Below are 230,686 nucleotides of genomic sequence, written 5' to 3' on the forward strand. Positions count from 1 at the left end.
CACCGCGACCAGGCCGAAGCGGATGTCCTCGCCGACGGCGGCGAAGTACCGCTGCGACTCGTTGACGTCGGGCGGGAGGACCGTGATGCCCAGCTTGCGGCAGTCGGCGAGGTAGATCGCGGCCTTGTCCTTGTCGTCGCCGACCGAGGTGAGCAGTCCCGCCATGAACTCGGCCGGGTAGTTGGCCTTGAGGTACGCCGTCCAGTACGACACCAAACCGTAGGCGGCCGCGTGGGACTTGTTGAACGCGTAGCCGGCGAACGGGAGAATGGTGTCCCAGAGCGCCTTGATGGCCGCCTTGGAGAAGCCGTTGGCGACCATGCCCGCCTCGAACCCCTCGAACTCCTGGGCCAGCACCGACGCCTTCTTCTTGCCCATCGCGCGACGCAGGATGTCGGCTCGACCCAGCGAGTACCCGGCCACCTTCTGAGCGATCTGCATGATCTGCTCCTGGTAGACGATGAGGCCGTAGGTGTCGCCGAGGATGTCCTTGAGGGGTTCGGCCAGCTCGGGGTGGATCGGCTTGACGTCCTGTCGACCGTTCTTGCGGTCGGCGTAGTCGTTGTGGGCGTTCATGCCCATGGGGCCGGGCCGGTAGAGGGCGCCGACGGCGACGATGTCCTCGAAGGTGGTGGGCTGCATGCGTTTGAGCAGTTCACGCATCGGCCCACCGTCGAGCTGGAACACGCCGAGGGTCTGCCCGCGCGCCATCAACTCGTAGGTCGTGGTGTCGTCGAGGGGCAGCGTGTCCATGTCGATCTCGATGCCGCGGTTGGTGGTGATGTTCTCGAGCGCGTCGTTGATGACCGTCAGGTTGCGCAGCCCGAGGAAGTCCATCTTGAGCAGCCCGATGGCCTCACACGACGGGTAGTCCCAGCCGGTGATGATGGCGCCGTCCTGGGCGCGTTTCCACACCGGGATCGCCTCGGTGAGCGGCTCCGAGGACATGATCACCGCGCAGGCGTGCACGCCGGCGTTGCGGATCAGTCCTTCGAGACCCAGTGCGGTGTCGTAGATCTTCTTGACGTCGGGGTCGGTCTCGATGAGCGCACGGACCTCCGAGGCCTCGCCGTAGCGATCGTGGTCGGGGTCGGTGATCCCGGCGACCGATATGTCCTTGGCCATGATGGGCGGCGGCAGCGCCTTGGTGATCCGGTCGGCGATGGCGTAGCCGGGCTGACCGAACTGCACCCGCGCCGAGTCCTTGATCGCGGCCTTGGTCTTGATGGTGCCGAAGGTGATGACCTGGGCGACCTTGTCGCTGCCCCAGCGTTCGGTGGCATAGCGGACCATGTCCCCGCGGCGACGGTCGTCGAAGTCGATGTCGATGTCGGGCATCGACACACGCTCGGGGTTGAGGAACCGCTCGAAGAGCAGACCGTGCGGGATGGGATCGATGTTGGTGATGCCCAGCGCCCACGCGACGAGCGATCCGGCGGCGCTGCCGCGGCCGGGGCCGACGCGGATCCCGACCTCGTGGGCGTGCCGGATGAGGTCGCCGACGACGAGGAAGTAGGCGGGAAAGCCCATCTGGATGATGACATCGAGTTCGTAGTTCGCGCGGTCGGTGTAGTCCTGCGGCACGGGTGCGTCGGGGAAACGCCGGGCCAACCCCGCGGTGACCTCCTTGCGCAGGAACGTCTCCTGGGTGTCGCCCTCGGGCACCGGGAAGATCGGCATCCGGTCGCGTGGGGTGAACACCTCGGCGTAGCTCTGGACCCGCTCACCGATCTCGACGGTGTTGTCGCAGGCGCCGGGCACCACGTCGTCCCACTGCTCGCGCATCTCCGCGGCCGACTTCAGGTAGTACCCGTCGCCGTCGAACTTGAAGCGCGTGGGATCCGACAGCGTCTTGCCGGTCTGGATGCACAGCAGCGCCTCGTGGGTCACCGCGTGACCCTTGGTGACGTAGTGGCAGTCGTTGGTGACGATCGGCTTGATGCCGAGCTGCCTGCCGATCTCGAGCAGACCGTCGCGGACGCGGCGCTCGATCTCGAGGCCGTGCTCCATCAACTCGAGGTAGAAGTTCTCCTTGCCGAAGATGTCCTGCCACTTCGCGGCGGCCTCGAGGGCCTCGCGCTGATGGCCGAGCCGCAGCCTGGTCTGGACCTCACCCGACGGGCAGCCGGTGGTGGCGATGATCCCCTCGGCGTGGGCGGCGATGAGTTCGGCGTCCATGCGGGCCCACTTGCCGAGCTGTCCCTCGATCGACGCCAGCGAGCTCAGGGTGAACAGGTTGCGCAGGCCGGTCGCGTTCTCGGCGACCATCGTCATGTGGGTGTAGGCGCCGCTACCGGAGACGTCGTCGCTCTTCTGGTCGCGATCGCCCCACAGGACGCGTTTGGTGTCGAAGCGCGAGGCGGGGGCGATGTAGGCCTCGATGCCGATGATCGGCGTGATGTCGTGATCCTTGGCGACGTTGTAGAACTCGCTGGCGCCGAACATGTTCCCGTGGTCGGTCATGCCGATGGCGGTCATCCCGAGACGCTTGGCCTCGGCGAACATCGGCGCCACCTTCGCGGCCCCGTCGAGCATGGAGTACTCGGTGTGGTTGTGCAGATGGACGAACGAATCCGACACGTGGAATACCTCTCGACGAACGCTGCGGGGTCCCCGCCGATGCACTGCCGCGCGCGGTCCGATGGCCGGCTGCGACGTGTCGTCCAGTTTAGGTGCGGGCACCCACAAGACCGGTGAGCCACACAGTGCGGGCGTCCGCCGATCGTGTGCACACCGCCGACACACCGCGACACGCCGAGCGGGCTGTGACGCGTGGGACTCGAGCCGTGGGTCAGCCTGCGGGCACCGGAGCGGTGTCGGAGAGCGGACCGACACGATCAGACTGTTCGGGGAGCAGCGCCCCGACGGTGAACCGCCCGCCCGCGTCGGCCGGGAGGACCTCGACCGCACGGACCCGCCGGTCGCCCGCGATCGCGCGCAACCGGTCGGCGTCACCGCGCACGACGAGGGCGACCACGCACGCGCATCCCGCGGTGAGCCGTGACCGCACGAGTGTGGCGATCTGTCGATCGCGCCCCACCGCGTCGGGACCGACCGTCCGCTCGACGTCGTCGACGGCGAGGTCGCGCGCGGTCTGCAGCGATCCCCGATCCCGGGTGAGGGGTTCGAACGTGGTCGGTGTGGCGACCGCGTCGACCGTGACGTGGAACGCGACCCGCGACGGTCCCGTACCGGCGATCAGCGACCACGCGGTGTCGTCGTCGAGGGGTGCTCGTGGCGACACCAGCGCCCACCGGGTGCCCGTGGCCCGTGCGGTCCCGGCCGAGGCGGCGGCGATGTACTCGTCGACCGACTGCCCGCCGGTGGGACCGAGTCGGTCGGTGGTGACCGCGGGACGTCGGGGCGGATGGGCCGCGCCCAGGGCGTACAGACCGCCGAGGACGACCAACACGACGACCGCGCCCACGGCGATCGACCCGAACGCGCGGCGCAGACCGTCAGGTCGCACGCAGGACGTCCAACGCACCCCGGAGATCGTCGGGGTAGGGGCTGGTGAACTCGACCAGCCGCCCGTCGGAGGGGTGGGCGAACGACAACGCGCGGGCGTGCAGCCATTGACGTTCGAGCCCGAGGCGGGCGGCCAACGCCGGATCGGCGCCGTAGGTGAGGTCTCCACAGCACGGGTGGTGCATCGCCGAGAAGTGCACACGGATCTGGTGGGTGCGACCGGTCTCGAGGTGGACGTCGAGGAGGCTGGCCGCGGCGAACATCTCGAGGGTGTCGTAGTGGGTGACGCTGGGCTTGCCGGCGGTCGTCACGGCGAACTTCCACTCGTTGCCCGGATGGCGGCCGATGGCGGCGTCGATGGTGCCGCTCGACGGGTCGAGGTGGCCCTGCACCAGGGCGTGATAGCGCTTGTCGACCGTGCGCTCCTTGAAGGCCCGCTTGAGCAGCGTGTAGGCGCGCTCCGACGTCGCGACCACCATCACCCCGGACGTGCCGACGTCGAGACGGTGCACGATGCCCTGTCGCTCGTGCGCGCCGGAGGTGGAGATGCGATACCCGGCGGCGGCCAGACCACCGATCACCGTCGGTCCGGTCCATCCGACCGAGGCGTGCGCGGCCACACCGACCGGCTTGTCGACCACCACGATGTCGTCGTCGGCGAACAGGATGTCCATGTTCTCGATCGGCTGCACCAGGTTCTCCACCGGGCGTGCCGGCTCGGGCAGCAGGACCTCGAGCCAGGCGCCCGCGGTGAGTCGATGGGACTTGCCGACGGCGGTGCCGTCGACCTGCACGTCGCCGTTGTCGGCGAGCGCGGCGACCGCGGTGCGCGAGAACCCCATCATCCGCGAGACACCGGCGTCGAGTCGCATGCCGTCGATGCCGTCGGGGACGGGCATCGACCGGCTCTCACGCATCAGGCGCCACCGGCGTGCGCGCGTCGTCGCGGGTGCGGGTCGACGCCCGCGTGCCGTCGAGTTCGACCCCGAACAGCGTCAGACCGACCAGCAGGACCGCGCCGCACACCACCGCCGAGTCGGCCACGTTGAACACCGGCCACCAGCCGATGGACACGAAGTCGACCACATGCCCGCGGAGCGGGCCGGGATCGCGGAACAGACGGTCGACCAGGTTGCCCAGCGCGCCGCCGAGGATCAGCCCGAGGCCCAGCGCCCACAGCGGAGACCGCAGACGGGAGCTGTATCGGATGATGCCGACGACGACCGCGAGCGCGACGATCGTCAGGATCCAGGTGTAACCGGTGGCCATGGAGAACGCGGCGCCGGAGTTGCGGACCAGGCGCAGCGTGACGGTGTCGCCGATGATCGAGATGGGACGCAGCGGATCGATGGTCGCGACGACCACGATCTTCGTCACCAGATCGGCCACCAGGACGAACAGCGCGACCGCGGGCAGCAACGCGATCATTCTCGTCGATCGCGGCGCCGGTCGGCTCGTGGCGGTGGCATCGGCGGACCCACCGACTCCGGCGGTGGTGTCGGGTCCGGCGGGTTCATCGGTCGGGTCGTTGCTCACGCCGACCATTGTCCCCTAAGCGGAGTCGATAACCTTCAATGCGTGCCCGACGCCCTCATCACCCGCCCCCTTCTCCGTCGAGCGCAGGCAGTGGGGGTGTGCGCGGTGATCACGGCGGTCGTGGCCGGGTGCGGTTCCGGTGATCCCGGCCCCGACGGCGCGAGCAGTTCCTCGGCGGCCGCGGGGTGCACGACCGAGTCGACCGTCGGCGCGTCCGGTGCGTCGCTGCTGCCGGTGCCGCCGGCGACGGTCGAGGTCCTCGACGCAGGCGCCGCGCCGCGTCTCGCACCGGTAGGCGCGCCGAGCACCGCCTCGGCCCAGCAGGTCCGGCTGGTCACGACGTCGTCGTCGACGAGCCTCTCGCAGGGACAGGCACCGAGCGACGACGCCCAGACCGTGGACCTGCCGATCACCGCGCAGGTGCTGTGCGGTGACCCGACCGACATCGAACTCACCCTCGGCGCCGCGTCGTCGCCGTCACCGGACCTGGCGAGGTCGCTCGACGCGGTCCGCGGCTCGCGGGCGGGTCTCGCGGTCGCGGCCGGGTCGGTGCCGATCGCCCTGCGCATCGTGCCCGCCGCCGCGGCCGACGACACTGCCCGCTCGGCGATCGAACAGACCCTGGTGCAGGCGTTACAGCGCTCGGTGACGCTGCCCCGCTACCCGATCGGTGTGGGCGCGCGGTGGCGGTCGGTACGCACGATCACCGGCGCGGCCACCGTGCGGCAGACCATCACCTCGACGCTGCGCGCACGCACCGGATCGACGCTGCAGATCGACGTGACCGTCGACGAGGAGCCGGTGAACGCGGTGTTCACCATCCCCGGATCCGATCAGACACTCACCATCGCCTCGTACACGATGACCGGGTCGGGGTCGATGACCCTCGACCTGACGCGCGGACTCCCGGTCAGCGGCGAGCTGACGGTCGACGGCGGCCGGTCACTGGTCGGGTCGGATCCCGCCCGGCCGCTCGTCCAGAAGACCGGCGTCGACATCCGCTGGGAGACGACCCGCTGACACACGACTACCCCCGAACCGTGGGGTTCGGGGGCAGTCGCTGCGAGCGGTGTTCGGGACGGAGCTCAGTTGGCCGCCGGGCACATGGCGCTCTGCACGTTGTTGGCGAGCAGCAGCGGGCACACCGTGGTCTTCGCGAGCTTCCACTTGCCGCTGTCGTAGACGATCGCGGCGTCGACGGTCTGCTCGGGCACGTTGGGCAGCTTGACCTTCACCTTGACCGTCGCCTGGCCGTTGCCGGTCGCGATGACCGGGGCTTGCAGCGAGTAGGTGATGTCGGGGTTGTCCTGACGGGCCTTCACGAGCTTGTCGAACAGCTGCGGGTCGGCGTCGGAGCCCTGGACGAGATCGGTCTTCTCGCTGGCCGGCACGCTCGGGTTGAGGGCCTTCTCCAGCAGTCCGTTGAGCGTGGAGGCACTCGGCGGCTTCGAGGGGTCGGTCACCGAGGTGCCGCCGGTGTCGCTCGATGCGGCCGACGAGCTCGTGGTCGACGTGGGCTGCGCGGTCGTCCCGTCGTCGGAGTTGTCGCTGCACGCACCGATCATGAACACGGCTGCGACGGCCAGGCCTGCGGTGGCGATCTTCTGGAGCTTCACGAAATGTCCTCTTCTCGTCTGTCGTCGTCAGGGCTGACGAACCCGGGGCCGGCGGCACGGGGCCACCGACATGCTGCGCCGATGTCGTCGAGCCCGGGGACTCATGTGTACCGATGGGGGCGGTCGCGGACGACCACGTTCCCCCCGGATCGGACACCACTATGCCAAACCGATGTGTGGGCGAACGACAATCGGGCGAACCGCACACGCCTCCTGGCCCGGATTTGACCACGACGACCGAGGTCAGCAAGCTTTCGTCCCATGTCGGTCACACCTGTCATCGCGGTACTCGGCACCGGCGGGACCATCGCGTCGCAGCACGGTGCGGGCGGTGTCGTGCCCGCGGTCGACGTCCACGATCTGGTGCGGGCCGATCTCGTCGGTTCCCCTGTCGCCGGCGTCGCGGTGCGTCCGCGGACGGTGCTCTCGCTCGACAGTTCGGCGATGACACCCGACGACCAGTGGACCCTTGTGCGGGCGATCTCCACCGAACTCGCCGACCCCGCGGTCGCCGGTGTCGTGGTGACCCATGGCACCGACACGCTCGAGGAATCGGCGATGCTCGCCGACCTGGTCATCGACGACCCCCGCCCCGTGGTGTTCACCGGCGCGCAACGGCCATCGGATGCCAAGGGCACCGACGGTCCTGCCAATCTCGCCGCGGCCGTCGCGTGCGCCGCCGACCCGGACTCCCGGTCGCGCGGTGTGTTGGTGGCGTTCGGCGGTCGCGTCCTGCCCGCGCGGGGGACGGTCAAGATCAGCGCATCCGACCTCCGCGCCTTCGACTGCGCCGCCCCCGGGCTCGCGCGTCCGCGGATCGATGTCGGCGCGCTCTCCCCCGTGAGTGCTCGGGTCGACATCGTCACCGTCCACCCGGGGTTCGCGCCCGACGTCATCGCGCACCTGGTCGCATCCGGGGCCCGCGGGCTCGTGGTCGCCGGCCTCGGATCGGGCAACGTCGGTCCCGGTGTGCGTGACGCGGTGGCCGACGCGATCAGCCGGGGCGTGGCGACGGTCATCTCGACCCGCGTGCCGTTCGGGGAGGTGGTCGCCACCTACGGCGGCGGCGGTGGCGCGGTCGATCTCGTGGCCGCAGGGGCGATCGTCTCACCGTGGTTGCGTCCGCCGCAGGCGCGGGTGGCGTTGGCGGCGCTACTGTCGGCCGGCGCCGATCACGACGGGATCGCGGCGTTCTTCGCGGCCGGACCGGTCGCGGCGGACGGCGCCTGACCGCTGAGTCATGTCCAGTCGAGGCTGGCGAGTGGATCGGCGGCCGTCAGCTCGGCGGTGTCGGAGGGGAACGTCGCGGTGCGGCCGGGCCCGGTCGCGCGGGTCTCGAACCGGACCGACACGACGCCGTGGCCACTGCCCTGCACCCACCCGTGGCCGAAGTCGGGATGCGTCACGTCGGTTCCGGTCGCCCACGTCACCGCACCGTCGGGACCCACGACACGACCCGACGCCTTCTGCACCCCCACCTCGGCGACAGGACCGCCCGGTAGCGGCTCGGCGGGGTCCACACCGTCGACGGCGGTGACGATGACCGGCTCCTCGGGGGCGTCGGCGACCGCGCGGTCGGAGGCGTCGCCGCCGAAGAGCAGAAACTGTTCGTCGGTGGTGAGGCCGGAGAACCCCACGCCGACAAGGCGAACGGGTCCGATGTCGACGGGGTCGAGGGCGAGGCGCTGGGCCGCCGCGGCCAGGGTCGCGAGGTCGGTGGTCGCCGGGGCGAAGGTGGTCGACCGGGTGAGCACCGACATGTCGGACTTCTTGAGTTTGAGGACGACCGTGCGCGCCCCGCGGCCGTCGTCGAGAAGGCGACGGTGCGCCGACGCGGCCGAGGTCGCGATGGCCTCCCGCAGTCGCGGCATCGTCACGACGTCGTCGGCGAAGGTCGATTCGGCGCTGATCTGTTTCGCCGAGGTCCGTTCGGCGACCTGTCGGTCGTCGAACCCCTGCGCCAGTCGGTGCAACGCCGGACCCACCGTCGAGCCGAGCACCGAGGCCACTTCCATCGGTGACAGGTCGGCGAGATCGCCGATGGTGTCGATGCCCAGGCGATGCAGCCGGTCGCCGGCCACCGGTCCGATCCCCCACAACTTCCGCACCGACAGCGGGCGGAGGAACTCCTGCTCGGATCCGGGTGAGATCACCGTCACGCCATCGGGTTTCGCCATCCCCGAGGCGATCTTGGCGATCTGCTTCCCACTGCCCGCCCCGATCGACGCGGCCAGGCCCAGTTCGTCGGCGATCCGCGACCGGATCTGCTCGGCGAACGTGATCACCTCGCTGCGTGCGGCGCCGACGAGAGCCTCGGGTTCGCCGAACGCCTCGTCGAAGGACAGCATCTCGATGACCGGTATCGCCTCGCGGATCATCGCGAACACCCGGGCGCTGACCACGCGGTAGACCGCGCCGCGGGGTGGCACGACCACCGCCGACGACCCGATCAGTCTGCGCGCCTGGTGCATCGGCATCGCCGAGTGTGCTCCGAAGCGCCGCGCCTCGTAACTCGCTCCGGCGACCACCCCTCGGCCACCGACCCCGCCGACGAGCACCGGACGGCCGCGCAGGGTGGGACGGGTCAGCTGCTCGACCGAGGCGAAGAAGGCATCCATGTCGATGTGCAGCACCCACCGCGCTCCACGTCGATCCTCGGTGCCCACCACCCGTCGAGCCTATCGAGTCCGACTTCGTCGCCGACTGTGCGGAAGCCACGCCCCGCCTTCGCGTTTCCACACGGTCTGTCACCCGCTCAGCGGGTGAGGGCTCCGGCACCGATCGCCACCAGGCCGCAGGCGGTGAACAGCGCGTACGGGATGAGGGACGAGCCGCTGTCACCGAGGTACAGCTGGCGCACCAGGACCGCGCCTGCGTCTGCGGTCAGCAGCACACCGCCGACGATGAACCAGGTCGGCCGCGCGAACCCGACCGCCAGCGAGACCGCGGCGACGCCGGCGACGATCCCGAGGCCGAGCCGCAGCGACGGCGACGGCTCGATGCGGGTCAACTCCGTGAAACGTTGACTCCACGAACTCATCCCCGCGAGCGCGGCGATCGACGACAACGCCATCTCGAGGAGTCCGATCGCGACGATCACCCCGACCCCGATCCGGACGGCGGGTGTCATCGCGCGCCGCCTCCGACGGACAGCAGTTCGAAGACGGGAACCGCGGGGGCGACGGCGGCGAGTTCGGCGTCGGTCGAGGTGTGCGAGACCTTCGCCGGCAGGTAGCTCGCGACCTCCCAGCCCCAGCGCTTGAGGTAGGGGCGCAGGAGAGCGATCTTCGCGTCGTCGGCGATCTCGGTGGCCCGGAACTCATCGGTGCGGCGACCGTGACCGATGGTGGCGACTCCCGCGACACGCAGGTTGCGCGACCACTGGGTGTTGCCACGCGGCGAGATCAGGTAGGTGCGCCCGTCGATGACGAGCGGGTTGACCGGCGTGGTCTGCGGGGTGCCCGACTTTCGTCCGACAACGGTCAGGGTGCGCGCACCGGCAAGGCCGATCCCCCGGGCCGACAACCAACGGACGAGATCGTTGAAACCGCGCTGCATGCGGCCGCTGGGCTCTGCGTAATGGGTGGTGGTCATGGCTACTCCTCGTCTGGATCGGAACGAGAGCACTGCTCTCGTTCCGCACCATGACACGGCATCGACCAGAATGCAAGAGCACTGCTCTCATTTCTGGCAGGATGGTGCCCATGCAGTCAGACGCACCGTCGACCCCCCGCGCTGCGGCACGGGCTCAGACCGAGCAGGACATCATCCGGGTGGGTCGGGAACACCTCGCCGCACACGGCGCCGCGTCGCTGTCGTTGCGTGCGGTCGCCCGCGACCTCGGCATGGTGTCCTCCGCGGTGTACCGCTACGTGCGCAACCGCGACGACCTGCTGACGTTGCTGGTCGTCGACGCCTACGACGAATCCGCCGACCGCGTCGAGGCCGCCCTCGCCGCGACATCCGCCGACGCCGGGACGCGGGAGCGCATCCGGGTGGCCGCGCATGCACTGCGGACATGGGCGGTCGCCGAACCGTCGCGGTACGCGCTCATCTACGGCAGCCCGGTCCCGGGCTACTCAGCCCCGGGCGAGCAGACCACGGGCCCGGGCACCCGCTTCGTCGCGTTGCTGCTACAGGAACTGCGCGACACCGTGGTCGACGCACCGTCACCGATCTCCGCGGGACTGGCCGCCGAATTCGACGCCATCAACATCGAATTCGGCCTCGAACTGGATCACACGACACTGGCCGTCGGCACCTGCCTGTGGTCGGTGGTTCTCGGCGCGATCAGCCTCGAGGTGTTCGGCCAGTACGGCGCCGACACCTTCGCGCGGCCGGAGGATCTCTTCGACCTCCAGCTCACCACCGTGGTGACCCGGCTACTGCCCTGACCGGCTGATCGACGCGACGACGCCGTCGCCCAACTCGACCGACGAGCCGCGCACCTCCTCGGGTGCGACGACCTCGAGAGCGGTGGCGAGCACCTCGCCCGCGATCAGGTCGCGGTGACGCTGCGCCCACGCACTGCGTTCGGCAGGCACCCCGAGTTCCACGCTGATGCGGTCGGACACGTCGAGCCCCATGGTCCGTCGCGCCTCCTGCAGTTCGCGCACACGGTCCTTCGCCCAGCCCTCGGCCTCGAGGTCCTCGGTCACCGCGGTGTCGAGCACCACCAGTCCCCCACCGGACGGCAGTTCGGCGGTCGAACTCGGCTCCACCGCGACGAGTTTGCGGGTGAACTCGCCACCGGTCAGCTCGATGCCGTCGGCGACGACCTTCTCCGACACGATCCCGTCGGCATCGCTGACGGTGGCCAGCGACCAGTTCCCCGACTTGATGGCCTTGATCGCCTTCTGGACGTCCTTGCCCAATCGCGGTCCGGCGACGCGCGCGTTGACGACCACCTCGACACGACCGTAGGCGTCGGCGTCGTCGGCGAGGTGCACGGCCTTGACGTTCATCTCGTCGGCGATCAGCGCGGTGTAGTCGGCCAGACGCGCCGCCGACGGCCCGGCAACGGTCAACGCGGGCAACGGGAGTCGGACCCGCAGGTTGTTCGCCTTGCGCAGACTCGACGCCGTCGAACACACAGCCTGCACCTCGTCCATGGCGGCGACGAGCTCGGCGTCGGCGGGGAGTTCGTCGGCGCGCGGCCAGTCCGCGAGGTGCACCGACCGCTCGCCGGTGAGCCCGCGCCACATGGCCTCGGTCATCAACGGCAGCAGCGGAGCGGCGAGTCGGCACGCCACCTCCAACACCGTGTAGAGCGTGTCGAAGGCGTCCGATTCGGTGTCCTGCCCGGCCCAGAACCGTTGGCGTGAACGCCGGACGTACCAGTTGGTCAGCGCCTCGCAGAGCTCGCGGAACGCGTCGCACGCACCGGACACGTCGTAGGTCTCCAACGCGGTCGTCATCGCATCCCGCGTCGCGGCCAGCTTCGCCAGGATGTAGCGGTCGAGCACGTGCGTCGAATCGGTCCGCCACGTCGCGGGTCGGTCGGCGTAGAGCGCGAGGAAGCTGTAGGCGTTCCACAGCGGCAGCATGGCCTGGCGGACACCCTCGCGGATGCCACGCTCGGTGACGATGAGGTTGCCGCCCCGCAGGATCGGCGACGCCATCAGGAACCACCGCATCGCGTCGGAGCCGTCGCGGTCGAACACCTCGTTGACGTCGGGGTAGTTGCGCTTCGACTTGCTCATCTTCTGGCCGTCGTCACCCAGCACGATGCCGTGGGCCGCCACGGTACGGAACGCCGGCCGGTCGAACAACGCGGTCGCGAGCACATGCAGGTTGTAGAACCACCCCTTGGTCTGGCCGTTGTACTCGACGATGAAGTCGCCCGGGTTGTGCGGCTCCAGACCTGACTCGGTGTTCCCGTCGAACCAGTCACGGTTCTCGAACGGATAGTGCACCTGGGCGTACGGCATCGAGCCCGACTCGAACCAGCAGTCGAGAACCTCGGGCACCCGACGCATGGTCGAGCGCCCGGTCGGGTCGTCCGGGTTCGGTCGGGTCAGCTCGTCGATGTACGGCCGGTGCAGGTTCGTCGGACGCACACCGAAGTCACGCTCGAGGTCGTCGAGCGACCCGTACACGTCGACACGCGGGTACGCCTCGTCGTCGGAGATCCACACTGGGATCGGCGCGCCCCAGTAGCGGTTTCGGCTGATGTTCCAGTCCTTGGCACCTTCGAGCCACTTGCCGAACTGGCCGTCGCGCAGGTGCGCAGGCGACCAGGTGATCTGCTGGTTCAGCTCGAGCATTCTCGGCTTGAACTCGTTGACCGCGACGAACCACGACGGGACGGCCATGTAGATCAACGGCTTTCCCGACCGCCACGAGTGGGGGTAGGAGTGCTCGATGGTCTCGTGGCGCAGGATCCGTCCGGTGCCCTTGAGGTCCTTGATGATGACCGGGTTGGCGTCGAAGACCATCAGGCCTTCGTACGGCGGCACGAGCGAGGTGAACTTGCCACCGGGATCGAGCGGCTGCACGACCTCGATGCCGTTCGCCGTCGCGAGCTCCATGTCCTCCTCACCGAACGCCGGTGCGAGATGGACGATCCCGGTGCCGCTGTCGGTGGTGACGTAGTCCCCGAGCAGCGTGCGGTGTGAGTTCGGGTGACCGGCGAAGAAGTCGAACGGCGGGGTGTAGGTGGCGTCGGCGAGGTCGCGACCGATGTAGGTGGCCAGCACCTCGGGTTCCTCACCCAGCTCCCGCGCGTACGTCGCGACACGGGCGGTCGCGAGGAGGTACTGCTCGCCGTCGGAGCCCCGCACGTGGGAGTACTCGACGTCCGGGTTGACGGCGATCGCCAGGTTGGACGGGAGCGTCCACGGCGTGGTGGTCCAGATGAGCGCGTTGACGCCGAGCAGGGCGTCGGGCACGCCGCCGATCAGCGGCATCGACACCGTCACCGCCGGGTCCTGGCGCATCTTGTAGGCGTCGTCGAGCTTGGACTCCTGGTTGCTCAGCGGGGTCTGCTCGTACCAGCTGTAGGGCAGCACCCGGTAGCCCTGGTAGACGAGACCCTTGTCGTGCAGGGTCTTGAACGCCCACATCACCGACTCCATGAAGTCGATGTCGAGGGTCTTGTAGTCGTTGTCGAAGTCGACCCAGCGGGCCTGCCGGGTCACGTAGTCGCGCCACTCACCGGTGTAGCGCAGCACCGACTCCCGGCAGTAGTCGTTGAATTTTTCGACACCCATGGTCTCGATCTCGGACTTGTCGGTGATGCCCAGCTGGCGTTCGGCCTCCAGTTCGGCGGGCAGGCCGTGGGTGTCCCAGCCGAACCGACGGTCGACCTTCTTGCCGCGCATGGTCTGGAAGCGCGGGATGAGGTCCTTGACGTATCCGGTGAGCAGGTGGCCGTAGTGCGGGAGCCCGTTGGCGAACGGCGGACCGTCGTAGAAGACGAACTCGTCGGCGTCGGATCGCTGCTGCACCGACGCGACGAAGGTGTCGTCGGCGGCCCAGTAGTCGAGAACGCGGGTCTCGAGGTCGGGGAAGGACGGCACGGCCGAACCGGTGCCCGCGACGTCGACGATCGGATAGACGCGACGCTGCTGGGGGGTCGATGCGGGGTCGGTGCTCACTGCTGTTCTCCTCGTGCCGGTGGGCGTCGCGCTGCGACGCTGGGCACGGGGACGACGAGTGTTCGCCGCGGTACCACCCCGCTTGCACCGGTGGATCTCCGGTGCCGCTCACCGACCTCATCGGTTCTGTCGATCCGATGGGTCTGCGGCTGTGTCGGGCCGCTCCCGTCCGGTTCTACTGCGACGCCGCCCGCTCGTGGTGGTGTCGGTTCTTCCGGATGCTCCCCGGTGATGGCCGGATCAATGCGGGTCCAGTGTAGACGGTGTCCGACGCCGGTCAGTCCGCCGCGTGGCGATGCCGGCGGGGTGCCGACTCCTCCGTGTCGGTGTCCGGCCCGACGACCGCCGCGGTCTCGGGATCGTCGCCGGAGTGTCGGGTGTGCCGTCGCGGTGCGGCGGGGGTGAGCCACGGCATCGTCGACGGCGGGTCGGTGTCGCGCCGGACATGCGCGTGGGTGTCGACGGGCTCGTCGTCGGGGCTCTCGTGCCGGCCGTGGTGGGCGGCCACATACGCGGCTGCCACCTGTGCGTCGGTGGCCGACGACGGGCGTTCGACCTCGGCCGGGGCCGAGGGCTCGGGGTGATCCGCGGCGAGGTCCGGCACCGGCTCGTCGACGACCCGGGGCATCTCGGTGGTGATCGTGGTGTCCGGGTCATCGTCGGTGAAAGCATCCGACCTGTCGTCGGTGCCGGCCACAGATGGACGACGGGAGGGCCTCCGGGGCCCCTTCAGCCGAGGACGCAGCCGGGCCAGGGACGGCCCGAGCCCGAGGATGTCGGCAAGGAGGAGCAGCGCCCCGAGGACACAGACGACGATGCAGGCGATCGCCAACCACAGGGTGCCGGTGACGAGTGCCACCACCAGGAGCCCGAAGCCCACCAGCGTGGCGACCAGCGCCGAGACGAGCACCGCGTTGACCTTTCCGCCGACTACCGGGGGCGAACCGACATCAGTCGATCCCGGCCCGCCACGGTTCTACCGACGGAGCCGTCAGTTGGAGGGCTTGGAGAATCCACCCGAGTTGGTGAACCCACCGTTGCCCGGGTCGGAGGAGAACGCGTCCCCGCCGGAGCGTGCGTTGTCGACCGGAGCCGCACTGCCTCGCTGCTGCAGTTCCTCGAGCTGCGACTCCAGGTAGGTCTTCAGACGGGTGCGGTACTCGCGCTCGAAGGTCTTGAGCTGCTCGATTCGACCCTCGAGGACCGAACGCTGCTGGTTGATGGTGCCCATGATCTCGGTGTGCTTGCGCTCGGCGTCGGCCTGCAGCGCGTCGGCCTTCTCCTGCGCCTGGCGCGTGGTGGTCTCGGCGCGGGTCTGCGAGTCGGCCAGGATGGCCTCCGAGCGCTGGCGCGCGTCGGTGAGCATCGCCTCCGACTTCGACCGGGCGTCGCCGATCATCGCGTCGGCGCGACCCCGCGCGTCGGCGAGCAACGACTCGGACTCGGTGGTCGCGTTCGCGGTGAGGCGATCGGCGGTGTCCTGGGCGAGGCTGAGCACCTTCGCCGCACGGACGTGGTGGTCCTCGCCGACCGGGGCGGCAGGTGCCGCAGGGGCTGCGGGCTCGGAGTACGCGGGGGCCTGGGCGGCACTGAACGCCTGCGTGGGCGCGGGCGCCTCCTCCTCACGCGGTGCCGAGGTGGCGTTCGAACGGGCCTGCGACAGATCGCCTTCGAGATCCTCGACGCGCTGCTTGAGTTCGGTGTTCTCCTCGAGCAGTCGAGCGAGCTCGGCCTCGACGAAGTCGAGGAACTGATCGACCTCGTCCTCGTTGTAGCCGCGCTTACCGATCGGCGGTTTGCTGAACGCGACGTTGTGCACATCAGCCGGTGTGAGCCGCATGTCGGTCCCCTTTAACAATGTTGTGGCGAGTGGTGGCCTGGTCTCGATGCGATCTCTCGCGGGACCTCGTTGACGATGCGTTGTGGAGGTCCACAGCTTCGTCAGTGTAACTGGCGTCCCATCCTGTCACATGAGAACCGTTCGTCGCACTTCGTCGAGCTTCTTCTCCGACAGGAGCGGATCATCTCCGCCGAGTACGTCGGATCGTCGCGCGAACTGGCTCTCGGTGTGCCCCTCCAGGATGACGGACTCCGGTCACAATATCCGGCGTCCGGCATTGTGCGATCACCCCGGTGGGGTTGATGAGCGATTCGGGGTCAGCCCGGTGCCACGAGGCTCATGCCGATCAGCACGACGATCATGGTGATCATCAGCGAGAGGTCGAGCCGAACCGGTCCCAACGGGATGGGCGGCAGGACGCGTCGCAACGCCTTGATCGGCGGGTCGGTGGTGGTGAACACGCCCTCGATGACGACGACGGACACACCCGTCGGGCGCCATTCACGCGCGAACGTCCGCACCAGCTCGATCACCAGGCGGCCCAGCAGCAGCAACCAGAAGATGAAGAGCAGGTAGTAGATGACCTCTCGGGCTATCGTCACGCGTCAACTCTGCCTGATTCGGTCACGGGATGCCGAAAAGCGCAGCTCGCAGGGGTGTCAGCTGTGATTGTAGAAACCGGTCTCGGCCAGCTTGCGACGATCCTCGGGCGAGACGTCGACGTCGGCGGGCGAGAGCAGGAACACCTTGGTGGCCACTTTGTCGAACGTGCCACGCAGGGCGAAGGCGAGCCCGGCGGCGAAGTCGACGAGGCGCTTGGCGTCGTCGTTGCTCATCTCGACCAGATCCATGATGACGGGGCTGCCGTCGCGGAAGCGCTCGCCGATCGTCCGGGCCTCGCTGTAGTCACGCGGGCGCAACGTGGTGATCTTCGCCAACGGGTTCCCCTCCTCGAAGACGCGATCCATCGTGTCGATGGCCAGTGCGCCACGGGTGGCCACCCGGCCGGCCGAGGCCCGCGAGACGCCGCCACGGGCACCCAGCGGCTCCAGGCGTCCCGATCGGCCGAGGCGCTCCATGGGCACGCCACGATCCCCTGCGAGTGAGGTGTGGGTCTGGGCCGCGCGAACCGGACCCGCGTAGGCGTAGTCGGGCACGTGGTCGTAGGTCTGATCGAACTGTGCGGCACCCTCGTACTGCGCCATCTCGTCCTCGTATTCGCGCATGCCGTGGTCGACACCGGCGAACCCGCGCTGCGGCGCGCGCCCGTAGTACTCGTCGCGGTACTCGCGCTCGTAGGGGTCGCGTCGGGTCGCGCCGGGCTCGTCGAGGTAGTCGTCCTCGTAGTCGCCGGGCGGGACCATGCCGAAGTACGCCTTGAACCGCTGCATCGTGGTCATGTTGCTGCCTTCCTCACCGTCGGCGCGCCGTACGAGAGCGATTGTGAAAAGTGGTGTCGCTGGTTCTCATGTGGCTCATGTGGTTTAGCTACGGGGAGCGTATCGGCCGCGCGCCCATGATCGCGGTACCGACACGCACGCAGGTGGAACCGTTGCGGACGGCCTCGTCGAGGTCACCGGACATCCCGGCCGAGAACTCGACGGCATCCGGACGGTGGTCGAGGAAACCCGCACGGATCGACGCGGCCCGCTCCATCCACACCTCGGGCGTCTCCGACTGCGGTGCGATCACCATCAGACCCCGGAGACGCAGATGGTCGCACCCGGCGACGTGATCGGCGAGCGCCTCGAGATCATCGACGACCACTCCGCCGCGGTCGGGATCGGAGTCGAGGTTGAGCTGCAACAACACCTCGAGAGGGGTGTGCCGGTCACCGTCGTCGAGTGCGGCGGCCACGGCGGTGTCGAGTGCGTCGGCGAGCCGTTCGGAGTCCAACGAATGGACCCGGTCGGCCCAGCGACCGACGGTCTTGGCCTTCTTACGCTGGATCTGCCCGATCATGTGGAACGCCAGGGACTCGGCGGTGTCGGTGCGCAGTTCCGCCGCCTTGCGGCCGGCCTCGGGTTCCCGCGATTCGCCGAAGGCACGCACACCGAGTCCGATCAGCGCGCGGACGTCTGCGGCGGGGAAGAACTTGGTGACGACGAGCAGGTCGACGTCGTCGACATCACGCCCGGCAGCCGTGCATGCCCGCGCCAGCCGTGCGCGTGCGGCGTCGAGGTTGTCGGAGAGCTCGGCGACCCGCTCTGGGGTCGCGATCTGCGGTGCAGCGGTGGTGTCGTCGTCCGCTAGGTGATCGTCGGCGGGGCTCACGGCGCGACGCCGGACGTGTCGTTCCAGATCACCGAGGCCAGGCGCCCGGTGGGGGCGCCGCGACGGTGACTGAACAGTGTGCGGTCGGAGATCGTGCACCGGGGATCGATCGCCACGCCGGAGACACCCGCCTCCAGCAGCTGCCGTCGGATCCCTGCACGGAGGTCGAGCCCCGGGGTGCCCTTCGTGGTGCGCGATGCACTGCCGGGCAGATGCTTCTCCACGTCGCGCTGCATGGCGGCCGGCACCTCGTACTGCTCACCGCTCGCCGCGGGACCCAGGAATGCCCCGATGCGGGAGAGCTCGGCACCCTGGTCGGTCATCGCCTCGAGAACTCGGCGGATGATCCCCACCCGTGCACCGACACGGCCGGCGTGCACGGCGGCGATCACGCCGGCGGCGTCGTCGCTCAACAACACCGGCACGCAGTCGGCCGTCACGACCACCAGCGCGAGGTCGATTGCGGTCGTGACCAACGCATCGGTCGCCGGGACCGGACCGTCGACGGGTCCGTCGACCACGGTCACGGTGGGACTGTGGATCTGCTCCATCCACACCATCCGCGCGGGCGCCACACCGATGCGCTCGGCCAGACGCAGACGGTTGGCGCGCACGGCGGCGGGATCGTCCCCGACATGATCGCCGAGGTTGAACTCGTCGTACGGCGCGAGTGACACACCACCTCGGCGGGTGGTGGTCACCCGACGGACCCGGCCGACCCGACCCGGGGCCGTCGTCACGTCAGCGCTTCATGAAGGGCGGGACGTCCACATCGTCGTCGTCGTCGAGGGTGACGGCGTTGCGGCGTGGGGCCGGTGCGTCGGCGAACGGGTCGCCCGCGGAGCGATCGGCGAAGGCCGACTCGGCGGCGGGTGCCGCCGTCGACGAGGAGACGTTGCCGGCGGTGGCCGAGCCGACGGCTCCCCGACCGGAAGCGGTGCGGATCCGCGACGGAGCACCGGCATCGAACCCGGCCGCGATCACCGTGACGCGGACCTCGTCGCCGAGGTTGTCGTCGATGACCGTGCCGAAGATGATGTTCGCGTCCTCGTGCGCGGCCTCCTGGACGAGGGTCGCGGCGTTGTGGATCTCGAACAGCCCGAGGTCACTGCCACCGGCGATCGACATCAGCACGCCGCGGGCGCCCTCCATGGACGCTTCGAGCAGTGGCGAGTTGATGGCGGCCTCGGCGGCCTTCTTCGCGCGGTCCTCGCCGCGGGACGACCCGATGCCCATCAGCGCGCTGCCCGCGTCCTTCATGACGCCCTTGACGTCGGCGAAGTCGACGTTGATCAGGCCGGGCGTGGTGATGAGGTCGGTGATGCCCTGCACACCGTTGAGGAGGACCTCGTCGGCGCTGCGGAACGCGTCCATGAGCGACACGGCGGCGTCGCCGAGCTGCAGCAGACGATCGTTGGGGATCACGATGAGGGTGTCGCAGGACTCACGCAGCGACGAGATGCCCTCGTCGGCCTGGCCGCCGCGGCGCTTGCCCTCGAACGAGAACGGGCGTGTCACGACGCCGACAGTCAGCGCCCCGAGCTTGCGGGCGATGCTCGCGACGACGGGGGCGCCACCGGTGCCGGTGCCACCGCCCTCGCCGGCGGTGACGAACACCATGTCGGCGCCCTTGAGCAGTTCCTCGATCTCGTCCTTGGCGTCCTCGGCGGCGCGACGACCCACCTCGGGGTCGGCGCCGGCACCGAGACCGCGGGTGGAGTCACGGCCGACGTCGAGTTTCACGTCGGCGTCGCTCATCAGCAACGCCTGCGCGTCGGTGTTGATCGCGATGAACTCGACACCCTTGAGGCCCTGCTCGATCATGCGATTGACGGCGTTCACGCCACCGCCGCCAATGCCGACGACCTTGATGACGGCCAGGTAGTTGTGCGGTGGCGTCATGTCACTCGCCTTCTGTGCGTGGATTGCTCCGCCCCGTGTGGGAACGGATGTCTGCCGCAGACCGCCACCGGCGACACCGGCGAACCGGATCGGAAAACCCTCAACCTCAACCACAGGCTTAGAGTTATGTCAAGTAGCGGACTGCTGGGACAAACGGTAGGCACCGAACCCAGCTCCGGCCAGCAAGCGCTCGGCGTGTCGCGGCCGCAATCCGGCCGCGGCGTCAGCGGAAGGTCGGGTACTCGGGTGACGAGACGTTGAACTGGGTGCCGTCGCGCGGCAACAGGTACATCAGGGTGCGCGCCTTGTCGGCGGTGCGATCGGCGTCGCCCCACACCACGGTCCGGCGGTCGCGCAGGGTCAGGCGTACGTCGGCGGCCGAGGACGCCCCGACCTCGATGACCTGACGGCGTAGGACGTCGGGCAGTTCCGACACCACCTTCAGGGCGGCGAGGGTGGCGCGGTCCGACGACGACGGGTTGCCGATCGTGATCCGCGGCACCGGCGGCAACTGCTTCTGCGAGGCGAAATCGACACCACCGACATCGAGCAGATGGGAGGCGCCGTCGCGGATGACGAACGCCACGGCGACGCGTTCGACGACGTCGATGTCGATACCCGACGGGTAGCTGCGGGTGACGCGGACGGACTTGATGCGCGGGATGGCGGCGACGCGCTCGGCGGCAGGACGCGTGTCGACCTGGAGCAGGGGCGTGCCGAGCGCGATCCGCGACGCGGCGACGATGCTCGCCGGGTCCACGGCCGATTCGCCGCTGACCGAGATCGACCGCACCGACATGAGCGGCGTCGCATAGGCGACCACGCCGGCGACGATCACGAGGACGATCGCGGCGATGGTCCCCAGGAGCTTGCGGGTGCCGCGCACAGGTCGCCGTCCACGGCGCGGGCGACGTCGTCGTTCGCGTTCGTCGGTGTCGTCGTCGAGGAGGTCGTCGGCGTACCCGTCGTCCAGGTCGGCGTCGTCCACATCGGCGTCGTCGACGTCGGGATCGTAGGTGCTGGTGGTGCGGCTCATGGTGTCTCTCCTCGCCTGCGCAGCGCTTCGACGATCTCGGGGCCCTGCATGGTGATGTCGCCGGCCCCCAGGGTCAACACCACGTCGCCCGGCGCCGCGAGGTCGGCCACCAGTTCGGCGACCTGCGAGAGATCGGGCGCGAAGACGACCGGGACGGTGACGAGATGGGCGATGGTCCGCCCGCTGATGCCGTCGAGCGGTTGTTCGCGCGCGCCGTAGACGTCGAGGACCACGACCTGGTCGGCGATGTCGAGCGCCTCGGCGAACTCCGCGGCGAACGTGGCTGTGCGCGAGTAGAGATGGGGCTGGAACACCGCGACGACGCGGCCGGTTCCGGCGGCGGCGACCAGCTCGCGGGCCGCGGTCAGCACCACCCGCACCTCGGTCGGGTGGTGGGCGTAGTCGTCGTACACCGCGACGTCACCCACACGACCGCGCAGCTGGAACCGTCGGTGGACCCCGGTGAAGCTCTCCACCCCGGCGATCACGCCGTCGGTCGGCGCGCCCGCCGACACAGCCGCCGCGATCGCGCCGAGGGCGTTGAGCGCCATGTGGACTCCCGGGACACCGAGGGTCACCAGGTGTTCGGAGTCCTCCCCCGGTCCCGCCGTGCCGGAGGCGCGCGACCCGCCCGTGCCGGAGGCGAGCATTCCTCGCAGGGTGATGGCGGCCTGTCCCCCGACGCCGTGGACGTTCCAGCTGCGCAGGACCGCCGCGTGGTCGACCTCCGGGACACGATCGGCGAAGGTGCCTGCGCCGTAACCGATCACCCGCACCCCACGATCGAGCAGGCGGTGCACACTGCGGGCGGCGAGGTCGACCGATCCCGGGTCGTCGAGGCAGACCACCACGACGCCACCGGGTTCGGTCCGTTCGAGGAACTCGTCGAACACCGCCACGTAGGCCTCGGTGGTCCCGAAGTGGTCGAGGTGGTCGGATTCGACGTTGGTGATGACGACCACGTCGGGTCGGTACTGCAGCAACGAGCCGTCGCTCTCGTCGGCCTCGGCCACGAAGACGGCGCCGGTGCCGTGGTGGGCGTTGGTCCCGGATTCGTTGAGCTCGCCGCCGACGGCGAACGACGGGTCGAGCCCGCAGTGCTGCAACGCCACGACCACCATCGACGTCGTGGAGGTCTTGCCGTGGGTGCCCGCGATCAGCGCGGTGCGGTAGCCCTCCATCAGGGTGGCGAGCACCGCGGGGCGCAGGGTCACGGGGATACCCCGCCGATGTGCCTCCACCAGTTCGGGATTCGTCTTCGGGATCGCCGCATGGGTGGTGACGACGACGGTGGGACCGCCGTCGAGCTGGTCGAGCGCCGAGGCGTCGTGGCCGATACGGACCACGGCCCCGCGGGTGCGCAGCGCCTTCACGCCACGGCCGTCCTTCGCGTCCGATCCCGACACCTGCGCGCCCCGGGCGAGGAGGATCCGCGCGAGTCCCGACATCCCGGCACCGCCGATACCCACCATGTGGACCCGGGCGAGTTCGGCGGGCAACGCGGGCACGGTCGGCGTCGGGGGCGTCACGACGACCCCCGCCGCGCCCGGGCGGCGTCGAGTCCTGCCTGTGCGACGGCGGCGGCCGCGTCGCGGTGCCCGACCTGACGGGCGCCCTGCGACATCACCGCAAGGCGGTCGGGGTCGCCGAGGAGACCGGGCACGGTGTCGGCGACCCACTGCGCGGTCAGGTCCGCGTCGTCGAGCAACACACCGCCACCGGCCTCGACGACGGGCAGCGCGTTGAGACGCTGCTCGCCGTTGCCGTGGGGCAACGGCACGTAGACGGCGGGCAGACCGGTGGCGGAGATCTCGGCGACGGTCATCGCGCCGGACCGGCAGATCACGAGATCGGCTGCGGCGTAGGCGAGATCCATGCGTTTGAGATAGCCGACCGAGACGTACGGGGGCGCCCCGGGCGGCGACGACGGTGCCACGGTGTTCTTCGGACCGTGCGCGTGCAGTACGCCGATCCCGGCTCGACCGAGTGCGTCGGCGGAGTCGGCGACCGCCTCGTTGATGGTGCGCGCGCCCTGCGATCCACCGAAGGCGAGCAGGGTCGGCGCATCGGGGTCGAGTCCGAAGTAGTGACGGGCCTGGGCGCGGGTGGCGGCACGGTCGAGGCTCGCCAGGGATCCACGCACGGGGATGCCGACCACCTCGGCGTCGAGGCCGGAGCCGTCGACGGCGGCGAGGACCCGGTCGGCGAAACGCGCACCGACCTTGTTGGCGATGCCTGCGCTGGCGTTCGCCTCGTGGATCACCACCGGGATCCGCGAGCGACGCAGGACGTGTCCCCGCGCGGCGAGGTACGCCGGCAGCGCCACGTACCCGCCGAAGCCGATGACCACGTCGGCGTCGACGGCGGCGAGGATGCGTCGGGTGGCGCGCACCGACGACCGCAGACGCAGCGGGACCGAGAACAGGTCGCGATTGACCTTCCGCGGCAGCGGGACCGGCGGGATCATCTCGAGGGTGTAGCCGCGGTCGGGCACGAGGGTGCGTTCCAGCCCACGCGGTGTCCCCAGGGCGGTGATGCGTGCGTCGGGCTCGATCGCCCGGATCGCGTCGGCCACGGCCAGGGCCGGCTCGATGTGGCCGGCGGTGCCACCCCCGGCCACCACGACCGAGATCGGCCCGTCGCGGTCGGTGCGGCTCACCGGCGGTACCTCGGGCTCACGGTGCCGTCGTGACGCGATGCGCGGGCCGTCGGCATCGCCTCCGGGTAGGTGCGGTAGCGCACGCGCGGGGCCGAACGGCCCTGTCCCCCGGTGTCGTATCGGCGTGGACGTAAGGCGTCGTGGGCGTCGGCCCCGTACCACTCGGGGGCGTATCGGGTGCTCGGGTGCTCCGCGCGTGCCGGGACGCTACGGCCCGACCGTGCGCCGCGGCGACCGGTGGGTTCGGGATGGGGTGCGGAGGCACCGAACCCGAAGTAGGCGGCCGGCCCGCGGCGGGCGGTGCGGCGGTCGGAGGTGCGGGGATCGGTCGCGGCGGTGCGGACTCGCGGGGGTGCGGTGCGCGACGGCAGACCCGACGGATCGGCCAGGCGGTCGCGGCGCGCGCGCCAGGCCTGGACGCGCGGGGGCGCGTACGACTCGGGTTGCGGCAGGCGCAGGAACCGGCCGATGCGTCCGTCACCTCCCGCGGCGAGCGCGGCGACGGCCTCGGGTTCGTGGCGCGCGGCGTTCGCGAGCAGGCCCAACATCACCAGGACGGTGAACGTCGACGTACCTCCGGCCGACAGCAGGGGCAGCTGGATACCGGTGACCGGGAGCAGGCCGATGACGTAGCCGATGTTGATCAGTGCCTGGGCGCTGATGAGCACGGTGATGGTCGCGGTCATCATCCGCAGGAAGGGGTCGACGGCCCGCAGCGCGATGCGCAGTCCGACGAAGGCCAGCAGGACGAACAGTCCGATGACCAGCAACCCGCCCAGCAGGCCCAGTTCCTCGCCGATGATCGCGAAGATGAAGTCGTTGTGGGCGTTGGGCAGATAGTTCCACTTCGCGCGGCTCTGACCGAGACCCTGACCGAACAGGCCGCCGTTGGCGAGCGCGTACCGGGCCTGACGCGCCTGGTATCCCGCACCCTGCGGGTCGTCGATGTTGCCCAGGAAGCTCTGCACGCGCTCGGAACGGTATCCCTCGACCATCGCGAGCACGATCGCCATGGCCGCGCCGGAGACCACGAAGATCGCGAAGACCTTGAGGTGTAGGCCGGCGAACCACAGCAGGGTGCCGACGATGATGGCGATGGTGATGGTCGTCGAGAGGTTGGGCTCGAGGATGATCAGCGTGCAGATGAGCATCGCGACCGGCACCAGCGGGACCAGCAACTCCTTGAGCGACGCGTGGTCACGCAACCGCGCGGAGAGCAGGTGGGCCCCCCACACGCAGAGGGCCAGCTTCACGAGTTCGGAGGGCTGGATCGAGAGGCCGCCGACCACGAACCAGCGCTGCGCGCCCTGGCTCTCGGTGCCGACGCCCGGGATGAGGACCAACGCGAGCAGCAGCGTGGTCACGAAGATCGACGGCACCGCGAGGCGACGCATGAACCGCACCGGGATGCGCAGTGCGACATAGAACAGCACCGTGCCGAGGATCGCGAACACCACCTGGGTGGTGAACAGGCCGTAGGCCGAGCCGCTCTTGGAGTAACCCTCCACCGACGACGCCGAGAGGACCATCACCAGGCCGAACACGGTGAGGATCACCGTGAGCGTCACGATCAGGTGGAACGACGCGAGCGGCCTGCGCAGGACGGCGTCGATGACGCCGCGCGGGCCGTCCCACCACGCTCCGGCGCGGCGTACGCCGTCGGACGCGGCGGTCACGGGCGTACCGACGAGTCGCTCGGGCCCGCCGGGGTGGCACCGATCGCGACGGCGGCCCGCGCGAAGGAGTCACCGCGCACCCCGTAGCCGGCGAACATGTCGAGGGAGGCCGCGGCCGGGGCGAGCAACACGGCATCGGGCCGGCCACCGGCGGCGCGGTCGGACTCGATCATCGACCAGGCCGCGACGAGAGCCGCACCCATCACGCGGTCGGCCGCGGGCGCCTCGTCGCTGCGTCGCGTGTCGGCCTCGTGGGCCGAGCGGGCGGCGGCACGGGCGGCCTCGACGCCGTCGGACGGGGCGGTCGCGAGGCCGTCGACGGCGGGTGGCGCGAGCGGCGTGGCTGTCACCCGGCCATCGTCCCCTGTGAACAGTGTGACTGTTGGGATTGCAGGGGCGTGTCGCGCAATCGCCGACGCCACCAGCTCGCGGTCGGTACCGATCGCCACCACACCGGCCAGTCGATCGGCCGTCGCGGCGAACAGATCGTCGACCGCGGCACCCTTCAGCAGTCCGCCGGCCACCAGGACCACACGCTCGTGCGCGTCGATCGACGCGTGCGCCGCGTGGGGGTTCGTCGCCTTCGAGTCGTCGACGAACGCCACCCCGTCGAGCGTGGCGACGGTCTCACCCCGGTGACGGCCCGGGACGAAACCGGCGAGCCCGACCGCGACGGCATCGATGTCGACGCCCACGGCCAGACACAGCGCTGCGGCCGCGGCGGCGTCGACGATCCCCGACGGACCGGCCGGGCGGATGTCGTCGATGGGCAGGATGGTGCGCGGCGACTCCCCCGGCGCGGTGAACGCGCGGTCGGTGAGGACACCGGCCTCGACACCGATGTCGTCGCCGATCGGAGCGCCGACGCGCACGCCGATCGTGCGGGCGCCCGGCGTCGTGGCCGACAGTGCGCCCGCGACGGGGTCGTCGGCGCCGACCACCGCGATCGGTCCGCGCAGGGCGCCGACCTTCGCCGTGACGTAGGCATCCATCGAGCCGTGCCAGTCGAGGTGGTCCTCGGCGATGTTGAGCACGACACCGGCGTCGGGGACCACCGACGGCGCCCAGTGCAACTGGAACGACGACATCTCGACGGCGAGGATCTCGACCCGCGGTGTGCGGGTGAGGGCGTCGAGCACCGGCAACCCGATGTTGCCGCAGGCGGCCACCGTGTGCGGCGACGCCTCGACGATGGCCTCGACCATCGAGGTGGTGGTGGTCTTGCCGTTGGTCCCGGTGATGACCACCCAGGTCCGTCGTGGGCCGAGGAGTCCGGATGCGTCCACGCGCCAGGCGAGTTCGACCTCACCCCAGATCGGGATCCGCACGGCGCGGGCGGCGAGCACCAGCGGTGAGTCGGGCCGGAACCCCGGCGACACGACCAGGAGGTCGGCCTGCAGGTCGGCGACCGCGGCGTCGACGCTCACCACCGCGACACCGGCGTCGGCGAGGGCCGCACCTGCCGCGGGTCGGCCGTCGGCGACGGTCACCACCGCGCCGTGTGCGGCGAGGAACCGGGCGGCCGACGCGCCCGCGGTCCCGGCTCCGGCGACGACGACCCGCAGACCGGGGAGATCGGGCAGCGTCGCGGGAGCAGCGGCGCCTCCTCGGCTCACCTCACCCACCGTTGGACGTCAGGAACTCGCTGTAGAAGAGCGACAGGCCCAGCGCGCACGCGATCGCGGTCAGCAGCCAGAACCGGATGATGACCGTGGTCTCCGCCCAGCCACCGAGCTCGAAGTGGTGGTGGAAGGGCGCCATGCGGAACACCCGTCGCCCGGTGGTGCGGAAGAACGCGATCTGCATGACCACCGAGACGATCTCGGCGACGAAGAGCGCGCCGACCACGACCATGAGCAGCTCGGTGCGGGTGGTGATCGACAGCCCCGCGAGCATGCCGCCCAGCGCCAGCGAGCCGGTGTCACCCATGAAGATCTTCGCCGGTGCGGCGTTCCACCACAGGAAGCCCAGGCACGCGCCACCACCGGCCACCGCGATCAGCGCGAGGTCGAGGGGGTCGCGCACGTTGTAACAGCCCGCGCTGACCTCTGTGCCCGCCTTCGGGCCACCCGAGCATGCGTTGCGGTACTGCCAGAAGGTGACGAGCACATAGGAGCCGAGGACCATCGCCATCGAACCGGCGGCCAGACCATCGAGACCGTCGGTGAAGTTGACCGCGTTCGACCACGCGGCGACGACGAGCCAGCAGAAGATGACGAAGGCGACCGAGCCGAGGGTGACCGCGTTGATGTCGCGGACGTACGACAGCTTCACGCTCGCCGGCGCGTCACCGTTGCCGTTGCGGAACTGCAGGGCCAGCACGCCGAACAGCAGTGCGGCGACGAGCTGCCCGACCGATTTGGCGGTCTTGTTGAGGCCGAGGTTGCGTTGCTTGCGGATCTTGATGAAGTCGTCGAGGAACCCGACGCCACCGAGGACGGTCGCGAGCGAGAGCACCAGGATCCCCGAGGCACTCGGACCCTGACCGCCGTTGATGAGACCGGTGAGGTGCGACGCCCAGTAGCCGGCCCAGAGGGCGGCGATGATGGCGACGCCACCCATCGACGGGGTGCCGCGCTTGGTCTGGTGGCTCTGGGGACCCTCGACGCGGATCTCCTGCCCGAAACCCTGGCGCGAGAACACCCGGATGAGCACCGGGGTCAGCAGGATCGACACCGCGAGCGCGACCGCGCCGGCTATCAGGATCTGCGTCACCTTCTCGTCTCCGTCCGGGGTCGTATCGAGGGCAGTGTCTCTGGCGGGTGGGTCAGCGTTCGGTCCCGTCCGGGGACTCCACGAGTGTGGCCACACACCGTTGGTCATCCAACAGGTTGCGCGTGACCGCCGACAAATCGGATCCGTCGCCCGCGACGAGCACCACGTCGCCGTCGCCGATCTCGGCCACCAGCATCTCCACCGCGGCGTCGGCGTCGGCGACCATCCGCGCCTCGTCGCCCCACGAACCCTCCATCACCGCTCCCTGATGCAACGCGCGGACGACACGGGTCTCGCCGACCGCGATCACGACGTCGACGGCGAGTCGCACGGCCAGCCGACCCACCCGATCGTGGGCGACGGCACGGTCGTTGTCGGGTTCGGGGCCGTTCCATTCCCCGAGCACGGCCCAGCTACGACCGCCGCCCGCGTCGCGGCCTCCCCCGCGGGCGGTCTGCACCAGCGTCCGCAGCGCGTCGCGCACGCGGTTCGTCGCCTCGTCGGTGCCCGACACCGCCGTCGTCGGGGCGCCGGCGAGGTCGATCACGCGGATGTGGGGGGTCATGTCGTCTCCTGACGGTCGGCGAGGGCCCGCCGCACCACGTCGCGGTCGTCGAAGGGGTGCTTCACGCCGGCGATCTCCTGCCCGCTCTCGTGGCCCTTGCCCGCGACGAGGACGGTGTCGCCGGCCCGCGCCCACGCGACCGCGTGGGCGATCGCGGCCGCTCGGTCACCGATCTCGACGATCGGCTCCGATCCGGTCGGTCGTTCGCCCCGCGCCACCTTCTCTGCGCCGGCTCGCACCTCGGCGCGGATGGCGGCGGGGTCCTCGTCGCGGGGGTTGTCGTCGGTCACGATCACCAGGTGGGCGCCCCGGGCGGCGGCCTCCCCCATCAGCGGACGTTTGCCTGTGTCGCGGTTGCCGCCGGCACCGACCACGACCGCGAGTCGACCGCTGGTCTGTCCCCGCAGGGTCGCGATGACCGCCTCGACGGCGGCGGGCTTGTGGGCGTAGTCGACGACGGCGAGGAAGTCCTGGCCCTCGTCGACCAGCTCGACACGACCCGGGACCGCGACCCCGGCGATGCCCGCGACGGCGTCGGTGATCGACACCCCGGCGGCGTCGGCGATGGCCAGCGCGATCAGGGCGTTGGCGACGTTGTACCGACCGGGAAGGGGCACCCGCAGGGTGTGTGGTGTGCCCTGGGGGTCGCGGACGGTGACGACCTGCGACCCGTCGTCGCGCAGCCGGGACGGTCCGGCGTACCAGTCGGCCGAGCTGTGGCGTGTCGACACGGTGACCACGCCGTGACCGACGATCTCCGACATCCTGGCGCCCCACTCGTCGTCGACGCAGACAACCGAGCGGTGGGCGTGCTCGGGCGAATCAGGCCGGAACAGACGAGCTTTCGCCTCGAAGTAGTCGACCATCGTGGGGTGGAAGTCGAGGTGGTCCTGCGAGAGATTCGTGAAACCGCCGATGGCGAAGGAACTCCCGCGGACCCGGCCGAGCTCGAGGGCGTGGCTCGACACCTCCATCACCACGGTGTCGACACCCTGTTCGCACATCGCGGCGAGCATCCCCTGCAGCGCGGGCGCCTCGGGGGTGGTGAGCGAACTGTCCTGGCGCACACCGGCGACGCGTGTCTCGACGGTGCCGATGAGTCCCACGGTCTGACCCGCGGCCATCAGGGCGGCCTCGGTGAGATAGCTCGAGGTGGTCTTGCCGGAGGTCCCGGTGATACCGATCAGACGCAGTCGCAGCGACGGGTTCCCGTACACGCGGGCGCTGAGGTCACCGAGGACGCTGCGCGGATCGGGATGGACGAGCAGTACGAACGACGGCGTCGGCGTGTCCGCGGCGGCCATCGCCTCGGTGACGAGCGCGGCACCGGCGGAGTCGGTGAGCACGGCCGCGGCGCCTGCGGAGATGGCCTGGGCGGCGAACTGCGCTCCGTGGGCGCGCGCGCCGGGCAGGGCCGCGAACAGATCTCCCGGGCGGGTGTCCTGTGCACGCAGGGTCACTCCGGTGACGCCGACGTCCGGTGACGCCGACCCGACGAGATCGATACGGGCGCCCGACGCGGCGGCCAGCGTGTCGACCCCGCAGGGTTCCACCCGGCCCGGTCGGGTCGGGTCGGCGGGCGCCGGGATCGGTTGCGGGTGTCGCGTCCCCGATTCGGTCATCGCGCACCCCTCTCGTTCGCCTCGTTCGCGGCGGGCGTCCCCGCACGAGTCCTGCTGTTCGGTCGAGCGACCGCCCGGCAGATCACCCTACGCGGCGTCGGTCCGGGTCCGGATCGTCGGCGACGGCGCGCCGGAGGTCAGACCGCCTGCAGGATCATCTTCGGTGTCGGGCTCGTCGAGAGCGGGACGCGGTCGCGCTGCAGCATCCACGCGGCGATGCTCTCGAACAGCGGTGCGGCCGACTGGCCACCCGATCCGTCGGTGCTCCGGGTCGGGCGGTCGAGCATGATGCCGACGACGAAGCGCGGGTTGTCGGCAGGCGTGATGCCCGCGAAAGTGATGTTGTAGTTCGAGTTGGAGTAACACCCGCAGTTGGGGTCCACCTGCTGTGCGGTACCCGTCTTCGCGCTGACCTGATATCCCGGTACCGCACCCTTCGATCCGGTGCCCTGCTGTTCACCGGTCGGATCCGACTGCACGATGGCACGGAACATGTTGCGCACGGTGGTCGCCGTCTGCGGGCTGACCACGCGTACACCCGCCGGCGGATCGGCGGCGTCGTCGCCGGTGGACTTGATGATCCGCGGGGCGACACGCAGCCCGTCGTTGGCGATCGTCTGGTACATGCTCGTCATCTGCAGCAGCGTCATCGAGAGGCCCTGTCCGATGGGGAGGTTGGCGAACGTACCCCCCGACCACTGGCTGCGGGCGGGAACGTCGCCCGCGCTCTCGCCGGGCAGGCCGACCTGCGTCCGCTGGCCGAGACCGAAGCGCTGCAACATGTTCGCGAACCGGTCCTGACCGACCTGCTTGGCCAGCATCAGCGTCCCGACGTTCGAGGACTTCCCGAAGATGCCGGTGGTGGTGTACGGCGCGACGCCGTGCACCCACGCGTCGCGCACGGTCACCCCGGCCAGATCGATGCTGCCCGGCACCTGGTGCACCTGCGTGGGATCGGTCAACCCGTATTCGATGGCCGCCGAAGCGGTCACGAGCTTGTTCACCGAACCCGGTTCGAACGGCGACGTCACCGGCAGGTCGCCCAACTGGGCGCTGCCCTGTTCGGCCAGCGGCTTCGCGGGGTTGAAGGTGTTGTCGTTGGCCATCGCGATCACCTCTCCGGTCTTGGCGTCGAGCACCACCGCCGAGGCGTTGCGGGCACCGGAGAGCTCCTTGGCCTTCTGCACCTGGTTCTGCACGAACCACTGCACGTCGGAGTCGATGGTCAGCTCGACGGTCTTGCCGTTCTCGGCCGGGTGCACGTTGCGGGTGCTGCCGGGGATCACCGCACCGTCGGAGCCGCGGTCGTAGGTCTGTGAACCGTCGGTGCCCGCGAGCGCCGAGTCCATCGACGACTCCAGGCCGATCAGCCCGTTGCCGTCGAAGTCGACGTCGCCCACGATGTTCGCGGCGAGCGGGCCCCCGGGGTAGAGACGGATGTCCTGCCGTTCGGCACCGACCTCCGGGAACTCGTCGGTGATCTTTCCCGCCACCTCGGGGCTGACCGACCGCGCGAGGTAGACGAAAGGCTCGGAGCTGGCCAACTGCTGCTGGAGCGACTCCTGCGACACCGCGCCGCCGAGGAGATCGTGGACCCCGGAGGCGATCTGGCGGATCCGGGTCGCCGAGTCCGGCACCGACGGATCCTTGGCGTGGGCGGCGTCGATCGCCGCGCGCTCACGCACCGGCTGGAACGTAAGGGCTCGCGCCTCGTCGGTGTAGGCGATCGGCTTGCCGTTGCGGTCGACGATGGCGCCCCGCTTGGCGGGCAACGTCTCGACCACGGCGCGCTGGTCGGCGGCCTGCGCCGACAGCGACGACGACTCGACCGTCTGCAACATCAACAGCTTTCCGGCGACCAACGCGACGGCGAGACCCATCACCAATGCACCGAGACGCGTTCGGGTGATGAACTGCCGCGCCCCGTCGCCGCGCGCGGTGACGCCGGCGTCGTCGCGGATACCCGCCGAGTACGCGCGGCGGGGCCGTGCCCGTGAGTCGGCACGGTTGGCCGCTCCGGACGCCGACTTGCGCGCGGCGGCCGGTGGTCGTCGTCGCTTGTCGGCGCTCATCGGCGACCGCGATCACTCGACGCGATCACACCGGGACATGGCGCGTCGTCGACGCACATGCGAGAAGCTGACATGACCCAATTCTCCACTGTGTGAACGATTTCGGCCCGCATCACCATCGGCGTGGCGCGGTCGCGATCAGCGCGGGGTCTGCGAATCGGCCGAACCGGGCGCGGTCTGCACGGACCCCGACGGGGTGGTACCCGTTCGCGGCGCGCCCGAATTCGTGGACGGTGCAGCCGATCCCGAGGGCGCCGGATCGGCGGTGGGGTTCGGGGCCGTGGTGTTCGGAGCCGTCGCGCTCCCGGAGGCGCCCGGCAACACGTTCGAGGCCATCGGTTCGTCGGCCGCAGCTCCCGGCACCCCTGCCGACGCAGGGAGCGACGCGGTGTTGCCGGCGGTGGACGAACCCGGTTGCGGGGTCACGGCGGTGGGCCGACCGGCGTTCATCGACGGTGCCGCGGTCCCGGTGGCAGGCGCGATCTCGCCCTCGACACGGGTGCGACCGTCGGGTGCGACGACGAGACGTGGCACGTTGCTCGCCGGGATCATCCCCAATGCGGTTGCCTTGTCGGACAGTTCGGGTGCCGAGTCACCGGACTCGAAGGACTTCTTCAGGGCGTCCCGGCGGTCGATCAGCGTCTGGTTCTCCTGGCGTTTCGCGGAGAGTTCGTAGGACGTCTGTGCGGCGGTCGTCGACAGCCACAACGTGAGACCGAGACCGACGGCGAGGATCGCGACGACCAGCACGGCGAACGGCATCCGCCGCAACAGATCTGCCGGCGATGCGACGATACGGGCGAGGACGCCACCGGTCGGTCGTTCGCGGCGGTCGACGAGAGTGGTCGTCGACCGCTGGGTCGCCCGACGACGGCGGCGATCGATGGCACGCTGCGCGGCCGGAGACCGGTTCTCCCGCGGCCGGTCGGCGACACCGGTGCGATCGCGACGACGCCGCGTCCCCGATGCCGATCCGCCCGCCTCGTCGAGATCGGGATCCCAGTCGGTGTCCGTCGCATCGGAGTTCGGCGAACCGCTGTGGGCCGCATCGGTGTCGGGCGCCCCGGCGACGAACGCGCCTCGGTCTGCCACGGTCATCGCCGTACCTCCATCGTCACGACATCCGTCGCCGTCTCGTTCATCTCGTGCGTCGTGCGTGCGTCCTCGGGCACCCGGGTCGCGCTCATCGGGGGGCCAGTCGTTCGATCGCGCGGAGTCGAACCGGAGCCGACCGCGGGTTCGACGCGATCTCGGTCTCGTCGGCACGCTCGGCCCCGCGGGTGACCAGCCGGTACTCGGGCGCGGTGCCGGGGAGGTCGAACGGCAGTCCGGGCGGCGTCGTCGAGGTCACCCGATGTGCGAACTCCCGCTTGACGATGCGGTCCTCGAGCGACTGGTAGCTCATCACCACCAGACGGCCACCCACGGCGAGGTGGTCGACGGCCGCGGGGATCGCCAGCTGCAGCGATTCCATCTCGCGGTTGACCTCGATGCGCAGCGCCTGGAAGGTGCGCTTGGCCGGGTGGCCACCGGTCCGACGGGTGGCCGCGGGGATCGCCCGATAGAGCAGCTCCACCAGTCGGGCGCTGGTGTCGAAGGGTTGGTGCTCCCGCTCACGGAGGACGGCCGAGGCGATCTTGCCCGCGAATCGTTCCTCGCCGTATTCCGACAGCACACGGGCGATCTCGCCGTGGGAGTAGGTGTTGAGGATGTCGGCGGCGGTCAGCGTGTCGTTGTCGTTCATCCGCATGTCGAGCGGGGCGTCGACGGAGTACGCGAATCCGCGATCGTGCTGGTCGAGCTGCATCGACGAGACGCCGAGGTCGAACAGGGCCGCGTCGTATCGGGTTCGACCGCTGTCGGTGAGGACATCGGCGATCTCGTCGTAACGTCGCCGGACGATGGTGACGCGATCGGCGAAGGGCGCCAACCGCTCCGACGCCGACGACACGGCGTTGCCGTCGCGATCGATGGCGATGATCGCGACGCCGGGGAACCGCTGCGCGACGAGTTCACTGTGGCCGCCGGCACCCAGTGTCGCATCGACGAACGTGGCGCCGGTGCCGTCGGGGGCGGTGTGCGTGAGGGCGGGAGCGATGAGGTCGATCATCCGGTCCGCCATCACCGGTATGTGACCGTGTTCGCCCGACTTGTGCTCCACCGGAGGCCTTTCGGAGTGGCTGCGCACTGCGGTGCGGGTCGATCGGACCGGTCGCCGGCAGCACGACATGACGTCGTGCTGTCGGCGCGGCCGGGAGGTCGCTGCGGTGAGTACGGGTCCCTGCCCGATGACGGACCTGGCGCTGGGGAAGTGCGCCAGGGACGTCTCGGGCAGAGGCCTGAACTCGCCGAGGCGAACCGGGCCGTGCGGTCCCGCCGAGGTCCTCCGGCGGCGGGACCCGGTGATCACAGGATGTTCTCCAGGGACGGGTTGTCGGCACGCGAGAAGCTCTCCTCGTGCTGGGACTCGTACTGCTCCCAGGCCTGGGCATCCCAGATCTCGACGTAGTCGTAGTTGCCGATCACCGCGCATTCCTTGGTGAGGCCTGCGTAGGTCCGGTGCTTGGACGACAGGGTGATCCGTCCCTGTGCGTCCGGCACCATCTCCTCGGTGCTGGAGTTGAGATGACGCTGATACATCCGCGCCTTCTCGTCCACCTTGGACGCCGCGGCGGCTCGTTTCGCCCGCTCCACGAAGTCCTCGGGCAGGTAGATCGCGAGGCTGTGGTCCTGACCGCGAGTGACCATCATCCCTCCTGCCAACTGCTCTCGAAACTTCGCGGGAAGCGTGAGCCGCCCTTTGTCGTCCAACTTGTGCAGGTGTGTGCCGAGGAACATGTTCTCCCCACACCTCCTGCCGGGCGGAGTCGCGAGTCCGGCACTCTTTCCTCCGTGCACCACAGTACCCCACTTCGCCCCACTTTCCACCCCCAGATGAGCAGTGAGTTCGGACCGGAGTACAAAACAGCACGTCAACGATAGGAAAAGTGGTGGGGCGACCGGACGCCCGTCGGTCGATGCCGATTCAGTCGACCTGGGCTTTCGTCATCAGAGAATGCCCACATCAGCCGCTGAGCGCCTGTGGGCGAGCGCGGTGGAGGAAAGTGGGGATCGGTGGATACGCGGGGGACGCGGTGCCGGACCGGCCGGCGATCACCCCGAGAACGACGAAACCGCGCACCGGGAATCGGTGCGCGGTCTCGTGTGTGAGGTCAGTGCGGGACTGTCGAGGCCCCGCAGAGGATCATTCCTGTTCGAACCGTCGGTTGAAGCGCTCTTCCATCCGCTCACTGAACGAGCGTGAGCCGTTGCCCCGCGGACGACGTCCCGTCGAGGACTCCGAGGTGGCTCCCGACGCCGGCGGCACGGACGAGCCGATGCCCCACAACGCGATGAGCCCGGCGGCGAACATGACGAGGAATCCGACGAGGCTGAGGATCGGGAACCCGCCGACCGTGACGTCGACGACCAGTCCGCCGATCAGCAACAGCAACCCCACGACGAACAGAACCGCGGCCTGCAGACGTTTACGCGTGGTCGACCCGCCGCGTACCCGCCGACGCCGGACATTCGACGCGAACTTGGGATCTTCGGCGTACAGCGCGTTCTCGATCTGTTCGAGCATTCGCTGCTCGTGCTCCGAGAGTGGCACCGCCCCTCCTTACAGCACTTCGGTCCGGTGACCGGACGGTGTCCAACGCATACCCGCGGCAGGTGTGTCGGGGTCGGTGGGCTCGTGTCGCGAGCCCTGGTGTCGATGATACGAGGTGATCGAGAAACCGACCACCATTACCCGGCTGAGAGTTCGGTCAGAGTCGCCGACCGGTGGCCTGCGGTCACCCGCGTCCCGTGCTCGAAGGCGACGACCTGCGCCCGCACGTCCTCCAGGAAGTCGGCGAGACGGGTCCGGGTGGCCTGCACACTCCGGGGATCGACATCGCGGACGACGCCCAGTTCGATGTCGGCTCGCAGACGCGAGAGCCCCGCGAAGTAGGTGGCCCAGGTGGTGAGCTCCGGCAGGGCCCGCGGCAGGCGCGCCCAGGCGCTGACCGGGCCCCGACGTGGGCGGGCGGTGGATTTCTCCCCGACCACCAGGGCGGCACCGGCCGCACGCAGGGCGGCGAGGTACAGCGCGCGGAGCTGCTCGGTCGGTTCGGGCGAGTCGTCCGCGTGCGCAGCCATGGCCTCGGCGCGACCGAGCAGTTCGCGGGCGCGCAGTGCGAGTCGTGGGTCGACCGTGGTGGTGCGCCGTGTCGTCGTACGTGTCCCGGTCATCGTCACACCCCTCTCGTGGTCTGTCTTCGTGTACCTGTGGAGGTTCAACCTCATCGGACGGATCAGTCATACCGCCGTCCACCGACAACGTGAGCAATGGAACAGCCGTTGCCCACCGGGACCCGGACGGACCGGACGACGATCGGACCGGCCCGGCCGCAGACGCTTCCCTCGTCCACCGCCGGACCGGCCGTCGGTCGTCGGGTCACGATGAGACTCGTCGCGGAGGTTGAGTACTCGAACACCCGTTCGACCTATTCAATATAGCTACCCCCCGACAAGGTCTCAAGAGGAGGCGCAGAACGGTGTCTGTTCGCCTGGTCGGCCTCGTCCCCGACGACGCCGGGGACTGGTTGAACCCCGCTCTCGACGTGTACGTCGAGGCCATGGGATACCCCCGGGGAACCCAGACACACCGCTCCCCGCTGTGGCGCGACCACATGCGACGACCCGGCTGGACCGCGGTCGGCGCCTACCGCTCCCCCGACGACGCGACGGGAGGGACGGCGGGCGGCGGGTCTCTGGTCGGCATCGCCTACGGCTACACCGGCGCGGGCGACCAGTGGTGGCACCAGCAACTCTGCGCGGGACTCCGACACGGCGGCTACACCCGCGAGCAGATCGACGAGATCACGCGCGACTACTTCGAACTGACCGAGCTCCACGTACATCCCCGCCTGCAGGGTCACCGCATCGGCGAGGCGCTGCTCGCGCGACTCCTCGAGGGACGGAGCGAGAGCAGCGTCCTGCTCTCCACACCGGAGGTGCCCGCCGACGACAACCGCGCTTGGCGCCTGTACCGACGGGTCGGTTTCGCCGATCTGCTCCGCCACTTCAGCTTCGCGGGCGATCCGCGACCCTTCGCCGTCCTCGGACGCCGACTACCGATGGGCCCCCATGACGACCAGCAGTGACGCCCGCATCCACGACGCGATCGTGGTGGGTGCCGGTCACAACGGACTCGTCGCGGCGACGTACCTCGCGCAGTCGGGCCTCGACGTGGCCGTCGTCGAACGCGACACCATCCCCGGTGGCGCCGTGTCCACGGTGGCCCGGTTCCCCGGCTACCGGGTCGATCGCGGATCCTCGGCCCACATCATGATCCGGCACACCTCGATCATCGACGACCTCTCGCTCGGGTCGCACGGCCTGCGCTACATCGACTGCGACCCATGGGCGTTCGCGCCGGCCGACGGCGACTCACCGGCGATCGTCTTCCGGACCGACCTCGACGCGACCTGCGTCTCGATCGAGGCCGCGTGCGGCGCACGCGAGGCCGACGCGTACCGACGGTTCGTCGCCGTATGGGGACCGCGGTCGGCGGCGGTCATGCGGATGTTCGCCCACCGCCCCACCGTCGGCGGGTTCGCGCGCTCGTTCTGGGGCATGCCCACCCGCGACGGGGTCACCGGCCGGGCCGCGGGGGCCAATCTCGCCCAGGAGTTCCTCCGCTCCGGAGATGCCCTGCTGGACAGCTGGTTCGACTCCGAGCGCCTCAAGGCCGCACTCGCGTGGTTCGGCGCGCAGTCGGGACCGCCGATGAGTGAGCCGGGTACCGCGCCGATGGTCGGCATCGCAGCGCTGATGCACACCCTGCCGCCCGGGCGCGCGGTCGGCGGCAGCGGCGCGCTCACCGAGGCGCTCGTCTCGGCCCTGGGGTCACACGGCGGCGAACTCGTGCTCGACGCCCCGGTCGAGTCGCTGGCGTGGACCGGCGACCACTGGCGGGTGACGTCGGCGGGCGGTGCGGTGCGCCGCGCGCGATCGGTCGTCGCGGCGTGCCACATCCTCACCACGCTCGACGCGCTCGCCGCCGGCGGTGTCGCCCCCGAGCAGGTGCGCCGGTGGCGGAGCCGGATCGAGGTCGGCCCGGGCATCGGCAGTGCCGTGCGGATCGGTGCCACGGCACTCCCCGACTACCCCGGACTGCCGTCGGACCTCCCCGCCCACGGCGTGCACTCCGGCCTCGGGCTGCTCGTCTCCGACCGGGCCCACCTGGCCGCGGCATACGGCGACGCCCGCGCGGGCCAACTCCCCCGCCGTCCGGCGTTGGTGGCCATGAGCTACTCCGCCATCGATCCGGGACTGGCACCACCGCAACGACACTCGCTCACCCTGTGGTCGCAGTGGCACCCACGTCACCTCGCCGAGAACCGTTCGTGGACCGACCTCGCACACCGGGCCGGTGACGACATCGTCGCCGAGATGGATCGACAGGCCCCCGGCTTCTCGTCCACCATCGAACACGTGCACGTACAGACCCCCGACCGCATCGAGGACGAGCTGGGTCTCGTCGGCGGCAACGTGATGCACGTCGAGATGTCGATGGACCAGATGTTCGCCTTCCGACCCCACCCCGACCTGGGCGGCCACCGGGTGCCCGGGGTACCGGGCCTCTACCTCGCCGGTGCCTCGACTCACCCCGGTGGAGGTGTCAGCGGCATCAGCGGCGCGCTCGCCGCCGACCTCGTGCTCTCCGATCGCGCCGGCCTCGCCGACACCGTGCGCGACGCTGTGGGTTCGGTGTGGACAGCGGTGCGCCGCAGGGCACCGGCGGTCGGCAGGCCGCGGACGTGACCGTCCCGACGGCCGCGCGCGACACCGCCGGGACCGCCCGCGCGGTGTCGCTGACCGCCGTCGCCGCATGGGTGCTCGCGCAGATCGTCTACTCACTCGTCGAGGGATCGGCGCGCGACACCGCGACCATGGTGGTGCTGTGCGCGGGGTCGATCGCGATGATCGTCGACGTCGTCGGACGCCGCGGCGTGGGTCGCGCCGTGGCGATCATCGCGCCGGTGTCGGCCATCGTGTTCGCCGCCGAGGTCGTCGGTACCCGGACCGGATTCCCCTTCGGCGCCTACGGATACGTCACCGACCGCATCGGGCCGGCGGTCGCCGATGTCCCGATCCTCATCACCGCCGCGTGGTTCATGGGCGCGTACGCGGTCTGGCGGGTGGCGGCCTTCGTGCTGCCGACCGCGCGGGCGGGCCGTATCGCGATCGGGGTCGTCGGTCTGGTCAGCTGGGATCTCTACCTCGATCCGCAGATGGTCGCGGCGGGTCTGTGGAGCTGGGACGCCAAGGACGCGGGACTGCCGGGGATGGAGGCCATCCCGCTCACCAACTTCGCCGGGTGGGCGGTGGTCGGACTCGTCGTCATGCTGGTGTTCGAACTGCTCGACCCTCCCGACGCCGCACGGGACGCGACACCGGTCGTCCCCCTGGTGTGGTTGTGGTGGACCTGGGCGGGATCGGCGTTCGCGCAGATCTTCCTCCTCGAGAACGGCGCGCTGCGTTCCGGTGTCGCCTACGGCATCGTCGGCATGGGCGTGCTGGCGGTGCCCGCGGTCGTCGCGGTCGCGGCCTCGCGCCACCGCCCCACCCCCGGCACCACGACACGCACCGACGCACCGCACGCGGCGGGTCGTCGTCGGTGACCCACTCGACCTGGCACGATGTCGTGGTGCCCGTCTCTCCGGTCCTCTCGCCCCACCGTCTCGCGCCGCGATCCCGCACCCGCCGACCCGCGGTGCGCATCGCGGCCGCGCTATTGCTGGTGATCATCGGTTCGTTGTCGTTGACGTCCTGCATGGAACGTTCGCCGTACGTCGGTGACCGTCTGTGGGGCGAACTCGTGATCGCCGCGAAGGCCTCCGGCGACAGCAAGGGACCCCAGATCGAGATCCCGCAGTCGATGGCGGGCAGCGTCGTCGCCGACGCCTATTCCGAGAACGGCATGGTGGGCACCCGCGTCACCTACAGCGCACTTCCGGTCGGACAGTTCAACGAACTGGGCGACCTCCTGCTCGAGGCATACCCGAACAGTCCGGTGAGCATGGACCTCAGCACCAAACGCAACGGCGACGTGGTGCGGTTCCGCGGCTCGACCGACCTCAGCAGCCTGACCGCCGGACAGGACCTGGTCTCGTTGACCGTGCAGTTCGCCGGGCCGATCAGCGCCACCAACGGCAAGCAGTCGTCCGACGACACGGCGACCTGGACACCGGATGCGGGCAAGGTGACCGATCTCAGCGCCGAGGCGAACTACGCCGATCCCGGCACCGCGGCGTTCGGCGACTGGACGTGGCTGCTGGCCGGCATCACGCTCGCGGTCGTGCTGATCGTCGGCGGCGTCGCCTACACCACGCGCGACGCCTCACCCCGCGCCGGCCGAACCTGACGGTGCGGCCGGGGACGGTGGTCGGGTGAGGAGGGTCCGACGGCACCGGCGACCGATGACCGCCACCGACATAGTCCCCCTCGCGCTCGCCGGTTCGGGCCTGGCGATGGCCGCGGTGAACGCCCGGCACGTCCACGCGCTGAGCGCACCGCGGTACCCGGTGGCCGCCCCCGTCGTGGTGCTCGTCCCCGCCCGGGACGAGGCCGATGTGATCGCCCGCGTGATCGCCGATCTGCGTGCCCAGCGCGGTGTGGACGACCTCCGGGTGCGGATCTACGACGACGAGTCGACCGACGGGACCGCCGAGGTCGCCCGACGTGCGATCGACGGCGACGATCGTGTCGTCGTGGTCGACGGGGCACGCACACCGAAGCCCGCGGGCTGGACCGGAAAGGCGTGGGGGCTGCACCGGTTGACCACCGACCTCGCCGACGACCCGCCGAACACGCGGCTGTGTCTCGTCGACGCGGATGTGCGCCTGGCTCCCGACGCCGTCGCCGCGGCGGTCGCGGTGTTCGACGCCCTCGCCGACGCGCCGGGGCCGCCGCCCGGATTGTTGTCGGTGTGGCCCGCCCAGATCGTCGGATCGGCGCTCGAACGACTCGTGCAGCCGCTGCTGTTCTGGTCGTGGTTCTCGATGCTGCCGCAGTCGGTCACCGAGCGGCAGTTGCGGACCTCGACGGCCGTCGCCAACGGGCAGTTCCTCACCACGACGCTCGGCGCCTACCGCGACGTCGGTGGGCACCGTTCGGTGGCCGCGGAGCCGGCCGACGACATCGCACTGGCACGGGTGTTCCGCCGCGCCGGGATGCGCACCGTCAATCGCAGTGGCGGGCACCTGGTGCGGTGTCGGATGTATCGCTCCGGCGATGACCTGTGGGCGGGGTACCGACGCTGGACCGCAACAGAATTCGGTGGCGCACGCGGATCGTGGGCGGTCGTGGCCGCACTGCTGCTGGGTCACGTGGCCCCGGCCGTGCGCGCCGCGATCGGCCCGCGACGCGCGCCTGCGGTGCTCGCGCTCGTGATGGGTGCGGCCGGACGGCTCGTCTCCCGCCGCGTGGAGACCGACGCCCTCACACCGTCGGATGTCCTCGATGCGACGGCACACCCGGTGTCGATGGCGGTCGCGGCCGCACTCATCGCCGATTCGGCCGTGCACACACGCACCGGCCGACTCGAGTGGAAGGGCCGGTCGATCAGCTGACCGGTACCTCGGCGGTCAGGGGACGAGGACGTTCATGCCGAGGCGGTCGAGCACCTCGGTGGTGGCGCGCGCGAAGTTCAGGCTGCAGAAGTGCAGGCACGGCGCACCCTCGGCGATGAGTCGCTCCGACATCTCCGTCGCGAGGTCGATGCCGACCGCGCGGATCGCCTCGCGGTTGGCCTCCTCGTCGTTCCCGGCTGCCGCGGTGAGGCGGGCGTCGACGTCGGCGGGCAGCTTCGACCCCGACAGTTCGAGCATGCGGCGCACCGACGCCAGCGACGTGATCGGCATGATGCCCGGGATGATGGGCTTGGCGCCCTGTTCGGGGTCGGCGGCGACCACCCGGTCACGGAGGCGGAAGTAGTCCTCGACGTCGAAGAACATCTGCGTGATCGAGTACTCCGCGCCGGCGCGCAGCTTGCCGAGCAGGAAGCGGGTGTCCTCGTCGAGCGTCGGCGAGCGGTGGTGCCCCTCGGGGAACGAGGCGACGCCGACCTGGAAGTCGCCGAGCTCGCCGACCAGTCGGACCAGTTCCTCGGCGTAGGCGACACCCTCGGGGTGTTTGACCCACTCGCCCATCGGGTTGCCCGGCGGGTCGCCGCGGAGCGCGAGGACGTTGGTGATGCCCTGATCGGCGTACGAGCCGACCATCGCCCGGAGCTCGTCGAGGCTGTGGTTGACCGCGGTGAGGTGGGCGACGGTCGTCAGGGTGGTCTCGCGGGCGAGCTCCCCGGCGATCCGCACGGTGCGGTCGCGGGTACCGCCGCCGGCGCCGTAGGTGAGCGACACGAACGCCGGGCGCAGACGCTCGAAGATGCGGACGGCGCGCCAGAGGCGTTCCTCGGCCGGCGCGTCCTTCGGCGGGAAGAACTCGACCGAGAACGGCACCGGGCCGCTGTGCGGCTCGGACAACCGCGAGACGACGGTGGGCGAGGCGATCGGTGAGGTCACGTACCGATCATACGGTGGGCGTCCCCGCCTGCGACGTGGCCGGATCGTCGGGTCGGTAATGTCGAGGTCATGGTGTGCACCGGTGAGACCCGCGGGGGAGATCGGTGACCGGTGCGCCGGGCGCCGAACTCGCCGTCACCCCGACCGACGGCGACCCGATGCCGGTGTCGCTGCGCGACGTACCGGCCGCGGCCGAGGCACGCCTCCGTCGGGTCTTCGCCGCCCGCCGCGAGCAGACCTCGGCCATCGCGCCCGAGGTCGCCGACCTGACCGACCTGATCACGACGTTCACCCTGAGCGGGGGCAAACGTGTGCGCCCGGTGTTCGCGTGGTCGGGATATCGATGTGCCGGAGGCGTTCTCGACACCTCCGACGCCGTCGCCGCGCTCGATCTGTGCGCGGCACTCGAACTGATCCAGGCGTGCGCACTGATCCACGACGACGTGATCGACCTGTCGGACACCCGGCGCGGCAACCCGACGGTGCACCGGTCGGTCACCGCGACCCACCGCCATCGGTCGTGGTCCGGCGACGCCGACCACTTCGGCATGTCGACGGCGATCCTGCTGGGAGACCTGGCCCTGAGCTGGGCCGACGACCTCATCATCGCGGCGGATCTCGGTCCCGGCATCCGCACGCGGATCGGTCCGGTGTGGTCGGCGATGCGCACCGAGGTCCTCGCCGGACAGATCCTCGACGTCGTCGGTGAGGCGGGTTACGACGAGTCGGTCGACGCCGCGTTCCGCGTGATGCGTTTCAAGACCGCCGGGTACACCGTGGCCCGACCGCTGCAGCTCGGTGCCGTCGCCGCCGACGCCCCCGACGACCTGGTCGTGACGCTCGGACAGGTGGGCGACGGCCTGGGTATCGCCTTCCAGCTCCGTGACGACCTGCTGGGTGTGTTCGGCGACCCCGAGCGGACGGGCAAGCCGTCCGGCGACGACCTCGTCGCGGGCAAGCGCACCGCGCTGCTCGCCCTGGCCCTGCAGAACGCGGACGCCGACGCCCCGCGCGTCGCGGCCGAGCTCCGGGGCCTCGTCGGGCGTCCGCTCGACGCCCGCGAACTCGATCGGGCGCGCGCCATCCTGCACGACGTCGGCGCTGTGCGCGCCGTCGAGGACCACATCACACGCCTCGTCGACGAATCGGTCGGCATCCTCACCTCGGCTCCTGTCGAGGCAACGGCGCGTGCGGAATTGGTGGCGTACGCCACCGCTATCGCCGGGAGGCGCATGTGACCGGAGACCGTAGGGTGACCGGGCCCGTCGAGCACGTCGTCGTGGTGGGAGCGGGCCTGTCCGGGCTGTCGGCTGCGCTGTACCTGCGCGGTCAGGGCGTCCGCGTCACCGTGGTGGAGGCACAACACACACCGGGCGGACGGGTGCGCACCGAGAAGCTCGGCGACTCGCTGTTCGACACCGGCGCATCGGTGTTGACGATGCCGTCGCTCATCGAGACCCCGATGGCCGCCGTCGGTATCTCGGCCGCGAGTGCGCGGGCCATGCTCGACCTGATCCCGCTCGACCCGAGCTATCACCTGCGCTACGCCGACGGCACCGACTTCGCCGTCCCGCGCGACACCGACGAGCTCGCCACCGCGATCGGCACGACGTTCGGTCCCGAGCAGGAGGCGGGATACCTGCGTCTGCGCAGCTGGCTCCAGCGGCTCTACGACGTCGAGTTCGACGACTTCATGGACCAGAACACCGACGGACTCCTCGACTACGTGACCACGCGCCGGATGCGCACCGGCGTCAAGGATCTCGTCACCATGGGCGCCGTGCGGCGACTCACCCCCGCGATCAACCGGTTCGTCACCGACACCCGACTGCAGCGCGCGTTCACCTTCCAGGCGCTCTACGCGGGCGTCCCACCGTCTCAGGCACCGGCCATCTACGCCGTCATCTCGCACATGGACATCGGCATGGGCGTCTCCTATCCGCGTGGCGGTATGGGACGTGTCGGCGCGGTGATGGCGCGTGCGCTCGCCGAGGCCGGGGGCACCATCGTGTACGACACCCCGGTGCAGTCGGTTCGCGTCGACCGCACCGCACCGGGCGGACCGCGCGCGGTGGCCGTCGTGACCGGTGACGGCGAGATCGGCTGCGACGCCGTGGTGATGACGACCGACACCCCCGTCACCGACCGACTGTTGGCCCACGCCGGGGCTCCGACACGACGACGTCGTGTCCGGCACTCCCCGAGCGCGGTGGTGGCGCACCTCCGGGTGCCCGCCGACCTCACCGCGGTCTGGCCCGGGGGTCACCACACCATCGACTTCGGCGACGCCTGGACCGCGACGTTCCGTGAACTCACCGCCCGCTCGGGACGACTGATGACCGATCCGTCGCTGCTGATGAACCGGCCCGCGATCAGCGATCCCGGCAACTTCGTCGTCGACGGGATGGAATCGGTCACCGTGTTGGCGCCGTGCCCGAACCTCGACAGCGCCGATCTGCCGTGGGACGCGTTGGCCGGACCCTATGTGGCCGAGACCCTCTCGGTTCTGGAGAGCCGCGGTTACCGTGGGATCGCCGAGCACGCCGAGATCATGCGCATCGACGATCCCGGGGTGTGGGCCCGGGCGGGGATGTCGGCGGGCACACCGTTCGCGGCGGCACACACCCTGTCGCAGACGGGGCCGCTGCGCACCCGCAACCTGTGGCCCGGTGCGGTCAACGTGGTGCTCGCGGGCAGCTCGACCGTCCCCGGCGTCGGCATCCCGCCGGTGCTGGTGTCGGGCCGGCTCGCCGCCGAGCGCATCACCGGGTGACCCCGGTGTCCGCCGACGCGGTGACCGTCGCGACGTCGCCCCCCGCCGGTCTGCGGCGACCGGTGGTCTCGTCGCTGCGACTCGGTCTCGTGGCGTCGATCCTCGTCACGCTGGGCAGCTACGGGGTCGGCGACATCCCCCGCGCGAACACGTGGCTGCAGGACGCGTCGATGGCGTGGGTCACCTACGGGCACGGGAAATCGGTTGCCGGCCTGCTGTTCTGGGCCGGTGTGGCGCTCATGGTGTGGGCCTGGGTGCGGTTGGGGCGGACATTCCTGGCGCACCGGTCCGACGCCGACGTGCCCGACGCCGACGGTTCCCCCACCGCCGAGACGGCGGTCGACGGCGAGGTGTCGGGCTTGCGCTGGTGGGCGGTGGCCTGGGCCCTGCCGTTGATGTTCGCGGTCCCGGTCTACAGCCGCGACGTCTACGCCTACCTGGCGCAGGCCGCGTTGCTGCGAGACGGGTTGAACCCCTACGCCGATGGACCGGCCACCTCCCCCGGTCCCCTGCTCGACTCGATGGCGCAGGTGTGGGCGACCACGACCGCGCCGTACGGGCCGTTCTTCGTCGAGATCGCCCGCGGGGTCACCGAGGTCACGGGCGACAACCCGGTCGCCGGGGTGTTCGCGATGCGTCTGGTGATGCTGCCCGGGTGGCTGCTCGCGATCTGGGCGGTACCCGCGCTCGCACGCCGACTCGGACGCGATCCGCGTATCGCACTGTGGCTCGCGGTGTTCAACCCCATGCTCGTCATCCATCTCGTCGGCGGTCCGCATGTCGAGATGCTGATGGCAGGGCTCCTGGTCGCCGGGGTGGCGCTGGTCGTCGCGCGACGACACGTCGTCGGGTTGCTCGTGGTGGCCGTCGCGGTGTCGATCAAGATCACCGCGGGCATCGCCGTCCCGTTCGTGCTCTGGATCTGGTTGGCGCACATCCGTTCGCAACGCGCTGTGCGCCCTCGCGACGTCGTCGCGATCGTGGGGGCGATCGTCGCGACCACCGGGGTGGTGTTCGGCGTCGCGACCCTCGTCGTCGGGCACGGTCTCGGGTGGTTGACGGGCCTGGGCTACGCCGACCGGATCGTCAACTGGCTCACCGTCCCCACCGCCGTCGCACACCTCGTGACGCTGGTGGCGGCACCGTTCACCGCGCTGCCCCTGCCCCCGGTGCTCTCCGTCGCACGAACCGTCGGAGCCGTCGCACTCGCGGTGATCCTCGTCGCGACCTGGTGGCGGTTCCGTCACGACGAGCGCACGGCGGTCGTGGGGGTCGCCGTCGCGATGGCCGCGGTGTTGGCGCTCGAACCGTCCACGCTGCCCTGGTATTACAGCTGGGCGCTGGTCTTCGCCGGCGCCGCTCTGCTCGGTCGGCGATCGCTCGCCGCGATCGTCGCGGCGTGCGCGTTCGGGCTGATCGTGTTCCAGCCCGACGACTCGATCCTGCTCTACGAGCCGGTCGACCTGCTCGTCGCGGCGGCGATCGCCGGATTCGCGGGCTGGTCGATGGTGCGGAAGGATTCACCGCGACCACGGAACCTCGTACGACCGCAGCGCCGTAGCGGGCAGAGGTCACCATCGACAGGAGCGTCATGACCGTCGCCGAACGCACCGAGCGTGGCTACCTCCGCGGGCTCGAGGCGACCGCGACGCACGGTCGGACCTACTACCTCGGCACGCGGTTGCTCCCGGCCGCCCGTCGCCGCGGGGTCTACGCGCTCTACGGCTTCGCCCGCATGGTCGACGACATCGTCGATGTGCCCGGCCATCCCGACCCGGTCGGCGGTGTGGACGCGATCGACGCGCAACTGTCCCGCGCACTGCGACCCGATCCGAGCGACGACCTCTCCGACGTCGACGAGGTGGTCCTGGCGCTGGCCGACACCATCGCCCGTTTCGACATCCCCGAGTCGTATTTCCGCGCGTTCCTGGCGTCGATGCGGATGGATCTCCCCCAGAGCGCACTGTTCCGGTCGCGCTACCGCACCTTCGCCGAGATCGGTGAGTACATGTGGGGATCGGCCGCGGTCATCGGTCTGCAGATGCTGCCCATCATCGGCACACTCGACCCAGACGCGGCGCGCGAACCCGCCATCGCGCTCGGCGAGGCGTTCCAGCTCACCAACTTCATCCGCGACATCGGCGAGGACCTCGACAGGGACCGGATCTACCTCCCCACCGACGAACTCGCGTCGTTCGGCGTCGACGAGACCATGCTGTTCGAGGCACGCAGGACCGGTGTCACACCACCGGAGGTGCGCCGCGCGTTGGCGCACTGCATCGCGGTGACGCGCGCCCGCTACCGCGACGCCGAACCGGGTATCGCATTGATCGATCCCCGCAGCCGACCGGGTATCCGCGCGGCGTTCGAGCTCTACCGGGACATCCTCGATCGCATCGAGGCCGTCGATCACCAGATCCTCGACCACCGTGTGGTGGTACCGAACCGTCGTCGGGCACGTCGCGCCCTGGGGGCGCTGCTCACACGCCGCTGACGTCGGTCAGCGGGTCGACGCGCTGCGCAGGTAACCGCGCAGTACGGCGACCGCCTCCTGCAGTTCGGTCCGTGGCGACGCGGGGCGTCCCGCCGCCGGCACGTACCGCAGTCCGTCGCGGAGGTAGTTCACGTGCTGTTGCCCCAGGAGATCGGCTCCGGGACCGAAGCCGCACACCGGATCACCGCCGTGACACAGCGACCATCGGGCGATGCCGGGCAACCGGTAGTAGGCGTCGGCGCCGATCGTGTCGACTCCGGAGATCGCGGCGGTGGCCTCGGTGCGCCAGATACCCGTGCCCGTCGAACCGGCGCCGTGGACACCGTCGGCCCCGGGGACCTGGAAGGGGTCGCCGAACAACATGACCGCACCGACCACGCCACGCGGCGCCAACCGGCGGGCGACCGTGCGCACCACCGCGGCGCCCTGGGAGTAGCCGAGCAGGACCGCCGTCGGACGGCAGCCGGGGCCGCCTGCCGCCGCCGCTCGGTCGTATCGGTCGACGAGGGCCGAGACCCCCGAGGCGATCGACATCCCGAAAGACCGGTTGCGCGTGCCGTTCTCGATCGACACCGCCTGGTAGCCGGGACCGGTGGTCACCACGGGCACCCCGGCGACGTCCGCGGGCGCCCCGGAGTAGGTTGCCGCCAGCAGGGTGTGGAACAGCGGACCCTCGTAGCCGTCGGAGACCACCCGTCCGTAGCGCTGCGGGGCGAGCACCGGGTCGCCACTGCCCCTCGCGGGCATCACCACCGCGGCCGGACACCGCGCGGCGCCCGGCGTCGACGACGGTGTCGCGCCGGCGACCCCGGCCGAGATCCCGGATGCGACGACGAGCGTCGAGCACAGCGCCACCACAGAACGCACGACACCACTTCCCATACGCCCGATCATGCCCGACACACCGGCCGTCCCGGGTGTGAAAAGACCTGCGCGGCCGGTTTGCCCACTTTCGGTGTCGTCGAGGTTACGGTCGGATCAGTTCCGATCAGAACAGTTCGTATAGCTAGTTACTCTTCCTCATCAGCTGATAACTTTCCCGTCATCGAGGAACACGCGGCAGGTCGCCGACCGGCGAACCCGCGCGTGCACAAGGGAAATGAGTCACATACATGGCATCGAGACGCCTGATCCCGGTCACCGCGGCAACGGTGGTCGCCGTCGCCCTCGGCTCGGGAGTCGCGTGGGCGGCACCCCCCGGCGACGCACCGGTGGCACCGGTCGACAACGGACGCGCCCAGGTCAGCCCCCGCGTGGCACGGTCGGCGAAGGTGGGTGGCGCCCCCACACAGGAGCGTCGCACGGTGACGGTGGCCCTCGCGTCGCGGGATCCTCAGGGGTTGGCCGACTTCGACACATCGGTGAGCGACCCCGCGTCGGCGCAGTTCCGGAAATTCCTGTCCCCCAGGGAGTTCGCCGACCGCTTCGGCCCCTCACCCACCCAGGTCTCGACGGTCTCGAACTACCTCACCTCGCACGGTCTCCAGGTCGGCAGCCTCACCCCGGGCACACAGACCATCACCGCGTCGGGAACGGTGGGCCAGCTCGGGGACACCTTCGGGACATCCCTCTCGCAGTACCGGGATCCGACGAACGGCGCGAAGTTCATCGGTGCCGACAGCAGCGCCAAGGCATCGCCCGCGGCGGCGTCGATCATCACCGACGTCTCCGGGCTCACCGACAACCCTCTACCCGTCACCCCGCCGCCGACGACACAGATCACCCAGACCCCCAAGGTGCTGCCGAACGCGGCAACGGACAAGGGCACCGGGCCCAAGGGCGGTTTCACGGCGAAAGAGCTGGCCTCCGCGTACGCGACATCGTCCATCGGAGGCAACGGCGGCGCCGGTCAGACCATCGCACTCGTCGAGTTCTCGGGGTACCACCCGGCGAACTACCAGGCCTACGACGCCCAGTACGGCATCACCGCTCCCGCGGTCCAGACAGTAAACGTCGACGGCGGACCCGCCGGCGATTTGTCCGGTCAGGGTGAGGTCGACCTCGACATCGAGGTGTTGCACGCCATCGCCCCGAAGGCGACGATCCTCGACTACCAGGCTCCCAACACCGACAGCGCCGACGTCGATCTCTACGGCAGGATCGTGTCCGACAACCGCGCGTCGATCGTCTCCATCAGCTGGGGCGCGTCCGAACAACGGGAAGGCGCATCGGGTATCCGCGCGCTGTCGAACATCATCGCCCAGGGTGTGGCGCAGGGACAGACGTTCGTCGACGCCGCGGGCGATCACGGCGCATCCGACCAGTGGGACCCGAGTTCGCGCGACACGACCATCACCGTCGACTACCCGGCATCCGACCCGAACGTGACGAGCGTCGGCGGCACCCGCCTCTACATCAACTCGACCACCGGGGCCTGGGCCAACGACAAGGTGTGGAACGACTACGCGACCGGCACCGACACGTCGTTCCGCGGCGCCGGCGGCGGTGGCGTGTCGACCTACTTCGCCCGACCGTCCTGGCAGACCGGCACCGGCGTCGACACCGGCGCCAAGCGGCAGGTGCCCGACATCTCGGCCGTCGCCGCCGAATACCAGTTCAGTGTCCGCACCGAACTGATCGACCAGAACGGCAACGACAACGGCGGCGGCTGGAGCGCGTCGGCGGGCACCAGTGGTGCGGCCCCGCTCAATGCGGGTCTGTTCGCGCTGGCCGCCGCCAAGGCGAGAGGTGTCCGCTTCGGCAACATCAACCCGACGCTCTACAAGGTCGCCACCGCCACCCCGACGGCGTTCCACGACATCACCACCGGGACGAACTCCATCACCGGGAACGCACAGGTCTATGCGACGACCGCGGGGTACGACAAGACGACGGGCCTGGGCACCCCGTCCAACCCGGCGTACGCGACGGCGATCATCTCGCCGTAGCGGGACGTCGTGTCAGAACCCGAGTGCCTGGGCCCGTCGGATCATCTCGCGGGCGGAATGTCCGTGCAGCGCGCGGGCGGGGTACTCGCCGAGGTCGTCATGGACGGTGAACAGCCACCGCATGACCCCGTCGCGGTCGAATCCACCGTCGTAGAGCACGGCGATCAGTCCGGTGAGGTGCTTCGCGATGCCGTCGTCGTCGAAGAAGACCTCGGGGATCATCGGCTGGCCCTCGACGTTGACCGCCAGCAACTCGTGCTCGGCGACCATCGTGCGGATCTTGCCCGCCGAGAGCCCGAGGCGCCGGGCCGCGCCGGTGATGTCGAGCAGCGGCTCGCCGTCGGGCAGGTCGACAACGGTCATCGGAAGGGAGGCCACGCGGGAAACCCTACCGAAACGTGACGTCGGCACGAACACGCCTGCACCGGAGAGACACCTGCGGCTCGCTAGGCTGATCGGATGGACATCGCAGAGCCGGACGCACGCGGATGAGTGCCGTACGCGACGTCCTGCTGGGCGCACGACTCGAACGCCGGTACCGGATCGACGCGCTCATCGCGCGCGGCGGTATGTCGAGCGTGTACCTCGGGATGGATCTGCGCCTCGACCGACCGGTCGCGGTGAAGGTGATGGACCCGCGGTACAGCGCTGACCCGCAGTTCCTGTCGCGGTTCGAGTTCGAGGCACGCTCGGTGGCCCGCCTCAAGGATCCCGGTCTGGTGCCGGTCTACGACCAGGGCGTCGACGGCGAATACGCCTTCCTCGTGATGGAACTCGTCGAGGGCGGGACGCTGCGCGAGCTGCTCACCGAGCGCGGACCGATGCCCCCGCATGCGGTCGCGGCCGTGGCGGTGCCGGTGCTCGGTGGTCTGGGCGCCGCGCACGCCCACGGTCTCGTCCACCGCGACGTCAAACCCGAGAACGTGTTGATCTCCGACAGCGGGGATGTGAAGGTCGTCGACTTCGGCCTGGTGCGCGCGATCGCCGCTGCGGGCATCACCTCCGACAGCGTCATCCTCGGCACCGCGGCCTACCTGTCGCCCGAACAGGTCGAGTCGGCCGATTCCGACGCCCGCAGCGACATCTACTCCATGGGTATCCTCGTCTACGAGATGCTGACCGGGACAACACCGTTCAACGGAGACACCTCGCTCGCGCTCGCGTACGCGCGACTGCACCGCGACGTCGGACCGCCGAGCCGGGTCATCGCCGGGGTGCCGCGGGAGTTCGACGATCTCGTCCTCACGGCGACCGCCCGCGACCCGCAGGCGCGTTTCGCCGACGGCGACGACATGCTCGACGCCCTCGAGTCGATCATCGACGACCTGCGCCTCCCGCCGTTCACCGTTCCCGCCCCGACACGATCGGCCGAGCGCGAGACGGTGGTCGCGTATCGCAACGGCCGCGCACCGGTGGCCCCGCCGACCCCGCGAGGACCCGTGCCGCGCACCGACACCCGGATGATGGACTCGGGCCCGGTCGGTCCGCCGCCGACCTCGCACACACGCATCGACGACCGGGACGATCCGCGCGACGACCCTCGGTTCGATCGTCCACGGTTCGACGACGAGCACCGTGCACGTCCCCGCCTGGCCGCGCACGCCGTGGAGTTCGCCGAGGCCCGGCTACGGGCGCGCCGACGGGCCCGGGTTCTCACCGTGATGATCGCGATCCTCGCGATCGCCCTGGCCGTCGGCGGCTGGTGGCTCGGGACGCAGTTCGCCTGAACGCGCCTCGCGTACACAGATCGCACCGCTGAGGCCCGGCGAGTGGATAGTCCACGCGCCGAACGTTATCGGTGTGAGTTGTGAACGCCCCGCCACGGACGGGCGATGATGAACCCGTCGTGTCCGCAGGCCTCACCTCTGGTGAGCAACCCACGATCGACGTCGGCGCGACGCGGAGGCGATCATTGCGGCCTACGCCGATCCGGCCATTCAGCGGTGGCACGGCCGGCGGATCGACGACCACGACGAGGCACAGGCAATCGTCGACCGCTGGCGATCGGCATGGACTCAGGGATCCGGCGCCCAGTGGGCATTGACGGACGTGTCGAGGCGGGTCGTTCTCGGCCGTGTGGCACTCAAGCGCCTCGATCTCCGCGATGGCAATGCCGAGGTCGCGTACTGGATGGTGCCCGTGGCGCGCGGCCGGGGCCTCTGCGCATCAGCCGTCGACGCCGTGTCGCGCTGGGCATTCGAAACCGCGAGCTTGCACCGGTTACAGCTCGAGCATTCGACTGCGAATACAGCGTCATGCCGAACCGCGGAGAGTGCCTGCTTCGCATCGGAAGGGACCCGAGGATCAGCGGTTCCCCACCTCGATGGCTGGCACGACATGCACTGCCACGGACGGGTCGCGTCAGCCGCGCAACATCTCCGCGACGAGGAACGCCAGCTCCAATGACTGCTGGGTGTTGAGGCGCGGGTCGCAGGCGGTCTCGTAACGGCCGGCCAGATCGAGGTCGGAGATGTCCTGTGCGCCACCGAGGCATTCGGTGACGTCCTCGCCGGTGAGCTCGATGTGCACGCCACCGGGGTGTGAGCCCAGGGCACGGTGGACCTCGAAGAACCCCTGCACCTCGTCGACGATGCGGTCGAAGTGCCGTGTCTTGAACCCGGTCGACGCCTCGTGGGTGTTGCCGTGCATCGGGTCGCACTGCCAGATCACCTTGTGGCCGGTGGCCTCGACGGCCGCGACGATCGGCGGCAGTACGTCGCGTACGTTGCCGTTGCCCATCCGCGCCACCAGTGTCAGACGCCCGTCGACACGATGCGGGTCGAGGCGCTCGACGTACTCGACGGCCTGCTCGGGCGTCGTCGTCGGGCCGATTTTCACACCGATCGGGTTGGCGATCAGCTCGGCCAGCGCGATGTGCGCGCCGTCGAGCTGGCGGGTCCGCTCGCCGATCCACAGGAAGTGGGCCGACAGGTCGAACAGCACCGGGTCGCCCTCGGGGTCGGCGGGGTTCTCGGCCAGACGCAGCAGTCCGCGCTCGTAGTCGAGCACCAGTGCCTCGTGGGAGGCGAAGATGTTGGCCGACTCCAGGTTCGAATCACGCACCTCGCACGCGTCCATGAACCGCAGCGCCCGGTCGATCTCGGAGGCCAGCGCCTCGTAGCGGGCCCCGGCGGGCGAGGTCCGCACGAACTCGCGGTTCCAGTCGTGGACGCGGTGCAGATCGGCGAGGCCCGCACCGGTCAGGGCGCGCACCAGGTTCATGGCGGCGCTCGCGTTGGCGTAGGCGCGCACCAGGCGTGACGGATCGTGTGCGCGCACCGCTTCGTCGGCGACGAAACCGTTGACCATGTCGCCGCGGTACGACGGCAGGCCGAGGGCGTCGGTGTTCGACGACCGGGGCTTCGCGTACTGCCCGGCTATGCGGGCGACCTTCACCACCGGCATGCTGGCGCCGTAGGTGAGCACCACGGCCATCTGCAACAGCGTGCGGATGTTGCCCTTGATGTGTGGTTCGGTGTTGTCGACGAAGGTCTCGGCGCAGTCGCCGCCCTGCAGGAGGAACGCCTCACCGCGTGCGACCTGGGCCAGCTGACCCGACAGGCGGTGCACCTCCTCGGGCATGCAGATCGGCGGCACGCTCTCCAGCACGGTGCGCATCGCGCGGGCCTTGTCCTCGGGCCAGCTCGGCTGCTGCAGCGCGGGCCGCCCGAGGGCCGCGGCGAAGCGATCGGCCAGAGCGCCGGGAAGCGGGGGCAGCTCGGGCAGTTCGTCGAGCGGTACGTCTACGGTCCAGTTCACCACCGGCCCAGCTTAGTGCCCGCGCGCCGCAGCCCCTCCCGCGGTCGTGCGCAGGTCAGGCGGTGAGCTCGGTCATGGCCTTCCATCGGGCCAGATTGTGTCGCGCGTCGACGAGGGCGTCGTGGGCGTCGGCGGGCGACGGCGGCAGCGGCGGCCGCCCCAGCGACTCCCAGTGCTGCCGGAGCTCGCGGGTGAACCGCGGGATCGGCCGTGGCAGCGCCGTCATCGATCCCCAGAGCTGGCACAACACCACGTGGTCGTAGGCGCCGATCCACGCCCACAACTCGATGTCGCCACCTGAGGCGGTCAAGAAGTTCAACAGATCGTCACGTATCTGTCGCCTGCTACGCCACACCTTCGACGACGGCGACGGCAAGTGTGGCAACACATGAGCCCTGACCCAGTCCCCGGCGCGCTCGGGATCGAACTCCGAGGAGACCGCGTAGAACTCCCGGCCGTCCTCGGCGACGACACCGATCGAGACGAGCTCGATGGTTCGTCCGTCTTCGATGAACTCGGAGTCGTAGAAGAAGCGCATTCGGAAAAGCCTAGGCGTATCGCGGCGCGGGCGGTGACCGCCGTGGTCGTGGCGATGTTCGTCGCCACCGCGCTGGTCCGGGTGGTCGGGATGCCGCTGACCCGTTCGTTCGGTGACTTCGCGCGCATCGACATCGACGTGTACCGGCTCGGGGCGCAGCTGTGGCGCAACGGCGGATCGTTGTACGCCGCGGGGTCGATGCCGTTCACCACCGACGGGATCTGGCTGCCGTTCACCTACCCCCCGTTCGCGGCTCTGTCGTTCCTGCCGTTCACCGTGGTGCCTCTGGTGGTCGCCGGCGCGGCGATCGCGCTGGCGACCGTCGCGGCGACGGTGGTCGTGTCACGCATCGTCGTCGCCCGGCTGGAGATCGGACCCGCCACCCGCCGCGGGACGACCGCCCTCGCGGTCGCGACCGCTGCGCTGTGGACCAACCCCTACTGGATGACACTCGGCTTCGGACAGGTCAACGTCGTGCTGATGGTGCTCGTCGCCGTCGATCTGTTGGTACTGCCGACCGGTTCCCGGTGGCGCGGCACGCTCATCGGGGTGGCGGCCGCGATCAAGCTGACCCCGCTCGCCTTCGTCCTGTTCCTGATCGTGCGACGCGAGTGGCGGGCGACGTCTCGCGCGATCGGGACGTTCGTCGGCCTGGCTCTGCTGGGACTGGTGTGGGCGCCGGTGGATTCGGTCCGCTACTGGGGCCACACCGTCTTCCACACCGATCGCATCGGCGACCTGTCCGGCGGTATCAACCAGAGTGTCAACGGGTTCTGGATCCGGGTGCTCGGCTGGTCCGGGCCGGCCGAGCAGGTGGTGTGGGCGGTGTCGGTGGTCGGCCTGACCGCGTTGGCCGTCATGGCGTTGCGTCGCTGCGACCGCCTCGGCGGCGACGTGCTCGCGGTGTCGGTGGTCGCGGTGTGGGCGGTGATGGTCTCACCGACGTCGTGGGCGCATCACTGGGTGTGGGCGGTCCCGGCGATCATCGCGCTGGCCGTGGTGGCGGCGCGTACCGACGATCGCCTGGTGCGTCGTTCCCACGCGGCGCTCGCCGGCGTCGGCACACTGGTGATGGTGGCCGGGCCGTTCCAGTTCCTGCCCGTCCACTCGTCGCGCTGGTCGGTGGTCGAGGCCGTCGCGGGAAACGCGTACTGCCTGTGGGGACTGGCGGTCCTGGTGACGATCGTCGTGGTCGGTCAGGCGGCGGGTTCCGAGCGCTCCCCCGGGATCGCCGGCGCGGCACCCTCGGGGGCGTTCTTCAGACTTGCGGCGTAGATGTCGACGTACTTCTGACCGCTCAGGCGCATCAGTTCGTACATGATCTCGTCGGTCACCGCACGCTCGATGAAGCGGTTGCCGTTCATGCCCTCGTAGCGCGAGAAGTCCAGTGGCTTACCGATCTTCACCGTGATCTGCGCCCGCCGGGGGATGGTGGTGCCGGGCGGGTTCAGCTTGTCGGTGTTGATCATCGCGACCGGGATCACGGGGACGCCGGTCTCCATGGCGATGCGAGCGAGGCCGGTCTTGCCCTTGAACAACCGTCCGTCGGGTGAGCGTGTGCCCTCGGGGTACATACCCATCAACTCACCGGACTCGAGTTTGCGGCGCGCGGAGATGAGCGCGTTCTCGGCGGCATCGGCGCCGCTGCGATCGATCGGGATCTGGCCGACCGCGGTGAAGAACCACCGCTGGAAGCCGCCCTTCAGTCCGGTGCCGGTGAAGTACTCGCTCTTGGCGAGGAAGTAGATACGACGCGGAACGGCCATCGGAAGGTAGAAGCTGTCGACGACGGCGAGGTGATTGCTGGCGAGGATCGCCGGGCCACGCGACGGGAGATTCTCGAGACCCTCGACACGGGGTCGACCGACCAGCTTGAGGACCGGCCCCAACAGGACGTACTTGAACAGCCAGTACCACATACCCCAGCAACTCCGATCGACCCGACGTGCCCCGAATCCGCAACCACTCGCAACTGCGGACGACTCTACTCACCCACGCAGTACGGGGACACCGTCGGCGAGATCGGATCTGGCGACCGCCGCGGCACCGATCATCCCGGCGGCCTCGCCGAGTTGGGTGCTGCGGATGCGGGCCAGCCGTCGGTGACCGCTACCGGTCACCATCGCGCCGTAGTGTTCGCGCGCCTCGTCGAGGAACAGGCCACCGGCGGCACCGACACCGCCGGCCAGCACGATGAGATCGGGGTCGAAGATGTCGGCGATCATCGCCATGCCCTGACCGAGCCATCGGGCGAAGTCGGCGAACGCCGCCACCGCCACCGGGTCGCCGTCGTGCGCCGCGGCGGCCACCCGCCGACCCGTGAGCGAACCGGGGTCCTCGGCGATCTCACGCGCGAGGGCACTCGTGGGCACCCTGCCGTCGGCGACGATCTCGACGACGTTGTCGACGAGAGCCGTTCCGCTGCAATATCTCTCCCAGCATCCGCGTTTGCCGCACGAGCAGGGACGGCCGTCGACGACCACCTGCAGGTGGCCGAGCTCGGGCGCCACGCCGTGACTCCCGCGGTAGATCTCCCCCTCGAGGAGGAACCCGACGCCGATGCCGGTACCGATGGCGAGCACGATGGTGTTGTGGCCACCGGCGGCGGCACCGAAACGGCGTTCGGCGATTGCGGCCGCATTCGCGTCGTGTTCGCACGACACGGGAAGCCCTGTGCGGCCCGACATCTCGGCCGCGACGGCGGTCTCACGCCAGGGCAGGTGCGGCGCGAAGCGGACCACCGAACGGTCCGGGGTGAGGAAGCCGGCGATCGCGAGGCCCACCGCCACCACCTCCGACCGCGACCGCAGCCGGTCGACCATGTGGTCGAGACACTTCTCCAGCGCCCACGCGGTGGCGGGTGTCTGGGCACGTGCGGTGTCGACGATCTGACCCCGTTCGTCGACCACGGCGGCACGGATGCTGGTGCCGCCGATGTCGATCCCGATGGTCAGATCGCCGGTCACAACTGCGGCTCCCCGGTCTCGACCTCGACGGTGATCGGCACGAACCCGGTCGAGTGCGCCGGTCGGGTCGAGGCGGTGCGTTGTGCCCGTTCGCCGACGGCTTCGGTGAGACCCGCCGAGATGGCCTCCAGCACGGCGATGGCCGCCACGATGAGGCGGTTCACGATGTCACCGATCTCGGCGATCATCTGGTCGACGGCCTGTCGGATGGCCGGACCGAGATCGGCCGACGAGCGGTCGCCGTTGGCGGGCGGTCCCCCGTCACGATCGCTGATGACGGTGGTCGCGAACTGTTCGATCCGATCGAGCATCGCGAGGACGAGTGCACGCATCGGATCCGCGTCGGGAGGTCTCTCCCCGCGGGCCGATTCGTCCATTCCTTCTCCCTGGCGTATTCGCCGACACATGTCGGCAGGACACGCGTCATCTCCTCGTCGTTGTTCTCGCCGGTCGCACTGCCCCGACGACGGCGGATGTCAGTCGACACCCTGCCCGGTCCGGGGCCACACCGCAGGATCGGGCCGGAACCGGATGTTCAGCATGCCATCCTCCCATCGGGCATCGGTCACCGTGCACCGACGCAGGACCGACGGCAGCGACACACGGTGGCGGACACCGCTCAGCGTGACCAGGAGGTCGTCGCCGCTGCGGCCGAGGGCGAGTGATCGTGGATCGGGCAGCGGTTGCCGCCACGAGAGACGGTAGGTCGCGGTCACCCCGGTGCCCGAGAGGTGCTCGACCTCGGCCGCCCGGCTGCCCACCGCGACACCCGGCCCATCGGAGACCGCGACACCCAGTTTGCGCAGAGCGGCGACGGTCCGTGGCGGGGTCGGGAGGGACGCGACGCCGACGACGCCCACGCCGTCGCGCGGCGGTGTGGTGTCGATGTCGGCCGCCGGTTCGGCGGAGGCGACACCGGGGTTGCGGAAGACCTCCGCGGTGACGATGCCCATGAGGTCGAGGACGGCGACGTGGCGTTGCGCCATCTCGGTGCCGTGGACACCGGTGGGGACGACCACGTGCGCGTGCACGCACGTCGGGTCGAGGAGGAGCTCGACGATGTCGAGGCAGTCGGCCACCAGTGCGTCCACGACGGCCGCGCCACCGGTGAGTCGGGGGTTCTCGGCCGCACCGGCCAGTCGTCGGTGTCGGGGCCAGAGTCGCTCCACGTAGCCGGCCACCATCGCCGGGACACCGAGGAAGCCCAGCGCGTCCATCTCCCCGGAGCAGTCGAGCACGATCCGCGACCAGCGGCCGGAGACGGCCTCGTCGCGGATGCGGCGCCAGGCGAGGAGTTCGGCGATGCCGGGTAGCCCCGTCAGCTCCTCGGGGTCGATGTCGCCGAGACCCTCGGTGACGGCGCCGCCGGCGAGGGAGACCGGGCTCCGCAGACCCGACCAGGCCTCACCCAACAGCGCGAGGGTGTCGATCTCGAGCAGTGCCGCACCCTGCGAGATCGGAACGGCAACGCCCGGAGTCGAGTACACGCCGAACACCCGCGACGCCTGCCGGAACCGGTCGAGGGTGATCAGGAGTGCGCGGCCGTCGGGGCCACCCCGCACCGGCCCGACTGCGGCCGCCGCGGCGATGGTCGACACACCCGCTCCCCCCGGTCCCAGCACGAGGTGGACCGGCGCCAGATCGATCAGCCCTCGACTCGCTTCTTGAGTTCCTTGAGGGCGACGTCGGTGATGGCCTTCTCCGCGCGCCGCTTGAGCGCTCCGATGATCGGGATCGCCAGGTCGACCATCAGTTCGTAGGTCACCTTCGTCGAGCCCGACGTCTGCTGGACGAGGGAGTACCGACCCTGCTGGGCGGTCTGCAGTTCGCTGCTGATCAGGTCCCACTCGACCGCGTCGCCGGTGGGCGCCCAGGTGTACGACAACTCGTAGGTGTCGCGTAGGACCCCGGCGTCGAGGCGGAAACGCACCTGCTTGGCACGCCTGCCGTCACCGGGATCGGTGACGGTGACCTCGTCGGCCGCCGACACCCATTCGGGGTAGCGCGCGAAATCGGCGATCACCGCCATGATCGCCTCGGCGTCGGCGTTGATGACTATCGATTGTTCGGTGCGGTCGGCCATCGACTCACCCTCTCCCCACGGCCGGTTCCCCGGCCGCTCGTCCGGCTTCGAGGCGGTCCTTCACCTCGGTGGACATCGCGCGTCCGGCGACGCGTCGACGGTGGTTGGCCGACGCCAGCCATGCGGCGCGGCGGCGCGCGGAACCCTCGGCGACACCGTCGTCGGTCTCGGCGGGTTCGGCGTGCATGAAGTAGTGCAGGACGAAACCGTCGAGCACCTCCTCGAGCCAGACCTCCATGGTGCCGTTCGCACCGCCGGAGATCGACCACCGCATCCCCTGTTCGACGCGGTCCTCGACGACGGTGAGGTGCAGGTCGGGCCACCAACGCCGCCACCGCGACCGATCGGCGAGGACCCGAGGAGCGTCGTGTGCCGACGCGGCGACGAACGTCTCGTCGGCCACCTGGATGCTGCTCACCGCACTAGCTTCACACATCGACCCCGGCACACACACCGCAGCGTGCCGCATCCGCGCGGCCGTCCGCGACGGGTCTGTGTGGCGGTGGACATCGGTTCGCGGTCCATGGATCTACAGCAGCTGCATCAGTCGAGCGGCCATGGAATCCCACTGCCATTCGGACACAACGACATCGCGCCCCGCGGCGCCCATCGCGGCCGCATGTGGCCGATCGGAGAGGATCGCACAGATCGCCAACCCGACGGCCGCGACGTCGCGACCGTCCACCACCGTGCCGGTCACGCCCTCGCGCACGGTCTCGGGTGCACCGCCGGAGTCGCCGGCGACGACCGGCACGCCACACGCCGAGGCCTCGAGGAACACGATGCCGAGCCCCTCCACGTCGAGTCCGCCCCCGCGGGTCCGTGTGGGCATGGCGAAGACGTCGGCGGCCGCGTGGTAGGCCGGTACGTCCTCCGACGCCACCGATCCGGTGAACACCACGTGCTCGGCGACGCCCGCCTCGCGGGCCCTGCGTTCGAGCGTCTCGCGGTACGGTCCGCCGCCGACGATGAGCAGCCGGGTGCCGGCGACGTTGCGCCGGATGTCGGCGAGCGCGTCGATCAGGGCGTCCTGCCCCTTGCGCGGGACAAGTCGTGACAGACACAGCACCACCGGAGCGTCACCGAGATCGTGACGGTCCCGGATACGTTCGCGCGCAGCATGATCGGGAACGAAACGCCGACTGTCGACCCCGGGGGGCAGGTGTTCGAGCGCGGCGTCGGCACCGAAGGCGGCGGCGAAACGGTTGCGGGTGTAGCGACTGACGTAGGTCACCACGTCGGCGTGGGAGCCGATGTGGCCGAGCACCTGGCGGGCCACGGGGAGCATCGACCACCCCACCTCGTGGCCGTGTGTGCTGGCCACGATCCGCCGCGCGCCGCCGGCGCGGAGATGGGGGGCGAGCACCGCCAACGGTGCCGCCGCGCCGAACCAGACCGTGTGGATGTCGTGTTCGGCGATGAGGGCGCGGGCCCGTCGCGCGACCGCCGGAGTCGGCAGCATGAGGCTGGTGCGGTGGCGCACCACGGTGAACGGTTGCGCCGCGTCGAACGCCTCGCAGTCCCGCCAGCGCGGCGCGTAGACGACGATGTCGCGCGCGGGCATCCGCTCCACCAGATTCAGCAGATACGACTGGATTCCGCCGGCACGCGGCGGGAAGTCGTTGGTGACCAGCAGGGTTCGGTTCATCGATCGCTCGCGCGTCACCGTCGGGCGGCGTCGCGCAGCCACTGCTGCCAGCCGGAGATGACCGCGGCGCCGGGACCGCCGAGAGCGGCGGTCATGGCCTGCGCCTGTTGGGCCGGGGTGCTCGGCCCGCCCGCGAGGGACAGATAGAGCTTCTTCAGATCGGCCGCGCCGTGCGTCTGCGCCACGTAGGCCGCGAACGACCATGCGGTCTGATACGCGATCGGCGCCCCGGCCCCGGACACCGCGAACGCGTCGTCGGCGGGCAGCCCGGTCGGCACCGATCCGGCGGCGACCTCGGCCATCAGGTCGGGCGCGGCGTCGCTGATCGACCGGTAGGTGCCCGCGCGTCCCACGTACTCGGCGACGCCCTCGGTCACCCAGGTCGCCGCGGTCGGTTTCGTCGACGTGCGGGCGGCGACGTGTGTCAGTTCGTGTCGCAGCACCACGTCCAGAGCGGGCCCGGGCAGTCCGGTGATCGCGCCGGGGGTGAACACCACACGCTGGCCCACCGTGTATCCGCCCACCGCGTCGTCGGAGGCCGAGACGGTGGCGGCCGCAGCGGCGCTCGCGTCGGCCGGCGCACTGCGCGACAGGGCGGAGAAGACCGTGGTCGAGTCGGTCGCGACGACGACGGTCCGGCGCGGCCAGTCGGGGCCCCAGAACGCCGCGACCGCGGCGACCGCTCCCGGCATCGCCGACTGCAGGCGTGCGCCCAGCGCGCGACTGCCCGGGTAGTCGAGCACCACCGACTGCTTGCCACCGGTCGCGACACGACGCGCGGCCACCCCCGGGAAGTCGAAGAACTCCGGCGGTGGGGCGGCCGAGGTCCCCAGCAGCGGCCCCGCCTGGCCCACGATCTTCCAGTCGTCGCCGTAGCGCGCGAACACGAGCGGGTCGGTGACGGTGACCGGCGGCTCGTCGACTCCGGCGAGGGCGTACCGCAGGACGGTGGGGACGACCCAGGAATCGGAGCTGCCCGCGTCGTCGAGTCGGGACTGCACCGCCGCGGGGAGCAGTTGTTCGCCCAGACCGCCGGAGCTGGCCGGGTCGATGCGGTACTCGAGCGTGGAGAGTCCGACGTCGTGGATGGCGGTGCCCTCGGCGACGAGGGTCTGGCGGAACGCTGGGGCGGCGGTCACGTCGACCAGTGCCCCGATCGCGTTCGCGTCACCGGCTTTCTGTGCCGCGCTCAGCTTCGCCAGCGTCGCCTGCACACCGTCGGTGCGCTGTTGTTCGAAGACGTTCTTTGTCTGCGACGTCGGTGTCGTGGTGTCGCCACCCCCGTCACCGCAGGCGGCCAAGACCAGCAGTGCGACCGCGATCGGGACCGCACCCCATCGGCGCGTCACCGTCAGTAGCGCCGGGCGGAGTTGTACGGGCCGGCCTGGTCGATCGGCACGACCTTCACCGGGACGCCGAACGTCGAGGCGTGCACCACGTACCCGTCGCCGACGTACATGCCCACGTGGGACGCGTCCGGGTAGTAGATGATCAGGTCGCCGGGCCGCAGATCACCACGGGCGACCGGCGTTCCCCCGGAGAGCTGGGATTCGCTCGAGCGCGGCAGGGTCTCGCCGGCCTGCTTGAACGCCCACACCATCAGTCCCGAGCAGTCGAACTGGGTCGGTCCGGTGGCGCCCCACACGTAGGGGTCGCCGATGCGGGTGAGCGCGGCCTGCACCGCGACGACGGCTGCGGCGGTGCCCTTCGGGATCAGGGACGGGTCGAAGTCGATGTTCGGCCCACGAAGGGCGGCGAGCTGCTTGCCGGTGAGCGATTCGTAGATGGCCTTGACCTGGGCGATCTGGAGCTGCAGATCGCTCTGCTTGGCCTGCAGGTCGCCTCGGGTCCTGTCGACGGCGGCGAGGGCCTTGGCGGCCGAGTCCCGGGCGGCGACGGCCTCGGCGCGGGCCGCGGTCGCCGAGGCGCTGGCCGACTTGTAGGCCCGCAGGTCGGACGAGGTCTGACGCGAGACCATCTCGAGGCCGGACATCTGGTCGAGCAGTGACTGCGGGGAGTCGGAGACGAGCACGGCGTAGAGACGGTTCACGCGTGCACCGCGGTAGCTGGCGCGCACGAGCGCGTCGACGCGGTTCTGGAGTTCGTCGAGTCGTGACGACAGACCGTCGAGAGTCGCGGTGGCCTTCGCGGCACGGGCATCGGCGGCGGCGACATCGCGACGTCGCTGGCCGAGCTCCTCCTCGGCGCGGTGCATGGCCTCGGCCGACTTCTCGGCCTCGCGTCCGAGGGAGGTGTAGCGGGTCAGCAGTTGATCGGGCGAGCGGGGTGCGGGCTCGGCGCCCGCCGGTGTCGCGAGGGTGACGGCGAGGACCAGGGCGACCGCGAGCACGAGGGTCATCTGGACCGCCGAGATCGCACGCGCCATCGCGTTGTCGCTCACCACACGCATTCGTCGACTCACCACTTCCACCACACCGGTTCCCGGTTTCACGTCACCCGAGGGGCAGTCCGCACAACCGGGAGGAGATCAGCGCCCCCCGCCGTCCGCCGGGAAGGATACGGGTCGCCGAACCCCCGCGAGGGATGTTCGGTGACAGCCGGATCGACCGACGGCCGGATGTCTCTCAGTAGCGACGAGCGGCGTAGAAATCCATCGACTTGAGGCTGGCCTTCTGCACCGGCACACCCTCGGTGCTCGAGTGCACGATCATGCCGTTGCCGATGTAGAGGCCGGCGTGCGAGCCGCCGTTGAAGATGACCACGTCGCCGGGGCGCAGGTCGCTCTCCGACACGGGACGACCGCCGCCGAGCTGGCCGTAGCTGTCACGCGGGATGGTCTTGCCGGCCTGCTTGAACGACCAGTAGACGAGACCGGAGCAATCGAAGGCGCGGGGACCCGCGGCGCCGTAGACGTACGGCGAGCCGATGCGGGTGAGCGCGGCCGACGCGGCGCGCTGACCGAGAGCGCCGTTGCGTCCGAACAGATCGGGCGACGACTCGGGGCCGTTCGGCTTCGGCTTGGCCTTGAACTGCGGCGGGATCTGGTTCTCGGTGATGCCGGGGATCTCGAACGTCCCGATGCCGGGGACGGTCACCGGGGCGGCCAACGCGGGTCCTGCCCCCATCGCCACGGTGCCCAGGGTGATCGACCCTGCGATCACAGCTCCTCGCGCCGTCTTGAGACCGGTGCTGGGCTGTTCCAAACGATGTTTCGCCACGAAGCGAGTTCTCCTCAGATCTTCCTCGACCGCCTACCGGGTTAGCTGTCGGATTCGGGCCGGAAGACTGGCCCTACCCCCGTGAGAGCGCGCGGACGTGCGAGATCTGATCCCGACCGGCCGCTCGAACACACGGAGGATTCACCCCGATCGGACTGGGTCCGAAGTGATGGTTCCCCGATTCGCCCCTGGGGGCGATTGAGCGGTGACCTCGCGATCCGCGACTTGGCGTCGCGGGACACCCCGCAAGGTCTCGGAAAGGTTACGAAACCGTACGTCGATCTGTCCACCGGGACACGAGTTCGGCGCGTTGCCGCGTGAAAGGTCAGCCTGCGCGTAGTTCTCGCACGTCAGCGAGGTGCTGCGAGTCGTGACCACGCGTTTCGGTGACGATCGGTTCGCGACGCGCGGACGGGCCGACCAGTCCCAGGCCGACGAACACCTCGACGGCGTCACGGACCGCGTCGACGTCTCCGGCGGCCGGCGGCGGCACCGAGCGCAGACCATCGGTGCTGTTCACCGCAGTGGGCAGTCCGACGAACACGGTCATCATGCAGCCGTCGCAGGACCGGGGACGACCGGGGCACGTCGCGCAGTCGATGTGCATTGTGATCTCCATCTCATTTGTGCCGGGAAGGCGTTCGGGCGGAATGCAACGGCGTCGAGCTGTCCGATCCGCGGTCTCTCACCGGTGTCGGCCGGTATGACGGGGACGCTAGACACCCCCTCCGACAACCCGACCGCGCTCGCGGCTCCGGGCGTGGTTGTCGGGGTGTCGAACTAACGTTCGCCTCATGCGTCACCCTCATCACATGGGCACCGCCGAATCGACGACGTCGTGACCGCCGCCGACGTCGACGACCGCGGCGTGCAGTTGGCCTTCGACGAGATCGGGGACCTCGGCAACGACACCCCGTTACGGGAGACGACCTTCGTCGTGGTGGACCTCGAGACGACCGGCGGCAGCCCGGTCGCCGACCGCATCACCGAGATCGGCGCGGTCAAGGTGCGCGGAGGGGAGATCCTCGGCGAGTTCGCCACGCTGATCGATCCGGGATGCGCCATCCCCCGGCACATTGTCGCCCTCACCGGCATCACCGAGGCGATGGTCTACCGGGCCCCGAGGATCGAGGAGGTGTTGCCCGCGTTCCTCGAGTTCGCCGACGGGTGTGTGCTCGTGGCGCACAACGCCCGCTTCGACACCGGCTTCCTGCGCGCCGCCGCGACGGCCCAGGGCCGACCGTGGCGGTTCCGTCGCGTGCTGTGCACCGTCACCCTCGCCCGGCGGGTGTTGCCGCGCGACGAGGCGCCGACGGTGAAGCTCTCCGCACTCGCCCGCCTGTTCGCCGTCGGCACCACCCCGACGCACCGCGCCCTCGACGACGCCCGCGCCACCGTCGAGGTGATGCACGCCCTGTTCGAACGGGTGGGCAACCTCGGCGTCCACACCTATCGCGAACTCGTCGAGTTCCTGCCGGGTCTCACCACCGCCCAGCGCGCGAAACGCACCATCACCGACGGTCTCCCGGCACGGCCCGGGGTCTACCTCTTCCGCGGTCCCTCCGGTGAGGTCCTCTACGTCGGCACCGCCACCGATCTGCGCCGACGGACACGGCAGTACTTCACGGGCTCGGAGACGCGGCCGAGGATGCGCGAGATGATCTCGCTCGCGACCCGGGTCGATCACGTCGAGTGCGCCCACCGGCTCGAGGCCGGGGTCCGGGAACTGCGACTGCTGGCCGCACACGCACCCGCCTACAACCGCCGTTCCAAGACGCCGCACGCCGGGTGGTGGGTGGTGCTCACCGACGAGGCTTTTCCCCGCTTCACGGTGAGCCGCCGTCCCGGCGAGGTGTCGGTGGGGCCGGTGCGGGTGCGCTCCGACGCCGCCGCCCTGGCCGATCTCGTGGCCGACGTGTGCGGGTTGCGGACGTGCACACGGCGGATCGGGGCGTCGGGTCGGCACTCCTGCGGGCTGACCGATGCCGGCCGACGACCGGTCGGCGGGTGTCGCGGCGCCGGCGCCGAACCGGTGAGCGCAGAGGAGTACGCACCGGTCGCGGCGCGCGCCCGGGCGATCCTGGTCGGCGACGACGACTCGCCGTTGGAGTCGGTCCTCGACCGCCTCGACGTCCTCGCCGCGGCGGAGATGTTCGAGACCGCGGCACGCCTGCGCGACCAGCTGTCGACGACGCTGTCGTCGCTGGAGCGCTGCCAGCGGCTGGCGTCGCTGTGCGCGATCGCCGAGCTGGTCGCCGCGCGGTCCGACGGCGCGGGCGGATGGGAACTCGCGGTGATCCGCCACGGACGCCTCGCCGCCGCGGGGGTCGCCGTCCGCGGGGCCCCGCCGGTGGCGATAGCGGAGGCGTTGGCGGCGTCGGCCGAGACGGTGGTGCCCGGTCCGGGTCCCCTGCGGGGGGCAGCGGCCGAGGAGGCCGCCCTGGTGCACGCGTGGCTCGTGACGCCGGGTACGAGGATCGTCTGCAGCACAGAGGGTTTCGTCATGCCTGTGCGGTCCACGGCCCGGTGGTCGCAGTGGCGTGACCGGGCGGGCGCGGCGCGGTCGCGATCACGGGAACTGCTGTCGCTGGCGGGCTGATCGCGTTGTCGCGGACGATCGGGGTCCGCGGCGCCATAGACTCGGACAGATGATCACGGCCATCGTCCTCATCTCCGCCGACGTCCACGCCATCGACGAGACCGCGCAGGCCGTGGCCGACGTCGAGGGCGTTCGCGAGGTCTACTCCTGCGCAGGCGACGTCGACCTCATCGCGACGGTCGCGGTCCGCGACCACGAGCAGATCGCGGCGGTCGTCACCGGCACCATCAACAAGCTGCCCGGGGTACGCCACACCGCGACCCACATCGCCTTCAAGACGTTCTCCAGCTCCGACGTCGACGCCGGGTTCTCGATCGGCGAGTGACCGTCGGCGGCGGGCGGCGAACTAGCTGAACGCCGCCCACCGCGTCAGCAGATCGGCCGCCGCACCGCTGTCGATCGCCCCGGCCGCCCGCGTGATCGCGGACTCGATGCGGCCGTAGAGGTCGTCCTCGCCGAGTGCGACGGTGTCGGACCGGGCCTCGGCGGCGAGATCGTGGGCGACGATCGCCCCCGCCGCGTTGAGGAGCACGGCGTCGCGCACCGGACCGGGACCGCCCGCGACCAGATCACGGGCCACCCCGGCGTTGTGCTCGGCATCGCCACCGCGCAGGTCGGCCGGATCGCAGCGCGCCACCCCGATGCGGGTCGGGTCGAATGTCGACACCTGTACCGAGCCACCCGCGGCGACCCATACCGTCGAGGTCGTCGTCGTGGTCAGTTCGTCGAGACCGTCGTCGCCCCGCACCACCAGGACCGAGTTGCCCCGACGCGCGAAGGCCTCGGCGACGACCGGCGCCAGATCGGCGAACGCACACCCCACGAGCCCACTCGAGGGCTGCGCCGGGTTGGTGAGCGGGCCCAACACGTTGAACACAGTGGGGATGCCGATCTCCTTGCGCGGAGCGGAGGCGAATCGCAGCGCCGGGTGGAACACCGGCGCGAAACAGAAGCCGATCCCCAGTGTCGCGACACTGCGGGCGACGTCGTCGGCGCGCAGGGTGATGTCGACACCGAGTCTCTCCAGCACGTCGGCGCCACCGCTGCGCGACGACGCCGACCGGTTGCCGTGTTTGACCACGGGGACCCCCGCCGCGGCGACCACGATCGACGCCATCGTCGAGATGTTGACCGTGTTCGACCGGTCACCGCCGGTGCCGACGATGTCGACCGCCGGCCCGTCCACCGCGACCCGCACCGAGTGCGCGAGCATCTCCGCGGCGAGCGCGTTGAGTTCCTCGGCCACGGGTCCCTTGATCTTCAGAGCCACACCGAAGGCGGCGATCTGGGCGGCGGTCGCGTTGTCGGACATGATCTCGTTCATCGCCCAGCGTGCCCATCCGGCCGACAGGTCGCCGCCGTCGGCGAGTGCGCCCAGTACCGACGGCCAGGTCGCGGCAGCGGACTCCACGACACCGGACTGAGCGGCCGTACTGCGGTCACCACGGGGATTCATGACGGTGAGCGTATTCGTCCCCCCGAGCGCCCGACACGCGCCGGTTGGGGCGACCGGTCAGGACTCCGGCCGCTGGAGCACCTGCCACCCGAGCACGGTCCCGTCGTGGCGGGCACCGAGGCCCGCCATGCGCGACCGCTCCTGCGAACAGTGCAGCGCGTCGACGAGCTGCGTGCGCGCCAACGCGACACGCTCCATGCCGGGCCCCGACTCGACGTCCGGACCGTCGATGCCGTCGGCGTCGACGACCTCGTAGCCGTCCTGCGCCGCGGTCTCCGCGACGGCCTCTAACTGTTCGGACGGCACCACCAACAGGTGCCGCAGCACCGCCTGGTCGGGCTCGCGCCACGCCGAGTCCGCGAGCACCGACGAGGCCGCCGCGGTGTCGTCGAAACACTCGGCGACGACGACGAGATCGGGATCACCCGGGGCAGGCTCCGATGCCGCCGCCGAACCACCCCGCAGGCGTCCGAACAGGCGTTGCAGACCCCCGGTCTCAACCGGGTGTCCGTTCAGGTCACGGGCCATGAGCAGCACTCCTCGATCATTTGCGACATTTTCTCCCACCCAGCTGGTGTTCGGTTACTACGAACCGTCATACTTCAATCTGTGACTAGCGCTGCAGGTACCTCGGGCACAGCCATCACCTCGAGGGTGCACTCTCTGAACCGTCCCAACATGGTCAGCGTGGGCACCATCGTCTGGCTGTCCAGTGAGCTCATGTTCTTCGCGGGTTTGTTCGCGATGTATTTCGTCGCCCGAGCGAACTCGGGTGGCAACTGGCCCCCGGAACCGACGGAGCTGAACCTCTTCCTGGCCATCCCGGTCACGGCGGTGCTCATCCTGTCGTCGGTGACCTGCCAGATGGGCGTGTTCGCCGCTGAGCGCGGTGACGTGTTCGGTCTCCGCCGCTGGTACATCCTCACTTTCATCATGGGCGCGTTCTTCGTTGCCGGTCAGGGCTACGAGTACTACCACCTGGTGCACGAGGGCACGACGCTGTCGTCCAGCGCCTACGGGTCGGTCTTCTACATGGCCACCGGTTTCCACGGTCTGCACGTCATCGGCGGTCTGGTCGCCTTCATCTTCCTGCTGATCCGTACGAAGCTCAGCAAGTTCACCCCGGCGCAGGCCACCGCGGCGATCGTCGTGTCGTACTACTGGCACTTCGTCGACATCGTGTGGATCGGCCTCTTCGCGACCATCTACTTCATCCGGTGATCCGACGCCGAGACATCTCGGCCGACGATCGCGCTCGCAGCCCGCAACCACCAGAGAGAGCAGAGATGAGTTCTTCTCCCCCGCCCACCACGGCCGACGACTCGGTCGACGGGGTCGGCGCCGGCAACCCCGGCACCCAGCGCACCGATGCCCGGCGCGCCAAGTCGCGTCGCAAGCTCCGTCGCCGCGCGACCGGCGCCCTGCTCCTGCTCGCGGGCCTGATGGTGGCCGGTGGACTCGCCACGGCGATCACCCCGACCCCCCAGGTCGCCACCGCCGATGCGCAGACCAACGCCGCCCTGATCCAGGACGGCAAGAAGCTCTACGAGACCTCGTGCATCACCTGCCACGGTCGCAACCTCGACGGCGTCCAGGACCGCGGGCCCTCGCTCGTGGGTGTCGGTGACGCGTCGGTCTACTTCCAGGTGTCGTCGGGCCGCATGCCCGCGGTGCGCGGTGAGGCCCAGGCCGCCCGCAAGCCGGCCAAGTTCACCGAGGCCCAGGTCGACCAGCTCGGCGCCTACGTCCAGTCGGTCGGCGGCGGTCCGTCGGTCGTCTACGAGCACAACGCCGACGGCACCGTGAAGGTCGAGAACGGCTACCCGGTCAAGGCCATGGGCGAACTGCGCGGCAACGACATCGGACGCGGCAGCGAGCTGTTCCGCCTGAACTGCGCCTCGTGCCACAACTTCACCGGTCGGGGCGGAGCCCTGTCCTCGGGCAAGTACGCGCCCACCCTCGACCCGGCGAACGAGCAGCAGATCTACACCGCGATGCTCACCGGTCCGCAGAACATGCCGAAGTTCTCCGATCGTCAGCTCACGGAGGACGAGAAGAAGGACATCATCGGCTACGTGAAGTACGCCAGCGAGACCAACCCGCAGGGTGGCTACGCGCTCGGCGGGTTCGGACCGGTGTCGGAGGGAATGGCGATGTGGGTCGTCGGCGTCATCGCCGTCGTCGCATCGGCGATGTGGATTGGATCGCGTTCATGAGCGACGAGCAGAAGCCGAGGGATCCGGACGAGGAGATGACCCCGCAGAACGCGGAGGGCACCGACCATCCGCCGACCTTCACCCGCGACGAGCTCGAGAAGATGAGCAACGACGACCTGGTGAAGCTCGGTACGAACCTCGACGGTGTGGAGATCATCCACCGCCGCGAGCGGTTCCCCGTTCCCGGCACCAAGGCCGAGAAGCGCGCCGAGCGTTCGGTGGCGATCTGGTTCGCACTGTCGGGCATCCTCGCCGTCGCGTGCTTCGTGATCTTCCTGTTCAACCACTGGCACTTCGTGCTCCCGGGCGGCAAGAACTACTTCCTGTACACGCTCAACACGCCGTTGCTGGGCGTCACCTTCGGTGGCTCGATCCTCGCGATCGGCATCGGCCTGGTGCAGTACACGAAGAAGTTCATCCCCGAGGAGATCTCGGTGCAGGACCGCCACGACGGCGGGTCCAACGACGTCGACCGCGCGACCACCGTCGCGCTGCTGTCGAACGCCGGAAGCACCTCGACCATCGGTCGTCGCAAGCTGATCATCGGGTCGGCCGCGTTCGGTGTCGGTGCGTTCGCACTGACCGGCGTCGTCGCGCTGCTCGGCGGCATCGTCAAGAACCCGTGGGCCAAGGGCAAGGACTCCGATCTCTGGCACACCGGCTGGTCGCCGATCTACAACGATCCGAAGTCGCCGAACGAGACCGTGTTTCTGCGACGCGACACCGGCGATCCGAACCAGGTCGTCCTGGTGCGCCCGGAGGATCTCGACGCCGGCGCCATGGAGACCGTGTTCCCGTGGCGTGTGTCCGACGGTTTCGGTGAGACCGAAGAGTCACGTGAGAAGTTGCACAAGGGCCTCAAACTGGTCCGCAACCCGGTCATGTTGATCCGCCTGCGCCCCACCGACACCGCCAAGGTGATCAAGCGCAAGGACCAGGAGAGCTTCAACTACGGCGACTATTTCGCCTACACAAAGGTGTGTTCGCACCTCGGATGCCCCACGTCGCTGTACGAGCAGCAGACCAACCGCATCCTGTGCCCGTGCCACCAGAGCCAGTTCAACGCGCTGGAGTACGGCAAGCCGATCTTCGGACCCGCTGCGCGGGCACTGGCGCAGCTCCCGATAACGGTGAACAATCAGGGATACATGGTTGCAGCAGGTGACTACATCGAGCCCGTCGGACCCGCCTTTTGGGAGCGGGGCCAGGGGAAGGACAAGCCATGAGCGTCATAGCTGACCGCGCGGCCACACAGGCCAACGAGGTCGACTCCCGTTACCACCTCGCCGCAGGCGTCCGGCGACAGATCAACAAGGTGTTCCCGACGCACTGGTCGTTCCTCCTCGGAGAGATCGCCCTGTACAGCTTCGTCATCCTGCTGATCTCGGGTGTCTACCTGACGCTGTTCTTCGACCCGTCGATGGCCGAGGTGACCTACAACGGGTCCTACCAGCCGCTCAACGGCGTCGAGATGAGCAAGGCCTACGCCACCGCGCTGGACATCTCGTTCGACGTGCGCGGCGGTCTGTTCGTCCGTCAGATTCACCATTGGGCGGCACTGCTGTTCGCCGCGGCGATCATCGTGCACATGGCGCGCATCTTCTTCACCGGTGCGTTCCGTCGCCCGCGTGAGGCGAACTGGGTCATCGGCTGCTTCCTGCTGATCCTGGCCATGTTCGAGGGCTTCTTCGGCTACTCACTCCCCGACGACCTGCTCTCGGGCACCGGCGTCCGCGCCGCGATGTCGGGGATCGTGATGGGTATCCCGGTGGTCGGCACGTGGGTCCACTGGGCCCTGTTCGGTGGCGACTTCCCCGGCGAGATCATCATCCCGAGGCTCTACATCCTCCACGTGCTGCTGTTCCCGGGCATCATCCTGGCGCTGATCGGCGCCCACCTGGCGCTGGTCTGGTACCAGAAGCACACCCAGTTCCCCGGCCCCGGCCGCACCGAGAAGAACGTGGTCGGTGTCCGCATCCTCCCGGTCTTCGCGGTCAAGTCCGGCGCGTTCTTCGCCGTCACCTTCGGCATCCTCGCGATCATGGCGGGCGTCTTCCAGATCAACCCGATCTGGGTCCTGGGTCCGTACAACCCGGCGCACGTCTCGGCCGGTTCGCAGCCCGACATCTACATGATGTGGACCGACGGCATGGCGCGACTGATGCCGGCGTGGGAGATCTACTTCGGCAACACCTACACGATCCCGGCCATCTTCTGGGTGGTGGCGATCATCGGTGTGGTGTTCACCGTGATGTTCGCCTACCCGTGGATCGAGAAGCGCCTCACCGGCGACGACGCTCACCACAACCTGCTGCAGCGTCCGCGTGACGTCCCGGTCCGCACCGCGATCGGGTCGATGGCCCTGGCGTTCTACGTGGTCCTGACGCTGTCGTGCATGAACGACATCATCGCGCTGAAGTTCCACATCTCGCTCAACGCGACCACGTGGATGGGCCGTATCGGCCTCATCGTCGTGCCGCCGCTGGCGTACTTCATCGCCTACCGCTGGGCCCTGGCACTGCAGCGCAGTGACCGCGCGGTCCTCGAACACGGCATCGAGACCGGCATCATCAAGCGGATGCCGCAGGGCGAGTACATCGAGGTGCACCAGCCCCTCGGCCCGGTCGACAGCCACGGACACCCGATCCCGCTCCCCTACGAGGGCGCGGCTCTGCCCAAGCGGATGAACAAGCTCGGGTCCGCCGGCGCACCCGGTACGGGTTCGCTGATGGTGGCCGACCCGATCGAGGAGCAGAAGCGCAACGCAGAGATCGAGCACGAAGCCCATCGACAGGAGCACGAGGCACTCGCCAAGCTCCAGTCGCGCGGCGGGAACATGCTCGAGAAGTAGGGGCCCACTCCCCCACTCCGCATGCCACGACGGCCGGTGAATCCCTCAGGGGTTCACCGGCCGTCGTCGTTCGCCCCCTCGTCGTTCGCCCCCTCGTCGTTCGCCCCCTCGTCGTTCGCCCCCTCGTCGACCGTCCACGTCGTCGCACCGACCGAAGCGGTCAACTGGCCGATCGACGGGTCACCACGGGTCGCCGCGGCGGCGATCGGCCACCAGGACCGCGCCGAGATCGATCGCGCCCGTCCGGATCGGCGCTCCGAAGACGAGGACACAGTCCTGGTCGTCAGGCGTGTCCACGACGCCCTCGGCAGCGACAGCGCGCAGAGGCCCCTCCCAGGGCACCCAGCCGCGAGACCGATAGAGCCGCATACCCGCCTCACTGGCCGCGAGAGCGCCGATGTCGTACGCGGCGTCCACGATGTCCTCCACGGCCGCCATGAGGGCTGAGCCGAGTCCCTGGCGCTGCGCTGCGGACGACACCGCCACCGCCTCGACGTAGCCGACCCGACAGACCCGATCCCCCACGGCGAGCTGTCGTTGCACCACCGCGGCGTGTCCGAGGACGTCACCCGACGCTCGCTGAGCCATCACGTGCACCCCGCCGAGGGCGTGGTCGAAGTCGTCGTCGTCGAAGTCGCCGGCGAAAGCGTCGGTCATCAGCGCGCGGATCGCGGCGAGATCGGACGCCGAGAGATCGGCGGTGTGGGCACGACGAAGGGCAGGTGCCGCGGCACCTGCCCTGTCGATGTTGCGTTCGTGCGGCTCAGCCGACACGAGAGGTGATCGTGATCAGTGCTTCTCGGCTCCGACGTGGTACTCGAAGACCAGTCCGCCGACAGCCATGATGATCGCGACGACCGCGGTGGCGGCGAGCCAGAAGTTCACCGTGGCCATGGCGACGGCCAGCAGGGCCGCACCGAGGGCGATCGCGATGGGCCACCAGCTGCCCGGGCTGAAGAAGCCCAGCTCGCCGGTGCCGTCCTCGATCTCGGCCTCCTCGTAGTCCTCGGGCCGGATGTCGACACGACGGGCCACGAAGCGGAAGTAGGTGCCGATGATGAGCGTCAGGCCGCCGGTCATCACCATGCCGGTGATGCCCACCCACTCGACGTTCTTGCTCGACAAGCCGGTGCAGACGCCGTAGAGGATCGCCGCGCCGAAGAAGAAGATCGTCAGGATCTCGAAGAGACGAGCCTCGATTTTCACTGCTGAGCTCCTACCGTGCAGCCGGGGATCGATGTGTTGTTCGCATCGCCGTTCGTCTGCGGCGTCGTCGTGCCGTCAGTGCTGCGACGGGTGTCGAACGGATGCGTGGTGATCGAGACCGGGGTCTCGCAGATGTTCTGCAGCGCCTGGGCGTTGGTCGCCGTCGGGTTGGCCGCACGGTAGGAGATGTAGGTGTCGAACTTCTCCTTGCTGACCGCACGCACCTCGAAGTTCATCATCGAGTGGTACGTGCCGCACATCTCCGCACACCGGCCGACGAACGCACCGGGACGGTCGATGGAGCTGACCTGCCAGCGGTTGTCGGTGTGATTCTGCTTCGGGAACGGCATCACGTCGCGCTTGAACAGGAACTCGGGAACCCAGAACGAGTGGATGACGTCGGCCGAGGCCTGCTCGAACTCGATGCGCTCGCCCACCGGGAGCACCAGCACCGGGATCTCGTCGGACGTGCCGACGGTCTCGATGCGGTCGAACTTCAGGTAGTTGCGGATGTCGTCGTCGCGGCCGTTGGCGGGCAGCGGGACCTCTTCGCCCTCTTTGTTCTCGCGGGGCAGCTGCTCCTCGTAGGGGCTGCCGTTGCGCAGGAAGCCCTCGTACTTCTGCCCGTTGCCCATCTCGACCGTGCGGTAGCCGAACTTCCAGTTCCACTGGAAGGCGGTGATGTCCACGACGACCTTGGGATCGGACTTCTTCGCCTCGACGCTGTTCTGCACGATGATCGTGAAGTAGAAGAGCACGGCGATGATCACGAACGGGATCGCGGTGTAGGTGAGCTCCAGCGGCACGTTGTAGGCCGTCTGGCGCGGGAACTCCTCGTCGGCGCTGAGCTTGCCGGTGCCCTTGCGGCGATGGAACGAGATCGTCCAGAAGGTGAGCGCCCAGACGATGATGCCCATCACGAGCGCGGCGATCACCGACCACGTCCACAGGTGCCGCATGTCCTCGGCCTCCGGCGTGACGCCTTCGGGCCACCCGAAACGCATCGCCTCCGAGGCGCTGCACCCCGACATCAGCAGTGCGCCGACTCCCAGGAGGAGCAACGCGTAGACCCTCTTCACCCTGCGACGACCTGTACCGGTCGCCGTCAGCCGTGGCCGTCCACCGTGTGTCACTGTCACGCCTTCCCGCATGTCGAACACCCACTCGCGCAGATGCGCTGCGCCGGTCCGCTGTGGGCGTTCTCGGCGTGGTGCATCCAGTACTACGCAGCGTAGACCAAGTGTCGCCGACTTTCGTGATCGGGGTTTGGTGGGCATGGCCACCCCTGCCGAGTGCGGCATACTCGACGGCGTCCGAGCGGTCGCCGAGCACCCGTCCCCGACCCCTGGCGGGGTCGGATCCCCGGGTCCGACGGCGCCGCTTCCCGACCTCGATCGGAGTGTTCTCACGTGTGTGGCCTGGTGGGCTTGCTGACCAGCGACGGCTCCGGCCGGCGCCTGCGCGAAGGGTTCCCCACGGCGCTGCACTGCATGCGACACCGGGGTCCCGACGAGCCCGGCGGGACGTGGAGCGACGACGATCTCGTCCTCGGGTTCAACCGGCTCGCGTTCATCGACATCGAACACTCGCACCAGCCGCTTCGGTGGGGACCACCGGAGTCGCCCGACCGGTACGCACTGACCTACAACGGCGAGGTCTACAACTACCTCGAACTGCGGGCGCAGCTCGCCGCCGACGAGGGCGCGGTCTTCCACACCGAGGGTGACGGCGAGGCCGTCGTCGCGGCGTTCCACTACTGGGGGCCCGGCGCGGTCGCCCGGCTGCGCGGGATGTTCGCGTTCGCGATCTGGGACACCGAGACCCGGACCCTCTTCCTGGCCCGCGACCCGTTCGGCATCAAGCCGCTGTTCATGGCGACCGGCCCGGGCGGCACCGCATTCGGCAGCGAGAAGAAGAGCATCCTCGCGCTGCTGGACTCCGTCGGCGGCGGCCGCGACCTCGACCCCCGCGCAATCGAGCACTACACGGTCCTGCAGTACGTCCCCGAGCCCGAGACGCTGCACCGCGACATCACCCGACTCGAATCCGGATGTCACGCGACGCTGACGCCGGGCTCGGCGCCGCGGATCCAGCGCTACTTCACCCCACAGTTCGACATCCGGCCGTTCACCTCCGGCGGCGAGCAGCGTCGCTACGACGAGATCGCCGAGGTGCTCTCGGACTCGGTCGCCAAGCACATGCGCGCCGACGTCACCGTCGGCTCGTTCCTCTCCGGCGGCATCGATTCGACCGCCATCGCCGCCCTGGCCATCCGCCACAACCCCGACCTCATCACCTTCACCACCGGATTCGAACGCGAGGGTTACTCCGAGGTCGACGTGGCCGCGGAGTCGGCCGCGGCGATCGGTGCCCGCCACATCGTGAAGGTGGTGGGCCCGGCCGAGTTCGCGTCGGCGATCCCCGAGATCGTCTGGTACCTCGACGATCCCGTCGCCGACCCGGCGTTGGTGCCGTTGTACTTCGTCGCCCAGGAGGCCCGCAAACACGTCAAGGTGGTGTTGTCCGGCGAGGGGGCCGACGAGCTGTTCGGCGGGTACACCATCTACCGGGAACCGCTGTCGCTCAAGCCGTTCGACCGCCTCCCCGGCGGACTGCGTTCCGCGGCCGGACGGCTGTCGGCGCGCATCCCCGAGGGCACCCGCGGCAAGAGCCTGCTCCACCGCGGGTCGATGACCCTCGAGGAGCGCTACTACGGCAACGCCCGATCGTTCGACGACGCCCGACTACGCGCGGTACTGCGCGGATACCGCCCCGAGTGGACCCACACCGACGTCACCGCCGATCTGTACGCGACGACCCGCGGCTGGGATCCGGTGGCGCGCATGCAGCACATCGACCTGTTCACCTGGTTGCGGGGCGACATCCTCGTCAAGGCCGACAAGATGACGATGGCGAACTCGCTGGAGCTGCGGGTGCCGTTCCTCGACCCGGAGGTCTTCGAGGTCGCGCAACGGCTGCCCACCGACCAGAAACTGGCCCACGGCACCACGAAGTACGCGCTACGGCGCGCACTCGAGCAGATCGTCCCCGGCCACGTACTGCATCGCAAGAAGCTGGGTTTCCCCGTGCCGCTGCGGCATTGGCTCGCCGGCACCGAGTTGCACGACTGGGCGCGCGAGACCATCGCGCACTCGCAGACCGATCAGATCTTCGACAAGGCCGCGGTGCTGGCCATGCTCGACGAGCACCGTGCGGGCACCGTCGACAACAGCCGGCGGCTGTGGACGGTCCTGGTCTTCATGGTGTGGCACGGCATCTTCGTCGAGGGCTCCATCACCCCGACCATCGCCGACCGCGAATACCCGGTCACCCTGTAGCCCCACGACGCCAGACGCCGCCCGGAAGGTGAACGATCCCCCGCCGGGCGGCGTGTCTGTCGGTGAGGTGACGCGTCAGGCGACGACGGCACCGATCTCGGTGGCCGCGTCCTCGCCGTAGGCGTCGGCGATACGCGCCAGGGCCGATTCGCGATCCCAGGTCCAGTCCTGCGGGGCGACGGTCTCCAGGACCAGCACGGCCACGAGCGACCCCAGCTGCGCCGACCGCTCGAAGCTGAGTCCGGCGGCGTTGCCGACCAGGAAACCGGCGCGGAAGCCGTCGCCGACACCGGTGGGGTCGACCTTCTTCGTCTCGGGGACCACCGCGATGTGCGTGCGGGTGCCGTCGCGCTCGATGATCTCGGCGCCGTCCTTGCCGAGGGTCGTGATGCGGGTCTGCACCTGCTCGGCCACCTGCTCGGAGGTCAGGTCGGCCTTCTTCTGCAGCAGGCCCCACTCGTACTCGTTGGTGAACAGGTAGGTGGCGCCGGCGATGAGCGTGCGGATCTGCTCGCCGTCGAGCAACGCGAGCTGCTGCGAGGGGTCGGCGGCGAACGGGATCTCCAGATCGCGGCACGCCTGGCTGTGGCGGACCATGGCCTCGGGATCGTCGGCGCCGATCAGGACCAGTTCGGGCTTGCCGACCTCGTCGGAGAGGTCCGACAGCGAGATCTGCCGGGCCTCGGCCATCGCGCCGACGTAGAAGCTGGCCAGCTGGGCCATGTCGTCGTCGGTGGTGCACATGAACCGCGCGGTGTGGGCGTTGCGCGACACCCGGACACCGCTGCAGTCGACACCCTTGCTCTCGAGCCACGACCGGTAGTCGTCGAAGTCACTGCCGACTGCGCCCACGAGCAGCGGTGACGCACCGAGGACGCCCATGCCGTAGGAGATGTTGCCGGCTACGCCGCCGCGGCGGATGACCAGTTCCTCCACCAGGAAGCTCAGTGAGATGTGATGCAGGTGCTCTTCGAGGAGCTGCTCGGAGAACTTTCCCTTGAACCGCATCAGGTGATCGGTCGCGATCGACCCGCAAATGGCGATGGCCACGGCAGTCAAACCCTTTCGTCTGCGTTTATCGGCACACCCCCGAGCACGCACGACGCCCCCGGGGTTCGTGGCCGAACCCGGGCCCAACGCTACAGCGCCCGGCACACACACCTGTGGCCCGCACCGAAGTCGGTACGGGCCACAGGGACGAGCACGTCGTGGTGGCGGTGATCACACCGCCGTCGGCGTCAGTTGAACGAGTCGCCGCAGGCGCAGCTGCCGGTCGCGTTCGGGTTGTCGATGGTGAAGCCCTGCTTCTCGATGGTGTCGACGAAGTCGATGGACGCGCCCTGGACGTAGGGCGAGCTCATGCGGTCGACGGCCAGCTTCACGCCGCCGAAATCGGAGATCTCGTCGCCGTCGAGGCTGCGATCGTCGAAGAAGAGCTGGTAGCGCAGGCCGGCACATCCGCCGGGCTGGACGGCGATGCGCAGGGACAGGTCGTCACGACCCTCCTGGTCGAGCAGTGCCTTGGCCTTGCTCGCGGCGGCGTCGGTCAGCCGGACGCCACCGGTGGTGGTCGTGGTGTCGGCCGTGGCCTGGTTGTCGACAGTCATAGCGGTCTCCTCGGTGTGCAGACAGTGTACGAGCGAACGGTGTTCTCGGTTCGGCGCAGATGACGGGCGGTTGGCCGCCTCACGCCGATGTCGCACGGGTGTCGTCGTACTCCTCGGCATCAACGGTACCCCTACGACTGCTATTCCGGCGGTCCGCCGGGGCCGCCGCGGGGCGTCGTCCAACCGCGCGCGATGTCTGTCACGAGTCGTTCGAGCAACGGCCCCGCCTCACCCATCGCGTGCTCGGTCGAATCGGCGATGTCGACGATCGCGTGCGCCTCGGCGATCCCGGCGTCGGTGATCGCCGAGCGCGCCAGCGTGACCTGCCCGGCCACCACGACCACCGGCACCGCGTGCGCCGCCGCGGCGGACGCGGCGGCGGCCACGACCTTGCCGCGCAGCGTCTGGCTGTCGAACCGGCCCTCGCCGGTGATGAGGACATCGGCGGCCGCGACCAGCGACTCGAAGCCGATGGCCTCGGCGATCACGGTCGCGCCCGACACCCGACGGCCCCCCAGAGCGAGCAGCGCCGCGCCCAGCCCCCCGGCCGCCCCCGCGCCCGGTTCGTCGGACACCACGCGCCCGGCCAGTGCGGTCAGACGCTCGTCCACCTGAGCCATCCGCGTCTCGAGACGCGCCACGGTGTCGGCGTCGGCCCCCTTCTGCGGTCCGAAGACATGCGCCGCGCCCCATTCCCCGAGCAGCGGGTTCTCCACATCCGACGCGACGATCAGGTCGAGCGGGGTGACGAGGTCGGCGGCGGCCGCGAGGTCGGTGCCGGTCGAACCGGCCGCCGCGACGAGCGCCTCGAGCATTCCCACGCCGCCGTCGGTGGTGGCGCTGCCTCCCAGTCCGACGACGACGGCGTTCGCACCCCGGGCCAGGGCCGCGAGGACGAGCTCCCCGACCCCGTGGGTCGTGGCCGCCCACGCGGTGTCGGGTGTCGGGCGCCCCACCTGGTGCAGGCCACAGGCCTGCGCGCACTCGATGTACGCCGTGACATGCCCGTCGTCGTGGTGGAGCAGCCACCGGGCGTCGACCGGATCGCCGAGCGGACCGCGCACGGTGGTGGTGATCACCTCACCGAACCGGGTGGCGAGCACGTCGACGAAACCGGGACCACCGTCGGACAGCGGCGCGCGGACCACGTCGTCGTCGGGCCGGCCGAGGATCCAACCGGCGGCGATCGCGTCGGCGGCGGCCACCGCCGTGAGGGTGTCGCCGAACGAATCCGGAGAGATAAGGGCCCGCATGGCCGAAGTATAGGAACGCGGGCAGCACCCGGCAGTCCGAGCGGACACCGTCTCGCGGGGGCACAGTTCTCACCGGATGGCGGCGCCGGCGCCGCGATCAAATATCCTTACGGGGTGAAGCTGCCCTGGAGCAAGGAAGACGCCGGCAACGGCGACGGACGCGAGACCGACGGACCCGGAAGCGGGGCCGACGGCAACGGGGCGGGCCGTTCGACCACCGCGACCACATCCGCGACCGCACCCAAGCGGACCGAGGGCAAGGGACGACCGACGCCCACCCGTCGCGAAGCCGAGGGGCGTCGCCGCGGCCCCGTCGCCCCGGCCCCGCTGACGCGGGCCGAGGCACGTGCTCGCAAGAAGACGGTGGGCGGGCCGAAGCTGAGCCGCGCCGAGAAGAAGGCCCAGTCCGACACCCGACGGACCGCCCGTGCCGAGCAGCGTCAGCGGATGATGGACGGCGACGAGAAGTACCTCATGCCGCGCGACAAGGGCCCGGTCCGCAAGTACGCGCGCGACGTCGTCGACTCTCGCCGCAACTTCGCGGGACTGTTCATGCCGTTCGCGATCCTGTTGATCGTGGTCATGTTCCTGCCCGCGATCGCGGTGTACGCGACGCTGATCATGCTGATCTTCGCGCTGTTCCTCGCCGTCGACGGCGTGATCCTCGGTCGCATTGTCAACAACCGTGTGCGCGAACGGTTCCCGGACACCCCCGACGGCGGTTTCAAGCTCGGGTGGTACTCGTTCAGCCGGTCGATGCAGATGCGGTTCATGCGTGCGCCCCGTCCCCAGGTCAAGCCCGGCGACGCGGTCTGACGTCGGTGCGCACGTTGGTTCTGGGCGGTATCCGCTCGGGTAAGTCGGCGTACGCCGAACAGATCATCTCCGCACGCGGCGACGCCGTCCGCTACCTCGCGACCGCGGCAACCCCTGCGACCGGCGACCCGGACTGGGCGTCGCGTATCGACGCCCACCGGGATCGGCGTCCCTCGACATGGACGACCGTCGAGTCCGCCGACGTCGCCGGCGCGCTCCGGTCGAACCCCGCGACGCCCACCCTCGTCGACGACCTCGGCAGCTGGGTCACCACCTACCTCGACGAGATCGGCGGATGGGACGCCCCGACGGTCGACCTGTCGTCCCGCACCGCCGACCTGTGTTCGGCGCTCGCCGCGACGACCGGTGACGTCGTGGTGGTCAGTCCCGAGGTCGGGTTGTCGCTCGTGGCACCGACACCGGCCGGACGCCGCTTCCAGGACGAACTGGGCGCGGTCAACGCCGCTGTCGCCGCCGTGTGTGATCGCGTGGTGCTGCTCGTCGCCGGGCGGGTCGTCGAGCTCGACGACGCCGAGACCGTGTCGGTGGTCGCCGAGGCGCCATCGCGCGCCATCGATCACGAGCCCGAGCCGACGGCCGTCGCGTCGCCCCCGGAGCCCTCGACACCCGCGCACACCCCGTCGCCGCACACACCCGACGCCGCGCCGAGCACGGTGGGCGACCACCACGACGCCGCCGACGAGTTCGACATCGTGCCGTCGCCGGATCACACCATCGGCGACGAGGCCCGCGGCCGACACATGATCCTGACCAAGCCCGCGGGGTCGCTGGGTCGGCTCGAGGAGATCTCCATCTGGGCGTCGGCGTGCCAGGGTGTCTGTCCGCCTGCGCCTTTCGCCCACCCGACGGTCGTGGTGTTCGCCGGCGACCACGGTGTCGCGCACGCAGGTGTGTCGGCGTACCCGCCCGAGGTGACCGGCCAGATGGTGGCCAACATCCTCTCCGGTGGTGCCGCGGTGAACGTGCTGGCGCGTCAAGCCGGGGTGGCCGTCCGCGTGGAGGACATCGGTGTCGACGCCGACACCGACGAGTCGGTACGCCGGTTCAAGGTGCGGCGCGGTTGCGGCGACCTGCGCACCACCGACACCCTCACCGCCGCCGAGACCAACGCCGCGCTCGCCAACGGTCGGGCGATCGCCGACGAGCTCATCGACTCCGGTGCCGATCTGCTGATCGCCGGGGACCTCGGTATCGGCAACACCACGCCGGCGGCGGTGCTCGTGGGCACCATCACCGACACCGAACCGGTGGTGGTGGTCGGGCGCGGGACCGGTATCGACGACGCCGGCTGGATCCGCAAGACCGCCGCGATCCGCGACGGCATGCGGCGGGCCCGCGCGGTGTCGCGCTCCCCCATCGCGCTGCTCGCAGCGGTGGCCGGTGCCGATCTCACGGCCATGGCGGGATTCCTCGCCCAGGCCGCCCAACGCCGCACACCCGTCGTCCTCGACGGCCTGGTGGTCACCGCGGCCGCGCTCGTCGCCGAGGATCTCGCGCCCGGTGCGGCGCAGTGGTGGATCGCCGGTCACCGTTCGGCCGAACCGGCGCATTCGATTGCGCTGCAACACCTCGCACTCGAGCCGGTGCTCGAGTTCTCCATGCGGCTCGGCGAGGGCAGCGGCGCGCTGACCGCCGTGCCGATCGTGCAGGCCGCCGTGGCCACGCTCGCCTCGATGGCCACCTTCGGCGACTCCGGGGTCAGCGAGCGATCCGCCGAGGCGGCGTCGACCGGGCGACGGTGACGACCGCCGGCCCGCTGCGCTCGGTGTGGCTGGCGGTGTCGTGGCTGACCGTTGTCCCGGTGCCCCAGCCGCGCACGGAGATCGACCGTGCGGCCGGTGCCGGTGCCATCGCGGCGAGTCCGCTCGTCGGTGTCGGTCTCGGAGGGGTGGCCGCGGGTGTCGGGGCACTGCTGTCGCAGACGGCGCTGCCCCCGATCGTGGTCGGCGCGCTCGTCGTCGCCGTGCTCGGATTGCTCACGCGCGGAATGCACATCGACGGGCTGGCCGACACCGTCGACGGACTCGGGTGTTACGGCCCGCCGGACCGTGCCCGTGAGGTGATGCGCAGCGGCGGCGTGGGTCCGTTCGGTGCGGCTGCCCTCGTCGTGGTGATGCTGGTACAGGCCGGATCCCTCGGCGCGCTGGTCGAGGGCCACCAGTGGTACGCGATCGCCGCCGCCGTCGCCGTTGGTCGCCTGACCGTCCCCATCGCGTGTCGCCGCGGACTACCCGCCGCGACAGGAGGATTCGGTGAACTGGTGGCCGACAGTCAGCGGTGGTCGATCGGTCTGTGGTCTCTGCTCGCCGTGGCGTGTGCGGTGGCGGTCGACCTCGACAGCTGGTGGCGCGGTGTCGTCACGGTGGTCGTGATCGGCGCCGGCGCCTGGTTGCTGTCGGCGCACTGCGCCCGCCGGCTGGGCGGGGTCAGCGGCGACGTGCTCGGCGCAGGTGTCGAGATCGGCACCGCCGTCGCGCTCGTCGCCGTCGCGCTCTGAAGAGCAACGACCGGACCGGTCAGCCCCGGTGGAGCTCGGTCATCCAGCCGTGCGTGTCGGCGAACGTGCCGCGTTGGATGCCGGTGAGGGTGTCGCGCAGCGCGGTGGTGACCTCGCCGGGTCCGCCGTCGCCGATGCGGTAGTCGTCGGTGTCGCCCTTGACGCGACCGACGGGGGTGATCACCGCGGCGGTCCCGCAGGCGAAGACCTCGGTGATGTCACCCGACGCCACACCCTTGCGCAGTTCCTCGCTGCTCACCTTGCGCTCCTCGACCGAGATACCCGCGTCGACCGAGAGCGACAGCAGCGAGTCCCGGGTGACACCGGGCAGCAGCGATCCCGACAGCTCGGGGGTCACCAGACGCGCGTCGGCGCCCGACCCGAAGACGAAGAACAGGTTCATCCCGCCCATCTCCTCGATGAACCGACGTTCGATGGCGTCGAGCCACACCACCTGCTCGCATCCGTGCTCGGCGGCCTGCGCCTGCGCGAGCAGCGATGCGGCGTAGTTGCCGCCCGTCTTGGCGTCACCGATGCCGCCCGGCGCGGCACGCACGTACTCCGACGACAGCCACACGCTGACGGGCTTCACGCCCTGGGCGAAGTAGGCGCCGGCCGGCGAGGCGATCACCACGTAGCGGTAGGTCTTCGACGGGCGGACACCGAGCGCGGCCTCGGTGGCGAACATGAACGGCCGGATGTAGAGCGAATCCTCACCGCCGGCCGACGGCACCCAGGCGTTGTCGGCGTCGAGGAGGGCGCGCAGCGAGGCGAGGAAGTCCTCCTCGGGCAGCTCGGGCATGGCCAGCCGCCGCGCCGACGAGTTGAGCCGACGTGCGTTGGCGTCGGGCCGGAACGAGGCGATCGACCCGTCGGGCTGCCGGTAGGCCTTGAGCCCCTCGAAGATCTCCTGCGCGTAGTGCAGGACCATCGCCGACGGATCGAGGGCGATGGGGCCATAGGGCAGCACCTGCGCCGAATGCCAGCCGCGGTCGGCGTCGTAATCGACGCTCACCATGTTGTCGGTGAAGTAGTTGCCGAAGCCGGGCGCCGCCAGGATCTCGGCACGGCGTGCCTCCGACACCGGATGCGGGTGCTCGGTTCGGGTGAACTCCATGGTCATCGGGCAATCCTAGCGCGTGGCACCTGTGCGCCGGCGCCGTCACCCGCGCCCACGCGCGTGACGACTCAGCTGGTGCTGGTCTCCACGAACGGCGGTGCCACGACCTCGCATTCGAGGTCGCGACCGCGCACGTCGACGACCACGCGGTCACCGTCGGCGACACCGGGAGCGGTGTCGATCAGCGCGAGCGCGATGCCCTGCTTCAACGTCGGCGAGAAGGTGCCCGAGGTGCACAACCCGATCGCCGTCCCCGCGGCGTCGCGCACCACGCAGTCCGCGCGCGGGACACCGCGGCCGACCGCCTTGAGACCGCGCAGGCGTCGCGTCGGTCCCGACTCCTTCTCGGCGAGAAGCGCGTCACGACCGAAGAACTCGTCCTTCTTCCACCCGACGGCCCAGCCACACCGCGCCTGCAGCGGACTGATGTCGAGCGAGAGTTCGTGTCCGTGCAGCGGGTAACCCATCTCGGTGCGCAGGGTGTCGCGCGCGCCCAGACCCGCGGGCAGCCCGCCCGCCTCGGTCACCGCGGCGAGCACCACCTCGAACACCTCGGCGGTGTCGTCCCACGCCGGCAGGAGCTCGAACCCGCGCTCGCCGGTGTAGCCGGTCCGGCACACCCGGATCGTGCGCGAACGTCCGCCGATCGCGAGTTCGGCGTCGACGTAGGACATGTACCCCATCTCGGTGGGCAGCCCGATCGCGGTCAGGACCTCCGCCGAGCGCGGTCCCTGCACGGCGAGCACACCGTACTCACGGTGGCGATCGCGGACGGAGATGTCGGCGGGCGCGGCTGCGGCCAGCGCGGCCACGACGGCGGCGGTGTTCGCGGCGTTGGGGACGAGGAACACCTCGTCGTCGGACACCCAGTAGGCGATGAGGTCGTCGATCACGCCGCCGGACTCGTCGGTGCACAGGGTGTACTGCGCCCGACCCGGTTCGATTTTCCTCAGATCGTTGGTGAGACAACGGTTCACGAACTCCGCGGCCCCCGGACCGGTCACCGACGCCTTGCCGAGGTGGCTCACGTCGAACACACCGACGACCTCACGCACCGCGGCGTGCTCGGCCACGGTGCCGGAATACGATACCGGCATCAACCATCCACCGAACTCGGCGAACGCGGCGCCGATCCGCTCGTGGACGGCGTGGATCGGTCCGTGCAGGGGTGCGTCACTCATGGCAGACAACCTATCTGCCCCCGCCCACGGCCGTCACCGCCGCAGCCGCGCACGCCCACTAGGCTCGATCCCGATCACCGCGAACGAGAGATGCCGACGAAAGAGATGCCCGTATGAGCAGCGCCCCGGACCGACAGCTCGGACCCGATCTGGCCCTCGCGACCTCGATCGGCGACACCGCCGACGTGCTCGTCATCGGGCTCGTGAACGGCGCCGAGGGTGACTCGCCCCCGGAGCCCGTGGTCGGTGACGGTCTCCTCGACGACACCCAGCTCTCCGAGATCTCGGCGTCGCTGACCGCGGTCGGCGCGTCGGGCGGGGCCGGCGAGGTCAGCCGGATCGTGGCGCCCGCCTCGATCGGCGCGGCCAGCATCCTCGCCGTCGGCATGGGTGCGCGGTCGGCACTCGACGAGCCCGACACCGTGCGCCGGGCCGCCGGTGTCGCCGCACGCAACCTCACCGGCGTCGAGCGGGCGCTGACCACCCTGTCGACGGTCGACCTCGGTGCCGCGGCCGAGGGGTTCTTCCTCGGCGCCTACCGATTCGAGGAGTTCCGCTCGGACAAGACCCGCTCGACGAAGGCCCCGCTGGCCTCGGTCGCCCTGCTGGCCGGCGGCGCGACCGGCGACGCCCCACGCCGTGACCCCGCGGCCGAACTGGACCGCGCGCGAGCGATCGCCACCGCCGTCGCCGTGGCCCGCGACTTCGTCAACACACCGCCGAGTCACCTCTACCCCGAGGAGTTCGCCGACCGTGCCCGCGCGCTGGGCGAATCGGCCGGGCTCGAGGTCGAGATCCTCGACGACACCGCCCTGATCGAGCAGGGGTACGGCGGCATCGTCGGTGTGGGCAAGGGCAGTTCGCGCCTGCCGCGTCTCGTGCGCCTGGCCTACCGCAGCGGTGCGACCGACGCGAAGAAGGTCGCGCTCGTGGGCAAGGGCGTCACCTTCGACACCGGCGGCATCTCCATCAAGCCCGCCGCGGGCATGGAGAACATGACCTCCGACATGGGCGGCGCCGCAGCCGTGGTGGCCACGGTCGTGCTCGCCGCGCAGCTGGGCGTCGGCGTCGACGTGACCGCGACGGTCCCGATGGCCGAGAACATGCCGTCGTCGACCGCGCAGCGTCCCGGCGACGTCCTCACCCAGTACGGCGGGATCACCGTCGAGGTGATCAACACCGATGCCGAGGGACGGTTGATCCTCGCCGACGCCATCGTCCGCGCCTGCGCCGACGACCCCGACTACCTCATCGACACCGCCACGCTGACCGGCGCGCAGATGGTCGCGCTGGGCACCCGCACCCCGGGCGTGATGGGCACCGACGACTTCCGCGACCGCGTCGCCGGGATCTCGCGGCGCATCGGCGAGAACGGCTGGGCGATGCCCTTCCCCGAGGAGCTGTCGGCGGACCTCAAGTCCCGGGTGGCCGATCTGGCGAACGTCACCAACCACCGCTGGGGCGGGATGCTCTCGGCCGGGATCTTCCTGCGCGAGTTCGTCGCCGAGGGTGTCGAGTGGGCGCACATCGACGTCGCCGGTCCCGCCTTCAACACCGGCGGACCGTGGGGCTACACGCCCAAGGGCGGTACCGGTGTCCCGGTGCGCACGATGATCAGCGTGATCGAGGACATCGCCGCACTCGGCTGAGCCCGCCCGACACGTCCGACGCGGTCGCATCGCGATGCCCACTCGGCGGCGACAAGCCGGTGGTCCACACCGCCCCCGCGGACGCCGACCCTACGGGTAGGGTTTCGACACGGAGGCGTTCACGCCTCCACCGACCTGCTGCCTGTGCGCCACACCCGCTGCGAACAGGTTCGCGACCGAACCACCGGAACACGAGTCGAGGAGTCGACAATCATGGCCTTCTCCGTCCAGATGCCCGCCCTGGGTGAAAGCGTCACCGAGGGAACAGTCACCCGGTGGCTCAAGCAGGAGGGCGACGAGGTCACCGAGGACGAGCCGTTGCTCGAGGTCTCGACCGACAAGGTCGACACCGAGATCCCCGCTCCCACTTCCGGTGTGCTGACGAAGATCCTGGCCCAGGAGGACGACGTCGTCGAGGTCGGCGGCGCACTCGCCGAGATCGGTGACGCCGACGAGGCGAGCGGTTCGTCCGACGACTCCGGTTCCGACGACTCCGGTTCCGACGACTCGGCCGACGAGGCCGGCGGAACCGCACCCACCGACACCGAGGGCGACTCCCCCGCCGACGAACCCGAGCCGTCGGCCGACGCCGACGAGCCGGCGAAGAAGCCGACTGCGGGCACGAAGTCCGGCGGCAGCTCCGAGGGCACCGACGTCACCATGCCCGAGCTCGGCGAGTCGGTCACCGAGGGGACCGTCACCAACTGGCTGAAGTCGGTCGGCGACGAGGTCGCCGAGGACGAGCCGCTGCTCGAGGTCTCCACCGACAAGGTCGACACCGAGATCCCATCGCCGGTCGCCGGAACCCTGCTCGAGATCATCGCGAACGAGGACGACGTCGTCGAGGTCGGTGGTCGCCTGGCGGTCATCGGGTCCGCCGACGCCGCATCGTCGAGTTCCGACGAGCCCGAGCCGGAGCCCGAGAAGGAGCCCGAGCCCGAGAAGAAGCCCGAGCCCGAGGCGAAGTCCAAGCCCGAGAAGGAGCCCGAGCCGACGAGCACGAAGACCGAGGAGTCGAAGCGCCAGCCCGAGACCCCGCCGTCGTCGTCGGAGACCGGTGAGAAGCCCGAGCCCGATGCGAAGGCATCGGACTCCTCGTCCGAGAGCACCTCGTCGACGCCGTACGTGACCCCGCTGGTGCGCAAGCTCGCGGGTGAGAACAACGTGGACCTCGACTCGATCAAGGGCACCGGTGTCGGCGGACGCATCCGCAAGCAGGATGTGCTGGCCGCGGCCGAGGCCGCCAAGGCGCCCGCCCAGGAGGAGAAGGCCGCTCCCGCGGCCTCGGCCCCCTCGGCTCCCGCCGAGACGAAGTCGGCGCCCAGGGGCGTGCGTCCCGAGCTCGCCGAGCTGCGCGGGACCACCCAGAAGGTCAACCGCATCCGTCTCATCACGGCGAAGAAGACCCGCGAGTCGCTGCAGACCAGCGCGCAGCTCACGCAGGTCTTCGAGGTCGACCTGACCCGCGTCGTCGCCCTGCGCGCCGCGGCGAAGGCGTCGTTCAAGGCCTCGGAGGGCGTCAACCTGACCTACCTCCCCATCATCGCCAAGGCGACGGTGGAGGCACTCAAGGCGCACCCGAACGTCAACGCCAGCATCGACGAGGACGCCAAGGAGATCACCTACCACGGGTCGGTGAACCTCGGTATCGCCGTCGACACCGAGCAGGGACTCCTGTCGCCGGTGATCCACAACGCCGACGACCTGTCGATCGCCGGGCTCGCCCGCGCGATCGCCGACATCGCGTCGCGGGCACGGGAGAACAAGCTCAAGCCCGACGAGTTGGCCGGTGGCACGTTCACCATCACCAACATCGGCAGCCAGGGCGCGCTCTTCGACACCCCGATCCTGGTCCCGCCGCAGGCGGCCATGCTCGGTACGGGTGCCATCGTCAAGCGCCCCACCGTGATCACCGCCGAGGACGGTTCGGAGTCGATCGCCGTGCGCTCGATGTCGTTCCTGCCGTTGACCTATGACCACCGGCTGATCGACGGCGCCGACGCCGGTCGCTTCCTCACCACGGTCAAGCATCGTCTGGAAGAAGCGGCGTTCGGGGCGGACCTGGGAGTCTGATGCGGGTGGCGATCGCCGGTTCGTCCGGCCTGATCGGTACCGCACTCACCGCGTCGCTCCGTTCCGACGGGCACGAGGTGCGGCGCCTGGTGCGCCACGAACCGCGGACGCCCGACGAGATCGGTTGGGCGCCGGAGTCGTTCGGGTTGACCCCGGACGCGCTCGACGGAGTCGACGCCGTGGTCAATCTCTGCGGAGTGGGCATCGGCAACCGGCCGTGGTCGGGCGAGTTCAAGCAGAAGCTCCGGGACAGCCGCATGGTGCCGACGCAGGTGCTCGCCGACGCGATCCTCGCGACCGACGTCCCGGTGTTCGTCAGCTCCAGCGCCACCGGCATCTACGGCTTCGGATCCGACGGCGCCGGTGATCGCGCGAGTGGGGACCTCGCGAGCGGTGACGGCGCCTTCCCCGAGATGACCGAGGACAGCCCGGCGGGCAGCGGCTTCCTCGCCGAGCTCGCCAAGGACTGGGAGCGCACCGCGGCACTGGCGACCGACGCTCGTGTCGTCGCCATCCGTACCGCGCCGGTGCTCTCGCCGTCCGGTGGTCTGCTGGGCAAGTTGCGTCCGCTGTTCAAGCTCGGACTCGGCGGCAAACTCGGTGCAGGCCACCAGTACATGTCGTGGATCACCCTCGTCGACCACGTCCGCGCGGTCCGGTTCGTGCTCGACAACGACCTGTCGGGACCGGTCAACCTCACCGCACCGCAACCGGTCACGAACACCGAGTTCACCGCCGCCTTCGGTCGTTCGGTGCACCGACCGGCCATCCTGCCGGTGCCGGCCCCACTGCTGCGCCTCGCCGGTGGCGAACTCGCCCGCGAGATGCTGCTCGGCGGCCAGCGCGCCGTCCCGAAGGTGCTCACCGACAACGGGTTCACCTTCGTCCACCCCACCATCGACGACGGCATGGAGTACGCCAATGCCTGACCGGCCGCTCGGCGGTCGGGCGGCGGCGAGCGCCCGCCGCGTCGACACTCCCATCGAGGTCCGGTCGTCGGGACTCGTGGAGTACGCCGAGGCCTTCGCCGAGCAACACCGTCTCGCGGCCGACCGCGCCGACGGAATCCTCGACCACGACGTGCTGGTGCTGCTCGAACACCCGCCGGTCTACACCGCGGGCAAGCGGACAGCGCCCGAGGACAGGCCGTCGGACGGAACCCCGGTCGTCGACGTCGACCGCGGCGGCAAGATCACCTGGCACGGACCGGGACAACTGGTGGGGTACCCCATCGTCGCTCTCGCCGAGCCGCTCGACGTCGTCGACTACGTACGCCGCATCGAGGAGGCCATGATCGCGGTCTGCGCATCGCTCGGTGTGACCGCCGGACGCGTCGAGGGACGGTCCGGCGCCTGGGTCGCGGCCGATCCGGCGACCGGGCGTCCCGAAAGCAAGGTGGGGGCGATCGGCATCCGCGTGGCCCGCGGTGTCGCGCTGCACGGTTTCGCGCTGAACTGCGAACCCGATCTGTCGGCCTTCGGGACCATCGTCCCGTGCGGGATCCCCGACGCCGGGGTGACCTCGCTCGCCGCCGAACTCGGTCATCGCGTGCCGGTCGACTCCGTCCGCGAAGCCGTCGCCGACGCGGTCGCCGCAGCGCTCGACGGCACGCTCACGGTGGGTGCCGCCGACGCCGAGCGCGCCGCGGCGGCGAGCACCGCGCCCGAGGTGCCGCTGGTCGGGCACGGCGTAGCATCGACACGGTGACTGTTCACCAGGACCATTCCCCGAACACCGCCCCGGCCACCACCGATGCGGCCGCCACGGCCCCGGCGGGCCGTAAGCTCCTGCGCCTCGAGGTGCGCAACGCGCAGACCCCGATCGAACGCAAGCCCGAGTGGATCCGCACCCGCGCGACGATGGGCCCGGAGTTCACCGAGCTCAAGAAACTCGTCAAGCGTGAGGGCCTGCACACTGTCTGCGAGGAAGCCGGCTGCCCCAACATCTACGAGTGCTGGGAAGACCGTGAGGCCACGTTCCTCATCGGCGGCGAACAGTGCACCCGTCGGTGCGACTTCTGCCAGATCGACACCGGCAAGCCCGACGACCTCGACCGCGACGAGCCCCGTCGCGTCGCCGAGAGCGTGCAGGCCATGGGTCTGCGGTACTCGACCATCACCGGGGTCGCCCGCGACGACCTGCCCGACGGCGGGGCGTGGCTCTACGCCGAGACCGTCCGCGAGATCAAGCGCCTCAACCCGTCGACCGGTGTCGAGCTGCTGATCCCCGACTTCAACAACGAGCCCGATCAGCTGGCCGAGGTGTTCGGGTCGCGGCCGGAGGTGTTGGCGCACAACGTCGAGACGGTGCCGAGGATCTTCAAGCGCATCCGCCCCGCCTTCCGGTACCAGCGCAGCCTGGACGTCATCACCGCTGCCCGCGACGCGGGCCTGGTCACCAAGTCGAACCTGATCCTCGGCATGGGAGAGACACCCGACGAGGTGCGCGAGGGTCTCGCCGACCTGCACGACGCAGGCTGCGACATCATCACGATCACCCAGTACCTGCGCCCCTCACCGCGTCATCACCCGGTCGACCGGTGGGTCAAACCCGAGGAGTTCGTCGAGCACTCCGACTTCGCGACCGAACTCGGCTTCGCCGGCGTGATGGCCGGTCCTTTGGTGCGGTCGTCGTACCGCGCGGGACGCCTCTACGCGCAGGCGATGCGCCGCCACGGTCGCGAACTGCCCGAGTCGATGGCGCACCTGGCCGACGAGTCGGGCGCCTCGCAGGAGGCCACCTCGGTGCTCTCCCGCCTCGCCGCCCGCTGACCCAGGAGCCGTCGGCGACCGATCCCACCGCCCGCGACGATCGGTGTGCGTGCCGCCAGTATCCTGAACCCCATGGCTAAGGCACAGGCGACCAAAGAGGCGAAGGCGGCTGCGAAGGCCGCCCGCAAGAAGGCGTCGCGCGACCGGCGCAAGCAGCTCTGGCAGGCCTTCCAGATGCAGCGCAAGGACGACAAGCTGCTGCTGCCGCTCATGATCGGCAGCCTCGTCGCGAGCGTCGCGGTGTTCACCGTCGTCGGTCTGCTCGTCGGTGCGCTGTTCTTCCTCATCCCGCTCGGCGTGGTGCTCGGTCTGCTGATCGCGTTCATCATCTTCGGACGTCGCGTACAGAAGAGCGTGTTCGCCAAGGCCGAGGGACAGGCCGGTGCCGCGGGGTGGGCGCTGGACAACCTGCGCGGTCAGTGGCGTGTGAAGCAGGCCGTCACCGGCACCTCGCACCTCGACGCCGTGCACCGCGTCATCGGTCGACCTGGCGTGATCCTCGTCGGCGAGGGCGCACCCTCGCGCGTGAAAGGCCTGTTGGCGCAGGAGAAGAAGAAGATCGCCCGCGTCGTCGGCGACACCCCGATCTACGACGTCATCGTCGGCAACGACGACGGCCAGGTCCCCCTCAAGCGCCTCGAGCGGCATCTGAACAAGCTCCCCAAGAACATCAACGGCAAGCGGATGGACGCACTCGAGTCACGTCTCGCAGCACTGGGTGGTCGTCAGGGTGGTCCGGGTATCCCCAAGGGCCCGATGCCGGCCGGCGCGAAGATGCGCAACGTACAGCGCTCGATGCGTCGTCGCTGACCGTCCTCATTGTGCGGGGTGGACCGGCAGGACCCGTCCGATCCCGGTGATCCGCAGGCGGATCTCACGGCGCAGTCGACCGATCGCGAAATCGAAACGCGCACCCGACGAGTTCCGCAGAGTCTGTTCGAACAACTGCGTCGGCGACCCGGGCTCGATGCCCAGCAGCTCGGCCGTCCGGGCGTCGGCGGCCTGCGCGGTCATGTCGATGTCGTGGTCGTGCATGTCGACGCCGTGGTGGTCGAGCAGCGCATAGAAATCATCTCCGAAGTCCTCCGGTGACATCCCGGCGGACTCCCCCGACCGCAGGTAGTTGGTGATGAGGCCCATCGGCGTGCCGTCGATGGTCAGCACGTACTCCATGCACAGCGTCGCGTCGCCGCAGGCGATGTCGTCGAGGCGGTCGGCGATCACCGCCGGAACCGGGCCCCGACGCCAATGGAGCAATTGCGCACCCACGGCGCCGATCGCCGCGTGGTCGCTCAGCGAGGTCGATGTCCCCGGCAGTGTGCCGTCCACGGTGTAATTCGAGGCGACGATCACCGTGCCCACACCGCGGCGGCGCTGGATGAGACCTTCGTCGGCGAGCAGCGACAGGGCTTCGCGCACCACGTCGCGCGGTTCACCGAACTCGCGCATCAACTCGGACTCGCTCGGCATCCGCGCTCCCCCGGCGGCCGCGGCCGCGGTGGCGGCGGTGGCGTCCACGACGGTCACCCGGAGGAGATCGCGCAGCCGTTCCACGTGCAGCCCCCGGTCCTCGGCCGACCACCGCTGGATACCGGGCGGACGCGGTGGACCGCGTCGTGCTCCGGCCGGAATACGACCGTGGGCGTTCATCTCCCGAGAGTCGGCCGAATCGCGGGGTGTTCGCAATCCCCGCCCCGTAAAACCTGTGTGACGGGTGAGCGCGGTCGACGCACCCGTGGCAGGGACGCTCACGCCGCCCGTTCGTCGTCGAGCAGCGCGGCGACGGGGGGAACACACCGATGCCACTGGGTCAGGCGCTGGAACGCATCCGCCGCCCGCAACACCGCGATTTCGTCGAACGGGCGACCGGCCAGCTGCAGGCCGAGAGGGAGCCCATCGGTGGTGAAACCCATCGGGACCGATATCGCGGGGTTGCCGATGCAGTCCCAGTACTGGGTGAAGATCGTCCGGAAGTCGTCACCGTCGACGACGTCGACCGGGCGGTCGAGCGGGGTCGCGCCCGTCGATGCGGTCGGGGTCGCGATGAGATCGACGTCGCGGTAGATCTCACGCACCTGTTCCTGGGCCACCGTGCGCACGCGCTGCGCCTGCACGTAGTCGGCCCCGGTGAACGCCAGTCCCGCCGCGACCAGCGACCGGGTCTCGGCGAAATAGTCCGACCAGCGCGCCCGAAGGTCGGGCAGGTGGTAGGCCAGCGCCTCGCTCAACATGATGACCATGTTGGCCGCGCGCATCTCGTCGTAGAGCGGCAACTCGACGGGCACCACGACGGCGCCGGACGCGGCCAGGGCGTCCACCGCGTCGGCGAAGACCTTCTCGGCGGCCGGGTCGGCCGCGGACCCCGCGTGATCGGCGAGCGACGTCGCCCCGATCCGGACCCCGCGGAGATCTCCGTCGAGCCCGCCGGTGTAGTCGCCGACCGGGATGTCGGCGGCCGTCGCGTCGGAGGGATGATGGCCTGCGATGACCTCGAGGACGGACGCGCAGTCCGAGGCGGAACGGGCCATGGGGCCGATGTGGTCGAGGGTGTACCCCAGCGGGACGCACCCGGATTTCGGTACGCGTCCGAACGTCGGCATCAGTCCCGAGATGCCGCAGAAGGCGCCGGGGATCCGGATGCTGCCGGCGGTGTCGGTGCCGAGTGCGCCGAACACCATGCCCGTGGCCACGGCGTTCCCGGAGCCGGAGCTCGACCCCCCGGCCCAGCGGGACAGGTCCCACGGATTACGCGGGATCGGGAACGGTTTCGACGCGTCGGGGGATCCGATGGCGAACTCCATCGTGGTGAGTTTCCCGGTGATGACGGCGCCCGCGGCACGCAGCCGGGCAACCACCACCGAGTCCTCGTGGTTCCACATCGGATCGTGCACGAGGCTCTGCGCGGTGGTCCCCGCTTCCGCCGTGGTGATGATGTCCTTGATCCCGAACGGGATCCCGTGCAGCGGTCCCCGATCGTGCCCGGTCCGCAGTTCGGTGTCGGCGCGTGCGGCGGCCGCGCGGGCCTGATCGTCGAATCGGCGGACGAAACCGCCCACCTGCGGGTCGAGTGCCCCGCTCCGCTCGATGGCGAGCTCGGTCAGCTCCGTCGCCGAGGTCTCACCGGCGCGCAGTCGCGCAGCGATCTCCCCGATGCTGGACATCGCCGCCGTCATCGGAGCGGGTTCATGGTCAGCGCCGGAACGGCGTAACGCGCCGCCTCGCACGCATGCAGCAGATCGGCCATCGCGCGGAACTGCGGCAGCGTCGCCTCCAGGCGAACCCGGTCCTCCGGCGTGGGCGCGAGCCCGCTCACCGTGATCACCGAACGGGCGTGGGCTGCGGTCGCGTCTGCCGCGATCGTGTCTGCCGCGATCGTTTCTGCCGCGATCGTTTCTGGGGAATCGGTCATCGAGGTGCTCCTTCGGGACTGTCAGGTCCCCTCGAGCATCACCGGGGATCGTGTTACGCGGCACCGGCAGCACGCAAAGATCAGGTTTCGCGGGGTTAACCGAGCGCGGACCTGCGACGGAGACGGCGAACCGCCGGGTTCCGCGGGTGTGGGAGCGCCCGGGTCAGCGGGCGCGGACGAGCGCGGTGCCGGTCGCACGATCGTGCATGCCGCGACCGATCGCGTCGTTGACCAACGGCGGCACGATGAACACGATCAGGATCTGACGCGCGACGGCGCGGACGATGCCGACCGATCCCCCGCCGTCCACGCGGGCGACCCGCATCCCGACGATGAACTGACCCGGGGTGAACGAGAACAGGGTCACGGTCACGACGCCGACGACGAACCAGACGGCGAGCACCACGGTCGACAGGGACGGCGACAGGAATCCGACGAACAGCAGCGAGACGCCGTAACACATGACCCAGTCGACGAAGAGCCCGAGAACACGCTGCCACGACGACACCAGTGAACCGGGACCGGATTCGGGCAGGCCGAGGGTCTCGCCGCGATATGCCCCGACGTCGGTGTTGTCGAGGCCAGCCTGCGGACCCGACAGCCACGAACCAGTTGTACGACCCATGAATGCATCATAGGCCGCCGATCAGCGCAGACGCGGCGGCTAGTGTATGGGGTGCGCAACACCCCGTAACCGACCGTCTGTGACCACAGCGGTCGACAGCATGAAGGAGTCACCGACAGGTGTACAACACACAGGAAGAACTTCTCGAAGGCATCAAGAGCGAGGGCGTCGAGTACGTCGACATCCGCTTCTGTGACCTCCCGGGAGTGATGCAGCACTTCTCGATCCCGGCCTCGGCCTTCGACGAGAGCGTGTTCGAAGACGGTCTTGCGTTCGACGGTTCGTCGGTTCGCGGCTTCCAGTCCATCGACGAGTCGGACATGATGCTGCTGCCCGACCCGGCGACCGCGCGGATCGATCCGTTCCGCAAGGCCAAGACGATGAACCTCAGCTTCTTCGTCCACGACCCGTTCACGCGCGAGGCCTACAGCCGCGACCCGCGCAACGTCGCCCGCAAGGCGCAGGACTACCTCGCGAGCACCGGCATCGCCGACACCTGCTTCTTCGGCGCCGAGGCCGAGTTCTACATCTTCGACTCCGTGTCGTTCAGTTCCGACATCAACTCGACCCACTACGAGGTCGAGTCGTCATCGGGATGGTGGAACGCCGGATCACCCGTCGACCCCGACGGCACCCCGAACCTCGGCTACAAGGTCCGCCCCAAGGGCGGGTACTTCCCCGTCGCGCCCTACGACCACTACGTCGACCTGCGTGACGAGATCTCCACCAACCTGATCAACTCGGGCTTCGAACTCGAGCGCGGCCACCACGAGGTCGGCACCGGCGGGCAGACCGAGATCAACTACAAGTTCAACACCCTGCTGCACGCCGCCGACGACGTGATGCTGTTCAAGTACATCTGCAAGAACACCGCGTGGGCCAACGGCAAGTCGGTCACCTTCATGCCCAAGCCCCTGTTCGGCGACAACGGCTCGGGCATGCACGCCCACCAGTCGCTGTGGAAGGACGGCAAGCCGCTGTTCCACGACGAGGCCGGCTACGCGGGCCTGTCGGACCTGGCGCGTCACTACATCGGCGGCATCCTGCACCACGCTCCGTCGCTGCTGGCGTTCACCAACCCCACGGTGAACTCCTACAAGCGCCTGGTCCCCGGCTACGAGGCCCCGATCAACCTGGTCTACAGCCAGCGCAACCGTAGTGCGTGCGTGCGTATCCCGATCACCGGCAACAACCCGAAGGCCAAGCGCCTCGAGTTCCGCTGCCCCGACAGCTCGGGCAACCCGTACCTCGCGTTCGCCGCGATGATGATGGCCGGCCTCGACGGCATCAAGAACAAGATCGAGCCGCACGAGCCGGTCGACAAGGATCTCTACGAGCTCCCGCCGGAGGAGGCCAAGGGCATCCCGCAGGCCCCCACCTCACTGTCGGCGGTCATCGACCGACTCGAGGAGGATCACGACTACCTCACCGCCGGCGGCGTGTTCACCGAGGACCTGATCGAGACGTGGATCAACCTCAAGCGTGAGAACGAGATCATGCCCGTGCAGATCCGTCCCCACCCGTACGAGTTCTCCCTGTACTACGACTGCTGAGTTGCCTCCGGCAACGGACTGCTGAGTTGCCTCCGGCAACGGACTGCTGAGTTGCCTCCGGCAACGGACTGCTGAGTTGCCTCCGGCGACGGACTGCTGAGTCGCGAGCAGCGCTCTGACCTCTCCACCCGTCCTGTGCACACGCAGGGCGGGTGGAGTCGTCTGCGGGGCCGGCGTGCGTCGATAATGTCCCCATGGCCGTCATCAATCCGCGCTTCCGCCGCAAGGAGCGCCCCGGACCGCAGTTGCCGCCCGGTCAGTACCTCACCACCGATTTCCCGGTGATGTCGCTGGCCGCGACGCCGGTGGTGCGCACCGAACGCTGGGCGCTGACGCTCACCGGCCCGGACGGCGCGGGCCACCGGTGGACGTGGTCGGAGTTCACGGACCTGCCGCAGCAGGAGATCACCGTCGACATCCACTGCGTCACACGCTGGTCCAAACTCGGCACCACCTGGAAGGGGGTGTCGATCGACACCCTGCTCGACGCCGCCGGCCTGCGTGAGGCGGGCACGCATGTGATGGCGAGCTGCTACGGCGGCTACACCACCAACATGCCACTCGCCGACCTCGTCGACGGCAAGGCGCTGATCGCCCACACCTTCGACGGGAAGCCGCTCGCCCCGGAACACGGTGGACCGGCCCGACTCGTGGTGCCGCACCTGTACTTCTGGAAGAGCGCGAAGTGGATCCACGAGCTGCACCTGATGTCGGCGGACGAACCGGGCTTCTGGGAGGCCAACGGCTACAACATGTACGGCGACCCCTGGCGTGAGCAGCGCTATGCGTGACAGGCCGGCACGATGACCACGTGGCAGGTCGCGACCGTCGTCGGGGCCGTACGCGAGACCGACACCGCCCGGTCGATCTGGCTGCACATCCCCGGGTTCCCCGGCGCTCGTGCCGGACAGCACATCGACATCAAACTCACCGCGCCGGACGGCTATTCGACGTCGCGGTCGTATTCGCTGTCCGATGTCCGGGAGGGCGACACCGTCGCGGTCGGGGTCGAGGAGCTCGACGACGGCGAGGTGTCGCCGTTCCTCGTCCATGACCTCGAGATCGGTGAACAGGTCGAGATCGCCGGCCCCATCGGCATGCAGTTCGTCTGGCCCCCGCTCGACACCGGCGCCGACAAGGACATCGGCGCGGGCGCCCACACCGACTCGTCGCGGCCCGTGCAGCTCGTGGCGGGCGGTTCGGGAATCACCCCGCTGATGGCGATGATCCGGCTGCGCGAGACCACTCGCCCGGAGGCGACGATGCGGCTGCTGTACTCCGCGCGCTCCCCCGAGCAGGTGTTCTTCCGCGACGAGTTCGCCGCCCTGGCCGCCGCCGATCGGCTCCGCGTCGACTGGTTCTTCACCCGCACCGCCGGTTCCGGCCCCCGCCCGGCCGGGCGGATCACCCGGGAGGAGTTCGCGGCGGCGATCCTGCCCGTCGCATCCCGTCCGCTGCTCTACCTGTGCGGCTCGACCGAGTACGTCGACACCCTCGGCGAGTGGCTGCTCGACGCCGGATATCCGATCGACGACATCCGCATCGAACGGTTCCTCGCCGCCTGACCCCGACGATCCCCACGCCGACCCGGCCCGCGAACCTGGGCCGTGTCAGTAGGGTCGTCGCAGAGGGGTCGCGTCGACGACCCACCCGCGTGACGACAGAGAAAAGGTGAGCGATCGTGAGCTTTGAGCAGGCAGCAGAACGTGCCGACACCGCGGCGGGGATCGCCGCGATCGCGAAGTCCCACCTCGACGGCGATCGCGGGCACGCGTTGCTCGCGGAGTCGGTCGAGACACTGGCCCAGGCGGTCGCCGCCCTGGCGCGCGCCCAGACCACGGACTGACGCGGCGTCAGTTCACCGCGAGCCGCACCACCAGCGCCCGGTGATCTGACCCCGACACCGAGACGGTGTGCAGTGATCGCGCGATGAAACCGTGCGACACAACGTGATCGATTGCGATCACAGGAGGGAACCATCGGTCGGCCGGGTAGGTCATCGCCCAGCGCGCCCCGGCCTGATCGGTCGCGTCACCGAAACCGTTGTCGGCCAGCGCCCGGAATTGCTGGTGATCCCAGGTGGAGTTGAGATCGCCGCTGACGATCACATGATCGCCGCGGGTGCCGTGGACGGTCTCTCGCAGGGTGCGCATCTCCCGCACCCATCGATCGGGTGCGTAGGGGTACGGCGGGATCGGGTGCACGGCGAACACCGTCGTCGCCGGCGCGCCGGGCAGATCGACGACCGCCCGCAGATTGTTCAGGGAGTAGCCGTCGAGGGCGATGGTGTCGCGCAACGGGTATCGGCTCGCGATGGCCGTGCCGACCCCACCTGTCCCCGGGACCGCGTACAGGTAGGGCAGCGTCGTCCGCAGATCGGTGGCCTGCAGTCGCGTGAGTGCCTGCGGTGTCAGCTCCTCGATCGTGAGCAGATCGGCGCGCTCGCGCGACACGATGTCGACGACCTCACCCACATCTCCGGCTCCGAGTCTGATGTTCGACTGCACCACGACCACGTCGCGACCCGCCGGCGCGGTCGACGCGACCAGCAGCGGTAGCTGTGTGGTGAGACCGGCGACCGCGAGCAGCAATGTCAGTGCCACCGAGATCCATCGGCGCGTCAACCCCAGCAGGAGTAGTGCGGGCACCGCGGCGAGCAACAGCCACGGGACCGCCGAGGCGAGGGCCGTCGAGACGCGGCCGCGTCCCGGATACCAGTGCAGCCACAGAGCCATCACCACGGCCGCGGCCAGCGCCCAGCCGACGAGCACCGCGACGACTGTCGCCGTGCGAGCCAACGGACCCCGCTCGCGCGCGACCGTTCTCACCACGCGCGCACCGACAACCGATCAGGCACCGAAGACCTTCAGGACCACGGCTTTCGCACGGCGGGTGACGCGCAGATAGTTGTCGAGGAACTCCGAGGCCTGGTCCTCCGGCCATCCCGCGGCGAACGCGACGGCGCGCAGTTGCTGCCCCGGCCCGGGCAGTTGATCGATCGCCTTGCCGCGCACCAACACCAGGGCGTTGCGGGCCTTGGTCGCGGTCAACCACGCCTCCTTGAGCAGGCCGACATCGGTCTCGGAGAGGATCTCGGCCGATCCGATCGCGTCGAGGCACTGCAGTGTCGAGGTGTTGTGCAGTGACGCCAGGCGGTGGCCGTGGCGCAACTGGAGCAGCTGCACCGTCCACTCCACGTCGGCGAGACCGCCGCGACCGAGTTTGGTGTGCGTCGCCGGATCGGCCCCGCGCGGCAGACGCTCGGCGTCGACACGCGCCTTGATCCGACGGATCTCGCGCACCGCGTCCGCCGAGACACCGCCGTCGGGATACCGGATGCGATCGGCCATGTGCAGGAACGCGACACCGAGATCCTCGTCGCCGGCGACCTGGTGGGCGCGCAGCAGCGCCTGGATCTCCCAGGGCTGCGCCCACTGGGTGTAGTAGGCGCGGTACGCCGCCAACGTCCGGACCACGGGGCCGTTGCGCCCCTCCGGCCGCAGACCGGTGTCGATCTCGAGCGGCGGGTCGGCGCTGGGGGTGTTCAGCAGGGTGCGCACGCGGTCGGCGATGGTGTTGGCCCAGCGCATCGCCGCCGCCTCGTCCACGTCGTCGTCCCCGCCGCCCTCGGGCCGGATCGGGTCGCACACGAACAGCACGTCGGCGTCGGAGCCGTAGCCGAGTTCCTGACCGCCGAGGCGGCCCATGCCGATCACCGCCATGCGTGCGGGGGCGGGCACGCCTCGGGCGGCGGCCGATTCGGCGATGACCACCTTGAGCGCCGCGTTGAGGACCGCGGCCCACACACCCGACAAAGCCGCGCAGACCGCCGGGGTGTCGAGCATGCCCAGGATGTCGGCCGACGCCACCCGGACGAGCTCCGCCCGTCGATGCGACCGGGCGACGGCGATGGCGCGCTTCGCGTCGGGCTGGCGGACCGCCGAGGCGATCAGGCCGTTGGCGACGTCGGCGATCGGCACCTCGCACAGCTTCGGCCCCGACGCGGAGTCGGTGTAGAGCCGGATCACCTCGGGTGACCGCATGAGGAGCTCGGAGACGTACGCCGACGCCCCCAGGACGTGCATCAGCCGCTCGGCGACCAGACCGTCGTCCCGCAGCAGCCGCAGGAACCAGTCCTGGTCGGCGAGGCTCTCGCACAGCCGGCGGTAGTTCAGCAGGCCGGCATCGGGATCGGGTGTGTTGCTGAGCCATTCGAGCAGGGTCGGGAGCAGCAACTCCTGGATCTGCCCGCGGCGACCGGCCGACGACAGCAGTGCCCGCAGATGGCTCAGCGCGTGGTCGGGTTTGGCGTAGCCGAGCGCGGCCAGGCGCTTGGTCGCCGCCGCGTCCGACAGCCGCAGTTCGTCGGCGTCGATGCGGGTGACGGCGTCGAGCAGCGGGCGGTAGAACAGCTTCTCGTGCAGACGCCGCACCCGCAGCGACTGCCTCCGGATCTCGGCGCGCAACGACGCTGCCGCGTCGAGGTCGCCCTCGGGCCGGATGTGCGCGGCGCGGGCGAGGAACCGCATCGCCTCACGGTCGTCGAACTCGGGCAGCAGGTGCGTGCGCTTGAGCTTCTGCAGCTGCAGCCGGTGTTCGAGCAGTCTCAGGAACTCGTACGACGCCGTCAGGTTGGCGCCGTCGTCGCGGCCGACGTATCCCCCGGCGGTGAGCGCGGTGAGTGCCTCGACGGTCGACAGGACACGCAGCGAGTCGTCGACGCGACCGTGCACCAGTTGCAGGAGCTGGACGGCGAACTCGACGTCGCGCAGGCTGCCGCTGCCCAGTTTGAGTTCCCGGGACCGCAGGTCGGGGGGCACCATCTTCTCGACCCGCCGGCGCATCGCCTGGACCTCCGGTACGAAGTCCTCGCGTTCGGAGGCCTCCCACACCATCGGTGACACCGCGTCGAGGTAGTCCGCGCCGAGGCCCATGTCGCCGGTCATGGGCCTCGCCTTGAGCAGCGCCTGGAACTCCCAGGTCTTGGCCCACCGCTGGTAGTAGGCGACGTGGCTGGCCAGTGTGCGGGTGAGCGCGCCCGCCTTGCCCTCGGGTCGCAGGGCCGCGTCGACCTCGAAGAACGCCAGCGTCCCGATCCGCATCACCTCGCCGGCGATGCGTGCCGACATGCCGTCGGCGGGGTCGCTCACGAAGATCACGTCGACGTCGCTGACGTAGTTGAGTTCGCGCGCACCGCATTTGCCCATCGCGATGATCGCGAGACGCACCGGTAGCGGCGCGTCGCCGCACACCTCGCGGATCGCGACGGCGAGCGAGGCGGTCAGCGCGGCGTCGGCCATGTCGGCGAGGTACCGGCCCACCTGCGGGAACCACAGCACCGGCTCGTCCTCGACGGCGGGAGCGAGATCTCGGGCCGCCAACTGCACCAGGATGTTCCGGTAGGCGGTCCGCAGCGCGACGACCGCGGCGGGTCCCGACACCCCGGCGCGGTAGATGCGGTCGCCGCGTTCGAGGGCACCGGGTTCGGGTACCGCGTCGACCGCGGCCAGCATGGTGGCCAGCACCTCGTCGAACCCGGGCAACCCGTCCTCGGTGGTGCCGTCGGGGTCGAGGAGATGCCAGGTGTCGGGCTCGGCGACGAGGTGATCGCCGAGGGCCTCCGACGCACCGAGCACCGCGAACAGTCGTCCACGGAAGGTGCGTCGGGTGCGGATGCGGTCGTCGACCTCGGCCCACGCGTCGCCGACCGCGGCACACAACCGGATGAGCGCACGCAGCGCGAGGTCGGGGTCGGGGGCGCGCGACAACGCCCAGAGCACATCGAGGTGGGCGGGTGTGATCCACCCGAGCGCCGCGAGGTCACCGGGGGCGGAGTCGTCGATCAGTCCGAGACGTGCCGGCCCGGGCACCACGGCCCGAGAGGAGAGGGAACTCACGGACACGACCGTAGTCGCCGCCACCTCCGCCGCGTGCGTGCGAGGCTGCCTCGCGTCGGTCCTACAGGGCCAGGTAGCTCTTCAGCTCGAACGGCGTGACCTGGCTGCGGTAGTTGTTCCACTCGGTCCACTTGTTGCGGAGGAAGTAGTCGAACACGTGCTCGCCGAGCGCCTCGGCCAGCAGTTCCGACGACTCCATCGCCTTCAACGCGTCGCCGAGGCTCCCCGGGAGTTCCTTGTAGCCCATGGTGCGACGCTCCGCCGACGTCAACGCCCACACGTCGTCCTCGGCCTCGTCGGGCAGTTCGTACTGCTCGGCGATGCCCTTGAGTCCGGCGGCCAGCAGCACCGCGAACGTCAGGTACGGGTTGCAGGCCGAGTCGGGGCTGCGGACCTCGATGCGTCGCGACGACGCCTTGTTCGGGGTGTAGAGCGGCAGCCGGATCAGTGCCGAGCGGTTGGCGCCGCCCCAGCTCGCCGCGGTCGGGGCCTCACCACCGTGGATCAGTCGCTTGTAGCTGTTGACCCACTGGTTGGTGACCGCGCTCAGCTCGGAGGCGTGGTGCAGGATGCCCGCGATGAAGTGCTTGCCCGTCTGCGACAACTGCATCGGGTCGTCGGGGTTGTGGAAGGCGTTGGTGTCGCCCTCGAACAGGCTCATGTGGGTGTGCATCGCCGAGCCGGGATGCTCGCTGAAGGGCTTGGGCATGAACGTCGCCCACACGCCCTCACCGATCGCGACCTCTTTGACGAGGTAGCGGAACGTCATCACGTTGTCGGCCATCGACAGGGCGTCGGCGTAGCGCAGGTCGATCTCCTGCTGACCGGGTGCGCCCTCGTGGTGGGAGAACTCGACCGAGATCCCCATCGACTCCAACGCGTCGATGGCGTGGCGTCGGAAGTTCGGCGCGCTGCCGTGCACGACCTGGTCGAAATAGCCGCCGGTGTCCGAGGGGGTGGGCGGCGACCCGTCGGTCGGGGCGTCCTTCATGAGGAAGAACTCGATCTCGGGGTGGACGTAGCAGGTGAACCCCTGATCGGCCGCCTTGTTGAGCTGGCGTCGGAGCACGTGGCGCGAATCGGCCCACGACGGCGTGCCGTCGGGCATCGCGATGTCGCAGAACATGCGGGCCGAGTGGTGCTTGCCCCCGCTCGTCGTCCACGGCAGGACCTGGAACGTCGACGGGTCGGGCTTGGCGATGGTGTCGGCCTCCGACACCCGCGAGAAGCCCTCGATCGACGAGCCGTCGAAGCCGATCCCCTCGGCGAAGGCGCCTTCGAGTTCGGCCGGCGCGATGGCCACCGACTTCAGATATCCCAGCACGTCGGTGAACCACAGACGGACGAATCGGATGTCCCGTTCTTCGAGGGTACGAAGGACGAATTCCTTTTGGCGGTCCATGGATCAGAGGCTAGAAGCGCGCTGTTAAATCTGTGTTACGGACACGGATCGAGCCCGCCCAACTGGGGCTGCGGTGACCCCGTCTCAGCATGTGGCACCCAACGGCGGCAGCGTGAGATCGACGAGGTACTTCGTCAGCGGGTCGTCGAGGCACGTGTTGCCCTCGAACGACGCGGTGTGTTGGGTTCCCCGGAAGGTCATCAGGCGGGCGCCGAGCTGCCCGGCCAGCGAGACGCCGGCGGCGTACGGCGTGGCGGGGTCGTCGGTGGTCGAGACGACCACCGTGGTCGGGAGACCGGCCGCGGCGATCCGGTGCGGTTGCGAGGTGGGGGGCACCGGCCAGAACGCGCATTCGTCGGCCGAGCCGCGCCCGGTCCCCCGACCGTCGTCGCGGAACGGTGCCGCGCGACGCAGATCGGTGTCGAGCCGGTCGAGCGTGGCGCGGTCGGTGATGGGTGGACCGTCGACGCAGCGGATGGCGGTGAAGGCGTCGGCGCTGTTGTCGTAGCGGCCCGATCGGTCGCGACCCTCGTAGAGATCGGCCAGCCGCAACAGGGTGTCGCCACGCCCGCCGGCCACTTCGGCCAGGCCGTCGCGCAGGTACCGCCAGAGGTTCTTGCTGTAGAGCGCCTGCCCGGTGCCGGTGAGGGCGTCGCCGTAGCTGAGGCCGCGCGGATCGGTCGTCGGCGCCGGCCGACCGATGAGGGGGCGCGTCAGTTCCTGGTAGCGAGCCGTGGCGCGCGCCGGATCGGTACCCAGCGCGCACCCGCGTCGGGTGACACAGTCGGCGGCGAAGCCGTCGAACGCGCGCTGGAATCCCGCGGTCTGCGCGACGACGTCGGCGACCGGGTCCGCCGACGGGTCGACGGCGCCGTCGTTGACCATCGCCCGTACACGGGTCGGGAACCGCTCGGCGTAATCGGCGCCGATGAGCGTGCCGTAGGAGTAACCGAGGTAGTTGAGCTGCTCGTAGCCCAGGGCTCCGCGCAGGACGTCCATGTCGGCGATGACGTCCGCGGTGCCGACGTGGGCGAGGAAGTCACCGCCCATCTGCCGCGCACACGCCGAACCGACCGCGGCGTTGCGTTTCTCGACCGCGGCGATGCCCGCGGGGCTGGTGTCGACCCAGTCCCGGGCGCGCACCGCGTCGCGCTCGGCGTCGGTGCGGCAACGGATCTGCGGCGTCGACCGTCCGACACCACGGGGGTCGAAGCCGACGATGTCGAGGGTGCGACTGACGTCGCGGTCGGCGAAATCCGAGGCCACCGAGGCCATGAAGTCGACGCCCGATCCCCCGGGCCCGCCGGGGTTGGTGAGCAGGATCCCCGTCGCGCGGTCGGCGGCCTTGAGCCGGAACACCGCGAGCGACGCCGTCGCGCCGCTCGGATCGGCGTAGTCGACCGGGACGGTCAGTCGTCCGCACTGACTGCGTTGCGCCGGGTATCCGCCGTCCGGGGCGAACTCCGCACACGACCCCCACGCGATGCGCTGACCGTAGAAGCGGCCGAGCGGACCCCCGACCGGCGCGGCCGACGGGTCCGGCGCGACCGAGGTGTCCGAACCGTTCGACGTCGAACCCGCCACCGGTGCGCCCTGATCGAAGCGCTGCGTGGAGGTGCTCGCGCATCCGGCGAGCAGCAGCACCGCGGCGAGAACCGACCAGCGCAGGCCCCGACGGTGCCGGCGGGACGATTCGACTGGCGACGTCGGGAGCGGCATCGACCCATCGTGGCACGGCACGGAACGGCTCGACCTCCGCGAGCGCCACGCGCCGATGGTGTGAGACACGGCACACCGCGCAGACCTGGGATGTCGCGGTGTACGGGTGCCACACTGGTGGCGTCCACAACCACCCGGGTACTCGCGCATCGCGAGACTCGAGGCACGAAAGAGACGATGATGTCCGACAGCTCTGTCTACGGCGCCCCCTCCAGCGCGCCGACCTCTCCCCGCCGCGCGACCCGCGTCCACCACCTGGCCCAGATGAAGGCCGAGGGTGAGAAGTGGTCGATGCTCACCGCCTACGACTACTCGAGTGCCCGCATCTTCGATGCCGCGCAGATCCCGGTGCTGTTGGTCGGCGACTCCGCGGCCAACGTGGTCTACGGCTACGACACCACCATCCCGGTCTCGATCGACGAGCTGCTGCCGCTGGTTCGTGGCGTGGTACGCGGCGCCCCGCACGCTCTGGTCGTCGCCGACCTGCCGTTCGGCAGCTACGAGGGCGGCTCGGCGCAGGCACTCACCTCGGCCATCCGTTTCTTCAAGGAGGGCGGGGCGCACGCGGTGAAGCTTGAGGGGGGTGAGCGCGTCGCCGACCAGATCGCCACCCTGAGTGCCGCGGGCATCCCGGTGATGGCCCACATCGGGTTCACCCCGCAGAGCGTGAACGGACTGGGCGGCTTCCGCGTCCAGGGCCGTGGCGACGCCGGCGACCAGCTCATCGCCGATGCCATCGCCGTCGCCGAGGCCGGGGCGTTCGCCGTCGTGATGGAGATGGTCCCGGCCGATCTGGCCGGCCAGATCACCCGCAAGCTCACCATCCCCACCGTCGGCATCGGCGCCGGTAACGAGACCGACGCCCAGGTCCTCGTGTGGCAGGACATGGCCGGCTTCACCCACGGCAAGACCGCCAAGTTCGTGAAGCGCTACGCCGACATCGGCACCGACCTGCGTGTCGCGGCCGAGCAGTACGCCGACGAGGTGCGCCGGGGGCAGTTCCCGGGACCCGAGCACAGCTACTGAATCGACACCGCGCGCCGAGTCCGGCGCGCATGATCGCGATCCGATCGTCACCGACGGACGTGCCGCCGCATCGGGTACACCCGGCATGATGGACCGATGCGCGATTTGTACCCGGCGATCGAGCCGTATCAGCAGGAGATGCTCGACGTCGGTGACGGACAACGGATCCACGTCGAGTGCAGTGGCGACCCCGAGGGCAAGCCGGTGGTGTTCGTCCACGGCGGCCCCGGCGGGGGCACGTCACCGGATCAGCGTCGGTTCTTCGATCCGACGGCCTACCGGATCATCCTGTTCGACCAGCGCGGGTGCGGACAATCGACCCCGCACATCGCCGACGGCGCCGATCTCTCGGTCAACACCACCGCGCACCTGATCGCCGACATGGAACGCATCCGCACCCATCTCGGGGTCGAGCGGTGGCAGGTGTTCGGCGGATCGTGGGGTTCCACGCTGGGGCTCGCCTACGCCCAGGCCCACCCGGAGCGTGTCACCGAGCTGGTGCTGCGGGGGATCTTCCTGCTGCGCCGCAGCGAGATCGACTGGTACTACAACGGCGGTGCCGCACACCTCTTCCCGGACCTGTGGGAGGGCTACCTGGCGCCGATTCCCGAGTCCGAACGCGACGGCGACCTCGTGGCGGCCTACCGGCGACTGCTCGCATCCGACGACCCCGACGTACGGTCCGCCGCCGCCACGGCGTGGACGAACTGGGAACAGAGCACCAGTCATCTGCTGCCGACCCCGGACGCCGACGACGTCGACACCCGTTTCGATCTCGCCTTCGCCTCGATCGAGAACCACTATTTCACCCACGGGGGCTTCCTCGACGACGGTCAGCTGCTGCGCGACATCGATCGCATCGCCCACATCCCCGGCGTGATCGTGCAGGGCCGATACGATGTGGTCTGTCCGATGCGCAGCGCGTGGGATCTGCACCGCGCGTGGCCCTCTGCCGATCTGCGCATCGTCGACGATGCCGGCCATGCCTCCTTCGAGGCCGGGATCAAACACCATCTCGTCGAGGCGACCGACCGCCTCGCACGCACACCCGCCACGACCGACGACAAGGACGCACGCCAGTCATGACCGCGCACGAGCAGATCGAGATCGAGCTGAAGTTCGACGTCGCGGCCGGACGACCGATCCCCGACCTGACTGCGCTGCCGGGTGTCGCCTCGGCGTCGGAGCCGATCGAGGAGAACCTCGACGCCACCTACTTCGACACCGAGAACCTCGATCTCGCCGACAACCGGATCACGCTGCGCCGCCGGACCGGTGGCCATGACGAGGGGTGGCATCTGAAGCGGCCGGCGGGCGCGGGCGGGCGACGCGAACGGCAGGTCCCGCTCGATCCCGACGATGCCGATCCGGCGACCGGGATCGCCCACGCCACGGTCCCCGCCGAGCTGCTCGAGCCGGTCCGCGTGCACGTGCGCGGCCGGTCACTGTCGCCGGTGGCGGTGATCGGCACCCGACGTCAGATCACCGAGGCACGCGGCGACGACGGCCTCCTGCTGGCCGTGTTGTGCGCGGACCTGGTAACCGCACGGTCGCTGCTGCCCGGCGGCACCGGACAGACGTGGTCGGAGTGGGAGTTCGAACTCGTCGGCGAGAACGGTGGCGACACCGATCTGCTCGGTCCCGCCGAGGAGCTGCTCCGCGGGGCCGGGGCCACCACCGCCTCGAGCGCGTCGAAACTCGCCCGCACCATCGGCGCGATGCCCGGCCACCGCTCGACGAAGCCGCTGCCGGCGAAGCCGACCGCACTCGAACTCGTGATCACCGAACTGTCCCGACACCGCGATCAGCTGGTCGAGTGGGATCCGGCGGTACGTGCCGACGCCGACGACGCGGTCCATCAGATGCGGGTGGCGACACGCAGACTCCGCAGCGTGCTGCGCGCGTTCGACTCGGTCCTCGGCGGCGCCGCCCGCGACACCATCGGCGACGAGCTCAAGGAACTCGCCTCGGTGCTCGGGGTCGCGCGCGACGCCGAGGTGACCGCGCAGCGCTACGCCGAACTCCTCGCCGACGAGAATGCCTCGGACGCACTGCGCGCGGCGCTCGTCGACGAACAGAACCGCCGGTACCGCCGAGGGCTGCGTGTCGCGGTGACGGGGATGAACTCCGCCCGCTATTTCGCCCTGCTCGACGCCATCGACGAATACCTCGTCGATCCCGTCGCCGGTCCCGACGCCGAGCGGCCCGCGAAGAAAGCCCTGCGTGACGCCGTCGATGCCAGCCGCCGTTCGGTACGCAAGGCGCAACGCAGGCTCGCGAAGCACGACCGGGACACCGAGGAGTGGACCGAGCAGATGCACACGGTCCGCAAGAAGGCGAAGCGGCTGCGCTACATCGCCGAGGCGGGCGCGACGCTCGGCATCTCCCGACACAAGCAGGTGGGCGCGACGGCGAAGAAGATCCAGTCGCTGCTGGGTGACGCCAACGACGCGACGCTCAGTCGCGAACTGCTGGCCGAGGTCGCCACGACTCTCAGCTCGCCCACCGACGCCTTCGTCCTGGGCCGTCTCGACGCCCGCGAGGAGGAACGCCACGCCGAGGCGCTGCGCCGCTACGACGCCATCGCCGACGACCTGTAGCGCGTCGGCCCGGGGAGCGGGCATCCACGAGGGGGTGCGAACGAGTCGACCTGTAAGCCGGATCCTGTCCCGACCGCGAGGGTCGTGGGCGATCATCCATCTGGACACACCGTCGCCGGGTGCCTCGAGCGGTCCACCCGCAGGCTCGGGCGAGCAGCCCTCGAACGCCTGCGCAGCCGCACCTCGCGGTGCGACCTTCGACCTTGCTCCGGGTGGGGTTTACCGAGCCGCCGTGGTCACCCACGGCGCTGGTGCGCTCTTACCGCACCGTTTCACCCTCACCGACCCCCGCTCCCGAGGGCGCGGTGTCGGCGGTCTGTTCTCTGTGGCACTTTCCCGCGGGTCACCCCGGGTTGTCGTTAGCAACCACCCTGCTCTGTGGAGTCCGGACTTTCCTCGATCACGGGCGTGTCACCCTCGCGGGTGACCGTTCCCGCAGACCGCGATCGCCCGGTCGGCTCGTTCGCCGGTTTATGATAGCCGCCGTTCGTCCCATACCCGATCGTCGTCGCGCCCACGGCGGGATCGGCACCGGACCGGCGACGCGCATCAACTGGGGGGTTGGACCTTGAACACACTGCACACGACGACATCCGGTACGGCAACGGCTCCGACGAGGGCCCTCGCGGTCCTTCTCGCCCTGGTCGCGATCGTCACCGCCGCCGCGCTCTCGCCGTCGATCGCGCAGGCGGCGCCTCCGACACCCACACCCGGCGTCACCACGACACCGCCCGCCGCGGGCGCCACGGCCGCACGGGTCGTATCGGTGGTGATGACCGCGCCCCAGAAGGCCCGGCTGCGCGTGTTCTCCCCGTCGATGCGGAAGACCATCTCGGTCGACGTGCTCCTCCCCCGTGACCGGAGCCGGCCACGACCGTCGCTCTACCTGCTCGACGGCATCGACGCCGGCGTCCTCACCGGATACCGCCAGAGCGGATGGACCGATCAGACCGACATCGTGCGCTTCATGGCCGACAAGTCGGTGAACGTCGTCCTCCCGATCGGCGGGACCGCGAGCTACTACACCGACTGGGATCGGACCGATCCTGTTCTCGGCGTGAACAAGTGGGACACGTTCCTCGCGTCGGAACTGCCCCCGATCATCGACCGGACTTTCGCGGGCAATGGCGTCAACGCCATCGGAGGTGTCTCGATGGGCGCCACGGGCGCGATGATGCTCGCCGTCCGTCACCCCGGTCTCTATCGCGGCGTAGCCGCGTTCAGCGGATGCCTCGATCTCCTCGATCCCAACGCCGCGGCGGCCACGCAGGGCAGCATCCTGACCCGCGGCGGCAACCCCGACAACATGTGGGGCCCGCCCGGTGACGCACAGTGGCGGGCACACGACCCCGCCTCGCAGGTCGGCGTGCTGAAGGGGACCTCGCTCTATCTCGCCGTCGGGAACGGTCTCCCCGATTTCTCGCTGGGCCTCGCCGGCCTGGCATCGCCTGTCGGTGGGGTGTTGGAGAGCGGCGCGTTGACGTGCACCCGGTTGTTCGCCGGCGCCGCCCGCCGGGCCGGGGTGGCGACCACGATCAACTATCGATCCGGCCTGCATTCGTGGGGCTACTGGAATCAGGACCTGCATCGCTCGTGGCCGACGGTGGCCCGCGCCCTCGGGGTGCCCGTCGGCCGACGGTAGCGTCCACTGCCGCGACGGCCGCGGGGACGACGGCGCTGGGACGACCGGGGCCGGGGCGCTACCCTGACGCGGTGGCCCGCTACGTCGCTCTGCTCCGAGGCATCAACGTGGGTGGCGTCCGGGTCGGAATGTCCGATCTGCGAGACGAATTCGGACGCCTCGGGTTCGCCGACGTGCGGTCGGTGCTCGCCACCGGCAACGTCGTGTTCGACGCCGGAGACGACGCCGCGCCGTCGCAGTTGCGCGCAGTGATCGAACCGGCCCTCGGACAACGGTTCGGCTACGAGGCGTTCGTGTTCGTCCACATCGTCGACCAGGTCGCCGCGGTCACCGCTGCGTATCCGTTCGACGAGAGTGACGGCGTCCACGCCTATGTCGTGTTCGTCGCCGACACCGCGGTCCTCGACGAACTGCTCGGCGTCGACATCGACGGCGACGTCGAGTCGGTGGCCCGTGGGGACGGTGTCGTCTACTGGTCGGTGCCGCGGGAGCAGACGCTCACGAGCGCTTTCGGCAAGGTGCTGGGCAAGTCGAGATACAAGGCGACGACCACCAATCGCAACCTCCGCACCCTCCGCAAGATCCTCGCCTGAGGCCCCGGGGACGACAGACATGATGGCAGCGGGCGCCGTGGCGCTCATGGTGGTGGCGCTCGCGTTCGCGGTGTGGCGTCCGCGGGGGCTCCCCGAGGCGACGGTCGCGGTCCCCGCGGCCGCGATCGCGATCGCCGTCGGCGCGGTGACACTGGGTGAGGCGTTCGACGAGATCCACCGTCTGACGTCCACCGTCGCCACACTCGCTGCGCTGCTGGCGCTCTCGCACGGGTGCGAGGTCCTGGGCGTGTTCGACTGGGTGTCGCGGCAGATCGGCCGCGCCGGCGCGGGCAACGGTCGACGACTGTTCGCGTTGGGCTTCGTCGGGGCCGCCGTCACGACCGCGGCCCTGAACCTCGACGCCACCGTTGTGCTGTTGACGCCGGTGCTCATCGCCGTGACGCGCGGACTGGGTGTCGGCCCTCGCCCCCTGTCGGTGGCGACGATCAGCCTGGCCAACGCGGCGTCGTCGCTGATGCCGGTCTCGAATCTCACCAACCTGCTGGCGTTCTCGGCGACAGGCCTGAGCTTTGGACGCTTCACCGTCCTCATGGCGCTCCCCTGGCTCGCGACGCTGGTGGTGCAGTACGCGGTGCACCGCTGGTGGTTCCGTCGCGAGATCGCCGAGATGCCCGAGAGCGATCCGCAGGAACCCGGACCGCCGCCGGTCACCGCGCTCTGCGTCCTCGGCGCGACTCTGCTCGGTTTCGTCCTGTCGTCTCAGGTCGGCGTGGAGCCGGTGTGGTTCGCGACCGCCGGAGCTGTGGTGCTGACCGTGATCGCCATGGCGCGCAGGAAGTCCGGGGTGACCGACGTCGTCCGCGCCATCAACCCGCTGTTCCTCGTGTTCGTGTTCGCACTGGGGGTCCTGGTCGCGGCGATCGCCGACGGCGCGATCGGTCGGTGGTTGGCGGGAATCGTGCCGAACGGGTCGGGACTGCTCGCGCTGCTGGGCATCGCCGCGATCGGCGCGGTGGTCGCGAACGTCATCAACAACATCCCGGCGACGCTGTTGCTCCTCGCCGCGATGTCCGGCGCCCCGACCGTCGCGCTGCTCGCGATGCTCCTCGGGGTCAACATCGGTTCCAACTTCACCTACGTCGGCTCGTTGGCGAACCTGCTGTGGCGGCGCATCGTCAGTCGCGACGGCGTGGCCGTCTCCGCCGCGGGATTCTCCGCCCTCGGCCTCGTCGCCGGACTCCCGTCGATCGTCGCCGCGGTCATCGCGCTGTGGTTGGTCGCCTGAGCGCGCGGTCAGCCACGGCGTGGCATGGCCACTGCGTCACGCCGCGTAGGTGACGAGACCGCGTGGCCAGGTGACGTCGAAGGAACGCCGTTCCGGCGTGGCGTCCGTCGACGGTTCGGCGACGTCGTCAGACGTCGGAGCGGGTGGCGCCACCGATCCTTCGAGCGTGTCCCGGTGTCGCAGGAGCAGTTCGTCGATCCGGTGCAGGTGGTTGGCGCGGATCTGGTCGGGCGGGTCGGTGTTACGACGCCAGCCGTAGCGGCCCTTGTCGGGGCCGTCGGTGATCTTCCCCGTCGCCCATTGGTGGGGTTCAGAACCGACGGCGCGGTTGTGTCGGCCGCACGCGGGTGCCATGTGTGGCGAGTCGGTGAGTCCGCCGTCGGCCCAATCGCGTTCAGCGTGATGCATTTCGGTGTGCGCGAACGGCGTCGCGCAGTCGTCCTTGCTGCAGCCGCCGTACAAGGCGAAGGCCATCAACCGCTGCGCTTGGGACGCGAGCCGCCGGCCGCGGCCGAAGAACAGCGGTTCGCCTGTGACATCGCTGAACACCGCGAGATGGGTTTGGGCGTCGGCGGCCAGCTTGATGACGTTGCTGATCGGCAAATCGGTACCGGTCGCGGTGCGCGCGACACCGGCGTGCTCCCGGAGTTGTGCGTCGGTAATCGAGACGATGATCTGCGGCGGCAAACCACGATGCGAGCCGCCGAGTAGTCCACCGTTGACCGCGGCATCCAAGAGGGCCTTGAACGCGTCGTGGTTCCGCTGACTCTGCGATCGATGGTCCCGGTCAGCTGCCTCTTTCAGCAACTGCAGGTCGGCATCGCCGTGATCACCCTTCGGTGACTGATCGTCATCGGGGTTGTTCATCCCCGGCGCCGCCCATTTCGCGAGCACGACGTCGAACAGGGCGCGCGTGATCGGATCCAACGTGGCCGTGAGTTTCGACATCAACTGACTGTCTTGGCAGCCGAGGTTCAACTTCCGGTTCCGTGCGCGATCACGGTCGTCGGTGAGAGTGCCATCGGGATCGAGGTGGGCGAGGATCCGCACTCCGGCGGCGCCGATCTCTTTCGGCGCCAAGGTCGTCGCGAACTCGGCCAGGACTCTCTCTGCCCGCGCCCGCTGTTCCACATCAACGGTCGACGGGATCTTCTTCATCACGTCGAGTACCGCGTGCACGTGGTCGGGTCCGATGGTTCCGGCGGCCAACTCGCGAGCGGTGTTCGGGCACACCGGCGGCAGCTTCTCACCGGTCATCGCGTGCATGGGTTCGAGCGATCGGACTGCGTCGAGCCTCTTCTTGGGGTGGGTGATGCGCAGTTTCGTCTGCAGAAACTCGGAGACGGTCACGCATCCCGCGGTCCGGTGGGCGTCGCGGTCGGAGACCTCGAGAATCCGCTGATTGCCGATGGACTCGAATTGACGCACAACGGTGTGGTGGTCGATGGCCAATTGTGCGACGGTCTCGTCGTCGTGGGCATCTGCGGTCTCTTCGGCGATCTCCTTCACCAGGGCTTGCAGGGCAGCGTATTTCGCCACGAGATCGCTCACGGACTGCCCCTCCCCAGGTGTAACTGTACGTCTATTCTAGCACGCGTGTTCGAGGTGTGGAAGGTTGATTTTGGTGAATAGTGTTGAACGTGAGTGTATTTCGGGTGGCTGGTTGCGTTCTACTGCCGCTGACGGTGCGGAAGCCGGACGCCGAGTGTGCGTTGTCTCGTCGTCGACTCGCGTCACGCTGTCAGCACACTCGACGACCGTTTCCACACAGTCAGCATCTTCGGCACAGCCAAGACCGCCGTAGGCGCGTCAGGCGAGGTGGTTCGTGTCGTTGACGAGACGGACCGAACTGCCTCCGTCGGCGTAGAACTCAGCCGTCGAGAGCGACGCCAGGTCCAGGTGGAGCTTGAAGAGGATCGACGGACCGACGTCGAGGGCATGGCGCAGAACGGTTTTGATCGGCGTCACGTGGCTGACCACAACGACGGTGCCCGGCCCGTACTCCGACACCACCTGCTCGGTCGCGACCCGGACGCGCTCGGTGACCACCTCGAAGCTCTCACCACCGGGCGGGGCCACGGTGACGTCGGACATCCACGCGCGGTGCAACTCCGGATCACGCTGCATCGCCTCGAGGAACGTCAGACCCTCCCACTCGCCGAAGTCGGTCTCGGTGAAACCCTCCACCTCGTGCACCGGCAGTCCGACGCGACGGGCGATGGCGTCGGCGGTGGCCCGCGCCCGCGACAACGGGCTCGACACGATGGCCTTGATCCCGCCGCGCGTGGCGATCCGATGCGCCACCCGATCAGCCTGCTGCACACCGAGAGCGGTGAGTTCGGGGTTACCGCGGCCGCTGTAGCGCCGGTCCACCGACAGCGCCGTCTGTCCGTGACGCACCAGCACCAACCGGGTGGGCTCCCCCATCGCACCGGTCCAGCCGGGACCGGTCTTCGCCGCCGCACCCTTCTCGACGGGCGCGGCCGGCTCCGGGGACGTCGCGACCTGACCGTCGGCCTGCGTGTCCATCGCCTCGTTGGCGAGGCGGTCGGCGTGCGAGTTCTCCGCACGCGGAATCCAGGCGAAGTCGACGCTCGAGAACTCCGCGACGAGATCCCGCGCCTGTGCGGCGAGGGGGATCATGTCCGGGTGCTTGACCTTCCAACGCCCCGACATCTGTTCGACGACGAGCTTGGAGTCCATCCGGACCCGCACCTCGTCGGCCCCGATGTCGCGCGCGGCATCGAGCCCGGCGATGAGCCCGCGGTATTCGGCGACGTTGTTGGTGGCGCGGCCGATGTACTCCTTGCGCTCGGCGAGCACGGCCTCGTGATCGGCGTCCCACACGACGGCCCCGTATCCGGCGACGCCGGGGTTGCCACGCGAACCGCCGTCGGCCTCGACGATCACACGCACGCTAGACCCCGGACTCGTGGGTGCGCACGATGATCGCGCCGCACTCGTCGCACCGCAGCACCTCGTCGGCCGGTGCCTGGCCGTAGCGGCTGAGGGTTCCGCGGTCGATCTCCATGCGGCAGGCGCCGCACCGCGCCTGCCGGAGCAGGCCCGCACCGATCCGGCCCTGCGACACCTGCTTGTCGTAGACGGCGAGCAGGGCGTCGTCGATCTGTCCGCGCAGTTCGTCACGGCGGGTGCGCGCGGCGTCGGCGGTCACGTCGATCTCCGACATCGCCGTCGCCGCGGTCGACTCGGCCCGCGCGATCTCCTCCTCGGTGTGGGTCACCAGTGCCCCGCAGCGCAGTTCCTCTGCGGCGGTGGCCTCCTGGCGTTCCATCACCTCGAGCAACTCGTCCTCGGCGACCCCGCGTCGACGGTGCAGGCCGGCGATCTCGTGCTCGATCTCGGTGAGCGCCTTACCGGTGAGGGTGCCGCCGTTGAGAAGAGCCGAGTCCTTCGACAGGCGTGTGGCGAGTACGGCGATGTCGTTCTCGAGTCGCCGTACCTCGCGGGCGAGGTCCTCGGCCGCGATCTGGGCGGCGATGGTCTGATCGCGGTACTCGCGCAGCGCCTCGGTCAGCTCGGCGACCCGCGCGGCCTCCGGCGAATGGGATCGCCGATGGGTGGCCCTCGAGACCCCGGCATCGACCTCGGCCAGGTCGAGGAGAGCTCTCTGATCGGCCGGATCTGCCTTCATGTCGCGAGGGTGTCCTGTTCTGTAGGGGTTCTCGCGACACTACCGGTCGGCGTCGGTCCTCTTCGTGACACCGCTGGTCCGGGGTGCGTTGTGCAGCGTGAACGGGTCGGTAGGACGGTCGAAGACCGTGATCACCACCCCTGCGTCGTGGGCGCGGAGCACCCCGGCGACCTGCTCACACCAGGGGAACTCGGTCGCCCAGTGTCCGGCGTCGACGAGCGCCGGGCTCCCGGCCCGCAGGTGTTCGTCGGCGGGGTGGTGTCGCAGATCCGCGGTCACGTACACGTCGGCGCCGGCACCCGCCGCGGCGTCGATCAGCGAGTCTCCGGCTCCACCGCACACCGCGACCGTCGAGATCATCGCGTCGGGATCGCCCGCCGTCCGCACGCCCCACGGCGCGGCCGTCAGGGAATTCGCCACGTGATCGGTGAACGCGCGCAACGACATCGGCTCGGCGAGGGTGCCCACCCGCCCGAGACCGACATCGGAGGGGGTCGAGGCGAGTTCGATGAGGTCGAAGGCGGGTTCCTCGTAGGGGTGCGCCGCGCGCAGGGCCGCGAGCACCGCGTCGCGCCGGCTGCGGGGTGCCACCATCTGCATCCGGTCCTCGGCGACCGAGGTGATCTCGCCGACGGCACCGATCGCCGGTGTCGCCGCGTCCCCCGGCAGGAACTCCCCGGTGCCGGCGACGGTGAAGCGGCATCGGCTGTACTCGCCGATGGCCCCGGCGCCCGCGGCAAACATCGCCTCGGCGACTGCGTCGGTCGCGGCGTGCGGGACCATCACCACCCACGAGTCCAGCGGCGGGCTCGGCACCGGCGACAGCGGTCGGGTGTCGGTCACGCCGAGCGCGTCGGCGAGGGCGTCGGACACCCCGGGGCGGGCGATGTCGGCGTTGGTGTGCGCGGTGTAGAGCCCGCACCCCGAGCGGATGAGGCGGTGGATCAACCTGCCCTTCGGGGTGTGGGCGCCGACGGTGTCGACACCGCGCAGCAGGAGCGGATGGTGCGCCACGATGAGTTCGACGCCGGTCGCGACGGCCTCGTCGACGACCGCGTCGGTGACGTCGACGCAGATCAACACCGCGGTGACCGTGTCGCCGGGATCGCCGCAGACGAGACCGACACTGTCCCAGGACTCGGCGTGTCGGGGCGGGTAGGTCGCGTCGAGCAGTTCGATCAGATCGCGTAGGGCGGCCACGTCAGTTCCCGTCGTCGATGTCAGTGCCTGGGGTGTCGAGATGGTGTTCGGCGTCGTCGTCGCCGCGCCAGGCGGCGATCAGCCCGGCGACGACGTGGGGTTCGCGGACGGCGAGCCGGAGGTGGTCGGGGCCGAGGCCTGCGAAGTTCGCGCAGCTACGCACCGCGTGACCCGCCCGCGCGAGGTGGTTCTTGCGCGCGGTCCCGTCGATGGTCCGCACCAGCACGAACGACGCCGCGGGCGTGCCGCACACATCGATGCCGGCGTCGGTCAGGGCCGCACACATCGCCTCGCGGTCGGCGCGCACGATGCGGGCCTGCGCGCGCGCATGGGCCCGTCCCCGGTCCGACAACGCGGCGCGCAGAGCGGTCAGCTGCAGCGTGCCCACCGGCCAGTGCGGACGCCCCGCGGTCAGGTCGCCGATCAGATCGGCTGTTGCGCAGAGGTATCCGGCACGCAGCCCCGCAAGGGCGAAGGTCTTGGTGATGCTGCGGATCACGATGACGTCCGGGTGGGCGATCCCGACGAGGGATTCCGGTTCGTCGATCTCCACCCCGCTGCGCACCGCGAGGGTCACGTCGGCGAACGCCTCGTCGACCACGACGACCCGTCCGGGACGCCGCAGGGACTCGATCGCCTCGCGGGTGTGGAGCACCGAGGTCGGGTTGGTGGGGTTGCCCACGATCACCATGTCGGCGTCGTCGGGCACGTCGGCGGCGGCCACGTCCCACGGCTCCGGGCACACGACACGGGTCACGTGCACGCCGGCCGAGGTCAGCACCCGTTCGGGCTCGGTGAAGGTGGGGGCGATGACGACGGCGGTGCGTGGACGCAGCCGGGCGAGCAACGCGAATCCCTCGGCGGCCCCGGCGAGGGGCAACACCTCGCGGCGGTCGCGCTCATGGGCCTGGGCGATCGCGTCGACCGCGGCATCGTGATCGTCGCGCAGGGGATAGCCGGCCAGGTCGGGGAGCCGCACGGCGAGTGCGTCGAGCATCCAACCCGGAGTCCGGCCGCGGACGTTGACGGCGAAATCGACCATGCCCGGGGCGACGTCGTCGTCGCCGTGGCGGTCGAGTGCGGTGAGGTCGCCGGCCGCGGCGGTCCGGTGGTGCGTCGCCGACGGGATCACAGCTCACGACTCTACTTCGCGCCCCTGCGTGGCCCGGGCGGCGCTCGTCGGGTGACAATGGTGGTGTGCCGGTCTCCACCGATCCCGCCGCGGCGACGACGACCCTGTTGTTCGACCTCGACGGCACCATCACCGATTCCTTCGACGGCATCGCCAACAGCTTTCGCCATGCGCTGGCGACCATCGGCCATCCCGAGCCCGATCCGACGCTCGTCGAGGGCATCGCCGGGCCGCCCATGCTGGACACGCTGCACACGCTGGGTCTCGACGACGACCGTGCGGCCGCCGCGATGGACGCCTACCGGACGCGCTACACCGCCATCGGGTGGCTGGAGAACTCGGTGTTCCCCGAGATGGACGCGATGCTCGGCGACCTGGCCTCGGCCGGACGCCGGATGGCCGTGGCCACCTCGAAGAACCAGACGACGGCGACGCGCATCCTCGAGCACTTCGGTCTCGCCGACCATTTCACGGTGATCGCCGGCGCCAGCGACGACGGGACCCGCCGCACGAAGGGCGACGTAGTTGCGCACGCGCTGTCCGGGCTCGGGGTCGCCCCGACCGCGTCGGCCGACGGCGGGACACCCGACGTGGTGATCATCGGTGACCGCTCCCACGACATCCACGGCGCCGGCGCGTTCGGGATCCCCGCGGTCCTCGTCGGCTGGGGCTACGCGCTCGAGGGCGAGGGCGCCGACGCGCGCTGGCAGGTGTCGACGGTGAGTGAGCTGCGCGAGGTGCTCGGTGTCTGACCGCCTGCACATCACGTTCGTCTGCACCGGCAACATCTGCCGGTCCCCGATGGCCCAGAGCATCGTGACCCACGCCGTCGCCGACGCCGGGCTGGCGGATCGGGTGCTGATCGACAGCTGCGGCACCGGCTCGTGGCACGTCGGCGAACCGGCCGACGACCGGGCGCGGGCCGAACTGCGCCGGGTCGGCTACTGCGACGAGCACTCCGCGGCGGTCCTCGGCTCCGAACACGTCGGCGCCGACCTGCTGGTGGCACTCGACCGCAGCCACCTGCAGGCGTTGTCGCGCAAGCGGCTCGGCGACCGGGCCCGCCTGCTGCGCAGTTTCGACCCCGCCGCGACCGAACCCGACGTGGCCGACCCATATTACGGCGACCAGGCCGATTTCACCCGCGTCCGTGAACAGATCGAGGCCGCCGTACCGGGCCTGCTCGACTGGATCCGCGAGCAGTTGGCCCGGTAGGGCGGTCGATCACCCCTGCGGGTCCGGCACAGCCCGCGGGATCAGATGGTGACGGGCTCGATCAACGAGTGTGCGAAGCGCATCTTCTCGAGCACCTTGGCCGGCAGCACGAACGGGTAGAGGTCCTGGTGACCCATCGAGCGGTTGATCTGGTTCAGCGACCACGACAGCGGCAGCCACCACTCGATGATGCGGTCGAAACCGACGTCACCGGTGAGCGAGCTGGCCAGCGTCGCGCCGGCCGGGGCCATCGCGAAAGCCGCTGCGGTGTCGAGGGTGTCGCGGATGTGGAGGTAGTGGGCGAAGGTCTCGGCCCAGTCCTCGGCCGGGTGCATGGTGGCGTACGACGAGACGTAGTCGGACTTCCAGTCCGAGGGCGGGCCGTCGTTGTAGTGGCGGTCGAGCGCGGCCTGGTAGTCGTCGTCGGGGTTGCCGAACAGCTCCTCGAACCGCTGACGGTGCTCGCCGTCGCCGACGAGTGCCATCTGGTAGTAGTGGCCGATCTCGTGGCGGAAGTGGCCGATCAGCGTGCGGTAGGGCTCGTCCATCGAGACGCGGAGCTGTTCGCGGTGCACGTCGTCGCCCTCGGCGAGATCGAGGGTGATGACCCCGTTCGCGTGACCGGTGATGACGTTCTCGTGCGCGCTGGACAACAGGTCGAACGCGAGACCGGTGCTCGTGTCGTCGTCGCGTCCGACGATGGGCAGGTTCAGTTCGGTCAGCTCGAGCACGACCCGGCGCTTGGCCGCCTCGGCGTCACCGAACTCGGTGAGCGCCTCGGTGTCGCCGTCGCCGGGGCGTGTGCGTGTGAGCCGGCAGGACTCGCAGAGACCGTCGTGGTCGGAGTCCTTCGTCACGAGCCAGTTGCACTTGGCGACGACGTTGTTCGCGCACCGGATCATGGTCGACCCGTCGATCTCGGTCTGACCGTTGTCGTCGAGGGTGACGATGGTGCGTGAGGGGAGGTGGAAGCCGAGCGCGCTGGCGCACTTGAGGCAGAGGGTGTTCTCGAAGGAGAGCTGCTGGCCGCAGTTGCGGCAGGCGAAATCACGCATGATGGGGGTGGGTCCGTTCGGTGAGGCACCTGCGCCCTGCGGGCGCCGAGGTGAGGTTCGCCGGACCGCGAGGCGCGCTCACGGCGGCGGCTTCGCGTGAGGGCCTGTCGGGCTCCGGCCGTCCCAGCGTAGTCGACCTATGCAGGTCGGCTCACCGATCTGGCGCACCCGTCGACCCGTGCGGGAGGTTGTACCGTCGAGGTATGCGAGTGCTCCGCGCCTTCCTGCGTCCCGGTTGGGTGGTTCTCGCGCTCGTCGTCGTGGCGTTCGCGGTGGCCTGCTTCTGGGTGCTGGCGCCATGGCAGCTCGGCAAGAACGGTCGCACCGAACACCAGAACGATCTGATCAAGAGCGCGGTGTCGAAGGCGGCGGTCCCCATCGACACCGTCTACCCCGGCTCGGGGCCGGTACCGACCGACACCGAGTGGCGCGAGGTCTCGGTGACGGGCAGCTACCTGCCCGAGGCGCAGGCGGTCGTCCGGCTGCGATCGGTCGACGACAGTCCCGCGTTCGAGGTGCTCACACCGTTCCGCACCTCCGACGGCCGGATCTTCGTGGTCAACCGCGGCTACGTGCGCCCGCAGCAGGGCACCGCGCTGCCGCCGGTGACCGCAGCGCCCGCCGGCACGACCACCATCGACGCCCGGATCCGCCAACCCGAGGGCACCAGCCCGGGCAAGGGGCCGCGCACCGAGTCCGGGGTGCTGCAGGTCTACACGATCGACCCGGCCGTGCTCGGCCGGACCGTCGGGTTGACCACGATGCCCGCCTATCTGCAGCTGTCGTCGGGGCAGCCCGGCAGCCTCGCCGAGATCCCCATCCCCCAGCTCGACTCCGGCCCGTACCTCTCCTACGGCCTGCAGTGGATCGCGTTCGGCGTGATGGCCCCGCTGGGCCTGTTGTATTTCGTGCGATCGGAGATCCGGCATCGACGCGCGGCCAACGCCGCCCGCGCCGAGACCGCCGAGCGCATCCGCACCGGAGCCGCACCGCCCGATGCCCTCGAGTCCGCGGCGCTGGCCGAATCGGCGCTGTCGGAACGCGCGGCCCGGGCAAGACAACGGCGCAAGGAACTGACGTCGGCGTCGTCGACTGGGATGGGACAGACGCGGGTGCGCGGCACCATCGGCGCCGGCCCCGATCAGGCCGTCGCAGGCGAGGACCGGGTACGCGGCAAGCTCGCCGACCGGTACGGCGACTAGTTCCCACGCCTCCGGGGGCGGACACCGACGGTGCTCGCCGCCGAGGCGAGGACCGCACTCACCAGCTGTACCCGCCGCGAGAGCGTGATCGCCCGGCGCAGGTCGGCCACGTCGGGTGCCGGACCGTCGCCCAGGCGCGGCCGCTCCTCCACACGGTGGCGATACACCGTGGTGCCGCCGAGTCCGATGCCGAGCGCGCCGGCGAACGACGACTCGACGACACCGGCGTTCGGGCTCGGGTGCGCTCGCGCGTCGCGGCGCCACGCCGCCGCGGCGTCGGCAGGTCGGCCACCGATCGCGATCACGATCACCCCGGCCAGACGCGCGGGCACCAGATTGGCGACATCGTCGAGACGTGCTGCTGCCCAGCCGAACTGCTCGTAGCGCGGCGTGCGGTGGCCGACCATCGCGTCGAGGGTGTTGATCATCCGGTACGCGATGAGTCCGCGCACCCCACCGACAGCACCCCACACCAGCGGCGCGACGGTGGCGTCGGAGGTGTTCTCGGCCACCGATTCCACGGTCGCGCGGACCATCCCGGCGCGATCGAGGCTCTCGGGATCGCGGCCGCACAGGCTCGGGATGAGTGCCCGGGCCGCCTGCTCGTCGCCGGCGTCGAGGGCGTCGGCCACCGCCGTCGCGACCCGGGTGAGTCCGGTTCCGCCCAGTACCGTCCACGTCGCGGCCGCCGTGGCCGCCGCCGCGCCCGCGCCGCCGACACGTCGCAGGGGCTCGGCGATCGTCAGGACCGACACCAGGCAACCACCGACGAACACCACGCCCGCCCAGCGGTTGTCGCGGTACACGACCCGCTCGAGACGCCCCGCGAGGGTGCCCATGCCGGCCACCGGATGCCCACGCCGCGGATCGGCGAACACCAGGTCGACGCCGAGGCCGGCCACCAGCCCGAGTGCACGTGCGACACGGCGGGCCGACGGGGGGTTGATCACCGACACCACCCTGCCACGCGGTGTCTGCTCCCGGCGTCCGGCCGTAGGGTCGTGGGCGTGGCCGGACGCCGAAGACCTCGCAGACCACCCGCCCGGACCGCGGCGGGCACCCCGGTCGCCGCCGACGCGTCGCCGACGCCCGAGGGTGTCTTCGACATCGACTCCGGGACCGCGAGGATCACCGCCGACGACGACGGGACCGGCTGGCTGATCGAGGTCAACGGCGTGCAGAGTTCCCACATCGTCACCGACGACCCGTTGCGCCTGGAGTTCGAGTACATGCGCTGGATCGCGGCGGTGATCGACGACCGCCACCACCCCGACGACCCGATGCGGGTGCTGCATCTCGGCGCCGGCGCCTGCACGCTCGCCCGCCGACTCGCCGCGGCGTATCCGCGGTCACGACACGTGGCCGTCGACGTCGACGCGGCGCTGGCGACGCTGGTGCGCGACCGTTTCGACCTCCCCCGCGCCCCGGTGCTGCGTCTGCGTGTCGGCGATGCTCGCGAGGTGACGACCGCCCTGCACACCGATAGCCGCGACGTCGTGATCCGCGACGTGTTCGCGGGCGCGACGACCCCGGAGAACCTCACCACCGCCGAGTTCGCCGAGGAGGTGCATCGCGTGTTGCGACCGGGCGGGCTCTACCTCGTCAACTGCGCCGACACCCGCGACCTCGCCGGCGCCCGCGCCGAGATCGCCACCATCGGAGGACGATTCGCGCACGTCACGCTCGTCGCCGATCCGGCGATGCTCAAGGGCAGGCGCTACGGGAACATCATCATCGCCGCGAGCGACGACGAGATCGAGGTCTCGGCCGCAGTGGTGAAGACGCTGCTCGCCGGGGCGGTCCCGGCGTCGATGCGCGACGACGCCGACACCCGCCGATTCGCCGCGGGCGCAACCGTTCTGCGAGATGCGGGCAGTGACGACACGGCGCCGGACGGTGACGTCAGTCCGACGTCTCCAGCAGCGCCTTCTTGACGACCTTGCCCATGGCGTTGCGCGGCAGTTCGTCGACGAAGTGCACCTCGCGCGGTCGCTTGTGCACCGACAGTGCCGTCGCGACGTGCTCGATCAGCCCCTCGGCGGCGGCGGCGTCGGTCGCCGCATCGGGCCGGACGACGACGTAGGCGACGATCCGCTGGCCCAGGTCGTCGTCGGCCGGGCCGACCACCGCGACCTCGGCCACCGTCGGGTGCTCGAGCAGGGATGCCTCCACCTCGCCCGCACCGACCCGGTACCCGCCGGACTTGATGAGATCGGTGGACAAGCGACCCACGATGCGGTGCATCCCGCCGGGTTCGATCAGTGCGGCGTCGCCGGTCGCGAACCACCCGTCGGGCAGCCACGATGCGGCCGTCGCCTCGGGTCGGTTCAGGTATCCCGCCCCGAGCATCGGGCCCTGCACGAGCAGTTCACCGACCGCGTCCCCGTCGTGGGGCAGTTCGTCGCCGGACTCGTCGCGCAGACGGGTCCGGACCCCCGCCACCGGCGATCCGACCCACCCCGCCCGGCGCGGACCGTCGGCGCGGGCGCTGAGGGTGATGAGTGTCTCGGTCATGCCGTAGCGCTCCACCGGCTCGTGTTCGGTGAGCTCGGCCACCGCGTCGAACACCGTCGGCGGCAGTGGCGCGCTGCCCGAGATCAGCAGTCGGGCACCGGAGAGCGAGCGTGCGTGCTCGGGTTCGGCGACGATTCTCGACCACACGGTCGGGACGCCGAAGTACATCGTGCCCGGGTGCTCACCCTGCGCCGCGGCGGCGTACGCCTCGGGTCGGGGTCGGACGGTGTGGTGCAGTCGGCTGCCCACCCGGAGTGGGCCGAGGAGTCCGAGGATCAGACCGTGGACGTGGAACAGCGGCAGGCCGTGCACGAGGGTGTCGTCGGCGGTCCACGCCCAGGCGTCGGCGAGGGCGTCGATGCCGGCCGCCAGCGACCCGTGGGTGCTCACGACGCCCTTGGGCGCCCCGGTGGTGCCGGAGGTGTACATGATCATCGCCACGGTGTCCGCGGGCGGCTGGGGATGCCGGTGCCACGACCGGGCGTAGAGCCGCACCGGGAGGTGGGGCCGGTCGCACGGATCGGTGGGTGTGGCACCCAGCCAGGCCTGTGCGCCGGAGTCGTCGAGGACGTGACGTCGTTCGGCGTCGCCGCTGTCGGGTGCGACCGGCACCACGGTCACACCGGCCAACAGCGCGGCGACCACGGCGACGACGGTCTGCATCGACGGCACCGCCTCGACCGCGACGCGACTCAGTCCACCCAGTCGCTCGGACGCCGACGTCGCCGCCCCGACGATGTCGGCCTGGGAGAACGACTCGTCGCCGACGGTCACGAAGGCGGGGACATCCGGCCGATCGGCCACGAAACCCGGTGTCAGGAGAGGGAACAGCACCCCGCCACTGTCGCACACCCCGGGCTGTCGGTACCCACACCTAGTCTCGGGCCCACGAGCAACCATCGCGTCCCACCGCCACCGGCGGGGTCGCATGATCCACCAGGAGCCGCCATGTCGTCGCCCACCACCGATGTCGACTTCGACGACGTGATCGACCGCGCGTGGGCGGGGTTCGCCACGGCGCTGACCGAGCGGCTGAGCGGCCCCCGTGACGATCAGTCGATCGACCTCAGTCGCGAGCACGTCGCGCGCTGCTCGACGAGTGATCTGCGGTTCCGTCGTCTTCCCACCGGGATGGTCTGCGCGATCGTGGCCGTCCCGGCCGGACGGCGGGCGACGATCGCGGCACCGCCGGGATGGTCCGACGCCGACGGTGGCCATCTCGTCCGGATCGTCGACCACGAGAAGATCGCCACCCTCGTCGGCGAGGCCGTCGACCTGGCCCGCACGCTGCTCGCGCTGCCGCACCCGAGCTTCCTGCGCGACGACGCGTCGGTGCGCGCGCGGGCGCAGTCCATGGCCGACCACCCTTCGGCCGGGTTGTCCCGTGTGGTCGGGCGCGTGGTGCGTGACCGGCTGGCCGGTGTGGTCGGTATCGACGTGCACGACGCGGTCGAGCTGACCTACCCCGACGCCACCGCCCATCTGCAGGTGTGGGGGCCGCAGCGCAGCGCGATGCTGTGGACCACCATTCGCGGCGCGGTCGATCCCGACGCCGTGGGCCACGCCCGGACGGTCGTCGGCGCGTGGCCGGGTTTCGAACTCGTCGTCGACGGTTCGGTGGTCGACGTGGAGTTCGCCGTCGACCTCGGCGCCGACCCACGCACCGCGATCGGCGAGGCCATCGATCGGTGGCACGCCTTCATGACCGACGAACTGCCCGCCCTCACCACCGTGCTCACCGCGCCGTCGTCCCCCGACGAGATCGCCATGCCGGCTGCGCTGCGTGTGGCGGTGGACCGGGGGCGTGCCGGGTCGCTCCCCGACGCCGCCGGGGTGGCGCACCTGTGCGGCACCGACCGCGGTGCCGCCGTCGACTCGATGGAGGTCTGCCGGACGCAGTCCCTGCAGTGGCTCCACCGTGCCGACTCCGCCGGCGCCTCGGGCGACACCGAGGGGCCGATGAGGCCCTGCGCTCCTCGGCGAGCTGGGACGCGCTGTACTCCGTCTTCGCCGACGCGGTGCGGATCATGGTGCGCGACGCCGCCTGAGCGGGCCGATCGCTACGGTTGGTCGATGCGAACGGTCGGGGTGGACCTCGCCGCCGAGCCCGCGAAGACGGCGTGCGCGGTCGTCGAGTGGGAGGCGGGCGGCGCCCGGGTGACCGCGCTGCGCCTCAGGGCCGACGACGCCGATCTGGTCGCCGCCGCCGACGGGGCCGACCGCGTCGGCATCGATTCACCGTTCGGTTGGCCCGATGCGTTCGTGGAGTTCGTGGTGGCCCATCACCACGGCGCCGCGCCCACCACCGGCCCACTCAACACGCGTGCGGCACGGGCGCCGCTGGTGCGTCGCCACACCGACGAGGTTGTGCGCGCGGAGACCGGCCTGATCCCGTTGAGCGTGTCGGCCGATCTCATCGCCCATGTGGCGCTGAGGTGTTCGAGCATCTTGCGCGCGCTCGGCGTGTCCGATCGCGTGCACGGTGCGGCCGCCGAGGTGTATCCCGCAGCCGCGCTGCACACATGGGGTCTGCGCTCGCGTGGGTACAAGGGCACCGCGAACACCGGTGTCCGCGCCACCCTGCTCGCCGACCTCGCCGTCGCGGCACCGTGGCTCGATCTCGGTGATTTCACGGCGCTCTGTCACGCGAGCGACGACGCCGTCGACGCGGTCCTCGCCGCACTCCTGGCGCGTGCGGTGGCGTTGGACGCCACCGGACTCCCGTCGCCGGACATGGCCGATGTCGCGGCGCGCGAGGGGTGGATCCACCTGCCGCGGATCACGTTGGCCGAGCTCGTCGCAGACTGACGCGGGGACCCTCGTGTCTCACCGGGTGGCGGGCAGCCCGAACGTGCGGGTGGCGTCGACGTAGATCGACAGCTGCGCATCGCGCAGCGGCGGCAGCAGTGCTTCGGGCCAGCCCTCGATCTGAGACGAGACGCCGATGACCGGCAGACCCGCGATGACGAAGTCGGTGACCGCTCGGCGGACGTGATTGGCGCTGCTGACCACGATGGCGTTGACCACTCCCCGTGGCTTGACCAGCGCGGCGGTGAACAGCGCGTTCTGCACCGTCGAGCCCGCCCGTGATTCGGTGAGGATGCGTGAGGCCGGGATCCCGCGCGCCACCAACCAGTTGCGCATCGCGGCGGCCTCGGTGACGCCGTTGTGCGGCGCGCCGCCGGTGACCACGATCGGCGAGAGGGGCGCGATGATCGCCTGGCGCCACACTGCACCCATGCGCTGTTCCAGTTCGGGCCGCATCGCACCGTTGTCGAGCAATCCGTATCCGAGGGCCACGATCGCCGTCTGCGGACCGACCACGCTGGGCAAGGGGTTGGGCAGGGTCGCGATACCGGCACCGATGGCACCGAACACGCGGTTGACCCCCGCCGCCGTGGCCGGCGACACCGCGTTCAGGCGTCCCTGAGCTCCTGCCTTGAGGGGGAGGTCGTACACGTAGTCGGCCCAGATCGCCTGCAGCGCAAGCGCTTGGGCGTCGTTGGGTGCGATCCGTAGCAGTGCCGCGATGTCGCCGAGGCCGCCCGGGACGTCGCGATGGGCGAACTTGTACTGGGCGGAGTTGTACAGCGAGGTGGTCGGCGCAGCCGAGGCCACTGCCGGCACGAACAGCGCCTGACCGGCTCCGAGGCCCGCCGCGCACACCACCGCGACGCCGAGCGTCGCGGCGAGGTTCTGCAGACGCGTCCATACACGCATGCCATGTTCCTTTCGTTCCCCCAGCCGCCTGAGTGCGACCCACGACGGACCGCGGGTGCACAGCAATGGGATACCGGTGAGGCTACTGGGACTGAAGTGGCCAATGAGCACGAAAGTGCCACGGAATAATCACGGGTCGGAATCGACGCGGCGTGGCGTTCCGTATGCGCTCAACGACGACCCACGCTCATCGGCTATCGAGGACTGCATCTGTCCGCAATGACTGGGACACTTCTCGACATGGTCATCGAGTCCTCCGCGAGGCTTCTCCGCCTGCTCTCGTTGCTGCAGATGCGTCAGGACTGGTCGGGTGCCGACCTCGCCGATCGGCTCGACGTGACGACGCGAACCGTCCGTCGTGACGTCGACCGGCTCCGCGAACTAGGCTACCCGGTCGACGCCACGGTGGGCGTGGGTGGCGGATACCGCCTGGGCGCGGGAGCACAGATGCCGCCGCTGCTGCTCGACGACGCCGAGGTGCTCGCCGTGGCCGTCGGATTGCAGTCGGGGGCAACCGCTTCGGTCACCGGTCTCGACGATGCCGCCGCGCGGGCGGTGGCGAAATTGCGACAGGTCATGCCGTCGCGGCTGCGTCATCGGCTCGATGCGCTCCAGGTGGACACCGTCGCATCGAATCCCCCGCGATCATCGGTCGACGCGACCGTGCTGTCGGACCTCGCTGCCGTGTGCCACCGCGCCGAGCGACTGCGCTTCGATTACGCCGACCGTTCGGGTACGCGCTCACGGCGCGAGGTGGAGCCGTATCGATTGGTGCGCAATGGTTCTCGCTGGTATCTGTTCGCCTGGGACCTCGGTCGCGCCGACTGGCGGTCGTTTCGCGCCGATCGGGTCAGCCCGGTGATACCCACCGGTCCGCGGTTCACACCACGGCCTCTCCCCGAGGGCGGGGCGGCGGCGCACGTGGCGGCGAGTCTCGGGGCGATCGCACGGGCCGCGGTGGCGCGGGTACGCGTGCACGCCCCGGCGAGCGAGATCGCCCCGATGGTCTACGACGAGTGGGGGACGATCGAGGCCTCCGACGAGACCTCGTGTGAGATAAGACTGTTCGGCTGGTCGATCGAGTCGATAGCCTGGTGGCTCCACCGCTTCGAGGCGGGGTTCACCGTGATCGAGCCGCCCGCGCTACGGGACGAGTGCCGCGCATTGGCGCAGCGGCACCGCGACATCAGTCGACGCTACCTCGATGCGGTTGAGCTGGAGTGAGTCTCAGCGTCGGTCGGACGAATCGTGCTGGGCCTTGGTCGAATCGGAGTCGGAGAACACCGGCATGTGCGCCGGTGCGTCACCGGTCGTCGCCGGGGCCTCGGAGACCGAGGTGTGCGAGAAGAGTTCGGTGTAGTCCATTGGTGTCCTCACGGGCGTGCCCTCGTCGAGTCGACGTACGAGCGTGATCCGACGGGGCGTACAGGCGGCGATCGAAGGATTTCCATCGCCGGCGCAATCGGTTCGATCCTGACTCCGAACGAACCGTGTTCTGTCACTCACGCTACACCCGCACCGGCCGACGGGGATCGATTGCGTGTGATGCGCCGATACGGCGCGTCGAGGCGATGGGCTCCGGCGCATCGTGGACCGGCGGCGACGCATCGACTCGGGGTGCGCGCAGAGGGATTCGAACCCCCGACCGCTGGTGTGTAAGACCAGAGCTCTAACCACTGAGCTATGCGCGCTCATGCCGCCGCCACCGGGCTACGACGCAGACGAATCTAGCGTGCGTCGCGGGCGAGCCGAAATCGGCGGACCGGGCCGGTCAGGGCCGCAGCGCCTCGACAACGCGGGTCCACAGGGCGTCGTCGCGCGCCTCGCCGGGACCGACCATGTCGGAGAACGCGATCACACCGTCGAGACCGACGACGAAGGTGCCGCGGTTGGCGTACCCGGCGTGGGCGTTGAACACCCCGTAGTCGCGCGCGGTCGCGCCGTGCGGCCAGAAATCGGACAGGATCGGGAAGAGGAATCCCTGCGCCGACGACCAGACCTTGTGGGTGGGCGGCGGACCGACCGACACCGCGACCACGGTGCTGCGGTCGTTGTCGAACTCGGGCAACCGGTCGCGCAGGGCGCCGAGTTCACCCTCGCAGGTGCCGGTGAACGCCAGCGGGAAGAAGACCACGACGACCTTCTTGACGCCCGCGTGGGCACGCAACGACACCTTCTGGTTGTTCTGGTCGCGGAGCTCGAAATCCGGTGCGAGAGCGCCGGGTTGCAGTGGACCCACAGGGAGCTCCGCGTCGTCGACGATGCGGGACACGGGATCGAGGAACGGTGTCGCGGGCGGGCTGGTCATGGACGCTTCGGGGTGCGCGCCTTGGGCTGCACCAGCCGCGAACCCGACCAGTCGCCGAGGTTCATCGCGGAGGTCTGCGTGAGTCCGGCGGTGGGTGCGGCCTCGGCGATCTCGGCCGGGTCGACGTAGCCGTCGGTGCCGGTCTTCGGCGAGAACACCCACACGTAGCCGTCGTCGGCGAGGGGGCCGATCGCGTCCATCAGGGCGTCGACGAGGTCGCCGTCGTCCTCCCGCCACCAGAGCACGACGACGTCGATGACGTCGTCGGAATCCTCGTCGAGCATCTCCGCCCCGACGACATCCTCGATGTCGGCGCGTAGTTCGTCGTCGGTGTCGTCATCCCACCCGAGCTCCTGCACCACCATCCCGGCGGTGAACCCGAGCTTCTCGGCGCGACTTCCGTGCGCGGCGGCAACCAACGCGAATGACCTCCTGTGGCGTGTCATGACCGTGTGTTCCACCCGGTCGGTTCGACCCGACAACGGTGTACCGGTTCGACTTCTTCTAGAGAACAGTCTGCATGGCGAAGTTGCAAGCCGAGTCACAGTTCGCGTGGCGCGTCCCGCCGGGTCGTCGCACCGCCGGTCTCGGTGCGGCGATCAGCCGCCGGGCGTCGCGGCCGACGGCTGCGCACCGACGGGCCCGCCGCCGGAGACGGGACCACACGCCGACAACGCCGTGTCGCGGGCACGCTCCCACGCCGTGGAGGAGGCGTTGAGCGCGTCACGCTGCTTTCCCGCCACCACACGGGCCAGGTCGGTGCTGCGCGCGGCGAACCCGCCGGCGGTGGAGCGGACCTGGTCGGAGGTCGATCCGGTGATCGCACCGGTCACCGCGGATCCCGCCCGGTTGAGCGCATCGACGGCGCCACCGTCGGTCCGTGCGAGGTCGTCGAACGATTGTGTGGAGTTCAGCCGCGCCACGAACGCGTTGTACGCGCGCGAGGCGGAGGCGGCCGCCGACGTCACCGCGGCACAGGTCGCGTAGTCGGCCGCGGTCTGCGCGTCGGCACTCGCCCGCGCCGAGGCCGAGGACCGGGTGGCCAGATAGTCCGACACCTGCACCGGATCGACCCGACCGGACCCGTCGACCGTGGTCGCGCACGCCGAGAGCACGACGACCAGCGCGCCCGTCGCGGCACCGACAGCGCATGCGCGGACCCACCCGCACCCCCCGAGTCGATTCACACAGGAGATAGTGCCCCAGCGCTCACCGCGCTCACAACACCGCCGCCGAGCGCGTCTCACCTGGGCGATCGGCGTCCGCACCGGCGAGGTACGCCACACCTTCGCCAATCCTGCGTCACATACGGCACGATTGGTGACGTACCTCCCACTCGGGCGCACCCATGCCCGCACCGAGGCCACACCGGCTCCGAAACACACACCATCCGCGCCGGACCACCGCACGCCCCGGCCGTCACTCCCCTGCGCCGGACGACTTGAGGAGACACTCACCAGTGACCGAGAAAAGCACCCAGGACGCACCGAAGACGACCGGCAGCGATCGGGTGCGTGTCATCCGCGAGGGCGTCGCCTCGTACCTTCCCGACATCGACCCGCAGGAGACCGACGAGTGGCTCGCCTCGTTCGACGGCCTGCTCGACCACGCGGGCCCGGGTCGCGCGCGCTACCTGATGCTGCGGCTGCTCGAGCGCGCCAGCGAACGCCGTGTGTCGATCCCTGCGCTGACCTCCACCGATTACGTGAACACCATCCCCACCGAGAGCGAACCGTGGTTCCCCGGTGACGAGGAGGTCGAGCGTCGGTTCCGCGCGTTCATCCGCTGGAACGCCGCGATCATGGTGCACCGCGCACAGCGACCCGGCGTCGGTGTCGGCGGGCACATCTCCACCTACGCGTCGTCGGCCGCGCTGTACGAGGTCGGCTTCAACCACTTCTTCCGCGGCCAGGACCACTCCGGCGGCGGCGACCAGATCTTCATCCAGGGCCACGCCTCCCCCGGCATCTACGCCCGCGCCTACCTCGAGGGGCGCATCGACGAGCACCGCATGGACGGCTTCCGTCAGGAGCACAGCCACGCCGGCGAGGGCGGCGGCCTGCCCTCGTACCCGCACCCGCGACTGATGCCCGACTTCTGGCAGTTCCCGACCGTCTCGATGGGTCTGGGCCCCATGAACGCCATCTACCAGGCGCGGTTCAACCACTACCTGCACGATCGGGGCATCAAGGACACCTCCGAGCAACACGTGTGGGCGTTCCTCGGCGACGGTGAGATGGACGAGCCGGAGTCGCGCGGCCTCGCGCACGTCGCGGCCACCGAGGGCCTCGACAACCTCACGTTCGTCGTCAACTGCAACCTGCAGCGGCTCGACGGCCCGGTGCGCGGCAACGGCAAGATCATCCAGGAGCTCGAGTCGTTCTTCCGCGGCGCCGGATGGAACGTCATCAAGGTCGTGTGGGGCCGCGAGTGGGACGCCCTGCTCCACGCCGATCGCGACGGCGCCCTGGTCAATCTCATGAACACCACCCCCGACGGTGACTTCCAGGGGTTCAAGGCCAACGACGGCGCGTTCGTCCGTGAGCACTTCTTCGGGCGCGACCCGCGCACCAAGGAGTTGGTCAAGGACATCAGCGACGCCGACATCTGGAAGCTCAAGCGCGGAGGACACGACTACCGCAAGGTGCACGCCGCCTACGCCTCGGCGATGGCCCACAAGGGTCAGCCGACGGTGATCCTGGCGCACACCATCAAGGGCTACACCCTCGGCAAGCACTTCGAGGGCCGCAACGCGACGCACCAGATGAAGAAGCTGACGCTCGACGATCTGAAGGACTTCCGCGACAGCTGCCGCATCCCGATCACCGATTCTCAGCTCGAGAAGGACCCGTACCTGCCGCCGTACTACCACCCCGGTGCCGATGCCCCCGAGATCCAGTACATGCTCGACCGCCGCAAGACGCTCGGCGGGTTCCTGCCGGTCCGGCGCACGAAGAGCAAGACGCTGCAGCCCGCGACCGACGGCGTCATCAAGGCCATGGCGAAGGGCTCGGGCAAACAGCAGGTCGCCTCGACCATGGCGCTGGTCCGCATCTTCAAGGAGCTGATGCGCGACAAGGAGGTGGGCAAGCGCGTCGTGCCGATCATCCCCGACGAGGCCCGCACCTTCGGCATGGACTCGTGGTTCCCGTCGCTCAAGATCTACAACCGCAACGGTCAGCTCTACACCTCGGTCGACGCCGACCTCATGCTCGCCTACAAGGAGAGCGAGGTCGGGCAGATCCTGCACGAGGGCATCAACGAGGCCGGTTCGACGGCGTCGTTCACCGCGGTCGGGACCTCATACGCCACCCACGACGAGCCGATGATCCCGCTGTACATCTTCTATTCGATGTTCGGCTTCCAGCGGACCGGCGACGGTCTGTGGGCCGCGGCGGACCAGATGGCGCGTGGTTTCGTGATCGGCGCGACCGCGGGCCGGACCACGCTCACCGGCGAGGGGCTGCAGCACGCCGACGGACACTCGTTGGTGCTGGCGTCGACGAATCCCGCTGTGGTGGCCTACGACCCGGCCTACGCCTACGAGATGGCGCACATCGTCGTCGACGGACTCGGGCGGATGTTCGGCGACGACCCGGAGAACATCTACTACTACATCACCGTCTACAACGAGCCGATCTCCCAGCCGCCGCAGCCCGAGGACCTCGACGTCACCGGCGTGCTCAAGGGCATCTACAAGTGCCACGCCGCGCACGAGAAGAAGCAGTACCCGGCCAACATCCTGGTCTCCGGCGTCACGATGACCGACGCGGTCCGTGCGCAGGAACTGCTCGCCCAGGACTGGGACGTCGCCGCCGACATCTGGTCGGTGACCTCGTGGGGTGAACTGACCCGCGACGGTGTCGCCTACGAGAAGGCGTCACTCCGCGATCCCGACGGCGAGCACGAGCAGCCGTTCGTCACCTCGGCACTGTCGTCGGCGCAGGGACCGTTCGTCGCGGTCAGCGATTTCATGCGGGGGCTCCCCGAACTGATCCGCGCGTGGGTGCCCGGCACCTACCTGACCCTGGGCACCGACGGGTTCGGTTTCTCCGACACCCGGCCGGCGGCGCGACGCTTCTTCAACGTCGATGCCGAGTCGATCGCGGTGGGCGTGCTGGCGGGGCTGGCCCGTGACGGCCATCTCGACACCTCGGTCGTGGCGGAGGCGGCGCAGCGCTACGACATCACCGACGTCCTGGCGGCACCCGAGCAGACCAGTGATCCCGGCGTGTCGTGAGTCGGTGCGACGTGACCTCGGGGCGCACTAGTGTGAACCGGTGACCGAGACCCCCCACGCCCCCGAACAGAGTCCGGGTGACCTGTTCAGCGAGCGGGGGGCTCGGGTACCGGCTCCGGCCGACGTCCACGACGCGTTGCCCGACACGCTGCTCAAGCGGGTCAAGCAGTACAGCGGTCGTCTGGCCACGGAGGCCGTCCACTCGATGCAGGACCAGCTGCCGTACTTCGCCGAGTTCGAGGCGGGGCAACGCGCGAGCGTGCAGCTGGTGGTGCAGACCGCGGTGGTCAACTTCGTGGAATGGCTGCAGGATCCCGACGGCAACCTCAAGTTCACCGTGCAGGCCTTCCAGGTGGTCCCGCAGGACCTCACCCGACGCATCAGCCTCCTGCAGTCGGTCGAGATGGTGCGCGTCGCGATGGAGTTCTTCGAGAAGTGGCTGCCCCTGCTCGCCCGCAACGACGCACAGCTGCGGGCACTCACCGAATCGGTGCTGCGCTACGGCCGCGAGATCGGGTTCGCGGCGGCCGCGATCTACGCCTCGGCGGCCGAGTCCCGCGGCGCCTGGGACTCGCGGGTGGAGGCACTGGTCGTCGACGCCGTCGTCCGCGGCGACACCGGCCCGACCCTGCTGTCCCGCGCGGCCGCCCTCAACTGGGATTCCGACGCGACGGCCACCGTGGTGGTCGGCTACCCACCCCCGGAACAGAACGTGTCGGTGCCGCTCGCGATCCACAACAGTGCGCGTCGGCACGACCGGTCGGCCCTGTCGGTGGTGCAGGGCACGTTGCTGGTGGCCATCGTCAGCGGTGAGATGGACTCGTCGGATCCGTTCGTGACGACCCTGCTGACGCATTTCGCCGATGCGCCGGTCGTGATCGGTCACACCACCCCGTCGCTGGGTGCGGCCCACAGCAGTGCCGTGGAGGCGTTGGCCGGCATGGAGGCGGTCGCGGGATGGCCCGGTGCCCCGCGGCCGGTCCACAGCTGGGAGCTCCTGCCCGAGCGTGCGTTGCTCGGCGACCGGGCCGCGGTGCGGACTCTCAACGACTTCTTGGTGACGCCGTTGGCCAAGGGCGGCGACACACTCACCAACACCCTCGATGCGTATCTCGATTCGGGCGGATCGGTCGAATCGTGCGCGCGGGAACTGTTCGTTCATCCGAATACTGTCAGATATCGACTAAAACGGATCGCCGAGGTGACCGGTCGGGACCCGACCAACCCGCGCGATGCGTACGTGCTGCGGGTCGCATCGACGGTCGGGCGTCTGGCGCAAGTGCACCAGGGAACGCTCTCATGAGCCCCATGAGTAACGTGCGTCACAGTTTTGTGTGTATTTTCCCATCGCGTGCGAGATGAGTCTGTTGCGGATCACGAATCTCGAACCGGTGACGAAGTGGATACGTCCGCACAGTCGTTTGTAGGAACCGCACAAAAGCCGGCGATAAGGTTCGGTGCCCTCCACACCAGCATCGGGCGCCCGAAGGGTGTTCTCTGATCAGGTGCTCTCATTGCTTGCGCCCGGACAGGGCTCCCAGACTCCCGGAATGCTCGAGCCGTGGCTCGAGCTCCCCGGTGCGGCCGACCAGGTCGCCACGTGGTCCAAGCTGACCGGGCTGCCCCTCGAGCGGCTCGGGACGACCGCGACCGCCGAGGAGATCACCGACACCGCCGTGACCCAGCCGCTCGTCGTCGTCTCGGCGCTGTTGGCGTTCGACGAGCTCGGCAAGCGTCACCGGATCCCGGCCGACGTCGTCGTCGCCGGGCACTCCGTCGGCGAACTGGCCGCCGCCGCGATCACCGGCGTGATCACCCGCGACGAGGCCGTCTCGCTCGCGGCGATCCGCGGCGCGGAGATGGCCAAGGCGTGCGCCGAGGTGCCCACCACCATGGCCGCGGTGCTCGGGGGCGACGAGGAGCAGGTGCTCGCCCGTCTCGCCGAACTCGATCTGGTGCCCGCCAACCGCAACGCGGTCGGGCAGATCGTGGCCGCCGGCACCGTCGAGGCGATCGACACGCTGATCGCCGACCCGCCGGAGAAGGCGCGAACCCGTAAGCTGTCCGTGGCCGGAGCGTTCCACACGCACTTCATGGCGTCGGCCCAGGATGCGGTCGCGGCAGCGGCCGCGGCCATCACCCCGCAGGATCCCACCGCTGTGCTCCTGTCCAACTTCGACGGCAAGCCCGTCACCTCCGGTGTCGAGGCGCTCGCGCGACTCGTCTCGCAGGTGACCAACCCGGTTCGATGGGATCTCTGTTCGGCGACGATGCGTGAACTCGGCGTCGACTCGCTCATCGAACTGCCGCCCGCCGGAGCGCTCACCGGGATCGCCAAACGCGAGCTGAAGGGGACGCCCACGCGCGCCCTGAAGACGCCCGACGACCTCGAGGGCATCACAGAACTTGGATAGTTGCCCCCGCACACGCGGGGGTACCCGGAAAGGCGCCGCAGGCGCCCGTCCAGACGGTGGCCAGGCCACCGTTCCGGAACATGTCAGGACGAACACGACAAGAAGGGAGCCACCCCGTGGCGACTCAGGAAGAACTCATTGCCGGCATCGCGGAGATCATCGAAGAGGTCACCGGTATTGAGCCCTCCGAGGTCACGCTCGACAAGTCCTTCGTCGACGACCTCGACATCGACTCGCTGTCGATGGTCGAGATCGCGGTGCAGACCGAGGACAAGTACGGAGTGAAGATCCCCGATGAGGATCTGGCCGGTCTGCGCACCGTCGGTGACGCGGTGGGCTACATCCAGAAGCTCGAGGCCGAGAACCCCGAGGCCGCTGCCGCCATCGCAGCGCAGGTGGAAGCCAACAAGAAGGCTGAGTGACGTAATTGACCTCCACTCTTCGTGAATTCTCCACGGCAGCCGGGAACTTCCCCAGCGTCGTCGTGACCTCCATGGTCGCGACGACGTCGGTCGGTGAGGATCTCGACTCCACGTGGAAGGGTCTTCTGGCCGGCGAGTCCGGTATCAAGACCCTCACAGACGACTTCCTGACCAAGTACGAACTCCCGGTTCGTATCGGCGGGAAGTTGGTCAAGGACCCGACCGAAGAGGTGTCCCGCGTCGAAGCCCGTCGCATGAGCTATGTCGAGCGCATGGCCCACGTGATGAGCAAGCGCCTGTGGGAGCAGGCCGGCGAGCCCGATGTCGACAAAGACCGCCTCGCGGTCGTTCTCGGCACCGGCCTCGGCGGCGGCGATGCGCTCATCGCCGCACACGACGCGATGACGCTGACCGGCAACTACCGCAAGGTGTCGCCGTTGGCCGTCCCGATGACCATGCCGAACGGACCCGCCGCGGTCATCGGCCTGAACGTCGGGGCCCGCGCGGGCGTCATCACCCCGGTCTCGGCGTGTTCGTCGGGCTCGGAGGCGATCGCCCACGCATGGCGGCACATCGTGCTCGGTGACGCCGACATGGTCGTCACCGGCGGTGTCGAGGGATTCATCGACGCCGTGCCGATCGCCAGCTTCGCGATGATGCGGGCGATGAGCACGCGCAACGACGACCCCGCCGCGGCGTCGCGACCGTTCGACAAGGACCGCGACGGTTTCGTGTTCGGCGAGGCCGCCGCGCTGATGATCCTCGAACGCGAGGATCACGCCCGGGCCCGTGGTGCGCACATCCACGCGCGTCTGCTGGGTCAGGGCATCACGTCCGACGGGTACCACCTCGTCGCACCCCATCCCGAGGGACTGGGTGCGGCACGCGCGATGGCGCGTGCACTGGAGACCGCAGGTCTGCAGCGCACCGACATCACGCACGTCAACGCCCACGCGACGTCGACGTCGATCGGCGACACCGCCGAGGCGCTGGCGATCAACTCGGCAATCGGCGAGCACGCTGCGGTGTACGCACCGAAGTCCGCGCTCGGGCACTCCATCGGCGCGGTGGGTGCATTGGAATCGGTCCTGACGGTCAAGGCCATCGAGGACGGGGTCATCCCGCCCACGCTGAACCTCGACAACATGGACGCGGAGTGCAATCTCGACGTCGTCGCCGGTGAGCCGCGGTACGGGCACATCGACTACGCCATCAACAACTCGTTCGGATTCGGTGGGCACAACGTGGCGCTCGCCTTTGGGCGTTACTGACACCCGTCACCAACACACAGTTGCCTGTGGTGCGTGACTCGCCGGAACTGTTAGGAGAATCGATGACAACCATGGCTCCGATCACCTCGCACGAGGACTCGGCAGATCCTCGTGATCCGCTGCTGCGACTGACGAACTTCTTCGACGAGGGTTCGATGTCGCTGCTGCACTCCCGCGACAAGTCGGGCGTGCAGGCGGCCGTCGGTCGCGTCAACGGCGTGCGCACCATCTCGTACTGCACCGACGGCACCGTCATGGGCGGCGCCATGGGTGTGGTCGGGTGTGCGCACATCGTCAATGCCATCGACACCGCGATCGCCGAACAGGCCCCCATTGTGGGGATCTGGCACTCGGGAGGCGCACGCCTCGCCGAGGGCGTCGAGGCGTTGCACGCCGTCGGCAAGGTGTTCGAGGCCATGGTGCGTGCCTCCGGGTACGTCCCGCAGATCTCCGTGGTGGTCGGTTTCGCCGCGGGTGGCGCGGCGTACGGTCCCGCGCTCACCGACATCGTGATCATGGCGCCGGCCGGCCGGGTGTTCGTCACCGGACCCGACGTCGTCCGCAGTGTCACCGGTGAGCAGGTCGACATGGAGTCGCTCGGCGGACCGCTGACGCACGGCAAGAAGTCGGGCGTCAGCCACATCACCGCCGACTCCGAGCCCGACGCCCTGTGGCGTGCCCGTCGCCTCGTGGCGACGTTCAGCCAGCAGGGCCACTTCAGCAGGCAGCGCGCCGAGGCCGGCGACACCGACCTCAAAGCGCTTCTGCCGGAGTCGAACCGACGGGCGTACGACGTCCACCCGGTCGTCGCGGGCCTGCTCGACACCGACCTCGCCGCCGATGGCGAGACCGAGATCTCCAGCTTCGAGGAGATCCAGGCGAAGTTCGCGCCGAACATCGTCGTCGGTTTCGGCCGACTGTCGGGACGCAGCGTCGGCGTCGTCGCCAACAACCCGTTGCGCATGGGTGGGTGCCTCAACTCGCTCAGCGCCGAGAAGGCGGCCCGGTTCGTGCGTCTCTGCGACGCCTTCGGGATCCCGCTGATCGTCCTCACCGACGTCCCGGGGTACCTGCCCGGTGTCGGCCAGGAGTGGGACGGCGTCGTGCGTCGTGGCGCGAAGCTGCTGCACGCGTTCGCCGAGTGCACCGTTCCCCGCGTCACGCTCGTCACCCGCAAGATCTACGGCGGGGCCTACATCGCGATGAACTCCCGCGCGCTGGGGGCGACCGCGGTGTTCGCGTGGCCGGGATCCGAGGTCGCGGTGATGGGCGCCAAGGCGGCCGTCGGCATCCTGCACAAGAAGGCGCTGGCGGCTGCGGCCGACGACGAGCGTGAGGCCCTGCACGATCGCCTCGCGGTGGAGCACGAGGCCATCGCCGGCGGTGTGGGTCGCGCGCAGTCGATCGGTGTCGTCGACGAGATCATCGATCCGGCGAAGACCCGCAGCATGATCGCCGAGGCCCTGGCCTCGGCACCGGCACGGCGAGGACGTCACAAGAACATCCCGTTGTGATCCGATCCTGAACACGAGAAAGGCCCTGGACCTCGGAGGTCCAGGGCCTTTCTCGTCGTATGGATCGCGTCGAGGGGGTCCGGTCAGCCGACGCGCTGGTGCAGCCAGGTGACCTCGGCGCCGGCGCCCCCCATGCGGAACTCCTCGAGCGCGGAATCCCAGGCGGTGCCGAGCGCGGCGTCGAGGCGTCCGGCCAGTCCGATGCCGTCGGCCTGGGCGTCGAGCATGGCGCGCAGCTGCATCTCACCGATCATCACGTCACCGTTCGCGCTCATCGAGCCCCGCCACAGACCGAGTCCGGGGACATGGCAGAACCGTTCGCCGTCGACGCCGTCACTGGCGTTCTCGGTGACCTCGAAGCGCAGGGGCGACCACTCACGCAGGGCGTTGGCCAATCGTGCGCCGGTACCGACCGGACCGGTCCAGTCGACGGTCGCCCGTTGCAGGCCCGGCGCCGCCTCCTGCGCGGACCACTTCAGGTTCGCGCGGGCATCGAGGGTCGACGACAGGGCCCACTCCACATGCGGGCACAACGCGGTCGGCGACGAGTGGATGTAGACCACGCCCGTCGTCCGGTCCGCGAACTGTTCGAGAGTGCGCACTGTTCCAACCTCCGGGATGTCGACGAGGAGCGTCTTCCCCAACGACCTTGCGACATCCGGCGATAGCACACTGTGCACCACAAGTGTGCCTCATGTGACCCGTGTTGCGCCAGTGCACAGTGTTATCGATCGTGAATCGCTGCGACCACGTCGTCGTTGAACTCCGACCACAGGGGCTTGGCCCAGGCCCCGAAGTCGCGGTCGGTGAGCACCACGCAGGCGGCATCGATCGTGGGATCGACCCACAGGAACGTCCCGGACTGTCCGAAGTGGCCGAACGTCGCGGGCGAGTTCGACGTCCCGGTCCAGTGCGGCGACTTCTCGGCCCGGATCTCCATCCCGAGACCCCAGTCGTTGGGCCGATGCCTCCCGTACCCGGGCACGAAGCCGTCGAGGCCCGGGAACTGCACCGATGTCGCCTCGGAGACGGTCGACGTGGCGAGCAGTCGGGGTGCGAGGAGTTCGGCGGCGAACACGGCGAGGTCGTCGACCGACGACTCCGCACCGTGTCCGGCCGGCCCGCTCAGCGCCGTCGCTCCCAACCCGAGCGGGGCACACACCGCCTCGTGCAGGTAGTCGGCGAACCCGATGCCGGTCGCGGTGGCGACCTCGTCGGCGAGCACGGCGAAGCCCGCGTTGGAGTAGATCCGCTTCTCCCCGACGCCGGCCTCGATCGCCGCGGTGTCGCCGTCCACGGCGTCGAAGGCCAGACCGGAGGCATGCGCGAGGAGGTGGGCGACCGTCGACCCGGGTGGGCCGGCCGGCCGGTCGAGGGTGACGGCCTCCTCCTCGACGGCGACCAGCACCGCGTACGCGCTGAGCAGTTTGGTCACCGACGCGAGGCGGTACGCCCGTCCGGTGTCCCCGTGGCGCGCGACGACCTCGCCGCCGACCACCACCGCGGCCGACACCGAGTCCACCGGCCATCCGTCGAGCTGATCGAGTACGGGCACGCGATCATCGTGTCAGACGGTTCAGCGATCCCCCCGTCGGAGACGGGTTCAGCGGTCCCCCGTCGGAGACGGGTTCAGCGGTCCTCGTCGGTGAAGCGGATGACGCCGCGGATGTTCTTGCCGTCGAGCATGTCCTGGTAACCCTCGTTGATCTGCTCGAGGCGGTACTGCCGGGTGACCATGTCGTCGAGGTTGAGCTTGCCGGTCTTGTACAGCGACAGCAGCATGGGGATGTCGAGCTTGGGGCTCGAGCCGCCGAAGATGGTGCCCTGCAGGTTCTTCTGCAGCAGGGTGAGCATGGCGAGGTTGAGCGTCACGTCGGTCTCCATCATGGAGCCCATGCCGGTGAGCACGCAGGTGCCCGCCTTGGCGGTGATGCCCATCCACAGGTCGACATCGGAGCCGTGCACCTCACCGACGGTGACGATGACCTTCTTGGCCATACCGCCCTCGGTGACCTCGGCGATGGTCATGGCCGCCTCCTCCACGCTCGCGAAGGCGTGGGTGGCGCCGAACTTCATGGCCTGCTCGCGTTTCCACTCGACGGGGTCGATGGCGAACACGTTGCGGGCACCGGCGAGCACCGCGCCCTGCAGGGCGGAGATGCCCACGCCGCCGCACCCGACGATCGCGACGTCCTCGCCCACCTGCACCTTGGCGCTGTGGGTGGCTGATCCGAACCCTGTGGGGACACCGCAGCCGACGAGGCAGGCGACCTCGAAGGGGATCGACGGGTCGATCTTCACCACCGAGGTCTCGTGGACCACCATGTACGGCGAGAACGTCCCGAGCAGTGTCATCGGGTAGACGTTCTCCCCCGCCGCGGTGTGCACGCGGAAGGTGTTGTCGGACACGGCCTCGCCCTGCAGGAGCATCGCGCCGAAGTCGCAGAGGTTGCTGAGCCCCGAGCGACAGGACGGACATTTGCCGCACGAGGGGATGAACGACAGCACCACGTGGTCGCCGACCGCGAAGTCGGTGACACCCTCTCCGACGGCCTCGATGACGCCCGCGCCCTCGTGTCCGCCGAGGACGGGGAACCCGGCCATGGGGATGCCACCGGTCACGAGGTGGTGATCGGAGTGGCACATCCCGGCCGCCTCCATGCGGATGCGCACCTCGCTGGCGCGGGGCTCGCCGATCTCGATCTCCTCGATCGCCCACTTCTCGTTGAAGTTCCTGAGCAGTGCACCTTTGGTCTTCACGAACAACCTCCACATCGTCGCCGGGGTGATGACCCGACGTGTCCTAGTGGTGACACTAGTCACTCCGGGGCAAAAATGGAACGTGTTCTATTTCCGCATCGGCGAGTCGTCGCGGCGGGCCGGGACCGGTCGCCGGTGACACCCGTCGTGGCACGCCGGTAGTGTCGCGATCGATCTCGTCGCGGGCCGAGTCTGGAGTGGATGATGGCGCCCCTGATCGAGCGATTCCCCTCGCATTGCCCGCTCGGCCACCGTCTGGGCGGCCGCCGGATGCTGGTCGGCTGGGACAACCGGAGTGATCCACCGCAACGCATCTGGATCTGCGGTCGCTGCGACATCGTCATGCACAGCACGGATTACCCGTGGCCGTCGGCCGACTGACTTGTGCGCGGTCACAGCGTCGACGACACCGATATGGAAAGCTCCGGTAACGATGGGTGACACCGTCCCACCACCCCGGGTGTCCGGCATGCGGACCTGTGACGAAACCGCGATGAACAGGGCATAGTTGTCGGCGTGCACACGGACCCGGAGACGCCGCGCGGCCGTGCGGCGAGCACCGATCCGCCGCCTCCCGTCGTTTCCCCGCGCCTTCCGTCAGCCCCGCCTCGGGAACCGGACAGGCGCGCCGATGCGGCGGTCGACGAGTCGCGGCAACGCCGGATGCACTCCATCGCCGAACTCGACAGCGATCCACGCACCGAGGTCGTCGCCGGGCGGGGTCGCGGTTCGGCCACCGCGAGACTGATGCGTCGGTTCGACGCCCGCTCGGCCGCGGTTCTGCTCAGCACCAGCGGATCACTCCCCCTGCCGGTCCTGGCCTTCCTGCAGCCGGCCTTCATCCGTGAGGGCGGGCTGCCCTGGCTCGTGACCGTCTGGCTGTTCACGCTGCTGGTCTTCAGCACGACGCTGGTCGTGGGACGCCTGGGCGACCGACTGTTCGCCGCCTTCGGCTTCATCGGGATGGTCGGGATCGCGGTGGCCGCCTACGTGGTCACCGAGCCCGCCGCGTCGGGGGTCATCATCACCCTGCTCGCGGCGATACCGGCGATCGCGGCGATGTCGTCCTCACGCCGCGTGGTCGTGTCGTTCTCGATGTTCGCCGTCGCGCTCGCCATCGGTCTGGCGTTCATCGACGTCACCTCGGTCGTCGGCGTCATCGTGCGGTGCGGTGCCGGTGTGGCCAACGTGATGGTCCCGGTCTTCATCGTCGCGGCGCTGCGCAACTCGCTCGAGGTGACGATGCAGCGGTACGCCGTCCTCGGCGACACCGACCCGCTGACGGGTCTGCTCAACCGGCGCGGATTCCTCGCCCGCAGCGGCGATCTGCTGACGACCGTCGCGACCGCAGGTGACCAGGTCGGGTTCTTGCTCATCGACGTCGACCACTTCAAGGCGATCAACGACCGCCTCGGACACGCCGTCGGCGACACCGTCCTCGTCGACACCGTCGCCGCGATCACTGCCTCCGCACCCCGCAGCAGTCTCATCGGGCGGTTCGGCGGCGAGGAGTTCGTCGTCCTGTGCGGCACCACCGGTCAGGCCGCATTGTCGGCCACGGCCGAGCGGATCCGCGAGGCGGTCGCCGCGGGGTCGACGGTCACGGTGAGCATCGGTGCCGTGGCGGCGCCGCTGTCGAGCACGCGATCGGGTCGCCCGAACATCTCGCATGTGATCGATCACCTCACCCACCTCGCCGACCGGTGGGTCTACGTGGCCAAGAGCGCGGGACGGGACCGCGTGGTGTGCCTGTCGTCGTCACCGATCCACTTCGTGGACGGCGACGCCGTCGGCTCCGCGGCCCCCGCCCGCCGGATGGCGTGAGGGATCAGGCTGCGTGACGGCTCCGGTCCATCGCGTCGATCCGCTCCGCGCCGCCGAGCAGGGCGTCGGGACCCAGCAGACCCGCGGTGTCGTGACGCATCTGGGCGTACACGGTCGGGTCGGCGTTGCGGGCCAGTGTCGTGGCGTCCCACCACATCAGACTCGTCCGGTAGCGGTCGTCGGGGTACGGCGACGCGGGGACGGTCCGGTCGACGCGGCCACCCGACGACGACCACCGACGCAGGACGTGCTCGGCTGCGGTGGCCATGAGGTACCGCACGCCCATCGCCGAGACGACGGGCAGGGCCACGCGGGCGAGCAGCGACGACACCGCCGACGGATCGTCGGCGAGCGGGTTGACCCAAGCGGTCTTCAGCTCGACGACGCCGGCGTCGAGGCGCCGGTCGATCGCATCGATCAGCGCGTCGCGGCCGTCGCACCCGGCCCATTCCTGCACCGCGTGGGTCTGGTCCACCGAGACGTAGGCGCCCTGCACCCGCAGTCCACCGAGCAGGACGTCGTGGTCGTCGGTCACCGCGAAGAACACGCTCGTCGAGGTCCCGTCGGCGACGGCGTCGTAATCGAGTGCGGCAGAGACCCGATGTGCCCGGTAGACCGCGCGGGCTCCGTCGAGATAGCGGATCCACAGGTCCGGTGCGGCATCGGGCGTGGCCATGGTGAGTCGACACCCGCTCGACGGGTCGGTCATCGTCGTCAGTCCGACCCCGGGAAGTCGGTCGGTCAGACGGGATGAGGACTGCACAGCTGTTGCGAGGGACATCGCACACCTTTCTGCAACGTGAGAACTCCGAGCTCGGGACGCGGAGACGACGTCGACAGAAAGACCATTCTTCAATGTCGAATAATGCACAGAATTCATCGGAATACATACGCCATACGCGTTGGTGAATGCCCCCCGACAACCCCTGTACGACTGTCGATGATGATTCTCGACATCGCCCCCGAGAAACCATTAAACACGCTTTCGGAAAAGAGGGATCGACATGTCCGATCATTCATCGACGAGTTCTTCGCGCCCGACGTCGGATCTCGCATCGGTGGAGATCCTCGACCCCTCCGACGATCGCGACCGTCTCCGCATCGCCGCCCTCCGAGACGATTCCGCCGTACAGGTGACCGACACCCTCGCGGCGCAACGGATCTCGTTGAGCGAGGTGGTCCCCGCCCCTGACGACCATCACCTGCGCGACTCGCGGTGGGTCTTCTATCCGTGGCGGTCGACTCTCGTACACCTGTTGGGGCCCAGCGGGTTCCGGCGCCTGCGGCTCGATCGGAACCAGAACAAGATCACCCTCGCCGAGGACGCCGTCCTGCGCTCGCGCCGGGTCGGTGTGGTGGGTCTGAGCGTCGGACACTGTGTCGCCCACACCATCGCGATCGAGGGACTCGCAGGCACGCTGCGGCTCGCCGATTTCGACGAGATCGACCTGTCCAATCTCAACCGTGTCCCGGCCACCGTCTTCGACATCGGCGTCAACAAGGCGGTGGTGGCTGCGCGACGCATCGCCGAGATCGACCCCTATCTGACCGTCGAGATCATGCCGGTCGGCATCGACGAGACGACCGCAGCGCACTTTCTCGACGGCCTCGATCTCGTCGCCGAGGAATGCGATTCCTTCGACGCCAAGGTGCTCATCCGCGACCGGGCACGCGCCGCCGGGATACCCGTGATCATGGAGACCAGCGACGGCGGGGTGCTCGACGTGGAGCGGTTCGACCTGTCGCCGGACCGCCCGCTGTTCCACGGACTGCTCGGCGACATCGATGCGGCCGGCCTGACCGGCCTGACCGCGGGCGAGAAGGTGCCGCTGGCGCTGGCCCTGCTCGACCCCACCCGTGTCACCTCGCGGATGGCCGCCTCGGCCCTCGAGGTCGGGGCGACGCTGGCGACCTGGCCGCAACTCGGCGGCGACGTCGCGCTCGGTGGCGCATCGTGCGCGGCCGCGGTGCGTCGCCTCGGGTTGGGCCTTCCCCTACCGTCGGGACGGGTGCGCATCGACATCGAGGCCGCGCTCGATCGCGTGCACGACCCCCTCGACGACCTCCCGACCACACCGCCCCCGACACCCCCCACGCCCGAGACCCCGGACCTCGCCGCGATCTTCGACCGACTGCCCGACGACGAGGCCGTCGCGTTCGCCGCGTCGCGCGCGCCGTCGGCCCACAACGGGCAGCCCTGGTCGATCGGGATCGACGGCGACGGGATCGACGCACGCATCCGGGAGACCGCACCGCCGCGCACCACCGACCTCGCACGCAGGATGAGCGCGGTGGCCCTCGGTGCGCTCGCCCACAACATGGAGGTCGCGGCCTCTGCGCGAGGTCGGCTGGGACACACGACGATCCACGACGACGGGATGCGTGTGCGCCACGAGATGGGCACCGGCGCCGACGACCGCGCCCACGACATCGGTCTCGTACTGCGCCGCGCCACATCTCGACTCCCCGGTGACGGCTCGCCGCTGCACCCCGCCGAGATCGAGGCGCTCACCGCGGCCGACGCGCGTGTGCACCTGCTGACCGACCGGGCGCAACTCGAGACGTGTTCGGCACTGCTGGGCGACGGCGCGCGGATCCGACACCTCACGCCGGCCCTGCACGCCGAGATGACCGAGGCGCGGCGACGACCGGGATCGGCCGATCCCGACACCGGTGTCGACATCGAGTCCCTCGGTGTGCCGGTCGCGGCGCGCGGGATGCTCGACCTCGTCTCCCGACCGGACGCGATGGCCCACCTCGAGGCCTGGGGCGCCGGATCGGTGCTCGGCGCGCCCACCGCGGGTGCGGCACGCTCGTCCTCCGGCCTCGTCGCGATCAGCGTCGACGACTGGGGCCGGGAGAGTTTCGTCCGCGGCGGGATGGCGACCGAGGCGGTGTGGCTGTGCGCCACGGCACTGGGGCTCGCGGTGTCACCCGCGGTCCCCCCGTCGCTCTATGCCGCGAACGACGATGAGCGACGGCAGATCTCACTCGCCCACGCCCGCGCGCTGGGAGTGATCGACCGAGGGGTGCGCCAGTCGTTCGGACTCGACGACAACGCTGCGGTGGCGGTGATCCTGCGGGTGTTCCGCAACCCGACGCCCGTGCCGGTCAGTCGGCGAAGGCCACCCCTGGCGTGAGGTGTTCGTCGCGACAGCCGCGACGGGCGGCACGGGTCAGTAGGCGCCGTCGCGCGAGACGACGGCCTTCGCGGTGCGCCACAGGATGAGGATGTCCTGCATGATCGACCAGTTCTCCACGTAGGAGAGGTCCAGACGCACCGACTCCTCCCACGAGAGGTCTGAGCGACCCGAGACCTGCCACAGTCCGGTGATGCCGGGACGCACGAGCATCCGGCGCGTCACGACGTGGTCGTAGGTCTCGACCTCTTCGCGGAGCGGCGGACGCGGTCCGACGAGGCTCATGGAGCCGCCCATCACGTTGAACAACTGTGGCAGTTCGTCGAGGCTGTACTTGCGCAGGAACTTGCCGACCCGGGTGACGCGGGGATCGTCGGCCATCTTGAACAGGACGCCGTTGCCCTGACTCTGGCCTGCCAACATCTGACGCTGCGCATCGGCGCCGACGACCATGGACCGGAACTTCCACATCGGGAACGGCTCGTTGCCCAGTCCGACGCGTTCGCCGCGGTAGAAGACGGGCCCCGGCGAGCTCAGCTTGATGGCGATCGCGCAGGCGAGCATCACCGGCGAGAGCAGGATCAGCAGGACCGCGGTGGCACTGCGGTCGAAGGCCGACTTGAGGAAACGGTTCGCACCCTCGTAGGCGGGCTTGTCGATGTGCAGCAGCGGGAGTCCTGCGACGGGCCGCACCATCATGCGCGGGCCGGCGACGTCGGTGACACCGGGCGACACGAGCATCTCGACGTCCATGTCGTCGAGATCCCACGACAGTTCCCGCATCGCGGAGTGCCCGAGGACCTCGGCGGAGGTGACCGCGACGGTGGTGGCACCCGACAGGGCGACCGCGCTGCGGGCGTCGGAGAAGTCCCCGAACACCGGGATCAGCCGTCCGCACGACTCGATGATCTCGGGATCGGTCGGCTTCTCGACCGGCACGCACAGCCCGACGACCTCGAACCCCAGCTCCGGACTGGCCTCGAGTCGGTCGATCAGCGGTCGGGCGGAACGCACGCCGCCCATGATGAGCACGCGTTCGAGGTACTTGCGGGATCGACGCATGCTGACGAGGTAGCGCCGCATGCTCCAGCGGCTCAGCAGCAGCAGTGCCGTGCCGAGCGGGAACGCGATGGCGAGGAAGCCGCGCGCGACGCTCAGGGCCATCAGCTGATCGACGATCGCGAACACGCCGAACGTGGTCACCGAGGAGGTGAGCACCCGGCTGTACTCGTTGGGGCCGCTCCCCAGCACACGACGGTCCGAGCTCTGGGTGATGCGCAGCATCCCGAACCACCACACGACGATCGCGCCCGCGACGAAGATGGCGGGCCAGCTGAAGCGACCGAGGGTGTGGGTCAGGTGATATCCGAAACGCACGATGAGAGCGGTCGCGACGGCCACGGTGATGACGACGAGGTCGACGATGCGGGCGCGGGCGGCGTACTTGTACATCCAGTGCTGGGAACGCGGCTGGACGAAGCGGGCGTCGGTCGCGGGGACGGTGGAGCGTGCGTGCGGGCGGAAGGGCAGCGAGGTCACGACACTCCTCTCCTGTCGAGCACCGGCGTGCCGGTGTCCGACCTACTCCGATGGCGACGAACTGGTTTGACAGCCTAACTGGTTTCCCCGCGCGGTGAGCGTGCTTGTACGGGGTCTTGACGGCTACATCTCATTCTGCGGGACCGGCGTTACGTACAGACGTCCATCAGGGGCGCCGCCAGGTGAACTGGACCCACCGATCGGGGAGGTCAGCTCCGCTGCTCGGCGGCGGCGCGCGCCATCGCGACGAGCAGATCGCGCACCCGCGGGGTGGGCACATCGCGCAGCCGTGGCGATGAGTTGATCAGACCGAAGACCGCGTGCGCCCTGGTCCGCGCCTCGTCTCGGGGCACCTCGAGGTGCTCCACGAGGACGTCGGCCCAGATGTCGACGTACTCACGCTGCAGGCGGCGCACGAGGTGCCGTGCGTCGGTGTCGAGCGAGGACAGATCGCGGAACTGGACCTCGATGAGATCGGGTTCGGACACCGCGAAATCGACGTGCCGGTCGATCAGGGCTCCCAGGACCTCCGCCGCCCCGGGCGCGGCGCGCGCGGCCCGTCCGCCGTCGAGCAGCCGACGCGACACGTCGATCAGCAGCTGCGCGAGCAGGTCGTGTTTGCCGTCGAAATGCCGATACATGGCCGGCCCGCTGATACCGACCTCGGCGCCGATGTCCTCCAACCGAACGGCCGCGTACCCGCGGCGAGCCATGAGATGGGCTGCGGCGCGCAGGATCTCGGCACGGCGTGCCGCCTTGGCGACATCACGTGCGGTGGGCTCGGATCGGCCGTTCCCGACTACCGCCGACACAGCGGTTCAGCAGTCCTGCTCGGAGGTCGCGCCGGCGAACCGCGACTGCAACCACGGCAGCGCGTTGTCGAGGTCGATGTCGCCGTGCCCCTTGCCCGCCTGCTCACTGATGGTGAGGCGGTCGCCGAGCGCGCAGGCCTTCGCGACCGCGGCCTTCGTCCAGGCCTTGTCGATGTAGGTGTCGGCATCGCCGTAGAGCACGTACATCGGTGCACTGATGGCCTTGCGTGGCAACGCGTACGACCTCAGGAGGTCGGTGAGACGGGCGGCCGCCTCATCGGTGCGGGGGGCGAGGTCGAACGGCCCGAGCGCGTCGGCGGCGGCGTTGCGTCGACTGACCAGCGGGCCCGCGCACGCCGAGAGCACGTCCCAGTTCGTGACCGCGCTGCCGCTGCGGTAGTCGTCGCGGACGATGTCGGGGTGTGACCGCGCGGCCGCCTCGACGATCCATTGCAGGGCCGGGGCCTGATCACGGGTGAGGGTGCCGGCGCGGGCCTTCGCGACGAGTCCCACGACATCGGCGGCGGGGACGCCGGCGACGACGCCGACGAGATCGAGTTCGGGAGCGTAGGTGCGCGCGTCCTCGTCGGCGGCCCAGATCGCGCCACCGCCCTGCGAGGATCCGAAACCTCCCCACCGCGGGGAGATGTCGTCGAACACCGAGCGCAGTGCACGCACCGAGTCGATGACGTTGCGGCCCGCCGTGTCCGAGTCCAGGTACGGGTGGACCCCTGCCGCGCCCAGTCCCTGGTAGTCGGCGATCGCGACGGCGTACTTGGCGCCCAGGAGTCCCTGCGCGAGGCCGATCAGCCCGTGCAGGTCGCTCGACGACGACGGTCCGCACTCGGTGTTGATGCCGAGCGTCCCGTGCGCGACCGCCACGACGGGCCAGCCGCCCGCGGGCGCCTCACCACCCGGTTTGAAGACGGTGCCGCTCACGCGGGTGCGCTTGCCGGACGAGTCGGTGGACACGTACTGGACCACCGAGCCCTTCACCTTCCCGAGCTTCATCAACAGCGGGAGGTCGTCCATCGGCTTCGCCGAGAGCACCGAACCGGGGGTGTCACCGCCGCGGGCGGGGTTGTCGGTGCCGTCGGGGGTCGACAGCCCCACGACGAGCACGACCACCACGGCCACGACGAGCACCAGGATGATCGCGATGCTCCATGTGACCGGTCGGGTGAGCCCTGCGGGCCTCTTCACACCGGGTCCACGGTTACCGAGCCACGACCCGGCCTGCGCAGGGTCGCGAACTGGCACCGGACCACGGTGGTGTCGCCGTCGCGGAACTCATCGGTCATCGGTAGTCCGAACTGCGGTCGCCATGCGTCCAGCATCTCACCCGACAGCGGGTGCGCGCCGGTCTGCGGTGACCAGAAGTACTCGGTGGGCACCAGATCGTCGACGGGCTGCCGTCCGTCGACCATCGGACCGGTGGGCGTCGATCCGGCCCGGTCCATGGCGGTCACCACGGCGGTCGGCGAGGCGAAGCAGCGGTCCATCCAGCAGGTGACCGCTCCCCCGGTGAACTCCTGCCGGATCTGTTGCGTACCGCGCGGTGACGACTGGCGATACCACGGGGTGACCGGGCCGCCGATCGGGAACTGGGCACGCGAGGACGCCCCCAGCACACGCTGGTACACGACGTCGTCGTTGAGATCGCCGGCGATGAGGCTCTTGAGTGAGGTGTAGAGGGGCTTGGCCGAGAAGTCGACGCGCATGATGCCGAAGGTGTCCTCGCGGTCGGAGGAGTCGTCTTTGCGGTCACGCAGTTCCTGGACCAGGATCGGGCCCGCGAACGACAGCTGCGACCACTCGCGGATCGACTCGGTGATGATCGCCGCCTGCGTCGCGGCGTCGGAGATCGGTGTGCCCGAGGTCGGAAAGCCCACCTCGGTGGCCCAGATCTTCTTGTCGCCGTCGCCGTGTGCCTGCATGACCGAGTACATCCCGGCCACCATCCGCATCGCCCCGTCCGGGTCGAGGGGGTCGGTGGAGTACGAGGTCGGATAGGAGTACGGATGCACCGACAGCGCGTCCATGTACCGCCCCGCCCCGGCGGCGTACATCTTCTCGACGAACGTCCGGCCGTTCATCGTCGTGGAGGTGTCGACGGCGGTGGCGACCGAGCCGCCGAGGACGGTGATCCGTGGGTCCGCCGCCTTGATCTGCCGGTAAGCCGCCTTGAGCATCGACGTGTAGAACACCGGGTCGGGCCCCGGACGGAAGAAGTACCCGCCGTTGGGTTCGTTCCAGATCTCGAGCGTGGACACCCGACCCGAGTAGTGCTCGGCCACGTCGCCGGCGAATCGGCCGAATGCGGTGGCCGAGGCCGGGCGACGGGTGAACTGCGAGGATCCACCGGTCTGCCAGCGCGGGGTGTAGTCGATCACGCCGACGACGTCGATCCCGTGTGCTCTCGCGGCGTCGACGACCCGGTCGACCGGCGCCCAGTTGAAGACACCCTCCACGGGTTCGACGAAAGGCCAGGCGATGTCCAGACGCAGACTGCGGACCCCGAGGTCGTTCATCGCCGACAGGGACCGTTCGAGAACGGTGTCATCCTCGACGATCAGCATGCTGCCGCCGTTCACGCCGATGGGCACCAGTTCCGGTGCCGCGGCCACAGGTGTGGGACGGGTCGACTCGGTCGAGGTGGTGGTGTCGCCGGCGGGATCGGTACCGCACGCGGTGGTGAGCACGATCAACGCGACGAGGACAGCGACCATCGCCGACGGAGCGCCCCGGCCGTGACGTCGTCTAAGTGGACGTTGATGGTCGTTAATAAATTGACTCTAGCGAAACCCCGCTACTTGATGCGCAACTTGCGGGCGTATTTCAGCCCGGGCTCCTCCACGAAGCGGTAGGTCACGGCGGCACAGGCCACCGAGAGGACGCCGACGATGGCCAGGTTGCCGAGCATGCCGCCCACGCTGTCACCCGCGAGCAGGCCCCATCGTCCGAGTGCGATCAGCAGCGGGAAGTGCCAGAGGTAGATGCCCAGCGAGATCTTGCCCAGGTACTCGAACGGCGCGAAGTCGAGGATGTCGGCCATCCGGGAGCGGCGCCCCTCGGCCAACGGCAGCACGATGATCAGGATGAACAGACCTGCGGCCAGGCCGGTCGCGGTCACCTGGAAGTTCGACTTGAGCGCGAGGAGCGCCAACATCGCGACCGTCGACACGACCAGCCCGGCGACCGACCACCGCCGCAACCGCGTGCCGAGTCGCGATCCCTCGGGGCCGACCTCGACGGCGACGAACAGCACGGCCGCCGCCATACCGAAGGCGAAGGCGTCACTGCCGCCGAGGAAGCTGCGCAGCACCACCGCGGACCAGTTGGCCCCGAAGTTCTGCTCGGCGATGTCGGTGATGCCGGCACGGTGCGCGAGGTAGTAGGCGAACACCTTGCCCGCGATACCGATGATGACGAACAGGATCGGGGGGATCAGCCCGATGACCACCGGGTTCCACCTCATCCGCCGCCGTAGCGCGAACATCAGCGCACCCACGATCGGCAGCGCGAAGTAGAACGCGTACTCCAGTGTCAGCGACCACGACGGGTTCACGCCGGTCTGGATGAGGCTCGGGAAGTACGTCTGCACCAGGAAGAGATTGGCGACGAATGTCCACGGGTCGGTGATCATGCCGGTGCCGGCCTGCGAACCGATGACCAGCGACTTCTCCGCGTTGGTGAGGTAGGCGGCCTGCAGGGCGAAGTTCGCGATCAGGAAGATGACGATGTAGACGGGGAAGATCCGCAACAGGCGATGTATGACGAACTGTCGCACGTCGGGCTGCTTCGGGGCGCCGAGGAACAGGGCCCGGACGAAGGGCAGGAAGAGCAGGAAGCCCGAGAGTCCGAAGAAGAAGATGAGCGCCTGACCCAGGATCCCGATCTTGCTGTCCACGGTCGTGTCGGGCGAGTAGTGCGCCGCGACGTGGACGGTGAGGACGGCGATGCAGGCGATGCCACGCGGCCCGTCGAGCCCCTTGATGCGACCGCGACGACGCGGCGCCACCGTGGCCGTGACCGGGGTCCCGGAGATCGCGGAGGCCGGCACGACCGGGACGTGTCCGGTTCGGTGCGGGGTGTCGGCGGTCACGGCGTCGGCCCCACCACACGCCACACGGCGGCGGGTCGAGCGGTCGTCGACGAACTGGCGGCCCCGGTCTCGAGCTGCGCTGAGGTGTTCACCGTCACCGTCCGTTTCGTGGTCTGCGGGCCCCGGCACATGTGTGCGCGGAGACGAGCTGGCGTCACGGACCGGCACATACTGCCGATGCATCACCGCGACGAGGTCACGAGAGTGATGGTAGAAGCCGTCGCACGGTTTCGCAGGCCCCCCGGCCACCCCCTGTGGGAGTCGGTGTACCCGGCCCCACTCGGCAACCCTAACCGCCGTACGACACGGTCACCACTCGGACGAACCGCCCGTCTCAGGTCAGGCGACCGCAGTCGTTGACGACGGCCCGGTTGTTGAACCGGTTCTGCAGCCAGCTCGTCGCGATCGAGATGTCGATGTCGGCGTGGCCGCGGTCGGGCTGGAGCACCGACTGGATGGTGTCGCCCAGACGGCACGCGCGCACGACGGCGTCGGTGGTCCACTGCGGCGTCACCAACTGATCGCGTCCGCCGTAGAGCACCAGGATCGGTGCCGCGGCCCGGCGCACCGGCAGGCTGCGCCGTGCGAGGAGTTCGGTGAGCGCGGCGGTGGCCTCGGTAGACGACGGCGTGAGGTCGTCGGGAGTGATCTCCTTGATGACCGCCGCGCGACGCTCGGTGAACGCAGGGCTGCACTGCGACAACAGATCCCAGTTCGATTCCACGACGCCCCGACGGTACGAGTCCAGGTCGAGGTTCGGGTTCTCGTGCTTGAGCACCAGCAGCATCCACTGCATGAGGCCGCGCTGGTCCTCGGTGAGCTTGCGCTGTGCCGCAGCCTGCGCCAGTGGCGCGATGTCGAGCGGCGGCGACGCGGCTGCGGTGCCGAGGAGGTCGAGATCGGGGGCGTAGGTGCCGGCGAGCTCGTTGGCCGCGAACACCGCCTGCCCGCCCTGCGAGGTGCCGAGAGCCGCCCATCGGTTGGACACCGACGGCGACAGACGACGAGCGGCGCGCACCGAGTCGATGACGTTCATGCCCTCGGTCGCGGCGTCGAGGTACGGGTGTGTCGGTTCGGTCACACCGGGTGCGCCGAGGCCCTGATAGTCCGAGACGGTGACCGCGAAACCCTGGCTGACGAGACCGCTGGCGATGATCGAGATCCCCAGCAGGGTCGGATCGAGGGTCGGTCCGCACTCGCCGAGCACACCGGTGGTGCCGTGGCCGAGCGCGATGACCGGCCACCCACCGGCGGGAGGCGTTCCCGACGGGATGAAGATGGCGCTCGAGACCTCGGTGCGGCTGTCGTCGATGCCCGAGGTCGAGCGGTAGACCACGCGGGCGGCGATCGACGACGCGGCGCTCACGCGCCGGTCGAGCAGCGGCATCTCGTTGGCGCTGACGATGGAACCGACCCCGGTGTCACGGGTGTCGACGGCCAGTGGCGCGCCGATGGTCGACTGGGCGGGATCGGAGTCGGCGCTGTCGGAATCCGAGCCACAGGCCACGGTCGTGGCGAGCACCGCTGCGACACAACCGATCACCGCCAGTGAGCGAACCCGCCCGACCACCGGTCCGCGCGATCGGTCGGTGTCGCGCTTCGTCACAGGTCTCCGCATCGTCATGTTTTCCTCAGTCCTCGGACATCGCGCAGTGTGTGCAGGGCGTCGCGGCCGTCACCGACCCGGTTGCCGATCATGTTCGCCCCGATGAGCGCGATCGCCGCGACGGCGAACCCGATGGCGCCGCCGAGTCCGATCGCCTGCGTCAGGCTGGTCTCGGTGGCGGCGCCCGCCGGGGTGGCGGCGTCGACGACGAACAGCTCCGACTGCACCGACTCGGAGCCCTCGGGTTCGAGTTCGCTCACCACCTGTCGCATCTGATCGGCCATCGACGAGGCCAGCGTGGTGGCCGCCTGCGCGGTGTCACCGGTGGTGACGATGCGGAACACCGCGCTGTTGGGCACCGGGAAGACGGTGATGCGCGAGGCGAGATCGGCGGTGGTCGCGCCCTCACCGAGCACCTTCGCCCGGTCGGCGACGAGAACCCGCGACAGGACCTGTTGCGACAGCGCGAGGTTGCGCATGGTCTCGATCTCGGCGCGGCCGGACAGATCACTGGCGTACGCCGCGACGACCGACGGCGGTCCGGGCGCCTTCGCGACCATCACGGCCTGGCTCGTGTACTCCGGCTTCTCCATGCTCTGGGCGAACCATCCGACGGCCATGCCGCCGACGACGGCGATGAGCACGGTGATCCACGACCGGCGCAGGATGCGGCCGTAGTCGGTCATGGTCGACGTGGAGGGGGACTTCACGGGCGATCCCCGCAGTTCGTCACGTTGCCGCCGCCGAGTCGCAGGGTGTTGACGAAGTCCACGGCCTGGTCGGCCTTGAGGTCCTCCTGGGTCTCCCCCGCGCGCCGGACCACGAACAGTCGCTGACCGTCCTGGCAGGCCTGGGTGATGGCGGCCTCGGTCGGACCGACGTCGGCGACCTGATCGTCGGTGCCGTAGATGATCAGCGCCGGCTGCTTGTTCGCCCCCACGGGGAGTGCACGGGCGGCGATGCGCGACTTCAGGAACGCCGCGGCGGCGATCGAGTTCGGTTTCAGATCGTCGGGACCCAGCGAGGTGATCGCCCGCCCGATGTCCTCGACCGACGTGCGCGCGGTGGGCAGACATTGCAGCAGCGTCGGCCAGATGCTGCGCGCATACGGCGAGCGGTAGTCGTCGAGGTTCATCGACGGGTTCGAGTCGGCGATCGACTGCAGGGTGTAGATGTACACCGAGTACTGCGCGGGGTTGAGGGTTCCGCTGACCGCGCGGTCGACCAGTCCGGTCATGTTGGCCCAGGGGGCGATCGACGCGGACCCGAGCAGGTCGAGCCCCTGGCCGTAGGCCACCGAGCGGTCACCGGCGGCCCACGACGCCAGACCGCCGAGGGCGCCGCCGTAGGAGATCCACTTGGTGCTGATCACGGTCGGGTTGAGGGCGTGTGCGGCGCGCACGGCGTCGATGAGGTTGTTGCCGTAGGTCGTCGCGTCGAGGAACGGTACGACCGGACCGCTCTGACCGATGCCCTGGTAGTCGGACATGACCACGACATAACCGGACACGGCGATGTTGGCCATGACCTCGGCGTTGCCGAGCATCGACCCGAACAGCGACGGCGCGCACTGCGGCTGGATGCCCGAGTTCGGGCGACCGTAGGCGACGACCGGCCAGCCGCCGTCGGGCGGAGGACCGTTGGGCACGACCACGATGCCCGACACCTCGGTCGGCGAGTTGTCGAGTCCGGAGGTCGAGCGGTAGACGATCCGCCGGATCGACACCCCGACCGAGGTGAGGTCGGGGTCGACGGGGGTGGGCGGGTCCTGGAGTGCGACGACGCCGCCGGGGCCGCGCGAATCACGCGGAGCCGTGAGCGTCACGTTCGGATACTGCGACACGAGCGCGGGCCCCGACACCGAGGGGTTGATGGGCACCGAGGTGTTGTCCGGCGGCGACACCGAGCAGGCCGCGGTCACCGCGACCACGAGCATCGTGGTGGCACCGAGCAGGATCGACCGAGCCGTCCGACGATTCGGACGGCGCCGCACCGATGCGGCGTCCGTCGACCGCCGGTGCGGTCGTGTCATGCCCGTGACCCGCTCATCCACGCTCCGAGCCGGCGGTGGCCTTCTCCGATGCACCCGACACCGCGGCGTGGGTGACGGCCACACCGACCACCTGGACACCGAGCGCCACCAGCGACTCGACCGACGACTTCAGGCCGGGTCGGGTGGTCCGGTTGAGCCGCGCGAGTACCACGGTCGCATCGGAGAGCGCGGCGCACACCGCCGCCGACGTCGAGGCGTCGGTGGCGGGGGTGTCGAGCACGACGAAATCGAAACGGCGACGGGCCTGGGCGAGCACCTCGTCGAAGCCCTCCGAGGAGATGAGCTCGCCGGCGGTCGGCGGGCGCTTGCCCGCGGGCAGCACGGCGAGGTTCTCGCGCAGACGCACCACGTTCGACACGAGGTCGCCCTCGCCCACCACGGCCGACGACAGACCCTTGTCGGAGGTGATGGAGATGGCCCGGGCGATGCCGTTGCCCGCGAGGTCGGCGTCGATGAGCAGGACGTCGTGGCCGGAGTCGGCCAGCACGCCGGCGAGTCCGAGCGCGACGGTCGTGCGACCGACACCCGCGCCGGGGCCGGTGACGGTGATGACGCGCGGCGAGGTCCCGTTGGCCGACGCGGCGGCCCCGATGAAGCGGATGTTGGTGCGCAACGTGCGGAAGGGCTCCATACCCTCGCCACTGCCGGTGACGGCGGCCTCGACGTAGAGGTCGCTCGTCGGGATCTCGGCGAGGAGGTGGTGTCCGCTGCTGGTGGTGACCGCGGCGCTGTCGCGCACCCGGCGGTCGAGCAGGGCCAGACCGACCGCGACGAGGATGCCCACGACCAGACCGGCCGCCACACCCATGATCAGCAGGATCCACACCGAGAACCCGACGGGGGTCGACGGCAGATCCGCGTCGTCGAGGACGATGGCCGTCGCCGCGGCGCCACCGCCACGACGCGACGTCTCGAGTTCCTGGACCACGACGGCGGTCTGCTGCGCGACGGCGTTGGCGTAGGACTGCGCGCGGCGCGGCGAGGCGTCGGTGACGGTCACGGCCATGATGACCGTCTTGTCGATGGCCGCCGCGGTGGTGTGGGCGCGCAGGGTGTCGGCGCTGACCGCCCCACCGAGTGCGGCCGACGCACGGCGCGCCACCTGATCGCTGGTGGCGATCGCGGCGTAGGAGTTGACGCGCTCCTGTGCGAAGAGGTTGTTCTGGTAGGACTCGCCCACCGACGACCCACCCTCGGCCGTCGCGAACAGTCGCGACGTCGCGGCGTACCCGGAGTCCTGGAAGAAGACGCTGTAGGCGTATCCGCCGGCCGCGCCGATCACGGCGAACACCACGATCACCCACCAGAACTTCACGAATATCCGTACATACTCGCGAATAGCCACGCGATGGACTCCCTTCAGGCCGGATGGAGATCCGGCCAGAAAACTGATGAACGATTCGTCGTCGACAGGAACATGGTCCATCTCCGACGGGGCCACGATCGAACACGACCACCGACCCGAACGATACGACAATGCGCGATGAAGACCTCGCCTGCCATGCCCGGACAACCCTAACCCGACGTTCACCGACGCGCCGGGGATGCCCGAACGACCATACCGACTTGCACTCCCGGATCGAGATGCAAAGATTGCCCACGTGAAGGTCGTCTATCGCGTCATCGTGGTCGCAGTTGCTCTGCTCGCCGCATTCGGTGCGATTTACCTCGGCGGGTCGGCCCTGAAGGCGACCCTGGCCGGTCTGGCGATGATCGTCGGCGTGTACGTGGGATTACGTCACCCCATCTGGCTGCTGTGGCTCCTGGCGTTCGTCGCCGGGATGTTCCCCGCCGGATACCTGCCGGGTGTACACGTCCCCATGGTCTTCAGTTTCGCGATGGGTTCCCTGCTCGCCACGATCATCCATCCGTGGGAGGTCACGGGGTTCAGCACCCTCGAACGCTGGGTGCTGACCCTGGTCGGGGTGTCGTTCGTCTCGCTGGTGGCGAGCGGTTTCAACCTCATCGCCATCATGGAGTACGTCAAGTGGACCACCGCGACGCTGCTGATCATCGTGCTGCTGCGGCTCCCCCGTGACCAACTGCGCAGGTTCGGTCAGGTCTACGTGGTCTCGGCGACCGCGGCCTCCCTGCTCGCCATCGGCATCGTGTTCGGCGACTCGGGCGGTCGCGTGCTCAAGGCACTGTCGATCCTGGGTTACGGCGTGAAGGACAACAACTTCTTCGTCTACACCGAGAGCGGTGCGGTGGCCCGCCTGGCGGGCACCTTCCTCGAGCCGAACTCCGCGGGCATCGCCATCCTCGTGGCCGCGCTGATCTGTGCCGTCGTGTTCGACGGCTGGCGACGGGTCGCCTGTGGCGCGATCCTGCTGCTCGCCCTCGCGCTCACGTTGAGCCGCGCGTCGCTGTTCGCCGTGGTCGTCGGCGTGGTCCTCATGTTGGTGTTCGCGAGCCTGAGCGCCCGCCAGCGCATGTCGATCGTCGGCGTCTTCTTCCTCGGGTTCTGCGTCGCGATCGCGGTACCCAAGATCCGCAACCGCATCTTCAGCTCCTTCGGGTCGCAGGACGCCGGCTCGAACGCGCGTCTCGACGCCCTCAAGGACTTCCCCGGCTACATGGGCGGGAAATGGGTGTTCGGGCGCGGATGGGGGCTGATCGAATTCAAGGACCCGTCGAAATCGATCGCGACCAATTTCGTGGCGAATGCGCCCCTTTTGGCGACATATCGCGGCGGCGTGATCGTGGCGACAGTATTTGTGCTGACATTCCTGTATGCGAGTTATCTCGCATATCAGTGTCTGCGGACGACCCATTGGAATCTGGCTTTCTACGGCGGCGGTTTCATCGGATTCTTCTTCCTCACCATGCAATTGGACATCGGCACGGTCACCATTCCCGCCACGGTCGCGGCGCTGTCATTGTTGGTGACTTTCTTGAAATACACGCATGAATTGGCGATGGACCTCGACGACGTCGGACGAGGCAGACCCGGCCCCGTCCCGCCGCCGCTGCCGAGACCCGCTCCGCGGACACCCGTCGTCGACATCGTGCCCCCGCGCGTGCCCGCGCACGCCCGGGCGCAGTGAGGCGTCGGGCACCCGCACACTCACCTCCAGCGCGCGGGCCTCGGCACCCCACCTCCGTCGTGGCGCTGCTCGTGTCGATGGTCCTCGTCTGTCTGACCGCGGCCGCCTGCGGCAGCGATCCGACCGCCGTCCCCGGGGTACTCATCGCACCGAGCGACCGTGTCGCGTCCAACCCGATCGCCGTCGACGAGTCCAGGACCACCCAGGGCATCGCGCTGTCGACAGCTCCCTACTTCGACTCCGCCGAGCAGACCCGCAGCAGCTATGACCTGGCTGCTCGCACGGGCCTGGACTCGATCCGACTGCCCATCCAGTGGGGGCTGATCCAGCCCGACAACGAGAACTCCTTCGACTGGACGGTCACCGACCGCATCGTGGACGACGCCGTGCGGGCGAAGGTGAAGATCCTCGCGACCCTGTCCTCGACCCCCGCCTGGGCCGCCGCACCCGGGGGCAGCGGACCCTACGTCCGGCCGCGTGACCCCGGTCAGTTCGCGGCGTTCGCCGGCGCGGTGGCCCGTCGCTACCAGGGGAAGATCGCCGACTACGAGATCTGGAACGAGCCCAACGCGGAAATGTTCTACGGGCCGCAGCCGGATCCGGTCACCTATACCGCCCTGCTGACGGCGTCCTACAAGGCGATCAAAGCGGTGGATCGATCTCTCGTCGTCGTGGCCGGCGGCCTCGGGCCGGTGATCGATTCCGCATCGACGATCAACCCTGTCAAATTCTTGGGCGCGATGTACGCCAACGGTGCGGCCGGCAACTTCGATGCGTTGTCGTTCCATCCCTACAAATACGACCTCAGCCTCGCCGACGGGTGGCGCCTGCCGAACTCCCCCGGCCGACAACTGTCGGGACTCCGACAATTGATGATCGCTAATGGCGATGAGAGAAAAAAGATCTGGGCGACCGAATTCGGCATCCCCACCGTCGACGTCTCCGAGGCCGAACAGGCCCGGCGGATCCCCGAGTTCATCCAGAAGTGGATCGAACTGCCCTACGTGGGCCCGGTGTTCTACTACACCGACCGCGACCGGGCGACCGGCGACGGCGACACCGAGAACAACTTCGGCCTCGAACGCTCCGACGGGACCCCCAAACCGGTCGTCGCGACCCTCTCGGCCTACGCGCGCAACGGGATACCCGACGCCGTCGTCGACCGCCGGATCCGTGCGGCCGACGCCGAACCCGGGTGGGGCCGCATCCTCAGTCCCGTCGTCCCGGTCACCTCGACCGGCATCCTGGGGCGCTACTACGAGAACGTCACCGTCTTCTCGACACCGATGGGGCTGATCTCCTCGCCCGCGGAGATCGCGGCGCGGATGGCGGCCTACGACACCTATCCCGTCGCGTTCTTCGTCGACGGCTACCAGGACACCGCGGCGGCACTGCGGATCTACAGCTCACCGTCGACCGGCACCCACGTCATCGGCAACGGGATCGTCTCGGCGTGGGATCCGCGCTACGGGCTCGCGACCACCGACGAGATACCTCTGCCCGGCGGGGGCGTCCGCGTGCAGTTCCAGAACGGATCGATCACCTGGACCCCCACCCGGGGAGGGATGGGGATGCTCCAGCGCTGAGGCCATGGGGATGGTCGACCGCTGAGCGGTCAGGGGCAGATGAGGTCCTGCACGGCCCGCTGGGGGACCCCGTCGGCCCATCGTTGCGCGTTGCGGTCGTGCAGTGTGCGCGACTGCGTCTCGGCGTGGGCCGCATCGCGCAGGTAGCGGCGGGCCTGCTCGACGAACTGCGCCTCGTCGTCGAACGGGTCGAGGTCGAACACCGGACCGAGCGACCCGATGGCCGCCGAGGTACCGATCACCGGCAGCCCGCGGCTGGCGGCGTCGAGGATCTTCACCCGGACCCCGCCGCCGGTCGCGACCGGCGCGATCAGTGCCCGGCAGGTGGAGAGGAACGACTGCAGGTCGTCGACGAATCCGAGGTCGAAGACCCCGTCGGGGTAGGTCACCTCCGGCGCGTTGGCCGCCTTCGCGCCGACGATGTACAGCTCGGCGCCCTCGATCCCCTCGGCGATCCTGGGCCACAGCCGCAGCGCGATCTCGAAGGCCTCCTGGTTCGGCGGCCAGTCACGGGTGCCCATGAACACCAGCCGTGGCCCGGCGTCGGCGAGCGCGAGTCGCGTGGCCGGCGGCATCGTCAGGTCGATCCACCGCGCACCCGTCGCACCCTCGTCGCGGTACATCTGCGCCTCGTCGGCGTCGTAGGTGCCGACGGCGTCGGCCGCGCAGGCCACACGGACCTCGTCGCGCAGGATGAAGGGGCTCTGGAGACGTCCGATGATGCCGCGTGTCGCCTTCCACACCTGCGACTCGGTGTTGACGGTGTTGATGACGAATCGCACGCCGGGCTCGCGGGCCCGCAGATAGCTCTCGGCCATGTAGCTGTGTTCGGCCACCCACACATCCGACCGACCGTGGTGGGCGGCGATGGTGGCCCGCAGCTCGGGGTGGTCGTAGCGCTCGTGCACGATGCTGCGACGGTGCACCAGGCTGCGCGGCACCAGACGCATCGACGGCGCGGGCTTGATGACGCGGGTCAACCCCGGCACCGACGGCGCGTCGCCGGCGGTCGACAGGCAGATGGTCTCCACGTCGGCGAACGTCTTCGTGATCTCGATCATCAAGCGCGACAACGCTATGTCGCCGCCGTGCTCGACGACCGGATCCTTCGACAGCAGGTAGGTGACGCGCGTCATCGCCTCGTGGGCCCCTTCTCGTCGTCTGACTGTGACACGGCGTCGTCTGTGCCGCCGCCTGCGATCGGGTCCGCCGTCGTGATCGGGTCGGCGACGGGCCTGCGGAGCGCGATGGTGAACACCGTCAACAGGATGATGTCGGCGATCACGGTCGCGATCGCCGCGCCCACCGCTCCGGCCCACACCAGGCCGGCGACCATGGCCAGCTTGATCACGACCACGATGGCGTAGGCGCTGCTGCGCACGATGTCGCGTCTCTGCATCGACAGGATCACGGTGTCGACGAAGATCACGACGCGCAGGCACACGAACAGCGACATGATCATCATCGCGGCGGCGATCTCGGTGGCCACCGGGAGGAACAGCGCCACGAAGCCGGCCGCGAACAACACCGAACCGGCCGCGGCGGCCAGGATCACGGTGTGGCGCATCGGCGGACCCGAGCTCACCCGGCCGTCACCGTCGCGCAGTTTCTCGTGGTAGGTGCTGCCCAGGGCCGCACCCACCTGTGCCAGCGCCCACGCGCAGACCACGGCGATCGAGTAGTAGCCGACGGTGGTGCTGTCGGTGAGGAATCCGAGCAGCAGGACGTCACCCTGCAGGTAGAGCGCCACGGCCAGGTTCTCCCCGAACAGCACCGCGGCGATCTTCGGCGGGCCGGGGAACTGGGGGCGGTCGCCGCGGATCGTCCAGACCGCCAGCACCGCCACCACGAGATACGGGATGACGAACAGGATGCTGGCGATGGTCAGGGAGGGATCGGGGGCGAGATAGAGGTACGCGCCGCCGAGGACCACGGCCGACACCTGACGGATGGTGTCCCAGCGTTGGACCACGTCGGGATGACCGTCGCGCAGCCGCCGACTCTTCAACGCGCTGAAGATCATCTCGCCACCACTGGCGACCAGACCGAACCAGACGATGTACGAGAACGGCGTCAGCAACAACCCGGGGATGATCATCGCCAACGCGATGAGAACGCGCAGCGAACGCTCGCGGACGAACCGGTCCTCGCTCTCGCGGATCGCCCGGACCGCGAAGGGGTTGTCCAGGGGCGCGGAGAGGATCGCGCCCGCGGCATACGCCATCGCGTACTGGCCGTAGGCGCCGACACCCACCTGCCCGATCAGCGAGGCGGTCCACAGCAGTCCGGTCCCGCGTCCCCCGTAGGTCCACAGGGCCGCGATGAGCGCCTTGGTGATGTGCTGACGACCGGACAGGACCGGCACCCCGGCGTCGGGTGCACCGGTGTCGGGTGCCGAACTCATCGCGACCAGACGTCGACGAACCGGTTGACCACGTTGCGCGGGCTGCGGTCGGTGCGCACCACGGTCAACTCGTCGACTAGGCGGCGCAGCCGCGCGTCGTCGTCGACGAGGGACTGTGCGGCCGCGCTCAGTGCCGGGATGGGGTCGGCGTCGTCGGCGGGACCGCCGACGACCACCGCACCACCGTCGTCGGCCATCTCCGCCAGCGCACCGTGGGCGGTGCTGACCAGCGGGGTCAGGTAGGCGATGGCATGGGCGGCGACCGAGGAGGCCGGGAACACCGGACCGTAGAGGGTGCGCTGGCCGTAGGGCACGAGCAGCGTCCGCACCGAACCGAAGAAGTCGTCGAGATCGGAACCGTCCAGACCACCGAGGATCTCGACGCCCTCGACCGGCGGCAACGCCTCGGTGCCCCGCCCGGCGACGCGGAGGGCGATCGACGGGTCCAGGGCGGCCCGGATACGCGAGATGTGCTCGAATCCCTTGCCGCGGTACACCAGTCCGAACATCCCGACCGCGCGCGGACGCTCGTGGGCCGGGGCGATCTCGGGACGGTCGAGCACGAGGAGGGGCACGTGGTGCACCGTCGCCCGCGGGAAGGCCGTGCGCAGTGAGTCGGCCCCGGCGTGGGTGAGTGCAAACATCGAGCGGTCACCGATCACGCGACGCTCCACGGCCCGGGTGACCGGGCGCCCCGGATAGTGCAGGGCATGGCTCGCCACACGCGACTTCGACAGCAGGCGCGTCCGCCCGGGCAGCCACACGACACCGGGTGGATCGTGCACCGTCGCGGTGCTCACCACCGACGGCACCCTGCGCTCGACGAACGCGGTGGGCCAGAACGACTCGACCGACCCGCCGGACAGCTCGGCGTGCAGGGCGACCGGGCCCGGGACGTCCACCGCCTCGAGGATCGCGCGGTGTCGGCGGCGCAGCGTGGCGACCGTGTCGGTGCCGGGGCCGGGATGGCGGAACTCGATGACGTCGTCGATCTGGCGCCGGAGCTCCTCGACAAAGACGTCGCTGTAGTGCCCGACACCACCCGCGGTGGATTCCGGGGCGACGTAGACGACTCGGGACGGCCGACGGCGTGTGGACGCCGTCGGCTCCTGTGTGGGGTCGACCATGTTCGTGCGGCCGCGGCCCGTCAGAAGAACAGCGGTCGGTAGTACGGCGTGTACTGCAGGGCGTCGGGGTCTCGCATCGACTTCACCTTGGCGGGCACACCGGCGACCATCTCGAGGTCGTTGACCGGGCGCGTCACACAGGCGCAGGCACCGACGACCGCACCGCGGCCGATGTGGGCGCCGCCGAGCACGGTGGCACGGGTCGCGACCCAGGCGTAGTCGCCCACCTGCAACGGCGCGAACACCGGCGGGAAGTCTTTGTGATTGGGGTCGTGGCCGCCGGCGATGAACTGCGTGTCGCTGGCGATGACGACGTTGTCGCCGATCGCGATACCACTGCGGGCGTCGAACAGCACCCGGAAACCGATCGAGCAGTTCTCACCGATGTTGAGCAGGTCGATGTCGAACACCTGCAGGCCGCGCAGGAAGGTGGTCCCCTCGCCGATCGTGGCGCCGAACAGCTTCAGGTAGTTGCGACGGATGAAGTGGAACGGGATGTGGGTGACGAACGAGTTGAACAGCAGGCCACCGATCCGGTTGCGGATCTTGTAGCCGACCGACAGTTCCTCGAAGCTCCAGCGGGTCTTCCACCCGGGCGGATCGGGAAGCGTGAGGGTCTTCGCGGGCTCGCCTGCCGCGCTCGACTTCTCGGCATCGGACTGCTTGCTGACGGTCACACCTTCTCCTTGTTCGTCACCGGGTGTCGTCCACCCGACGGGCTCGGCATGGTCACGCCGTACTCGGCGGACTCCAACTCATCGGGCGGCGACCGACTGCGCCATGTGCGATTCGACCATGTTCCGGACGATCTCGCCGAATTGCACGGTCGGCGCCCAGCCGAGGACCGTCCGGGCATGTGCCGCGTCACCCACGAAGTCCGACGGGTCCACCGGGCGGACATGCGCGGAGTCGATCTCGACGAGGTGCTCCCAGTCGTCGATCCCCACCGCGGCGAAACCGGCGGCCACGAAATCGCGCACCGAGTGCGAGGTGCCGGTGGCGATCACGAAATCGTCCCCGCGGGCATCCGAACGCACCGCCATCCGGTACATCGCGTCGGCGTAGTCCGGGGCCCACCCCCAGTCGCGGCGCGCGCTCATGTCGCCCAGCGACAAGCGGTCGCGCTCACCCCGGGCGATGGCCGCGACGCCGTGCGCGATCTTCCCGGTCACGAATTCTGTTCCGCGACGCGGGGATTCGTGGTTGAAGAGGATCGCATTGTTCACCGCGAGGCCACGATCGCGGTAGACCGCGCCCAACAGGTGCGTGTAGGCCTTGGTGGCGCCGTAGGGCGACGAGGGTGCGATGGGCGTCGACTCGTCAAGGCGACCGGCGTCGGTCGTCCCGAAGATCTCGGCACTCGAGGCGTTGACGAACACGACGCGGTCACCGGTCCGGTCGGCCACGCCCATCGCCGCGTCGAGCAGGGCGGTGGTGGCCACGGCGTTCACCCGGGCGGTCGCCACGGGCGCCTGCCAGGAACGTCCCACCGAGGAGGCACCCGCGAGGTGGAAGATCACGCCGGGCGTCACCTCGGCGACGAGATCCGCGGCCGCGGTGTCATCGACGAGGTCGCATCCGTGCAGATGGGCGCCGGTCAGATCGGCCGGTGCGGTCTCCGACATGGACGTGCCGGGGCGGTAGGCACCGTGCACCTCCCACCCGTCGGCGAGGAGACGTTCGGCGAGGTACGAACCGTCCTGCCCGTAGATCCCGGTGACGAGGGCTACGCGCGGGTCGGGGCGAGCGTCATCGAGCATGGACAGCCGGAGGCGCAGACTGTGCTCGGGTGCGCTCGGACTCGAGATCACCGGCCACCATCATCCGGACCAGCTCGGGGAACGAGACGCTCGGCGTCCAGCCCAGCTTCTCGCGCGCCTTCGCGGAGTCCCCGATCAGCAGGTCGACCTCGGCGGGACGGAAGAACTGCGGGTCGATCGTGACGTAGCGCTCCCAGTCGTCGATGCCGACCTCGGTGAACGCGATGTCGAGGAATTCGCGGATGGAGTGGGTCTCGCCGGTCGAGATGACGTAGTCGTCGGCCTCGTCCTGCTGCAGCATCAGGTACATCGCCTCGACGTAGTCGCCGGCGAAGCCCCAGTCGCGCTTGGCGTCGAGGTTGCCCAGGGAGATCGAGTCCTGCAGGCCCAGCGAGATGCGCGCGACCGCGTTGCTGATCTTGCGGGTCACGAACTCGATGCCGCGACGCGGCGACTCGTGGTTGAACAGCACACCCGAGCTGGCGTGCATGCCGTAGGACTCGCGGTAGTTGATGGTCATGTAGTGGCCGTAGACCTTGGCGACGCCGTAGGGCGACCGCGGCCAGAGCAGGGTGGTCTCCTTCTGCGGGACCTCCTGCACGCGGCCGAACATCTCCGAGCTCGACGCCTGGTAGAAGCGCACCTCGTGGTCGGAGATGTCCTGGTAGAGGCGCACGGCCTCGAGCATGTTCAGCACGCCACCACCGGTGACGTCGGTGGTCAGGCGCGCGTTCTCCCACGAGTACGCGACGAAGGAGATGGCACCGAGGTTGTAGACCTCGTCGGGCCGGGCGAGCGTCATCGACTTCATCAGGCTCGACAGGTCGAGCAGGTCACCGGTGACGATCTTGACGTCGGGGAACTCCTCGCGCAGCGCCCCCACCTTCGGGTTGTTCTGTCCGCGGACGAGGCCCCAGACCTCATAGCCCTTCGTCTGCAGCAGTTCGGCGAGATAGAGGCCGTCCTGTCCGGTGATACCGGTGATCAGGGCGCGTTTCTGGGTCACCAGATGTCCTTCGGGTCCGGCGCGAGACGGTCGACGATCTCGTGCAGTTGTGCGGCGAAGTGGTCGTCGGAGAAGCGCGTCACGTGGTCGGCGATCTTCTCCGAGTCCCAGTGACGCTGTTCGACGCGGGTCACCGCGGCACGGATGGCCTCGGGCTCGGGCTCGTCGAAGTACTCGGCGGTCACGTGCTCGACGGCGGTGTCGAGGAAGCCACCCCAGCGGAGCAGGGCGGCAGGCTTACCGTAGGCCGCACCCTCGATCGGGGTGAGACCGAAGTCCTCGTACGAGGCGGCGACGACGGCCGAGCAGTGGCGGTAGAGCCACGCCATCTGGCGGTCGCTGAGATCGGACACCATCGCGACGTTGTCGGGCTTCAGTGCGCGCAGACGCTCGGCCTCGGGGCCGCGTCCGACGACGACGAGGCGACGATCGGTGCCGCGGAAGGCCTCGATGACCTTGTCGACGTTCTTGTAGGCCAACAGGCGCGAGATGCAGAGGTGGAAGCCGTCGGTAGCCCAGTCGGCGACCTCGTCGACGACCTCGGGCTCGGGCTCCACGGTGATGGTGGCCGGCGCGGGCAACACCGTCGACGGCCGGTCGTAGGCGGCGGTGATCCGACCCTGCACGGCATGGCTGATGGCGAGGTATTCCTCGCACGAGGCCGCGGCCCGGCGATCCCAACGGCGCAGGAAGGGCGTGAGCACCGACAGCGCGAGGCGCTTCTTCCAGCCCGCCGACTCCCCCAGGTACGCCTCGGCCTGGTAGAGCCAGCGTGCCGGTGAGTAGCAGTAGACGAGCTTGGTGCCCGAGGTGCGGAAGCCGTGGGCCCACCCGCTGGAGCTGACCAGCACCAGGTCGGCGTCGATGTGCATCGACGACGCGGCGGCGGGGAGCAGCGGGAGGGCGGCGCGGTGGCTGCGACGCAGGAAGCCGACCTTGTTCAGCGGAGAGACCCGGATGTCCATGTCGGAAAACTCGGGATAGGTGTTCTCCGGGTCGAACAGTGTGGTGTAGATCACGGCGTCGGGGAAGGCCCGCGCCATCGACAGCACGACCTTCTCGGCGCCACCACGCTGCGTGAGGTAGTCGTGGGCGATGGCCACACGGGGACGGGACCGCTCATCGGAACCCGCGCGACGGCCGGCACCAGCGACATCGGCCCGCGTGTTCAGGCCCTTCGTGTCCGCTCGGTCGATCACACTCACCGTGAGACTCCCATTCTGTGCGAAAGGCGTGGAACTTTCCGAGATTTCTCGTCGTGGAACTCGAGGCGAGCCTGTCGTCTGCTCACTCGACTGTCGTCAGCTTCGGGCGGATCGTTACGGGCTTGTCGGCGATCGGATCGGAAATGACCGCCCTGTGACTGCGGCTAAGGATAACCGCTGCCGCTCCGCGGAGTGCGATCAACGGCTTGTTGATTACCCCACGTCATTAGCTGCACACATGCACGAGGCACCGTGCCCGACCGCGTCCGGGGACGCTCGCCGAGGTCACCGGCGAGACCGACGTGGCGTGGCGACAGGCCCATACCGACAGTTCGTCGCCGACGGCGCAGCGGATGGGAGCAAGATCACCGGGGAGGAGAGAACGCGCGGTGGGGCGGGCGGGGCTCGAACCCGCGACCAAGGGATTATGAGTCCCCGGCTCTGACCAACTGAGCTACCGCCCCGGGTCGGCGCGACCACCGGCTCCCCCAACTGGACTCGAACCAGTAACCGTCCGATTAACAGTCGGAAGCTCTGCCAATTGAGCTATGGGGGAATGCTGTCGATCGACGACGGGGCGAACCCCGCGGCCGAACCGCTGGAGTGACTTTATCCCATGGGGTCGGCCCGGCACCAAATCGGCTGTGCCGAGACGCCGACCCGGCTGCGACACGATGCCTGAGCGGCTGCGACACGATGCCTCACCGGCTGCGACACGAGGCTTCACCGGCTGCGGCGAGACGCGTCATCGGCGGCGCGGGGCCCGCCCGGAGGTGTGGACACCACCCGCATCGGGCAGGATGGACCCCGACATCAGGCCCGGCCGGTGCCCCTGCGCCGCCCCGCGGCGCGGCGTGCGCCACCGCTGTCCGGGACACGAGTGCTCGACACGGAAGGCTCAACCGCATGGTTCGACTGCTCGCCCTGCTCGGCGTCGGTTATGTGCTCGGCGCGAAGGCGGGACGGCGTCGCTACGACCAGATCAACGGCGCCTATCACGCGGTGACCGGGTCCCCGGCCACGCGCAAGGCGATCGAGATCGGCCGCCAGAAGCTGTCGGAGAAGATCAACCCCGAGCCCCCGCTGACCCGCGTCCACCAGATCGATGACTCCACCACCGTCTACGCGCCGCGCGACCCGCGCGACTGATTCACCCGACGGGCGCGTTGGGGTCCACGGCCTGTTCGAGAAGGCTCCGGCGATATGCCTCGAGCGCGACGAGATCGCCGAACACCGTGTTGTAGGCATCGGGATCGTCCCCGGGTGACATCCGTCGCAGCCGCGACTTGATGTCGGCGATCTGCTCGCCCACCCAGATCTCCTGCAGCCGCGCCAGCACACTGCCGATGTAACGCGGGATCGCGTTCTCGTCGGCCGGCATCGGCTCGACGGCGAGTTCGGTCAACAGCGACGCCAGAACCGGGTTGTCCAGCTCGCGCCCGACGGTCTCCACCCACTGCGCGCCGCTCAAACCCGATGCGGTCCCGCCGACCGCGGCGATCGCGGCACGGATCAGGGCGTACGCCGGTTCGGGGAAGCACTCGACGGGCAGCGAGTCGAACACCGTGCCCGCGATCGCCGGGTGCTGCAGTCCCGCCTTGAGGGCCTCGCGTTGCGGCCACAGACGGGGGTCGGTGGGCGACGGACGTGCCGCGCCGCCGGCGCCCGGTCCGGCGAGTTGGGCCCCGGCCCGGGTGCGGGCCTGCGATCGGGCGGCGGCACCGGTGCTGACCGCGGTCGACGTCGACTGTTCGCGGACCCGGCGCAACACCTGACCCACGTCCTCCCAGCCGACCCATCCCGCGAGCTGCCGGGCGTACTCGTCGCGCAGGGCCACGTCCTTGATGCGGGCGACGACGGGGACGGTGTCACGCAGCGCGTGCACACGCCCCTCCGCGGTGTCGAGATCGTGGCCGGCGAGCACGGCGCGAATGGCGAACTGGAACATGGGGATCCGCCGGGCGACGAGGTCGCGGACGGCGCCGTCGCCGCTGCGCTGCCGGAGTTCACAGGGATCCATGCCGTCGGGTGCGATGGCGACGAAGGTCTGCCCGGCGATGCTCTGCTCCCCCTCGAATGCCTTGAGCGCGGCGGCCTGTCCCGCCGCGTCGCCGTCGAAGGTGTAGATGACCTCGCCGCGGAAATAGGAGTCGTCCATGAGCAGCCGTCGCAGCAGGGCGAGATGGTCCTCGCCGAATGCGGTGCCGCACGACGCGACCGCGGTGGTGACGCCCGAGAGGTGCATGGCCATGACGTCGGTGTAGCCCTCGACGATCACCACCTGGTGCCCCTTGGCGATGTTCTTCTTCGCATGATCGAGTCCGAACAGCACCTGCGACTTCTTGTAGAGCATGGTCTCGGGCGTGTTCATGTACTTGCCCATGGTGTCGTCGTCGAACAGCTTGCGGGCGCCGAAGCCGATGATGTCGCCGGCGAGGTTGCGGATGGGCCACAGCAGTCGCCGCCGGAAGCGGTCCCGGGGACCACGCTGGCCCTGCTGCGACAACCCCGCGGCCTCGAGTTCGGCGAACTCGAAACCCTGCGCGAGCAACGCCTTGGTCATCGAGTCCCACGACAGCGGCGCGAACCCGCAGCCGAACTGCACCGATGCCGCCTGATCGAAGTCGCGCTCGAGCAGATAGTCGCGCGCGGGCTTGGCGTCCGGGGTGAGGAGCTGCTCGGCATAGAACTTCTGGGCCGCGGCATTCGCGGCGACGAGACGGGCGCGGGTGCCGCGATCGCGGGCGACGCTCGTGCCGCCGCCCTCGTAGTTGATCTGGTAGCCGATCCGGTCGGCGAGCTGCTCGACCGCCTCGACGAAGGTGATGTGCTCCTGTTTCTGCAGGAAGGTGTAGACGTCACCGCCCTCGCCGCACCCGAAGCAGTGGAAGTGGCCGTGGTTCGGACGCACGTGGAACGACGGCGACTTCTCGTCGTGGAAGGGACACAGTCCCTTCAGACTGTCGGCGCCCGCGCGGCGCAACGCGACGTAGTCACCGACGATGTCCTCGATGTTCGTGCGTTCGCGAATCGCCGTGATGTCACGATCAGGGATTCGGCCGGGCACCATCCGAGTGTATCGGTGAGCGGGCCACCCCGGCCCCGCCCGTGTCGGACTGTGGATACGCGGGCACCGGCGCTGCGGCCGCGGACATGCCGCGATCGTGGGCTCCCGGGTGACCTGCGACGACGCCGCACGCGGCGAGCGGCACCATCGTCGCCGCGAGGGCGATCAGCGGTACCGACCATCCGTCGGTGAGCGAGTGCAGCACGCCCATGGCGATCGGACCGGTGGCGGCGAGCAGGTAACCGACGGTCTGGGCGAAGGCCGACAGCGTGGTCGCCTCGGCGGCAGACGCGGTGCGCAGGTTCATCAGCACCAACGCGAGCGACAGGGCGCCGCCCTGTCCGAGTCCGATGAGCACCGCCGACGGCCACGCTCCCCAGGTGCCCGTGGTCAGCACCCCGAGGATGCCCGCGGTGGCCAGGACGACGACGGCGACGGCGAGAACCCGCTGCGAACGCATACGCGTCGCGAGGACCGGCACGCCCAGCGCCGTGACGATGCTGCTGACACTGAGCACCGCGAAGATCAGTCCCGCCTTGTCGGCGCTCACGCCGCGGTCGCGGTAGATCGTCGGGACCCACGCCACCGTGGCGTACGCGAGCAGCGACTGGATACCCATGAAACCGGTGATCGCCCAGCGCATCCGGGCGCGCAGGCCCACGGTCGGCGCGGGCGTGGGCACGACGGGTACCTCTGTCGCCGCCCGGGCCTCACGACGGAGACCACGCGCACGGCCGACGGTGAGGACGGCCATGGCGGCCGCGGCGAGCACCGCGGGGATCGCCCACGCGCCCAATCCCGTGCGCCAGCTGTCACCGACGGCTCGCGTCAGGGGCGGGGTGATGCCGGAGGCGATGCCCGCGCTGACACAGATCAGTGCCGTGAGCAGTCCGGTCATGGCACCGATACGACGCGGGAACAGCAACCGGATCAGGACCGGACCCAGCACGTTCGCGACGGCGATGCCGAGGCCACCGAGGAGTGTGCCGACCAACAGGATCGGCCACCCCGGCACCGCGCGCAGAGCCGTACCGACCGCGAGCACGGCCATCGCGACCGTCGCCACCGGCAGCACCGAGAACCGGCGCGCCAGCCGCGGTGCGACACTCGCGCCGAGGCCGAGGCACACTACCGGGCCGGTCGTGAGGAGCGCGACCTCGACCGCATCGAGGTGGTAGCCGTCGCGGATCTCGTCGATGAGCGACGACGCGCTGCCGAACATCAGGCGCAGGCTCAGCCCGAACGTGATGATCGCGGCCACCGCGAACGCGCCCGCGCGCCAGACGGCGTCGGGGGCAGTCGGGCTCCCCGCCCCGTCAGCCAAGATGCGCCTGCGCCCCGGAGTTCTGGCGATCGGTCCGTTCGAGCCGGCCCTCGGTCATCGACGCGATCTGGTCGACGACGACGCGCATCCGCGCGGCGTCGTCGGTGGCGGCGGTGAAGGCGGGGACGAGGATCGGGTCGAGGCCTCCGGGCGCCGCCCGCAGCAGCCATGCGGCGACGCGATGGATGCGATCGCGTTGGCGCTGCTGGTGGGCGCGGTGGCGGACGTCGGAGAAGATGAACCGCAGCGCCACGGTCTTGAGGACGGCCACCTCGGAGGCGACCAGCGCGGGCACCGACAGGTCGGTGTCGTAGCGGTGCAGCGGCCTGTCGCCGGACTCCGCGCGTGTACCGGCGATCGCGGCGGAGGCGAAGCGTCCCACCAGTTCACTGGTGAGCTGTTTGAGGATCACCGAACCGGTCAGCGTCCCGTCGTAACCGTGTGCCGCACGGACGATCTCGAGATCGGCCAGACGCGCGGCCGCCTCGATCAGCGCGTTGGCGTCGAGCCCGTCGAACTCGCGCACACCGATCTCGGCGAGGTCGCGCTGCTCGGTCGGGTCGGCGAGGCTGCGCAGATCGATGCGGCCGCCCATGATGCCGTCCTCGACGTCGTGGACCGAGTACGCCACGTCGTCCGACCAGTCCATCACCTGCGCCTCGAGGCACTGCCGGGTTCCCGCGACACCGTCGCGCACCCAGTCGAGCATCGGCGAATCATCGCCGTAGGCACCGAATTTCGCGCCGGGTTCGGGTCGCGTCCACGGGTACTTGAGGGTCGCGTCGAGCGAGGCGCGCGTCAGGTTGAGGCCCACGGAGTCACCACGGGCGTCGAGCAGCTTGGGTTCGAGACGGGTGAGGATGCGCAGGTTCTGCGCGTTGCCCTCGAACCCGCCGTGATCCTCGGCGACCTCGTCGAGCGCACGTTCCCCGTTGTGCCCGTAGGGCGGATGCCCGATGTCGTGGGCGAGACCGGCCAGTTCGACGAGGTCGGGATCGCAGCCCAGACCGATGGCGATCCCGCGACCGATCTGGCCCACCTCCAGTGAGTGCGTGAGACGGGTGCGCGGGGTGTCACCCTCGCGGGGTCCGACGACCTGGGTCTTGTCGGCCAGGCGCCGCAGGGCCGCGCTGTGCAGGACACGGGCGCGATCGCGGGCGAACTCGCTGCGGTGGTCGGTGTGGGTGCCGGGCAGGATCGACGACTTCGGCGCCTCGACGACGATGCGCGCCGTCGCGTGGTCGTCGTAGTCGGCGATCGGTGCGAGCACGGCTCAGTCGACGACCCAGCCGCGTGCGACGGCGAAATCGGCGACGCGACCGCGGATGGCGATGATCTGGGTCGCGGTGAGGTCACCCGAGGCGTCGAGCAGGATCTCGGTGAGTTCCTCGACGAACGTGGTGGCGTCGAGAACCGCGGCATCGGTCGGGCGCGGCGCACGGCGCGGGGCGCGCTCGCTGCGATCGTTCCGGTCAGTGCGCTCGCTGCGATGGTCGCGGGTGTCGCGCTCGCGGTGATCGCCGTGGTCGTCACGTCGGCCGCCGCGGGGTGCGGTGTCGGCGGCCGCGCCGGTGACCGCGACGTTGACCGCCTTCGATCCCCGCTCGGTCGCCTCGACGTCGAAACTCACCTGGGCGCCGGGCTTGAGGGCGGCCTCGTCGATGTCGATGTCGTTGATGTGCAGGAACACATCTGCGCCACCGGCATCCGGCGCAAGGAACCCGAATCCACGGTTGGCGTCGTAGTGCACGACCTTGCCTGTCACCGAACCACTCACGACACACCCACTTCTCTCGTCTCGCCATCTCTCCCGCCGACCCCGTGCCGGCATGGCGACTCCTGACCCCGACTATGGCAGAGATCAGCGGCATCATCCATTCCCGGGACCGCCGCCTCGACCGACGCGGTCAGCAGCCGAGCAGTTCCCCGGCCAGATACGACGTCACCTGACCGATCGCGATGCGCTGCTGGCTCATGGTGTCGCGTTCACGGATGGTCACGGCGTCGTCGTCGAGCGAGTCGAAATCGACGGTCACACAGAACGGTGTGCCGATCTCGTCCTGGCGGCGGTACCGCTTGCCGATGCCCTGCGCGTCGTCGAACTCCACGTTCCAGTGCTGCCGCAGCTCGGCGGCGAGTGCCTTGGCCTTCGGCGAGAGCTGCTCGTTGCGCGAGAGCGGCAACACCGCGACCTTGATCGGCGCCAGACGTCGGTCGAGCTTGAGGACCGTACGGGTGTCGGTGCCGCCCTTGGCATTCGGCACCTCCTCGTCGACGAGCGCGTCACACAGGAACGCCATGAACGACCGCGTGAGTCCGGCTGCGGGCTCGATCACGTACGGCGTGTACCGCTCGCCCGACGCCTGGTCGAAGAACGACAGGTCCTCCCCCGAGTGCTTCGAGTGGGTGCTGAGGTCGAAGTCGGTGCGGCTGGCGACACCCTCGAGCTCACCCCACGGGCTGCCCGCGAAGCCGAACCGGTACTCGACGTCGACCGTGCGCTTGGCGTAGTGCGACAGCTTCTCGGCGGGGTGCTCGAACAGGCGCAGGTTGTCGGGGTCGATCCCGAGATCGACGTACCACTGGCGACGGGTGTCGATCCAGTACTGGTGCCACTGCTCGTCGTCACCGGGCTTGACGAAGAACTCCATCTCCATCTGCTCGAACTCGCGGGTGCGGAAGATGAAGTTGCCCGGGGTGATCTCGTTGCGGAAGCTCTTGCCGATCTGGCCGATGCCGAACGGCGGCTTCTTGCGAGCGGTGGTCATCACGTTCTTGAAGTTGACGAAGATGCCCTGCGCGGTCTCCGGACGCAGGTAATGCAGCCCCTCCTCGGACTCGACCGGTCCGAGGTAGGTCTTGAGCATCATGTTGAAGTCGCGCGGCTCGGTCCATCGTCCGCGGGTGCCGCAGTCGGGACACACGACCTCCGCCATGGGGACCGAATCGGGATCGTCGAGACCCTTCTTCTCCGCGTAGGCCTCCTGCAGATGGTCCTGGCGGTGTCGCTTGTGGCAGTTGAGGCACTCGACGAGCGGGTCGTTGAAGACGCTCACGTGGCCCGAGGCCTCCCACACCGCGCGCGGCAGGATGACCGACGAGTCGAGGCCGACGACGTCGTCGCGCGAGGTGACCATCGACCGCCACCACTGCTTCTTGATGTTGTCCTTGAGCTCCACGCCGAGTGGACCGTAGTCCCATGCCGATCTGGTGCCGCCGTAGATCTCACCGCACTGGTACACCAGCCCTCGCCGCTTGCACAGGTTGACGACGGCATCGACTGTTCCGGCCACGATGAACGCACACTCCAGCTTCGGTCTCGGGGAAGAAGTACCGACCCAGACTAGCCCCGGCGGTGCGGCCGCCTTGACATGGCCGACGGCGCATATGAAAATGATTGCAATTAAGCCCCGCGGTGTCCCACGACGCCTGCGACCACGAGAGAGGTAGGCCATGGTGGAGAACTCCGGCGAGGTCGCGACCGGCGGGGTGCGGGCCGATCGCGCCGCGCTCGAGGCGGCCGGTGAGCTGTTGCGCGCGTTGGCCGCGCCGGTACGGATCGCCATCGTGTTGCAACTGCTCGAGCGCGAGCAGTGCGTCCACGAACTCGTCGGCCATCTCGGTGTCACCCAGCCGCTCATCAGCCAGCACCTGCGGGTCCTGAAGGCCGCCGGCGTGGTCCACGGCGAACGCAACGGACGCGAGATCCTCTACCGCCTCGTCGACGACCACCTGTCGCACATCGTCACCGACGCGGTCGCACACGCCACCGAACACGGCGAATGAGCGCCCACCACACCGAGGCCGAGGCCGCACCGCCGGTGACCGGCGTCCGGTCCACCCGACAGCGCCACGCGATCGCGTCGCTGCTCACCACCGTTGACGAGTTCCGGTCGGCGCAGGAGCTCCACGACAGCCTCAAGGCCGACGGTGAGTCGATCGGTCTGACCACCGTGTACCGCAACCTGCAGGCGTTGGCCGACGCGGGTGAGATCGACGTGCTGCGTACCGATTCCGGCGAGTCCCGCTACCGGCGCTGCTCGGCCGGCCACCATCACCACCTGGTGTGTCGGGTGTGTGGGACCACGATCGAGGTGCAGGCCGACCCCGTCGAGGAATGGGCCGCCACGATCGCGGCGAGTCACGGCTACACCGACGTCAGCCACACCGTCGAGATCTTCGGGCGCTGCCCGGACTGTCGCAGTACCCCCTGACCGCCCGATCGACGGTCAGGCGGTGAGGGCGGCCGAGAGTTCGGTTCCGGTGGAGAGCACGAGATGCACCATGGTCAGCAGCGCCGCGTCGGAGAGGGTGCCCGCGGGAAAGGTGTAGTGCGCCAACACATCGGTGGTCACATCGGTCGAGGCGCGTTTGATGGCGCCGAAACTCATCTGCGCCGAGAGTCGCTCGATGTCGTCGCGCAGGGCGTCGGTGTTCGGCAGGTCCCAGGCCAGCACCTGGGTCACCGACAGGACGTCGAGTCCCTCCGACAGCGTCATCGACTGCACCGCGGCGCGCGTGCCCTCGAACGCGACGGTCATCGACGTCTCCCCCGTCACGTGGTCGACCGCGCCGATCGCCGCGATGAGGACCGCGGCACGGTCCATCAGCGCGACGGCGGGTACAGGTGTCGACGCGGTGTCACTCATGCCGGGTCCCCGGCCTCGCGTACGCCGCCGAATCTGCGGTCGCGCGAGGCATATTCGACGCAGGCGGCCCAGAGATCGCGGCGGTCGAAATCGGGGAACAGCTTGTCCTGGTACACCATCTCGGCGTACGCCGACTGCCACAGCAGGAAGTTCGAGATGCGTTGCTCCCCCGATGGCCGCAGGAACAGGTCGACGTCGGGCATGTCCGGCTCGTCGAGGTGACGGGCCACGGTCTTCTCGTCGATGCGCTCGGGGTCGAGTTGCCCCGCGGCCACCCGGCGCGCTATCTCGCGTGCGGCGTCGGCGATCTCGGCACGTCCTCCGTAGTTGACGCACATCGTCAGGTTCATGACGGTGTTGTCCTTCGTCATCTCCTCGGCGACCTCGAGTTCACGGATCACGCTGGCCCACAGTCGAGGTCGACGACCGGCCCATCGGACCCGGACGCCCATCTCGTGCATCTCGTCGCGACGACGCCGGATCACGTCGCGGTTGAAGCCCATGAGGAAGCGCACCTCCTCGGGGCTGCGCGACCAGTTCTCGGTGGAGAAGGCGTACGCAGAGAGCCACGTGACGCCGAGTTCTATGCACCCGCACACCGAGTCCATCAGCACGGCCTCGCCGCGCTTGTGGCCCTCGGTCCTCGGCAGTCCGCGGTCGGTGGCCCACCGACCGTTGCCGTCCATCACCAGCGCGACATGGCGTGGGATGAGCTCGGTCTGCAGCAGCGGCGGTCGCGCTCCGGACGGATGCGGGTCGGGTGGACGGATCACCCGGTCGGCGACCGGTTCAGCGGACCGCTTCGCGGGGCGACGCAGAGCCATCACGGTTGTCCTCTCCCAGTCGGTGCGGTGCCTCGCGCTCGATCAACGGGAGCGTGCGCAGCTGACGCTCGAGATGCCACTGCAGGTGCGCCGCGGTCAGGCCACTGGCCTGTCGGCGCAGCGAGTCGTTGACGTCGACGGTGTGCTCCCAGCGTCCACGGTAGAGGTCGTCCATGAGGTCCATCACGCCCGGTGAGGGCGTCGCCGACCCCGCAGGCCGGCAGTGCAGGCACACCGCCCCGCCCGCGGCGACATGGAACGCACGGTGCGGGCCCGGCGCACCACACCTCGCGCAGGTGTCGAGCGCGGGCATCCACCCCGCGAAATCCATGGCCCGCAACAGGAAGGCGTCGAGGACGAGGTCGCGCGGGCGGACGGCGTCGGCGATCGCACGCAACCCACCGACGGTGAGTTTGTGCAACCGGTCTGCGGGTGCGCGCTCCTCCCCGGCGAGGCGCTCGGCGGTCTCGAGCACCGCGCACGCGCTGGTGTAGCGCCCGTAGTCGGCGACGATGGACGACGCGAACGCGTCGATGCTCTCCACCTGCGTCACCACGTCGAGGTTGCGCCCGGGGTAGAGCAGCACGTCGACGTGGGCGAACGGTTCGAGCCGGGCCCCGAACTTCGACCGGGTGCGTCGGACACCCTTGGCGACCGCGCGGACGAGACCGTGCTGATGCGTCAGGAGCGTGACGATGCGATCGGCCTCGCCCAGCTTGTGCTGGCGCACGACCACCGCCTGATCCCGATACAGCCTCACCCGGTCATTCTCGCACCGTCGGCGACTCCCCCGCCGCCACCGACACTCCTCCGGCGGCAACGGAGGAGAGGTCGTCGGCGCGCGGAGCGCGCTGCCACCCCTTCGCGTCGTAGACCCGCACGGCCACCGATCCCAGGATGAGGCCGATCGCGAGCCCTACGAGGGTGGCGACCAGGGAGTGCCCGAGCCCGGCGGCGAAGTCGCCGTTGAAGTAGAGGATCGACCGGACCCCGAGATAGATCTGGCGCATCGGTTCGATCTCGGCGAGCCACGCGAAGATCCGCGGACTGGCCTCCAGCGGCACCGCGCCTCCCGAGGAGGGCAGGCCGAGGATCACGAAGAAGACGAGGTTGACGATCATGCCGGGTGTGCCGAACAGCGCCATGACCGACGAGGCGGTGACCCCGACCGCGGTGACGGCGAGCGTCGAGTACATCCACAGCGTGAACGGCGCGGGGTTGTCCATCCCGACCGCGGCACACACCGCGATGTAGAGCGCCGACTGCACCATCGCGATGAGGAACATGATCCACCACTTCACGACGAGCGTGCCGCGGCGCGAGATGGGCAGTCGCCTGCGCAGTCGGTACAGCGGCCCGATCTCGATGGGGATCGCCCCGAGCATCCCGTCGACGAGCGAATGCACGATGAGCGCGCCGGTGAACCCGGCGAGCACCAGCAGGATGGTGAAGTAGAACGCCGACAACCCGTTCGCCGCGCCGCCCGGGAGCGGTTGTGCATCCGACACCGAGAACACCACCGGCGCGGAGAACGCGTACGACGCCAACCCCACGAACGGGACGTCGTTCTGCGCCAACCGGTCCCGGACCGTCTTGGTGAGCTGAGCGCCGAACTGTTGGTTCACCGACGTCTTGATGCGGTCGACCGCGGTGGTGAGGATCGACGAGGCGAACGTCCCTGACCGCCGGTTGGTGAGCACCTCGATGGTGGGCGGCGACGGCGTGTCGCGGCCCACGACCGACCCCGCGAGATCGATGGCCGACTGTGAGAAGTCGGCGGGGATGATGATCACGCCGTAGGTCTGCGCCGAGGCCAACCGGTCGAGCGCGGTCCCGCGGTCAGTGGTGCGCAACGACAGCCCGGTGCCCTTCGTGCCGTCGACGATGCCCTCGGCGACCTGGCTGCCGAACTGTGCACGCGGCGCGTCGGGGCCCTGGGAGGCGCCGGTGTCCTCCACGACGAGGTCGACGGAGAACTCGTGAAGATTCTTCTCCGGGTTGACGATGGCGCCCATGTACATCGCGGCGAGCAGACACATGATGCCCACGACGGCGGCGATCGGTGCGACCCAGAACCGCGGGGTGGCCAGCAGCGCGCGCACCGCGTGCGTCGACCCGCCGTCGGGCGCCGCCGTCTCGGGCGCGGTAGCGGCGACGTCGGGCTCGGTGCGATCGGACCCGGAGGGGTCGGGCTCGGTGGGTTCGGGCTTCTCGTGCGCGCCGGACACCGGCCTAGAAGCCCATCTTGCGGAGCTGTCGGGGGTCGCGCTGCCAGTCCTTGGCGACCTTCACGTGGATGTCGAGGTAGACGCGGGTACCGAGCAGCCGTTCGATCTGTCCCCGGGCGGTGGTGCCGACGTCCTTGAGACGAGAACCCTTGTGACCGATGACGATCCCCTTCTGGCTGTCCCGCTCGACGAACAGCGTCGCGTGGACGTCGACCATCGGGGGGCGGTCGTCGCGGGTCGGCTCGCGCTCGATGACCTCCTCGATGACGACGGCGAGCGAGTGCGGCAGCTCGTCACGCACGCCCTCCAACGCCGCCTCGCGGATGAACTCGGCCATCAGGACCAGCTCGGGTTCGTCGGTCAGTTCCCCGTCGGGATAGAACGCCGGACCGGGTTCCATCATGGAGACGATCACGTCGGTGAGGATGTCGAGTTGCTGCCCCGACTTCGCCGACACCGGCACGACCTCGCCCTCGGGCCCGAGCAGCTTCGACAGCGCCAGCAGTTGCATGCCGACCCGGTCGGGGGTGACACGGTCGATCTTGGTCACGACACCCAGCAGCGGCGTCTTCGGGGCGACCTGGCGGATCTGCTCGACGATCCAGCGGTCACCCGGACCGATGGTCTCGTCGGCCGGGATGCACAGGCCGATGACGTCGACCTCGGAGTAGGTGTCGCGCACCAGGTCGTTGAGACGCTGCCCCAGCAGCGTGCGGGGTCGGTGCAGTCCGGGGGTGTCGACCAGGATCAGCTGCGCGTCGGGACGATTGACGATCCCGCGGATGGTGTGGCGGGTCGTCTGTGGGCGATTGGACGTGATGGCGATCTTCTCGCCGACGAGGGCATTGGTGAGCGTCGATTTCCCGGTGTTGGGGCGTCCGACGAAACACAGGAAGCCCGAACGGAAATCGGCGTCGTCACGCGTCCCCATCGACGATGTGGTCACGACACCCCTTCCGACGAGCGCGAGCGTCCGCCCGTCGCCTCGACATCGTCCCCGGTCGACTCGACGGCGTCGTCGTCGGGTCGGTGTTCGCGTTCGACGACCACCGAGGTGATGCGCAGCCGGCCCTGCCGGTTGGGTCCGCCCTCGGCGAGCAGGATCAGACCGTGCGAGGTGACCCGTGCCCCCGGCAGAGGGACGCGACCGAGCGCGAGACCGACCAGGCCGCTGACGGTGTCGACGTCGTCGGCGTCGATCTCGATGTCGAACAGTTCACCGAGATCCTCCACCGGCAGCCGCGACGACACCCGGTACCGGCCGTCACCCAGGTCGTCGATCGGCGACAGCTCGTCGGTGTCGTACTCGTCGTTGATCTCCCCCACGATCTCCTCGAGGACGTCCTCGATGGTGACCAGTCCGGCGATGCCGCCGTATTCGTCGACGAGAAGCGCCATGTGGTTGCGGATGCGCTGCATGTCGGCGAGAACGCGGTCGAGCGGCTTGGAATCGGGGATGAACTCCGCGGGGCGCATCGCCTCGGCGACCGCCACCGGCGGGTCGGACCGGTCGGCCCGGATGGATCGCTCGACCAGATCCTTCAGATAGACGACGCCGAGGATGTCGTCGGGGTTCTCGCCGATCACCGGGATGCGCGAGTGGCCGGAACGGGTGGCGAGGCTCATCGCCTGCACCACCGTCTTGTCCGACTCGATCCAGATCATCTCCGGCCGGGGCACCATCACCTCGCGCGCGCAGGTGTCGCCGAGATCGAAGACCGACTGGATCATCCGTCGTTCGCCGGCGTCGACGACGCCACGCGCCTCGGCCATGTCGACGAGTTCGCGGAGTTCGACCTCGGTGGCGAATGGCCCGTTGCGGAATCCCTTACCGGGGGTGATCGCGTTGCCGAGCAGGATCAGCAACCGCGTCACCGGCCGCAGCAGGAACCCGATGGCCTGCAGCACCACCGCCGACGGCAGGGCGATCGAGTAGGCGTTCTGGCGGCCGAGGGTCCGAGGTCCGACACCGACCATCACGTAGCTGACGACCGACATCGCCAGCACGACGGTGACGATGGCCCACACGCGACTGAGCTGTTCGGCGGCGAGCACCGCCACGAGCGTGGTCGCGGCGATCTCGCAGACGATGCGCATCAGGGTGGTCAGACCCACGTAGGTGGCGCGGTCGACGAGGACGGCGCGCAGTCGGGTCGAGCCGCCGCGGCCCTCGCGGATCATGTCGTCGACCCGGGCCACCGAGACGGTCAGCAGGGCGGCGTCGATCGCCGCGAACAGACCGCCGAGCGGGATCAGGGCCAGGGCGAGCAGCAGGAGCCACACGTCGGTGGGCACGGCCCTCAGAGCTCCTTGCGGTCGGTGGACTCGCGCTCGGGAGTGTGAGCAGAGGTGAAACCGATGCGGTTGAGCAGGGTGGCGTCCTTGGCCGCCTGCGCCCGCGCGCGATCGGCGGCGCGCCGATCGGCGTACCACTCGTCGATGATGCGGCCCTGGATGCCGAACATCTCCTTCTCCTCGTCGGGTTCGGCGTGGTCGTACCCGAGGAGGTGCAGCACGCCGTGGACGGTGAGGACCGCCAGCTCGTGTTCGACGGGGTGGCGCGCGGTGGCCGCCTGCACCGCCGCGAACTCCGGGCACAGCACGATGTCGCCGAGCATGGCCGGTCCCGGATCGGGGGTGTCGGGACGACCGCCGGGGGTCAGCTCGTCCATCGGGAAACTCATCACGTCGGTCGGGCCGGGCAGGTCCATCCACCGCAGGTGCAGTTCGGCCATCGTCTCGTTGTCGACGAGCACCATCGACAGCTCCGCGCCGGGATGCACGTCCATCTGGCCCAGCGCGTACTCGGCGACGTCGACGAGCATCCGCTCGGGGACCTCGACGCCCGACTCGTTGGAGACCTCGATGCTCATCGGGTCACGACCGCCGACCGTTGCCCGCGGCGCGACGCCCCGCGCGGTTGGCGCCGGGTGCGATGTCCTGATTCGCCTCGAAACGACCGTAGGCGTCGACGATGTCGGCGACGAGGCGGTGTCGGACGACGTCGGCGCTGGTCAGCGTCGCGAAGTGGATGTCGTCGATGTCGGTGAGGATGCGACTGGCGGCGCGCAACCCGCTCTCGGCGCCGCCGGGCAGGTCGACCTGGGTGACGTCACCGGTCACCACGACCTTCGACCCGAAGCCGAGGCGGGTGAGGAACATCTTCATCTGCTCGCCGGTAGTGTTCTGGGCCTCGTCGAGGATGATGAACGCGTCGTTGAGGGTGCGGCCGCGCATGTAGGCCAGCGGCGCGACCTCGATGACCCCGGCCGCCATGAGCTTGGGGATCGCGTCGGGATCCATCATGTCGTGCAAGGCATCGTGCAGGGGTCGCAGATATGGATCGATCTTGTCGTGCAGCGTGCCGGGCAGGAAGCCGAGGCGTTCGCCCGCCTCCACCGCGGGACGGGTCAGGATGATGCGGCTGACCGACTTCGTCTGCAGGGCCTGCACGGCCTTCGCCATCGCGAGGTAGGTCTTGCCGGTACCGGCGGGACCCATGCCGAAGACGATCGTGTTGACGTCGATGGCGTCGACGTAGCGCTTCTGGTTCACCGTCTTCGGGCGGATCGACTTGCCGCGCCGGGAGATGATGTCGAGGCTCAGCACCTCCGCGGGCGACTCCCCCGAACCGTCGGTGAGCATCGACACGCTCTGTCGGACCAGGTCCGGGCTCAGCGCCGTACCGCGGCGCACCACCGACACCAGTTCGGCGATGACACGTTCGGCGGTCGCGACGTCGGCCGGGGCACCGTGCAGGGTGATCCGGTTGCCGCGGACGTGGACGTCGGCCGCGAGGAGCTTCTCCAGCTCCCGCAGATTACGGTCGCCGGTACCGAGCAGCCCCATGACGACGTCCGGTGCCACCTCCATACTGGATTCCGCCGACGGTCCGGCGGCTGCGCGGGGACCATTCCCGGCTGTGTGGGCATCGGTCACGTAGTGGAACTCTCATCTCGTCGGCGAACCGCGGGTACGGCTCGGTCGGGGTGCGGCATGCGCTGCTTCACTCTATCGCTGATGAACGTGGGATCTCGCGTCGATATTTCGTCCGCGCATCTCGCGTGCACCGGACCCTGTCGCCGGGAAGGGGCACGTCAGATGCCCAGGCGTCGCAGCGTCTCGCGGTGGCAGCGGCTCGCCGGATCCATGAAGGAGTCGTGCCCCTCACCGCCGACGGTGACCAGTTCGACCGACTGACCCGCCCGTCGCGCCCCGTCCACGTAGGCCATCGACATCTCCAGGGGCACCGAGGTGTCGAGTTCTCCCTGCACCACCGCGACGTGGGCGGGGAACGGCGACAGGTGCGCCGGTGAGGCGTCGCGATACCGGTGAGGGGTGGCGGCGTACTCGGCACCGATGAACGCCGCGAGCGCGGCGTGCCCGTCGGTGCCGGCACGCACGAGGTCGGAGGCGGGCGCCTGCACGACGACGGTGCTGATGGTCGATCGATCGGTGCGGGCCTGCAGCCGGGCCGCCGCCCAGAGCGCGAGCTGGCCACCCGCGGAATGACCGATCACCGAGACCCGCCCGAAATCGGCCCGGGTCGCGAGGTCGGCGGGCAGGGCTGCGCGCACCGGCCCGTCGAGCGCACGGATGGCGTTGACGACGTCGTAACCCGTTCGCGGCCAACCGCCGTCGGGTTCGCCGACCCGCCGGTACTCGATGTTCCACACGATCGCACCGCGGGCGGCGAGATCGCGCGCGACGGGCGTCTGGACCACGAGTTCGAAATCGGTCGACCAGTAGCCGCCGTGCACCATCACCACGACCGGGACCCGGGGCGGGTCCTCGCCGGCGGCGACCGGCGCGACCGTCGGTAGGTGCAGGTGTCCGAACTGCGAGTTGCGATCGCCGTAGGCGATCTTGACGCGCTCGGCGGCGGTGGACCGTACGCCGTTCACGACCGCTCCCACCGGCTCGACATCGCACCGATCGCGCCCAGGGCGACGGTGCCCGCGGTCGAGGTGCGCAGCACCTCGGGTCCCATCCGCACCGACAGCGCACCGAGCGCGGTGAAATCGTCGAGCTCAGATGGGTCGATCCCGCCCTCGGGCCCCACGATCACGATCACCTCGCTCGCGTCGGCGACACCGACGGCGGTCAACGACTCGACAGCACCCTCGTGCAGGACCACAGCGACTCCTCCGGATTCGATGGACCCACTGATGATCGCGCGGATGTCGACGGTGTGCGCGACACCGGTGATCTCGGGGATGTGCGCACGCCGACTCTGCTTGGCCGCGGTCGCGGCCGCCGAGCGCCATTTCCGCAGGCCCTTCTCCTCCCGGGGCCCCACCCAACGGCTCACGCAGCGCGCGCTCTGCCACGCCACCACCCGGTCGACGCCCGCCTCGGTGGCCAGTTCGACCGCGAGCTCGGAGCGATCCGACTTCGGCAGCGCCTGCACCAGGGTCACCAGCGGCGACGGCCGCGGCACCTCTCGGCGGTCGAGCGCGGTGAGGCGCAGGCGGTCCTTGGCGAGGGTGGCGACCACCTCGCAGTCGGCCACCGTACCGGCGCCGTCACCGACGGTGATGCGATCGCCGGCGACGGTCCGCGTGACGGTCACCGCATGGTGGCCCTCGGTCCCGGTCAGGTCGGCGAGTGCGCCGACGGCCGGGACCTCGTCGATCCAGAACAGCGGCGGCGTCATCGTCGGCGCGGTGTCATCGGCGGCGGGTCAGCGGCCCGCGAAAGCGTTGCGGAGGCGGGAGAACAGACCGCCGTTGGTGGCCGACTGCGAGTCGACGAGTTCGAGATGCTCGTGCGTCGCGACCTCTTTGTACTGCTTGAGCTTCTGGGTCTGCTTGTGGTCGAGACGGGTCGGGACCACCACGTCGAGGTGGACGTGCACCGAGCCCCGCACCCCGGTGTGCAGGTGCGGCATGCCCTGGCCCTTGATGCGCGTGACCTGTCCGGGCTGGGTGCCCGGCTCGACCGTGACCGTCGCCGTGCCGCCCAGGACGGTGTCGATGTCGAGGCTGGCGCCGAGTGCGGCGTCGACCATGGGGACCTTGACGGTGCAGTGGAGGTCATCACCGTCACGGACGAAGACGTCGTGGGGCTTCTGGACGACCTCGACGTAGAGGTCGCCGGCGGGGCCGCCGCCGGGGCCGACCTCGCCCTGACCCTGCAGACGCACCCGCATCCCCTCGCCGACACCGGCGGGGATCTTGACCGTCATGGTCCGACGTGAGCGGACACGCCCGTCGCCCGCGCACTTGCGGCACGGGTCGGGGATGGTCTGGCCGGTGCCGCCGCAGGTGGGACACGGCCGCGAGGTCATGACCTGGCCGAGGAACGACCGCTGCACCGACTGGATCTCGCCGGCGCCCTTGCAGGTGTCGCAGTTCACCGGTTTGCTGCCGTCGTGGCCACCGGAGCCCTTGCACACGTCGCACAGCACGGCGGTGTCGACGGTGACCTCCTTGCTCACACCGGCGGCACACTCGTCGAGATCGAGCTGCATCCGCAGCAGTGCGTCCGAGCCGGGCTGCACCCGACCGCGGGGGCCGCGACCACCGCCACCGGCGCCGGCGCCGAAGAACGCCTCGAACACGTCGCCGAGGCCACCGCCCCCGAAGCCCCCACCGAACCCACCGCCGAAACCGGCGGTGGCGAGCGGGTCCCCGCCGGCGTCGACGATGCGACGCTTCTCCGGGTCCGACAGGACCTCGTACGCGGTCGACACCTCGGCGAACCGCTGCTGGGCGGCCTCGTCGGGGTTGACGTCGGGGTGCAGTTCGCGCGCCAGCTTCCGGTAGGCGCGCTTGATCTCGGAATCACTGGAACCCGGGGCGACGCCCAGGGTCCCGTAGTAGTCACGTGCCACGCGCAGCGGTGTCCTTCACTCGTTCGAATCGTTCTTCGGGTGGTCTCGCGGTCCCGTCGCCGAGCGAGTCAGCGCTCGGCGAGGACCTCACCGACATATCTGGCAACGGCGGCGACCGACGCAATGGTTCCCGGGTAGTCCATGCGTGTGGGGCCCAGAACCCCCAGACCACCGAAAACGGTGCCCGAGGCACCGTACCCCGTGGACACGACGGCGGCGCCACGCAGGTTGGCGGTGTTCGTCTCCTCGCCGATCTGCACGGTGACCGTGCCGGGCAGCTGGGTCGCCGCGAGCAGTTTGAGGACGACCACCTGTTCCTCGAGCGCCTCGAGGACCGAGTCCATCGACCCCTGGACCGGGGTGAAGTCCGCCGCCGAGCGGGCGAGGTTCGAGGTCCCGCCGAGCACGAGGCGGTCGTCGGAGCGTTCGACGAGGGTCTCCACGAGCACCGAGGCCATCCGGATCACGGCCTGACGCAGATCGTCGGGCGCGGAGTTCGCCAGTTCGGCGACCGCGTGAGAGGCGACCTCGAGTCGTTGACCGTGCAACGCCGCGGAGAACATGTCGCGCAGGCGCACGATCTCCTCGTCACCGATGTCCTCGGGGACGTCGACCATCCGTTGCTCGACGCGACCGGTGTCGGTGATCACCACCAGCAGCAGACGCGACGGGGTCAACGCGACCACCTCGAGGTGACGGACCGTCGCCGTGGACAGCACCGGGTACTGGATCACCGCGACCTGTCGTGTCAGCTGGGCCAGCAGCCGCACCGACCGTCGCAGCACGTCGTCGAGGTCGACGCCGGTGTCGAGGAAGCTCAGGATGGCGCGTCGCTCCACGCTCGAGAGCGGTTTGACCTCCGAGATCCGGTCGACGAAGAGGCGATAGCCCTTGTCCGTCGGCACCCGACCGGAGCTGGTGTGCGGTTGGGCGATGTACCCCTCGGCCTCGAGCACGGCCATGTCGTTGCGGATCGTCGCGCTCGACACCCCGAGGTGGTGTCGCTCCACGAGGGCCTTCGAGCCGATCGGCTCCTGGGTCGCCACGTAGTCGGTGACGATCGCGCGCAGGACCTCGAAACGGCGTTCGTCGGTGCTGGACAAGGTGATCACCTCCATGACTCGTGCAGACCCGTGGTCTGCGGTGGTGGGTCGCGGTCGTGTCCGTCGACCACGGTGTGGCCGGGAGTCCAGTTTACGGAGGAAACAGCTCCCGGTGACCGACCCGCCCGAACGGTCCTCGCGACGCCTACGGTGGTGGCGTGATCTTCAAGGGCGTACGCAACGGCAAGCCGTATCCCGACCACGGGCTGTCGATGCGTGACTGGGCACAGATCCCGCCGAGACAGTTCCGCCTCGACCAGCTCACGACGGTCACCACCGCCCTCGCGCTGGACAAGTTGTTGTCGGAGGACAGCACGTTCTACGGCGACCTGTTCGCCCACGCCGTGCGGTGGCAGGGCGAGATGTACCTCGAGGACGGGCTGCACCGCGCGGTGCGCTCGGCGTTGCGCAACCGCCACGTCATCCACGCCCGGCTGCTCGATCTCGACGCCCTCAGGATGGACGCGGTGACCGAGACCGCACCACCCGCGCGCACCGCCGACGGCGAACCCGTGGACGCCACCGCGACCACGGCGCCCATCCTCGCGGCGCCGGCCGACACCGGGTCCGTCGACGCCCCCACCGACCCGGCTATGGATCCGTCAGCACCTGACGGACCACCCCGTCCGCGAGCAGACGCCCACGGTTGGACAGCACCACCCGATCGCCCCCGAGCCGATCGCTCACGAGCACGGTGAGTCCCGCCTCGACGGTCTCGAGGGCCCGCGCCCGCTCGGCGGCGTCGAGTTCGGACAGGGGCAATCCCGAGTCGCGACGGATCGCGAGCATCACGCGCTCGGTGTGCTTCTCGGTCTCGTCGAGCACCTCGACCGCGGCCACCGGCAGCCGACCGGCCGCCAGCGTCGACGCGTGGCGCCCCGGATGTCTCACCGTCGACCACCGCACCCCGCCGACGTGCGAGTGTGCGCCGGGACCGATGCCCCACCAGTCGGCGCTGTCCCAGTAGCCGATGTTGTGGCGACACCGCGCCTGCGGATCGCCGGCTTGCGCCCAGTTCGACACCTCGTACCACTCCATGCCGGCGGCGTGGAGTCGGGCGTCGATGGCCTCGTAGCGGTCGGCGAGCACGTCGTCGTCGGGTGCGGGCAGCTCGCCGCGCCGGACGCGTCGGGCCATCGCCGTGCCGTCCTCGACGATCAGGGCGTAGGCCGACACGTGATCGACCCCGGCGGCGAGCACCGCGTCGAGGGTCGCGTCGAGATCGGCGTCGGACTCCCCCGGCGTGCCGTAGATCACGTCGAGATTGACGTGGGCGAAGCCCGCCGCGGCCGCCTCGCGCGCTGCGTCGACCGCACGGCCCGGTGTGTGCACCCGATCCAACGTGGCCAGCACATGCGGTGCGGCCGACTGCATCCCGAGGGACACGCGGGTGAACCCGGCGGTGAGCAACCCGTCGAAGAACCGCGGCGACGTCGACTCGGGGTTGGACTCCGTGGTGATCTCCGCACCCGGGAGGAGGTCGAAGTGATCGCGGACGGCGTCGAGCACCGAGGCCAGTCCGGCCGCGCCCAGCAGGGAGGGTGTCCCGCCGCCGACGAACACCGTCGAGATCGGTCGGGTGGGGGTCATCGCGGCCGCGGCGAGTGCGAGCTCGGTGGCGATGGCGGCGTGCCAGGTGTCCGGCGACGAGTCCGATCCCAGTTCACCGGCGGTGTAGGTGTTGAAGTCGCAGTACCCGCACCGTGTCGCACAGAACGGGACGTGGATGTAGAGACCCAGCGGCGTCGCCGGATCGCAGGCGGGGACGACCAGGTCCTGCGCCCCCGACTCGCCTCTCGTCGCGCCCGTCTCGTCCCTCGTCATCACGGCCACGTCCCCATCATCCCTCTCCGGCGGGGAATGACCGGCATCACGCATGGCGTTGGCACAGAGGACACCGCTGTGCCGATCGGTCGAGCATCTCGAGTTGCGCTCACCGTGAATCCAAATAGTCCCAAGTAGACGCCGTGAGGAGGGCCGTGGCACTATGGCGACCGTGATCTTCCCCGGGGTGTGGCTGGCCGAACGGCGCCACATCGATCTCAAGCGCGTGTGCAGCGCTTTCTGTCTCCCCTGACGCGTCACGCCCGCAGTCTGTCCGCGATCTCACCCGATCGCTCCCTGCGCCGAGCCACGCGAAACGTCGATGGGTCCTCCGTGACCCGCCACCCCGTGGGTGCTCGCATGTCGAGCGGAGCACCGCGACCATTTCCAGGAGCCACTCGATGACCCCGACACCCCCCGCCACCGGACCCGACGCGCCCGCGCGGCGTGCCCGTCCCGTCAAACGTCGCGCCGAGGGCCAGTGGAAGCTCGGGTACCGCGAGCCGCTGAACGCCAACGAGCAGTCCAAGAAGGACGACAACCCGCTCAACGTCCGCGCCCGCATCGAGAACATCTACGCGCTGCGCGGGTTCGAGTCGATCGACAAGAGCGACCTGCGCGGGCGTTTCCGCTGGTGGGGTCTCTACACGCAACGTGCGCAGGGCTACGACGGCACGTGGACCGGCGACGAGAACCTCGACCTGCTCGAGGACAGCCATTTCATGATGCGGGTGCGCTGCGACAAGGGCGCCCTGTCCGCCGAGCAGCTGCGCACCATCGGTGAGATCTCCACCGAGTTCGCCCGCGACACCGCCGACCTCTCCGACCGCGAGAACGTCCAGTACCACTGGATCCGCATCGAGGACGTCCCCACCATCTGGAACCGCCTTGAGGCCGTCGGCCTGCAGACCACCGAGGCCTGCGGAGACTGCCCGCGTGTCGTCCTCGGGTCCCCGCTCGCCGGTGAGGCGATCGACGAGGTGCTCGACCCCACCGAGGCGATCGACGAGATCGTACGGCGCTACATCGGCGACCCCGCCTACTCGAACCTCCCCCGCAAGTTCAAGACCGCCATCTCGGGCCTGCAGGACGTCGCCCACGAGATCAACGACATCGCATTCATCGGGGTCGAGCACCCCGAGCACGGTCCTGGTCTCGACCTCTGGGTCGGTGGCGGACTGTCGACGAATCCGATGCTGGCCCAACGGGTCGGTGCCTGGATCCCGCTCGACGAGGTGCCCGACGTGTGGCAGGGCGTCGTCTCGCTGTTCCGCGACTACGGGTACCGGCGTCTGCGCGCCAAGGCACGCCTGAAGTTCCTCCTCAAGGACTGGGGCATGGAGAAGTTCCGCCAGGTCCTCGAGGACGAGTACCTCGGCCGGAAGCTGATCGACGGACCCGCTCCCGCGCCGCTGACCGCCCCGCGCGACCACGTCGGCGTGCAGCGACTCAAGAACGGGCTCAACGCCGTCGGGTTCGCGGCCATCGCCGGACGCGTCTCGGGCTCGACGCTGACCGCGGTCGCCGACGCCGCGGCCCGGATCGGTTCCGACCGTATCCGTTTCACCCCCTACCAGAAGCTCGTCGTCCTCGACGTCGCCGACGAGCACGTCGACGGGCTCATCGAGGAGCTGGCCGCCCATGGCCTCGACGGACGGCCGTCGCGCTGGCGCCGCAACCTCATCGCGTGCTCGGGCATCGAGTTCTGCAAGCTGTCGTTCACCGAGACCCGCAAGCGTTCCCAGAAACTCGTGCCGGAGCTCGAGGAGCGGCTCGCCGACATCGACGCCCAGCTCGATGTCCCCGTCACGATCAACATCAACGGCTGCCCCAACTCGTGCGCGCGCGCCCAGATCGCCGACATCGGCTTCAAGGGCATGTTGATCGAGGACGACAACGGCGACCACGTCGAGGGTTTCCAGGTCCACCTGGGCGGAAGTCTCGGCCAGGACGCGGGTTTCGGCCGCAAGGTCCGTCAGCACAAGGTCCCCACCGGTGAGCTCGGTGACTACGTCGACCGTGTGGTGCGCAATTTCGTCAAACACCGCTCGGAGGGGGAACGCTTCGCGGAGTGGACCCTTCGGGCCCAGGAGGAGGATCTGCGATGAGTACTGCCGTACGCATCGAGGCGCATCTGCGCGAACTCGCCGAGTCCGGCGCCCGTGACCTCGGGCCCGACGCGACCCCCGAGGAGCTGTTGCGCTGGACCGCCGAGACCTTCGGCACCGATTTCGTGGTCGCGTCGAACATGCAGGACGCCGCGCTGGTCGACCTCGCGGTCGACGCGATCGATCCCGCCTCGCTCGATCACGAGAAGCTCAAGGTGCTCTTCCTCGACACCGGCTACCACTTCGCCGAGACCCTCGGCACCCGTGACGCCGTCGAGCAGGTCTACGGCGTCGAGATCGTCAACGTCACCCCCGAGCAGACCGTCGCCGAGCAGGACGAGCTGTTGGGGCGCAACCTGTTCGCCTCCGATCCGGGAGAATGCTGCCGGTTGCGCAAGGTGGTCCCGCTGCAGCGTCAGCTGTCGAACTACAGCGCCTGGGTGACCGGTATCCGACGGGTGGAGTCACCCACCCGCGCGAACGCGCCGCTGATCTCGTTCGACGAGGGCTTCGGTCTGGTGAAGATCAACCCGATCGCGGCGTGGACCGACGAGCAGATGCAGGACTACATCGACCGGCGCGGCGTGCTGGTGAACCCCCTTGTCGACGAGGGGTACCCGTCGATCGGGTGCGCGCCGTGCACGGCGAAACCCGCGCCCGGTTCCGATCCCCGCAGCGGCCGCTGGGCCGGCCGCTCCAAGACCGAATGTGGGTTGCACGCCTCATGACCATCGAGCAGAGCACACCGACGACACCGTCGCTGGGCGGCACTCCGACGACACCGTCGCTCCACGACGGGGAGCAGTTCAGCACCCTCGACGCGCTGGAGTCCGAGGCGATCCACATCTTCCGTGAGGTCGCCGGCGAGTTCGAGCGTCCGGTGATCCTGTTCTCCGGCGGCAAGGACTCGACGGTCCTGCTGCACGTGGCGATCAAGGCGTTCTGGCCGGCCCCGGTCCCGTTCTCGCTGCTGCACGTCGACACCGGGCACAACCTTCCCGAGGTCCTCGCGTTCCGCGACGAGGTGGTCGCGCGCCACAACCTGCGCCTGCACGTGGCGAGCGTCGAGGACTACCTCGCCGACGGCCGCCTGACCGAGCGGGCCGACGGCGTCCGCAACCCCCTGCAGACCGTCCCCCTGCTCGACGCCATCAACGACCACCGTTTCGACGCGGTGTTCGGCGGCGGGCGTCGCGACGAGGAACGGTCGCGGGCCAAGGAGCGGATCTTCTCGCTGCGCAACGCCTTCGGGCAGTGGGACCCCAAGCGCCAGCGACCGGAGCTGTGGAACCTCTACAACGGCAAGCACGCCCCCGGCGAGCACGTCCGCGTGTTCCCGCTGTCGAACTGGACCGAACTCGACGTGTGGCGCTACATCGCCCGCGAGCAGGTGCTGCTCCCCGGCATCTACTACGCGCACGAGCGTGACGTCTTCGAGCGTGACGGCATGTGGATGACCCCCGGGCCGTGGGGCGGGCCCCGCGACGGCGAAGAGCTGCAACGACTCTCGGTGCGCTACCGCACCGTCGGCGACGGCTCCACGACCGGCGCGGTACTCTCCGACGCCGCCGACAACGACGCCGTCCTCGCCGAGGTCGCGGCCTCCCGGCTCACCGAGCGCGGCGCCACCCGTGGCGACGACCGCGTCTCCGAGGCGGCCATGGAAGACCGAAAGCGTGAGGGCTACTTCTGATGACCACCACCGCCTCCCCCGCCGACACCACCGGCGGGCACGTCGAGAACTCCGATCTGCTGCGCATCGCGACCGCGGGCAGCGTCGACGACGGCAAGTCGACACTCGTCGGCCGCCTGCTGTTCGACACCAAATCGGTTCTGGCCGATCAGATCGACGCGGTCACACGCGCCTCGGTGGACAAGGGACTCGACACCCCTGACCTGTCGCTGCTGGTCGATGGCCTCCGCGCCGAACGCGAGCAGGGCATCACCATCGACGTGGCCTACCGCTACTTCGCCACGCCGCGACGGTCGTTCGTGCTGGCCGACACCCCCGGTCACGTGCAGTACACCCGCAACACCGTGTCGGGCGCGTCGACCGCACAGCTGGTGATCCTGCTGGTCGACGCGCGCACCGGGGTCGTCGCCCAGACGCGACGCCACGCCGCCGTCATGGCACTGCTCGGGGTTCCCCGACTGGTGTTGGCGGTCAACAAGATCGACCTCGTCGACGACGCGGCCACGGTGTTCGCCGAGATCAGCGCCGAGTTCGCCCGACTCACCGGCACCCTCGGATGGGACGAGGCGGACGTGCAGGCCATCCCGGTCTCGGCCCTGCGGGGCGACAACGTCGCCCACCGGTCGGCGCTGACCGACTTCTACAGCGGCCCGACCCTCATCGAGCACCTCGAGTCGGTACCGAACGTGGCCGACCGTGCGCCGGTGGGCTTCCGGTTCCCCGTGCAGTACGTCATCCGTCCCCGCACCGCCGAGTACCTCGACTACCGGGGATACGCGGGTCAGGTCGCCGCCGGTCGCGTGGCCGTCGGCGACGAGGTCGTGGTGCTGCCGTCGGGCATCCGCACCACGGTGTCGGGAATCGACACCGCCGACGGATCGCTCGAGTCGGCCCACACCGGTCGCAGCATCACGGTGCTGCTCGCCGACGACATCGACATCTCGCGCGGTGACATCATCGCCGCGGTCGCCGATGCGCCCGAACCGATCTCGTCGTTCACCGCGACGGTGTGCTGGCTCGGTGACAAGCCGCTGGCGCCGGGCGCTCGTCTGCTGCTCAAGCACGGGACACTGTCGACGCCGGCGATCGTCGGGTCCCTCGACGCGCTGTTCGACGAGCAGGATCTGTCGGTGCACGACAGCCCGGAACGCCTCGAGCTCAACCAGATCGGGCGGATCACCGTGCAGACGGCCGCTCCGGTCGCGGCCGACGACTATCTCGTCAACCGCGAGACCGGCAGCTTCCTGCTGATCGATCCGCAGGGCGGCAACACCCTCGCCGCCGGTCTCGTGGGCGACGCACTGGCACCGCTGCACCTGTCCGCCCTGGCGTGACCGACGCGCTCGTCCTCGCCGCGCACGGCAGTCGAGACCCCCGTTTCGCCGTCACCGCGCGCGAGGTCACCGACGCCGTCGGCGCGGCGCTGCCCGGGACCGACGTCCACCTGGGGTTCCTCGATCTCGACGAGCCGTCGGTGGCCGAGGTGCTCGCGGAGGTGGCCGGGCCGCACGTGGTAGTCGTCCCGTTGTTGTTCTCGGCCGCGTTCCACACAACCGTCGATCTGCCCGTCGCGCTCGATGCCGAGCGCGGTCGGCGTCCGGAGGTGAGGTTCACCCAGGCACCGCCGCTGGGGTCCGACCCGCGACTTCTCACCGCGCTCGCCGACCGACTGCACGCGGCGGGTCTGGCCCCTGACGACGGTGTCGTGCTGTGCGCCGTGGGGAGCCGCGATCGCGATGCCGACGCCCAGTTCTACGCGGTCGCGGCAGATCTGGCCGAGCGTGTCGCATGCCGCGGTGTCGAACCACTGTTCGCCACGCGTCTGGGTCCCGAGGCCCGGTACCTGCGCGAAGCCGTCGATCGCCTCGAGGCGACGGGTGCCCGCCGGATCGTGGTGGGCCCGTACTTCCTGTCTGCGGGAACACTCACCGATCGGGTCGAGAAGGCCCTGGCCGACCTGACGGTCGGTGTCGCGATCGCCGAACCGATCGGCGCGCATCCGGGACTGATCGACACCATCTGCGACCGCTACCGCGCCGCGGCCACCGGGAATCCTGGGCAAAGCCTCAGCTGATTCCGGTCGGAACACTCGGGCTGCGCTCAGGTTCGGCGCGGACGGTGGTGTCATGCACGAGAACCCCAACGACCACCAGAACCCGCACGACCACAGTCCCGCCCACGCCGACGGCGACCCGTACCGGTCGAACCCGGCCTACGCGGCACCCCCGGTATACGGGAGTTTCCCGACATACGGTGCGCCGCAGCCCGACCCGGGGGCGACCGCGCCCTTCGGGACCACGCCGGCGGCCACCGCCGCCACCCCGCCGGCACCCACACCCCGGCATCGCTCCGGCACGCCGGTTCTCGTCGCCGTCCTCGCGGCCGGATTGATCGGCGGCGGTCTCGGCGCCGGCGGAGTCGCACTGCTCGACCACCGCGACTCCACCCCGGCCGCCCTGACCTCGGTCCCGTCGTCGCCGCGCACGGTGGACGCCAGCCCCGGCTCGGTCACCTACGCGGCCAAGGTCGCCTCGAAATCCACCGCCGACATCGCCGTCTCCGGGGCCCAGGGCACCGCGGTCGGCAGCGGGATCATCCTCACCGCAGACGGATACACGCTCACCAACAACCACGTGGTGTCCGGCGTCGGCGACGGCGGCCGGATCCAGGTCACCCTCCCCGACGGCAGCACCCACGCCGCAACCGTCACCGGTGTCGCACCGTCCTACGACCTCGCCGTCATCAAGGTCTCCGGCGTCAGCAACCTCACCCCGGCCACCCTCGGACAGTCGAACGGACTGCAGGTCGGCCAGCAGGTCGTCGCCGTGGGCAGCCCCGAGAACCTGTCCAACACCGTCACCTCCGGCATCATCAGCGCCCTGAGCCGCACCGTGACCGCCGGCGACGAATCCGGTTCACAGGTCGCGGTCTACAACGGTCTGCAGACCGACACACCGATCAACCCGGGCAATTCCGGTGGGCCACTGGTCAATCTGCAGGGTCAGGTGGTCGGCGTGAACTCCGCCGTCGACACCGGGCAGGCCTCCAGCGGCGGGGTGCAGGCCTTCGGCCTGGGGTTCTCGATCCCCGTCGACACCGCCAAGCGTGTCGCCGAACAGCTCATGCAGGACGGCACGGCCACCAAACCCGTTCTGGGCGTCTCCGGTTCCCTGTCGCAGGCCACCAACGCCTCGCAGACGAGCGTCAACGGAGCCCGCGTGGGATCGGTGTCGGCCGACGGTGCCGCCGCCCGCGCCGGCCTGCGCGCCGGCGACGTCATCACCGCCATCGACGGCAGCCCGATCAGCAACTACGCCGACCTGATGGCGCAGGTCCTGCGCCATCAGCCCGGTCAGCAGATCCCGATCACCGTCACCGACACGAGCGGGAAGTCGGAGAAACTGACCGTGACGCTGGGCAGCGCCAAGGACGACGCCACCACGACGGTGTCGACGCAGTCGGCCCCGTCGCAGCAGGGTTCACCCGACCAGGGTTCGCCCCAGCAGGATTCGCCGTTCGGGGGACTGGATCCGTTCGGGCAGTGACGCGGTGCGCCCGCTCAGCCGGCGATCGTCGGGACGCGTGTGGCGCGGACGTAGACCTCGTCTCCGTCCGACAGCGACAGCGCCTCGGCGTCGCCTCGGGTGATCTGGGCGTGGAAGTCGTCGCCGGTGGCGGCGTTGACGAGCTCCACCCGCACCTCGAAGCCCAGGTGCACGACGCGCGCCACGGTGGCCTTGAGGACGCCGGTCGCAGCGGCGGCCGAATCTGCGCCCGCCAGGGCCAGATCGGGTGAGCGCCCCACGCGGATGTCGTGGGGCCGCACCAGAGAACCGTTGAGCCGGGCGACCGAACCCAGGAAGCCCATGACGAACTCGTTGGCCGGGCGGTCGTAGAGGTCGTCGGGGCTCCCTACCTGCTCGATCCGACCGCGGTTGAGGACCGCGATGCGGTCGGCCACGTCGAGCGCCTCCTGCTGGTCGTGGGTGACCAGCACCGTCGTCACGTGGACGTCGTCGTGCAATCGTCGCAGCCACTTGCGCAGATCCTCACGGACCTTCGCGTCGAGCGCGCCGAACGGCTCGTCGAGGAGCAGCACCTGCGGGTCCACGGCCAGCGCCCGCGCCAGCGCCATGCGCTGACGCTGACCGCCGGAGAGCTGTGCGGGATACCGGGTCTGGAACCCGGCCAGGCCCACCACCTCGAGCAGTTCGTCGACCTTGCGGGTCACCTCGGCCTTCGGCCGCTTGCGGATCTTCAGACCGAACGCGACGTTCTCGCGGACCGTCATGTGCTTGAACGCCGCGTAGTGCTGGAACACGAACCCGATGTCGCGGTTCTGCGGCGAGACCCGGGTGACGTCCTCGCCGTTGATGCTCACCACACCCGAGTCGAGGGAGTCCAGGCCCGCGATGGACCGCAGCAGGGTGGACTTGCCCGAACCCGACGGGCCGAGCAGCGCGGTCAGCGACCCCGCCGGGATGTCCAGCGACACGTCGTCGAGGGCGGCGAAATCGCCATAGCGCTTGTTCGCGCGGGAGACCGAGATCGTCATCGTGCGTACTCCTTGTCGGCGGTGGTCGTGTCCGGCACCTGTTCGGCGGCGGGGTCGATCGTGGGAACGGGGTCGTCGGTGCTGCCGCGCCGGGCACCCTTGGCCAGTCGGCCGGCGAGTCCGCGGCGTTCGATGAGCGTCATCGCCACCAGCACCAGCAATGCGATGAGCATGAGCAGGGTCGCCGCGGCGTAGGCGCCGTACTCGTTGTAGTCGTCGGTGTAGCGCGAGGAGACCAGCAGCGTCAGGGTCTGGGAGATCCCCGGGAACCCCGACGACACGATGATCACCGCGCCGTACTCGCCGAGGCTGCGGGCGACGGTGAGGACGACCCCGTAGGTGAGTCCCCACCGGATGGCGGGCAGGGTGATCCGGCGGAAGGTCTGCCACCCGTTGGCACCGAGGGTGGCCGCGGCCTCCTCCTGCTCGGTCCCGATCTCACGGAGCACCGGCTCCACCTCGCGCACCACGAACGGGAGCGTCACGAAGATGGTGGCGAGCACCATGCCGGGCAGGCCGAAGATCACGCGGAAGCCGAGACTCTCGACACCGCCGAACCAGCCGCCGTAACCCCACAGGAGCACCAGCGAGACACCCACGACGACGGGCGAGACGGCGAACGGCAGGTCGATGATCGCCTGCACGATGCCGCGGCCGCGAAAACGACCGCGCACCAACGCGATCGCGGTGGCGATGCCGAACACGACGTTGAGCGGCACCACGATCACGACGATCAGCACACTCAGCTGCAGCGCCGATATGGCCGCCGGCGTGGTGATCCAGTCCCAGAATTGGCCGAGGCCGTGTTCGAAGGATCGCCAGAAGATCAGCGCGACAGGGACCACCAGGAGGACGAACAGGTAGATCAGCGCGAGGGCGCGCAGACCGTAGCGCGAGGTGGGTGACAGTTTCATCGGTCGGCCCCCTCACGCTTGGCCGAGCGACGACCGACGATCCGCAGCACGAAGAGCACCACGAACGCGATCAGCAGGAGCACCACCGACACCGCCGAGGCGTCGACCGGTGCGTCGACCTCGAGTTGCTGCTGGATGTACTGCGAGGCGACCTGGGTGTCGCCGGGGATGTTGCCGCCGATGAGGACGACCGACCCGAACTCGCCGATGGCGCGGGTGAAGGCCAGACCGGCGCCGGTGAGGATAGCCGGGGCCAGCGACGGCACCACGATCTTCGTCCAGATGGTCCAGTTCGAGGCGCCGAGCGACGCGGCGGCCTCCTCGACCTCGCGGTCGACCTCGATGAGGACCGGCTGCACCTGGCGCACCACGAAGGGCAGGGTCACGAACGCCAGCGCGATCACCAGGGCGGGTTGGGTGGCGTTGAGCTGGATGTCGATGGGGCTGTTGGGTCCGTAGAGCGACAGCAGCACCAGGCTCGCGACGATGGTGGGCAACGCGAACGGCAGGTCGATCAGCGCGTTCACGATCCCCTTGCCGGGGAACTCGTCACGGACGAGCACCCAGGCGATCACCGTGCCCATCACGACGTTGATCAGAGCGACCACGATCGACACCAGCACGGTCACCCGGATCGATGCGACCGCGTTGTCGGCGGTGACCGCCGTCCAGAAGCCACTCCATCCGTCGTCGAACGACTTCGTCGTGATCGCCGCGAGCGGCAGCAGCACGATGACGGTGAGCCAGAGCCCGGCGACGCCGATACCCAGGGGGCCGGCGCCGGTGATGCGTCGGCCGCCGGCGAGTGTCGGCGCGGGCGGGGTGTCGGGCGGTTCGACCTGCACCGTGGTCATGCCTTGCCTCCTGCGTCGTAGATCTTGCTGATGGCGCCCTTGGTGCCGAACAACTCCGCGTCGACGGCCTTCCACCCGGTCAGGTCTTTCCCCGCTTTTCCGGTGTCACTGTTCTCGGCGGCGGTGCCCTTCCCGAGCACCTTGCCCAGGGCGGAGATGGTCCACAGCTTGTCGATGGTGCCGGGGAACAGCGAGCGGGTCGCGGCGATCACCGACGGGGTGACCGGTCGGAAGCCCTGCTGGGCCCAGATGCGTTGTCCCTCATCGGTGAACAGGAACTCGACGAACTTCTCGGCCGACGCCTTGTCGTCGCTGGTGTTCACCACCGCGACCGGGTTCTCGATCTTGAACGTCTGCGGCGGGATCACGTAGTCGACGCGTTGGGACGCCGGGGCCGTGCCGTTCTTGCGCTGCAGCATGATCGCCTCGTTCTCGTAGCTGATGAGGACATCGCCCTGCCCCTGCTCGAACGTGGTGGTGGCCTCGCGGCCCGACTTCGGGTTGACGCGGATGTGGTCGCGGACGAGGTCGCTCACGTAGGCCAGGCCGGCCTTCTCGTCGACGCCGCCGTTGCTCTTGGCCGCGAACGGCGCCAACAGGTTCCACTTGGCCGAACCGGAGCTTCCCGGATTCGGGGTGATGACCTCCACGCCGGGCTTGAGCAGGTCGTCCCAGTCGCGGATGTTCTTGGGGTTGCCCTGGCGGACCACGAGCGCCACCACCGACCCGAACGGGGTGCTGTTGTTGGGGTGCTGGGTCTTCCAGTCCTCGTCGACCACGCCTGCCTTCACCAGTCGCGTGATGTCGGGCTCGACGGAGAAGTTGACGACGTCGGCGGGCACCCGTCGGGCGACCTTGCGCGACTGGTCACCCGACGCACCGTAGGACTGGGAGAACCCGATGTCGGACCCGGCGTCGGTGTCGCGGAACGCGGGGATGATCTTGTCGAAACCGGGTTTCGGGGTCGCGTAGGCGATGAGGTTCACGTGGTGGGAGCCGCTGGAGATGTCACGGCCGCCGGGGGTGTCGGTGGAGCCACCACCGCAGGCGGTCAGCGTCGCCACGAGGCCGACGGCCACGAGGCAGGCACCATAGGCGCGTCGGTGAGCACGCCATCGGTGGCGGCGCGGGGGACGGAGTTCGGGCACGGACACACCCTTCACGAGTGGGACGGGATTCGGCGGGGCCGGATGTCGGCGGGAGGCGGCCGCGTTCGAGAGGCGACGGGCGCCGAGGGCAGCATGCGCGGGGCGCGGGGAGGACCGGGTGTCAGCGACAGTGAATGTCTGCGACACAGCGGTATTCCACTGCGAAGAGGGCCATCCGGAGGTGTGTCCGGTAGCGCGGCGATGCGATCACAGCCGGAAGATTATCAGCAGAGCAGTACGGTGCCCCGCGCTGCGAAGGCGGCGACGGGCGAGCTTCTGAGCAGGACTAACGGGTGGCGAGCCAGGCGACGAGCACCAGCACGAGGAGTGCGATCAGCGCAAGGGTGACGCGGGAACGCGGCACCTCAGGGCTCTGTCCGGGTGGTGCGCGAGGGCGCGAACCGGTCGACGAGATGCAGCACGCCGTTGACCAGTGCGTTGAGCACGATGGCGGCGAGGATCGCCAGCGGGATGAGCACCGCCAGGCTGACCAGCAGTTGCGGCACGAACGACAAACCGGTCAACCACGCCTCGACGCCGTCCCACCACGTCCGGATCCCGTTCACCGCCACAGCGTAGCGCGAACGATTTAACTCACCGTGGTTCTAAAGCGGACGGCACCCACACCCGGCCGACCCGACGAGGTCACGCGACCCGACGCCTTGCTGTGGCGCACGGCGTGTCCCCTCACCCATGATGGACCGATGACAACCCCTGCCCACGAGGGCGCGGCCACTGCAGTCCCCGGTGCCACCGACTCGGGCCGTCCCGTACCCGGCACCCCGGGCCTCGCCCACGCCTCCGACATCAGCGGCTTCACGCCGGCGACGGCGACGCACAACGCGTTCCCGCCGATCGACGACTACGCGTTCCTCTCCGACTGCGAGACGAACTGCCTGATCGCCCGTAACGGCGCGGTCGAGTGGATGTGCGTCCCCCGACCGGACTCCCCGAGCATCTTCGGTGCGATCCTCGACCGCTCGGCCGGGCACTTCAAGGTCGCGCCCTACGGCGTCAACGTGCCGGTCGATCGCCGCTACCTGCCCGGCAGCCTGATGGTCGAGACCACATGGCAGACCGACACCGGGTGGATGATCGTGCGCGACGCACTGGTCATGGGCCCCTGGCACGACAACGACACCCGCTCGCGCACGCATCGGCGCACACCGACCGACTGGGATGCCGAGCACATCCTGCTGCGCACGGTGCGGTGTGTCAGCGGCACGGTCGAGGTGGCGGTCAGCTGCGAACCGGCCTTCGACTACCACCGCGGCACCACCACGTGGGAGTACTCCGGCCCGGCCTACGGCGAGGCGATCGCCACCGCGTCCGACACCACCCACCCGTCGCCGACGTTGAAGCTGACCACGAACTTCAAGCTCGGACTCGAGGGCCGCGAGGCCCGGGCCCGGTCGCGACTGAACGAGGGCGACAACCGGTTCATCGCGCTGAGCTGGTCGTCGCAGCCCGCGCCGCAGAACTGGGAGGAGGCGGCACAGAAGATGTGGGCGACCTCGGAGTCGTGGCGCCAGTGGATCAACATCGGCTCGTTCCCCGACCATCCGTGGCGGGGGCACCTGCAGCGCAGTGCGTTGACGCTCAAGGGACTGACCTACTCCCCCACCGGCGCACTGCTCGCCGCGGCCACCACGTCACTGCCGGAAACGCCCGGTGGCGAACGGAATTGGGATTACCGCTACGCCTGGGTACGCGATTCGACCTTCGCCCTGTGGGGGCTCTACACCCTCGGACTCGACCGTGAGGCCGACGACTTCTTCTCCTTCATCGCCGACGTGTCCGGAGCGACCAACGGCGAACACCATCCCCTGCAGGTGATGTACGGCGTCGGGGGCGAGCGCACCCTCGACGAGGAGGAGCTGCACCACCTCTCGGGGTACGACGGCGCCCGGCCGGTCCGCATCGGCAACGGCGCGTACAACCAGTCGCAGCACGACATCTGGGGCACCATGCTCGATTCGGTGTATCTCAACATGAAGTCGAACGAGACGATCTCGGAGACCCTGTGGCCGGTCCTCAAGGCGCAGGTCGAGGAGGCGGTGAAGCACTGGCGCAAACCCGATCGCGGTATCTGGGAGGTGCGCGGCGAACCGCAGCACTTCACCTCGTCGAAGGTGATGTGCTGGATCGCGCTGGACCGCGGGGCACGGCTGGCCACCATGCACGGCGAGAAGTCGTACGCGCAGACGTGGGCTCAGATCGCCGACGAGATCAAGGCCGACATCCTCGAACACGGCGTCAACGACAAGGGCGTGTTCACCCAGCGCTACGGCAGCGACGCCCTCGACGCGTCACTGCTGCTGGTGCCGCTGCTGCGCTTCATGCCGTCCGACGACGAGAGGGTCCGCAACACGGTCCTCGCGATCGCCGACGAACTCACCGAGAACGGCCTGGTGCTGCGCTATCGCGTCGAGGAGACCGACGACGGGCTCTCCGGCGAGGAGGGCACGTTCACCATCTGCTCGTTCTGGCTGGTGTCGGCACTGGTGGAGATCGGTGAGCTGACCCGGGCCAAGCACCTGTGCGAGCGGTTGCTGAGCTACTCGAGTCCGTTGAAGCTCTACGCCGAGGAGATCGACTCCAACACCGGACGCCACCTCGGCAACTTCCCACAGGCCTTCACGCACCTGGCGCTGATCAACGCGGTCATGCACGTCATCCGCGCCGAGGAGGCCGGCTCGCACGGGACGTTCGTGCCCGCGAACGCCTGATACCCGCCTCGAGCGCGACCCCATCAGTCCAGACGCCACGGCTCGTAGGCGCGGGGGTCGCCGATCGGCTCGAGGTGGATCGCGACGTGCAGGTGCTCGAGGGCGTCGACGAGGTCGTTCTCCACCCGTTCGACGAGGTCGTGGCCGCGTTGCACGCTCCACTCACCGGGAACGAGCATGTGCAGCTGCAGGAATCGCTCGTGGCCGGCCTCACGGGTGCGGACATCGTGGAAGTCGATCTCGTCGCTGCGGTGGCCGTCGAGGACGGCGTCGAGCTTCGCGCGTTCGTCGTCGGGGAGCGCGGTGTCCATCAGTCCGAGCCCGGACTGCCAGACCAGTCGCCCTCCGACGACGAGGATGTTCACCGCGACCGCGATCGCGATGAGCGGGTCGAGTGGGAGCCAGCCGGTGAGCGCGACCAGCAGGACACCGATGACGACACCCGCGGTGGTCCACACATCGGTGAGCAGGTGCTTGCCGTCGGCCTCCAGCGAGAGCGAACGATGGCGTCGTCCGATGCGGATGAGGTACAGGCCCACCACGCCGTTGATGACGGTCGCGACCACCGAGATCACCAGACCCAGTCCGACGGAATCGAGTTCGGCCGGCGACAGGAGTCGGTCGACCGCGGCGACGATGATGATCCCGGCCGCGACCACGATCATCACGCCCTCGAACACCGCGGAGAAGTACTCGGCCTTGGTGTGGCCGAAGTTGTGGTCGTCGTCGGCCGGTTTGACAGCGACCTTCAGGGCCACGAACGCCGCGATGGCCGCGACGACGTTGACCAGCGACTCGGCGGCGTCGGAGAGCAGGCCCACCGAACCCGACACCTGCCAGGCGATCACCTTGAGGGTGATGACGACGAGCGACGCCGCGAGACTGAGCAGGGCGAATCGCGACAGGTCGGCGCGGGCTTCGGAGGTCACCCGACCATTCTGTGCCCGGCCCGATCCGTGCGCGCCACCGCATCGCCGTTCGGTGTGTCAGACGCTCACGAGCCCCTTGCGGGCGAGCAGCGGGGCGATCTCGGCCGGACGGCCCAGCAGCGCCCGGTGTGAGGCGATGGGGTCGACGCTGTCCCCGCGCGAGAGCGTCGCCTCGGCGAACCGACGACCGTTGGCGCGCGTCAGACCACCGTGCGCGAGGAACCACTGTTCGGTCTCGGCGTCGAGCACCTCCGACCAGATGTAGGAGTAGTACCCGGCCGCGTAACCCCCGCCGAAGATGTGGTTGAAGTAGGCACTGCGGTAGCGCGGCGGTATCAGTTCGCTCGCGACACCGGCGCGGCTCAGCGCGTTGGCCTCGAACGCCTCGACGCCCACCTCCAGTGCGCCGGCTGCGATCTCGGCGTGGGTCACCCGGTGCCACGCGAGGTCGAGGGCGGCGGCTGCGAGGTACTCGATGGTGCTGTGTGCGGATTCGACCGAGGTCGCGGCGCGCGCGGCCTCGGCGAGTTCGGCGGGGATCGGTTCGCCGGTCTCGTGATGCCGTGCGTAGTTGGCGAGGACATCGGGGTGCAGCGACCACATCTCGTTGACCTGTGACGGGAACTCGACGAAGTCGCGCGGCACCGAGGTACCCGACTGCGCCGGGAAACGCACCGCCGACAGCAGCCCGTGCAGGGCGTGACCGAACTCGTGGAACAGCGTGGTGAGCTGATCGAAGCTGAGCAGGCACCGTTCGTTCGCCTGCGGACGGGTGAAGTTGCAGACGTTGACCACGATCGGCTGCTCGCCGAGAAGCGTGGACTGGTCGACGATGTTGTTCATCCACGCGCCGCCGCGCTTACTGGATCGGGCGAAGTAGTCGCCGAGGTAGAGACCGATCGACACGCCCTCGGCGTCGAAGACCTCCCACGTGCGCACGTCGGGGTGGTAGGTCGGCAGATCGTCGCGTTCGACGAACTGCAGGCCGTAGAGCGATCGCGCGGCGAAGAAGACGCCGTCGGTGAGCACACGGTCGAGATCGCAGTAGTCGGCGAAATCGTCGAGCGAGACCGCCGCACCGCGTCGTTGCTCGACACCGAGCCAGAAGGTGATGTCGGACGGTTCGATGTGCTCGCCGGCCAACTCGCGCAACCGCGTCAGCTCACGCCCGCCGGCGCGCATGGCCGACGAGATCAGTTCGCCCAGCATCGTCTCGACCGCCTCGGCGTCGGGCGCGGTCTGCTCGGCGATCACGAACTCGGCGTGATCGCGATAGCCGAGAAGCGCTGCTCGGCGGGCCCGCAGGGTGACGATCTCGATGATGGTCGCGCGGGTGTCGTGGTCGTTGCCGCGCAGCCCACGGGAGATCGAGGCCTCGAACACCCGAGCACGCGTCGCGGGATCGGTCAGGGAGGCCACGGCGGACTGACTGCTCGGCAACTCCAGCGCCAGCAGGTGACCGCTGTCATGACCGGCGGCGCGCGCGGCGTCGGCGGCCGCGGCGATCGACGACGCCGACAGGCCGTCGAGTTCGGCGGCGGTCTCGACGAGGACCGCGGCGTCGTTGCTCTCGTCGAGCACGGCCTGGGTGAACGTGGTCGTCAGCACCGACAGCCGCGAGGAGATCTCCCGCATCTGCTGCTGCTCGTCGGGGTCGAGTCCGGCACCGGCGCGGATGGCCTCACGGTATCGCTTGTCCAGCAGTCGGATCGACGGCTCGTCGAGACCGAGATCGGCGCGACGGGCGTGCAGCGAGGCGATGCGGGCGAACAGCTTCGGGTGCAGCGCGATGGTGTTCTGGTGATCGGTCAGCAGCGGCGCGAGTTCCTGCGCGATCGCGTTGCGCTGCGGGTTGGTGTCGGGGCCGACGAGGTTGAAGAACGTGCCGGCCGCGCGTCCGAGGAGTCGACCGGACCGTTCGAGGGCCTCCACGGTGTTGGCGAACGTCGGGTCCTGGGTGTCGGTCGCGATGGCCTCGATCTCGACGAGGTGTTCGGCCATCGCGGTGGTGAACGCGGGCAGGAAGTCGTCGTCGGAGATCGACCCGAAATCGGGCAGCCCGTGGACGTGTCGGCTGGGCGCGAGGACCGGGTTCGTTGCCATGACCTCGAGCCTAGTGCGCGGCCCCACCGGTGCACCGGTGGCGAGTCACTTGCCTTTCGGCTTGTCCCCGCCCGCCTCCGACGACAGCGCCGCCACGAAGGCCTCCTGCGGGACCTCGACACGACCGATGGTCTTCATCCGCTTCTTGCCCTCCTTCTGCTTCTCGAGGAGTTTGCGCTTACGGCTGATGTCACCGCCGTAGCACTTGGCCAGGACGTCCTTGCGGATCGCCCGGATGTTCTCGCGCGCAATGATCTTCGACCCCACCGCGGCCTGGATCGGTACCTCGAACTGCTGGCGCGGGATGAGCTCCTTGAGTTTCAGGGTCATCTTGTTGCCGTAGGCGAAGGCGCCGTCCTTGTGCACGATCGCGCTGAACGCGTCGACGGCCTCACCCTGCAGCAGGATGTCGACCTTCACCAGCGCCGACTCCTGCTCGCCCGCCTCCTCGTAGTCGAGGCTCGCGTAGCCGCGTGTCCGTGACTTGAGGGCGTCGAAGAAGTCGAAGATGATCTCGGCCATCGGCATCGTGTACCGCAGTTCGACGCGCGTCTCCGACAGGTAGTCCATGCCGCCGAGTTCGCCGCGGCGGGACTGACAGAGCTCCATGATGGTGCCGACGAACTCGCTCGGGGCGATCACGGTCGTCTTCACGATGGGCTCGAAGATGGCCTTGGCCTTGCCATCCGGCCAGTCCGACGGGTTGGTCACCACCATCTCGGTGCCGTCCTCGCCGACGAGTCGGTAGATGACGTTGGGTGCGGTGGAGATCAGATCGAGGTTGAACTCCCGCTCGAGGCGTTCGCGGGTGATCTCCATGTGCAGCAGCCCCAGGAACCCACAGCGGAACCCGAAACCGAGTGCCACCGACGTCTCCGGCTCCCACGTCAGCGCAGCATCGTTGAGCTGGAGCTTCTCCAGGGCATCGCGCAGGTCCGGGTAGTCCGACCCGTCGACCGGGTACAGGCCCGAATAGACCATCGGGCGCGGCTCGCGATAGCCCGTCAGCGCCTCGGTCGCACCGTTGCGCGCGGTGGTGACGGTGTCGCCGACCTTGGACTGCCGCACGTCCTTCACACCGGTGATTAGGTAGCCGACCTCGCCGACGCCGAGACCCTTGGTGGGTTTCGGTTCCGGGGAGACGATGCCCACCTCGAGACATTCGTGCACGCTGCCGGTCGACATCATCTCGATCTTCGCCTTCGGCTCGAGCCGCCCGTCGACGACGCGCACGTAGGTGACCACGCCGCGGTAGGTGTCGTAGACCGAGTCGAAGATCATCGCCCGCGCGGGGGCCGCGTCGTCGCCGACCGGCGCCGGGATCAGCCGGACGACCTCGTCGAGCAGTTCACGGACACCCACACCGGTCTTGCCCGACACGCGCAGGATGTCGTCGGGGTCACAGCCCACGATGTGGGCGATCTCCGCGGCGTACCGGTCGGGGTCGGCGGCGGGCAGATCGATCTTGTTCAGGACCGGGATGATCGTGAGGTCCTTGTCCATGGCGAGGTAGAGGTTCGCCAGCGTCTGCGCCTCGATGCCCTGCGCGGCGTCGACGAGCAACACCGCACCCTCGCACGCCTCTAGCGCGCGCGACACCTCGTAGGTGAAGTCGACGTGTCCGGGGGTGTCGATGAGGTGCATCACGTACTCGGTGGTCACACCGTTGTCGGTGACCTCCCACGGCAGCCGCACGTTCTGGGCCTTGATGGTGATGCCGCGCTCACGCTCGATGTCCATCCGGTCGAGGTACTGCGCGCGCATGGCCCGCTCCTCCACCACACCGGTGAGCTGCAGCATCCGGTCGGCCAGGGTCGATTTGCCGTGGTCGATGTGGGCGATGATGCAGAAGTTCCGGATCCGGGCGGGGTCGGTGAAGGTCGTGTCGGCGAAGCTGGGAATCGAACTCACTCCTCGTGGGGCGATGACGCGTACCTGCAAGTTTCGCACGTCCGCGCCGAGTGCCCTTCCTCGCGAGTCGTCGCACCCGCCGCGGGACTAGCGTGAAGCCGTGGCCGACCGCGTCCCCGCAGGATCCCCGGGTGCTCTCCCCGCCCCGGTGGATCTGCGTGCCGACGGTGTCGTCGGTGTGCTGCACCGTCCGATCGGCACCCCGATCGCAACGGCCGTGATCGCCCACGGGGCGGGCAGCGACCACGACGCGCTGGTGCTGCGACTGCTCGCGGCCGAGCTCGCCGATCGCGGACTCCTCGTCGCCCGTATCGACCTGCCCTACCGTCAGAAACGGCCCAAGGGCCCGCCGAGTCCGTCGGGAGCGGCCGCCGATCGGGCCGGGATCGCCGCGGCCGCGCAGGTGATGCGTGGCCTGGGCGTCGACGCCGGCTGCACCGGCCCACTGATCGTGGGCGGGCACTCCTACGGCGGACGGCAGGCGTCGATGGCCGTCGCCGAGGATCCGTCGGTGGCCGATGCGCTGCTGCTCACGTCGTACCCGCTGCACCCTCCGGGCAAGCCCGAACGCGCACGGACCGACCACCTCCCATCGATCAGCTGCCCGACCGTGGTCGTGCACGGACCGTCGGACCCGTTCGCCACCACCGACGAGATCACGGCGGCGCTCGACCTGATCCCCGGCGCGACCACTCTGGTGGAGATCCCCGGCACCGGTCACGATCTGCGTCCCGACCGCAAGCCGACGGCGGCGATGACGGCCGACGCCGTGCTGGCCCACCTGCTCCACACGGTGACTGACTAGATTCGTCGTATGGCTCCCTGGACCACCACCGCCCTGCGCCTCGCCCGTCAGTACGGCCCGCGTCTGTACCGCGAACTGCAGAAGTCGGGTGCGATCGACAAGGGCCGAGAGGCGATCACGGCACGGTTGAACGGTGGCGCGAACACCGGTGCCGGTCGGCCGATCACCGACACCGACCGCCCCACCGCCGACCGGGCGCGCCGGATCGAGTACTCCCCCGCGCTCGACGGCGCGGCCGACCCCGGCGAGATCGTGTGGACCTGGGTGGCGTTCGAGGAGGACGCGTCACAGGGCAAGGACCGCCCGGTGCTGGTGGTCGGCCGCGACGGGGAGCACCTGCTGGGGCTGATGCTGTCGAGTCAGGGCCACCGCGCCGGCGACGCCAACTGGATGGAGATCGGCACCGGCGGCTGGGACGGCGGCCACAAGACCAGTTACCTGCGTCTCGACCGTGTCCTCGACGTCCCCGAGCAGGGCATCCGTCGCGAGGGTGCCGTCCTCGACCGTGAACGCTTCGACCGTGTCGCCGCCGCCCTGCGCACCACCTACGGCTGGTCCTGACCCGACCCCTCACCGGACAGGTACCGCCGCCGTCAGCGGAGGGCGACCAACTCGTGCAGCGTGGTGCCCGTCCGGACGTCCACGCGTCCGTCGTCGCGGGTGACCGACAGTCGGAAGTCGGACTCGAACCGGAAGTATCCGGGATGCCCGACGAGGCGGCTCACCAGCGGTCGCAGCACCTTGCTGCCGACGACGGGGATGTCGCCGAGCAGGTCGTGACCGTGCAGGACCGTGCGCACGTCGAGTCGCAGCTCGAGTCGCCCCGGGATGGTCAGCGAGATCCACGACGGGTAGTCGCGGCCGGCGTCGGCCTCGGGCAGCAGGGGCCCTTCCTCGAGGACGGCCTCACCGCTGCTGAGGATCACCTCGGCGCCGTCGGCCACCATCACCGGGGCGATCTGATGGGATCCGTACCCCTCCTGGGTCAACACCACCGCGTAGAGGAGCGAGTAGTCCTCGACGTAGAGGCGGCCCCAGTGCCAGCGGTCGATGACCTTGCGCATGTCCCCGACGCCCCAGTTGTGATCGGCGTACCCGGTGCCGGTCACCTCCCACCGCTTCGCACCGATCGACAGGCGACCGGTGACCTTCGCCCGCGGTCCCCCGACACACCAGCCGAACACCTCGCCGTTGCCGAAATGCGTCTCGCCCTGCCCCGGCATCCAGGGCGCGATCTCGTTCGCGAACTCGAGATCGATCACCACGTCGTCCTCGGCGAAATGCACGGTGTAGGTGGGCAGCTCGTCGTGGAACGTCACGTAGGCGAAGTTCTCCCCGACCGCGACGTCGCATTTCTCGACCGAGAAGTGGCATGCACGCGCCGGGTAGCGCTGCGCGATCTGTCGGCGGCTGCCGTCGGGCCCGTAGAGGATGATCTCCACCCACGGTCGGCTGCGCGGCAGGTCCTCGGGGCGACGCTTGGTGAGGAAGCCGACCACGGTGTAGCCGTTGTCGAGCGCGGCGTCGAAATACCAGTGCTCGAACGCCGTCAGCTTCGTCGACGCGTGCAGCGCATTGTGTTCCGGGCGCACGTCGGTCAACGACCCGTCGGCTCTTCCGGGGCCGTTCCAGGCCTCGACCAGGTCGGTTCTGCTCACGATGGGCTCCGTTCGTGGTGGTGTACTGGTGTGGTCATACGATCCCCTCGCGGACGAGGGCGCCGAGGTCGGCGTCGGTGAGTCCGAGCAGCTCGGTGTAGATCTCACGGTTGTGCTGGCCCGGTCGCGCCGAACCCGCCGAGCGCACCGATCCCGGCGTTCCGGTCAGGCGCGGTATCACGCCGGGGCCCAGCACTTCTCGCCCCAGCCGCTCGTCATCGTGCGCGACGAGCATGTCGCGAGCCCGCAATTGCGGGTCCTCCACGAGTTCGGCGACGGTGTTGACGCGCCCTGCGGGTACGCCTGCGGCGGAGAGCATCTCGACGATGTCCTCGGCGTCGCGGGTGGCGACGCGTTCGGCGATCATCTCGTCGAGCAGATCCTGGTGACGCCCGCGCGCCAGGTGGTCGACGAACCGGGGGTCGGTCGCCCATCCCGGCACACCGAGAGCCGTGCTCAGACGACCGAAGACCGAGTCCTGGTTCGCCGCGATCACCAGCCAGACAGCGTCTCTCGTGCGGTAGAGGTTCGAGGGCGCGATGCCGTCGAGTCGTGTACCCGACGGCTGCCGGATCACACCGGCGACGTCGTAGTCGGCGATCGTCGACTCGAGGACGGCCAGACATGCCTCGGTCAGGGCGACGTCGACCACCTGGCCCACACCGGTCCGGGTGCGGGCGTGCAGCGCCGCGAGGACGCCGTTGGCGGCGAAGACCCCGGCGAGGGTGTCGCCGAGCGACAACGACAGCCTCGGCGGCGGACCACCCGGGAACCCGTTGAGGTGTCGAAGGCCGCTGACCGCCTCGGCCACCGACGCGTACCCCGCACGCTGCGCATGCGGGCCGGTCTGTCCGTACCCCGACACCCGCGCGAGGATGATGCGCGGGTTGCGTTCGGACAGGATGTCGTAGCCCAACCCCCACCGCTCGAGTGTGCCGGGGCGGAAGTTCTCCACGATCACGTCGGCGTGCTCGGCGAGGTCGAGGAACAACCCCCGTCCGGCGTCGGTCCGCAGGTCGAGGGTGGCGGCGCGTTTGTTGCGGGCGTGGACCGTCCAGAAGACGTGCTCGCCGTCGACCTCCGCCTGTCCCCAGGTACGGAGCGGATCGGGTTGGCCCGGGGCCTCGATCTTGATCACGTCTGCGCCCATGTCGCCGAGGAGGCGGGCCGCGAACGGCCCTGCGATCAGCGAACCGAGCTCGAGTACGCGGACACCGGCGAGTGCGCCGGTGTCGTCGGTGGTGGTCGTCATCAGAAGGCGAGGTGGACGGTTTTCTCCTCGGTGTGTGCCGTGACCCCCGACAGACCGAGTTCGCGACCGAAACCGCTGGCTTCCCGTCCACCCCAGGGCAGATGCGGTTCGGGGACGCCCCATCCGTTGACCCACACCGTCCCCACCCGAAGCCGTGGGATGACCGAGTGCGCGGTGGAGAGATCCGAGGTGTAGATCATCGCGTTGAGCCCGAAGCGGGTGTCGTTGGCGATCCGGATCGCCTCGTCGGTGTCGCGGAAGGTGATGACGGTGGCGACGGGCCCGAAGATCTCCTCACGCGCGATGGTGAGATCGTTGGTGCCGCGGAAGACGGTGGGTCCGACGAAGAATCCCGGTCGGTCCACGCGCGCTCCGCCGGTGATGAGCTGCGCACCTTCGGATTTCCCGGTCTCGATGTAGCCGAGGATGCCGTCGAGCTGCTTGGCGTTCACGATGGTGCCCATCGTCGAGGCGGGGTCGCGCGGATCCCCGATCACCGAGCTCTCCGCGATGGCGACCAGGCGCGCCACGACGTCGTCGGCGATGGACTCGTGCACGAGGACGCGGGTGCCGGCGGCACACACCTGCCCTTGGTGATAGAAGTTGCCCATCGCGATCCAGGGCATGGCGGCGTCGAGATCGGCGTCGGGGAAGACGATCTGGGGCGATTTCCCGCCGAGCTCCAGGGTCATCTTGCGGAACTTGTCGCCCGCGAGCGGGGTGATGCCGCGCCCGACGCGCGGGCTGCCGGTGAAGGTGATCTTGTCGAGTCCCGCGTGTCCGGCGAGCGCGGCGCCGGCGACCGGCCCGAGGCCGGTGACCACGTTCACCACCCCGTCGGGCAGGCCGGCCTCGGTGAGCAGTTCGGCGAGTCGGATGGTCGACAGAGCCGCGTCCTCGGCCGGTTTCACCACGACGGTGCAGCCGGCGGCGAGCGCGGGGGCGAGTTTCCATCCGGCGATGACCGCCGGGTTGTTCCACGGGGTGATCGCACCGACGACACCGACCGGTTGGCGCATGGTGAAGCCGAACCGGTGCTGACCGGCGAAGTCGGGCAGCGCGGTGGTCTGGCCGGTGATCTTGTCCGCCCACCCGGCGAAGTGCCGGAACGTCCCCGCCGTGACGGGCATGTCCCCGGCGACGCTGTGCTGGTATAGCTTTCCCATCTCGACGGCCTCGAGCGCAGCCAGGTTCTCGGCGTCGGCCTCGATGAGGTCGGCGGCACGCGCCAGGATGCGGCCGCGCTCCGATCCAGGGAGTTCCGACCACACACCGCTGTCGAACACCTCGCGCGACGCGGCGACCGCCCGGTCGACGTCGTCGGCCGTCGCCGCGGCGATCTCGACGACCGTCGACTCGTCGGCCGGGTTGATCGAGGTGTAGGTACCGCCGTCGGAGGCCGCGACAGCGACACCGCCGATGCGCAGTGTCGGGTCCGGTAGTACCGGATCGACGACGGGGGCGAGAGCGGGAGCGGTCATCGTGTCCTCGGATCTGTCTCGGTGGCGACTGTGGTGCCGGTGGCCTGGGCGTCGAAATACGGTGTGAGGCCCGACCAGACGGCGTCGTAGTCGGGTTGGCGGTGAGCGGCCGACATGGCCGTCGGGGTGGTGACGAGCGGGAAGCGCGTCTCGAACATGATCGCCATGGTGTTGGCGAGGTACTGCGGTTCGAGGTCGGCGTTCGTACCCATCTCGAAGGTGGCGAGATCGGGGCCGTGCGCGGCGAACATGTTGTGCAGGCTGGCCCCACCGGGCAGGAAGCCCTCCGCCTTGGAGTCGTGGACGCCGTAGATCAGACCCATGAACTCGGTCATCACGTTCCGATGGAAGTGCGGCGGACGGAAGGTCCGTTCCGCCACCATCCAGCGGGGCGGGAAGGCGACGAAATCGACGTTGGCCTGCCCGGGATGCCCCGACGGTGAGGTGAGCACGGTGAACACCGAGGGATCGGGGTGGTCGACGTTGGCGTTGGTGATGGAGCTGAACGATTCGAGATCGTAGACGTGGCAACCGTGGTTGCCGTGCCAGGCCACCACGTCGAGCGGCGAGTGGTCGAGTTCGGTCGCCCACAGGTGACCGCCGAACTTCACGACGAGCTCGACCGAGCGCGCCCCCTCCTCGAATGCCGCGACCGGGTGCCGGAAGTCGCGCGCGTGCGCCAGTCCGTTGGCGCCGATGGGCCCGAGATCGGGCAGAACGAACGGGGCACCGTAGTTCTCGCACACGTACCCGCGGATCGGTCCGTCGAGGACGTCGACCGCGAACTTGATGGCGCGCGAGATCAGCACGATCTCACCGGGACGGGCCTCGACGACACCGAGTTCGGTCCGCACCCGGATGCTGCCGGTCTCGGGCACGATGAGCAGCTCGCCGTCGTTGTCGGCGAGGTAGCGGTCGGTCATGGAGCGCGCCGCGGTGTACTGGTGGACGCCGATACCGGTGCGCGCCAGCACATCACCGTTCGCGCCGATCGTGTACAGACCGTCGAGGAAGTCTCCGGTCGAGGTCTCCTGCGGCAGCGGGTTCCACCGGAGTCGGTTCGGGTCGGCGTCGCCGGCGATCGGCGCGGTGGCCAGGTGACGGTCGTCGATCCGGTGGTACGCGCCGTGCGCGGCGGTGGGCATGATCCGGTACATCCAGGTGCGGCGGTTGATCCCGCGCGGCTCGGTGAACGCGGTACCGGAGATCTGTTCGGCGTAGAGACCCATGGGCGCCCGCTGGGGCGAGTTCTGTCCCCAGACCAGCGCACCGGGGACGGCCTCGGAGTGGTGTTCGTTGCCGAAACCATGGAGATAGTCGAGCGACGTGCGCACCCGCGTCGGGGGTTGCGTCGCAGGGCGGTCGGTGATCTGGGTCATGGTGTCGGTTCCTTCACGGGGTGATGACGGGTGCGGGTCGGGTGCCGGTCAGCGACGCAGCGCGCCCGATGCGTCGAATTCGGCTTCGCGGCCGTCCATCTGGGCGCGGTACCAGCTCTCGCGGTGCCAGCGCATCCACCTCTCGTGCACCCGACCGATCGGGGGCACGCGCCGGGCGAGTTCGACACCGGCGATCAGCGGTACGCGGCCGAGGACCCACAGCAGCCACGGGAAGGCCGAGGGCATCTCGTATCGGCGATAGGTCTGCGGGAACATGAACAGTCGCGCGTAGGCGGCGTAGACGCCGCCGTTGTAGACCTCTCGCAGCCGCCGCACACCGGTGTGACCGTCACGGGCCGCGAACGCCTTCGGGAACGAGGTGATCAGTTCGGCTCCGTGGTCGCCGGCGTCGTGGCTGCGCGCGACCGACACCAGCGCCAGCAGTCGCAACGAGTCGGAGATGGTCTGGGGGTACCAGCGGCTGCGCACGCCCACCACGTGGCCGAGGTAGCGCTGGAAGGCGATGAGGTCGTAGATCTCCGACCGGGTCGTCTGGATGCCCGTGGTCCAGAGCGCGAGCGCGGGCGCCACGCTGCCTCCGAGAAGCGTCATCATCATGTACGACTGGCTGATCGGGATCCCCCACTTCGAGGTGTCCCACTCGGGGTGTTCGGCGACGCGACGCCGGACCGAGACGTGCATGACCCGCACCATCATGGCGGTCGCCCGTCCGGTCGATCCCGGTGTGAGCAGTGCACCCGGCTCGGAGACGTCGATCCAGAACCGTGCGGTCTCGAGGAATCGGCGCAACGCGTTGTCGCCCGCGTACCCGCCCGCCAGCGACAGCGGTGTCGCGACGGCTGCCTCGGTGTACATCTCGAGGGTGATGCCGCCGGCGACACTGAACAGCATCGTCCCCCAGCGCCGCCAGATGCGTGCGCCGGCCTCGACCACCTCGGGGTCCACCCAGTCGGGTACCGACTCGAACTCCTCGAACAACGCGACCATCGACGGCGGTGGGTTCTCGATCGACGACAATCCCTCGGCGAGTGCCTTCTTCAACATCGCGCGACCCTCGACCGGGCCGATGTCGCCGTAGAAGACCTCGTCGACGAACCGCTCGGCGACCGGGTCGGCGGTGAACATGTCCGCACAGAACGCGTCGATCTGGTCCTGGGTCGGCAAGATGTCCTTGCCGGTGAGCCGACGCGCGAGCGTGCGTGCGCGACGCATCCCCGGGGTGTTCATGCCCTCGCGGTACGGGAATGCCGTTGCGACGTCGGGGTGTACGAGGTCGTCGAAACCCGAACGGTCGGCCGGGGCCCCCGTCGGGGTTACAGCCGGGGCAACGGTCGGGTCGTCTGCGTGGGTGGTCATGCGATCTCCGCTGCGTGGTGGTCTGGGCGGTGGTGGACGTACTCGCCGACGCCGAATCCCCGCGTGGGGAGCCAGTCACCGATGGTCTCGGCGATACGGGTCACGCCGTCGGGCTGGTCGACGAGGTAGTGGTTGAGGTCGTCGAGTTCGACATGTGACACGTCCGGGTCGCCCGATGCCCGGGCCATGTCGTCGGAGTCGCTGACGAAGGCCGCCTGATCGGCGCGCAGGCACACGACCTGGGTCGGGGTGGTGACCGTGGTGAGGTTGCGCAGGGCATCGGCGTGGGTGTGGTCGAAACTCCAGGTGCTCAACCAACTCCGCGCCGTCGCGAAGCGGGCGAGCCCACCGGCGGCGGAGTTGGCGGCCTGCGGGTCGCCGTACATGCTGCCGACCCGGCGGTCGCTCGGATCGAGGGTCACGTCGACGAAGCGGGGATCGCCCACGGTGCGGTGGACCACGAACGCTCGATCGGACGCTCCCGTCTTCTCGAGACGTTCGATCTGTTCGAGCGCCCACGCGTCGATCCGACGGACACGGGCGAGCTGCGCGTCGCGGTAGGCCGACACCCACTCGCGGTCGAGCGGGACCGTGCGATCCGGCGCGTAGAGGTCGAGGTCGGGGTCGGTCGCGTACGGATCGGCCTCGTCGGTCACCGCGGCGTCGATCCAGTGCCGGAGTACGCGCGCACGCCCGGGGTGCGCACCGACAAGTACCAGTCCGTCGGCCGGTTCGCAGTCACCGAGGTCCACCGGATCGCCGGCCGGCGTCCGGGTGACCGTCGGCGAGAGTGCCTGTGACTGATAGAACGACGCGAGCGAGCCGCCCCCGGAGAACCCGAGCAGGATCACCTTCTCGAATCCCAGCTCCTCGCGCATCCACCGCACGCCCTGACCGAGGTCGTCGGCGGCGCGTTCCATGATCAACGCAGGCTCGTTCGTGGTGTAGCGGGTGTTCACCGCCATCATCGGCAGACCGCGCTCGGCGAGCCCGCGGAGCAGGAAGTGGGTGATGAAGCTCGATGCCGGATGCGCCATGAGGATGCCGACCTCGCGCGAATAGGTCTCGCCGGCAACGAAGTTCGCCGCCAGCGTCGGATAGTGGCGGGTGAGGCCCGAATGACTCTCCACGCGACCGTCGTTCGCCGGACGAAACGGTATGCGCTGGAACCGATCGACGAGATCTGCGATCACCGGCGACGTACCTCCCTCTCGATGGGGTCGCATTCTGCGACCTGAATCACAGGCGGACTGTACCATACCGGATGGTACGTGATTCGACTTCGAGGAGACATCCATGACCAGAACAGGCGCCGCCGAGGCACCCGGCGACGAGACCACCGACGACGAGGCGACCGCCACCGTCAACGGCAGCGCCGACACACTCGACGAGCCCACGCCCGAGCGGGGTTCCGCTCACCGACTCCGTCGTGCGGTGGTGCCGCTGGCGGCCGCGCTGCTCGTCGCCGGCGCCGGTGCGGCGACGTGGTGGACGCACGCCGAGACCGTGGCCGACACCGAGCGGGCGGCACTCGACGGGCGCTATCTCTCGGCGGCACGTCAGATGGTGCTGAACCTGATCACGGTCGACCCCGCGGACGCCTCGGCGGTCACCGACCGCATCCTCGACGGCGGGACGGGTGAGTTCCGGTCGGAGTTCGCCTCCCGCGCGGACAGTTTCGTGTCCGTGGTGCGCCAGGCCGCGGTGAGCACCAAGGGCTCGGTCACCGAGGCGGGGATCGAGCGTTCCGACTCCCGCACGGCCAGCGTGTTGATCGCGGCGACGTCCACCGTCACCAACGGCGCCGGCGCCGACAACGAACCCCGCGTATGGCGTCTGCGACTCACGCTCGCCCACGACGGCGACCGCATCCTCACATCGAAGGTGGATTTCGCGGTATGACCACACACGACGATCTCGACACGCCAACCGTCGACACGACCGACGAGCCCGACACCGACATGACGGTCGACACCGACACCGACAGCGCTCCGGACGGAGCCGAGGAAGCGGTGGCCATCGAACGCCCCGAGGCAACCGGGAGAACTCGGCGGCGCACACGACGGCGTGCGGTCGTCCTCACCGGTGGGGTCGGCACGGTGGTGGTCGCACTGGGTGCCGCCTCGCTGTACTTCCATCTCGACCACCGCGACTCGGCCGCGGTCGCCGCCTCCCGCGCCGACGCGATGACCGCGGCGACCGACGGCACCCGCGCGGTCCTGACCTACCGCGCGGGCAGCGTGGATGCCGATCTCGCCCGCGCGGCAACGTTTCTCACCGGCGATTTCCGCGACTACTACACCAAGCTGGGGACCGATGCCATCGCCCCGAACGCACGCTCACGCGGGTTGTCGTCGGAGGCGGCGGTCGCGGGGACCTCGACCATCCGCGTCGACCGGGGCTCGGCCGGGGCCCTCGTGTTCGTCAACCAGTCGGTGACCCCGGCATCGGGCGCGGCGTCGGTGACGTCGACCGCGATCCGGGTGCACCTCACCGAGGTCGACGGGCGGTGGCTGATCGATCGCTTCGAACCGATCTGACGCGGCCGCCACCGGCAACGTCAGGCCGGCGGGACCAACAGATCGCGGAGCGGGATCGGCCCGTGCGCGCGCACACCGGTCACCCGGGTCACGCGGTCGTCGTCGGCGACGAACTCGCCGCGGCGCGGATCGTATTGGCGCGCGGCGACAACCGGCCGGGGCGTCGACACCGCATCGGACGCAGGCGCCACGACGGGGGCCGTCGGCAGTCGTGGAGCACGCCCGCCCGCGAGTTGCCGACACAGCGTCACCGTCGCGGCCCGGTATCCGGGGTACTCGAGGCAGGGGAGGTTACGGGCACCGCGTACCGACCGCGGATCGCTCGGGTCGACCTTGCAGTACAGGTTCTTGGGGGCCGGTGCCGGTGACAGGTCCGCCGGCGACCGTCGCTGGGACGGGTCGAGGAAGCCGGTGATGCAGGGCGGCGGGTCGTTGAGCCCGGCCGCGGCGAAGAACGTGTTCTGACCGGGATCGTCAGCGTTGACCAGCCCGGTTCCCTGGGTGGCGGCGATGAGCGGCGGATAGAGGACGAGCACCTGCTCCAACGCCGGGTTGTAGACGGCGAGAACCTGTTCGACGGTGGTCAGGTTGGCCAGGAGGATGCCCACGGTGGGGGCGACGTCGTCGAAGAGTGCGGTGGCCTCTGACGCCGCTCCCGGCGCCCTGGCCAGCACACCGCGCAGTGCTGCGTCCGAACCGGCGAGCGACCCGGTCACCCGGGCCAGCGATGCCGCCCAGGCACCGATGGCGTCGGCGCTGTCGACCTGGCTGTCGAGAACCGGACCCAACCGGTCGATCACCGTGGCGGTCGGGGTGATCGTGTCCGCCGCCTCGGCCATGATGTCGCTGACGGAATCGACCAACGACCGCAGAGCAGGCCCCTGTCCGTCCAGGGCCGTGAAGCTCTCGTCGATGACGACACGGAGATTCGTCGCGTCGACCGACGCGAGCAGTGACTGCACCTGCGCCACCGCGTCGGAGACCGGTGTCGGCAGGCGCACCCGGTCGGCGCCGATCACCGCACCGTCGGTCAGGTCGCGGTGCGGATCCGCCCCGTTGCGCGGATCGAGGGCGACGTACATCTCCCCCACGGCCGACATCGGCGCGATCGTCGCGTCGAGGTCGGCGGCGATGTGGGCGTCGGACGAGATCGACAGCCGAGCACGGGCACCGATGTCGGTGGCCTCCACGGCGGTGACCCGTCCGACGACGCTGCCGCGGTAGGTGACGTTGGCGTTGGGATAGAGACCGCCCGCCGAGGTCATGTCGACGGTCACCGCGTAGCGGCCGATCCCCGCCTGCTGCGGCAGTTGTGCGTAGAGAACGCCGACGACCGCGACGGCGATCACCGAGATCACCGCAAAGACGACGAGCTTCCACCGGATCGTCCGGGTCAGGTTCACGGTGTGCCTCCCGGCGACGGACCGATTGCCGGTCGGGGTGTCAGCAGATCGGTCAGACCGGGCGCCGGGCGCGACGAGGAGGCCGGCGCCGCGCGCCCGACGATGCCCTCGACCCCGGACAGCATCCCCTGCAGCGGGGTACCGAGCAGCAGCGCGTTGTCGAGGGTCGTGAGTCGGAGATCGAGGGTGACCTCGCCGTTGGCGTAGTCACCTCGGACGGCGTTGGCGTAGGTGTCGATGGGGAACGGATAGGTCAGCAGGTACCGCGTCGACTCGGTCAACGACTTCCCCGAGTCGGCGAGAGAACCGAGAATCGGTGGCAGCGCGGCGAGATCGGCACGCAACGCCGAACCCGACGCCGTGACGATCGACGTCGCGGTGCGGGAGAGGGCACCGAGCGAGTCCAGGGCACGGGTCAGATCGACGCGTCGCGTGGCCAGCACCGACAGCGCCGGTCGCAGCGACTCGATCGCGTCGGCGAGCGTCTCGCGCTGGGCGGCGACCCGGGTCGTCAGGTCGTCGAGACCCTCGATGGCCCGGGTGATCTGGGCGCGTTGTCCGTCGAGATCGCCGAGGAGGGTGTCGAGACGACCGATCACCGACCGCGCCGCCGATTCCCGCCCGCCGATCGCAGCGTTCACCTCGCGGGTGATGTCCTGGATCTGGTCGATCCCGCCTCCGCCGAGCACCATCGACACCGTCGCGAGCGTCTGTTCGGTGGTCGGGTACGCACCCGCGTGGGCGAGGTCGATGGTGTCGCCGGCGCGCAACGACCCGTGCGCCGCCTGCCCGGACGGCACGCCGAGTTCGATGTGCGCCGACCCGAGCAGGGTGGTCTGTCCGATGGTGGCGGTCGCATTGGCCGGCACCCGGGTGTGCGCGTCGAGCGACACCGTCACCAGCGCGTGGGAACCCTGTACCTTGAGATCGGCGACGCGTCCGACCTCGACGTCGTCGACGAGGACCTGCGAGTTCCGTTGCAGCGTAACCACGTCGGGCATCCGGATCCGTACCTCCCAGGCGCCGTCACCGCGGCCGTGTGTGCCCGGTAGCGCGATCGAGTTGATCCCCTGCCATCCACACGCCGACGCGGTGCACGCCAGGACCAGCGCGAGGGCGGCGACGACGGGCGACCGACGCCGGAGTCCGCGGGCCGCCATCATCGACCGCCCTGTGGGACCAGCATCGACGGCAGGTCGGGTGTGGACGGCGTGGCACCCTTTCTCGCCGAGGGGGTTCCGGGCCGCAGCGACGGTTCGCTGTAGACGAGTTGGTCGGGTAGCGCGCCGACGCCACGGGTGGGATTGAACGCGATCGGCGGGTAGTCCGCGGTGAGCAGTGACAGCAGTGGACCGAGATACCGGACGCACAGCGAGGCGCCGCGTTCGGCGCTGCTCTGTTGGGCAGCCGCGATCGCCGAACACACGAACTGCACCGGGTTGGCGAAGTTGCTCAGCGCCAACGCCGAGGTGATCGAGTTGTGCGCGGGTTGGTAGATGTTGTTCAGGTTCGCCAGTGCGGTGGGCGTGACGTGGAGCACCTGGGCGAGATCGTCACGGTGTGAGGCCAGTTCGCCGGCCACCAGGTTCAGGTTCTTCAGCGCGTCGGAGAGGCCGGGCCGGTTGTCCTTCACGAAGGAACGCACCTCCCCCAGTGACACGTCGAGATCGCCCAGCGCCGAACCGATGTCGTCACGGTTGCGGTCGAGGATCGCGGTGACCGACGCCATCCGTCGGTGGAAGGAGACGATCTGCTGGTCGCTGTCGGACAGGGCCTCGACGAACACCGCGAGGTTCCGGACGACACCGAACAGGTCGGTGCGGCCGTCGGAGATCGTGCGCAGCGCGGCGGAGAGGGATCCGAGGGTCGAGTTCAGCGCGCCGCCCTGTCCGCGCAGGTTGGCGGCGGCAGAGTCGACGAGTGCACCGGCGGCACCCCTGGTCTCGCCGTTGCGGGGTGCCAGTGCTTTCGACACGCGTTCGAGTTGCGCGGTCACCTCGTTCCACTCGACGGGGACCGCGGTGCGGGCGATGGGGACGACCGCGCCGTCGGTCATCCGCGCCCCACTCGTCCATGCCGGCGTGAACTGGACGAACCGACCGGACACCAGCGACTGGTTGAGCACCACGGCGGTCGCCTCGGCGGGGACGGGTCGTGCGCGGTCGAGCCGCAATACCACCTCGGCGTGGTCGACCCGCGGGTGTACCTCGGACACCTCACCGATCCGTACTCCCACCACGCGGACGTCGTCGCCGACGTAGAGCCCGGTGGCCGAGGCGAGTTCGACTCGCACCGAGTAGGTCGTCAATCGCGGGACCACGGCGTAGGACACCACCGCCGCGAGCGCGACGATCGCGGCGAGAATCGCCCATGTGCGACGAGCTGTCATCGTCCGCCCTGTCGTCCGGGGGTCGGGAGACCCTGCCGTGCCATCGCATCGCGGATGAACGGCTCGATGATCTGGCCCGGGATCAGGTTGGTGATGTACGAGCTGAAGAACGGCCCGCTGGCCACCGCCTCACCGAGTTCGGTGACGTAGGGGCCGAGGTCGGCCAGCGCCTTGCCGATGTTGTCGCGGTTGTCCCGCAACACCCCCAGCACGGAATTGACCCGGGTCAGGGTCGGGGTGAGCTGGGCTCGGTTGTCCCGCACGAGGTCGGTGAGGCTGCGCGCGAGCGCGGAGACGTTCGCGAACAGGGTCTCCACCGTCTGGCGCCGTCGATCGAGCTCGCCGAGTATCTCGTCGGCGGCCAGGACGAGTGTGTTGATCTGCTCGCTCCGCTGGGCCAGGACCCCGGTCACCCGCCGGGCCCGGTCGAGCAGGGACCGGAGATCGGCGTCACGGGCGGCGACGGTCTGCGACAGGCGTCCGACACCGTCGACCGCCGAACGCAGGTCGTCCGGGGTCTGCGACAACGTGTCGTCCAGGGCGCGGAAGGAGTCGGCGAGCTGATCGGTGTCGGTCGCGGCGGTGCTGCGCGCGAGGTCACCGAGGATGGTCGACAGGTCGTACGGCGACGTCGTCCGCGCCAACGGGATCTCGCTCCCCGCCCGCAACGCGCCGCCACCCTCGCTGGTCAGCCGCAGGTTGCGGGTGCCCAGGACGGTCGCCGTCGCGATGAACGCGCGGGTGGACTCACCCAGGCTCGGGTTGCCGGAGACGGTGAACGCGACCTCGACGTGGGCGCCGTCGAGATCGATCGACCGCACCCGTCCGCTGGCGACACCTGCGACCTCCACCTCGGCGCCCACCTGCAGGCCGCCCGCATCGGCGAACTGTGCGGTGTACTCGCGTTCCGACGACAGGAACGGCAGGGTGGCGACGTTGCCTGCGGCGACGGCGACCAGGACGGTGACGATCAGCCCGACCGCACCGGTGCGTACGGTGTCGACGCGGTCGTATCGGTTCATCATCGCGGCGCGCACCTCCCGTGGTCCTGGCCGATGAGCGGCGTCGTGAGGTCCTTCCCGTCAGGGCCGGTGAGCTTCAGTCGGATACCGCACAGGTAGTAGTTGAAGAAGTTCCCGTAGGCGCCCAGCCGGGTGAGTGCGGTGTAGGTGTCGGGCAGTCGACCCAGCACGCTGTTCACCGTGTCGCGTCCGGCGTCGAGTTGGGTTGCGGTGCGTCGTAGTTCGCCGATGGTGTCCCGGACGGGGTGGCGTGTGTCGCCCAGGAGGTCGGCGAGGGAGCCCGCAGCCGTGTCGACGCGGGTCAGTGCCGTCCCGACGGTCGAGGAGTCCGCGGCGAGGCCGGCGGCGAGCTGCGAGGCCGACGACAAGGCCTGCGAGAAGTCGTCTCGATGATCGTCGAGGGTCCCCAGGACCGCATTGAGATTGGTGATGAGACCACCGATCACCTCGTCGCGGTCGGCGAGGGACGAGGTGAGCGACGCGGTGCGCGCGAGCAGTGAGGCGACGGTGCCGCCCTGGCCCTGCAGGACCGCCAACAACTCCGAGGACAGTTGGTTGACCTGGTCGGGGGCGACGGCACGCAGCAGCGGACGGAAACTGCCGAGGAGCAGGTCGAGATCGAGGGCGGGCGTCGTCTGCTGCAGCGGGATCGTGCCGCCTGCCGGCAGGGGTGTGGGAGCGCCCGGACCGTCGAGCAGTTCGAGGTACCGGTCGCCGGTGAGGTTGAGGTAGCGGACCATGGCGCGGGTTCCACGGGTGGGTCGGTAGGAGTCGTCGACCCCGAGATCGACACGCACACGGTTCTTCCCGGTGATCCGCACACCCGAGACCGAGCCGACCTCGACCCCGGCGACGGTCAC

Annotated in this window: 207 protein-coding genes, 3 tRNA genes, 1 other RNA gene, 1 pseudogene and 1 riboswitch (2 of these 213 running past the window's edge); of the genes and pseudogenes, 74 read left to right on the forward strand and 138 right to left on the reverse strand. The window is 69.6% G+C overall.

The genetic code is table 11. The features are described 5' to 3' along the window. The 4 genes from dnaE to lspA all read right to left on the reverse strand — a co-directional run. Nucleotides 1-2,580: the 5' portion of a DNA polymerase III subunit alpha gene (gene dnaE, locus OG579_RS04170; protein WP_328858203.1), read on the reverse strand. Its footprint begins 975 nt before the window's first position; the window shows 2,580 of its 3,555 coding nt (coding positions 1-2,580); its start codon is at nucleotides 2,578-2,580; the stop codon falls past the left edge of the window. A gap of 211 nt (nucleotides 2,581-2,791) precedes the next feature. Then, nucleotides 2,792-3,469 carry a hypothetical protein gene (locus OG579_RS04175; protein WP_328858204.1) on the reverse strand — a complete coding sequence of 226 codons (678 nt, stop codon included), beginning with the start codon at nucleotides 3,467-3,469 and terminating at the stop codon, nucleotides 2,792-2,794. Continuing rightward, nucleotides 3,459-4,385: an RluA family pseudouridine synthase gene (locus OG579_RS04180; RefSeq protein ID WP_045823066.1), complete on the reverse strand. Its 927-nt coding sequence runs from the start codon at nucleotides 4,383-4,385 to the stop codon at nucleotides 3,459-3,461. The genes OG579_RS04175 and OG579_RS04180 overlap by 11 nt, the downstream gene beginning before the upstream one ends. After that, entirely contained in the window at nucleotides 4,378-5,013 is a 636-nt protein-coding gene (gene lspA / locus OG579_RS04185) for a signal peptidase II (protein WP_045823067.1), read from the reverse strand. Before lspA ends, OG579_RS04180 begins: the two co-directional genes overlap by 8 nt. A 33-nt stretch (nucleotides 5,014-5,046) precedes the next feature. Here lspA and OG579_RS04190 point away from each other — a divergent pair, with 33 nt between their 5' ends. Then, a complete protein-coding gene (locus tag OG579_RS04190; protein ID WP_328858205.1) occupies nucleotides 5,047-6,024 on the forward strand; it encodes a hypothetical protein in 978 nt (325 codons plus the stop codon). 65 nt (nucleotides 6,025-6,089) lie between these two features. Here the strand turns inward: OG579_RS04190 and OG579_RS04195 are convergent, their stop codons facing one another. Continuing rightward, on the reverse strand, nucleotides 6,090-6,620 hold the full coding sequence (locus tag OG579_RS04195; RefSeq protein ID WP_328858206.1) for a hypothetical protein: 531 nt from the start codon (nucleotides 6,618-6,620) through the stop codon (nucleotides 6,090-6,092). Nucleotides 6,621-6,881: 261 nt separating this feature from the next. Here OG579_RS04195 and OG579_RS04200 point away from each other — a divergent pair, with 261 nt between their 5' ends. Further along, on the forward strand, nucleotides 6,882-7,850 hold the full coding sequence (locus OG579_RS04200; protein ID WP_328858207.1) for an asparaginase: 969 nt from the start codon (nucleotides 6,882-6,884) through the stop codon (nucleotides 7,848-7,850). An 8-nt stretch (nucleotides 7,851-7,858) separates the two neighbouring features. Here OG579_RS04200 and OG579_RS04205 read toward each other — a convergent pair whose 3' ends face one another. The 3 genes from OG579_RS04205 to OG579_RS04215 form a co-directional block, all read right to left on the reverse strand. Then, nucleotides 7,859-9,238: a DNA polymerase IV gene (locus OG579_RS04205; protein WP_408068796.1), complete on the reverse strand. Its 1,380-nt coding sequence runs from the start codon at nucleotides 9,236-9,238 to the stop codon at nucleotides 7,859-7,861. 137 nt (nucleotides 9,239-9,375) lie between these two features. Continuing rightward, on the reverse strand, nucleotides 9,376-9,750 hold the full coding sequence (locus tag OG579_RS04210; RefSeq protein ID WP_328858209.1) for a hypothetical protein: 375 nt from the start codon (nucleotides 9,748-9,750) through the stop codon (nucleotides 9,376-9,378). Next, entirely contained in the window at nucleotides 9,747-10,214 is a 468-nt protein-coding gene (locus tag OG579_RS04215) for a nitroreductase family deazaflavin-dependent oxidoreductase (protein WP_328858210.1), read from the reverse strand. Before OG579_RS04215 ends, OG579_RS04210 begins: the two co-directional genes overlap by 4 nt. Nucleotides 10,215-10,324: 110 nt before the next feature. Here OG579_RS04215 and OG579_RS04220 point away from each other — a divergent pair, with 110 nt between their 5' ends. Beyond that, nucleotides 10,325-11,014 (forward strand): TetR/AcrR family transcriptional regulator, encoded by a 690-nt coding sequence (locus tag OG579_RS04220; RefSeq protein ID WP_328858211.1) that lies wholly within the window; start codon nucleotides 10,325-10,327, stop codon nucleotides 11,012-11,014. Here OG579_RS04220 and ileS read toward each other — a convergent pair. The 22 genes from ileS to OG579_RS04330 all read right to left on the reverse strand — a co-directional run bounded on the left by ileS (nucleotide 11,003) and on the right by OG579_RS04330 (nucleotide 36,854). Then, the gene (gene ileS / locus OG579_RS04225; protein ID WP_328858212.1) at nucleotides 11,003-14,218 is read right to left on the reverse strand and encodes an isoleucine--tRNA ligase; all 3,216 of its coding nucleotides are present in this window, start codon (nucleotides 14,216-14,218) and stop codon (nucleotides 11,003-11,005) included. The genes OG579_RS04220 and ileS overlap by 12 nt on opposite strands. Nucleotides 14,219-14,495: 277 nt before the next feature. After that, nucleotides 14,496-15,128, reverse strand: coding sequence for a hypothetical protein (locus OG579_RS04230; RefSeq protein WP_328858213.1), 633 nt, complete (start codon nucleotides 15,126-15,128; stop codon nucleotides 14,496-14,498). An 81-nt stretch (nucleotides 15,129-15,209) separates the two neighbouring features. Continuing rightward, nucleotides 15,210-16,058, reverse strand: coding sequence for a DivIVA-like cell division protein Wag31 (wag31, locus tag OG579_RS04235; RefSeq protein ID WP_045823074.1), 849 nt, complete (start codon nucleotides 16,056-16,058; stop codon nucleotides 15,210-15,212). 317 nt (nucleotides 16,059-16,375) lie between these two features. After that, complete coding sequence (locus tag OG579_RS04240; RefSeq protein ID WP_045823075.1) at nucleotides 16,376-16,660, reverse strand: YggT family protein; 285 nt, start codon at nucleotides 16,658-16,660, stop codon at nucleotides 16,376-16,378. Between the two features lie 57 nt (nucleotides 16,661-16,717). After that, a complete protein-coding gene (locus OG579_RS04245) occupies nucleotides 16,718-17,458 on the reverse strand; it encodes a cell division protein SepF (RefSeq protein ID WP_045823076.1) in 741 nt (246 codons plus the stop codon). Nucleotides 17,459-17,546: 88 nt separating this feature from the next. After that, nucleotides 17,547-18,278 carry a YggS family pyridoxal phosphate-dependent enzyme gene (locus OG579_RS04250; RefSeq protein WP_045823284.1) on the reverse strand — a complete coding sequence of 244 codons (732 nt, stop codon included), beginning with the start codon at nucleotides 18,276-18,278 and terminating at the stop codon, nucleotides 17,547-17,549. A 50-nt stretch (nucleotides 18,279-18,328) separates the two neighbouring features. Further along, on the reverse strand, nucleotides 18,329-19,072 hold the full coding sequence (gene pgeF, locus OG579_RS04255) for a peptidoglycan editing factor PgeF (protein ID WP_328858214.1): 744 nt from the start codon (nucleotides 19,070-19,072) through the stop codon (nucleotides 18,329-18,331). A 1-nt stretch (nucleotide 19,073) separates the two neighbouring features. Continuing rightward, nucleotides 19,074-20,234 (reverse strand): cell division protein FtsZ, encoded by a 1,161-nt coding sequence (gene ftsZ / locus OG579_RS04260; RefSeq protein WP_045823285.1) that lies wholly within the window; start codon nucleotides 20,232-20,234, stop codon nucleotides 19,074-19,076. A 223-nt stretch (nucleotides 20,235-20,457) separates the two neighbouring features. Next, a complete protein-coding gene (locus OG579_RS04265; RefSeq protein WP_328858215.1) occupies nucleotides 20,458-21,270 on the reverse strand; it encodes a cell division protein FtsQ/DivIB in 813 nt (270 codons plus the stop codon). Beyond that, nucleotides 21,267-22,742, reverse strand: a complete 1,476-nt coding sequence (murC, locus tag OG579_RS04270; RefSeq protein WP_328859154.1) for a UDP-N-acetylmuramate--L-alanine ligase — start codon at nucleotides 22,740-22,742, stop codon at nucleotides 21,267-21,269. Before murC ends, OG579_RS04265 begins: the two co-directional genes overlap by 4 nt. Before the next feature lie 53 nt (nucleotides 22,743-22,795). Then, a complete protein-coding gene (gene murG / locus OG579_RS04275) occupies nucleotides 22,796-23,929 on the reverse strand; it encodes an undecaprenyldiphospho-muramoylpentapeptide beta-N-acetylglucosaminyltransferase (protein ID WP_045823079.1) in 1,134 nt (377 codons plus the stop codon). Continuing rightward, nucleotides 23,926-25,605, reverse strand: a complete 1,680-nt coding sequence (gene ftsW, locus OG579_RS04280; RefSeq protein ID WP_408068743.1) for a putative lipid II flippase FtsW — start codon at nucleotides 25,603-25,605, stop codon at nucleotides 23,926-23,928. Before ftsW ends, murG begins: the two co-directional genes overlap by 4 nt. After that, entirely contained in the window at nucleotides 25,602-27,230 is a 1,629-nt protein-coding gene (gene murD / locus OG579_RS04285) for a UDP-N-acetylmuramoyl-L-alanine--D-glutamate ligase (RefSeq protein WP_408068744.1), read from the reverse strand. The genes ftsW and murD overlap by 4 nt, the downstream gene beginning before the upstream one ends. Then, the gene (mraY, locus tag OG579_RS04290; RefSeq protein ID WP_045823080.1) at nucleotides 27,223-28,320 is read right to left on the reverse strand and encodes a phospho-N-acetylmuramoyl-pentapeptide-transferase; all 1,098 of its coding nucleotides are present in this window, start codon (nucleotides 28,318-28,320) and stop codon (nucleotides 27,223-27,225) included. The genes murD and mraY overlap by 8 nt, the downstream gene beginning before the upstream one ends. Before the next feature lie 52 nt (nucleotides 28,321-28,372). Next, nucleotides 28,373-28,885, reverse strand: a complete 513-nt coding sequence (locus OG579_RS04295; RefSeq protein ID WP_328858217.1) for a glutamate ligase domain-containing protein — start codon at nucleotides 28,883-28,885, stop codon at nucleotides 28,373-28,375. Then, nucleotides 28,882-30,507, reverse strand: a complete 1,626-nt coding sequence (locus OG579_RS04300) for a UDP-N-acetylmuramoyl-L-alanyl-D-glutamate--2,6-diaminopimelate ligase (RefSeq protein ID WP_045823081.1) — start codon at nucleotides 30,505-30,507, stop codon at nucleotides 28,882-28,884. The genes OG579_RS04295 and OG579_RS04300 overlap by 4 nt, the downstream gene beginning before the upstream one ends. Nucleotides 30,508-30,644: 137 nt before the next feature. Continuing rightward, complete coding sequence (locus OG579_RS04305) at nucleotides 30,645-32,579, reverse strand: peptidoglycan D,D-transpeptidase FtsI family protein (protein WP_408068745.1); 1,935 nt, start codon at nucleotides 32,577-32,579, stop codon at nucleotides 30,645-30,647. 138 nt (nucleotides 32,580-32,717) lie between these two features. Then, nucleotides 32,718-33,677, reverse strand: coding sequence for a hypothetical protein (locus OG579_RS04310; RefSeq protein WP_328858218.1), 960 nt, complete (start codon nucleotides 33,675-33,677; stop codon nucleotides 32,718-32,720). A gap of 85 nt (nucleotides 33,678-33,762) precedes the next feature. Beyond that, on the reverse strand, nucleotides 33,763-34,809 hold the full coding sequence (rsmH, locus tag OG579_RS04315; protein WP_328858219.1) for a 16S rRNA (cytosine(1402)-N(4))-methyltransferase RsmH: 1,047 nt from the start codon (nucleotides 34,807-34,809) through the stop codon (nucleotides 33,763-33,765). A 176-nt stretch (nucleotides 34,810-34,985) separates the two neighbouring features. Beyond that, on the reverse strand, nucleotides 34,986-35,417 hold the full coding sequence (mraZ, locus tag OG579_RS04320; protein WP_045823082.1) for a division/cell wall cluster transcriptional repressor MraZ: 432 nt from the start codon (nucleotides 35,415-35,417) through the stop codon (nucleotides 34,986-34,988). Nucleotides 35,418-35,823: 406 nt separating this feature from the next. After that, on the reverse strand, nucleotides 35,824-36,231 hold the full coding sequence (locus OG579_RS04325) for a DUF3040 domain-containing protein (RefSeq protein WP_328858220.1): 408 nt from the start codon (nucleotides 36,229-36,231) through the stop codon (nucleotides 35,824-35,826). 137 nt (nucleotides 36,232-36,368) lie between these two features. Next, entirely contained in the window at nucleotides 36,369-36,854 is a 486-nt protein-coding gene (locus OG579_RS04330) for an SAV_6107 family HEPN domain-containing protein (RefSeq protein WP_328858221.1), read from the reverse strand. 305 nt (nucleotides 36,855-37,159) lie between these two features. Between OG579_RS04330 and OG579_RS04335 the strand changes: the two genes are divergently transcribed. Genes OG579_RS04335 through OG579_RS04355 form a run of 5 tightly spaced genes read left to right on the forward strand, consistent with a single transcriptional unit; the run spans nucleotide 37,160 to nucleotide 42,241 of the window. Then, nucleotides 37,160-37,768, forward strand: coding sequence for a GNAT family N-acetyltransferase (locus OG579_RS04335; RefSeq protein WP_045823085.1), 609 nt, complete (start codon nucleotides 37,160-37,162; stop codon nucleotides 37,766-37,768). Further along, nucleotides 37,752-39,431 (forward strand): phytoene desaturase family protein, encoded by a 1,680-nt coding sequence (locus tag OG579_RS04340; RefSeq protein ID WP_328858222.1) that lies wholly within the window; start codon nucleotides 37,752-37,754, stop codon nucleotides 39,429-39,431. Before OG579_RS04335 ends, OG579_RS04340 begins: the two co-directional genes overlap by 17 nt. After that, nucleotides 39,428-40,291: a carotenoid biosynthesis protein gene (locus OG579_RS04345; RefSeq protein ID WP_328858223.1), complete on the forward strand. Its 864-nt coding sequence runs from the start codon at nucleotides 39,428-39,430 to the stop codon at nucleotides 40,289-40,291. The genes OG579_RS04340 and OG579_RS04345 overlap by 4 nt, the downstream gene beginning before the upstream one ends. Nucleotides 40,292-40,317: 26 nt before the next feature. Then, nucleotides 40,318-41,034, forward strand: coding sequence for an LppM family (lipo)protein (locus OG579_RS04350; RefSeq protein WP_328858224.1), 717 nt, complete (start codon nucleotides 40,318-40,320; stop codon nucleotides 41,032-41,034). A gap of 55 nt (nucleotides 41,035-41,089) precedes the next feature. Further along, nucleotides 41,090-42,241 carry a glycosyltransferase gene (locus tag OG579_RS04355; RefSeq protein WP_328858225.1) on the forward strand — a complete coding sequence of 384 codons (1,152 nt, stop codon included), beginning with the start codon at nucleotides 41,090-41,092 and terminating at the stop codon, nucleotides 42,239-42,241. Nucleotides 42,242-42,256: 15 nt separating this feature from the next. On the opposite strand, the gene metF is transcribed toward OG579_RS04355, so the two are convergent. Then, nucleotides 42,257-43,192: a methylenetetrahydrofolate reductase [NAD(P)H] gene (metF, locus tag OG579_RS04360; protein ID WP_045823087.1), complete on the reverse strand. Its 936-nt coding sequence runs from the start codon at nucleotides 43,190-43,192 to the stop codon at nucleotides 42,257-42,259. Nucleotides 43,193-43,350: 158 nt separating this feature from the next. Between metF and OG579_RS04365 the strand changes: the two genes are divergently transcribed. From OG579_RS04365 to OG579_RS04380, 4 genes are read left to right on the forward strand one after another with little or no spacing between them, the layout of a single operon-like run. Further along, nucleotides 43,351-44,430 (forward strand): polyprenyl synthetase family protein, encoded by a 1,080-nt coding sequence (locus OG579_RS04365; RefSeq protein ID WP_408068797.1) that lies wholly within the window; start codon nucleotides 43,351-43,353, stop codon nucleotides 44,428-44,430. 14 nt (nucleotides 44,431-44,444) lie between these two features. Next, nucleotides 44,445-45,965 carry a phytoene desaturase family protein gene (gene crtI / locus OG579_RS04370; protein ID WP_328858227.1) on the forward strand — a complete coding sequence of 507 codons (1,521 nt, stop codon included), beginning with the start codon at nucleotides 44,445-44,447 and terminating at the stop codon, nucleotides 45,963-45,965. After that, nucleotides 45,962-47,560, forward strand: coding sequence for an alpha-(1->6)-mannopyranosyltransferase A (locus tag OG579_RS04375; RefSeq protein WP_408068746.1), 1,599 nt, complete (start codon nucleotides 45,962-45,964; stop codon nucleotides 47,558-47,560). Before crtI ends, OG579_RS04375 begins: the two co-directional genes overlap by 4 nt. Then, complete coding sequence (locus OG579_RS04380) at nucleotides 47,557-48,459, forward strand: phytoene/squalene synthase family protein (protein ID WP_328858228.1); 903 nt, start codon at nucleotides 47,557-47,559, stop codon at nucleotides 48,457-48,459. The genes OG579_RS04375 and OG579_RS04380 overlap by 4 nt, the downstream gene beginning before the upstream one ends. A 6-nt stretch (nucleotides 48,460-48,465) precedes the next feature. Here OG579_RS04380 and OG579_RS04385 read toward each other — a convergent pair whose 3' ends face one another. After that, entirely contained in the window at nucleotides 48,466-49,326 is an 861-nt protein-coding gene (locus OG579_RS04385) for a cutinase family protein (protein ID WP_328858229.1), read from the reverse strand. 245 nt (nucleotides 49,327-49,571) lie between these two features. Here OG579_RS04385 and OG579_RS04390 point away from each other — a divergent pair, with 245 nt between their 5' ends. Beyond that, nucleotides 49,572-51,347: a S53 family peptidase gene (locus OG579_RS04390; RefSeq protein WP_328858230.1), complete on the forward strand. Its 1,776-nt coding sequence runs from the start codon at nucleotides 49,572-49,574 to the stop codon at nucleotides 51,345-51,347. A 12-nt stretch (nucleotides 51,348-51,359) separates the two neighbouring features. Here OG579_RS04390 and OG579_RS04395 read toward each other — a convergent pair whose 3' ends face one another. Beyond that, complete coding sequence (locus OG579_RS04395; RefSeq protein WP_045823092.1) at nucleotides 51,360-51,725, reverse strand: Rv2175c family DNA-binding protein; 366 nt, start codon at nucleotides 51,723-51,725, stop codon at nucleotides 51,360-51,362. Between the two features lie 110 nt (nucleotides 51,726-51,835). On the opposite strand from OG579_RS04395, the gene OG579_RS04400 reads away from it, so the two are divergent. Both OG579_RS04400 and OG579_RS04405 read left to right on the forward strand, forming a co-directional pair. Continuing rightward, nucleotides 51,836-53,074, forward strand: a complete 1,239-nt coding sequence (locus OG579_RS04400; RefSeq protein ID WP_328858231.1) for a protein kinase domain-containing protein — start codon at nucleotides 51,836-51,838, stop codon at nucleotides 53,072-53,074. A 175-nt stretch (nucleotides 53,075-53,249) separates the two neighbouring features. Next, a pseudogene (locus tag OG579_RS04405) lies at nucleotides 53,250-53,753 on the forward strand (GNAT family N-acetyltransferase); the annotation flags it as partial. Here the strand turns inward: OG579_RS04405 and OG579_RS04410 are convergent. Together OG579_RS04410 and OG579_RS04415 are read right to left on the reverse strand one after the other, a co-directional pair. Continuing rightward, the gene (locus tag OG579_RS04410; protein WP_328858232.1) at nucleotides 53,709-55,109 is read right to left on the reverse strand and encodes a class II 3-deoxy-7-phosphoheptulonate synthase; all 1,401 of its coding nucleotides are present in this window, start codon (nucleotides 55,107-55,109) and stop codon (nucleotides 53,709-53,711) included. The pseudogene OG579_RS04405 and the gene OG579_RS04410 overlap by 45 nt on opposite strands. Nucleotides 55,110-55,161: 52 nt before the next feature. Beyond that, nucleotides 55,162-55,644, reverse strand: a complete 483-nt coding sequence (locus OG579_RS04415) for a polyadenylate-specific 3'-exoribonuclease AS (protein ID WP_045823298.1) — start codon at nucleotides 55,642-55,644, stop codon at nucleotides 55,162-55,164. A gap of 33 nt (nucleotides 55,645-55,677) precedes the next feature. On the opposite strand from OG579_RS04415, the gene OG579_RS04420 reads away from it, so the two are divergent. Next, nucleotides 55,678-56,919 (forward strand): glycosyltransferase 87 family protein, encoded by a 1,242-nt coding sequence (locus OG579_RS04420; protein ID WP_328858233.1) that lies wholly within the window; start codon nucleotides 55,678-55,680, stop codon nucleotides 56,917-56,919. On the opposite strand, the gene OG579_RS04425 is transcribed toward OG579_RS04420, so the two are convergent. The 11 genes from OG579_RS04425 to OG579_RS04475 all read right to left on the reverse strand — a co-directional run bounded on the left by OG579_RS04425 (nucleotide 56,841) and on the right by OG579_RS04475 (nucleotide 66,073). Next, the gene (locus OG579_RS04425; RefSeq protein WP_045823095.1) at nucleotides 56,841-57,563 is read right to left on the reverse strand and encodes a lysophospholipid acyltransferase family protein; all 723 of its coding nucleotides are present in this window, start codon (nucleotides 57,561-57,563) and stop codon (nucleotides 56,841-56,843) included. The two genes, OG579_RS04420 and OG579_RS04425, sit on opposite strands and share 79 nt — an antisense overlap. 69 nt (nucleotides 57,564-57,632) lie before the next feature. Then, entirely contained in the window at nucleotides 57,633-58,610 is a 978-nt protein-coding gene (locus OG579_RS04430; RefSeq protein ID WP_328858234.1) for an ROK family protein, read from the reverse strand. Beyond that, nucleotides 58,607-58,987, reverse strand: coding sequence for a hypothetical protein (locus OG579_RS04435; protein ID WP_328858235.1), 381 nt, complete (start codon nucleotides 58,985-58,987; stop codon nucleotides 58,607-58,609). Before OG579_RS04435 ends, OG579_RS04430 begins: the two co-directional genes overlap by 4 nt. A gap of 99 nt (nucleotides 58,988-59,086) precedes the next feature. Beyond that, nucleotides 59,087-60,232 carry an ArsA family ATPase gene (locus OG579_RS04440; protein ID WP_328858236.1) on the reverse strand — a complete coding sequence of 382 codons (1,146 nt, stop codon included), beginning with the start codon at nucleotides 60,230-60,232 and terminating at the stop codon, nucleotides 59,087-59,089. A gap of 23 nt (nucleotides 60,233-60,255) precedes the next feature. After that, a complete protein-coding gene (locus OG579_RS04445; RefSeq protein ID WP_328858237.1) occupies nucleotides 60,256-60,693 on the reverse strand; it encodes an SRPBCC family protein in 438 nt (145 codons plus the stop codon). A gap of 4 nt (nucleotides 60,694-60,697) precedes the next feature. Next, entirely contained in the window at nucleotides 60,698-61,111 is a 414-nt protein-coding gene (locus OG579_RS04450) for a hypothetical protein (RefSeq protein ID WP_328858238.1), read from the reverse strand. Between the two features lie 111 nt (nucleotides 61,112-61,222). Continuing rightward, nucleotides 61,223-62,341: a glycosyltransferase family 4 protein gene (locus OG579_RS04455; protein WP_328858239.1), complete on the reverse strand. Its 1,119-nt coding sequence runs from the start codon at nucleotides 62,339-62,341 to the stop codon at nucleotides 61,223-61,225. A 14-nt stretch (nucleotides 62,342-62,355) separates the two neighbouring features. After that, the gene (locus OG579_RS04460) at nucleotides 62,356-63,690 is read right to left on the reverse strand and encodes a hypothetical protein (protein WP_328858240.1); all 1,335 of its coding nucleotides are present in this window, start codon (nucleotides 63,688-63,690) and stop codon (nucleotides 62,356-62,358) included. Between the two features lie 2 nt (nucleotides 63,691-63,692). After that, on the reverse strand, nucleotides 63,693-64,766 hold the full coding sequence (locus OG579_RS04465) for an NlpC/P60 family protein (RefSeq protein ID WP_408068798.1): 1,074 nt from the start codon (nucleotides 64,764-64,766) through the stop codon (nucleotides 63,693-63,695). Between the two features lie 160 nt (nucleotides 64,767-64,926). Continuing rightward, nucleotides 64,927-65,520, reverse strand: a complete 594-nt coding sequence (locus OG579_RS04470) for a C40 family peptidase (RefSeq protein ID WP_045823101.1) — start codon at nucleotides 65,518-65,520, stop codon at nucleotides 64,927-64,929. Nucleotides 65,521-65,535: 15 nt separating this feature from the next. Beyond that, nucleotides 65,536-65,735, reverse strand: a riboswitch (cyclic di-AMP (ydaO/yuaA leader). Nucleotides 65,736-65,845: 110 nt separating this feature from the next. Next, nucleotides 65,846-66,073: a hypothetical protein gene (locus tag OG579_RS04475; protein ID WP_328858241.1), complete on the reverse strand. Its 228-nt coding sequence runs from the start codon at nucleotides 66,071-66,073 to the stop codon at nucleotides 65,846-65,848. A gap of 285 nt (nucleotides 66,074-66,358) precedes the next feature. Between OG579_RS04475 and OG579_RS04480 the strand changes: the two genes are divergently transcribed. Together OG579_RS04480 and OG579_RS04485 are read left to right on the forward strand one after the other, a co-directional pair. Continuing rightward, nucleotides 66,359-68,119 carry a DEDD exonuclease domain-containing protein gene (locus OG579_RS04480; protein WP_408068747.1) on the forward strand — a complete coding sequence of 587 codons (1,761 nt, stop codon included), beginning with the start codon at nucleotides 66,359-66,361 and terminating at the stop codon, nucleotides 68,117-68,119. 49 nt (nucleotides 68,120-68,168) lie between these two features. Then, nucleotides 68,169-68,444, forward strand: a complete 276-nt coding sequence (locus OG579_RS04485) for an Lrp/AsnC family transcriptional regulator (protein WP_045823103.1) — start codon at nucleotides 68,169-68,171, stop codon at nucleotides 68,442-68,444. Between the two features lie 21 nt (nucleotides 68,445-68,465). Here the strand turns inward: OG579_RS04485 and trpD are convergent, their stop codons facing one another. Continuing rightward, the gene (gene trpD, locus OG579_RS04490) at nucleotides 68,466-69,575 is read right to left on the reverse strand and encodes an anthranilate phosphoribosyltransferase (protein WP_328858242.1); all 1,110 of its coding nucleotides are present in this window, start codon (nucleotides 69,573-69,575) and stop codon (nucleotides 68,466-68,468) included. Between the two features lie 57 nt (nucleotides 69,576-69,632). After that, nucleotides 69,633-70,103 (reverse strand): hypothetical protein, encoded by a 471-nt coding sequence (locus OG579_RS04495; protein ID WP_328858243.1) that lies wholly within the window; start codon nucleotides 70,101-70,103, stop codon nucleotides 69,633-69,635. Nucleotides 70,104-70,184: 81 nt separating this feature from the next. On the opposite strand from OG579_RS04495, the gene ctaE reads away from it, so the two are divergent. The 4 genes from ctaE (at nucleotide 70,185) to qcrB (ending at nucleotide 74,642) form a co-directional block, all read left to right on the forward strand. Further along, nucleotides 70,185-70,796 carry an aa3-type cytochrome oxidase subunit III gene (gene ctaE / locus OG579_RS04500; RefSeq protein ID WP_082501947.1) on the forward strand — a complete coding sequence of 204 codons (612 nt, stop codon included), beginning with the start codon at nucleotides 70,185-70,187 and terminating at the stop codon, nucleotides 70,794-70,796. Nucleotides 70,797-70,861: 65 nt separating this feature from the next. Beyond that, nucleotides 70,862-71,791: a cytochrome bc1 complex diheme cytochrome c subunit gene (gene qcrC / locus OG579_RS04505; protein WP_045823106.1), complete on the forward strand. Its 930-nt coding sequence runs from the start codon at nucleotides 70,862-70,864 to the stop codon at nucleotides 71,789-71,791. A gap of 35 nt (nucleotides 71,792-71,826) precedes the next feature. Further along, complete coding sequence (gene qcrA, locus OG579_RS04510) at nucleotides 71,827-73,017, forward strand: cytochrome bc1 complex Rieske iron-sulfur subunit (protein ID WP_408068799.1); 1,191 nt, start codon at nucleotides 71,827-71,829, stop codon at nucleotides 73,015-73,017. Continuing rightward, complete coding sequence (gene qcrB, locus OG579_RS04515) at nucleotides 73,014-74,642, forward strand: cytochrome bc1 complex cytochrome b subunit (protein ID WP_045823107.1); 1,629 nt, start codon at nucleotides 73,014-73,016, stop codon at nucleotides 74,640-74,642. The genes qcrA and qcrB overlap by 4 nt, the downstream gene beginning before the upstream one ends. A 180-nt stretch (nucleotides 74,643-74,822) precedes the next feature. Here qcrB and OG579_RS04520 read toward each other — a convergent pair whose 3' ends face one another. Genes OG579_RS04520 through ctaC form a run of 3 tightly spaced genes read right to left on the reverse strand, consistent with a single transcriptional unit; the run spans nucleotide 74,823 to nucleotide 76,987 of the window. Beyond that, a complete protein-coding gene (locus OG579_RS04520; protein ID WP_328858245.1) occupies nucleotides 74,823-75,416 on the reverse strand; it encodes a GNAT family N-acetyltransferase in 594 nt (197 codons plus the stop codon). 15 nt (nucleotides 75,417-75,431) lie between these two features. Next, the gene (locus OG579_RS04525) at nucleotides 75,432-75,848 is read right to left on the reverse strand and encodes a cytochrome c oxidase subunit 4 (protein ID WP_045823108.1); all 417 of its coding nucleotides are present in this window, start codon (nucleotides 75,846-75,848) and stop codon (nucleotides 75,432-75,434) included. Further along, nucleotides 75,845-76,987, reverse strand: a complete 1,143-nt coding sequence (ctaC, locus tag OG579_RS04530) for an aa3-type cytochrome oxidase subunit II (protein WP_408068748.1) — start codon at nucleotides 76,985-76,987, stop codon at nucleotides 75,845-75,847. Before ctaC ends, OG579_RS04525 begins: the two co-directional genes overlap by 4 nt. 270 nt (nucleotides 76,988-77,257) lie before the next feature. On the opposite strand from ctaC, the gene asnB reads away from it, so the two are divergent. Then, nucleotides 77,258-79,186, forward strand: coding sequence for an asparagine synthase (glutamine-hydrolyzing) (gene asnB, locus OG579_RS04535; RefSeq protein WP_328858246.1), 1,929 nt, complete (start codon nucleotides 77,258-77,260; stop codon nucleotides 79,184-79,186). A gap of 75 nt (nucleotides 79,187-79,261) precedes the next feature. On the opposite strand, the gene OG579_RS04540 is transcribed toward asnB, so the two are convergent. From OG579_RS04540 to OG579_RS04550, 3 genes are all read right to left on the reverse strand, one after another. Then, entirely contained in the window at nucleotides 79,262-80,236 is a 975-nt protein-coding gene (locus tag OG579_RS04540) for a carbohydrate kinase family protein (protein WP_203225451.1), read from the reverse strand. Nucleotides 80,237-80,424: 188 nt separating this feature from the next. After that, on the reverse strand, nucleotides 80,425-80,793 hold the full coding sequence (locus OG579_RS04545) for a HesB/IscA family protein (protein ID WP_045823110.1): 369 nt from the start codon (nucleotides 80,791-80,793) through the stop codon (nucleotides 80,425-80,427). A 140-nt stretch (nucleotides 80,794-80,933) separates the two neighbouring features. Next, nucleotides 80,934-82,046 carry a glycerate kinase family protein gene (locus tag OG579_RS04550; RefSeq protein WP_328858247.1) on the reverse strand — a complete coding sequence of 371 codons (1,113 nt, stop codon included), beginning with the start codon at nucleotides 82,044-82,046 and terminating at the stop codon, nucleotides 80,934-80,936. Between the two features lie 114 nt (nucleotides 82,047-82,160). Here OG579_RS04550 and OG579_RS04555 point away from each other — a divergent pair, with 114 nt between their 5' ends. From OG579_RS04555 to OG579_RS04565, 3 genes are read left to right on the forward strand one after another with little or no spacing between them, the layout of a single operon-like run. Then, complete coding sequence (locus tag OG579_RS04555) at nucleotides 82,161-82,862, forward strand: DUF3043 domain-containing protein (RefSeq protein WP_052688910.1); 702 nt, start codon at nucleotides 82,161-82,163, stop codon at nucleotides 82,860-82,862. 5 nt (nucleotides 82,863-82,867) lie between these two features. Next, complete coding sequence (cobT, locus tag OG579_RS04560; protein WP_408068749.1) at nucleotides 82,868-84,625, forward strand: nicotinate-nucleotide--dimethylbenzimidazole phosphoribosyltransferase; 1,758 nt, start codon at nucleotides 82,868-82,870, stop codon at nucleotides 84,623-84,625. After that, nucleotides 84,622-85,380, forward strand: coding sequence for an adenosylcobinamide-GDP ribazoletransferase (locus OG579_RS04565; RefSeq protein WP_328858248.1), 759 nt, complete (start codon nucleotides 84,622-84,624; stop codon nucleotides 85,378-85,380). The genes cobT and OG579_RS04565 overlap by 4 nt, the downstream gene beginning before the upstream one ends. A 19-nt stretch (nucleotides 85,381-85,399) precedes the next feature. Here the strand turns inward: OG579_RS04565 and OG579_RS04570 are convergent, their stop codons facing one another. Together OG579_RS04570 and gcvT are read right to left on the reverse strand one after the other, a co-directional pair. Further along, nucleotides 85,400-86,503, reverse strand: coding sequence for a branched-chain amino acid aminotransferase (locus OG579_RS04570; protein WP_045823114.1), 1,104 nt, complete (start codon nucleotides 86,501-86,503; stop codon nucleotides 85,400-85,402). A 65-nt stretch (nucleotides 86,504-86,568) separates the two neighbouring features. After that, the gene (gene gcvT, locus OG579_RS04575) at nucleotides 86,569-87,681 is read right to left on the reverse strand and encodes a glycine cleavage system aminomethyltransferase GcvT (RefSeq protein WP_328858249.1); all 1,113 of its coding nucleotides are present in this window, start codon (nucleotides 87,679-87,681) and stop codon (nucleotides 86,569-86,571) included. Nucleotides 87,682-87,794: 113 nt separating this feature from the next. On the opposite strand from gcvT, the gene OG579_RS04580 reads away from it, so the two are divergent. From OG579_RS04580 to OG579_RS04605, 6 genes are all read left to right on the forward strand, one after another. Then, on the forward strand, nucleotides 87,795-89,330 hold the full coding sequence (locus OG579_RS04580) for a leucyl aminopeptidase (RefSeq protein WP_328858250.1): 1,536 nt from the start codon (nucleotides 87,795-87,797) through the stop codon (nucleotides 89,328-89,330). Between the two features lie 213 nt (nucleotides 89,331-89,543). Next, nucleotides 89,544-91,403 carry a 2-oxoglutarate dehydrogenase, E2 component, dihydrolipoamide succinyltransferase gene (sucB, locus tag OG579_RS04585; protein WP_328858251.1) on the forward strand — a complete coding sequence of 620 codons (1,860 nt, stop codon included), beginning with the start codon at nucleotides 89,544-89,546 and terminating at the stop codon, nucleotides 91,401-91,403. Beyond that, on the forward strand, nucleotides 91,403-92,332 hold the full coding sequence (locus OG579_RS04590) for a TIGR01777 family oxidoreductase (protein ID WP_328858252.1): 930 nt from the start codon (nucleotides 91,403-91,405) through the stop codon (nucleotides 92,330-92,332). The genes sucB and OG579_RS04590 overlap by 1 nt, the downstream gene beginning before the upstream one ends. Then, on the forward strand, nucleotides 92,325-93,110 hold the full coding sequence (lipB, locus tag OG579_RS04595) for a lipoyl(octanoyl) transferase LipB (protein ID WP_328858253.1): 786 nt from the start codon (nucleotides 92,325-92,327) through the stop codon (nucleotides 93,108-93,110). Before OG579_RS04590 ends, lipB begins: the two co-directional genes overlap by 8 nt. Beyond that, a complete protein-coding gene (gene lipA / locus OG579_RS04600; protein ID WP_082080205.1) occupies nucleotides 93,107-94,174 on the forward strand; it encodes a lipoyl synthase in 1,068 nt (355 codons plus the stop codon). The genes lipB and lipA overlap by 4 nt, the downstream gene beginning before the upstream one ends. 72 nt (nucleotides 94,175-94,246) lie before the next feature. After that, nucleotides 94,247-94,984 carry a DUF4191 domain-containing protein gene (locus OG579_RS04605; RefSeq protein ID WP_045823119.1) on the forward strand — a complete coding sequence of 246 codons (738 nt, stop codon included), beginning with the start codon at nucleotides 94,247-94,249 and terminating at the stop codon, nucleotides 94,982-94,984. A gap of 6 nt (nucleotides 94,985-94,990) precedes the next feature. On the opposite strand, the gene OG579_RS04610 is transcribed toward OG579_RS04605, so the two are convergent. From OG579_RS04610 to OG579_RS04625, 4 genes are all read right to left on the reverse strand, one after another. Next, entirely contained in the window at nucleotides 94,991-95,824 is an 834-nt protein-coding gene (locus tag OG579_RS04610; protein ID WP_328858254.1) for a GntR family transcriptional regulator, read from the reverse strand. Between the two features lie 98 nt (nucleotides 95,825-95,922). Further along, nucleotides 95,923-97,335 carry an amidase gene (locus tag OG579_RS04615; protein ID WP_328858255.1) on the reverse strand — a complete coding sequence of 471 codons (1,413 nt, stop codon included), beginning with the start codon at nucleotides 97,333-97,335 and terminating at the stop codon, nucleotides 95,923-95,925. Nucleotides 97,336-97,343: 8 nt separating this feature from the next. Beyond that, a complete protein-coding gene (locus OG579_RS04620) occupies nucleotides 97,344-97,583 on the reverse strand; it encodes a hypothetical protein (RefSeq protein ID WP_328858256.1) in 240 nt (79 codons plus the stop codon). 163 nt (nucleotides 97,584-97,746) lie between these two features. Further along, the gene (locus OG579_RS04625) at nucleotides 97,747-98,208 is read right to left on the reverse strand and encodes an RDD family protein (RefSeq protein WP_045823123.1); all 462 of its coding nucleotides are present in this window, start codon (nucleotides 98,206-98,208) and stop codon (nucleotides 97,747-97,749) included. A gap of 119 nt (nucleotides 98,209-98,327) precedes the next feature. Between OG579_RS04625 and glnA (OG579_RS04630) the strand changes: the two genes are divergently transcribed. The 4 genes from glnA (OG579_RS04630) (at nucleotide 98,328) to OG579_RS04645 (ending at nucleotide 101,607) form a co-directional block, all read left to right on the forward strand. Next, nucleotides 98,328-99,761, forward strand: coding sequence for a type I glutamate--ammonia ligase (gene glnA, locus OG579_RS04630; RefSeq protein WP_045823124.1), 1,434 nt, complete (start codon nucleotides 98,328-98,330; stop codon nucleotides 99,759-99,761). Between the two features lie 194 nt (nucleotides 99,762-99,955). After that, entirely contained in the window at nucleotides 99,956-100,552 is a 597-nt protein-coding gene (locus tag OG579_RS04635) for a sulfite oxidase-like oxidoreductase (RefSeq protein WP_328858257.1), read from the forward strand. A 12-nt stretch (nucleotides 100,553-100,564) separates the two neighbouring features. Beyond that, nucleotides 100,565-101,326, forward strand: a complete 762-nt coding sequence (locus OG579_RS04640; RefSeq protein WP_328858258.1) for an FAD-binding oxidoreductase — start codon at nucleotides 100,565-100,567, stop codon at nucleotides 101,324-101,326. Between the two features lie 116 nt (nucleotides 101,327-101,442). Next, nucleotides 101,443-101,607 (forward strand): hypothetical protein, encoded by a 165-nt coding sequence (locus OG579_RS04645; RefSeq protein WP_160298525.1) that lies wholly within the window; start codon nucleotides 101,443-101,445, stop codon nucleotides 101,605-101,607. A gap of 7 nt (nucleotides 101,608-101,614) precedes the next feature. Here the strand turns inward: OG579_RS04645 and OG579_RS04650 are convergent, their stop codons facing one another. The 4 genes from OG579_RS04650 to OG579_RS04665 all read right to left on the reverse strand — a co-directional run bounded on the left by OG579_RS04650 (nucleotide 101,615) and on the right by OG579_RS04665 (nucleotide 108,779). Beyond that, a complete protein-coding gene (locus OG579_RS04650; protein WP_328858259.1) occupies nucleotides 101,615-102,592 on the reverse strand; it encodes an endonuclease/exonuclease/phosphatase family protein in 978 nt (325 codons plus the stop codon). A gap of 18 nt (nucleotides 102,593-102,610) precedes the next feature. Beyond that, entirely contained in the window at nucleotides 102,611-105,658 is a 3,048-nt protein-coding gene (locus OG579_RS04655) for a bifunctional [glutamine synthetase] adenylyltransferase/[glutamine synthetase]-adenylyl-L-tyrosine phosphorylase (protein WP_328858260.1), read from the reverse strand. 61 nt (nucleotides 105,659-105,719) lie between these two features. Then, nucleotides 105,720-107,060 carry a type I glutamate--ammonia ligase gene (gene glnA / locus OG579_RS04660; RefSeq protein ID WP_045823127.1) on the reverse strand — a complete coding sequence of 447 codons (1,341 nt, stop codon included), beginning with the start codon at nucleotides 107,058-107,060 and terminating at the stop codon, nucleotides 105,720-105,722. Nucleotides 107,061-107,144: 84 nt separating this feature from the next. Further along, entirely contained in the window at nucleotides 107,145-108,779 is a 1,635-nt protein-coding gene (locus OG579_RS04665; protein ID WP_328858261.1) for an alpha/beta hydrolase, read from the reverse strand. A 180-nt stretch (nucleotides 108,780-108,959) separates the two neighbouring features. Between OG579_RS04665 and panB the strand changes: the two genes are divergently transcribed. The 3 genes from panB (at nucleotide 108,960) to OG579_RS04680 (ending at nucleotide 112,405) form a co-directional block, all read left to right on the forward strand. After that, nucleotides 108,960-109,805: a 3-methyl-2-oxobutanoate hydroxymethyltransferase gene (panB, locus tag OG579_RS04670; protein WP_055790830.1), complete on the forward strand. Its 846-nt coding sequence runs from the start codon at nucleotides 108,960-108,962 to the stop codon at nucleotides 109,803-109,805. A 96-nt stretch (nucleotides 109,806-109,901) separates the two neighbouring features. Beyond that, nucleotides 109,902-110,891, forward strand: a complete 990-nt coding sequence (gene pip, locus OG579_RS04675) for a prolyl aminopeptidase (RefSeq protein ID WP_328858262.1) — start codon at nucleotides 109,902-109,904, stop codon at nucleotides 110,889-110,891. Beyond that, a complete protein-coding gene (locus tag OG579_RS04680) occupies nucleotides 110,888-112,405 on the forward strand; it encodes a CYTH and CHAD domain-containing protein (protein ID WP_328858263.1) in 1,518 nt (505 codons plus the stop codon). The genes pip and OG579_RS04680 overlap by 4 nt, the downstream gene beginning before the upstream one ends. Nucleotides 112,406-112,442: 37 nt before the next feature. On the opposite strand, the gene rnpB is transcribed toward OG579_RS04680, so the two are convergent. Further along, an RNA gene (gene rnpB / locus OG579_RS04685) (RNase P RNA component class A) lies at nucleotides 112,443-112,867 on the reverse strand. Between the two features lie 115 nt (nucleotides 112,868-112,982). Here rnpB and OG579_RS04690 point away from each other — a divergent pair. The 3 genes from OG579_RS04690 (at nucleotide 112,983) to OG579_RS04700 (ending at nucleotide 115,886) form a co-directional block, all read left to right on the forward strand. Continuing rightward, on the forward strand, nucleotides 112,983-114,047 hold the full coding sequence (locus tag OG579_RS04690) for an alpha/beta hydrolase (RefSeq protein ID WP_328859161.1): 1,065 nt from the start codon (nucleotides 112,983-112,985) through the stop codon (nucleotides 114,045-114,047). Nucleotides 114,048-114,118: 71 nt separating this feature from the next. After that, complete coding sequence (locus OG579_RS04695) at nucleotides 114,119-114,640, forward strand: DUF1697 domain-containing protein (RefSeq protein ID WP_328858264.1); 522 nt, start codon at nucleotides 114,119-114,121, stop codon at nucleotides 114,638-114,640. A gap of 19 nt (nucleotides 114,641-114,659) precedes the next feature. Then, the gene (locus OG579_RS04700; RefSeq protein WP_328858265.1) at nucleotides 114,660-115,886 is read left to right on the forward strand and encodes an SLC13 family permease; all 1,227 of its coding nucleotides are present in this window, start codon (nucleotides 114,660-114,662) and stop codon (nucleotides 115,884-115,886) included. A gap of 36 nt (nucleotides 115,887-115,922) precedes the next feature. Here OG579_RS04700 and OG579_RS04705 read toward each other — a convergent pair whose 3' ends face one another. From OG579_RS04705 to cobC, 5 genes are all read right to left on the reverse strand, one after another. Next, entirely contained in the window at nucleotides 115,923-117,437 is a 1,515-nt protein-coding gene (locus tag OG579_RS04705) for an HNH endonuclease signature motif containing protein (RefSeq protein WP_328858266.1), read from the reverse strand. 258 nt (nucleotides 117,438-117,695) lie between these two features. Then, nucleotides 117,696-118,802, reverse strand: coding sequence for a bifunctional RNase H/acid phosphatase (locus OG579_RS04710; protein ID WP_328858267.1), 1,107 nt, complete (start codon nucleotides 118,800-118,802; stop codon nucleotides 117,696-117,698). A 1-nt stretch (nucleotide 118,803) separates the two neighbouring features. Then, on the reverse strand, nucleotides 118,804-119,541 hold the full coding sequence (locus OG579_RS04715) for a zinc ribbon domain-containing protein (RefSeq protein WP_328858268.1): 738 nt from the start codon (nucleotides 119,539-119,541) through the stop codon (nucleotides 118,804-118,806). A 39-nt stretch (nucleotides 119,542-119,580) separates the two neighbouring features. Next, nucleotides 119,581-120,741 (reverse strand): Nif3-like dinuclear metal center hexameric protein, encoded by a 1,161-nt coding sequence (locus OG579_RS04720; RefSeq protein ID WP_328858269.1) that lies wholly within the window; start codon nucleotides 120,739-120,741, stop codon nucleotides 119,581-119,583. A 1-nt stretch (nucleotide 120,742) separates the two neighbouring features. Next, nucleotides 120,743-121,873, reverse strand: a complete 1,131-nt coding sequence (cobC, locus tag OG579_RS04725; RefSeq protein WP_328858270.1) for an Rv2231c family pyridoxal phosphate-dependent protein CobC — start codon at nucleotides 121,871-121,873, stop codon at nucleotides 120,743-120,745. A gap of 65 nt (nucleotides 121,874-121,938) precedes the next feature. On the opposite strand from cobC, the gene OG579_RS04730 reads away from it, so the two are divergent. Next, on the forward strand, nucleotides 121,939-122,625 hold the full coding sequence (locus tag OG579_RS04730) for an HAD hydrolase-like protein (protein WP_328858271.1): 687 nt from the start codon (nucleotides 121,939-121,941) through the stop codon (nucleotides 122,623-122,625). Further along, nucleotides 122,618-123,088, forward strand: coding sequence for a low molecular weight protein-tyrosine-phosphatase (locus OG579_RS04735; RefSeq protein ID WP_328858272.1), 471 nt, complete (start codon nucleotides 122,618-122,620; stop codon nucleotides 123,086-123,088). Before OG579_RS04730 ends, OG579_RS04735 begins: the two co-directional genes overlap by 8 nt. A gap of 41 nt (nucleotides 123,089-123,129) precedes the next feature. Here OG579_RS04735 and OG579_RS04740 read toward each other — a convergent pair whose 3' ends face one another. Continuing rightward, nucleotides 123,130-124,143 (reverse strand): zinc-binding metallopeptidase family protein, encoded by a 1,014-nt coding sequence (locus OG579_RS04740; protein ID WP_328858273.1) that lies wholly within the window; start codon nucleotides 124,141-124,143, stop codon nucleotides 123,130-123,132. 203 nt (nucleotides 124,144-124,346) lie between these two features. Here OG579_RS04740 and OG579_RS04745 point away from each other — a divergent pair, with 203 nt between their 5' ends. Then, the gene (locus OG579_RS04745; RefSeq protein ID WP_045823137.1) at nucleotides 124,347-125,345 is read left to right on the forward strand and encodes an SURF1 family cytochrome oxidase biogenesis protein; all 999 of its coding nucleotides are present in this window, start codon (nucleotides 124,347-124,349) and stop codon (nucleotides 125,343-125,345) included. On the opposite strand, the gene OG579_RS04750 is transcribed toward OG579_RS04745, so the two are convergent. Further along, the gene (locus OG579_RS04750; protein ID WP_328858274.1) at nucleotides 125,342-126,295 is read right to left on the reverse strand and encodes a cobalamin biosynthesis protein; all 954 of its coding nucleotides are present in this window, start codon (nucleotides 126,293-126,295) and stop codon (nucleotides 125,342-125,344) included. The genes OG579_RS04745 and OG579_RS04750 overlap by 4 nt on opposite strands. A 57-nt stretch (nucleotides 126,296-126,352) precedes the next feature. On the opposite strand from OG579_RS04750, the gene OG579_RS04755 reads away from it, so the two are divergent. Continuing rightward, nucleotides 126,353-127,279: a spermidine synthase gene (locus tag OG579_RS04755; protein ID WP_328858275.1), complete on the forward strand. Its 927-nt coding sequence runs from the start codon at nucleotides 126,353-126,355 to the stop codon at nucleotides 127,277-127,279. Here the strand turns inward: OG579_RS04755 and OG579_RS04760 are convergent. Further along, nucleotides 127,248-128,693: an acyl-CoA synthetase gene (locus OG579_RS04760; protein ID WP_328858276.1), complete on the reverse strand. Its 1,446-nt coding sequence runs from the start codon at nucleotides 128,691-128,693 to the stop codon at nucleotides 127,248-127,250. The genes OG579_RS04755 and OG579_RS04760 overlap by 32 nt on opposite strands. Before the next feature lie 114 nt (nucleotides 128,694-128,807). Between OG579_RS04760 and OG579_RS04765 the strand changes: the two genes are divergently transcribed. Beyond that, a complete protein-coding gene (locus tag OG579_RS04765; RefSeq protein ID WP_328858277.1) occupies nucleotides 128,808-130,667 on the forward strand; it encodes a DUF429 domain-containing protein in 1,860 nt (619 codons plus the stop codon). A gap of 18 nt (nucleotides 130,668-130,685) precedes the next feature. On the opposite strand, the gene OG579_RS04770 is transcribed toward OG579_RS04765, so the two are convergent. After that, a complete protein-coding gene (locus tag OG579_RS04770; protein ID WP_328858278.1) occupies nucleotides 130,686-131,579 on the reverse strand; it encodes a YdcF family protein in 894 nt (297 codons plus the stop codon). Nucleotides 131,580-131,819: 240 nt separating this feature from the next. Between OG579_RS04770 and OG579_RS04775 the strand changes: the two genes are divergently transcribed. Further along, entirely contained in the window at nucleotides 131,820-132,803 is a 984-nt protein-coding gene (locus OG579_RS04775) for a helix-turn-helix transcriptional regulator (protein ID WP_045823143.1), read from the forward strand. A 3-nt stretch (nucleotides 132,804-132,806) separates the two neighbouring features. On the opposite strand, the gene OG579_RS04780 is transcribed toward OG579_RS04775, so the two are convergent. From OG579_RS04780 to OG579_RS04800, 5 genes are all read right to left on the reverse strand, one after another. Further along, nucleotides 132,807-132,944 (reverse strand): hypothetical protein, encoded by a 138-nt coding sequence (locus tag OG579_RS04780; protein ID WP_328858279.1) that lies wholly within the window; start codon nucleotides 132,942-132,944, stop codon nucleotides 132,807-132,809. A gap of 253 nt (nucleotides 132,945-133,197) precedes the next feature. Beyond that, nucleotides 133,198-133,270: transfer RNA gene (locus OG579_RS04785), tRNA-Val, on the reverse strand. Between the two features lie 80 nt (nucleotides 133,271-133,350). Further along, on the reverse strand, nucleotides 133,351-133,887 hold the full coding sequence (locus OG579_RS04790) for a redoxin domain-containing protein (RefSeq protein ID WP_045823144.1): 537 nt from the start codon (nucleotides 133,885-133,887) through the stop codon (nucleotides 133,351-133,353). After that, nucleotides 133,884-134,306 carry a DUF3052 domain-containing protein gene (locus tag OG579_RS04795; protein ID WP_045823321.1) on the reverse strand — a complete coding sequence of 141 codons (423 nt, stop codon included), beginning with the start codon at nucleotides 134,304-134,306 and terminating at the stop codon, nucleotides 133,884-133,886. The genes OG579_RS04790 and OG579_RS04795 overlap by 4 nt, the downstream gene beginning before the upstream one ends. Before the next feature lie 180 nt (nucleotides 134,307-134,486). Next, nucleotides 134,487-135,074: a hypothetical protein gene (locus tag OG579_RS04800; RefSeq protein ID WP_150116506.1), complete on the reverse strand. Its 588-nt coding sequence runs from the start codon at nucleotides 135,072-135,074 to the stop codon at nucleotides 134,487-134,489. Between the two features lie 272 nt (nucleotides 135,075-135,346). On the opposite strand from OG579_RS04800, the gene aceE reads away from it, so the two are divergent. From aceE to OG579_RS04830, 6 genes are all read left to right on the forward strand, one after another. Beyond that, nucleotides 135,347-138,127, forward strand: a complete 2,781-nt coding sequence (gene aceE, locus OG579_RS04805) for a pyruvate dehydrogenase (acetyl-transferring), homodimeric type (protein ID WP_328858280.1) — start codon at nucleotides 135,347-135,349, stop codon at nucleotides 138,125-138,127. 40 nt (nucleotides 138,128-138,167) lie between these two features. Next, nucleotides 138,168-139,430: a PucR family transcriptional regulator gene (locus tag OG579_RS04810; protein ID WP_045823147.1), complete on the forward strand. Its 1,263-nt coding sequence runs from the start codon at nucleotides 138,168-138,170 to the stop codon at nucleotides 139,428-139,430. A 202-nt stretch (nucleotides 139,431-139,632) separates the two neighbouring features. Continuing rightward, the gene (locus OG579_RS04815; protein ID WP_082080263.1) at nucleotides 139,633-140,541 is read left to right on the forward strand and encodes an ACP S-malonyltransferase; all 909 of its coding nucleotides are present in this window, start codon (nucleotides 139,633-139,635) and stop codon (nucleotides 140,539-140,541) included. Between the two features lie 116 nt (nucleotides 140,542-140,657). After that, nucleotides 140,658-140,963, forward strand: coding sequence for a meromycolate extension acyl carrier protein AcpM (gene acpM, locus OG579_RS04820; RefSeq protein WP_235456734.1), 306 nt, complete (start codon nucleotides 140,658-140,660; stop codon nucleotides 140,961-140,963). 5 nt (nucleotides 140,964-140,968) lie between these two features. Beyond that, nucleotides 140,969-142,234 (forward strand): KasA/KasB family beta-ketoacyl-ACP synthase, encoded by a 1,266-nt coding sequence (locus tag OG579_RS04825; RefSeq protein ID WP_328858281.1) that lies wholly within the window; start codon nucleotides 140,969-140,971, stop codon nucleotides 142,232-142,234. 62 nt (nucleotides 142,235-142,296) lie between these two features. Then, nucleotides 142,297-143,748, forward strand: coding sequence for an acyl-CoA carboxylase subunit beta (locus OG579_RS04830; protein ID WP_045823322.1), 1,452 nt, complete (start codon nucleotides 142,297-142,299; stop codon nucleotides 143,746-143,748). Between the two features lie 83 nt (nucleotides 143,749-143,831). On the opposite strand, the gene OG579_RS04835 is transcribed toward OG579_RS04830, so the two are convergent. The 3 genes from OG579_RS04835 to OG579_RS04845 all read right to left on the reverse strand — a co-directional run bounded on the left by OG579_RS04835 (nucleotide 143,832) and on the right by OG579_RS04845 (nucleotide 146,508). Continuing rightward, a complete protein-coding gene (locus OG579_RS04835) occupies nucleotides 143,832-144,350 on the reverse strand; it encodes a DUF3145 domain-containing protein (protein WP_045823151.1) in 519 nt (172 codons plus the stop codon). A gap of 122 nt (nucleotides 144,351-144,472) precedes the next feature. After that, a complete protein-coding gene (locus OG579_RS04840; RefSeq protein ID WP_328858282.1) occupies nucleotides 144,473-145,303 on the reverse strand; it encodes a serine hydrolase domain-containing protein in 831 nt (276 codons plus the stop codon). Between the two features lie 74 nt (nucleotides 145,304-145,377). After that, nucleotides 145,378-146,508, reverse strand: a complete 1,131-nt coding sequence (locus tag OG579_RS04845) for an NDMA-dependent alcohol dehydrogenase (RefSeq protein WP_328858283.1) — start codon at nucleotides 146,506-146,508, stop codon at nucleotides 145,378-145,380. A 201-nt stretch (nucleotides 146,509-146,709) separates the two neighbouring features. Here OG579_RS04845 and OG579_RS04850 point away from each other — a divergent pair, with 201 nt between their 5' ends. Together OG579_RS04850 and OG579_RS04855 are read left to right on the forward strand one after the other, a co-directional pair. After that, complete coding sequence (locus OG579_RS04850) at nucleotides 146,710-146,889, forward strand: hypothetical protein (RefSeq protein ID WP_045823154.1); 180 nt, start codon at nucleotides 146,710-146,712, stop codon at nucleotides 146,887-146,889. A gap of 135 nt (nucleotides 146,890-147,024) precedes the next feature. Next, a complete protein-coding gene (locus tag OG579_RS04855; protein WP_328858284.1) occupies nucleotides 147,025-148,332 on the forward strand; it encodes a GGDEF domain-containing protein in 1,308 nt (435 codons plus the stop codon). 4 nt (nucleotides 148,333-148,336) lie between these two features. Here the strand turns inward: OG579_RS04855 and OG579_RS04860 are convergent, their stop codons facing one another. After that, the gene (locus OG579_RS04860; RefSeq protein WP_328858285.1) at nucleotides 148,337-149,113 is read right to left on the reverse strand and encodes a hypothetical protein; all 777 of its coding nucleotides are present in this window, start codon (nucleotides 149,111-149,113) and stop codon (nucleotides 148,337-148,339) included. Between the two features lie 223 nt (nucleotides 149,114-149,336). Here OG579_RS04860 and OG579_RS04865 point away from each other — a divergent pair, with 223 nt between their 5' ends. Continuing rightward, the gene (locus tag OG579_RS04865) at nucleotides 149,337-151,472 is read left to right on the forward strand and encodes an Rv1355c family protein (protein WP_328858286.1); all 2,136 of its coding nucleotides are present in this window, start codon (nucleotides 149,337-149,339) and stop codon (nucleotides 151,470-151,472) included. Nucleotides 151,473-151,508: 36 nt separating this feature from the next. Here OG579_RS04865 and OG579_RS04870 read toward each other — a convergent pair whose 3' ends face one another. The 9 genes from OG579_RS04870 to OG579_RS04910 form a co-directional block, all read right to left on the reverse strand. Then, the gene (locus OG579_RS04870; protein ID WP_328858287.1) at nucleotides 151,509-153,011 is read right to left on the reverse strand and encodes a sugar transferase; all 1,503 of its coding nucleotides are present in this window, start codon (nucleotides 153,009-153,011) and stop codon (nucleotides 151,509-151,511) included. A gap of 209 nt (nucleotides 153,012-153,220) precedes the next feature. After that, a complete protein-coding gene (locus OG579_RS04875; RefSeq protein ID WP_045823156.1) occupies nucleotides 153,221-153,823 on the reverse strand; it encodes a TetR/AcrR family transcriptional regulator in 603 nt (200 codons plus the stop codon). A 6-nt stretch (nucleotides 153,824-153,829) separates the two neighbouring features. Next, nucleotides 153,830-155,026, reverse strand: coding sequence for a lipase family protein (locus tag OG579_RS04880; RefSeq protein ID WP_328858288.1), 1,197 nt, complete (start codon nucleotides 155,024-155,026; stop codon nucleotides 153,830-153,832). Next, nucleotides 155,023-156,552, reverse strand: a complete 1,530-nt coding sequence (locus tag OG579_RS04885; RefSeq protein WP_328858289.1) for a GH39 family glycosyl hydrolase — start codon at nucleotides 156,550-156,552, stop codon at nucleotides 155,023-155,025. Before OG579_RS04885 ends, OG579_RS04880 begins: the two co-directional genes overlap by 4 nt. 80 nt (nucleotides 156,553-156,632) lie before the next feature. Beyond that, entirely contained in the window at nucleotides 156,633-157,928 is a 1,296-nt protein-coding gene (locus OG579_RS04890; protein ID WP_328858290.1) for an acyltransferase family protein, read from the reverse strand. Between the two features lie 334 nt (nucleotides 157,929-158,262). Next, nucleotides 158,263-159,534, reverse strand: a complete 1,272-nt coding sequence (locus OG579_RS04895) for an alpha/beta hydrolase (RefSeq protein ID WP_328858291.1) — start codon at nucleotides 159,532-159,534, stop codon at nucleotides 158,263-158,265. A gap of 14 nt (nucleotides 159,535-159,548) precedes the next feature. Next, a complete protein-coding gene (locus OG579_RS04900) occupies nucleotides 159,549-160,244 on the reverse strand; it encodes a YveK family protein (protein WP_328858292.1) in 696 nt (231 codons plus the stop codon). Further along, entirely contained in the window at nucleotides 160,241-161,566 is a 1,326-nt protein-coding gene (locus OG579_RS04905; protein WP_328858293.1) for an alpha/beta hydrolase family protein, read from the reverse strand. Before OG579_RS04905 ends, OG579_RS04900 begins: the two co-directional genes overlap by 4 nt. Before the next feature lie 13 nt (nucleotides 161,567-161,579). After that, on the reverse strand, nucleotides 161,580-162,932 hold the full coding sequence (locus tag OG579_RS04910) for an AAA family ATPase (RefSeq protein ID WP_328858294.1): 1,353 nt from the start codon (nucleotides 162,930-162,932) through the stop codon (nucleotides 161,580-161,582). Between the two features lie 256 nt (nucleotides 162,933-163,188). Between OG579_RS04910 and OG579_RS04915 the strand changes: the two genes are divergently transcribed. Continuing rightward, nucleotides 163,189-164,634 carry an O-antigen ligase domain-containing protein gene (locus OG579_RS04915; RefSeq protein WP_328858295.1) on the forward strand — a complete coding sequence of 482 codons (1,446 nt, stop codon included), beginning with the start codon at nucleotides 163,189-163,191 and terminating at the stop codon, nucleotides 164,632-164,634. Between the two features lie 59 nt (nucleotides 164,635-164,693). Beyond that, entirely contained in the window at nucleotides 164,694-166,220 is a 1,527-nt protein-coding gene (locus tag OG579_RS04920; RefSeq protein WP_328858296.1) for a cellulase family glycosylhydrolase, read from the forward strand. Between the two features lie 29 nt (nucleotides 166,221-166,249). On the opposite strand, the gene OG579_RS04925 is transcribed toward OG579_RS04920, so the two are convergent. From OG579_RS04925 to OG579_RS04965, 9 genes are all read right to left on the reverse strand, one after another. After that, nucleotides 166,250-167,356 carry a glycosyltransferase gene (locus tag OG579_RS04925; RefSeq protein ID WP_328858297.1) on the reverse strand — a complete coding sequence of 369 codons (1,107 nt, stop codon included), beginning with the start codon at nucleotides 167,354-167,356 and terminating at the stop codon, nucleotides 166,250-166,252. Beyond that, nucleotides 167,353-168,624 (reverse strand): lipopolysaccharide biosynthesis protein, encoded by a 1,272-nt coding sequence (locus OG579_RS04930; protein WP_328858298.1) that lies wholly within the window; start codon nucleotides 168,622-168,624, stop codon nucleotides 167,353-167,355. Before OG579_RS04930 ends, OG579_RS04925 begins: the two co-directional genes overlap by 4 nt. Next, nucleotides 168,621-169,751: a glycosyltransferase family protein gene (locus tag OG579_RS04935; protein ID WP_045823159.1), complete on the reverse strand. Its 1,131-nt coding sequence runs from the start codon at nucleotides 169,749-169,751 to the stop codon at nucleotides 168,621-168,623. The genes OG579_RS04930 and OG579_RS04935 overlap by 4 nt, the downstream gene beginning before the upstream one ends. A 20-nt stretch (nucleotides 169,752-169,771) precedes the next feature. Continuing rightward, the gene (locus tag OG579_RS04940) at nucleotides 169,772-170,428 is read right to left on the reverse strand and encodes an acyltransferase (protein WP_045823160.1); all 657 of its coding nucleotides are present in this window, start codon (nucleotides 170,426-170,428) and stop codon (nucleotides 169,772-169,774) included. Nucleotides 170,429-170,506: 78 nt separating this feature from the next. Then, on the reverse strand, nucleotides 170,507-171,562 hold the full coding sequence (locus OG579_RS04945; protein ID WP_328858299.1) for a GDP-mannose 4,6-dehydratase: 1,056 nt from the start codon (nucleotides 171,560-171,562) through the stop codon (nucleotides 170,507-170,509). After that, nucleotides 171,501-172,517, reverse strand: a complete 1,017-nt coding sequence (locus OG579_RS04950) for a GDP-mannose 4,6-dehydratase (protein WP_045823161.1) — start codon at nucleotides 172,515-172,517, stop codon at nucleotides 171,501-171,503. Before OG579_RS04950 ends, OG579_RS04945 begins: the two co-directional genes overlap by 62 nt. Next, complete coding sequence (locus tag OG579_RS04955; RefSeq protein ID WP_328858300.1) at nucleotides 172,514-173,722, reverse strand: glycosyltransferase; 1,209 nt, start codon at nucleotides 173,720-173,722, stop codon at nucleotides 172,514-172,516. The genes OG579_RS04950 and OG579_RS04955 overlap by 4 nt, the downstream gene beginning before the upstream one ends. Nucleotides 173,723-174,112: 390 nt before the next feature. Then, nucleotides 174,113-174,186: transfer RNA gene (locus tag OG579_RS04960), tRNA-Ile, on the reverse strand. Between the two features lie 19 nt (nucleotides 174,187-174,205). Then, nucleotides 174,206-174,278, reverse strand: a tRNA-Asn gene (locus OG579_RS04965). A 350-nt stretch (nucleotides 174,279-174,628) separates the two neighbouring features. On the opposite strand from OG579_RS04965, the gene OG579_RS04970 reads away from it, so the two are divergent. Further along, entirely contained in the window at nucleotides 174,629-174,871 is a 243-nt protein-coding gene (locus OG579_RS04970) for a hypothetical protein (RefSeq protein WP_328858301.1), read from the forward strand. 1 nt (nucleotide 174,872) lies between these two features. Here the strand turns inward: OG579_RS04970 and dnaG are convergent, their stop codons facing one another. The 5 genes from dnaG to OG579_RS04995 all read right to left on the reverse strand — a co-directional run bounded on the left by dnaG (nucleotide 174,873) and on the right by OG579_RS04995 (nucleotide 181,406). Further along, nucleotides 174,873-176,789, reverse strand: coding sequence for a DNA primase (dnaG, locus tag OG579_RS04975; protein ID WP_045823337.1), 1,917 nt, complete (start codon nucleotides 176,787-176,789; stop codon nucleotides 174,873-174,875). After that, a complete protein-coding gene (locus OG579_RS04980; protein WP_328858302.1) occupies nucleotides 176,770-178,113 on the reverse strand; it encodes an MFS transporter in 1,344 nt (447 codons plus the stop codon). Before OG579_RS04980 ends, dnaG begins: the two co-directional genes overlap by 20 nt. Further along, the gene (locus OG579_RS04985) at nucleotides 178,106-179,383 is read right to left on the reverse strand and encodes a deoxyguanosinetriphosphate triphosphohydrolase (protein ID WP_328858303.1); all 1,278 of its coding nucleotides are present in this window, start codon (nucleotides 179,381-179,383) and stop codon (nucleotides 178,106-178,108) included. The genes OG579_RS04980 and OG579_RS04985 overlap by 8 nt, the downstream gene beginning before the upstream one ends. A 3-nt stretch (nucleotides 179,384-179,386) precedes the next feature. Beyond that, a complete protein-coding gene (locus OG579_RS04990) occupies nucleotides 179,387-179,878 on the reverse strand; it encodes a cold-shock protein (protein WP_328858304.1) in 492 nt (163 codons plus the stop codon). A gap of 142 nt (nucleotides 179,879-180,020) precedes the next feature. After that, nucleotides 180,021-181,406, reverse strand: coding sequence for a glycine--tRNA ligase (locus tag OG579_RS04995; RefSeq protein ID WP_328858305.1), 1,386 nt, complete (start codon nucleotides 181,404-181,406; stop codon nucleotides 180,021-180,023). A 160-nt stretch (nucleotides 181,407-181,566) separates the two neighbouring features. Here OG579_RS04995 and OG579_RS05000 point away from each other — a divergent pair, with 160 nt between their 5' ends. Continuing rightward, nucleotides 181,567-181,899, forward strand: a complete 333-nt coding sequence (locus OG579_RS05000) for an ArsR/SmtB family transcription factor (RefSeq protein ID WP_045823166.1) — start codon at nucleotides 181,567-181,569, stop codon at nucleotides 181,897-181,899. Beyond that, nucleotides 181,896-182,327: a Fur family transcriptional regulator gene (locus tag OG579_RS05005; protein WP_328858306.1), complete on the forward strand. Its 432-nt coding sequence runs from the start codon at nucleotides 181,896-181,898 to the stop codon at nucleotides 182,325-182,327. The genes OG579_RS05000 and OG579_RS05005 overlap by 4 nt, the downstream gene beginning before the upstream one ends. A gap of 15 nt (nucleotides 182,328-182,342) precedes the next feature. Here the strand turns inward: OG579_RS05005 and OG579_RS05010 are convergent, their stop codons facing one another. The 12 genes from OG579_RS05010 to hrcA form a co-directional block, all read right to left on the reverse strand. Then, on the reverse strand, nucleotides 182,343-182,762 hold the full coding sequence (locus tag OG579_RS05010) for a hypothetical protein (RefSeq protein ID WP_238981275.1): 420 nt from the start codon (nucleotides 182,760-182,762) through the stop codon (nucleotides 182,343-182,345). Then, complete coding sequence (locus OG579_RS05015) at nucleotides 182,759-183,586, reverse strand: isoprenyl transferase (RefSeq protein ID WP_328858307.1); 828 nt, start codon at nucleotides 183,584-183,586, stop codon at nucleotides 182,759-182,761. The genes OG579_RS05010 and OG579_RS05015 overlap by 4 nt, the downstream gene beginning before the upstream one ends. Continuing rightward, nucleotides 183,552-184,346, reverse strand: coding sequence for a DNA repair protein RecO (gene recO / locus OG579_RS05020; RefSeq protein ID WP_045823169.1), 795 nt, complete (start codon nucleotides 184,344-184,346; stop codon nucleotides 183,552-183,554). The genes OG579_RS05015 and recO overlap by 35 nt, the downstream gene beginning before the upstream one ends. 4 nt (nucleotides 184,347-184,350) lie before the next feature. Then, a complete protein-coding gene (locus OG579_RS05025) occupies nucleotides 184,351-185,814 on the reverse strand; it encodes a YhgE/Pip domain-containing protein (RefSeq protein ID WP_328858308.1) in 1,464 nt (487 codons plus the stop codon). Between the two features lie 4 nt (nucleotides 185,815-185,818). Next, a complete protein-coding gene (era, locus tag OG579_RS05030) occupies nucleotides 185,819-186,745 on the reverse strand; it encodes a GTPase Era (protein WP_045823341.1) in 927 nt (308 codons plus the stop codon). An 11-nt stretch (nucleotides 186,746-186,756) separates the two neighbouring features. Next, nucleotides 186,757-188,109 (reverse strand): hemolysin family protein, encoded by a 1,353-nt coding sequence (locus OG579_RS05035; RefSeq protein WP_328858309.1) that lies wholly within the window; start codon nucleotides 188,107-188,109, stop codon nucleotides 186,757-186,759. Between the two features lie 5 nt (nucleotides 188,110-188,114). Further along, nucleotides 188,115-188,687, reverse strand: a complete 573-nt coding sequence (ybeY, locus tag OG579_RS05040; RefSeq protein WP_045823171.1) for an rRNA maturation RNase YbeY — start codon at nucleotides 188,685-188,687, stop codon at nucleotides 188,115-188,117. Between the two features lie 4 nt (nucleotides 188,688-188,691). Continuing rightward, a complete protein-coding gene (locus tag OG579_RS05045; protein WP_082080220.1) occupies nucleotides 188,692-189,687 on the reverse strand; it encodes a PhoH family protein in 996 nt (331 codons plus the stop codon). Nucleotides 189,688-189,911: 224 nt separating this feature from the next. Beyond that, nucleotides 189,912-190,718: an alpha/beta hydrolase family protein gene (locus OG579_RS05050; RefSeq protein ID WP_045823342.1), complete on the reverse strand. Its 807-nt coding sequence runs from the start codon at nucleotides 190,716-190,718 to the stop codon at nucleotides 189,912-189,914. Further along, complete coding sequence (locus tag OG579_RS05055) at nucleotides 190,715-191,470, reverse strand: 16S rRNA (uracil(1498)-N(3))-methyltransferase (protein ID WP_328858310.1); 756 nt, start codon at nucleotides 191,468-191,470, stop codon at nucleotides 190,715-190,717. Before OG579_RS05055 ends, OG579_RS05050 begins: the two co-directional genes overlap by 4 nt. 27 nt (nucleotides 191,471-191,497) lie before the next feature. Continuing rightward, a complete protein-coding gene (dnaJ, locus tag OG579_RS05060; protein WP_328858311.1) occupies nucleotides 191,498-192,649 on the reverse strand; it encodes a molecular chaperone DnaJ in 1,152 nt (383 codons plus the stop codon). A 68-nt stretch (nucleotides 192,650-192,717) separates the two neighbouring features. Continuing rightward, entirely contained in the window at nucleotides 192,718-193,752 is a 1,035-nt protein-coding gene (gene hrcA, locus OG579_RS05065; RefSeq protein ID WP_045823343.1) for a heat-inducible transcriptional repressor HrcA, read from the reverse strand. Nucleotides 193,753-193,910: 158 nt separating this feature from the next. Here hrcA and OG579_RS05070 point away from each other — a divergent pair, with 158 nt between their 5' ends. Continuing rightward, nucleotides 193,911-194,450 (forward strand): type II toxin-antitoxin system VapB family antitoxin, encoded by a 540-nt coding sequence (locus OG579_RS05070; RefSeq protein ID WP_328858312.1) that lies wholly within the window; start codon nucleotides 193,911-193,913, stop codon nucleotides 194,448-194,450. Here OG579_RS05070 and hemW read toward each other — a convergent pair. Beyond that, entirely contained in the window at nucleotides 194,344-195,576 is a 1,233-nt protein-coding gene (gene hemW / locus OG579_RS05075) for a radical SAM family heme chaperone HemW (protein ID WP_328858313.1), read from the reverse strand. The two genes, OG579_RS05070 and hemW, sit on opposite strands and share 107 nt — an antisense overlap. 401 nt (nucleotides 195,577-195,977) lie before the next feature. Between hemW and OG579_RS05080 the strand changes: the two genes are divergently transcribed. From OG579_RS05080 to OG579_RS05105, 6 genes are read left to right on the forward strand one after another with little or no spacing between them, the layout of a single operon-like run. After that, nucleotides 195,978-197,684 carry a nitrite/sulfite reductase gene (locus OG579_RS05080; RefSeq protein ID WP_328858314.1) on the forward strand — a complete coding sequence of 569 codons (1,707 nt, stop codon included), beginning with the start codon at nucleotides 195,978-195,980 and terminating at the stop codon, nucleotides 197,682-197,684. Then, complete coding sequence (locus OG579_RS05085) at nucleotides 197,681-198,412, forward strand: phosphoadenylyl-sulfate reductase (protein WP_045823177.1); 732 nt, start codon at nucleotides 197,681-197,683, stop codon at nucleotides 198,410-198,412. Before OG579_RS05080 ends, OG579_RS05085 begins: the two co-directional genes overlap by 4 nt. Beyond that, nucleotides 198,409-199,377, forward strand: coding sequence for a sulfate adenylyltransferase subunit CysD (gene cysD / locus OG579_RS05090; protein WP_045823178.1), 969 nt, complete (start codon nucleotides 198,409-198,411; stop codon nucleotides 199,375-199,377). Before OG579_RS05085 ends, cysD begins: the two co-directional genes overlap by 4 nt. Beyond that, complete coding sequence (locus OG579_RS05095) at nucleotides 199,377-200,711, forward strand: sulfate adenylyltransferase subunit 1 (protein ID WP_328858315.1); 1,335 nt, start codon at nucleotides 199,377-199,379, stop codon at nucleotides 200,709-200,711. Before cysD ends, OG579_RS05095 begins: the two co-directional genes overlap by 1 nt. Further along, complete coding sequence (locus tag OG579_RS05100; protein WP_328858316.1) at nucleotides 200,708-201,451, forward strand: sirohydrochlorin chelatase; 744 nt, start codon at nucleotides 200,708-200,710, stop codon at nucleotides 201,449-201,451. The genes OG579_RS05095 and OG579_RS05100 overlap by 4 nt, the downstream gene beginning before the upstream one ends. Nucleotides 201,452-201,503: 52 nt before the next feature. Beyond that, nucleotides 201,504-202,922, forward strand: coding sequence for a S1C family serine protease (locus OG579_RS05105; RefSeq protein WP_328858317.1), 1,419 nt, complete (start codon nucleotides 201,504-201,506; stop codon nucleotides 202,920-202,922). 14 nt (nucleotides 202,923-202,936) lie between these two features. Here OG579_RS05105 and OG579_RS05110 read toward each other — a convergent pair whose 3' ends face one another. From OG579_RS05110 to OG579_RS05130, 5 genes are all read right to left on the reverse strand, one after another. Then, complete coding sequence (locus OG579_RS05110; protein WP_045823181.1) at nucleotides 202,937-203,932, reverse strand: sulfate/molybdate ABC transporter ATP-binding protein; 996 nt, start codon at nucleotides 203,930-203,932, stop codon at nucleotides 202,937-202,939. Further along, nucleotides 203,929-204,846 (reverse strand): sulfate ABC transporter permease subunit CysW, encoded by a 918-nt coding sequence (gene cysW / locus OG579_RS05115; protein ID WP_328858318.1) that lies wholly within the window; start codon nucleotides 204,844-204,846, stop codon nucleotides 203,929-203,931. Before cysW ends, OG579_RS05110 begins: the two co-directional genes overlap by 4 nt. Then, nucleotides 204,843-205,700 (reverse strand): sulfate ABC transporter permease subunit CysT, encoded by an 858-nt coding sequence (cysT, locus tag OG579_RS05120; RefSeq protein ID WP_045823183.1) that lies wholly within the window; start codon nucleotides 205,698-205,700, stop codon nucleotides 204,843-204,845. Before cysT ends, cysW begins: the two co-directional genes overlap by 4 nt. After that, entirely contained in the window at nucleotides 205,697-206,779 is a 1,083-nt protein-coding gene (locus OG579_RS05125) for a sulfate ABC transporter substrate-binding protein (RefSeq protein ID WP_328858319.1), read from the reverse strand. The genes cysT and OG579_RS05125 overlap by 4 nt, the downstream gene beginning before the upstream one ends. A 434-nt stretch (nucleotides 206,780-207,213) precedes the next feature. Continuing rightward, nucleotides 207,214-207,414 carry a hypothetical protein gene (locus OG579_RS05130; protein ID WP_328858320.1) on the reverse strand — a complete coding sequence of 67 codons (201 nt, stop codon included), beginning with the start codon at nucleotides 207,412-207,414 and terminating at the stop codon, nucleotides 207,214-207,216. 33 nt (nucleotides 207,415-207,447) lie between these two features. Here OG579_RS05130 and OG579_RS05135 point away from each other — a divergent pair, with 33 nt between their 5' ends. Beyond that, nucleotides 207,448-209,577, forward strand: coding sequence for a glycoside hydrolase family 15 protein (locus OG579_RS05135; protein WP_408068750.1), 2,130 nt, complete (start codon nucleotides 207,448-207,450; stop codon nucleotides 209,575-209,577). 23 nt (nucleotides 209,578-209,600) lie between these two features. Here the strand turns inward: OG579_RS05135 and OG579_RS05140 are convergent, their stop codons facing one another. From OG579_RS05140 to lepA, 3 genes are read right to left on the reverse strand one after another with little or no spacing between them, the layout of a single operon-like run. Continuing rightward, complete coding sequence (locus OG579_RS05140) at nucleotides 209,601-210,506, reverse strand: cation diffusion facilitator family transporter (protein ID WP_328858321.1); 906 nt, start codon at nucleotides 210,504-210,506, stop codon at nucleotides 209,601-209,603. A 57-nt stretch (nucleotides 210,507-210,563) separates the two neighbouring features. After that, nucleotides 210,564-212,609 (reverse strand): M3 family metallopeptidase, encoded by a 2,046-nt coding sequence (locus OG579_RS05145; RefSeq protein WP_328858322.1) that lies wholly within the window; start codon nucleotides 212,607-212,609, stop codon nucleotides 210,564-210,566. Between the two features lie 45 nt (nucleotides 212,610-212,654). Beyond that, complete coding sequence (lepA, locus tag OG579_RS05150; RefSeq protein ID WP_235456763.1) at nucleotides 212,655-214,520, reverse strand: translation elongation factor 4; 1,866 nt, start codon at nucleotides 214,518-214,520, stop codon at nucleotides 212,655-212,657. A gap of 148 nt (nucleotides 214,521-214,668) precedes the next feature. Here lepA and OG579_RS05155 point away from each other — a divergent pair, with 148 nt between their 5' ends. Next, nucleotides 214,669-215,325, forward strand: coding sequence for an alpha/beta hydrolase family protein (locus OG579_RS05155; protein ID WP_328859162.1), 657 nt, complete (start codon nucleotides 214,669-214,671; stop codon nucleotides 215,323-215,325). Nucleotides 215,326-215,334: 9 nt separating this feature from the next. Continuing rightward, on the forward strand, nucleotides 215,335-215,886 hold the full coding sequence (locus OG579_RS05160) for a type II toxin-antitoxin system PemK/MazF family toxin (RefSeq protein ID WP_328858323.1): 552 nt from the start codon (nucleotides 215,335-215,337) through the stop codon (nucleotides 215,884-215,886). A gap of 32 nt (nucleotides 215,887-215,918) precedes the next feature. Here OG579_RS05160 and OG579_RS05165 read toward each other — a convergent pair whose 3' ends face one another. The 6 genes from OG579_RS05165 to OG579_RS05190 all read right to left on the reverse strand — a co-directional run bounded on the left by OG579_RS05165 (nucleotide 215,919) and on the right by OG579_RS05190 (nucleotide 223,665). Continuing rightward, nucleotides 215,919-216,983 (reverse strand): lipocalin-like domain-containing protein, encoded by a 1,065-nt coding sequence (locus OG579_RS05165; protein WP_328858324.1) that lies wholly within the window; start codon nucleotides 216,981-216,983, stop codon nucleotides 215,919-215,921. A gap of 34 nt (nucleotides 216,984-217,017) precedes the next feature. Continuing rightward, the gene (locus OG579_RS05170; RefSeq protein ID WP_328858325.1) at nucleotides 217,018-218,235 is read right to left on the reverse strand and encodes a CaiB/BaiF CoA transferase family protein; all 1,218 of its coding nucleotides are present in this window, start codon (nucleotides 218,233-218,235) and stop codon (nucleotides 217,018-217,020) included. After that, nucleotides 218,235-219,716, reverse strand: coding sequence for an aldehyde dehydrogenase family protein (locus tag OG579_RS05175; protein WP_328858326.1), 1,482 nt, complete (start codon nucleotides 219,714-219,716; stop codon nucleotides 218,235-218,237). Before OG579_RS05175 ends, OG579_RS05170 begins: the two co-directional genes overlap by 1 nt. After that, nucleotides 219,713-221,095: a homogentisate 1,2-dioxygenase gene (gene hmgA, locus OG579_RS05180; protein WP_328858327.1), complete on the reverse strand. Its 1,383-nt coding sequence runs from the start codon at nucleotides 221,093-221,095 to the stop codon at nucleotides 219,713-219,715. Before hmgA ends, OG579_RS05175 begins: the two co-directional genes overlap by 4 nt. A gap of 48 nt (nucleotides 221,096-221,143) precedes the next feature. Next, nucleotides 221,144-222,343, reverse strand: coding sequence for an oxygenase MpaB family protein (locus OG579_RS05185; protein WP_328859163.1), 1,200 nt, complete (start codon nucleotides 222,341-222,343; stop codon nucleotides 221,144-221,146). Nucleotides 222,344-222,468: 125 nt separating this feature from the next. Next, the gene (locus tag OG579_RS05190; protein WP_328858328.1) at nucleotides 222,469-223,665 is read right to left on the reverse strand and encodes an alpha/beta hydrolase; all 1,197 of its coding nucleotides are present in this window, start codon (nucleotides 223,663-223,665) and stop codon (nucleotides 222,469-222,471) included. Nucleotides 223,666-223,768: 103 nt separating this feature from the next. Here OG579_RS05190 and OG579_RS05195 point away from each other — a divergent pair, with 103 nt between their 5' ends. Together OG579_RS05195 and OG579_RS05200 are read left to right on the forward strand one after the other, a co-directional pair. Further along, nucleotides 223,769-224,374, forward strand: a complete 606-nt coding sequence (locus OG579_RS05195; protein WP_328858329.1) for a hypothetical protein — start codon at nucleotides 223,769-223,771, stop codon at nucleotides 224,372-224,374. Continuing rightward, complete coding sequence (locus tag OG579_RS05200) at nucleotides 224,371-225,012, forward strand: hypothetical protein (RefSeq protein WP_328858330.1); 642 nt, start codon at nucleotides 224,371-224,373, stop codon at nucleotides 225,010-225,012. Before OG579_RS05195 ends, OG579_RS05200 begins: the two co-directional genes overlap by 4 nt. Before the next feature lie 20 nt (nucleotides 225,013-225,032). Here OG579_RS05200 and OG579_RS05205 read toward each other — a convergent pair whose 3' ends face one another. The 5 genes in view from OG579_RS05205 to OG579_RS05225 are tightly spaced (each overlapping or abutting the next) and all read right to left on the reverse strand, a layout consistent with a single transcriptional unit that may run on beyond the window. Further along, entirely contained in the window at nucleotides 225,033-226,415 is a 1,383-nt protein-coding gene (locus OG579_RS05205; protein ID WP_328858331.1) for an MlaD family protein, read from the reverse strand. Next, the gene (locus OG579_RS05210; RefSeq protein WP_328858332.1) at nucleotides 226,412-227,578 is read right to left on the reverse strand and encodes an MCE family protein; all 1,167 of its coding nucleotides are present in this window, start codon (nucleotides 227,576-227,578) and stop codon (nucleotides 226,412-226,414) included. The genes OG579_RS05205 and OG579_RS05210 overlap by 4 nt, the downstream gene beginning before the upstream one ends. After that, nucleotides 227,575-228,804 (reverse strand): MCE family protein, encoded by a 1,230-nt coding sequence (locus OG579_RS05215; protein ID WP_328858333.1) that lies wholly within the window; start codon nucleotides 228,802-228,804, stop codon nucleotides 227,575-227,577. The genes OG579_RS05210 and OG579_RS05215 overlap by 4 nt, the downstream gene beginning before the upstream one ends. Then, nucleotides 228,801-229,829: an MCE family protein gene (locus tag OG579_RS05220; RefSeq protein WP_328858334.1), complete on the reverse strand. Its 1,029-nt coding sequence runs from the start codon at nucleotides 229,827-229,829 to the stop codon at nucleotides 228,801-228,803. The genes OG579_RS05215 and OG579_RS05220 overlap by 4 nt, the downstream gene beginning before the upstream one ends. Continuing rightward, a protein-coding gene (locus OG579_RS05225) for an MCE family protein (RefSeq protein WP_408068751.1) crosses the window boundary here: on the reverse strand, nucleotides 229,826-230,686 show its 3' portion. 162 nt of this gene lie beyond the right edge of the window; the window shows 861 of its 1,023 coding nt (coding positions 163-1,023); its start codon lies beyond the right edge, outside the window — the gene reads right to left on this strand; its stop codon occupies nucleotides 229,826-229,828. Before OG579_RS05225 ends, OG579_RS05220 begins: the two co-directional genes overlap by 4 nt.

It is taken from the genome of Williamsia herbipolensis, from assembly GCF_036153515.1.
Classification (GTDB): domain Bacteria; phylum Actinomycetota; class Actinomycetes; order Mycobacteriales; family Mycobacteriaceae; genus Williamsia_A; species Williamsia_A herbipolensis.

Bases quoted from the DNA above. Each gene is read 5' to 3' on its own strand.
- OG579_RS04745 (WP_045823137.1), top strand. From the start codon at position 124,347: ATGCGAGTGCTCCGCGCCTTCCTGCGTCCCGGTTGGGTGGTTCTCGCG.
- OG579_RS05055 (WP_328858310.1), bottom strand. From the start codon at position 191,470: ATGACGCCGCCGCTGTTCTGGATCGACGAGGTCCCGGCCGTCGGCGCA.
- OG579_RS04930 (WP_328858298.1), bottom strand. From the start codon at position 168,624: ATGAGTTCGGCACCCGACACCGGTGCACCCGACGCCGGGGTGCCGGTC.
- wag31 (WP_045823074.1), bottom strand. From the start codon at position 16,058: ATGCGGCTCACACCGGCTGATGTGCACAACGTCGCGTTCAGCAAACCG.
- OG579_RS04380 (WP_328858228.1), top strand. From the start codon at position 47,557: ATGACCGTCGCCGAACGCACCGAGCGTGGCTACCTCCGCGGGCTCGAG.
- OG579_RS04400 (WP_328858231.1), top strand. From the start codon at position 51,836: ATGAGTGCCGTACGCGACGTCCTGCTGGGCGCACGACTCGAACGCCGG.
- OG579_RS04210 (WP_328858209.1), bottom strand. From the start codon at position 9,750: ATGACACCCGCCGTCCGGATCGGGGTCGGGGTGATCGTCGCGATCGGA.
- OG579_RS04485 (WP_045823103.1), top strand. From the start codon at position 68,169: ATGATCACGGCCATCGTCCTCATCTCCGCCGACGTCCACGCCATCGAC.
- lspA (WP_045823067.1), bottom strand. From the start codon at position 5,013: ATGGTCGGCGTGAGCAACGACCCGACCGATGAACCCGCCGGACCCGAC.
- OG579_RS04495 (WP_328858243.1), bottom strand. From the start codon at position 70,103: ATGGCCCGTGACCTGAACGGACACCCGGTTGAGACCGGGGGTCTGCAA.
- OG579_RS05105 (WP_328858317.1), top strand. From the start codon at position 201,504: ATGCACGAGAACCCCAACGACCACCAGAACCCGCACGACCACAGTCCC.
- OG579_RS04770 (WP_328858278.1), bottom strand. From the start codon at position 131,579: ATGCGTGTATGGACGCGTCTGCAGAACCTCGCCGCGACGCTCGGCGTC.
- OG579_RS04605 (WP_045823119.1), top strand. From the start codon at position 94,247: ATGGCTAAGGCACAGGCGACCAAAGAGGCGAAGGCGGCTGCGAAGGCC.
- OG579_RS04570 (WP_045823114.1), bottom strand. From the start codon at position 86,503: ATGACCATGGAGTTCACCCGAACCGAGCACCCGCATCCGGTGTCGGAG.
- OG579_RS04885 (WP_328858289.1), bottom strand. From the start codon at position 156,552: ATGGTCGCTGTCCTCGTCGCGTTGATCGTGCTCACCACCGCGTGCGGT.
- ybeY (WP_045823171.1), bottom strand. From the start codon at position 188,687: ATGAGCATCGAGGTCTCCAACGAGTCGGGCGTCGAGGTCCCCGAGCGG.
- OG579_RS05145 (WP_328858322.1), bottom strand. From the start codon at position 212,609: ATGGCAACGAACCCGGTCCTCGCGCCCAGCCGACACGTCCACGGGCTG.
- OG579_RS05170 (WP_328858325.1), bottom strand. From the start codon at position 218,235: ATGACGACCACCACCGACGACACCGGCGCACTCGCCGGTGTCCGCGTA.
- OG579_RS04265 (WP_328858215.1), bottom strand. From the start codon at position 21,270: ATGAGCCGCACCACCAGCACCTACGATCCCGACGTCGACGACGCCGAT.
- trpD (WP_328858242.1), bottom strand. From the start codon at position 69,575: ATGAATCCCCGTGGTGACCGCAGTACGGCCGCTCAGTCCGGTGTCGTG.
- lipB (WP_328858253.1), top strand. From the start codon at position 92,325: ATGCCTGACCGGCCGCTCGGCGGTCGGGCGGCGGCGAGCGCCCGCCGC.
- OG579_RS04830 (WP_045823322.1), top strand. From the start codon at position 142,297: ATGACAACCATGGCTCCGATCACCTCGCACGAGGACTCGGCAGATCCT.
- OG579_RS04635 (WP_328858257.1), top strand. From the start codon at position 99,956: ATGGCCGTCATCAATCCGCGCTTCCGCCGCAAGGAGCGCCCCGGACCG.
- OG579_RS05110 (WP_045823181.1), bottom strand. From the start codon at position 203,932: ATGACGATCTCGGTCTCCCGCGCGAACAAGCGCTATGGCGATTTCGCC.
- OG579_RS04200 (WP_328858207.1), top strand. From the start codon at position 6,882: ATGTCGGTCACACCTGTCATCGCGGTACTCGGCACCGGCGGGACCATC.
- OG579_RS04865 (WP_328858286.1), top strand. From the start codon at position 149,337: ATGTCCGATCATTCATCGACGAGTTCTTCGCGCCCGACGTCGGATCTC.
- OG579_RS04445 (WP_328858237.1), bottom strand. From the start codon at position 60,693: ATGGCCGACCGCACCGAACAATCGATAGTCATCAACGCCGACGCCGAG.
- cysT (WP_045823183.1), bottom strand. From the start codon at position 205,700: ATGACCACGGTGCAGGTCGAACCGCCCGACACCCCGCCCGCGCCGACA.
- OG579_RS04610 (WP_328858254.1), bottom strand. From the start codon at position 95,824: ATGAACGCCCACGGTCGTATTCCGGCCGGAGCACGACGCGGTCCACCG.
- OG579_RS04455 (WP_328858239.1), bottom strand. From the start codon at position 62,341: ATGAACCGAACCCTGCTGGTCACCAACGACTTCCCGCCGCGTGCCGGC.
- OG579_RS05200 (WP_328858330.1), top strand. From the start codon at position 224,371: ATGACCACACACGACGATCTCGACACGCCAACCGTCGACACGACCGAC.
- OG579_RS04180 (WP_045823066.1), bottom strand. From the start codon at position 4,385: ATGCGTGAGAGCCGGTCGATGCCCGTCCCCGACGGCATCGACGGCATG.
- OG579_RS05160 (WP_328858323.1), top strand. From the start codon at position 215,335: ATGGCTCCCTGGACCACCACCGCCCTGCGCCTCGCCCGTCAGTACGGC.
- era (WP_045823341.1), bottom strand. From the start codon at position 186,745: ATGGGGACGCGTGACGACGCCGATTTCCGTTCGGGCTTCCTGTGTTTC.
- OG579_RS05215 (WP_328858333.1), bottom strand. From the start codon at position 228,804: ATGACAGCTCGTCGCACATGGGCGATTCTCGCCGCGATCGTCGCGCTC.
- OG579_RS04330 (WP_328858221.1), bottom strand. From the start codon at position 36,854: ATGACCGGGACACGTACGACGACACGGCGCACCACCACGGTCGACCCA.
- OG579_RS04640 (WP_328858258.1), top strand. From the start codon at position 100,565: ATGACCACGTGGCAGGTCGCGACCGTCGTCGGGGCCGTACGCGAGACC.
- OG579_RS04305 (WP_408068745.1), bottom strand. From the start codon at position 32,579: ATGAGCGCCGACAAGCGACGACGACCACCGGCCGCCGCGCGCAAGTCG.
- OG579_RS04665 (WP_328858261.1), bottom strand. From the start codon at position 108,779: ATGCCGCTCCCGACGTCGCCAGTCGAATCGTCCCGCCGGCACCGTCGG.
- glnA (WP_045823127.1), bottom strand. From the start codon at position 107,060: ATGGACCGCCAAAAGGAATTCGTCCTTCGTACCCTCGAAGAACGGGAC.
- OG579_RS04220 (WP_328858211.1), top strand. From the start codon at position 10,325: ATGCAGTCAGACGCACCGTCGACCCCCCGCGCTGCGGCACGGGCTCAG.
- OG579_RS05000 (WP_045823166.1), top strand. From the start codon at position 181,567: ATGGTGGAGAACTCCGGCGAGGTCGCGACCGGCGGGGTGCGGGCCGAT.
- OG579_RS05220 (WP_328858334.1), bottom strand. From the start codon at position 229,829: ATGATGAACCGATACGACCGCGTCGACACCGTACGCACCGGTGCGGTC.
- OG579_RS04765 (WP_328858277.1), top strand. From the start codon at position 128,808: ATGTCGTCGCCCACCACCGATGTCGACTTCGACGACGTGATCGACCGC.
- OG579_RS04390 (WP_328858230.1), top strand. From the start codon at position 49,572: ATGGCATCGAGACGCCTGATCCCGGTCACCGCGGCAACGGTGGTCGCC.
- OG579_RS04245 (WP_045823076.1), bottom strand. From the start codon at position 17,458: ATGACCACGATGCAGCGGTTCAAGGCGTACTTCGGCATGGTCCCGCCC.
- OG579_RS04355 (WP_328858225.1), top strand. From the start codon at position 41,090: ATGACCGCCACCGACATAGTCCCCCTCGCGCTCGCCGGTTCGGGCCTG.
- OG579_RS04780 (WP_328858279.1), bottom strand. From the start codon at position 132,944: ATGGACTACACCGAACTCTTCTCGCACACCTCGGTCTCCGAGGCCCCG.
- OG579_RS04970 (WP_328858301.1), top strand. From the start codon at position 174,629: ATGGTTCGACTGCTCGCCCTGCTCGGCGTCGGTTATGTGCTCGGCGCG.
- qcrB (WP_045823107.1), top strand. From the start codon at position 73,014: ATGAGCGTCATAGCTGACCGCGCGGCCACACAGGCCAACGAGGTCGAC.
- OG579_RS04435 (WP_328858235.1), bottom strand. From the start codon at position 58,987: ATGGACGAATCGGCCCGCGGGGAGAGACCTCCCGACGCGGATCCGATG.
- murC (WP_328859154.1), bottom strand. From the start codon at position 22,742: ATGGTGGGTATCGGCGGTGCCGGGATGTCGGGACTCGCGCGGATCCTC.
- OG579_RS05095 (WP_328858315.1), top strand. From the start codon at position 199,377: ATGACCACCACCGCCTCCCCCGCCGACACCACCGGCGGGCACGTCGAG.
- qcrC (WP_045823106.1), top strand. From the start codon at position 70,862: ATGAGTTCTTCTCCCCCGCCCACCACGGCCGACGACTCGGTCGACGGG.
- OG579_RS04310 (WP_328858218.1), bottom strand. From the start codon at position 33,677: ATGACCGTGGCAGACCGAGGCGCGTTCGTCGCCGGGGCGCCCGACACC.
- panB (WP_055790830.1), top strand. From the start codon at position 108,960: ATGTCCGACAGCTCTGTCTACGGCGCCCCCTCCAGCGCGCCGACCTCT.
- OG579_RS04340 (WP_328858222.1), top strand. From the start codon at position 37,752: ATGACGACCAGCAGTGACGCCCGCATCCACGACGCGATCGTGGTGGGT.
- OG579_RS05195 (WP_328858329.1), top strand. From the start codon at position 223,769: ATGACCAGAACAGGCGCCGCCGAGGCACCCGGCGACGAGACCACCGAC.
- OG579_RS04215 (WP_328858210.1), bottom strand. From the start codon at position 10,214: ATGACCACCACCCATTACGCAGAGCCCAGCGGCCGCATGCAGCGCGGT.
- OG579_RS05185 (WP_328859163.1), bottom strand. From the start codon at position 222,343: ATGAACACCCCGGGGATGCGTCGCGCACGCACGCTCGCGCGTCGGCTC.
- OG579_RS04295 (WP_328858217.1), bottom strand. From the start codon at position 28,885: ATGACCCCCCACATCCGCGTGATCGACCTCGCCGGCGCCCCGACGACG.
- OG579_RS04590 (WP_328858252.1), top strand. From the start codon at position 91,403: ATGCGGGTGGCGATCGCCGGTTCGTCCGGCCTGATCGGTACCGCACTC.
- OG579_RS05005 (WP_328858306.1), top strand. From the start codon at position 181,896: ATGAGCGCCCACCACACCGAGGCCGAGGCCGCACCGCCGGTGACCGGC.
- OG579_RS04620 (WP_328858256.1), bottom strand. From the start codon at position 97,583: ATGACCGATTCCCCAGAAACGATCGCGGCAGAAACGATCGCGGCAGAC.
- cysW (WP_328858318.1), bottom strand. From the start codon at position 204,846: ATGAAACTGTCACCCACCTCGCGCTACGGTCTGCGCGCCCTCGCGCTG.
- OG579_RS04415 (WP_045823298.1), bottom strand. From the start codon at position 55,644: ATGCGCTTCTTCTACGACTCCGAGTTCATCGAAGACGGACGAACCATC.
- OG579_RS04700 (WP_328858265.1), top strand. From the start codon at position 114,660: ATGATGGCAGCGGGCGCCGTGGCGCTCATGGTGGTGGCGCTCGCGTTC.
- hmgA (WP_328858327.1), bottom strand. From the start codon at position 221,095: ATGACCCAGATCACCGACCGCCCTGCGACGCAACCCCCGACGCGGGTG.
- OG579_RS04790 (WP_045823144.1), bottom strand. From the start codon at position 133,887: ATGACCAGCCCGCCCGCGACACCGTTCCTCGATCCCGTGTCCCGCATC.
- ftsZ (WP_045823285.1), bottom strand. From the start codon at position 20,234: ATGACGCCACCGCACAACTACCTGGCCGTCATCAAGGTCGTCGGCATT.
- OG579_RS04925 (WP_328858297.1), bottom strand. From the start codon at position 167,356: ATGACGCGCGTCACCTACCTGCTGTCGAAGGATCCGGTCGTCGAGCAC.
- mraZ (WP_045823082.1), bottom strand. From the start codon at position 35,417: ATGTTCCTCGGCACACACCTGCACAAGTTGGACGACAAAGGGCGGCTC.
- OG579_RS04860 (WP_328858285.1), bottom strand. From the start codon at position 149,113: ATGTCCCTCGCAACAGCTGTGCAGTCCTCATCCCGTCTGACCGACCGA.
- rsmH (WP_328858219.1), bottom strand. From the start codon at position 34,809: ATGTCGTGCTGCCGGCGACCGGTCCGATCGACCCGCACCGCAGTGCGC.
- OG579_RS05080 (WP_328858314.1), top strand. From the start codon at position 195,978: ATGACCCCGACACCCCCCGCCACCGGACCCGACGCGCCCGCGCGGCGT.
- OG579_RS04205 (WP_408068796.1), bottom strand. From the start codon at position 9,238: ATGGATGCCTTCTTCGCCTCGGTCGAGCAGCTGACCCGTCCCACCCTG.
- OG579_RS04425 (WP_045823095.1), bottom strand. From the start codon at position 57,563: ATGTGGTACTGGCTGTTCAAGTACGTCCTGTTGGGGCCGGTCCTCAAG.
- OG579_RS05175 (WP_328858326.1), bottom strand. From the start codon at position 219,716: ATGACCGCTCCCGCTCTCGCCCCCGTCGTCGATCCGGTACTACCGGAC.
- cysD (WP_045823178.1), top strand. From the start codon at position 198,409: ATGACCATCGAGCAGAGCACACCGACGACACCGTCGCTGGGCGGCACT.
- OG579_RS05015 (WP_328858307.1), bottom strand. From the start codon at position 183,586: ATGGCTCTGCGTCGCCCCGCGAAGCGGTCCGCTGAACCGGTCGCCGAC.
- OG579_RS04300 (WP_045823081.1), bottom strand. From the start codon at position 30,507: ATGACCGAATCGGGGACGCGACACCCGCAACCGATCCCGGCGCCCGCC.
- OG579_RS05010 (WP_238981275.1), bottom strand. From the start codon at position 182,762: ATGAGTGACACCGCGTCGACACCTGTACCCGCCGTCGCGCTGATGGAC.
- OG579_RS04850 (WP_045823154.1), top strand. From the start codon at position 146,710: ATGATGGCGCCCCTGATCGAGCGATTCCCCTCGCATTGCCCGCTCGGC.
- OG579_RS04625 (WP_045823123.1), bottom strand. From the start codon at position 98,208: ATGGGTCGTACAACTGGTTCGTGGCTGTCGGGTCCGCAGGCTGGCCTC.
- gcvT (WP_328858249.1), bottom strand. From the start codon at position 87,681: ATGAGTGACGCACCCCTGCACGGACCGATCCACGCCGTCCACGAGCGG.
- qcrA (WP_408068799.1), top strand. From the start codon at position 71,827: ATGACCCCGCAGAACGCGGAGGGCACCGACCATCCGCCGACCTTCACC.
- OG579_RS04550 (WP_328858247.1), bottom strand. From the start codon at position 82,046: ATGCGGGCCCTTATCTCTCCGGATTCGTTCGGCGACACCCTCACGGCG.
- pip (WP_328858262.1), top strand. From the start codon at position 109,902: ATGCGCGATTTGTACCCGGCGATCGAGCCGTATCAGCAGGAGATGCTC.
- OG579_RS04715 (WP_328858268.1), bottom strand. From the start codon at position 119,541: ATGAAGGCAGATCCGGCCGATCAGAGAGCTCTCCTCGACCTGGCCGAG.
- OG579_RS04740 (WP_328858273.1), bottom strand. From the start codon at position 124,143: ATGCGTGATTTCGCCTGCCGCAACTGCGGCCAGCAGCTCTCCTTCGAG.
- OG579_RS04935 (WP_045823159.1), bottom strand. From the start codon at position 169,751: ATGGTCGACCCCACACAGGAGCCGACGGCGTCCACACGCCGTCGGCCG.
- OG579_RS05045 (WP_082080220.1), bottom strand. From the start codon at position 189,687: ATGGAGGTGGCACCGGACGTCGTCATGGGGCTGCTCGGTACCGGCGAC.
- hemW (WP_328858313.1), bottom strand. From the start codon at position 195,576: ATGACGAGGGACGAGACGGGCGCGACGAGAGGCGAGTCGGGGGCGCAG.
- OG579_RS05085 (WP_045823177.1), top strand. From the start codon at position 197,681: ATGAGTACTGCCGTACGCATCGAGGCGCATCTGCGCGAACTCGCCGAG.
- OG579_RS04580 (WP_328858250.1), top strand. From the start codon at position 87,795: ATGAGCAGCGCCCCGGACCGACAGCTCGGACCCGATCTGGCCCTCGCG.
- OG579_RS04680 (WP_328858263.1), top strand. From the start codon at position 110,888: ATGACCGCGCACGAGCAGATCGAGATCGAGCTGAAGTTCGACGTCGCG.
- OG579_RS04475 (WP_328858241.1), bottom strand. From the start codon at position 66,073: ATGATGACCGTGTTCGTCGGACTGCCCACTGCGGTGAACAGCACCGAT.
- OG579_RS04545 (WP_045823110.1), bottom strand. From the start codon at position 80,793: ATGACTGTCGACAACCAGGCCACGGCCGACACCACGACCACCACCGGT.
- OG579_RS04905 (WP_328858293.1), bottom strand. From the start codon at position 161,566: ATGACACGACCGCACCGGCGGTCGACGGACGCCGCATCGGTGCGGCGC.
- sucB (WP_328858251.1), top strand. From the start codon at position 89,544: ATGGCCTTCTCCGTCCAGATGCCCGCCCTGGGTGAAAGCGTCACCGAG.
- OG579_RS04775 (WP_045823143.1), top strand. From the start codon at position 131,820: ATGGTCATCGAGTCCTCCGCGAGGCTTCTCCGCCTGCTCTCGTTGCTG.
- OG579_RS05210 (WP_328858332.1), bottom strand. From the start codon at position 227,578: ATGATGGCGGCCCGCGGACTCCGGCGTCGGTCGCCCGTCGTCGCCGCC.
- OG579_RS04615 (WP_328858255.1), bottom strand. From the start codon at position 97,335: ATGTCCAGCATCGGGGAGATCGCTGCGCGACTGCGCGCCGGTGAGACC.
- OG579_RS04365 (WP_408068797.1), top strand. From the start codon at position 43,351: ATGCCGGTGTCGCTGCGCGACGTACCGGCCGCGGCCGAGGCACGCCTC.